A 222,212-nucleotide genomic window follows, 5' to 3' on the forward strand; every position below is an offset into this window, starting at 1 on the left:
CCGGCGGCGCTGAAACTCGGCGACTGGTCAGTCGATCTTAAAAAACGCCGCGCCATCTGCCTGAGTGATCCAACCAAGTCCCTCACCAGCGCCGAGTTTGCCCTGCTGGAAATCCTTGCCGAAACGCCGAACATGCCCGTCAGCCGCGCGCACATTCTCGACCGGCTCGGCGCGGAAAGCGAGCGCTACATCGACCGCAATGTCGATGTGCTCGTGCTGCGCCTTCGCCGCAAGATCGAGCGCAATCCGGATCTGCCGCGCCACATCCAGACGCGCCGGGGCAAAGGCTATATGCTGAGCACGGACGAAGGTGAGTCTTCGCCGTGATCAGCCGCCCCTTCCTCTCGTCCATCGCCTTCAGGCTGCCCTTCGCGATCGCCTTCATCTGCGTGCTCGTCTTCAGCCTGGCGACCATCGCGGTCTACGGCCTGCAGCGTGCACGGGAGGAAATGGCGGCCTATGGCCTGCAGGCGTTTTCCAGCCTCGCAAAGGCCTCGCTCGTCTCGCGCCAGGTCTCCGACCTCGTATCCAGCGCACCCTTCCTGATGAACGCGACCTCACCCTACCGGGTCTCCAGCGAAAGCCGCGCCGTTGTCGCGCAGGTGGACGCGCTGCTGCGCACCATGCAGCCGGAAAACAAAGAAACGACCGTGAAGGGTTTTTCCGGTGGCCACATCGTCGAATTGCTGGAGACGATCCGAACGCAGACGACGACGCTCGCCGGTGACGCGGAAGCCGCCCAGCAGCACAAGGCGGAGGCGGCCGCGGCACTCGGCGAGATCGCCACCGGCAGCGGCATACCGGATGCCGATTTCCGCCGCCGACTGAATGGCATCGTGCAATCGGCCTCGAATTCCGACAGCCTTTTCCAGCTCGGCGAGCTGCGCCGCCGCTACGTCGCGGAAACCACGCCCCGCCTCGAACGGGCAGCGCCGGACGTGCGGATTTCCTCGGCCGAACTCGTGCCCTACGAGCGCGTCTTCGAGGCGCAGACCCGCTACCTGCTCGAAATGTTTTCCATCCGCGCGGCTGTTGCGCGCCTGCATTCCGTTTCCCGCGATCTCTCGCATGCTACCGAAACCCAAAGCGAAGCGGTCGCCCGCGGGCTCAACGAAGACCTCGTCTCGACCTCCGATGCGCTGAGCCGCCTGCTGGTCATCGTCGCCGTTGCCTCCCTGCTCGTGCTGGTCATGGCGATCTTCTCCATTCGCTCGGTCATGCGTGTGTCGCGCGGCATCGTGGCGCTCTCCACCGGCATGAATGCGCTGGCGGAAGGACGCAAGGACGTCAATACACCCGCCTATGATGGCACGGAGACGGAACTCGTGCGGCTGCTCGAAGCCTTCCGGGCGTTCCGGGACAGCGTCGAGCGCGTCTCGCGGCTGCGGCGCACGGCGGAGGCGGCGGCGCGGACCATCCGCTCGACCTTCCGCAGCATGAACGAGGGCATCGCGCTGTTCGATCCGCGCGGCCGGCCGATCACCATGAACCGGCGCGTCATCGAGTTGGTCGGCTGGTCGGGCTCGGCGCGGAAATTGCCGCTCCGCAAATTCGTGACGCCGCTGCCGGAGATCGACCCCGCGCTGCTTCCGGCCGAAAATGACGGCGGCCTGCTCAACGGGCGGTCGGTGCAGCGTCACCGCTCCGAAACGGGGCGGGTGACGGAAGTGTCATTATCCCGCCAGCCGGATGGCGGCATCGTGCTTCTGGCACGCGACATTACCGATATGGACCGGCAGGAAGCAGAGGCCGCAAAAATCCAGCGCCTCGACGGCATCATGCGCATGACCCACCAGGTGAGCCACGAAGTGGGTAACATGATCGGCATCATCACCGGCAGTCTCGGCCTGCTGGAACGCGAAACCGGCTTCAACGACCGCCAGAAGCGGCATCTCGCCCGCATCCGCAAGGCGGCCGACCGGGGCCGGTCGCTTGCCGGCAGCATGCTTTCCATCGGCAGCCAGCAGCCGATCCATCCCGGCGCGGTGGAGATCGGCGCGCTGTTGCGCGGCATGGCCGACGTTCTGGAAATCGCCATCGGCGAAAAATGCCGGCTTACCTTCGAGATCGCCGAGCCGCTGCCCACCGTCCTCATTGACGCGGCCCTCTTCGAGCAATCGATCCTCAATCTCTGCCTCAATGCAGCGGCGGCCATGCCAGGCGGCGGGACAATTCTTGTTCGTTGCGCCGGCAACGACGCCGGCGTCACAGTGTCCGTCACCGACAATGGCACCGGCATGTCGCCCGAGGCCGTCGACAGGGCCTTCGAGCCATACTTCACGACACGCGATAACGAAGGCGGCGCGGGCCTCGGCCTCGCTGTGGTCTATGGCTTCATGCGCCAAAGTGGCGGTGACGCGCGGATCATCTCGACGCCGGGAAAAGGCACGACGATAGAGTTGGGGTTTCCGGTCTAAAGCCGCACGCTCGCGGGCCGGATCGAAGCCTTCGAAGGTCCTGGAGCCGTCTTCAACGCGGCACGAATTCGACGAGCAGGGATTTGAGTTCGATTTCGCGAACGCGGCGGGCGGCCTCATCCGGGCTCACCCAGGCAAGCGTTCGCTCGGCCTTTTCCTTGAACTTGTCGGCGACCTCTGTCACCTCGATCTGGTAGATGTCCACGATACAGGGCGCGACATCGCCATCGTCCAGCACCTTCAGATAGGTGTAGTGGCCGACCGGCGCTTTTTTGATCTTTCCGAGCACACCCGCCTCCTGAAAGGCCTCGATTGCCGCGGCCTGGTGCGGCTTCTTGCCTTTCATCGGCCAGCCCTTGGGAATGATCCAGCGGCCGCTGTCGCGCGATGTGACGACGAGGATTTGAATGCTGCTGCCGTCGGACAGGTAACGGAAACAAAGGGCCGCATATTGCTGGCGGAAGGCCCCTGAAAACAGCTTTTCCGGCGACGCCGCGAGCTTCTGCAACAAGGTTTTGGGCTTGTCTTTTCGTCCCTTTGCCTTCCGCGTGGCTTTCAAGATTTTTCTTTCTGCAGACTGTGTCCAGTCGGACCATTTAGAGCAAACGGGGCGGAGTGCAAAACCCAACGGCACGCTTACGCTTGCCAGCCCTGTCTCCGTTCAGCGTCCTGTCAGGACACGCCGTCAAAGAGCGCCCCATACAAACGGGAAACGCTCCATGCACACGTTGTTGAAATGGTCCGGTATTTTGTCCAGCCTGATCGGCCTTGTCCTCGCCGTCTATCTCGTCGCAATCCAGCTCACCGGGAATTTTGCAACGGTCCTGACTGGCGAGCTTTATCGCTCCAATCAGCCCACCCCTGCCCAGATTACCGGCTATGTCGCGAATTATGGCATCAAAACGATCGTCAATCTGCGCGGCAGCAAGCCGAATGCCACCTGGTATCAGGAAGAAGTCGCCACGGCGCGTGCTCTCGGCTTGACCCTGATCGACTTCGATATGTCGGCGAACCGGGAGCTCAGCGTCGATGAGGCACGCCAGCTGGCGGCCCTTCTTCGTGACGCGCCGAAACCGCTGCTCATCCATTGCCGTTCCGGCTCCGATCGCACGGGCCTCGCTTCGGCGATCTATCTCAACCAGGTCGCCAACGTCGATGAGGAGACGGCCGAGTGGCAGCTTTCCCTTCGCTTTGGCCATATCGGCATACCCTTCGTGTCGCCGGCCTATGCCATGGATGAAAGCTGGGAGCGATTGGAGAAGAGTTTCGCGCCTGTCCCAGAGGCGTCGTAGCCGCGTGCACCGCGAGCCGATGCCTGCCATCTCTCAGCGAGCGGCAGCAAACACGATCTCGGCCTGAAATCCATCCGCCTGCCCGGGAATCGGCGAGGTCAGCATGAGGCTCGCCCGCATCTGTGCAAGCAGCCGGTCGGCGATGGAAAGGCCAAGCCCCGAGCCCGGCGCCAGCGTCCTGCCCCGCGCAAACCGTTTGCGCACGGCGACAAGGTCGGCATCGGACATGCGGGGGGAACCATTGCGGATGCGCACATTGCCGGCCTCCGTGAGATGGACGCCGACCGGTTCGTCGGGCCGCCCGTGCAGAAGCGCGTTTTCGATGAGGTTGCGCAGCACGATGGCGAAGGCATCCGCAGCGCCCTCGCATGTTCGCGACCCCGCAGGATCACGCGTGAAACGGATACGGTCGCTGTCTTCGGACGCGCGCTGGAAATCGGTGACAACGACGCCGACGACATCCGCGACGTCGAACGTGGTTTCGGTCACGCCTATCCCGGCCTCGGCGCGGGCGAGCTGGAGCAGTTTCTCGGTCAGCTTGGTGAGTTTCTGCAAGGAGGTTTCGATCTGCCGGGCACGCGCCGCCGTGGGGGAATCCTTGAGCTCGGCAAGAAGAAGCTGCGTCTGCGCCAGCGCGCCGGCAATCGGCGTTCGCAGCTCATGTGCGCTGTTCGAGGTGAATTCCCGCTCGGCGGCCAGCACGTCACGCAGACGCGCCAACAACAGGTTGACCGACCGCAGGATCGGCCGCAGCTCTTGCGGCAGGCTGACCTCCTCGATGGCGGCGAGATTGCCACCGTCCTTCTCGCCGATTGCCGCGCGCAACGTTTCGACCGGCCGCAGCACCCGGCGCACGACGAACCAGACCGCGACAACCGTGACCGGCACGATGAGCAGGACAGGAAGGAGAAGCGCGAGCGAACCTTCGACCACGGCCTCGTGCCGCTCCTGCGCGGAATAGGTCACCTGCACGAAAATCGTCCCGTCTGCCGTCGACGCCGTATAGACACGGCCGTCCGCCCCATCGAAGAAGCCGACCTTCAGCGGTGCATCGAACGGCTCGCCTGCGGCGGCATGGGAATGCAGGAGCACGCGGCCCGTCTTGTCGCGCACCTGATAGGTGAGGTTCCCTTCACCGGGCTCCGCACGAAACGAACCGGGGTTTTCCCGCGGGCCGAGATCCTCTTGGTGGCGCAGGTCATCGACGGCGAGCGGCACCAGGCGTTCCGCCGTCTCCTGCAGGGCACCGTCGAAAATTTCGCCGAACTCGTCGCGCATGACGAGCGCGCCAAAACCCACGGCAACGAGCCAGAGCGCGGTGATGATCACGGTGATCCACAGCATGAGCTGGCCGGCAAGGCTTTTCGGCGAGAAGGCACTCTTGCGCAGCGGCGGACGCGGTGCGGTTTTCTCCGTCTTCAGAAGTTGATCCATCATCGTCCCAGCCTGTAGCCGATACCGCGCAACGTCTCCACGCAATCCTTGCCGAGCTTCTTGCGCAGCCGGCTGACATAGACCTCGACCGTGTTGCTCTCGATCTCCGAGCCGAAGGCATAGAGCGCCTCCTCGATTTCTCCCTTGGAGACGATGGCGTCCGGCCGTGTGGCAAGCCGCGCCAGCACCGCCCATTCGCGGCTGGAAAGATCGACCGGCATGCCCTCCCGCACCACACGGCGGTCGGCAAGCTGGATCGTCAGCGGTCCGGCCTCCAGCACCGGAAGCGACGCGCCGGCATACCGCCTGGCAACGGCGAGCATGCGGGCACCGAGTTCGCCGAGATTGAACGGCTTGACGAGATAGTCGTCGGCCCCGCTGTTCAACCCCTCGATCCGGTCGGAAATCTGGTCATGGGCCGTCAGGATGATGATGGGCGTGGCGGCACCGGCACGGCGCAGGTCCTTCAGCAAGGTCAGGCCGCTGCCATCCGGCAGGCGCAGGTCGAGCAGGATCAGGTCGTAATCGACCGTTCCGGTCGCCGCCCGGCCGTCATCGAGCGTCTGCATCCAGTCCACGGCATGGCCAAGCCCGGCCACATAGTCCCGCACCGCCTCGCCCAGAACGGCGTCATCCTCGATCAGCAGAATTCTCAAGCCCCGGGCTCTCCGCATTGCAGCCGCGACGCCTGCATGCACCCTCGAGGTCATGCCGCGTCACCTTCCGGCTGCAAGAATACACGGGGCGGCACCGGTTGCCACCACCCCTCCCGCTCAGGACACTCCGCCAAGCCGGCATCTGGACACGAGATCCAGCGCCGGGTCGCGTACTTTGGTCTCCACCCGCATCATGCCGAGCACGGTATGGAACAGGTTGTCATGCGATTGCGGTTCCGTCGTTTCCGCATCGAGGCAGGTGCCGGAATAGGCCGCCTTGGCATCCTTGCCGAGCCACAGCACGAACGGGACATGGGTCTGCACGTCGGGCGCGATCATATAGGGCGCAGCGTGCAGGTAGAGACCGAATTCACCGAGCGATTCGCCGTGGTCGGACATATAGAGCATCGACACGTCGAGACGGTCCTGTTGCGCCGTGAGCCGATCGATCACGCCGGCGAGGATATGGTCGGTGTAAACGATCGTGTTGTCATAGGCGTTGACGATTTCCTCGAGCGTGCACTCGGAGAATTCCGCACTCCGGCAGTCCGGCGTGAAACGGCGGAAAGCGTCGGGATAACGCTCGGAATAGGCCGGCCCGTGGCTGCCGATCTGGTGTAGCACCAGCACGGTGTCCTTTTTGACCGAGCCGATCCAGGCGTCCAGATCGTCGAGCAGCACCTGGTCCTGGCATTCGCCGCCCTTGCAATATTGCGGGTTGCCGCCCTCGATGACGGAGCGTTCCTTGACACGAGCGGCAATCTTCTTGCTGCCGGTATTGTTGTCCCACCATTCCACGTCGATGCCGGCATGGGAGAGCACGTCGAGCAGGGTCTCGGTCTCCAGCCCCTTGCGATGGGTGTATTCGGTGCGCGGATAGACGGAGAACATGCAGGGCAGCGAGACGGCGGTCGCCGTGCCGCAGCTCGTCGTATCGCTGAAATAGCGGATATCCTTCGTCTTCAGTTCCGGATTGGTCTCCCGACCATATCCGCCAAGCGAGAAATTGGCGGCCCGCGCCGTTTCGCCGGCAACGACGATCATCAGCCGCGGCTTGCGCTCGGTCAACGGCGCGTCGCCCACACGGGCATCGACCCCCAGCGGCGCGGCCACCACATTGCGTTCCGCCGACTGGCGGGCGGCAAACTTCACGGTGTTCGCCAGCGGCACGACGGGGTTCAGCATCTGGAACCAGTCACGGTGGTTGCGCACGGTCGCCGCATAGACGCGGGCATGCGAAAACCCCGCGACGACCGCGATGACGATCATCGGCACGATGACGGTGAGGTTGGCGCGCACCTTCCACAGAAACGGGCGGTGACGGATCTTGACCCAGACGAGAAGCGCCGAGGGCAGCACGCCATAGGCCAGCATGTGGAGCACAAAGCCGGGCGTGATCATGTGACCGGCCTCGGCACTGTTCGTCTCGGCGGCGTTGCGAATCATCTCGGTATCGATGATCACGCCGTAGCGATCCATGAACCAGGCGGCCGCCGCGCTTGCCAGGATCAGCAGGACGAAGAGCGGCTTCATCACATATTTCAGCGAAACGGCAACACAAACCGCGATGTAGAGCGAGGCGACGCCGATGGCGATGGAGGCGAAGGTCGTCAGCCTGCCATCGAGATAGAGCCAGCCTTTCGTCCAGAAACTGCCGTTCGTCACGGCCAGCAGGTAAAGCGCCGTCAGGATGCTGACGGTGATGCTGCCCAACTCGGGCCGCCACAGGCCGCCACGACCGGTTGTTTCGCGCATCGGGTATCCTTTCACGTTCCAACGGGCGAAAGCGCCTGCGCGCATCGCTCCCACGGCCCTTCCCTGCCGAGGCAAGCTGACAGCCGGCTGAACGTGTCCCGCTACCGGCGTTCAGCGCGGTGTCAGGTTCAAGGCCGATATGTCGGCCGGTCGAAGATGAGGTGATCCGTGAAATCGAGACTGCTGCACCCGGGTATGCTGTTCGTCACAGCCTTTGTCGCCCTGGTTTTCGTGATACCGCTCGCCCAGGTGCTGTTCTCGCGACCGCATGGCGAGAGCCTGCGGCAGGTCCTGCTGCTGCGCGCGGGCTAGAAGCCAAACGACATCTCCGGGTCTTCATTGCCTCTGGGCTTCCGCGCGCGGCGAGGTGCCGCGCCAAGGAAATGCGCGTTCTATCGGATCAAAATCGCTGCCGCGACACCTGTTTTACGCCCCGTGAACCCGGGCGATGGCGCGCAAAAACCCTCCCGGCATTCACGCTTTGAATTACTTTGATACCGAAAGTCAGTTCCTATTCGGGTCAGATATGTGCAGTGGTTTTTACACATTGTTCATTTGGTTGCTCTGCGACCTGGATTCGAGAGAACTGGCACTATGGAAAACCCGATTCCTTTGATGCAGATTCCGCAGGAAAACATCTTCCGCAAAGGCGATGTCTTCGTTCTGTTCGGTGAACTGTTCGGTCGCGGTTATGCCACAGGCCTGCTTGACCAGGCCAAAAAGGCCGGCATGGACATCATCGGCATCACGGTTGGACGGCGCGGTGATGACAACGTCCTGCGGCCGCTCACCGATGAAGAGCTGCTGGCGGCAGAAACCCAGCTGGGCGGCCGGATTATCAACGTTCCCGTCATGGCCGGCTTCGACCTCGATGCCCCCGCCGGTGAACCCACTCCCACCGATCTCCTCGCAGCCTTGACGCTCGAGACATGGGAAGACGAGAAGCTCGACTGGTCCCATATCGACAGATGCCGGGAAGCCGGCGTCGAACGCTTCAAGGCATCCCTGTCGCAGGTCATGGCCATTCTCGACGGCATGATCGAGGACGGAAAGAACGTCTATTTTGCGCACACCATGGCCGGCGGCATCCCGAAGGCCAAGGTGTTCCTGGTGATCGCCAATCGCATCTATAAAGGCCGGGGCGCTCGACACATGTCGTCGCAAACTCTGCTGGATAGCGATATGGGCAAGCTCATCCTCCAGAATTTCGACGAGGTCTCGGCCAACACGTTCCGCCATCTCATCGATTTGAGCGCAGGCATCCGCGCGCGCGTCGAGGCATCCGGGGCTCAGGTCCGTTATTCGGCCTATGGCTACCACGGGACGGGCATTCTCGTCGGCAAAGATTATCGCTGGCAGACCTACACGAACTACACCCAGGGCTATGCCAAGATGCGCCTCGAGCGCATCGCGGAAGAGGCCTGGGCCGCAGGCATCAAGGCGACTGTCTACAACTGCCCCGAAATTCGCACCAACTCGTCCGACGTCTTCGCCGGCATCGAACTGCCCCTCATTCCGCTTCTGCTCGCCTTGAAGAAGGAAGGCGGCGGCGAATGGGCGCAAGCGCAGTGGCAGGCGTGCCAGGACCTTCTTGCGGAGCCGTTCACGGTCGACGACGTTCTGCAGAAAATCAGCGACATGCAGACGAGCGACGTGATGCGGCCCTTCTACGATTTTTCGTCCTGGCCCATGCCCAACAGCCAGGGCCAGTCCGACATCACGATCGGCACGTCGAACGAGATCACGTCGATGCACAAGGACGGCAAGGTCCTTATCTCCGACCACCTCAGCCGGCTCGTTGTGGAAGCGACCGGGCGACTGATCTTCCGCTCGTCATCCTCGCCGTCGGGCCCCGTCCTATGGCTCAATCATGACATCGTTGCGCGTACGCTGAACGAGACCAAAGCGGCAGACCAACACAGCCTGGAAGCTGCATAAGGGCCGCCGCTGCTCAGCCCGCGCCGTGAGACAGGCCTCTGCCTGCGCAGCGGTCGGCTGAATGCGAGACCGCGTTCCGTTGGACGCGACATTATCCCTTCTCTCCACGACACCGTCGCTGAGGTGCAGATGCCCGTCCTTTCCGGAACGGGCATCTGACACGCTTCGCTCGACATCCTCTCCAGAAGGATGGCACAAACGAATCAGCAACGAAAAGGAAGCCATCATGGCAACGACACCGCGACGACCGACCAATCCGAAGGATGCTGCCGAGGCGCTTTTCAAGCCGGCGAAGAAGGTTGCCGCTCCTGCGGTCGAACGGCCTGCGATCCCGAACACCAAGGAACTCGTCTCCTTGAAGCTCGATAGCGATGTGCTGGCGTTTTTCCAGTCGGACGGCCCCGGCTGGCAGGATCGGATCAACGACACCTTGCGATCCGCCATGAAAGAGTCCACGGATCGCGGCTGAACAGGACATGACCGGCCGAACCGGACCAGCACGGGATCACAGCGGTGGATGACGATGAGGAGGGCATGAAGGCCCTCATGAAATTGGCGGTCGAAACGCCGAAGCGCGACAACACCGAATATCACCACGCCATTGCCGCTTTCCGACGAGCCTTTGCCGAGGCTGATGCGGCCTTGGGCCCTGAACTTCGGGTCCGGACGAAAGGCAAGTGGAAGCGGAACGGCGACTACGTGCTGAAAATGACCTTCAAAGGAAAGGCCTCAGGCGGCTGACCGGGGCCAAAGGGTAGCAAAACCGTCGGCACCGGACGACGCGCGCGAACCACCCGTGAAGCCCAAATCTGAGGCCCTCCCCGGGACGGCGCCGGGGCAAAAGAAAACTAATGGTGGACAAATCCGCGCCGGCACGATAGGAAGCCCGCATCGAATTTGCTTGCTGAGCTTTGGTTATTGCGCGATTAGCACCGCGTCCTGAACGAACCTTCCTTTCAAAATCGTCATCATCATCCGCGGCGCATCGGCGTGGCGGTTCCTCAATGCTGCTATGAAAGGGTTCATCATGACCACTGGCACAGTTAAATGGTTCAATTCCACCAAGGGCTTCGGCTTCATTCAGCCTGACAACGGCGATGCAGATGCATTCGTTCACATCTCGGCCGTCGAGCGTGCAGGCATGCGCGAACTCGTCGAAGGCCAGAAGGTCAGCTTCGAACTGGAGCGCGACAAGAAGTCGGGCAAAATGTCGGCTTGCAACCTCCAGGCCGCTTGAACGGATAGGCGCTTTCCTTTGACCACAGATGTACTGGCACTGCCGAAAGCACGTTGATCCAAGCAAGGCCAGGCGGTTCGCCTGGCCTTTTTGTTTCCTGCTCGCTCGCCGGGCCTCACGCCGGGAACACGCATGACGGGAAAATACAGCATCTCGCGCCAGAAGGCGGAGATTGCCTTCAGCAATATTCAAACGCAGGTCTTCGCGAAGGATAAGGCCGTGGAGGAGCTTGCCTCCCTCACCCAATCGCGAGAGGAAAAGACCCTGCGGCTTCGCGAGGCGCGCCTTGCGAAGGAACGCGACGAACGCGCTTCGGCACCGTCTGCCGGCCTCACGAAACGCGCGCGCCCGCGATGAGACACCAAGACCAAACATAGTCAGGACGACAACGTGAAGAACTCGAGAGACAACCAACTTTCCGATCGCCGCACGGCCGCTGCCGATGCAAAGGCCGCCCTTCTGAAGGCCTATCGCGAAGCGCAGGTCGCCGCCGAGCCGGCCAAGGCGGCGCGCCAGGCGGAGCGCGCATCGATTGCCGCGGCGCGCGAGGCACGACGCGTTGAGCGCGAACGGGTAAAGCTGGAAGAACGGGCGCGTATCGAAGCCGAGGCGGCTGCGCAGCAGGCCGCGGCACAGGCTGCCGCACAGGCCGAGGCGGAAGCGCGCGAGAGCGCCGAAAAAGACCGTATTGCGCGCGTGATCGAGGACGAAGCGGCGCGAAAGGCGGCGCGCGACCTGCGCTACGCCAATCGAAAAGCCCGCCAGGCATAATTCCCACACGGCGACAGGATCTCCAGGGCCTTCCCGCCGGAAATGATAGCATACCCCTCAACCGCGAGCTGGCCCGCCGGTCAGAAAGACGCCGATGAACTCGATGAACGCAATCGCCCCCAACGGCGTCGATCCCGCAAAACCCTGGCTCAAAATCCTGTCCGCCTACCGCAAACCCCATCTCGGCCGAAGCACGTTCGAGCTGGCCGTGACCTTTCTGTCCTTCGCCCTCCTCTGGGCGGCCGCATGGGCCTCGATACGCTTTGGCTACTGGCTCGGCCTGGTCCTCGTTCTACCGGCAGCCGGGTTTCTTCTCCGTCTCTTCATGCTGCAACATGATTGCGGCCACGGCTCCTTTTTCGGTCGCCGCCGCCTGGACGACTGGACAGGTCGTGTCATCGGCGTGCTGACGCTGACACCCTACGACTATTGGCGCCGCGCCCACGCGGAACACCACGCCTCGGCCGGCAACCTGGATGAACGGGGCGTCGGCGATATCACGACGCTCACCGTCACGGAATACGCAGCCCTGACGCGCTGGGGACGGCTCGGCTACCGCCTTTACCGACACCCGCTGGTCATGTTCGGTATCGGTCCTGCCTGGCTCTTCCTCTTCAAGCAGAGGCTGCCGTTCGGCATGATGAAGTCCGGCGCGTTGCCATGGATTTCGACGATGGCCACAAATGCCGTGATCGTCGCTCTCGCAGCACTCCTCATATGGGCGGTCGGATGGGTTCCGTTCCTGCTGATCCACCTGCCGATCGTGCTGCTTGCCGGATCGGCCGGCGTCTGGCTGTTTTATGTCCAGCACCAGTTTGAAGATACGCACTGGTCAAAGCCGCCGGAGTGGACATTCCAGCACGCAGCCCTGCATGGCGCGTCGCACTACGACCTGCCCCGTCCCCTGCGCTGGATAACCGGCAACATCGGGATGCACCACATCCACCACCTTTCAAGCCGCGTGCCCTTTTACCGTTTGCCGGAGGTGCTGCGTGACCATCCCGAACTGGGGGATCTCGGCCGCATCACGATCAAAACAAGCCTGAGCTGCGTAAAACTCGTCCTGTGGGACGAGGCATCGCAACGGTTGGTGTCGCTGAAAGAAGCGGAAGATTTGGTGGGCCCGGAGGGACGACCGGACATAAACCATTGCAAGCCCTGAAACGCTGGAACCCCTGCAACACAGGGACTTCACGTGTATCATCGCGAGTTTTGGGATGTGTAAAGAGCCCCCGAAACGGTGTCAACAATTTGGAATGCCTCGCCGGGGGCAGTCGATCCCGCGTCCCGCCCTTGGCGGCGCTATGCTGACGCTCCGGCGGCTGCCCTGATGTCCGGTCTCCGCATGCGCGAATTCCCGCCGTCCCGCTGTCAGCGGCGCTATGCTGACGGCTCCGATATGCTCATCTCTGTTGTTCGGCAGGGGTTCCCCTCAGCTTCCCCACGACGATGCTCCAACCCTGCGACACGAGCCACTGGTCTCGTGTCGCTCGCCTTCGGCGACCGGGCCTCACGCATAGTCGCGTGGCCCCGCGCTTCGGTGACAATCCCATGGGCCGCTCAGAAACGGCCTCCGGCCTGCGGCAGGCCCCTTTGGGGGCATGCCTCTTCCCGAGCATGGCGGCCCATGGGACAGTCAACCCCTTCCTGGCCTCGTGCCATCCTGAATCACGTTAACGACTTCGACGCCCTGTTTCCGGGAAGCCAGAAATGATTGTCGATCGTCCTGGGCTCGACTCCTGAAATTTGCTATTAAGCTCATGTTTTCAATGAGTTATGGAGATTTCGAATGAAGACGACGACGACCGTGGTTCGCGGGCTCGCAATCGATGTTCTCGTCATCGAAACCGTGCACGCAGATGCCGTCGGTACTCTCTTTTACCGCGCCGAAGTCCTGATCCGGGAGCGGAGGTCGGGCGCACAGCGCCTTGTCCGCCGCACTCGGATCCCCGGCGCCGCGAAGGAACTGGCTCAGGCCGTCCAGCAACATGGCGTTCGTGCTCTGGAAACTTTTTCGCCGCCGTCCTGAAATATTTTTCCAAGGTTTCACCAAGGACTCGCTTTGCCCCTGCAAGGATTCGATGCCCTGCGAATCCTTTTCGGCAAGGATTCAAGACCGTTGCGAAGCCAAACCGGACACGCCTCAAGGATATGAAATTCCTCGATTATTTCCGAGGAATTCGCCACGCTCGCCAGCGTCATGAATGATCGGCAGACAGAAAAGGAGACCCTCGTGTCACACAATACGAACTGCATCATCGCCCGCCACATCGTTGACGAGTTCAACGCGTTCAAAGCGACCTACGATCGCTACCTCGACCGGATGGATGAACTCGTATGTTTACTTGATGAGAATAGCGAGATTCAGAGGGCGGCTCGTTTTCTTGCCGTTGGTACCGACGACGTGACGAAGTTCACCCTCAATGGCAAGCAGGTTGTCAGTGGCATCCAGGCAATGCTGAAGGAGGAGGAGGCATGATGCAGGCTCCTGAACTCCTCGGCTGGGAACGCGACGACACCGTTGCCGACGATACTCACAGCACATGGACGAACCTCCTCGTCGTCGGTGACGGCGAGGAGGACACATACGACATGCTGGTGATTGGCGAGCCGGGCCGTACCGGACCAACGCACTACAGCGTCACAGGCACACGCGCCGGGACCGGCGTGACATTTGCGGAGGGATGGGCATCCTCATGGGGTGAGGCTTGCCGCCTCGCCGAGATCGAAGCGCGGCGAGCCTCCATCAGACTTGTGAAATGAAAGGGGAAGAGAATGGCATTCGAACAACAGGTCCGCGAACGTATCGAAGCCGTCCTGGACGGCGACAAGAAGCCGGAAGAAATTCCCGGCGCGACATCGGTACGCTGCGCTATGGGCCTTGTGCTTGGCACGCTGGAAGGCATCACGACGCTGTCGGAGAGCGATGCGTGGGACTATCTTGATGTCGGCAACGTCGCGCTAGTCCATGAACTCCGGGTGGAGTATTGGGACAAAGCAAAGGAATGGAGACAGCGCCGCGCTGCAGAAAAAGAGGCTATCGCCGAAGCTGAGGAAGCCGCACGGACAAGACGCGCGTATCAGGCACGGGAGGCGAGGGACGAAAAATTCAAGGCATTGTGGGACGAGTTCGATGCGCAAAGAGCCGCTAGATTGGCAGCAGACGGCAACGCGAAATCGGATGGGCACAGACACCACCCGAACGCCTAGAAGCGCTGTACGGGCCATTTAAACGCGATGGAAAGTGGACATCGGGGCCGATCGGCCCCGTTTCCGTTCGTCAGGCGACAGCGATCAGAACTTCCGCCGTCACCGTCGTCCCGCTCGAATCCGTCGCGGATACCCACACTGTATAGCTCCCCGCGATCAGCGCCCGGCCATCGATCCTCCCCGTTGACGTGTGGAAGGTGGCACCTAGAGGCAACCTGCCGGAATATGAATACGACAGCGAGCTCGATGCCCCGAAGACGACCGGACCCAGGTCGAGCGCCGCTCCTGCTGCCATAGATGTCTGCCCAGTCATGGACAATGTGAAGCTCGCCGGAACCTGCGGCGGCAGCGATGTCGTCGGCTCCTCCGGAGGAACCACGACCGGGGCGGCAATTACGCCCGTCGTCGTCGATCGGAGAACAAACGTCCCCGCCGACGCACCATTCGAGAGAGCCGCGATGGCGGCAAGAGCGACGACAGCCCTCCTCATGCTGCATTCCCCGGCAGTTCGCATGCCGGATAAGTCTTCAGCGTCTCACTGTCGCAGGGCGGACATATCTCCGGCAGCCCTGCGAGGCCGTTCATCGAGGCACAGGCTTCGGGTGTCTGTATGCGAAGGGGATTCCATATCTGCTCTCCACCACGCCGGACACGCCATGTTCCGGGAGGGACTGCCTCTAGGAAGCCGGATTCCAGGAGTCCGGTGAGAGAGGCACCGTCATTGCCGAGCGACGACACGCGACCGCCGTTCGTCTCGTAGAGATCGAGCGCCGCCGCTATCTGCTGCTGCTGTCCAGCGACGGCGACAAGCTCGGATCGGAGCCGTGCTCGCTCGTAGACCGCACCTCCATACCAGGCGCCTGCAACGGCTAGTACTCCGAAGATCACGCCCGCGATCACGCCGACAACCAAATTATACATGGTCGATCTCCTCCTCGAATTCGCCGTCGTCATCGTCGTCCCATGCCGACCAGTCGAATCCTAGTGCTTCGGCATTCGCGAGCAGATCCGCCGCTTCGAGGACGAGAGACGCGCATCCGTCCGTGTCGGGGTGGTCGCTTTCAAGCTCCCGGGCAAGCTCGCGGTCGATGGCGATCACCCGGTCACGAGCGGATGCCGGAAGTCCGACCCGATCGAGGAAGCCGGAGAGGCTGGGGCTGATGCTCTCGTCGGTCATGGGCTCGGTCCTTTCTTGTCGTCTGGATCATCATCCGGGGTTTCCGGTTCGGGTGGTTCGACCTGCTGTCGCTCTGCTTCCCACATCTGGGCCGCCGTCAGCATGGACGCTATAACGTCGTCGTCAGAGGCACCGGGCCGAGCGGCCATCCTGAGCCGCCACAGGTCGCCCGTGTTGATCGAGTCGCGCAGCCACTCGATGACGGCACGCGGCACCCGCGCTTCCAGAAGTTCGCGCGCCTGGTCAGCCTTGCGGTGGCGCGAGAGGTCTTTCACGAGCCACCTGAAGGATGGTGGTGGCCGCATGCGGCTAGTGGCATAGTTCAGCGGCTCAAGGCCGCGCTCCATCGCGTACGCCGCCGGACCCCTGTCCTCATCGATCGACGAGGAGGGTTGCCGGGCCGGACGGAAGGGAAGCGAGAATGTTGGCATCGGGATCGGCGGCATCATCGCCAACGCTCCCGATAGGAGAGCAAGAAGTTGGAGCAAGATCTTTCCAGCAGGATCTCCGCCACGACGTTGCCGTTGCCGCTCGGCCAGCTCGCGGCGCATCTGATCGAGGCAGGTCCGGCGACGACGATGTTTCTCATTCATCGGAACCCTGCCGGGCGGACCTTTTCCCGCCACCTCTTCGAAAGGGCCAGAAGCTCGCGCGTGCGATGCCACTCCCGCGCAGCCTGAGCGATCTGGTCCGCGGACCAGCATTCCTCGCAGGCTTGTATCAGCACGCCCTGTGCCTGCCAGTGTGCCGACTGGTAGACCATCTCGATGCGCTCGTTGACTGCCGACATGCGCGATCCTCCATTACCATTGCCTCCTATGAGGATGCTGTTCGGCGAGGACCGGCGCAAATGCGAAGCGGGCGCCGCGAGTCCCGGGAGAAGGATTCGACGTCGAATCCCAGCGGAGTGGCCCAAGGGGCGTTGTCGGCTCTGTGAAACCGCCTATTCTGCCCCACCTAGATTCAGCTTGGCATACGAGGTGAATGTTCCGATGAAGAAGAGACCCAGGGGTTTCGATGAGCTTCTGAATTTTGAACACCGATGGCCCAAGAAAGGCGATCGGTTGCTACGACGATCGGGGGACTGGGACCGTGGGGTAGAATTCTCCAAGTGGCCCATCGATAGACATGCACATCTTTGGGAAGGCTACATGAGAGCCGGAGCCGGATTGATAGAATTGTGCACGCAGGATGGATACGAGGGCGACAGACACTTCGTGATCTACCCGATCTTGTTCAACTATCGGCACGGTCTCGAACTGGCAATGAAATGGATCGTCCTTCGTTTCGGTGGAAATGGATTCCAAGGGATTGAAGAAGACCACGACCTTTGGAAGCTTTGGAAGCAGTGCCGCGCGATCATCGCAAGATTTGGCGAAGACGATGAGGAAGCTACCAAGGTGGTCGAGAAGATCGTCAAGGAACTCCACGACCTCGATCGCAGCGGAGTTAGCTTTCGCTATGGCTGGGGCAAAGCTGGAAGGGAGATCAAGCTGCCAGATCACATGATCGACCTGGAGAACATTCATGAGGTCATGCAGGGAGTGTCCGGCTATTTCACGGGGCTCGATGGATGGCTGGACGAACTGCACTCGGCGGGACCGTGATACGCTGATGTGCCTTCCCGGTGAAGGATTCGACCTCGAATCCTGACGGGTACAAACCCATCCGGAAGCGCCGAATCCACTGTATGGCCTTCTCTGGCGCTCAATTTTTGTGCGAATTGCGATTTTCGGGGATTTTAGTCTCTTCGACGAAAAGCGGGGGCTGAACACCAGGTGCACGTTCAGGCTCCAGAGGGCGCAGCGCGGCCAGTTCGTGCCGGGCCGCTGCCAGTTCCCGCCCAGTGTCAGTCAGGTTCTGCCGGAGGTTCCGCGCCCGCGCTTCGGCCTCCCGCCGTCCAGTGTCGGCAGCGGTCGCACGCTCGGCGGCATCGGCGGCGGTCCGACGGAGCGCTTCCATTTCAGCATCGACGGTAGCGCGGATGCGGGCCGCGACCTTGGACCGCTTGAAGCCGTCGAAAAGGCTGCGCAGTGCGCCCGGAAAGCGCTGGAGCCGTGCCGTCGCCTCCCGGACACGGGCGGCTTCCTGCCGGACGCGGGACATCATCGACCGTGCCTTCCGCTGCTCGGCAACGGCACTGTCTTGTGCCGCCTTGGCGGCTTCCGTGGCAACCTTGGCGGCGGCAAGCTGGCGATCCGCTTCCGCCTTGGCCGCAGCCGCCTCCGCCGCGATCCTGGCGACATCTTCCTTGGTTGCTGCAACGAAGGTCTCGCCCTTGCGCTTGACCTCTCTCGCGCGCTCGATCGTCGTCTTCAAAGCCTTGGCCTGCGTCTGCTCCGCCTGCCATTCCGCCCGCGACAGACGCCGACGCTGCGGACCGAGGCGCGTCAGGCCGGAGGGGATGGCGACGGTCTCGTGGTAAGCGTCCTGCCATTCGCGCATTGCCTGCCTGTATGCCGCGTCGCCACGCTTGTTCAGTGCCTTCGAATCCTCGCCTTCGACGGGACCTGCCGCCATCACAGCGGCCTTCGCGCACTGCCCCGGATGCAGGGCATTGGCCCGCATGGCGGGATCGTCCGGCACGAGGTAGGCGTGAAGATGGTAGTGAGACTCGTCCTCGTGCCGGACGACGGATATGAGCTGGTCCCCGTATTTCGAACGGAGCCACGTCACCGTTCGCTTTTCCCATTCCTCCGCCTCGCGTAACTTCACCGGATCGGCGCGGACCTCGTCCATCGCATGAGGATGCGAGGCGACGACGGTCATGAGCGTGTGCTGGCTCTTTTGAATACGCCGGGGCTTCCCGCCCTTCGGCGTGGTCATCGCTGCGTCGGCAGCGAAATCGTGTAGCCGTTCCACCTCGTCCACGCCGATGCCGAAAATGACAACAGGCGGAGCAGGATTCGCGACATGGACGGAAGCGGCCATATCACGTCTGGCTTCCGCAAGGACGAAAGACGTGGAGCGACCCTTGCTATCGCCCTTCCGGGAAAAAGCCTCTAGGTGAATGAACTGGTAAGCCATGACAACCCTCCCTGCTGGTGGAAGAATCGTGAGTGCCGGCGGAGCCAGAAACCATAGTCTTTAGTGACCGACTAAAGACTTTCCCTGCGGTCAAGTCGTCGGCTCTCCGAGGGGGCTTCCGCAGGACTCTTCCGAGAGACCTGGCAGGGGCCTGGTCGCCGTCCGGAGGGACGACGAGCATCACGTAAATATGCGTGATGCGATGGTGCCGAACTTTGCCGTCGTCACGCCGCAACGCGGCATATTCACGATTCGTCGCGGTGTATGGTGTTTACCTATCATGGGGTCTGGGGGGCTTTGTCTCCCAGCACGATACACCATACAAATCACTGCACTTCAGCCAGCCGCATGGCCTTGTGCACCTGCCCGACCGAGACCCCGAGATGGACGGCCAGTTCCGCAACGGTCATCCCTGCTGAGGCACGGAGATAGAGGGCCTTCTGCCCCATCTCCAGCCGCGCGGCCTGTTGCTCGGCTCGATCCTTCCCCCCACGACGAATCCGGGATGCCTTCGTCCGTTCGGTGTTCAGCTCCCGTTTCCTGTCCTCGTCCACCAGCACCCGAAGCCCCGCCGCTCGTTGCTCCGTCGGATCGATGCTCAGCCACTCGACAATCGTGTTGGCCTTCATCCGATAGCGGGAATCCACGTCCCGCCCCTGGAATGTCACCGTCTGCCCCGCAGCGGCTTGCCGCGCCCGCTTGATGACGGCGGACATACGGGATTTAGTCTCGCTGTCCCGCCAACCCGCCGCCTCATGTCCGAGGGCAAGGATTTCCCGCCCAAGAACCTCTGGCGGAGAAATCCATGCAATCGCGGAGGCTGCCACGAACAACCAGGTGTCTCGCTGGCCTTCCGGCAATGCACCCTCGGGGCACCGATATGCCCTAAGGCGCTGAAGGTCGGTCAGGACCGTTTCCCAGTACGTCCCTGCCGACAAAAATTTTGCCGGGCCTGCCTTGTCCTTCCCCTCCGCCTTGCGCTTGGCGCGCTCGGCACGGAGGGAAATGAGATCGGCGTGTGTGACAGGTAGCACCTCGTCGGCGAGCGTCCCGAAGACATTCCGCGTGGGTGCTTCAGGCGATCCATGACACCAGACCATGCCAACCGTCCGCCGATCATGATCGGCGCGGCTGTTGTGCGAGCCAACGAGGCGGAAAACGCGAGCGGCATCCTGTGCCCTCTTGTCTGCCCCGAACGGCTCCAGGACCGCCCCTAAGCGCTTCTGGACGGCATTCCAGCGGGGCAGGGCCGCCCGTGGCAAGAGCTCCGTCAGCCAGACGCAGACAAGCCCCCGGCCCGTAGAGAGGATGTAGGAAGGATGCGGCAGCATCGCTTCTTCCAGATGACCGAGAACAGCCCCGGCCACATCAGCCGGAAGCTTCCCGCGCCACCGCGATACACCGTGATAATCAAGGTCGGCATAGCAGGCACCGATCGCGGTCAGATCGGAAATCGACCGCCATTTCCCGAAAGCTGCCTGGGAGACATAGAGATCGGCCCGGTTGTCCTGACGAAGCAGACGTTCGGCCTCATCAACCGCACAGGAGCCAGCACGGGCAGTCCATTCTCGCCAAGGCTTGCCGCGGCCATCGCGGACGCGCTGCGCGAAGCTGATGACACCGTTCCGGATGCCGCCGTCACGGCCGTTGTAGGGATGCAGATTTTCAAGATGCTGACGCGTGCCGAATGCGCTGCAGTCGAATCCGCGCAGGCTTCGCGGGGCGTTGTCAACAATTTGGTTTGGAAAGATATGGTTCGGCTCGGCTTCGGAGGGGAAATATCCGAGCCCGGCGCTCAAGCCGTCGTCAACAGCGGCTTTACAATGTCAGCGAAGTTGTTCAACATTCGAGTACATTCCCGTGAAAAACCGCCGGAGGGTTGCGAGCCCTATGATGGCGGTTTTTCTATGCTCGATCGTCGGCGCGAGTTGGTCAACACGCTCAATGGATATTAGTTATCGAACCGCGTGGAAGACAGCGTTCATCGGCTCCTCGATCACGACCGGATAACCTTGGAAAGACGGAGGAACTGTTCGGTGGGCCAAGATCCACTTTGAATCTGCCGAAACGATCAAGCGGTCACCGTGGTTGTCATGCCACGCAAAAACAGTTCCCCTGCCGCTAGGAAGGGATAGAGTTTTCGACAGCGCGACGGCAGCAGCCATCGCTTTTCTGTGACTCTCAGACATGGTGTCCTGATACGATTTCTACCGACAGTTTCTGCATGATCTCCGGAAGAGGTAAAATGAATGATAAGCCTCTTTGTTCATTTCCGGCGAAAACCAATCCTACAGCATGGGTGTTCCCTTGGCCATCGTCAGCAACCACCAAGGATCCAGAATCGCCCGCTTTGGAGAACGGCAGGCCATTGTCACCTACCACGACGTATACCGTCTCGAAGAATACATTCTTCCTCACGCCATATTCAGGGACTTGGTACTGCACGGGCACTGGCGAGGCCGACTGGGCCACAATTGTTCCACCAGTGAGCCCGGTAGTCCTGCCCACTTTCTTGACTCTCATTGATGGCATAGGTGAGGCAACATGGGTGGGCGTGTCGAATGCCGATCCCTGGAAAGACGTGACCTTATCAGGTTCCGCCAGCCGGAAGATGCTTACATCCCAGTTGACATCAATCTGAATATTCTCCGGGATCCCGTCATTTATCGGTAGAAGCCGATGGTGCCGCCCTATAGTGAAGGGATCGCAAGCCTCCTCAGTGGCATCGAGCGGCCCCGGTGCCAGAATGGGAAGGCCTGGCATCGCGTTGTTACAGGCGCCCGCGACATGGTTGTTGGTCATGCCGTACAGAACCCCGTTTTGGTCACGAACAATCAAGCCGAAGGTGCCCGCGCCGACGCAGTGAGCAGGATAGATCGATGAACCACAGGTGTATCGTCCACCACGCAGAGTGAAGGGTTTCGGGGTTTGCGGTGGAGGCGGGTTCCCCTTAACATACGCCACGCCTCCTTGGATGTAGTCGAAGCTGAATCCGGACGTGTGAAACGGAAGTATCTTCTCATCAGATTTGCTGAGCTTTCCATTCGTGAAGATGATCACTTTCTTCTCTGGCTCGCTGAATCCCACCAAATTGATCGACTTCTTCCGAAGGATTTCCTCGACCGCTTGCGCTCGGAATGCGTCGCCACCGGAAGAAAAATCGCCTCCCACATCGTCAACAGCTTCATCAAGCGGCACCTTATCGAAAAGATTGTGCTTCTTCGCCCACGCCAATACATTTTCGGCCACTTCTCTGGCCGTTTCCGGCTTCTTTTCGGAGTTGTCCACCACGTCTTGCATAAGATTCGCCCTGTTGCCCTTAACGCAACCATGGCGAGACATTACACAGAGTCAAGCTGATGTATTGACAACGTCAGCGCCTGCCGAATGTAAATGCAGAGAAATCCACACCCTCCGGGGCAGGCATTGCCATGATCTTGCGGACTTCCTTCGGCTTCAGGAGCTTTGCGCCGTAGTTGGCGCTGACACCTGAAAAGGCGTGACCGCATTGCTTGTCCGCCAGACGTTCGCCGACGTGATCGCGGAACCAGTCCTTGGCGCTGTGCCGAAGACTATGGAAAACCTGCCGCTGCGTCTCGTGGATATCGAGAGCGTTCATCCAGTTGGACATCTGCTTCTGCGCTGCATCCGGTGGATCGTCCGCCCTATGGAAGTGGCCGAACACGAAGCCGTCGGGAGACTTCACGCCCTTGGCGTACTCGATAAAACCGACCTCGTTGAGCAGCGGGTGGATTGCGACATACCGCTTCGACGTCTTCGTCTTGACCGGACGGTCAATCATCTGTCCCCCCATCAGTAGCGGGCGTGTCAGGTCGATGACTTCGTTCCCCTCGACGTTGACGATGTCGCTTCCTTGCAAGTAGATCAGTTCAGCAAGCCGCATGCCTGTGAGCAATCCCGCGAGAGGCAACCAGGCCTTGTGCGGTTTCTTCATCAGCTTGGGCGTTGCTGCATCCTTCAACCAGATGTTCAGCGAAGGTACTGCGATAGGCTCCCGGTCGATGGACGCGGCAGTGTTCTTCGGCAGGGTCACGCGGTATGCTCCCATGTCCTTCAATCCTGGAACACTGCCAGCAACTCGAGACCAGATATTCTTGACTTCCGAGAGGTAGCTCGCGATCGTCGTCTCCGCCAAGCAGGGCTCGCGCTGATCGAGCGGCAGCGCGGCATTCTTCTCAACTATCTGCCTCAACGTCAGGCCCTTGAAGATCGCGATCTTCGAACGGTTCTTCGGAACGCGGGCAAGAAAAGTTGCAAAGTCCTGCATGTGGATCGGCAGGTAGTATGTCAGAGGTTTGTCGCCGACGATTTCCAGAAACGCCGCGAACGCCGTTTCCAGTCTCTCCTCGTACCGGGTCGCGTCCTTGTCATCAGGATTCACCGCCGCCTTGCGAGCGTCGAGGATTGCCCGCCCTGCGACACTGAGAAGCGTGCTCGGTTTGAACGCCCGCACATCGGTTTCGGTCTCCTGTTCTGGTTCGGCAGTAGCAACTGTAACCGCGACGGCAGCGGGCTCAGCCGAACGCTCCAGAGAGCCAAGAATCCGCACCACGGATTCATACGTCCCACGCTCGGCCTCCCACGCCACCTTGTCCTCGGCCATTGCTGCGCCGATCTTCTCCAACCGCCCCCGCATATCCTTGAGGTTCCGTCGCTTCTGGAGCGCCGCCGCCCTTTCCGATCGCATGAGATAGGCAACACCTCGGTCATTCTCTGAGGCACCATCACCGTCAATCTCAGGAATTTCGGCGGCAGAAGGAGCCATGAAGAGAAGATAGCGGTCCCGCTTCGCGATGCCCTCAATCTCGGCGGCAAGAGCCTTGAGGCTGGCGGAAAGAATCTCTCTGGTCATGTGCGGTTCCTCAATCTGCGAGGTCATCGCCCCCGCCAAGATACGCGCACGACGACGCGCTTCCTCCGTCGGAATCGAACCGAGACCGATTCGAATGGGGGACGACCCAAGCTTTCCGCGCAACCTAGTTGGAATGCCCTGCTGAAAGATGAATCCGGATGGACGGCGCCAAAGATACATGTACGAACCCTTTCGATGGGCTCGCGATGTGTAAAGTCAGGTGTAATCCGGTGTGTAATCCGGAAAATTTATCCTGAAATTCCATAGCAATTTCAATTGCTTGCGGTAGATGGTGGGCCCGGAGGGCCTGCCGAATTCGAGCAAAATCAGCCGCTTAACCCCGCGTGGGACGAAAAAACCGCTTCATAAAAATCAATGGCTTAACAACGCCGCCGTCCCACTTTTTCCGGCCGTTTCCGGCCCTTCTTTCCCGGTCGTATTGCGGCCTGGGAGGCGCGCATGAGCGGGGCGCGGCCATTTCGAGACGTGAAGCTGCAATGGCTTCAGCAGTTGAGTTGCGACAAGGATTTGAGCGACAGCGCGCGATCCGTGGCGCTCTATATCATCACCACGCATTTGAACGGCCACACCGAGAAGGCGTGGCCGTCCTATCAAACGATTGCCGACGCGACCGGCAAGAGCGTCAAGACCATTCAGCGCGCCGTCCGTGAACTTGAGGTCAAAGGATGGTTCGAGGTCCAGCGCGGAAATGGCGTCGGGCACAACACGGAATATCGTCCCTCAGCGGCATCGATTTTACGCGCATCGGACGCCCGCGAAAAGACGGACAAAGTTGTCACCCTTTACCCTGACAAAGGCGGTCAAAATCGTCCGGAAAGGCGGTCAGATCTGTCCAGCGAAGGGGGACAAATATGTCCACCAAACTTAGAGAAAGAAAAAATATATAAACCTAACCCGCGCGAGGACGCCCCGCCGCGCATCGAGACGCGGCGAGCCGTCCCGCTCGTTTTTGTGGCCGAGAGCAAGGCGGATCAGGTCGAGCAGTGGCGCGATTGGCTACGTCGTCATGGCTTTCCTTCGATCGACGCCTTGGGCATGCGGACGGTAAAAACCGGAAAGCCCGGCTATGCCTTGCCCAGCTATTGGCCGCCGGACGAGACGAGCCCGAGTGCGCTGGATTGGATCGCTTTCTTCAGCCGCCGCCGTGACCACATCGCCGATGAAACCGCCCGGCAGACGACAGTTCGGAGGGTTTCATGACGGCTGGCGATTTGAAGGGAGCAAGGCGACCCCTGTCATACGGCGAGCCTTCTGACAGGGAGCCTTGTGAGGGGAGGCAGGCCTCCCCTTCAAACCCCACCAAGAGCACGCGGCGATCACCCAAAGGCGAACTCAATGCCGTCGTGGTTTTCCGCTGCACCGCATCGGAAAAGCAGGCGCTGTCCGCACGCGCGGCGCGGGCCGGTCTGCCCTTCGCTACGCTGATGCGGGAAGCACTTGGCTTGACCGAGGCGCGCCGCCGCCGTCCGGTACCCAAGGTGGACCCGGAGCTGGTGCGCGCCATCGCCCGGATCGGCGGCAACCTCAACCAGATCGCCCGATGGCTGAACACGGCCCAGGCTCAGGGCCAGTTGTCCGCCATAGACGCGATCACGGTCGCCGCGCGCCTGGTCGCCATCGAGCGGGCGCTATCGGAAACCCTTGAGCAGTTCACGGCCAAGGATGGCGCGCTGTGCTGATCAAGTTCTTCCGCAACGGCCAGGGCGGCGGATCGGGACCGGTTGACTACCTAGTCGAGCGCGACGTCGTCGCTTACGACCAGAACCGCAACGCGATCCGCGACGAGCGCGGCGAGAGCATGCTGTTTGCCCGCGAGCCCCTGCCGGAAGTGCTGCGCGGTGATCCAGACCGCATGCGCGCGCTGATCGACGCCTGCCCGCACCAGTGGACCTATCGCGCCGGCGTCATCGCCTTTACGGCCGAGGACGCGCCAAGCCATGCCCAGCAACGGCAGGTGATGGACGCCTTCGAGAGCCTTGCCTTTGCCGGCCTCGAAGCCGACCAGCACGATATGCTTTGGGTCCGCCATACCCACGAGGGCCGCGTCGAGCTGCATTTCGTGACGCCACGCATGGAGCTTGCGAGCGGGCGCAGCCTCAATATCGCGCCACCCGGCTACCAGAAGCACTACGACGCCCTGCGCGATGTTCTGAACAAGGAACACGGCTGGAATGACCCAATGGCGCCGGAGCGCGCCCGCGAGACCGTCAGCCTCATCGAGAGCGTATGGCGCGGCGATGCGCGTGAGCTGATCCATGACTGGATCGTCCAGCGCATCGAGACCGGCGAAATCCGCGACCGCGAGAGCATGACCGAGGCCTTGACGGCGGCCGGTTTCGACCTACCGCGCGCCGGCAAAAATTACATCACCGTGCGCGACCCCGAGACGGACGAGCGCTGGCGTTTGAAAGGAGACCTGTTCCGTGAAGACTGGACCCGAGAGAATACCCTTGAGCGAGCGCTTGAAAGATCGGCTGGCGAGCCCAGCCGTTCCGGAAGCCGGCTCGACACCATCGCCCTCGGCGAGCTTCGAGATCGATTGGAGCGAAGCCTTGAAGCGCGCGCAAGCTACAATCGAGACCGATATCCGCAGCTTCACGGACGCGAACCGCCAGCACTTGAGCGAGGTACTGGCGACGACCGAGGCGGACGCGAACCGGCTCCGGTCGATGGTGCAGCCGTACTTCCTGACCATGAGCGCGGTCGTGTTGCTGGTGATCCTGCTCAGCTTCACCGCGAGTTGGTTTTGGGCGGGTCTGATGATCGACCGAGCCCAGAGCGCCAGCCTCTGGCAAATGGGCTTGCAGATCAACCAGACCAGCAACGGCAAAGTCCTGACCTGGGACCTCAACCGCCTTCAGCTGATCACCTGCCAGGCCGGGACCGACAAAACCCCATGCCTGAAGATCGTCCAGGGAGATTGACCAATGACCACACCCGCCAGACCACCGATGCCCGAGACCCTGTCGCCGCTAGAGCGCGAATTACTGGGCTACGTCGAGACGTTGATGAACGCCTTGAGCAGCGGGACCGCGCAATTCGAGGCGCTGGAGAAGCGCTCGACCGACATGATCGAAAACCGGCAAGCGGCTTTGGAAGGATCGCTGAAATCGCTCATCGCGTCACAGGCTACCTTCATGAACGCCTGGCTCGCCTCCGGCAATCCTTCCAGCGACACGACCTCGACCGAGCTGGCGGAAGCATTCGCCCTGCTGGAGCAAGCCGAAGCGATGCTGGAGGCGGTCGCGCCGCCGACGTGACTGCCCGACCGCCTGGGCCAAGTCGCGGCCGCAACTGATCCTCATTTCCGTCCGGAGTTTCGATCCATGAATTTGATCATTCAGCCCTATCGCTATGCCCTTTCCATTGCCGTCGTTGCCGCCGGCTTCCTGCTGATGGAGACAGCGCCGTTGTTCTGGCCACCCATCTACCAAAACGCGCGCGCCGCGATCCTGGTCATGTTTTGCGGGTTTGCGCTGCTGACCTTGGCGGGAGACACCCAGGGCCGCATTCGCAGCGCGTCGGGCTTAGCTGTGGGGGCTGCCCTCCTTGCCGCGTCTGCTCTCGCCCTTACCGACCCCACCATTGCGGCAGGCGTCCTGCTCGACAGCTTCAAGGCTTGGCGAAATGCCGGCTATTCTGGAATCGAGAGCATCCGAGGCATGGTTTCGACATGGGATCGCTTCACCGAGGCGCAAAAGCTTGGCGTGCAAACAAGCCTCGCCATCGGCCTGCCTGTGCCGCTGCTCCTCATTCTGCGAGCGATCTCGATTGCCGCCCCCGCTTCCTCAAGCCGAATTTCAAAACAAGGCCCGTGGCGCGCCCGGTGGATGAATCGCCAGGAGTTGCGCCAGCTCCGGCACAACGACACGGGCTTACCGCTCGGTCTCTCCGGCGGTGCAATGCTGCGCTACCGCCCCAACCCGAAGACCGGATGGCGCGCCGGCCACCATGTCGCCATCGCCGGCACCCGCGCCGGGAAAGGCGTTTCCGTCGTCATTCCCGCCATCATTGATCATGACGGGCCGGTCGCGGTCCTCGACATCAAGGGTGAAAACTTCGCCGTGACCCGCCGCTATCGGCAGTCGCTCGGCCGCCAGGTCGTGGTTCTCAATCCCTTTGGCGTCATCGAACCGTCAAAGGACCGTTTCAATCCGCTCGACTATATCCGGCAAGCGCACCTGGTCCGCGACATCGAGGTCATTGCCGAGGGGCTTGTTCGACCGGAAGGCGGAAACGGCGCGCACTTTGCCGAGATGGCGAAATCGATGATCGGCGCTGTGATCGAGGTGGTCATGACCAGGCGCGCGGAAGCTGATCGCAACCTGATCACCGTCATGGACATGTTGTTTTCCGCCGGCTTTGAAAAGACACTGACGGAATGGGCTAGTGAGCCGGAAACCTTCGGCATCCGCCCAGCCGCCGCCGCTGTCACCTTCCTTGCAGCGGGCGAGAACGAGCGCGGCGCGATCAAGACGACGATCAAGAAGGCATTCGATTGGGCACGCTCCGATGAATTGCGAGCCTTTCTCGGCAAGTCCACATGCTCGCTCGAAAACCTGTTCGAAGGGCGCGCCGATCTCTTCATGGTGGTCCCGCTCGATCAGGTGGACGCCCAGGCCGTCTTTCTCCGGCTGCTGACGAACATCATTCTTGGCATGGCCGTGCGCCTGGAGGGTGCCAAGAAGCCGAAAAAGAACGTGCTTTTGGTGCTGGACGAGTTTGTCCGTCTCGGCCGGATGGAAAAGCTGATCAACATAGCCAACGTCGCCGCCGGCTGCGGCATCGAGGCGCTGTTCATCACACAGGACAAGGGCCAGATCGAAAGCGTCTATGGCAAGGGCGACACCGCCAGCATTCTCGGCTCCTGCGTCACCACCCGCATTTTCGGCCTTGGCCGCGCCGAGTTCGAAACTGCCAACTGGGCCGCGAACGCCCTTGGCGATCAGACAGTGCTCACCCGCACGAAGCAATCCGCCGCAAAGTTCGGGGAGAGCCGCAAGACCTCAACCGCCGAGCAGCGCCAGAAACTCATGACCGCCGATCAAATCCTGGAAATGAAGGCCGGCAAAATGCTGCTGCTGACGGGGTCGAAACCGCCCGCTCTTGTAGACGCGATTGTCTCGCACCAGCATCCGGCTTATCGGGGGAAGCTGGACCGGAATCCGATGGTGTGATGCGTGTGCAAAGGCTTTGTCACAGGGTACGAATTGCTATCATTTCCAATCAGCGGACAACACATTCCCAATTGACCGAAAGTAGCTGACACCAATCGGCGCTCAGGTGAATTTCCCGACCGGGAAATTTGCGCTCGACAAGGGGCCCATTGTTTCGATATTTTCCCGATCGGGAAATCCATAATGGCAAAGCAAGTCAGAACGTCCGCCGATATCGGCGTCTTGGTCAGAAGCGCACGTAAGGAGCAAAACCTGCGGCAGGACGAGCTTGCAGGCGTCTCCGGCGTCGGCGTTCGGTTTATTGTGGACCTTGAAGCAGGCAAGCCAACGGCTCAGATTGGAAAAGTCCTGCAGGTGCTTCAAATCCTTGGCTGCTCTGTCGATATTTTGGCCCCTGGCGAGCGTAAGCGTTGATGATGTTTTCTCATCGTTCATTACGCGCAGCATAGGTCCCTCAATAAAATGAATTAGTATTGAATCACCGTCGCTCAATTGGGAAACGTAATCTATGATTGATTCGATAATGCGGTATCTTGGATTGCAGAAATGACGGTATCCGGCCTGAGGGACAACTACATTCGAAGCACCGCTTCGGAATTTCTTCAGCATAGATTGAGGAAGGGCAGCTCTCTTCGCGCAGTTTCGGCTTATTTTTCAATGTATGCGTACTATTCCCTCCGGGAGAAGCTGGCTGATCTGCATGAAATGCGCTTTCTGTTCGGTGAGCCGCATTTGTCTGCGGAAAGCTTGGGCGGCGAAGGTGCTGCCTTCGCAATAACGACGGCGAATGAAAAACACACCCTACAGTTGGGCCTCAAAAACCGGTTTGTTGCGAGGGAGTGTGCAAATTGGCTCGAAAGCATTGCGGAGATACGGTCTGTCCGTGAACGACTGGTTCATGGAAAACTCTACCATATTGATGATGGTTCGCGTGACCATGCAATGCTCGGCAGCTCTAACTTCACGCTCAGCGGTCTCGGAATATTCGGGAAATCGAACATCGAGCTGAATCTGGTCGTGGATAGTGATCGCGATCGTGACGATTTAAGAGCGTGGTTTGATGAACTTTGGTCAGATCAACAGCTTACATACGACGTCAAACAGCAGGTAATATCGGCGCTTAAAGCGATTTTCCAGAATCACAGTCCTGAAGAGATCTACTTCAAAACACTATCGGAGATCTTTAACTACCTCGATGCCGACGATACCGTTGCCGGACTTCTAGATGACGCTGCAGTCACGACCAGTCAGATCTGGACAACGCTGTTTGATTTTCAGAAAGACGGCGCGAAGGCAGCGGTCCAAAAGTTGGATCGATATGGTGGTTGTATTGTCGCAGACAGCGTCGGTCTCGGAAAGACATTCACCGCTCTGGCTGTAATTAAGTACTACGAGTCAAAAAACAAATCCGTTTTGGTGCTGTGCCCAAAGAAATTGCGAGACAATTGGACAGTATACAGATCAGAGAACAACAGCGAAATTAATCCGTTTCTGAGAGACAAGTTCGGTTATACTGTACTTTCGCACACCGATTTATCTCGGGAGAGTGGTCATGTTGGTAACATTGACCTCTCTCGCATCAACTGGGGAAATTACGACCTCGTCGTCATTGATGAATCCCACAATTTCCGAAACAATTCGAAAGGGAAACGTGACGAAGACGGCAAACTGATCAGAAAATCGCGATATGAGCGATTAATGACCGATATCATACAATCGGGGGCAAAGACGCGCGTGCTTCTGCTTTCGGCAACGCCGGTCAACAACGATCTAAAGGATTTGCGAAGCCAGCTTTACTTCATTACGGAAAATCGAGACGGCGCGTTTTCGGAAACGCTCGGCATCGGCAACCTCAAAGATTTGCTCGCTAGTTCGCAAAAGGTGTTTGCCGACTGGGCAAGTCGCTCCAAAGAACGCGATGTCGCACGTCTGATGGAACGTTTGCCGTCCGGGCTTTTTAAGCTACTGGACGGCCTCTCAATAGCGCGCTCGCGTAAGCACATTCAGCGCTACTACAGCGCCTCACTGGAGCAGATCGGCCAGTTTCCCAAGCGAGCAAAGCCAATATCAGTCTTCCCGCAGATTGATACCAAGGACCAGTTCCTATCCTATGACAGATTGAACGAGCAGATCAGCAAGTACCAACTGGCTGTCTTCAACCCCGCGCGGTTCCTTAAGCAGGAATTTGCACATCATTACGATGACGGCATTGTCCGCAATTTCACTCAGGCGGATCGCGAAACATTCCTAATTGGAATGATGAAGGTGAACTTCCTTAAGCGCCTAGAGAGTTCGATCCATTCCTTCATGATCACTATGGATCGGACGATCGAACGAATTGAGGCGCTTGAACGCCGACTGCTGGACTACAAGCGGGCGCACAGAAATGCTGAGGTGGACGTCGCGGAGTTTCAGGAAACACTCGATCTTTTCGAAGACGACGATCCCGATCCCTCGGAAGTCGGCGGAGCAAAGCGGTTCAGTCTTGACCATCTTAAGGTCGATGACTGGTTAAAGATGCTGAAGGAAGATCGCGTCAAGCTCAACGATATCCGGTTGCATGCGAAGGATGTCGGACCAGATCGTGATGCCAAGCTCTTGAAGCTCAAAGAACTGATTTCCGAGAAGATGCGCAATCCGTCCGTCAATCATGACGGAAACGCTATCCGAAAAGTGATTGTTTTCACAGCCTTTGCTGATACCGCGACTTACCTTTATACCCAGATCGAGAAATGGGCCCAGGAGGAATTCGGCACGAATTCCGGCCTCGTGACTGGAAGCGCAAGCGGCTGCAAGGCAACCTTTGGAAGGGCGCGATTCGACGAAATCCTCGTGAATTTCTCGCCCAAATCGAAGAAGCGCGAAGGTATGCGCGGCATGCCCAAAGACGGCGAAATCGACATTCTCATAGCCACGGACTGTATATCTGAAGGCCAGAACCTTCAGGATTGCGATCTGTTGATCAATTACGACATTCACTGGAACCCTGTCAGAATAATTCAACGCTTCGGCAGGATCGATCGGATCGGGAGTCGCAACAAAGAAGTTCAGCTTGTTAACTTCTGGCCGACCGATGATCTCAATAAATACATCAATCTGAAGAGCCGCGTCGAAGCTCGCATGGCTTTGGTGGATCTTTCCGCAACCAGCGATGATAATATCCTTGGCGTGGCCGGTCTCGAAGAACTGATCAGCGAGGACATGCGATATCGCGATAAGCAGCTGCTGCGTTTGAAGGATGAAGTGGTCGATCTTGAGGACTTCACCGAAAGCGTCGCTCTAAGCAACTTCACCCTTGAGGATTTCCGGCGCGAACTTAGCAATTTCCACAAACAGCGGCGAGAGCCGGCATTGCCGAATGGCGTCTTCGGTATGGTACCTCCGCACCCTGGATATGCGGCTGTCACACCGGGGGTCATTTATTGCTTGCGCGATCTCCGCGATCAGCAAGACCGCAGCTCGGTGAATCCCTTGCAGCCGTTCTATCTTGTGTACGTGCGGGACAACGGGGAAGTCGCCTATAGTTTCGCACAGGCCAAACAGGTTCTCGACGTTTATCGGGCGCTTTGCCTTGGGCAGAAAGATGCCTATCACGACCTATACGCCATGTTCGATCGGCAGACGGAGGGCGGACAAAATATGACCGTCTACGAAGCGCTTCTCGGAAAGGCTATTGATAGTATCACCTCCCAGTTTTCATCGAGAAACATTGGAAACATGTTGTCAGAACGTGGGGGCCGATTGGTCCTTGAGCCGAACGCGGGTAAAGCCGATACCGAGTTCGAGCTGATCACGTGGCTGGTCATTAAAGAAGGCGAAGCATACAGAAAATGATTGATCGGGCGGGGCAGAGGCAAACAATCAAGCAGGCGCTAGGCAGCTTCCATCACGCCGCACCACGCGAGGGCGCGCGCGCGATCCTAAGCGCGCTCGGCTATACCAGCGAAAAGACCATTCGTTTGGACGGGAGCGTGTCGCAGTTTTTGTCAATCGTTGACCGTGACGGAAGGCTGGCAACATCTGAGCACGCGCAGACTCATCGCTGGAAGGGCGCGGACTTCGTTTTTCAGCTTACGAATGACGAACTACCTATGCTTGCGGAGGGGCAGAAGGATCTCGTTCTCGGTGAAAGCGACTATCACCGAAGCATTATCGAGTCTTTCGTTTTCCTAACGATCAATCTGGAGGATCGCGATTGGACGCGCACCGAGCTCGCGGAAATCACCCGCGCGGTGAACCGTCTCTTTCCGATGCCTGCGATCATCATCTTCTTATATGGCGGAAAACTGACGCTTTCAGTCATCCCCCGGCGCCCCAATAAGAAAGACAATTCGCGTGACGTGATTGAGCCAACGCGAAAAGTCGCTCTCATCAAGGACGTCGATCTCCAACGCCCACATCGAGCCCACCTCGACATCCTGACAGACCTGCATATTCGGGCAGGTGTGACCGCCAAGAAGGCGCCGAACAATTTCGATGACCTCTATAAGGCTTGGACAGAGATCCTCTCAGCCGAGGAGCTCAACAAGCGCTTTTATCGGCGTCTCTCCGACTGGTATCTTTGGGCCGTGGGCACGAAGGATCACCCCCAGGTCATGTTCCCGGTCGCACGGGAGGTGGAACAGAAGGTTGGCGCTGAAGAACGGCATAAGCTCAATCAGATTTCTGTGATTCGCCTCCTGACTCGCCTGATCTTCGTTTGGTTCATCAAGGAAAAGGGTCTGGTACCGGACGCACTTTTCAATGCCAGCCAGTTACGAGAAATGTTGGTTCAGGACCCGGAGAAGCATCGCGAAGCGAGCTCCTATTACAAGGCGATACTCCAGAACCTGTTCTTTGCGACCCTCAACACCCAAATGGAAGGTGACGGGCGAAATTGGCGATCTGATGCTGCAGAAAGCGGCCGGACACCTGATTACCTGATTTCGACCTTTCTTCGCTACAGGCAAGACTTTCGCCAGCCCGATCAGGCGTTGGAGATTTTTCGTAAGGTTCCGTTCCTCAATGGTGGTCTGTTCGAATGTCTAGACCGGGAAGTGTCGGATGCCGAGTTGGCCCGAAATGATGATCTCAACAAGTGGATCAGCATGGAGGGCAGTCAGAAGGTTATTCGTGCTGATGGCTTTTCGGAGCGCAAGTCGAATACGCTTCACGTACCAAACAAGGTTTTTTTCGCGGTAGCTGAACAAGGAGATGACGTCGACACTCCATTGAATGAGGCCAACGGCACGAACAAAACTGGTTACAAAGTCGATGGCATCATCCGTATTTTCGAGAGCTACAAGTTCACGGTCGAGGAAAATACGCCATATGACGAGGAAGTGGCACTCGATCCGGAACTTTTGGGCAAGGTTTTCGAGAACCTGATCGCCAGCTACAACGAGGACACTTCCACAACCGCCCGCAAGAAGTCCGGCTCCTTCTACACACCGCGCGTGGTCGTCGACTACATGGTCGATGAAGCCCTAGTCGGTTATTTGAGGCCGGCTCTTGCAACGCGGAAGCAGCCCGAGGATCGGGGTATCCAGAGACACAGGAACATCAATGAGACCTTCGATCTCGGTTCGGTTCCTGGTGGGCTCAATTTGGCGCGCGATAGTGGCGCAGGAGATGCAAGCAGCGAGGGGACAGATTCGTCCGCAACCGATGCGCGGCTCCGAGCGCTACTGAGCTATGAGGACACAGAATACGATTTCACGGAGTCAGAAAAAGATGCGCTAATCGCGCGGATCGAAGGCGTTCGGGCCATAGATCCAGCCTGTGGTTCTGGCGCCTTTCCTATGGGTCTTTTGCAAAAGCTAATCCATATTCTGAAGCGCCTCGATCCAGACAACAGGCGCTGGAAAGCTGCGCTCCGAGAACCGTTGGTCCGGCAGTTACAGCATGCCGAGCAGAGCCCGGATATCGGCGCGAAGAGCGAGCAGATCGAAGCGCTAAAGGATCAGCTCGAAAAGCTCGACCGAGATTTTTCCGAGACCAGCAATTTCCCGGATTATGCTCGCAAGCTTTATGTCATCGACAAATGCATTCACGGCGTCGACATTCAGCCGATCGCCGTGCAGATTACCAAGCTGCGTTTCTTTATCTCGCTGGTGGTAAGCCAGAAAATCGACGAAAACGCAGACAATCTGAACATCACACCGCTGCCAAACCTGGAAACCCGTCTGGTGGCGGCCAATGCCCTACGACCCATCGAGCGAGGTCAGGGCGACCTGCTTCGCAACCCCGAAATCGACATTACCGAAAAAGCGCTGGTGGATGCGAACGAACGATATTTTGGCGCGCGCAACCGGCGGACAAAAAACAAGGCGAAAGAGCAGATCAACCAGCTTCGTGAGAAGCTCTCCGACCTGCTCAGCCAGACCCACGACCTACCTGAGGAAACTGCAAAGCAAATTGCCCGGTGGGACCCGTTTGATCAGAATGCTTCGGCAGATTTCTTCGATCCGGAATGGATGTTCGGGCTGCGCGAGCAGTTCAATATCGTCATGGCAAATCCGCCCTATGTGCGGCAAGAAAAAATCGGCGGGGACAAAGAATACTTCAAACAGAGAGCCGACGAGAACAAGCGTCGCAGAAATGCCTATGGACTGTACCAGAGTTTCGCAGGCACAGCGGACTATCTGGTTTACTTCATGGAGCGCGGGCTGGACCTCTTACAGCCTGGCGGCTCCTTCGTATTCATTACTTCGAACAAATGGTACCGCGCCGCCTATGGCCAAAACATTCGTCGATGGATTGGCCGCAACGCGCAAATTCGCTCTATCATCGATTTCGGTGATGCCGATGTCTTCGATGCGATTGCCTACCCCACAATTATCGTCGCGTCCAAGCGCGCCAAAGTGGTAGCTGCGCCGAACGAGAAAGATATTCTCCTTGCCTGGAACTGGCCAGCAGACCTGGGGCGCAAAGACATTTCGGAATTCCCGGAGCTCTTCCGTAGCCATGCGTTTCAGGTGCCCCAGAAGGCGTTGGATGATGCCAAAGGGTGGCAACTAGAACCGCAGGTTAAGCGCAAATTATTGGGACGCATTCGTAAGGCGGGTAAGCCTCTTGGCGAATATGTTGAAGGCCGATTGTATTACGGTATCAAAACGGGATTCAATGATGCCTTCGTAATCGATGGCGAGACCAAGGACCGTTTAATCCAAGAAGATCCAAAGTCGGCGGACATCATCAAGCCCTTTCTTCGCGGCAGAGATGTGAAGCGATGGAAGGTAGAGCCACAGGATTTGTGGCTGATTTTTACCCGGCGCGGCGTTGAGATCGAAGCCTATCCGGCAATTAGTAATCATCTACTTGCCTATCGCGAGCGACTAGAACCAAAACCGTCAAATTGGAATGACGACGAGAAATGGGATGGCCGGAAGGCTGGTTCGTATCAGTGGTTTGAGATTCAGGATAACGTTGCTTATTGGGAAGCTTTCCTAAAGTCGAAAATCATCGTCCCTGCAATACAGAATAAGGTGGACTACGCTCCAGACACCAAAGGATTTTTCAGCAACGACAAGACCAGCATTATTGCGCATGAAGATTGGCGCTATTTGCTCGGCATTCTCAATTCCAGCGTTTCCTGGTGGCTAACGCGGCAGACGTTTTCCAGTAAACAGGGCGGCTTTTTTGAATTCAAGCCGATGTATGTCGAGACGGTTCCCATTCCTACCGCTCAAGAGAAACAGAAGGCACAAATCGAAGCATTGACCGGTATCTTAAGCTCCGGTCATCAGGATCCGCGGTTTGAACAGCTTCTCAACGGGCTGGTATACGAGCTATTCTTTATGGAAGAATTGCATGCTCGCAACATACGCCTATTCGATGCCTGTGATCGCTTCGGCCTTAGCAATCTCTCCGGCCTCGAGGGCGACGTGTTGAAGGATATGGCAGAGGCGCTCGCTCGCGAATTCTTTGTACCGTCACATGAGATCTACCGAATGCTCTTCGATCTGCGCGCCATTGATGTCGTCCGTATCATCGAGGGCGAGCAATGAGTGAGGGAGAAGCAGCGGCGCCGGCGCCAATGGTAGCAGTCGCCCCAGCCGCACCGGCTGTAGATCCGCTCCGTATCGAGTCGGTGTCCATATGTGCTTTCCGTGCCTTCCCTCATGAAGTAGCCCTCAACCTGCAGGGTAAAAACATTCTGATCTATGGTGAGAATGGATCTGGCAAAACATCGATTTTCCAAGCTTTGCGGCACTTCTTTGCAAAGTCGGCTCCCAGGTTCGAGACGATAAAGAATGTTTTCAACGCCAATGCCGACAACGAGTTCAGGATTAGCGTAAGGTTCAATGACGGCACGCCGGCCGTCGATTGGCTAAAGGCAAAACACCCAGGATCTGCGTTTACGGGGTCTGATCCTCGTGTCGTTGAGACGGCAATACGAAAATCAGTCCTCGATTATCGCGCTTTGCTCGACACAAACTATATCCATGGTGATGATCGGCCGAACCTGTTTGACATCGTTGTCGAGCGGATTCTCCACGACTTCCCGATCACCGTCGAAGGCGGTACGAACACAACAATTGGGGAGCTTTGGAGCAAAACTAAACGAAGCATTCCTTCCAACTACAACTATAAGCTGGATTCGATAACAGAGAACTGCTCTGCTTTCAGCAAAGGGCTACGGGGCGCCTTGGACGCACTGCAACCGCACTTGGCAGGTCTTTTAACGGAACTGATCGGCGATGCCGTCACGGTGGACTCCATGACTTTTTCCGGAGTCACCTACAATCATGCATGGTTCAAGCGAGATCGTGAAATCCGGGGGCAGACGCTTTATCCTGAGGTGGTATTCGGCACGCACGGGGTACATATCCCGCAGAACTTTCTCAATGAGGCACGTCTATCGGCCCTTGCATTGGCAATCTATCTCGCGGGACGCCTCGCTTGTGTGCCGACCGATGGAGCCAACCGGCTGAAACTGCTTGTCCTAGATGATGTGCTAATTGGATTAGACCATGATAACCGCATGCCGGTTTTGAGGCTTCTGCAGAAGTATTTCATCGACTGGCAGATTGTCATCCTGACCCATGATCGCGTTTGGTTTGACATGGCCAAGGACTTTTTCAAGAAGACTGATCCCTGGCAGTGGATTGAAGTAAAAGCTGATGGGAACAATGGCAAGGCGACGCCTACGGTGAAAAGGCACAACGGCGATGTAGTAGCTGATGCGCTTTCTGATGCTAACCTCTTGAAAACATCTAGCATCGAAGCCGCCGCAAACAGTGCCAGGCGCGCATTTGAAGGGTGCCTCCGGCGATTTGCAGAAAAGCGAAGCTTAAAACTGCGGTTCAAGGTTGACCCGAAGGATGTAAATACAGACGATTTTCTTGATGCGATCGACGCCTGGATCGACGCAAAACTGTCCCGAGCAGCCTTGAAGCCAGTTGTGGCCGATCTTCGCGCGATGCGAACCGGCGTTCTCAACCCACAAAGCCATGATGGAGCACCAAGCCCTTCGACGGCGGAAGTGACAGCCGCGTTGACTCGGATAGAAGAATTACGTGCAGCCATATCAAATGCGGCACTCAATTAGGATTTAGCCATGACCATTCACCTCACCGCGCGCGTTGCTTGGCACGATGATGGATGGAATGGGAGGATCTGCTCGAAACCCGAACAGAACACCTACTGCGTCGGCATGAAATCCTTTCCCGGGGATTTGATCCATCGGGAGCGCGATCTGGAACAGGAGAAAGCCTGTTCTGGACAAGCCGTCTGTAAGCTGAAAAGCGATAATTTGCCGCCCTGCATATATAGCATCAACGCCTTTGGGCCGGATGCCATTCGCGGCTATTCCAATCCGCCCGATTTTTTCTACGGCGGTGCGGAGCGCGAAGAATGGGATATTCCTCCATCTTCAGTCTGCGTTTGGCCATACGAGGCCATGTATGGTGAGGAAGTATACACCGATGGCCGCCTCGACAATAACAAGCGCCGGGTGGGAGCTGACGAGTTTTTTGCGGAGCTGGAGGAGGACGAGAGCCTAATCTTTTACTACGCCAACCATTCCAACCCGTTTACCGACGAAAACGATCCGAAGTACGTCATAGTCGGCGTTTCTCGCGTGAAGCAGATCGGAAAGCCGCTCTTCTATTCCAATCCCTCTGACTATGTTCGTCAGAATTATGCGGATGGCATGATATGGGCGCGAAACGTAACATCGCATTATCCAAACGAAGGCTTTCGCATTCCCTATCATGCTTACCGTCATCGGCCCGAAATTCTAGACAGGCTTTTGGTCACACCGGAAAATCCTGCTAGCTGTAAATATGGGGCTCGTCATCTCACCGACGACGTAACCATCGGCATGCTTGAGCAGATGCTCGACGTCATAGCGCGGCTAAAGGAAGTCGGTGACACCAATGAAGACTGGGATGCTCGCGCCAAGTGGGTGCAAGCCCAGATCGCGAAACTCTGGAAGCGTCGCGGCCTGTATCCGGGACTTTTGACCGTGATGGACCTTCTTGATGCAGGCGGCTCTATCAAAAACGGCAAGTGGTATTGTGATCGTGGTGAGGAGAAGAAGGCCTATGAGCTATTCTTCAATGCCCTGGAGGCCGGAAAAGACTGCCCCGAACTGGAACTCACTGGCCTTGCTCTAAAGCGGGTGTCGCGCTCCTGGCAATTGCTTGAGGATGATGTACAGGCCTTTCTCAAGACGATAGCGGTTCGGATTGACCTCTACCTTGATCAATTGCAGAGCATCGTCGGACAGAAGCGCGCCGCGCATGGCCTTCCGGAGAGCTTGTCATCCATCGTTGAAGACCCGTATTTGTTGAGCGAGTTTTTCATCGGTGATGGGCCTGACGATATTATTCCTTGGAGCACGATTGATCGTGGTGTCTTCCCATCGCCGGAGTTGGGCGGCGAGGTCCTCTGCGACATGCTCAATGACGATCCTCGAAGACTGCGCTCCCTTTGTGTTGAGCAATTGAAGCGCGAGCCGAACCAAACTTTTCGCCCGGCAGACATCATCCTCAAAGAAATCAATGCGCGCATGGATCGGTTGCCCGAATGGAAACGGCAAAATTTCAGTCTGCGCTATTTCGAAGTTGACCGGGAGCCTCTTGAAAAGGCGCTGGTGCTGAGAAAGGAAGAAGATAGGCTTTATCTCTATTTGAAGCATGTCTTCCAGGACGAAAGGACTGTAGACAAAACGTTGACCGAGCTTTTTGATCGGCCGCCGATCACGCTTCCACGCCCGGTTCCGGAGGGTTTTTGGCTTCGTGCCGTTTCCGACGATGAGTCCTCATTGGCCAAAAAGGGCGGCGACGAATACCGGCTGGCAGTGGAAGCTCAGGCTGGCCAGTGCTCCCAGATCTTCAGGTTGCCGTTATCGGTTGTTTCCGGCCGCGCGGGAACCGGCAAGACCACCATTATCCGCGCCATCGTTAAAGCCATTCGCCAGGTCGAAGGTACCGGAGCACCGATCAATGTGATGACACCCACCGGCAAGGCGACTGATCGCGTGCGCGCAGTGTTCGAGCGATACAATATTGGCGGCGTCAACGTCTCGACAATCCATTCATTCCTGGCATCAAACGGATGGCTCAACGACAACCTCACATTCAAACGATGGGGAGGAAAATGCGCTGATCTCGAAGGCACGATTGTTATCGACGAGACATCCATGCTCGACCTGGCCCTCGCAGCTACCTTTTTCCGGTCTATCGAATGGCAGAATGTAAAACGACTGATCCTGGTAGGCGATCATAATCAACTCCCACCCATCGGTCGCGGACGCGTCTTTTCCGACATCATCGAATGGCTACGCAAGGCCGGAGCACCCAACCTGGCGGTACTACAAACCAATATGCGCCAGATGGAAAATCGGCTCGATGCAAAAGGCCAGGGCATACTCGGTCTCGCCGAGTTGTTCCTGGTGGATTCTGCTGTTCACGGCGAGCAGACTTCGCCTGCGGCTGAACAACTCCTTCAGAAAGTGCATCAGGGCGGCAAGATCGATGAAGACCTGGACGTGGTCTATTGGAATTCCGCCGATGAACTAGTCGCGAGTTTGGTTGCTGATATAGTCTCTGTTCTTCCAGGTGATGCCGACGACGATCAAATATACAAGCTTTGGCGAAATGAAGTCATGCAAAACAAACCAGAAGGACTTCAGGTTTTAACGCCACATCGCGGGGAGCTACACGGCGTCGAGGCATTGAACATCGAGCTGCAATCAATCCTCACCAATGATCTGATTGATAGAGTGGGAGCTGTTGATGGGATTACCTTGAACGACAAGGTGATTCAGATCCAGAACAGGACATCCCGCCGGGGAATTTGGGCTTACGATTTTGCTCTGGGAAAATCTCGTCAAGTTGAGTTGTTTAACGGGGAGATCGGGTATGTTGAGCCACACAACTTCGATCGAGCCGATCTGAAGAAGGTCTTTTCCGGTTACAGCAAAAAACGACTTAAGCGATTTCAGGTGAAATTTGCGCGGAAAGATAAGATCTGCGTCAATTACGGACGCGAGATTCCTACCTCAACGAAGGGAAAGTTCACCTCAGAGAGCGTCGAAAATAACCTTGAACTCGCTTACGCAATTTCGATACACAAATCGCAGGGAAGCGAGTTTTCTCGTACATTCGTCATACTACCGGCTTCGCGCAGGCCGCTTTCAGCAGAGCTGCTCTATACAGCGTTAACGCGCGCGCAAGCACATTGTCAGCTTTATATCCAGGGAAATCTTTCGCCATTGCTTGAAGCGCGAAGGAAGGAAAACGCCCAAAGCTTGCTGGTTTCGTCTTCGCTATTCGGGCACTTTAGAACAGTCGATGACCGCCTGTTGGCGAGAAGTGATTGGTATCAAAGCGGGAAGGTCCATGAGGCGCTGAGCGGCGACATGGTTCGTTCGAAATCCGAGGTCATCATCGCAAATCTACTCCACCAAGCTGGCGTGCCTTTCACCTACGAGGAGCCGCTTTACGCTGAAGACGGAACGTTCTTCTTGCCTGATTTCACGCTTCGAATTGGTGGAGAAAAATACTACTGGGAGCATTGGGGCATGTTGTCCGACCAGGGCTACGCGGCGCATCGCGACCTTAAGAAACAGTGGTACATGACACATTTTCCAGGCCGCTTGATCGAGACGTTGGAAAGTGGGCAATTGAGCTCAGAAGCGAAAAGTCAGATCGAGGAAATTCGACTCAAATAGTTGGTTGTCACCTCCTTGGAGTTCAATCAAGGCGTCAGACGTACTCGCAATCTGGTTCGCTATTCTGTTCGCGCTATTGCTGTTCCCGGTTCCGCGGAACAAAGCCAACTCCGAAACCGAATAGCCGCCCTATTTTATCCAACGTTTCAACCGTCGGATTTGCAGTGCCAGCTTCTATCTCAGCAACTTGGCGCCTAGTAAGCGATAGCGTGTTGGCAAACTCACTTTGCGTCATGCCAAAACCCTTACGGATCTCTGCAACCGCGCCAGGCAGCCTTAGATCCCCAGTTCGAGCACGTTCCGCCAGTGTTCGCCGGTTTTCCAGAATCTCTTCTTTCGTCGGCTTCTTCCAGCGAGCCATTTAGTTGCCCTTCGTCATCAGTGGCATGCCGCCAAAACGCTATCTGCAATCTCGATACAGCGTCCCATCGCACGGTCCAGAATGTCCGGAAATGCTCCCATATCTTTCGCCATGGCCGGAGTCTGGCGCAGGTGTTCGGCAAACTCGGTAAGCGTAGCTGCGAGCGCTTTCTGATCCGCAGGATCAGGCATCAGTTCGGCGCAAATGTGCTTCCAATCGGGAAGATGATCGCGACCACCGTCACGCATCATGGCCCAGCGGGTGGAACGAACGATTCCCTCTTTGGCGAGCCGCATTGGCGCGAAATCAAACAGCGGAGACAGGCGGATCGTGCCGTCCTGGTGTTTGCTCAATGCGGAATTTCGGCCGTGATTATCGGGATTGCCGAGCGCCAGGTTGGCGATGTCGCGCTTCAGGTATTCAACAATGTCTGCGAAGGGATCAGCCGAATATTGGCGGAGAACGTCGATATAGGCCTCGTGCGTGCCGACATGGCCGAAATCGGCAACGCCGATCGCGGACACCAGGCTTTCTTGACCCAGCCTAACGGTTCCGCGGCCTTCTTTGTTCTTCCGGTCGAAACGGGGAATGATAAGGACGCCCTCGGCATAGGTCGACGGTTCGCTGACATTCAGCCCGATCTCTTGAGCGATCCGCGAATAGAGGGCTTCACCTTCGAGGATCAGTCGGTCTACCGGCTCGTTGCTGCGTACCAGCTTGACGATAACGTGGCGCACGGCCTCATCATCGCTGACGAAGCTGTCGGGGTAATAGAGCCCGTCAGTCGCCTGGGTCATTGAGACCTTCGGCCATTCGCCCTGCAGGCCGCTTGAGCCTGAAGCGAGCATTCCAAAACGGTCGGCGACTTCCATGAAGCGGTCTGATCGTTCAAGGATTTCCGCCTCTGTAACCCCTTGGCGCTCAACGCCGCGCAGCCGTTCCGCTTCGGCGTCCGCCGCTTCTTTGATGCGGATATTGCCTATGCCGCCAGTCGCCGATCGGAGAAGCAGGGGCAGATCAGAAGCGCGCGAGCCTTCAGTAAGGCCGAGGTGCTCGGCAAGCTTTCGCCTTGCATGCCCTTGGGGCATAAGATCCAAGAGGAAGGGCGGCCAGCTACGGCTATATCGATTTTCGAGATCGACGGGATAACGGACGGATAAGGCGCGATGATCACGGACCGTGTTTCCAGCAGAAAACTCCGCCGATGCCACGGTGACGAAATAGTCGAGATCGTAATCGACGATCGACGCGCCCTGGAAGCCGGCCGCGTCGTCCTTAAGTTCCAGTGTCGCGGCGTGATGCCACTCACCGTCAAAATGGGTTTGGAGCGTTAGGCGCATTAATTGACCCTCTAAATGGTTCAAATAATGCATTCTTCGAAATTATTCAACCCATCAAAGTGGGTTAAATAATTGCTGTCAAAACTGCCAGCTACCGAAACGGTCATTGAAGTTTCTGATCCGGCTGACCATCTTTCGGCCACGCAATGCATTGGCGCAAGCGAACAGCATGAGGGAAAGGCTCAGCACCGGTGTCAACCAAGCATCGGAGCCGCTTCTTCCATCAAACACAATGAGCAAGACAGCTCCCATTGCGGCGAAGAAGACCATTCCGAAATCGTATTGCTTTGAAAGGCTCGCAAGCCGGGCCGAATGTTGGGCATAGCGCAATTGCCTCGCCAACCTTCGCTTTTCGGAGGCCAGTTGATCGCGCTGGCGTCCGATCGCGTAGAAACCCTGTTCGATTTTCTTTTCAAAGCTCGACTTACTCATATTGCTGACCTCAGATATTTTTCTGCAATTTCCTCTGTGAATTCGCCGTGCTGTTCGGCGTAGTCGATTAGGAACCGGATGAGCTTCAAGCGCTTATCAGGTTCCACCTGACAGTTTTCCCGCACGATAAATGCATCAACTTGGTTCGTGACCTCGTGGTAGAGGTCGACCGTGTCACGATTGTACGGGCTGCCTTCCCCGGTCATCATCCAGACTGGATTGACGTTGAACTTTGTGTAGAGCGAGCGCAGTACGCGAACGGGAATCTCGCGTTGGCCGCGCTCATAGGTATTGTAGCCGCCCTGGGAGACCTCAAGCGCTTCCGCAAAGGGGATCTGTTTCAGTCCCGAGTTTTCCCGGATCATCGCCAAACGTTTGCCCATCTGAATGAGCAGGGTGTCTTGCGTCGAATTATTATTTTTCTGATAATCGCGTTGCATTTTGAGGATCGATGTGATTCTTTTGCACTCATATCACTCTATCATCAGTTGGAGGTGAATTTCCAATGCAGGCACAACTCTTGTCTCCCAAACAACTCGCAGATCGATCCGGATGGCCGGTTGCTCGCATCCGAAACCTGATCGCCAAGCAGGAAATCCGGCATATCCGGATCGGAGGAAGTTTGTTCCTGCCGGAAAACGCAGTGGATGAGTATCTTGCGGCGAATATGGTCGAGCCCAAGCAGAAGGCTTTGGCACTTACTGACATCGCCTACAGAGCGTGAGGAGCGGCACATGAAGCAGCAAGCTGAAGCGTTGGCCCCACGGCCCATTTACAAGGTCGCGGTCAGCCGCATCCGTGCGGCGGAACTTCTCGACGTCTCGACGGGCACCTTTGATGACTGGGTTCGCCGTGGCCTTATGCCGAAAGGCGTGAAGATCGGCGCCTTGCGCCGTTGGGATGCCGAGGAAATCCGCGCGTCCTGGTACAACATCAAAGAACAGGGCTTGAGCGGAGACGAAGACGATGGCGAAAACCCGTTTGATTATGCGGTCGGGTGATCGGCGCGTCCCATTCAAATACTGCTCACGGGATATCGATCGGCACGGCAACGAGCGATTCTATCTCCGCCTGCCGGGCATGCCGAAATATCGGATGACGTCCGCTTATCTGGACGAGGCGGGCAGTGTCACCCAGGCGTTTACCGAGGAATATCACCGCGTGCTGGCTGGCGATCGTGGCGAGAAAACCGTGCCTATTTCGCGACTGGAGCCCGGCTCGGTTCGCTGGCTGGTCGAGACCTATTATCGGTCCAAGGCATTTCAAAGCCAGTCTCCAGCCACGCAGAAAGACAAGAAGAGCGTTCTCAATCGCTATTGCGTCAATGTGGGCGAACTGCCGTTCAAGAAGATCCGCAAATCCGACATCGAAGCTAGCCAGATGAAGCGCAGCGGCACGCCCGGCGCGGCTGACAAGTTGGTGAAATATCTGAAGGCGCTGTTCAATTGGGCTATCAGCGCCGAGCTGGCGACCTTCAACCCCGCGAACGGTGTCACTAAAATCCATAAATCACCCGGCTTCCACACCTGGAGCGAAGCGGAGTTGGCGCGCTATCGTGCAGCGTATCCGCTCGGCTCCACAGCTCGGCTTGCAATGGAACTGATGCTGAACCTGGGCATCAGACGCTCTGATCTCGTCAAACTCGGCTGGCGGAACCTGGTCGGCGATCGGATCGAATTCATGCCGGAGAAGGGTTTCGGCAAATATGCTCAGTCGCTCAGCCTGCCTGTCACAGACGAGCTACGCGAGGCGCTGGACGCGATCACGCATGATCAGCCAACCTTCCTTATCACCGAATACGGCAAGGCCTTCAGCGGCAACGGGTTCGGCAACAAGATGCGCCAGTGGTGCAACGACGCCGATTTGCCGGAATGCTCGTCGCACGGCCTCAGAAAGGCGTCCGCGACCATACTCGCCGAGGCAGGTGCTACCGAACATCAGTTGATGGCGATCTTTGGCTGGTCTGATTCCAAGATGGCGCAGCACTACACGAAAACCGCCCAATCCAAGCGCATCATCGATGCCGGTTTCGAGCGCCGTAAAATCTACGTGGCCCGCAATAATGTCCCACTTTCATCGAGCCGGAATTCGGGTGAGACAAATCGAGGAAAAAACAATGGAAAAACAACGTCCGAAGACAGATGTGGCCCGCCATAAACGTCTGAACCGACGCCTACCATAAATCAATCGCTTAGCGCCGTGGCCGCCACAACCACTTGGATGAGCCGCCACATACCTCTGCTCCGATGGCCATTCACCGCCACATTCCCTTGAACAACCGCACAGTTGCCTGATAACAAAGGGAAAATTCTCGGAACTTCGTGACGATTATGGCGGGCTACGCTGTTCTCAGGCTGGAGCGAGGGTGCCACGAGTGTCTTTAGACTATTCGCCCGTCGAGATGTCAGCGGCTATCTGAGTGTTATAGTCGTTGGGCCGTTCGGCTTGTTGCCTGGCATTTACCCATCCCCAGAAGCAGCCATCGGAGCTGCCGACGAAGACTATAGGACCAATACCGAGGTAAAGCCCACTATTCAGAAAAGCGCCCCGGCTTCGCTCAGCTAGCCAGATTCAGCGCGGGGACGGTGGACCCCATAGTCTGGCGCAAGTCAAGCAGACCACTCATGATTAGCTGCCTGATGTGGGGGTGTGAGAGTTTTAATTGGCTACCAGAGCCATATATCCTTTCGGCCTCGGAGGCTGCCTCTGCTCGGCTGAGTAGTACACGATAGGTTTCTAATTGATCTTGAGTCGCGGTACTTATGATGGTCGCGTGGTTACGGTTTATCTGGGCGACCAACGTGCGAACGTTGCCGCATTCGTCGCTGAGGGCCAACGCCTTCAACATAAAATCCACTGGATTACCCTGCTTTTCGGTGAAATCGTACATACCGCCCTCAAATCCTCCTCTAAAGGGTGACTTTCAGATTTCGCCGGCGCAACGGGTACACTGGCTTTGGTCCACGGAGCTAAAAACTAACAACCTTAGGCGCTTACCGATTTGCCCGCCTTCCAATCCGTTGCAGGTTACGGCCGCCTTTTGAAACAACAAGGTGCAGTGCCCGCTAATAGCTGTTCCAGAATCAGATGTGGTTTTGAAACAGATATCCACGGCCAGATATCGATAGGTGTGTAGCGGCCTGCCCTATTTATCGGCTGCAGGCCATTCGTTCGCAGGTTCCTCAAGCGCCCTCTCCGAGAGGCTATCGGCGGGATCGGGGTCACGGTCGTCGGCCACCTTCAAGCGATCCATCTCGCTGGCAATCACCGCATATACTTCCGCTTGTCTTGCACCGCGGGTCACCGCCTTGTCCACCAGCTGCGCTAGATCGTCGGCGAGTGTCACCTTCCAGTCATCGGCCATTGCGTTTTCTCCTTGCCGTCCGGTTATTCGAGAGTTCGATCCACACTGGGGCGTGGTCGCTCGTATGCTCCCACCCGCGTACGTGCTTATCGACGCCCGCTCTTGAAAGGCGAGCGGCGACATCGGGACTGAGAAGGAAGTGGTCTATGCGCAGACCAGCATCTCGCGCGTAGGCATTCCTAAAATAGTCCCAGAACGTATAGATGCGCTCACTTGGATGGAGGTCCCTGACTGCATCAACCCATCCCTGGCCGATAAGCTCACGAAAGGCTCCGCGGACCTCGATGCGAAACAGGGCGTCGTCCAACCATCGCTCCGGTTTGTAAACGTCCAGCTCTGTCGGCATGACATTGTAATCGCCCGCAAGGATGACAGGCACTTCGAGTTCCATAAGCTCGGCGGCGTAGTCGGCAAGGCGTTTGAACCAGGCAAGCTTGTATTCGAATTTGGGACCCGGGTACGGATTGCCGTTCGGGAGATAGAGACATCCGATCACCATGCCTTCGACGGCTGCCTCGATGTAGCGGCTCTGGCTGTCGTCGGGATCACCCGGCAGGCCTTTACGGGTCAACAGGGGCTTTGATTCCTTGGCCAGAATGGCGACACCGTTCCAGCTCTTCTGGCCATGCCAAACAGCACCGTACCCTGCGGCTTCGATCGCCTTGGCGGGGAATTTGGGGTCCGGGGCTTTCAACTCCTGAAGACACACGACATCGGGAGACGCCTCGTCGAGCCAGCGTAAAAGGACTTCGAGACGACCATTGACCCCGTTGACATTATAGGTCGCGATTTTCACGGATCAGCGCTTGTGATCGCCTTTGTCACCTTCGCCCGGTTTGGCCTCGTGCTTGGCGTCATGCCGCTTGTCAGCCGACAATGATCGGCTGACATCCACGGATTCCTTGAACTTGCCGTCCTCGTCCCGGCGCACGTAGCGCTTGTCGGTTCCGGTATCGATTAGCTCGCGTTTCGACATGGGTCTGTCCTCCATTGATTCATAGTCGAGATCGCGGCGGATGGGTGGGGCGCTCGCCTGCCTATTCGTTGGCCACGGTGAGAAAGCCGAAAAATCACCGTGTTCACCATCCCCATCGCGTCGGCTTGACACGCCGCGACCTCGTGCATGGAAACCTATGGCTCACTGGAAAGTTCCTACGAAGACAGGAGGTTGACGTGAGCAAGTACCCTGATACACCAGACGGCAGATATTTCGTCGTCCGCGGTCGCCTCTGGCGCAAGAGCAACCCCGCGCTCGCCGAGGACCACCGTCAGCGCCTGGTCAACGACCTCATGTCCGCGCGCCGCGCTGTGCGGGACGCGAAGGGAAACTCGGACGAGATCGCGAAGGCCCGCAGACGGGTAGACGATGCAAAGGTCGCTCTTGGCGAGCGCGGCCCGGTGTGGTGGCACGACGGAACACCCGATCTCAATCGACATATGATCAAGAACACGCCTTACGTCGGCTGGTATTCCCGGCTCGCCGATGCTCGTTGACTTCATCCGCATCGGCACCCATTTCCCCCGTATGACGAAAGACAAACCCAGCGATATCGAACTCCTGAGGACGTGGACCTTGACCCCTGCCGCCACTCTAGGATCAGCGGTGCGCGCGAAGGGCATTCTGCTGGAGCTGCGCGCAAGGCTGCCCATGTCGTCGAGGAAGTCGCTCGTTCTCGAGAGCGGCGAGATCGTGCTCACGATGCCGTCGTCGGCTAAAACCGAGTTTCAGGCGGCCGTCGGTATAGTTTCGACGGCCGTGAAAGACATCGAAAGCCTGCCGGTCATTCCGCGGGAAATCCAGGACATCCTGACAATCAAGCAGGGCGAGAGGCACCGCTGGCTCGCCGACGGACGCCTCCCCAGCGCCGGAACGCGGACCGTGCGACTGGCGGGGCGTGCCAAGCAGATTACCTTCCACGTCTTCGATCCCCGTGTCGTAGAGGAACTCCTAAACAACGGTACGGTCGACGAGTGGCGAGAGGACGACATCGCGGCGGCCGCCGAGAACAGACGTCGAGCGGCGTACAAAGCGAAGCTGACGCGCTCACTGAACAAACAGTCGAAGAATGGGTCTGCGAGCAGGAAGGCGGGCGACGCATCCGCGTCTCTCGATGACTGGGCCGAGTTCGACCGCGAGGGCCTGTTGCGATAGCAGTACTTACAAAAATTTGCGGTGCAGTGTTGGTTCTCGGTCTCCTCGTTCGTCCTTCATCAAGAGCTTAGGAGAGAGATCATGTTGACGATGCCCAAAACCATCGAGTTCGGACCGAAGCCGTACATTGCCGTCCGCCTTCCCGTGACGATCCCGTTCGCCGAGGAGATGGACCCGGCGTTCGACGAGCTGTTCGGTGCCTTCGAGAAGGCGGGAGTGAAGCCCGACGGTATGGAGTTCGTGAAGTTCAACCTCATCGACATGCCGAGACTGGAGATCGAGGTTGGCATGACGACTGACGCCGCAATTCCTCTTACGGGACGCCTTGTTAGCGGCACACTGCCGCAGGGTCGGTTCGTCAGTATGACCTACACAGGGTCATACGACGGACTCTACGACGCGACCGCAATGCTGATCGGATGGGCCAAGGAGACAGGTGTCCAATGGGACGTCGAACCTACGCCGCAAGGTGATCGTTTCGCCTGCCGCCTCGAAGTCCACGAGAACAACCCTTCGATAGAAGACGACCCTGCGAAACTCGTGACGACGATCCTTATCAAGGTCGCCTGAGCAGTGCGACCGGCGTAATCAGGCCTCCGGTAATCAATGAAAGTTCCGAGACTTCACCCGCAAAGTGTCGATGTGCAAATCCGGAATGTAGATGTCCCGGGCTTGCACCGCAGGCTTCGGATTGTCCCGCGGATCAGGTCCGCCACCATGCTTGACCTGGTCACCACGGCCATGAGGCAGCGGGAACTCTCCATCCCGCTCCCCGAGGCCAGATAGGTCGCTCGAAAAGTCGAACAGGCGCTGGGCCACCAAATGCACTACCTCGCCCTCACGCTGAATTTTGCCGTGAATGCCCATCATACTGGCTGTCATCAAAACCCGCCTCTGTTTCTCGAACAGTGACGGCCATACGACGGCGTTCACGATCCCCGTCTCGTCTTCCAATGTCAGGAACATGACGCCCTTGGCCGATCCCGGGCGCTGCCTGACGAGGACCAGTCCTGCAGTCCAAAGCCACCGCCCGTCGCGCTCGCCCATCGCCTCGGCACAAGTGACGATGCGCTTGGCTCTGAGATCGGACCGGAGAAACGACATCGGGTGCGCCCTCAATGTCAGCCCCGTATGCGAGTAGTCCTCGACGACCTCCCTGCCCTCCGCCATGGATTTGAGTACGACCTCGGGTTCCTGCGTTTCCGAGATCGTCCGCGCCTCCCGTTCGGCGGCAGCTGCCCATAGCTCGAGCGGTTCGTCTCGAAGTGCCTTGATATCCCATAGCGCCTGACGGCGTTCGAGTTTCAGGGACGGCAGAAATGCGTCGGCTTCCGCAAGTTTCACCAGGCTTGCCGTCGGCACGCCCGAACGCCTCCACATATCGTCCGCGCTTTCGAAGGGGTGATCCGCGCGGGCGAGGACGATCCTCGCGGCGTCGTTCTGCGAAAGTCCTTTCACCACCCGCATGCCGAGGCGAACGGCGAAACGGTCCGTCTCCCCGATCCGCTCCATCGTGCAATCCCATCTTGAAGCGTTTACGCAGACGGGGCGGACTTCGACACCGTGCTGCCGGGCGTCGGTGACGATCTGCGCGACCGAATAGAACCCCATCGGCTGACTATTGATCAAGGCGGCGCAGAAGACGTCGGGGTGCCAGCATTTCATCCATGACGACGCATAGGCAATGAGAGCAAAACTCGCAGCGTGGCTTTCGGGAAACCCATAGCTGCCGAATCCCTCGAGCTGGCTGAATGTCCTCTCGGCGAAATCGGCCGTGTAACCGTTTTTCACCATTCCGCTGACCAGTTTGTCCTTGAATTTGCTGACCCCGCCCGTGAACTTGAACGTGGCCATGGCACGCCTGAGCTGGTCCGCCTCGCCCGCAGAGAACCCGGCGCAGACCATGGCCACCTTCATCGCCGACTCCTGAAAAAGCGGTACTCCGAGGGTTTTTCCGAGAACGGCTTCCAGTTCGGGCGTCGGGTATTCGACCTTCTCCTTGCCCTCGCGGCGTCGAAGGTAGGGATGCACCATATCGCCCTGGATCGGCCCGGGGCGGACGATCGCCACCTGCACGACCAAATCATAAAATGTCCTCGGTTTCAGCCGCGGCAGCATGGCCATCTGCGCGCGGGATTCGATCTGAAAAGTCCCAAGCGTGTCGGCTTTGCGTATCATCGCGTAGGTCCGCTGGTCTTCCTGCTCGATGTCGGCCAGTCCCATCGAGACGCCCTTGTACTCGGCGAGCAGCTCGAACGAGCGCGCCATGCACGAGAGCATGCCGAGCGCCAGGACATCGACCTTCATGAATTTCAGGGCCTCGATATCGTCCTTGTCCCACTCGACCACCTGTCGGTCGTCCATCGCGGCCGGCTCGATCGGCACCAGGTCGTCGAGGCGATCCTGCGTGAGGACGAAACCGCCGGGATGCTGGCCGAGATGTCGTGGCGCGCCCATTAGCTGGCTCGCGAGATCAAGTGCGAGCTGGAGACGGTAGTCCGACGCATTCATGTTGTTCTCGCGGAGCTGCTTCTCGCCAACGCCATCCTTCGACCATCCCCAGATGCCGGACGACAGCTGGCCGATCAGGTCTTCCGGGAGTCCGAGAGCTTTGCCGACATCGCGCAGCGCGCCCTTCGCCCGGTAGCGGGTGACGGTCGAGCAAAGGGCGGACCTCGAGCGGCCGTAGGTCTCGTAAATCCACTGGATGACTTCTTCACGCCTGTTGTGTTCGAAGTCCACATCGATGTCCGGCGGCTCGTTACGCTCCATGGATACGAAGCGTTCGAACAGGAGGTCGCCCGTCTCGGGATTGATGGAGGTGATGCCCAGGCAATAGCAAACCGCCGAATTCGCCGCGCTGCCTCTGCCTTGGCACAGGATATCCTTGGACCTCGCGAACCTGACGATGCTGTAGACGGTCAGGAAGTACGGGGCGTATTTCATCACCCGGATCAGTTCGAGTTCGTGAAGAATAGCCTTGCGGACTTTCTCGGGGATGCCCTCGGGGTATCTGTCAGCCGCACCTTCCCAAGTGAATTTCGTCAGCGACTGCTGCGCATCGAGACCCGGTACGATTGCTTCCTCGGGATACTGATACTGGAGTTCGGACATATCGAACTTGCAGCGATCCACGATCTCCCGTGTTCGCGCCAAAGCCTCCGGATACTCGGAGAACAGGCGATGCATCTCCTCGGGGAGCTTGAGAAACCGGTCGGCATGGCGCTCGCGGTCGTAGCCGATGTCGTCGATCGTCGTGCGGTTTCGGATGCATGTCACGATGTCCTGCAGCTGGCGACGGCTGGGGTCATGAAACAGGACGTCGTTGGTAACGACCGTCTTGACCTTGTGCCGGATTGCCATGTTCGAGAGGTTGTGCAGACGAAGTCGATCATTGGGGCGACGACGAAGGCAGAGGCTCACATATGCCCGATCACCGAATACGGCGGCGATTTTGCGTAGCTGTCCCGCGCAGACATCGTCGGCTTCGTCCGGGACAAGGACAGCGATCAGGCCCTCGCTGTATGCTTCAACGTCTGCGAGATCGAGGATGCACTTGCCCTTGCCTCCTCGAGATTTCCCGAGTGACAGCAGGCGGGTCAGTCGCGAGTACGCAGGCCGATCGGTCGGGTACACGAGGATCGACATGCCGTCCGCGAGGTCGAGACGGCAGCCGACGACAAGACGGACCTTCGTCGTCTTGGCAGCCTCCCATGCGCGTACGATGCCTGCAAGGCTATTGCGGTCCACGACGCCGAGCGCGTCGATGCCAAGCTCGGCGGCCTTCGTGAACAGTTCCTCGGCGCTCGACGCGCCGCGAAGGAACGAGAAGTGCGTGGTAACTTGGAGTTCGGCGTACCTCATCCGAAGACACCGTGAATGAACCAGAGATGGGAGCCTGTCTCGAGATCGACGCCATCGCCGGCGCGGTAGACCCAGTATCGCTCCCCCTGCTCGTCTTCGACGACGAAGTAGTCGCGAACCGCCTGCATCTCGCGGGGGCGTTGCCACCATTCGCCGAATATCCGCTCGGGTCCGTCCGCCCGCTTCACGCGGCGACGCTTGCCACGCCAGGTGAAGACCGCAGGCGGTTGGTCCGGCAGGAGCGCGGTGACCTCGATACGTTCGGGGTGCGCGAACAGGCGCGAGGGCCTCGGCCATTTCACGGCCCAGTCCGCCCCGGTTTCCGGCGCGGTGGGCGCGATCCGCATGACGGAACGTTCGGGTACATCCGATGCGACGGGCGACAGGCGATACAGGCGCTGACCCCGGTTGGCGAGGACATCAATGACGGGCGTGATATCGACGACATCCTCTTCTATCAGCGACGACGCCACCTGCCTTTCTTCGAGGACCTCGGTCATGACGGCGACGAGGTCCAGACGCTCGATGCCGAACCCGGGGTCGATCTTTTCGATCCGGTCGCAAAGGAGCTTGGATAGACGGGCGGGATCGCGCACGGGCTTGGCAAGGCCAGCCCGCAGGCACTGGCGGGTGTTGTCGACGCGATGGATCACGAGGTCAGACCGTCGGACACCAAGCCCGCGCTGCTCGAGTTCGGCGGTCAGTTGTCCGACGAGGCGGCGGACATACTTCTCGATCGTTTCCGCCGCGCCGATCGGTTCCTGGAAGTTCTTGGAGACCCCGACGAGGTCGGGGGTCCGCAGCGGCTCGATCGGTTCCGCGACCCGGCCAAACAACTGGTCCAGCCGCCTCCCCGGCTCGGGGCCGAAACGCAGGGTCAGCGGTGCGCGCGGCATGGCCGACAGTTCACCGACCGTTTCCACGCCAAGGACATGTAACCGCTGAACAGTGTCGGGTGGCAAGCGAAGGCAATGGATCGGCAGGCCGACGACGGCATTGGCCACTCCGCCAATGGGAACGACCGTGGTCTCGGCAGTCGTCAGTCGCGCGATCGCGTGAGCCGCACCCCACGTGTCCGCCACTGCGGCCCTCCCCGTCAGGCCACGCCCGCGGAGCATGTTCACAAGCCCTGTGATCATCATCTCCTCGCCGCCACGAAGATGATCCGCGCCTTCCGTGTCCATGACAATGCCGTCGGTACCATCGACAGCGACGACCGGGCTGTATTGTCGGAGAGCCCAGAGAGCCAGGCGCTCGAGAGCGGCGGCATCCGCGACGGGGTCGGCATCCATCATCGTCAGGCCAGCAATGACGGCCTGCGCCTTGCTCGCCGACATACCGATACGCAGGCCGACTTTCCGCGCCGCCGTGTCGGCCGCGGAAACCCATCGCTTTGTCCCGGACCGGGAGATGACGACAAGAGGCTGGTCAGCTGGCACGGCTCCCTCTCCATGACGACGTATCCGGTCGGTCGGCAGAAACGGGAAGTAGACAGATACGACCCTTGGCATCGGGGGCTCCTATTTCGAACTCGGCACACTCGCCCGCTTTGACCCGCATCAGTTCAGCCAGCCAGCGCGCCCTCCCCACGCCCGCCACTGGTAGCGGCTCCGACGGCAGAACGCTTACGCGCCACCTTGTCGTCGAGGCGGTTGGGTTCCCGTAGTCGGATGCCTCGGTTTGTCTTCGCCACCTTCTGACGACAAGACCCATCGTCCCCGTCTTCTCGGCCGCCAGATGAAGACGTCGGGAAGCTGTCATAGGCAGGCGAACCAGCTCCCCGACGACGGCCGCGAAGCCGCCGAACGACAGCCCTTCTTCCATTGACGCCAGGACATCCTCGTCCTTGTCGCCTTCGCAGTAAACAACGCGATCTGGATGCAAACCCGCCTGCGAGACGGACGGAGCAAAGAGATCGGGACGCGTCAGGCACCAGAGGACCTTTCCTTTTGACCTCGCGGCTATTCCCGCGGCGAACAGGGCGGCGGCCGCGCCATCGACAGTACCGGAACCGCCGCCAGCGACTTCGTGGATCGCTCCGCAGACCAGGCCTCCGCCCGGCAGGCGATCATCGATATCCGGAACGCCGAAGGGCAACACGGCGGCCTTGCGCGTCGAGCCGCCCTCAAGGTGAGCGATGCGCTCGCGTAGATCATCGATTAGCCGTGAAGTCCGGGCGTGCGACATCGATCACGGACCTCCTTCGGTTCGCGTTGGACAGGACTTCATATCCTGAAAAATGGTTGACGTTCTTCTTCTGTTCCCATCTAAAAGCAGAGTCAAGCCGGCTGAATCTGACGATTCCGGGCAAACAGAGGGCCATCTTGGTCGAAAGCCTAGATGAATCAGGACTCTAAGGAGAAGCGCTAAGTGACCGGCGTTATTGAAGATTTTTTCCGACGGCGAGATGCAACCTTGTCAAAAATGCCGAGAGAGCTCATTTTGCACCTCAATCTGCCGAGGCTGACTGACCATGACGCGCGCTACACGATCCGGAAAAGACATGACGGCCTATCCCGGATCGTTGGGCGAAGCTCTCGACGCGGGCGGATGGAAGCCGCTCGGACGACGGATCAAGATAAAGTCGTCGCCAGTGACCCCGCCACTGCGCCGCTCGCCGCAAACGCACGACACCGGACCAAAGTAGACTGCAGTTTCCTCAGCGGCGGGCATATGCGTGCAGGGTAATCCAACGCTCAGGACCCTGAAGGGTGCGGTTATCGCGGTCGAATGCAAGTGTTGCCGCATGTACGGCGAGCTGGACCGAAAGGATGTTGTAAAGCGCTATCGTGCGAGTATCACCCTGTCACGCCTCCGCCGTTGCCTTGTCGGCGCTTGCGATAAAATGAGCGCCGAAGACGGCGACAAATGCCAGGCGCGGGTGACGGCTCTCGTAAAATAGGGCCATCACACCCCGCTTGACCGCACGTGTCGGGTTTGGGTAATCGACGGCGAACATCGGATACCTTCTCAATGGCAACCTACATCACCCGGGCATCACGCGTCGCCGATCTCCAACGCAACTTCGAGATTTGGCAAACAGCAGTCGAGGCAACCCACGACTTCCTTTCGGACGAGGACAGGGCGGCGATCGCTGACTTGGTACGTGACAAGTTCCTTCCAAACGCTGAGCTTACCGTTGCTGTGGACGATAGCGACATCGCGCATGGATTTCTTGCTGCAACGGGCGACCATATAGATGCTCTCTTTGTCCACGCAGACAGCCGCGGAAAGGGGATCGGAAGCATGCTTCTCGAAGATTTCAGGGCGGAGAGAGACAACGTCACGGTCGACGTCAACGAACAGAACCCGCAGGCCTGCAAATTCTACGAGTCCAAAGGTTTCAGAACGACTGGGCGTTCCAGTCTTGACGATGCGGGTCGCCCCTACCCCATCGTCAACCTGCGCTGGAAATCCTGATAAATCCAAAGGTGATGACTTGAAGCTGCCAATGGGCGGTGATCAGAAACGCGACCCGCCAGCTCTCCTGGTTGGGCATCGGCCGCTCGGTGTGCCAGTTGGTTAGCCGTAAAGCCGATTCTTCAGAAAGCTGGCCGCTTCCCGCGCCTGCTCCGACGAGATCGTATGGCCGACGTTCGGGAAGATTTTGAGCGTGACATCGTAGCCAGCGGATTTAAGCTGTCCGCTTGCCGCCACGGATGCCGTCGATGGTATAGTCCCGTCGGCTCCCCCATGTATTAGCAAGACCGATGTGTCGGATGAAATCGATGTTGGGGGCAACGGCATGAGGCCAGCGAAGCTTACGAGCGCGCCGACTTTCCACCGTCCCGAGGTGACGGCGTCGAGTGCCATGATCGCCCCCTGCGAAACGCCGACAAACGCGACGTTCTGCAGGTCGTTCTGAAACCCTTCACGCTGGATGATGTCGCTGACCAGCTCGTCGAAAGCACGACGCGCGGCTTTGATGCGATCCGGACGGAGGACCTGGTTATCGACAGTGAACCATTGCCGTCCGCCGGACCGATGGGCGAACGGAGCGTCGGGAGACACGAATTCCGTCTCGCGTAACGTTGCTTTCCATGACTCTCCGATCGCAGCTATAACGGAGCCGCGCCCGCGTATACCGTGGAAGAATATCACCAGACGGCGGGCTTGCCGGGACTCCGACGCTGCACCATTGACGTCGGCATTACTTCCCTGAACACGGCGGCCAGCGGCAACATCAGTGCGTTCCGATGCCACGGCTTTCATAGGATGGGACAGCGATGTCACGGCCATCACAAGTGCGATGGCGGATTTTAGGAAATTCCGTGATCTCGACTTCAACTTGATATCCCTGAAAGAGGCCGCAACTGGCGGCAGGTCTGTCATTCGCCTGGACACGCGAAGGGCGCTCGACCCGATCAAGGGGAGCGCCCTTCGGACCCGGACAGCCACGAACGCGCGACGGCATCGTCACAGCAGGTGGTTATCAATCGGGGTGTGAGCCCTAGATGAGAACTCGATTGCTCGATTTCAAGATCACAACGCTTTCGCCGTCGTCTCGAACCACTCGCGATGACGCTGCTCGTCGTGCAATGCCTTCAGGAAGAAGGCCTTCGACTGCGGGATGGCATCCTCGTGCCGGGAGGCCCGCTCGTATGCCGTGACAGTATCGTCTTCGTTCGTCTTCATCGCTTTCAGGATCGCCGAGTCCCCGAACAGGTCCGCCAGCGCGATCTTGCCCGTGGTCAGCATCTGCTTCATGTCGCCCTCGGTCGGCGCGTCCGTGCCGATTTCGCGTGCCATTTCGTTGAGAACCTGAAGATGCTGGAGGTGGTCGTCACGGAAGGTGGAGACATGCGCGCTGAGCTGTTTGTCGTCGAGACGCTCGATCACGGATTCGTACGCGGCGATGGCGTCGTGTTCGAGATAGATGAGGTTCGTGACAAGCTTGTCGATCGTGGATTCGTTTCCGACCATGGTAACCATTGAATACTCCTCGTTTTGGAATGGCAGGACGCAAACCGAGGCGGCCGCGATAAGTTCCCGCGTCAGGCCGATCGGAGGCTCGCAGCTCAGTGCCGTTCGTAGAAGGCCTGGATCGTTGCAAACTCGATGCCAAGCTTGGTCAACGAAGCATGGGCCGTCATGTGGTTCTCGTCGTGGAGAAAGAACCAATCGTTGAAGCCGAACTTCGTCTTCGAACCGTTGGCATCGGGCACCTCTCGATGATATTTCCACTGAAACGCGTTGCCGCTTTGCCTGCCTTGGGCGGTTCCGTCGATCAGCGTCTCGCGCCCTTCATAATTGCCGTCCCCGCGGTTGATGATGGTCCACGTGAGGATGTCGCGGTGGCCATCTTCGAACGCGTATGTCTCCTTGAGCGACAGAGTATTGGCAGACGCCTCGTATCGGCCTTCGGCCTCGATCGTGAAACGGTTCTGAAGGCTGCCCATGCGACTGAGCGTGATCCCCCACCCCCGCAGCGAACCCGAGAAGAAATTCTCCAGCACGAAGAGCGGGCGTTGTTCGGCGAAATCGTCAATGTTCACTAGAGGCCTCCATCGTTGGGATGGATAATGAACCTTGAAATCCGCATCGTGTTCCAGCCGTTGTAACTTAGCTTTTCGCGCGGATACCGTGGGGGCGGCGTTTGCCAGCGGCTGTCAACCAACCAGTGCCGAGCAGGAACTCAGGCCTGACACCCGTTGAGGCAGAGGTGCCCCTGTGTCCCTAAACCACTGAAAACAGAATCGTTTCGAGTCGGAACGAATCGGCCCCGTAACGATTGAGTCGCGAATCAGTCGAGTCGGAGTTTTGCGTCATGGCAGGGCAGAGAGCGCAGTGGAAAGGGTTCATGAAATTCGGCGAGGTTTCCTTCGGGGTCGCGCTCTACACGGCGGCCTCGACGTCGGACAGGTTGACTTTTAACACCATCAACAAGGCCACCGGGAACCGGGTCAACCGCGTTTTCATAGATAGCGAAACCGAAGAGCCAGTCCCGAAAGAAGCGCAGGCAAAAGGCTTCGAGATCGAGAACGGCCAGTACATCATGATCGACCCCGAGGAGGTGGCCGCGACGATCCCGGAGAGCAACAAGACGCTCGAGGTCGATGCTTTCATCCCCTGCGCCGACGTCGACGATGTCTACTTCGACAAGCCCTATTACCTTGCTCCGGACCGAATGGGTTCCGACGCCTTCGCGGCGCTCAGGGACGGTATGCGGAAATCCAAGGTAGCTGCCATCGCCCGCACAGTTTTGTTCCGCCGCGTGCGCACGGTCCTGATTAGGGCGCACGGCAAGGGTTTGATCGCGACCACCCTGAACTACGACTACGAGGTGCGCTCGTCGAAGAAAGCCTTCGAAGACATGCCCAAGATCAAGATCGAGGGCGAGATGCTCGATCTGGCAAAACACATCATCTCCACTAAGAAAGGTGAGTTCGATCCCGCGGCTTTCGACGATCGATACGAGAACGCACTCGAGGAGCTCGTCAAAGCGAAGATCGAAGGAAAGGCCCCGCCGAAAAGAAAGAGGGTGGAGGTATCCAAGCCGTCCGACCTTCTGGCCGCGCTACGCGAAAGCGCGGGCATTTCCGCCAAGTCGGACGACAAGCCGAAACGCATCGCCGCCAATGCCAACAAAGGTGCTGGCAGGCAGCGTGCGGCGCGCGGGGCGGCCACGAAGACCGCCTCTTCGAAGGCCGCCCCGCAGCGCAAGTCGGCGTAGGAGGTTGAGCGATGCCCCGCCCCTACTGGAAAGGCTACCTCAAGCTTTCTCTTGTCACCTGCCCGGTCAACATGACCCCGGCCACGTCAGAGTCAGAGAAGGTCCGCTTTCACACGCTTAACAAGGAGACGGGCAACCGGGTTGTCTCCCAGTATGTCGACTCCGTCACTGGCAAGATGGTCAAGGACGAGAACGAAGCGAAGGGATATGCCCGCGGCGAGAATGACTACGTCATCCTAACCGAAGACGATCTGGACTCGGTCGCTCTCGATACCGTGAAAACCATAGATATCGATAAATTCGTTCCCGCCGACAGTATCGAGTGGGTCTATCTCGAAAAGCCCCACTACCTGATGCCGGACGACGCGGTCGGGAACGAAGCGTTTGCAGTTATCAGGGACGCGATGAAGTCCGACAAGGTCGTCGGAGTGTCGAAGCTCGTCATCGGCCGTCGCGAACGTGCCGTGATCCTCGAACCGCGCGATGACGGGATCGTGCTCTGGTCGCTCAGGTTCGGCGACGAAGTTCGTCCTGAAGAGAACTACTTCGACGGCATCGACGACGAGGCCGATCCCGACCTGGTGCCTTTGGTCCAGAAGCTGATCAAGCAGAAGATGGAGCGCTGGACACCGGATATGGTGGGCGACCCCATACAGGAGAGCCTTCTCAAACTCATCGCGGAGAAGAAGAAGGCCTTGAAAAAGCCCCCGAAAACCAAGGCTCGGAAAAGCGATCCTGAACCCGCCTCGAACGTCGTCAACATCATGGACGCCCTGCGGAAATCGCTCGCCGCGGACCTCAAGAAGAGCAGGAAGGCAGGCTGATATGCACCTGACCGACACCACCGTTTCCAGAGACGCCATCGACAGGTGGACAGTTCGTTTTATCAGCGACGATGGTGACGAGGTATGCGTGACCGTGGCCGCCGCTCAGGAGCTCGATGCCGAAAGCGTCGTTGATCGCGCCCGGACGATGTTGGTACAGCTTACGGCATTCGGCACGCGCGGAGGCGGGCGAAGTGCCAACGCATACGATGCCGCAAGCAATGGCAACTTCGACGATGACGAGCCGATCATGGATACGCGACATTGACATGATCGCGTGGCGATCTCTTAGCCCGTCCACATCCGATGACCCTGCGCGCCGTGAACAACTACGAGCTATGTTCTGTCGAGGGCTTCAGGCCGATGTGCACCCCTTTTGCCCGACTTGGAACTCTCGACGATGATCTGTGGATCAGCCTTTGACGCTTTAACCTTATGACCCTTGATTTCGGTATCCAAGGTCTGCTTTTTCACGACCTTACCTTCCGTCCGGCCCTGGCTTGTTTCCCAAGTGACCCGATCGCCCTTTTTCAAATTCGTGTTCACGTTCGCGTCCCCTTCAATCCGGGCTGATAGTTGATGGCGGCCTGATGTCGGACGCGCTCTGAGCGGTCTTACCGTCCTTCTTGAACACGTTGTCCGCTTTCTGGTTCACCTTCGTGACGTCTTCGGACTGCTGCTCACTTAGCTCGCCCTGTTCCTCGGCGCGCCGCCAGTGCTCCTCATGCGCGCCCTCCGGACGCCCTTCGTCTTCCCAGATTTTATAGGCGCGTTCGCGACGCTGCTGTTCTCTGTCTCCCATCGTTCAAACTCCTCTCGTGTGGATGGACGTTAAGTCACGCATCAGCTCTCAAGCGCTCCGTGCCTGCTCTGGATGCATTCCTTCCCCGAATTCTTCGACGATCTTCGCGCAGAATGCCGGGAGATCGTCGGGATTGCGGCTTGTGACGAGCCCCTGATCACAGACGACTTCCTCGTCTACCCATGTGCCGCCCGCATTCTCGATATCCTTGCGGACGGTGGGATAGGACGTCACCGTCCGGCCTTGGAGAACATCGGCTTCCACCAGCAACCAAGGTCCATGACAGATCACGCCGACGGGCTTTGCCTGCTCAAAGAAGGATTTGACGAGGGACACCGTGTCCGCGTCGGCTCGGAGCTTGTCTGCTCCAACACAGCCACCGGGGATTACCAGGCCATCGAAGTCGCTGGCTGAAACTTCGCTCACCAGCCGATCGACCGTATAGCTGCCACCGGGATCGAGGTCGCTGTTATTGGTGCGGGCTTCACCTTCCTTTAGTCCGATCACCGTCACCGACGCTCCGGCGGCTTCCACTGCCTTTTTAGGCCTTGTAAATTCCGGCTCTTCCGTCCCACGCGGTGCGATCAGGATCGCGATCTTCTTGCCTTCGAGTGTCATTCCGTTCTCCATGTTGTCGATGCGTTAATTAACGACCTGCTTGATCAACCGTTGGGCCGGATCACCACTTTCACGCAGCCGTCTGACTTATCCCGGAAGGTCTTGTAAGCTTCCGGGCCTTCTTCGAGGCCGATCCTGTGAGTGATAAGGAACGAGGGATCGATCTTTCCCTCGACGATCAACTTCATGAGCGGCTCCAGGTAGCGCTGGACGTGCGTTTGACCGGTCTTGAGGGTAAGCCCCTTGCCGACGAAAGCACCAAGCGGCGTCGGGACAGCCGGGCCGATGAACACCCCGGGTAACGATACCGTTCCGCCGGGACGGCATACCATGATCGCTTGGCTAAGCGCGTACGGACGCTCGGTAGAGGTCAGCGTGGATTGCAGCGACTCCATGATACCGCCAGCACCATGGCTTTCCAGGCCGACCGCTTCGATGACAGCATCTGGGCCCTTGCCGCCCGTGATATCGAGGATGCGTTGTTGAAGGTCCTCGTCAGCGTAATCGAGTGTCTCAGCGCCGGACTGACGGGCGAGGTCGAGCCGTTCGGGAACGGTGTCGATCGCGATGACGCGCTCGGCTCCAAGGAGGAAGGCGGACTTGATCGCGAAAAGGCCGACGGGGCCGCAGCCGAAAACGGCGACCGTCTGTCCGCGCTGGATATCGCAGTTTTCCGCCGCCATGTACCCTGTCGGGAAGATGTCCGAAAGGAAGAGGACCTGCTCGTCGCTGAGACCGTCCGGCACCTTGATCGGGCCGACATCGGCATAGGGCACACGGAGATACTGGGCCTGACCACCGGGAAAGCGGCCGTAGAGTTCGGAGTACCCGAACAAACCCGCCGTTGGATATCCGATCTGCTTGGCCTGTTCGGCCCCATTCGGATTAGACCGTTCGCACAGAGAATAATGACCCCATTGGCATTGGCGGCATTCGCCACAGGAGATTGTAAACGGTACCACGACACGGTCGCCGACCTTTAGTTTCGAATTGCCACGACCGACTTCAACGACTTCGCCCATCGTCTCGTGACCCATGACATCGCCATGGTGCATTCCCGGGACGAAGCCCCCGTAAAGATGAAGGTCGGAACCGCAGATCGCACAGCTTGTCACTTTGATAATCGCGTCTCGGTCGTCCTGGATAATGGGGTCCGCGACTTCCTCGCAGCGGATGTCGCCGCTGCCGTGCCAGGTCAAAGCCTTCATATTCGTCTCCTCGCCTTCTTTTGGTTGTCTACGACCGGACGCCGCGTCAGAGCCCAACATCGCGCTCCTCCCCTGCAAAGGCCGGGACAGAGTGCAGAGTCTGGAGGTGCGCGAGGGGTGTCTCCAACCCACTCAACCGTGGCGCACCCATAATGTTCCAAGGGAACTTCTTGGCTCGCACTCGGTGCGCTACCGAACGGAAGGCCAGCGTGGCGGGGAACATTGGTGGAGAGGTTGGGTTATGGGTGGAGGTCAAACACGGGAGCTTCGACATGGGTATGGATAAGCCGCGCGATGGCGCGCCCGGAACGACGGATCAATCACCGAGATGGGAGGGGCCTGAAGAAACTCGGCCGCGAGGGTACCTTCCTGCGAAGGACGATCCGGACATCGAGAAAGATGCAGTCGGTGAAACCAACAAGTCGCCCGAGCGAAATCGCCCTTCGGATGCCTTTAAAACCAAGAACCACGACGATGGGTAGGATGGAGCCTGACAAGGGCGCGTTCGCTCAGTCACAAGCGGACCCAAAAGCCGATGGCGTTGCGAGTGCCAAGCCGACCGTCGTAACTGGATCGGAAGATGCGACGGTCAACAGAACGCCACCTGGCAAGAAGCGGGAGAAAGACTGGGACGTCGGATTTGACGAGACGGCCTCTGATCTTTCGTGACGAGGAATTTGGGAAGCACAAGGCGGTCGGAACAGTTCCGCTTAGTGGCCCCAGGCAGGCGGTTGCGTTGAAATCGAAACGGGCTCGGTTTGCGATCCACATAACGTGAAAACCGGGTGAAACGGAAACCAGCTAGATCGAAATCCGCCGATGGAAAGCATGGCGATTATGGCGCGGGTCGAGCCATTCAAACCCGGGGTGCCGGCAGTCCGAAGAATTGGCCGAGGAGACGGTGGCTCGACGTGAGGCGCGCAGAGTCCGAACTGGGTGGGAAGTAGCGTGCTAACATGACCGAGAACACCTGTGCGATCCCGACACCGGAACAGCGCAAATACCTGGAAATCAAGGGGGCCGCCGAGCGCGCGATGCTCGACAAGGTCTTCAACGCCATCGACGACGCAGCCGCCGAGGTGGCGGAAGGTTTCGCGAAAGCGGGCCTCGAGTTCGAGCCGACCAGTCGCGACTACTTCACGTTCGCAACCCAACAGGTTCTGTTCGTGCGCCTGTGTGGCGGTGATCCTGACACGCTGAAGGGCGGCGATCCCGAAGTCGGCCAGCGTATCGTGAACAACGGGCAGCACATCATCGATCACTACTGGCGGCACGCCGACAAAGACTAGGAAAACGACAGAGACTTCATCGGCCTCTCACCGCAGCGCTACCTTGAAGAAATCCTCCAGCGCCCTGCGCGAACCCGCAAGACTGTAGCGACCGATCTCGACACCGAAGCTATTCAACACGGTCAACTGTGTTCCGGTTGCGAAGGCTGCCCAAAATTTCTGGATCGCGACCGGGTCAGTCGGGAAATCGAACGCATAGGCGTTTGTTTCGATGTCCGCATTTACAAACAGGCTGAAGGGGTCATCATTTCCGTGGGCGAAGCGCAACTCAAGCTGTGTCGAGGTCCCTGAAATACTGCCCTCGGGCACCATGATCTCGACGAACGTCTGTGATCGCTGCGGATAGTGGGCGATACGCAACAACGGCATCATGGTGTTGCTCTCGAGGGCGATAAAGGGCTGCCTTGTGTGCGTATTCACGAAGACGCCGACGAGCCAGCTCTGACGCAACCACGTCTCGACGGGAAGCAAGTGGGGGACGGACTGAGCCTTGCTAGCGTCTCGGATATTGATCGAGTTTCGTTCCAGTTCCTCGGGAGTGAAGACGTACATATCTCCGGGCGGCGTGCGGAGCATTCGGGAGACAAGATAGCTCGGCGCATTGAACGTAACGAGGTCCTCGTAGATGCGGCCGATGGCGGTTTGCGTGAGGGAGGGGTCATCAACTCCGGACACCTGGTGAACCCCGAGCTTTCCCTGCGCGATCCTTTCACGGCCAGCCAGGAATATGAACGCACACGCCGAATGACATTCGCTACCCGACGGCACGATGGTGTTCAGGCCGGCGGCTTTAATCGCCCGCGCTATCTCCAGAGCGGGAAAGACCCGTCCTCCGGGACTGTTCAAACTGACGGACTTCAAACCCGTGCGACCTGCGAGAGCCGCGAAATCGGCCGCAACCGCCGGGGTGATCTCGCCGTCAATACATGCCGTGGAACCGTCTACGCTCAATGATACCGGAGCAACCGCCTGCGCCCGCACTGGCAAAGGTAGGAATGATACGAGTGCGCTGGCCACAATGACGATGCCAAGCTTGCTGGAAATCGATAAACGCAAGCTTTTCCCCTTCGTTGTCGCGGTTCGTACGCGCGATCACAGATTCCAGCCAGTGGGCAATTTCGATCTCAATGACGACCAACCTTCCGATACCTTTTTACCCACTGCCGTAGTTTTCGAAGGCTCCGACCCGAGAACCTCGAGAAGCCCCGTCAACTCTGTCTCGACGGCAAGGGGGTGAACCTTGGCCGCATCCATGGCAGCTAGGCAAGCTCGTGCCTTCGCTGGCTGACTCAACGACGGAATTACCATCTCGATATCGTACGTGACTTCACCAAGAGATACGATGTCGTCCGCGAAGCGCGCGTCGATCCAGTCGTTGATCTCGGGAAGCGTGCCGGGAACGCGGGATTTCTTCGCCTCGAGCATCGCGATCTTGGCCTGAACCACCGCCAGGAGCTCGGCACGGAACCGCTCGGTGGACGCATCGAGGTCGGCAAGCCAGTCGGAAGACAGCAATCGCGTTGCCTGCTCTCTCGTCCAGCCCGCGCCGACCAGTGCACTGACACCCCCGACACCACTCAGGACCAGCGCTCCAGCCGGGCCGAACGCCATCAGGCCGATAGCCTTGCCCGACAGCGCGCCAATGGCCGAAAGTCCACCTTTTAAGCTGGCATCCATCACGACCGAAAACGGCAGGTCCGACAGGGGCATGCGGCCGCGCCAGACGCTATGGAGGTTTCGAGCCGAAGAAACCGCCATGGCAAAGAACGGGACATTCAGGTCGCCCAACGCCTCGGCGGCTTCGAGTGAGGTTGTCATGACGAGGTCGGCGATCTCGCGATCAAAGCCATCGACATAGAAGACGAGTTTCGCCCATTCCTCTCCGCTGTTGATCACCGCCTCGGCCAATTCGGCATTGGCGTACACAGGCATGTCGGGATACTTGGAGAAATGCGTTCGCAGACCGTCAAGGCTCTGCAGGCATTTCACCTGAAACGGGACACCGTCTACGAGGAGATCAAAACCCGCATTGTTCGACGTCTCCGGAAAACTGACCACGTGGCCGACTTCCGAAAGACGGGCCGCCACCAACTGTTCGGAGACATAACCGCGCAGGTTATTGCCGGCTCCCGCCGCAGCGGCCTCGCTCATCGATCCGACGCGCTCGGCAAACACACCGAACTTGAAGATGTCTCCGAGGTCTTCCGATCTCGAGAAATCGGCCGCCGCGAGAACCATCGGATCGATGGACACAGCGTTGTAGAGCATGTCACCTGCCGACAGAGCGGTCACAGCAGCCACTTCCAGCGCATCGCCTCGGTTCTTCGAAAGTACGCCCGCAAGCAGATCGCTCTGCCGCTCGGAGGCGAGCGCACCGGTCTTCAGGTCGCCGAGCGCATTTGGCAACCGCCCTCCCGTTGCCTTTGCGATGGCCGCGTTGCGAAGCATGTTTTCGGCCATAGTAGACGAGGACACCGACGCCAGGTCGGCTCTGGCCGCGGTCCGGAAATCGTTCAATACGACTGCAAGACCATCCCGTTCTGCCGACAGACCACGAAGGGACAACTGGACCGAGACGATAGCGGCGAGCTTGGCAGCCTGCCCGCCGTTCACGTAGCTGTTCGCCAGGTACCCGATGCCGAGGACAGCCGGGATACTGAAAAGCGGGTTCGCGAGCATGAAGAGCGTCGAAACCACGGCTGGCCCGCTCATGAACGGGATAAACGCCGACGCCTGGGCGGCGAGGATGTAGGCACTGAACCCGGCCAGGTTCACGCCCATGCCGATGGAAAACGCCGCGGTCCCTGTCGCGAGAACGGTAAAGGCCGCCCGATCTCCTGCCGTCAGGGCATCGCGCATGGCGTCATCCCGCAGTTCGGGCGGCAGGCTTCGAATATGGTCACGGACGCGCTGTCCGAGTGCGCTCGCCAGTTCTTCCGGAATTTCACCTGATGTCGCCGCCTCGGCAACTGCCTTGGCGACGAGTTGCGCCTGATCGGCGACCAGGGAGGCGAAATCCTGGTGGGATCGACCGCGCAGCGCCTTCACTGCCTGCCAGGCTTTCTGGATGCCCGTCTGCGATGCATTCTCGCTGTCGTCGGCGACAGGAACGGACATGACCGACGATGCTTTGTGTGCCACACCCGCGCCAACCGAGTTGGCCCGTCTTGAAGACAATGGAAGGGTGGTGTCGAGGTCGAGAGCCTCCGCGATCCTGATCCACAGGCGAATCCGCAGCGCGCGGTCTGAGGTATCGGACGTATACAGTTCGTCGGCGGCGAGCTTTAGCCGGCGGGCGAAAGCCGTGGCATCTGACGACTCGGCACTCTTCTGAAAACGGGACAACATATCGCTGACGCGGTCCATGGACATGGACAACAGCGTTGTGGCCTCGAAGCTTGCGATGAGATTGCACAGTTCGCGGCGATCAAGCGCCCCGAGACCCGCGAAAATCGTCCATGGCGGTACGTACAATTCTTTCTCCCTCAAGCACCCGCATTTTCATGCCGGATTGCTTCCGGGTTGTCTAATGATTTCCGAGAGTTGTCGTAGCCTTATCCTGTCCGAACGGATCGTGTTATCGGCCGTTCTTCAGCTTCACGGTCACGACCTTGTTCTGCCCACCGACACGTTCCACCTCGAGTATGCCGGAAGCCTCCGCCAGATCGCTGAGCCTCGCGTATCCGTAGTTTCTGGCATCGAAATCGGCCGACTGCTTCGACAGATGTGCCCCGACCCGCGCGAGGTGGGCTCGGCCATCGTCATCCGCCGATGCTTCCACCGCCTTGCGGAGCATGGACAAGGCAGCCTTGTCCAGCTTGCCGCTTGCGGCTACGCCCTGCGATGCCGTGCCCTTGTCCGCCTCCGGCTTTACCGTCTTCGGCGTGGATACCGCCTTTTCCGGAGGTGGCTCGGCTCTATCTTCCCCAAGAACATCGACATAGACGAACTTGTCGCACGCAGTGATGAACGGTCTCGGCGTTTTGCGCTCGCCGAAGCCGTAGACTGTCACTCCCTGCTCCCGGATACGTGCGGCCAGTCTCGCGAAGTCGCTGTCGCTGGACACGATGCAGAAGCCAGAGAAGCGGCCCGTGTAAAGCAGGTCCATGGCATCGATGATCATCGCGCCGTCGGTGGCGTTCTTCCCAGATGTGTAAGCGAACTGTTGGACGGGTTGGATAGAATGCTCGAGCAGGCATTCCTTCCAGCCGTTGAGGTTCGGCTTCGTCCAGTCCCCGTAAATTCGCTTGACGCTGGCAGTCCCGTAGGTGGCGATCTCCGCCAGAAGTCCGGAAATGACTTTCGGTGACGCGTTGTCACCGTCGATCAAAAGCGCGAGTGTGTCTGCTGTCATATGCGGGTCTCCAAGGTTACAACACAGCGTAACCCGGAAGCTGGTGCGCCGATAGCTTCGGCGATGGCTTGGGCCTGATGCAGGGCCACGCGCATATGGAACTTGCGTCACGCGCTACCGTTACACATGTACGCATTGCGTTGACGCCGTTGTCACTGTACGCGTTTCGGGCGGCGTCGTGTTCGTCACGTCTCTGTTTCTAACGTGTTTCAGTGCCGTTGCACGTGCTGCGTCTGCCGTGTTTCTTGCGTTTTCACTGTGTACGTATTACATAGTTGCTTGAAAACTGATGGTGATGTCGATGTCCAGCGTTGCGTTCAAAGTGCTTTCGACGGTTAACGCCCCTTACGGGACGAACCTTTCGGCTGAGCAACTCGCTTCCAAGATTTCCGACATCGCGAGCGTCGAGAATTACGATGCCAGCGCTTTCTCCTTCTATTCGGAAGTGAATGCCGACCTACAGCATCAGTTTCTCGATGAGATGGAAATCGATCATACGGCCGCGGTCCAGATCGCCCAGAAGTTCTCCCAGCTCGCCGGATACCCTCTCGCCCTGGCTGCCTGAGGGTTATCGCGATGAGCCATTGGGAAAGCCTCTTCGACGAGGCCGTTTCGATTATCGCCCAGGCAAATAAATCCTTCCCCATCGTGGACAGCTGGACGTTCGGCGGCGGAACTGCCTTGATGCTCCAGATAAATCACCGCGAGAGCTTCGACATCGACATATTCATCGATGACCCGCAGGTGCTTCCGTATCTGAACCCGACGACACAGGGTTACACCTTGAAAATGAACCCGGATGACTACCAGTCGGACGGGACCCACGCACTCAAGATCATTTTCAAGGAAATCGGTGAGATCGACTACATCTGCGCCCCGGGCCTGACCGACGAGCCGACCAGTCGCGTTAGCGTGCGCGGGGTGGAGGTCGATCTGGAGACACCAGCCGAAATCATAGCAAAGAAAGTTCATTACCGGGGAAGCACCCTGCAGCCTCGTGACATGTTCGATATCGCCTGCGTTGCTCGGGCATACGGCGACGACTACATCATCGAAGCGCTTCTACCCTTCAAGGAAAAGGCTGCCGCGGCACTGAACGTAGCCGAGAATATGGACGAGGGGTTTGCCCGTAAGATCATGGGTAAACTCCTATTCAGAGACGGCTACGGCGATATCGCGAAGAGCGCGCAGGCGACCACCGTTTCGCTCCTAAGATCGGTCTGCGAGCACGAACCGTCGGTCTCAGTCTCACCTTCCTCGCCGTCTCCACGATAATTCCCGCGTTGACCACTGGCTGCGGAAAGCGTCTTCGCATCATGGCTGTGCAACGGGAGTTGTACAGGCTCGCCGAGGCCGAGCGAGAAGCGGCCGTGGCCGCGAAGCTACAGAGGGAAATGGTCGGTAAGCTATGGGATCGGGTCCACAGTCGCATCAGCCGTGCGCTCGCCCTATTCCACGTTTGGGACCCCCGAGGTTCATATCCGTTCCAAAAGAGGCGAAATTCTCGAATACACTGGTTCGTATTCTTCCTTGGAAAGGACAGAGCCTTTCTCAGTAAACACACGGAGGTGATCTGGATCGACGGTATTCCCATGAAGGGAGATCGTGCCAATAATCGTCTGCCCGTCATGCGGTCTCGGCGAGGTGACCAGTTTGATAATCGCGGGGGCGTTGGTCATGTCCTGCTCTTGCTGGACCGGGCTGTCGATTACCAAGGGAGCGGCGAACGCCGTCGAGTGTTTTCGGATCGTGGCGTCCAAAGCCAGGACGTAGGCCAACAGAAGACGAGGCTGTTCGCTGCCTGTCTCGATTATGCGACCGCTGATTTTCGAGACGGCGTCGTTGTCGGCGTTCAACACGTTTAGGACCCTCATGTACTGCGCCATGAAGCCTGCGTAGTATTTTTCGACCGCCTGACGGATTGACGGATCATCGACGTTCTTGATGTCGGTTTCGATATCGGAAACGTCCGAAACTGCCTTTCCGATCTGGGCTTCGAGTTCGTCGATCTGGCCGTGTAACAACGTTGCCGCCGTGCGACGACCCTCGTTCTCTATCACCTCGCGGAGCGTGACGTCGCCGCGTCGCTCGTCGAGAATAGCCTGAATATCCGAAATAGCTTTGTCTGCGGCACGGATTTGCTGTTGAATTTCCTGGACGCTTTTGGCCAGCCGACGCTTCTTCTGCTGGGCGTCGCCAAGAAACGTATAGCACTCGTCTCGATCCGTAAGAATCGCAAACCGATTGCTGAAATCGTTCAGGTGTACCGTTCCGCAGGTCGGGCACGGTATCTCGGTCCGTCCATCCTCTGTTGCCCAGTCAGAGTCCTTGGACAGCTCTGAGAGAGACGCCTCGACTATCGCGATTTGCTCGTCGATCAGAACCCGTTGATCTAAAATGTCGGCGAGCTCCGCCGCACGGGTCTGTCTAAGCTCGCGGACTGATTTCAGCTTGACGAGGAGGTCCTGAATCGCGTCCTCGTGCCCTTCCGAGGTCAGCTCGACGCCGCTGAATCCCGGATCGAGACGCAGGCGCGTCATGGCATTCTGGACGACGGTGCGCTCCTGTCCGATTTCCTTTATCCGCAATTCCAGCTGCTTTTTCTCCGCTGTCAGCTCGTAATAGCGGTTCGGCCTTATGCCGGAATGGAACTCGATGACTGACGTTCTGAAATTTGAATATTGCCCAAGGCGGTCAAACGAATTTAGGGGTTTCGACCATCCAGCGTCTTGGTCGATGTAAAACGGCAGGAATGCGTAGGCGGGCGGAGGCTGTTCCGGCTCGCCCTTCCTGTTCGACAGGACCAGTTTGAAATCGAGAAGGTCGGCGAGAAACGGGCCGAGTTCGCTCGTGAACGAGTTGGTCGACAAGAGGAGCTGATCCTCGTCGTCGAAAATCGCCACGCGGTCCTTATTGCGCAAAGCCTTGTATCGGACGCCGTCGATCGTGAACGTCAACAAAGTCTTGACGGCGACCGATTTCCATTTCGAGTTGATCACCGCAGGTGTCGCGCCGAGTGTCCAGTAGATGTGTTTAATCAGCGATGATTTTCCGACCCCGTTTTCTCCGGTTATCACCGTCAGAAGAGGGTGGAACTCGACCTTCCGCGCTTTCTTTTCGGTCAGCGACAGCAACTCCAGACTTTCGAAGATCAAGTTTTTCATGGTTCTTTTTTCTGAGGTTTCTAATCAGGAGGTGGAATTTGTCGCTGTCTCTCATCGCTTGTACTCGTAAAGGATGGCGGCTTTCACGTAGTCATCGGTCGCGCCTGGCTTCCAAGCCCGTACTTGATCTCGAACGCTTGGAACACATGCTTCCAGTCCCTCCGCAAGAGTTGGAGACGTATCGATGATCGGCGTGACGTTTTCCTTTATCTTCGTCGCGAACTCGAGTGTTCCGGCGCTCCAACGGCGCTTACGCTCCGCCATGTAGTTGTTCCACTCCCGCTCCAGCCTGGCGTCCTGCGAATGCGGGAGCGCGAGCTGTCGTGAAGTCGTCTCCCAGTTTGGCCGGTACAGGTAAACGTTGTCGAGTGCCCCTAGCCATTTATCCATGTCGGCCCGGGTCATGAATTTCGAGGCTTTCAACTCCCCGAAACTTTTCAGATTTGCGAGGCGCTTTGAGCGTCTCTTGCCCTCGTTCACCAGATGGGCGGTGAAGGGAACAGAAGCGGATTCGGCGGTCGAATGATCCCTCAGGAAGACGCTGACCTGTCCGATGACGGCCGATTCGAAACTCGCAAGATTGAGTTCGCAGTAATCGAAATTGAAGAAGCTGACGTGTTCGTCTTTGAAAGACTTGATCTCGAGCTTCAGCGCTGTCACGAACTTGGCGATGTTTTCGGGCGTCGCTGCTGCAAAGGAGACCTCGCCGTTCTTGGTTCCGGTTTCCGTCATAGGCTGGTTGCTCACCAGAACGAGCTTCTCGGCCCCGTCGCCAAAGCGCTTGAGGTTGCCGAACATCTTTCCCGCAATTGATGCCTTGGGCTTAGGTTGCTTGCCCGTGCCCATCGGCCGATATACCACGCTGGCTATTGACCAGTTCCCGGCCTGCTGCGTTTTGATCTGATAGAACACCGCCTTTGTTGGCGCATCGGCGTCATCCAACGAAACGACATCGTCATGGAATTCGAAGGCCACAGCGTAGTTGAGATCAGCGGTATGCAGTTTGAGGACCTTGGATATGCCCCATGCGGTCTGGAAATCGAACCTCTCGATAGCGGTGCGGCCGCCGTCTTCGCGCTCCTCCACCGTCATCAAGTCGTCGACAAGTCTCACCAGGCCACCTAACTTCCATCGAATCGAGTATTTCTCAAGATGAATGCACCCTATTGGTGTCAGCCAAATATTGGAAGATGGCGTTGAGCGAGAGCTGTATAGGTGCACAATCTACGAAAGTGGCGGAGCATCGCCGCAGCATTCTGCGCCAGAACAGCTTCCAGCGGGGTGCGACAGACAAGGTTTCGTTGGGACTAATGACCTTCATCCTCCCTCCCGTCATCACCGACCTGGTCCTCGCCCGCAATCGCCTTTGCGATCACTACCGCTCGGCCGCCCTCGAATTCACCCTCGACGGCAACCTGATCGGCGACATCGGCGAGGCCGTGGCGGCCGAGTTGTTCGGCCTCAAGCTCTCCCCTCGTAATGGGACGGGCATCGATGGCCATGCCCCGGACGGCCGCTCCGTTCAGGTGAAGGCGACGGGGACAAATCGCGGTCCCGCCTTCAGGATGGTGGACACCCGCGCCGATCATTTGCTCTTTCTGGTCTTCGATCTCGAGAACCTCAAGGGCGAGGTCATCTACAACGGCCCGGAAGAACCCGTGATCAAGCTGTTGCCGACGGAATGGGTTGGCCAGAAAACAGTGTCGATGGCCCAGATGAGGCGGGTGGATGCGTTGGTCGCCGAGGCGCAGAGATTGGGTCGCCACTCACCAGGAAAACAGTCACTCCTGAAAGCATAAATTCAGCCGGCGGAAAAAGACACCCGGCTTTCGGTCATGATGTTCGCGGGAGGACATCATGACACTCATTTCGACGCTTTTCGCCATCGGGATAGCATGTCTTGCAGCATCCGATGCCAGCGCACGCAATCCGATCTACAGCGTACCAGGGCTTGTCGGTGCTTACGACACGAACCTACAGAGGGGCTCGCCTCCGGCGAATATCCCAGCTTTCACGGGGAAGATGCTCTGGTTCGCCTCCATCGGCGACGAGACGCGCGGCGCGAGATTCTCAATATCCAGCCTGGACCCCACGCCGATACCGAACGAACATATCGCAGCAATGCCTGAGTATGCTCTGAACCGCTTGATGGACAAACTGACAAGCGCGGTGACTGGTACGTTGTCGCAGTCAGGCTTGATGCTGTCAGGCCGCTCAGAACCCTTCAGATTGACGACTTCCGATAAGGTCAACGTCATCGGCTATTCCGCGAAGCTTGTCAGGTCGGACACAAGCGCTTCGGAGTTCCCTGTGAACTATTGTAAGACTGCCCTAATTTTCAACAAGGCAAACACCGTTTCCATCACAGGATGCTGGGATCAATCGCACATCGAATACGGGGTTCCCGAATTCTACAGCATTCTCGACAGCCTGCATTTTGTGAACCAGGACGACAACTGACGCAGGTCGCGTACCGAGTATGGATGCTCGTGAACATTTCCATGTAGGCGCGTGGCTTTGACTTGTGTTTTGAGAGCCATGCAATCAAGAATACGCCATCATCACCGGAGCATTTGCATGACCAATCCTTTCGAACAACAACCCTTCGACGGCGCGGAATTCATCGACAACCCGGAGCCACGTTGCCCTTGCCTCCTGCTCCTGGATGTCTCTGGATCGATGCGCGGCAAGCCGATCAGGGAATTAAATGATGGGCTGTCCCAGTTCCGTGATGAACTCTTCGCGGATTCATTGGCCGCCAAGCGGGTGGAGGTTGCAGTCGTCACGTTCGGTCCCGTCAACGTCGTCAATGATTTTACGGGTGTTCAAAGCTGGATCGCTCCGGAGTTGACAGATCAGCGAGACACGCCGATGGGCAGCGCGATCGAACAGGGCCTCCAGTTGCTCAGAGAGCGGAAGAATTCATACCGCCAGAATGGCATCTCGTACTATCGGCCATGGATTTTCCTGATTACGGACGGCGGGCCAACGGATAGCTGGCAGGCTGCCGCTCAGGCTGTGAAAGCTGGAGAGGCCGAAAAAGCCTTCAGCTTCTTCGCCGTCGGCGTCGACGGTGCGAATTTCGAGGTCCTTTCACAGATCAGCACGCGCCAGCCGCTGGTCCTCAAGGACATGCGGTTCCGTGATCTTTTCAGCTGGCTGTCCAGCTCGTTGAGCTCGGTCTCCCAGTCCAATCCGGGCGATGCCGTGCCGCTGGCCAACCCTGCCACTCCTGACGGGTGGGCATCGATTGCATGACGCAGGCATGGCGTTGGGCGGGCGCTAGATCGAAAGGCACCTCGCACGAAAGGACAGGATCACCCTGTCAGGATTACGGTTGCGCCAGCGAGATCGAAAGTCCCGCTGGTCCCGTCTTCATTGCCGTCGTGTCGGATGGCGCTGGCAGCGCTACGCACGCCGACGTCGGCTCGAAGCTCGCGTCGACAACGCTGTTGCGCCTGGCGCGGGAGTTCCTCGCTGGTTCGCCGCGTTCGTCTATTCAGGAAGAAGCGGTGTGGGAATGGCTCGACGCAATCCGTGACCGGATCAATGTCGAGGCCAAGCGTCTGGAACTAAGGCCGAGGGATTTCGCGGCCACGGTCGTAGCTGTTCTTGCCGACGACAGCGGTGCGACGGTGATCCACGTCGGTGACGGAGCGGTTGCTCTCAAGGCTCTTGGGGCGGATGCCTGGACCGTCCCTTCCTGGCCATTCCAAGGGGAGTACGCCTCGACAACGAGTTTCGTCACTGACGACCCCCAACCGCGACTGGACTTCGTGACCGTCGAAATCCAGATTTCCGAGTTGGCCGTTTTCTCGGATGGCATTGAGCGGATGGTGCTCGATTTCACCAGTCGTACTCCCCACGGGCCATTCTTCGACAGGATGCTGAAGCCAATCACTGCACTCACGACGCCCGGAAGAGACATCGATCTATCGAAAGCCCTCCAGAGTTATCTTGCTAGTCCGGCGGTCTGCGATAGGACCGACGACGACAAGACGCTCATTCTCGGAGCGCGGCTGTGACCGAGACCTTTGTTGTCGGAGGGAAGAAGGTCAGCCTCGGGCCGTTGCTAGGCAAGGGCGGCGAAGGCGCTGTCTACAATGTCTCTGGCAACGCCGACATCGCCGTGAAAATCTACAACGACGGCAAGGCTCCCGAACGTCGCGACAAAATCATGGCTATGGTGTCCGCTAACTTGTCGCGTACGTCCGACTATGTGGCTTTCCCACTCGAGGTCGTGACGCGTCAGAATGGCAAGTTCGCAGGCTTCTCGATGAAGAAGGTCGCGGGCTTCAAAACTGTCCATGACCTCTATGGTCCAGGGAGCCGCCGCACGGAATTTCCGACTGCGGACGTCCGTTTCCTTGTCCGGGCCGCCTACAACCTTTCTAGCGCCATAGCCAGCATCCATCGCTCGGGATGCGTCGTCGGCGACATCAACCACTCCGGTATTCTTGTCTCGACAAAGGCCTTGGTGACGCTCATCGACAGTGACTCTTTCCAGTTCAGGAACGGTGGGCAAACCTTCCGTTCTCTGGTGGGAGTTGCGGAATATACCCCCGCTGAATTGCAGGGGGTCTCTTTCGAACGTACCGACCGAACTTCGAACCACGACGCCTTCGGTCTTGCCGTTCTACTGTTCCAACTTCTGTATCTCGGTAGGCACCCATACGCCGGACGCTATTCCGGCGGAGACATGGACATCAAGACTGCCATCGCGCAGAGGCGTTTCGCCTATAGCGACAGGCGTGCAGAAACGCAGATGGAGCCGCCGCCGCATGTGCCAGCCCTCAACGACTACGGCGATGAGGTCAAGGCCGCCTTCGAACGCGCATTCTCGCGCGCGGCTGAAACTGGTACGCGGCCGTCTGCGCTGGACTGGGTCGGAATCATTGATCGCTTGCAGACAAACCTCATCACCTGCGAAATCGACAAGTCGCATCATTACCATAAGTTCAAAGGCAGATGTCCGTGGTGCAAGCTCGAAGCGGGCATCGGCCGATCACTGTTCACCGCCCAACTCGCGACGCCAACGCCATCGTCGATGGCCAACATCGGCCAGGTCATAGCCCATATTGGCCGCATGAACTCGCCAGCCAACCCGCCGAGCGCCGAGAACGTCATGCCGCCCGTTCGGGACCTCAAGGTGTCAGCCGCGGCGCGCGGAAAGCGAAGTAGCAGAGGCATCGGCATGGTCAGCGCCCTCAGCGCCGCCGCCGCTGGCGCTTTCGTGACGTTCACCGTCCAACCACTTGTCGGGATCATCCTCACGGTGGGATCGCTTATCTGGTTTTTCAACGTCAAGAACCAGAGCAGCCCCTTTGAGACCGAATTGCGAACTGCGACGGCCGCATGGCACCAGCAGCGGCAATTATGGGAGAAACATGCAGGACCCGAGCATTTCAACGAGCGGAAAGCCCACTTCCTGACGCTTGCGGCGAACCACAGCGCCCTACCTCAACGCGAACGTGAACGCCTTGAGGAACTCGACAGGAAGAAGCGCGATCTTCAGATGCGGAAGTACATGGAATCGCACCTTCTCGACCGCGCAAAGGTGCCTAGCATCGGCCCGGGGAGGAAGGCGACCCTCGCGTCCTACGGTATCGAGACGGCGTGGGACGCAAAATCAAAGCGGATCACCAATATTCCGGGGTTTGGCCCCGCTATGCAGGAAAAGCTGAGAACATGGTCGAAGTCAGTGGAGCGCAAATTCGTTTTCAACGCCAACATCCCGACGGACCCACAGGCCATCCGCGAGGTGAAGACCGACATCGCGAGACAGCGGGCGGAGCTGGAACGTGACTTGCTTAAAGCCCCTGCGGAACTCCAGAAAATCTATGACGACGCCACGAAGCTTCGTGCCAACCCTCCTGCCAGCCTCGTCGAGGCCCACCGCAGGATGAAGCAGGCGGAGCTCGATTGCGGCAAGAAAATCTGACTAACTAGGCCAAGTACGAAGACCTGGCCTAGAGGCGCGCCGGCTCCGCAGAACGCGGCCTCACTCGATAACGGCGAGCTTACCTTCGGAGCTGACTTCAAGCGGCAAGCCTGTCCAGTCCGCTGTATCGAGGAGCGACTGATCGCAATGGTCCGCAGCAGCCAGCTCTGTCGAGAAGAGGAAAACGCTCGCCGATATCGGCTTCCCGAGATTGGCTACCGGGAGCTCCGCTTTCAGTCCAAGTTGTTTAGTTTCCTGCCTGAACGTGGCGCGGAGCGTTACCGTTTCGTTTTTCATGGTTAGCGGCGTTCCATGCAGCGTCGCGATGACGTAGAGGGCGAGAAAGGTCTTTGCTTCGCAAAACCTGATCGCATCGGCGTCATCAAGATAATCATGGAATTTGAGGACATGGACGAGGTCTTCCATAAGCGAAACGTCCGTAAATGCGACGTTCCAGATAAATGTCCGCCCTAGATAATTCAGTACCCGACGCTCCTTGTCTTTGAGAACGCCGCCGTCTTCAGCTTTGCTAAGTGCCGTCTTCAGTGCCGCTTTAGCCTGCCCCTTGTCGAGACCGACCGCGTCCTTGATTTGCTTCTCCGTGGCGACCCTCAATGTCGCCTGCACGGCCTCTTTGATGTCTTCAAGGCTCGGCGTTATCCCGTTCTCTGTCAAAAGCCAGTGTCGGCAGCTCAAGAGCATATCCCTCGCCCGATCTGTGACTTCACCTCTGCCGCGTTCCTCTCTGTGCGCGATGAAATCGCCGACATCGCGGACGCTGAGCCGCCCGCAATGGTGGGTGCGGAAAAACAGGAAGATATTGACGAAGTCTTCGTGCCGACCTTTCCCCCGCGCGATCCGATCTACACGCCGCTTGATATCCGTATTTCGCATTTCACTGTTCCACGCTAACGCGGCCACACACAGCCAGGCCGACTAATCACTATGAAACCGGGAAGCCGGCGAGCGATGCAACTCCAAAAAATGCCCGATGTTAACCGAGTGTCGGACGATGCTCACAGCGCGCTTCAATTCGGTTGAGCGCGAGTTCAAGGTATTTATTTTTCGTGATCCTAAGTTGCAGTACCGCCCGTTTTCGCCTTAAACTTAGAATGTTGTTGGAGGATCGCCAGTTGAAGCTTTCGAAGGCCCGCGTCACGGATTATCGCAGCGTAAAAGATTCCGGCTGGATCGATTTCGAACAGTCGAAGACTATCATGGTCGGCCCGAACGAGGCAGGCAAGTCGGCGATTCTAAGAGCGCTCCAGCAAATCAACGCGCCTTCGGGTACTGCAAAATTCGACGTCCTCCGTGACTATCCGCGCAAGGATTACAACGACATCACTACGCAAAAAGTGGACCCGGCGACGACGGTCGTGGTCATCGCTCACTTCACCCTTGATGCTGACGACAAGGCTTCGATCGACGAAGACTTTCGACAAGCGACTTACGTATTCACTAGGTACTTGGACAATACGTACAACCACACCTTCGAAGGCGGTCCGGAGCGCCCAACCACAGAGGGCATCGCCAAGGACTTGCAGCGACTGGCAGCGCATATAGACACGCGGCAGAAGGACGACGAAGAAAAATCCAGCACACTGTTGGAGACGGCACTGGCCAAATGGTCTGGTGGAAACTATTGGCTTCAGGGGGATATTGCCACGGCGGTATCGACTTGGTTGACGAAACACCTGCCGCTCATCGACGAGGCTAACGAAACTGAAGAGGCGCGGTACGACAAGCTCCTGAAGTTGACGAAGTTCGCGGCTCGACGGGATGCCGCTCTTCAGGCCCTTATGAAGGCGATCCCAGTTTTCGTGCTGTTTTCAAACTACTATCGCGTTCGACCGCTTATTCATCTCGATCACCTGGCTACGCGTATCGAACAGAAGCTGCTGGATGACGACCAGTATGACTATGGAAACGAGTGCTTGCTGAAATTGCTCGGCTTTACGGCGCGCGAGCTTTCCACGCTCGGACGAGCGCCCGAACCAAGTGCTGCGGATCACGATGCGCTGAAGAAATATAGAGACCAACTCGATCAACGTTCCTACCAACTGAACGCCGCAAGCGTCAAATTGACGTCGGAAATCGTGAACATTTGGAATCCAAACCCGGATCGAGCCGAAGCCAACCGACTAAGGATCACCGCAGACGGCCAGTATCTCAAGGTGGTCGTCGAAGACGAGTTGGGTGTCGAGATCGAGTTGGATCAACGTTCAGAAGGCTTCCAATGGCTAGTGTCGTTTTTCGTGGTGTTTTTCTCGGAGACTGCAGGGAAGCATGCCAATGCGATCCTTCTCCTTGACGAGCCAGGAATGAGTTTGCACGCGCTTAAACAGCGTGATTTCCGCGAGACAATTTCGAAGTTGGCGGAGGCGAACCAGACTGTCTACACCACTCACTCGCCGTTTCTCGTCGGCCCGGATGAGCTTGATCTGGTTCGAGTCATTGAAATGAAAGATCGTCGAACCGGAACCAAGGCCCATACGACGATTACCGCCGCCGACCCCGCTGCACTCCTGCCTCTGCAGGAAGCATTAGGCTACGATCTCGCACAGAGTCTCTTCGCCCAGCAACGTAACCTCATACTCGAAGGCCTCACCGACTTCTGGTACATTGAGGCGACGGCTGAGATGCTACGGCAGGAAAGCATTGCCGATCTGAATTCCAAGATTGCACTCGTACCGGCTAATACGGCCAGTAAGGTGGTTTATTTCGCGACTATCTTGGTTGCCCATAATCTAAAGGTCGCGGCGCTCCTCGACTCTGATAATGCTGGTGATCAAGCCGCGAAGCAGGATGTCCTCGTTCATAGATTGGGCGCGAAACGTATCTTGCGAACTACGGACTTCACAGCTCCTCCTATCCCCAAGGCCGAAATTGAGGACTTGCTCCGCGATACGCTTGTCAAATTGGCGGCGTCAGACCTCGGGATCGATATTTCGGCGGAGGTTACCGCATCGCCGACCACTCCGGTGATTGACCTATTGACGAGGAAAGGAGGGGCCAATTTTTCAAAATATAAATTGGCAAAAGCCTACGTAAAATGGACAAGAGATCACTCATCGGCTGATCTAAGCGAAGCCGAGCGGAATGGCTGGTCGAAGCTGATAAACGCGATAAATGCGGCTTTGAAATAGCTATATACCCCGCAGAATCCGCGAGCAGAAATCGTACTAGAGGGGTTTGCTCCGCTTCCTCCACCACTCCCTTGTCTTCGCATTCTGCCGCTCCGTGGCCTCCTTGACCATTCCGTCGAAGACGTCGAGCATTTCCTTTATCGCGGCGACGTAATCCTCGGTATTGAGATCGAACCAGAACTTGTGCCGCTCACCGCGGGCGCTCAGGTTGATGTGAATTTCTCCGAAGCTTGGATCGAACTGGAAATGCGCCGACAGGCCCCTGTTCGAATTCCAGACCCGCTGGCCTGACGGCGGCAGCTTCGGCGGGAAGATCAGGTACGGGCAGGTCTTCGCAGCCTCGGGAACGATGATCTCCCAGAACCTGTTCACTCTATCGTCTTCCAGAATGGTAGGATCGGCCTCTAGGCCGTACACCCGCATGACGTCTGCCCGTTTGAAGACGGTGTCGACGTGCTTGCCGCCCTTCACGAACTTCACCACGGGATCGACCCCTTCCCGCTTCATCTTCCAGCTGACCGCATGTCCCGAGATGCCCATGCCGTGGCCGAAATCCGAAGCCTTGGCGTGACTGGCCGCGAAATCTTCGACGGCCTTTCTCGAAATCAGGACCTGGCGCGGGCTGGCTTCGACCTCCCCGAGATGGCCATGCTTCACGAGAATCTGGGTCGTCTCGTACGTCATGTTAAGGAGCGCCTGCGCCTCGCCCATGGTCATCGTATCTTCGGACCTGGTGAACGATTGGCGCTTCCGCTTGGCATCGGTCTGGACCATCAACCGCTTGAAGCCCGGAACGTTGTCCCGCTTCTCGCAGATCACGATCTCACCCTTGAGGCAGGCGACCGCGACGGCACCCGGAACCAAGCCGTTGCGAACACGATAGGTGTGAAGCGTCAGGCCGTAGGCAGGCGAGCCGGTGACGGGCAATTCGTCGATAAGCCTGAGGACGGTGTCGATCTGATCAGGCGAGTACCGACCCCCGCTCCGTCGGCCAGGCCTCAGATTCGTGAAGACCTTGAGATAGCCTGCGTGGACGAGATGGCGGATGGCATCCTGATTGATGCCAAGCCGTCGTGCGGCTTCCGAGATCGGGACAAGCGTTTCCTTGAACCCGGCGATGGTTTCCACGGCATGCGCGGCAACCGTGCGCCGCTCTCGGGTCTTCTGGAGGACGCCCACCTCCTTGGCGAGCTGCTCGACCGCACGGGGACCGATACCGAGGGTTTGCGCGATTTCCAGTCGCGGCATGAACTCGATGTCGAAGTCTTCGTCACGGACACGGCGATCATATCGCTCCGTCTCGAATACCGCAGCCTCGTGGAAGGCACGGCGGACCGTCAACCTTAGGCTCTCCGGCAGGAAGTTGAGTTTGGGGTAGCCCCAGCTGAAATGCGCCGCGACGCCGCGGGCCTTGTGATTTCCCCTGTACTTGCGGTGCCATTCCCTCATGAGCTCCGCAAGGTCGCCGCGATCACCGGACAGAGCGCGAAAACCCACGTCGGCGGAGTGTGTGCCGACGGGCGGGTGTTTACGCGAAGGCGGGTTCTCGAGAAACCTGCCGACAAACTCGCAGTAATCGATGACATCGGGGATCGGGATGGCATCCAGCAATGGCGCACTGATCGGCTGGAGCCAGCCAAAGCGGCCGAGCAGGTATCGAGCGAAAGGCGCACCGTCGTCACGGCGAGGCAGCTGGCGGCCGAGCGCAAAGCCGTCGCGGGAATATCCGAAGCCAAGCCAAGTCCATGGGACTTGCGCGCCGCCTTCGTCGCGAGTCTCGAGCTCGACGCAATGGATCGGGCAGTGTCGGATGGATTCGACCTCCCACCATCCTCGATGATGAGAGGATTCATGGATGCAGCCAGGGCACCAGCGCCGTGGCTCGAACCGGATGTGATGGTAGGGCAAACCATGTCCGCGGAGGACATAGCCATCGCCGATACGGAGCGGCGTGTTGAATCGGAGGAGCTTAAACCAGTCGGTCGGCATGGGATGGCGCTCAAGCGCTTCCATGAGCTGGTTTGTGGCGACCCGGTTAACCTCCAGATCGTTCCAGTTCGCGAAGGTTGTCATGGTGACCGAGCCTTCCAGCTCGGCCAGCCGCATGAAAAACCCATGGGCGGGTTCGTCGACAGCCGGAGTTGCGTCCCACCTGGAAAATACGAGCGTCTGAATGAACGCCATGTCAGGCCGCCTTCTCGAACGGGTAGGTGAGGTCGCCCGTCCGCTTGCGCAGGAAACATGCCTCGCGAAGATGACGACCCTGGATACAGGGCGACCCGTCGTAGATCGCCTGTCGTGCCGCATCGATCACGATGTTCATGGTCAGACCGACTGACCCCCTCGCGGCAAGCCTCCACTCGGTTTGCCATTCTTCGCGATCGAGAATGGAATCTTCGGCGAACGGGAGCCTGTTCGAGACACCGATCAGAAATCCGAGATAATCGTCGATCTCGTCGGTAATCGACATGTCATGCTCGGCGAGATGGACCGTAGGAAATGATCCGCGGTTGAGATGCTGGGCCTCGTTGAGCATCGAGCCCTCGATCGTATAGAGGCCCGCCAGCCAGACGGAGCAGGAACCGCTGTCTGCCAACGCCTTGATCAGGGAGAGAATGGAACGCCGTTTGGCTGGCGGAGCCGAGAAAATGTAGTGGGCATCGTCGAAGACCACGAGAGGCGTTCCATGGGTCGCCACCCGTCGCACGCATTTCGCCTCAAGAGACTTACCACCGATGTACGGGACGGAAGACGCTCCCGTCGCTAGGAAGAGAGCCGACGCGACATCCGGCGCTCCCCAGCGCTCCATAACCGGGATGTAGGCCATCGGGAATACATAGCCGGAGCTATCGTCAACCCGATAGGGTTTGTTCTCCCGCAGCAGCGTCTTGAGCATGAAGCTTTTGCCTGCACGGGAGTTTCCGAGGAACCCGGCGATCTGGCCCACAATGGGAGCCCCCTGCTGACCGGGCCGATGGAGCTTTTGAAGGCGGGCGAAAGTCTGGTTGAAGCGAGGATAGCGGTACAGGAGATTTTCGACCATCCGCTGACGCGCCGCCTCAGGAAGCCTAAGCATCTCACGGCGAGCCTCGCTATCGTTGGCAAAGGAAATTTCGTGGAAGTCCGGGAGGATGATCATTCATCAAATCCTTTCTTGGCAAGGCGCTCGCGCAATGCGGCGCGTCTGTCTGCTTCGGTGATCAGCGGGGCTTCCACGGGCGCGACGGCGACGGAAACCGGACCGGAGGGCTCGGTGCGCGGAGTACCGCGCCTCTTATGTTCGGCTACAGCGTCCTCGAGGGGATCGCGCTCCACGATCTCGCCATCAGCCGTCTGGCTGACTAGGGCTGCAGGCGTGCCGTCGCGGCCCCTGCCCGGGCGGTTGGGAGATTTGGTACGGGCAGGTCCGGGGCTAAACGGAGCTGCGAAATCCAGATGGTCGGCACTCGCCGCCTCGCTCTCGACCACGTTTACGATGGCCGAACGCTTGAGCTTTCTCGTAACCTGGCTCTGGAACTTCGCGAGCGCCTGAGCGGTCCGCTGGAGCTTCTTCTTGTCGAGGAGTTTCGAAAGCTCATCCGGAAGGGTGCGCCTCGCAAGCTCAAGCGACTCGATCGTGATCGGCTTGCGTTTGAAGACCTTGTTATGGTGTTCGATGATCTTGCGATGCACGAACAACCGGAGGCCGTCCGCATACTTCGCACACCGCCCGTTCGGTCGCAGTCTGATGACGCGATCACGTCGATAGGGGTTCGTGATGAAGGCGTTGGAAAGATCGGACGGATCGACGGTCAACTCATATTCCGTGCCAGGCTTATGGTTCGGATGAGCCGTGATTTCGAGAAGGTCCTCAGAGTACCAGGTCAGGTGCTTGTAGGTGACGCCGTCGTTCTGGATCGTCACCTTGCGCCGATGTCCACCGAGCGAGACGAAGATTTCCGGATCGATCGGGTCCCTCGGCGGCATGTTCTTGAGGTCTGCGTCCCACACATCCTGGGGAATGGCTTTCAAGCGCGGCGTAAGACCGATGCCACGGCGCGGAGTGCGGTGGTATTCGACGATCCAGAGCGTGATGAAGTCCTCCAATTGCTGGAGGCTGATCATCGGCAGGCCGAGGCCCTTGGCGTCGTCGAAAAGTCTTCGGCGCTCGACGTTCGACATTGTCGTGCCGGGAAGCAGGTGAAAGACCTGTGTGTTGAGCGTGCGGAACATGCGCTCGACCAGACCCTTGCCGGTAGGCTCCCCCGGAAGGGTCTCGATGATCTCGAAACCGATCTCTTCCGACGCGCGCTTGATGTCCTCGCCCCGTAGAAACGTGGCGTTGTCGGACGGAATAGCCATGAAGTCGCCGTACTGCGCCCACTCAGCGCCCGGGAAGCGGGACATGTCCTTGGGATAAAGCGCCATCCGCAAGCCGTAGAGAAAGGCCTCATAGCTCTGGTTGTCGAAATGGACCGCGAAACCGAGGATGCACCCGCTTTTCTTCGAAACGAAAAACAGGACACTGGGACGGCCGAAGAGGCACATGTTCTCGGCGTCGTATACGCAGATATCCGCTGTCGTGTAATCGACCTCGACCACGCTTAGGCTATGGTCGGGCAAATCCCTGTGCGTGTAGAAGGTATGCTTTCGCCGCGCCGCTTCGATCCCGTAGCGCCACAGGTCTTTCGAATAGTTGTCGGGAGCCGCGAAACGACGTTCGATAGTACGGAAGCTCGGCACGTTGAGTGTTCCGTCCGGGAGCTCGATCTCCTTGAGAAGCTGCCGGTTCTCCCTTTTCGCAAGTTCCAGTTTGAACTGACTTTCGACGTTCAGCGCCGTGCCGGCGGGCAGTTCCCAGGCCCACTGAACGCAGTCGTCTAGAATGTCTTCGATCCGGGGATCAAACTTCCGGATGGGATTTCCGGACGAATGCTCGGAAACAAGAGCCAGAATTCGGTTGAACGGATTGGCCTCGTACTTCTTGAGCCAGATACGGAGGGAATTGTAGCAGGGTGTTTTCTCGTGACCCTTCTCGCGTGCGTGGTTGGCTGCCACCTCGAGGATCAGCTTCTTGGTGAGCCGCACCTTGCCACCTTCGCGGGCGAGGACGAGCTTGCGCGCATACCACCATCTCTTGATGGCCTCTGCGCGCCGCTCCCGAGGGATGGAAAGATAGCTCCTGACCTTTGGACGCTCGGTTGGGGCGATTTCACGCTTCGCCGCGGAGTTGATCGGAACAAGCCTCCACTCGCGTTCGAGAATGCTGATCTGCCAATCCGACAGGAACGTCGTCTCGTTCGTGTCGGTGTTCTGGACCAAGAATTTCTCGCCGCCCAAACCATAGGAGTTTCGGGAGAGCACGGCGCAGTTCGCAACCCGGCGACGGTCGGGGTCGAAGATCATGAACTGCGATCCCATGGCGAAGTTATAGCGCTGTGCCTGGTGTTTTCCTCCGTTGACAGGATGAGGGGGAACATCGAGTTCTGCGAAGCTGGACGCCGGGTTGAGTGCCCCCTTCGTCAGGAATACGCTCTTGTTGTGCATGAAGGACATCAGTCTTCCCTCCCCTTCGCGCTCGACACGTGGGAGGTCTTTGTCACTGTCGACGCAAATGAAATCGGCTTGGAGATGTCCACCTTCACCTCGCCTGCCACCGCAAGCCACATCAATGCCGAAAAGGCTCGCTTCACCTCCGGAAGCGGGCGGAACTGTGCGGCCGTGCCGTCGTTTTCGAAAAAGACATGCACCCTCCCCGGCAGGGCAGCCGCATCCGAGATCATCTGGATGGTGGATTGCGATGGGAGAAGGGACAACGCGCGGCGGACGGCTGTAACCGCTTCATCGTCATGTCGATATGCGTGGTAGCGGATCGTCGCCAGGTTCATCATCCGCGGCTGGATGTGGAGACTGCTCTCGTCGAGAACCGCATACGTCGCCCGGTATTGCTCCCAGTATACGCCCTTCAGCGTACTCGTTTGATGCTCCATCCATTTCCGCTCGTCCTGCATGGCGAGCGGGATGATGTCGAAGAAGCTGGCCTGCTTCTGTTTGCTCCAGACACCGACCATCGGGATATGGCTGGCGGACGAGACGACGCCGTTCCAATCCGAAACCTCATACTCGAGCTTGATCGGATAGGCGCTGATCCTGACGACATCGGGATTGGTTTCAAAGTGAATGAGCGCGTCGCGCATGAGCGTCGAGCGAGCCCTGATCGACTTCTGGGCGGCTTTGCGCGTCGGAAACGACACCGGAATTTCCTGACGCTTCTGGCTTTTGGCCACCTTGACCAAGGGAACGTGATCGTCCCCGAAGCCGAAGAACGTCATAAGCTGTTGTTCGTTCATCTCTTGCCTCCAGACATGGCTCCGCCGACGCCGATGTTCGTGATCGGCGGAATGTCCACGGATTGGGTGAAAGGCTCAGCAGTCGGTGGAAGGATCGTCTTCGTACAGATGTCCCTGCCACTCGCGCATCAAATCGGCGATCGTGATGCACTCGCCGCCGAGTGAATCGAGTTCAGCGGCCCTAAGGGGGCGTGACGTGGAAATGGTGTGTTCGGTGATGAACATGGCGCACTTCTCCTCTCCCGCCGACGCGCAGTCGAGCGGGCTACGATGAACTGTGGGGAGAGACACGCACCTCGGAGCGCGTGCCTTTGCGGTCAAAGTTCGGAGAGGTCAGAGGGACCGCCGAACTGCATGCAAACGACTACAATCTGCCGATGGCAGTCATATTCGCTTGTCTATGTGCAGTCCGAAGGCGGTCATGGGATCATCCCGTGTTGGGGAAACGGCATTGCTCATCGTTTCCGTTCTCGGTTTGTACCGGACGAATTCGGTAAGTCAACCGGGCCCCGCCCGCCGGACTGCAGATTTTTTCAGATTAGATGGCTGTCGGTTTGGAAAAATCCGTTGACAGGACGGGACCAGCCGGCAAGACTGAACCAGTTACTCTTCGCAATGGGTAGCAACCAAAGTGACGGGCCGACCTGTTCAGAGGTTGGCCCGTTTTTGCTTTTATATGCATGTGGATCATCTCCGTTCCCGATGGATCACAAGTACGAGTGCATTGAGAGCGTGCGAGTTTGAACTTGCAAGAAATTTCTTGTGGAGGGTGTTCCGCGGATTTTAGTTTAAAAATTTAAATTCGCACGTCTTCGGAGACATTCTTGGGAAAAGCCACCGACTGACATTTCTTCAGAATTCCCGTTCGAACTATCAAAATTCCGGATGTCTTCAATTTCTAATTTCTCGCCACTTCGAATTTCATCGGATATTGTCGATTACGCTTGGAGATACAGCCTCTTCAAAAAAAATAGACCTGGGCCCCTAGACAGGGCCGATTTTTGTTCTATTTTCGTTCTCCATGAAAACCGACCTCCACACAGTCTCGCGAATACGATGAAGTCTTGTCAGCCATGAGGGCTGACGGTCATCGACGATATTGTGGAGTCTGTTGCATGCGTGTTTCTCGTCAAACCGAAATCCTGGACGTCGCGAAGGCGGCTCAGGCACGGTCCTCCTTCTTCCCGCGCGCCACGGTCAAGAGCGACGGCCCGGTCACGTTTCGGTCTCAGGCAGCGCGTGACATCGCTTGCCTTTTCGACGTGGACCCCGAGGTCGAAACCTGGACCTGCGATCCACCCTTCCTCTCCGTTGGCCCGGAATTCCACGTCTGCGATTTCCTCGTCTGCCACGTCTCCGGGCAACGTCTTCTCGTGGACGGATTCGATCGCACTGAGACGCCCGATCCCGTCGTCCTCGAAGCCGCAGCCGCCGAGGCAGGATTCCGGTACAAGCGCCCGCCCAGGATCGAGGTCTATGGCGGGACGAGACTCCGCAACGCGAAAGACCTGCTGCGCTACGGAAACTACCAGGCAACCCTCGGGGATCGGGTCCGGCTTCTGGCGGCGCTGGAAGAACACGGATCGCTCACGGTCGCGGAATGCCTGACCGCGTTCTCGGAAACCAGATCGGTGGCCGGGTTGGCGTCGATGATCCTGAACGGCTTCGTGGAAGTCGACCTCGACGACGAACTGATCGGGCCCACGACAGCGGTGAGACGGATAGCGCGCTGACGTCAGCCGTTTCCGTCATCGTTTTCAGAGGGATTTTGTATGCGTAACCAAACCGACGTCGATGTTCATGACTTCACGCATGGCAGGCGGCGCACGCGCGACCTGTCGCTATCGACCCAGTTAGCCGTGATTTCGTTGTTGCGGGTGTTGAGGCCGTTAGTCCATAGGTCACGTCGCTTCGTTGCCACGATCGTCGTGCCGGAGGACGCTAACGTCCACGACTATGCGGTCGCTGCCCACTGGATCATGGAGAACCCGCGGGCCGACGGAATCCCGATGAAAGTCCATTATGACATCCTGGCGCTAACCGACAGGGAAGACTTCAGGACCTCCGTAAAGCTTTCCAGGACAAGCGAAATCCGCAGGGCTATCGTCCTGATGGAGAGCAAGGCGACGCTGAATGCGGATGCACGTCTCGCATCCGATCTGGTCGCAATCCTGCCGCCGACGTCCGGCGAGGACATCAAGATCGCCGCTCTCAGAATGGGATTTGGTAGGATCAGCGACGAAGACGCCGAATTCCTTAGTGGACACAGCCTGGCCAGCCTCACCATGGCCATGCGAGCGGGGCGGCCGATTGGCAACGCGATCGCACGGCTGAAAGCGCATCTCACTGATACGAAAGAAGAGCAGCCGCTGGCGGTCGTTCTACCTTTCCCCGATAAGCCTACCCTGCATGACCTCCCCGCTTATGGCGATGCCAAAACTTGGGGTCTCGAACTGGCCGCCGACATCGCAGACTGGAAGGCTGGTAAGCTGTCCTGGGCAGATATCGATCACGGCATCCTTTTGTCTGGACCGCCGGGAACGGGAAAGACCTCGTTCGCCACAGCACTCGCGAACACCTGTGGCATGACGCTCGTAGCCGCATCCGCCGCCCGCTGGCAGGCCAAGGGACATCTGGGCGATTTCCTTAAAGCCATGCGGTCGGCATTCGACAAAGCGAAAGCCAGCTCGCCCTCTATCCTCTTTATTGACGAGTTCGATAGCTTCTCCGCTCGCGAAGAATATAGCGGCGATAGCGCCAGCTATTCCCGCCAGGTCGTGAATGGCCTTCTGGAATGCCTGGATGGAATCGACGGTCGCGATGGCGTTGTGGTAGTCGGAGCGACGAACTTTCCCGATTTGGTTGACCCCGCTCTTCTCCGGCCCGGCAGGCTCGATCGTCAATGCGTCATTCCCCTCCCCGACGCCGCCGGCCGACGTGACATCTTCAGATATCACCTTGGCAAAGACCTGAGGTCACGGAACATCGATATCGCCGTCAAAAATTCGAGGGGCTGGACCGGTGCGGATATCCAGCGTGCAACCCGCGACGCGAAACGGGCGGCCAGACGCGCGGGTCGCGAGATGGAGATGGACGACTTGCTTTCGGCAATGCCGGAACGAGTGAAGTTGCCACCCGAGGTAATCGAGTCCGTTGCCATCCACGAACTGGGACATGCTCTCGTAAGTTTGCATTACGAATCCGATCCTCTCATGTATGTCACCATCGAAGACACGGTGTCACCAAACGCGAAGCTTGCGACGCTCGGTGGCGCGCACTTCAAAGAGCCGCCGATCCGGCGGAAGACTTCGACGTATTTCGAGAACCGGATCGCGATGCTCCTGGCAGGGATGGCTGCCGAACGCCTCGTGTACGGAGATCACTCGATTGGATCGGCCGGCGACCAAAAGGCAGACCTCAATATCGCAACGGACCTCGCCACTATGATGGAAGTGACGTGGGGCCTTGGACGATGGATGGTATCCGAGTCGATCAGCACGCCTGAGGCGCTCGCCGCCGTAAGAGGTCGGCGGCCTGAATTGGGAGACATCGTGGAGTCTACGCTTCGGAAACAGTTCGAGCGCGCGACGGCCATTCTGGAGACGCGCCGAGACCTACTTCGGGCGTTGGCGAAATCTCTGGTCGAAAAGAAGACTCTGTCGGCGGAGGAGATCGCCGCTGCGGTCGAGAATCATGAGCGGGAGATCGGTCGCGGAGAGCCAACCCTGATCGTATCGAGTTCATGAGTTTGATCCGGGGTCTTTAATTCTGCTTGAAGACCTCGGGTCTTCGAGTTTGGCCACGCCACGGCAGATCGTCGTAACCGCAGCAGTCGGCTGCGGCATCTCGATCCAAGCGCCTTGAAAACCGGCTGCAATATCGCCTCTCCGGTCGTCAAGTAGGCGGAACCGCTCACCGAGATTCAAAAATTAGTTAGTTCTTTAAATAGTTTAGGCCGAACAGAGCGCTGTTCGGCCTTTTTCGCGTTCGGTCACGGATTGCGCAATCGGATGCGAGACAGTTCAGAGGTTGATGGCGGCCGGATCAAAGGATCGTGGCGGCCAACAACAGAAATGGTGGGCCCGGAGGGACTCGAACCCCCAACCAAGCGGTTATGAGCCGCCGGCTCTAACCATTGAGCTACAGGCCCGGCCCGGCGGGTCTGCCGGGGTCGTCGGTCAATGGCAGCCGACGATGTGGATCGTCTAGACGAATTCGCTGCCACTCACAAGCGCCGCCGTATTCTCTACACAATCGCGGGCGAAGAACGGCGCGAGGGACACAACCATCAGGAGACATTCTTTATGATCCACGGGACCTTTGGCCGCCGTACGGGCGCTGGCCTTTTCGCACTTTCGCTGGCACTCGCCGCCGCTGCGCCGCTGGCCGCCAAGGCTGAGGAGGCTGCCAAGCCCCGCGAGGCGACCATCATCGTCACCGGTGAAGGCACCGCCGAAGTCGCGCCCGACATGGCGCTGATCGACCTCGGTGTCGTCAAGGATGCCAAGACCGCCCGCGAGGCGCTCGACGCCAACAACAAGGCCATGGCCGAAATCCTCGCCGCGCTGAAGGAAGCCGGCATCGAGGAGCGTGACCTTCAGACCTCCGGCTTCATGATCAACCCGCAGTACCAGTATCCGCAGAGCTCGACAGGCGAAAACCCGCCGCCGGTGCTGACCGGCTTCCAGGTCACCAACACCGTCACGCTGCGCGTGCGCGACCTGGCAAAGCTCGGCGAAATCATGGACAAGGCCGTGACGCTCGGCGCCAACCAGGGTGGCGGCATCCGCTTCACCAATGACAAGCCGGAAACGGCCGTCAGCGCCGCGCGCAAGAAGGCCGTGGAAAACGCCATTGCAAAGGCGAAGGAACTGACTGAAGCCGCCGGCGTCGGCCTCGGCCGCGTGCTGGAAATTTCCGAAACCAGCTATCGCGCCGAACCGATGCCGATGATGCGCGCCATGGCCAAGGATTTTGCCGAGGGCGGCGCCGTACCGCTCGCCACCGGCGAGAACAGCTACGCCGTCACCGTCAACGTGACGTTCGCGCTTGGCAAATAACGCCGGGTGATCGCGTTCAAACGAGGGGCCGGGAAACCGGCCCCTTTTTTGTTGCGCCGGCCATGGTGTCACGCGGCAGCGCCCAGGTCGTCTCATGTGTCCTGTACCGCGAGCGAACTGGGGGAAAATCCGCAAGGCGACATATGCGCGGGCGGAAGCGAAGTAGGATCTGCCCTGCAGGGTTCAAGCCCGGCGGCGTTTTTGGCGGCCGATGTCCCGATGTTCATCTGTCACGGTCTTGCCAGCCTGACCAGGCACGCCGCCCAGTATGTGCGTGCGACGCTAAACAACGGCACATGCCGTTCCCGTAGCGGTCTTCGTCGAGACAAGACCAGCGCCACCGCAAAACGCAAAAACCCTCCCGGCCGGGGCCGGAAGGGCAGCCGCTCGCCGGCCGGGGGTGACAGGACGAGCGGTTTGCGTCAGAGAGCACCGGTCGGGCCAGCGCCTCCGCTTAACGCCACATGGTCGGGCAACCGCGGTCGTTGACAAAAACGATGCGGCTGAAGCCACCATGACGGTACCCGTCGACAACGACGCGACGCGGCGACATGTCGACGACACGGGCACGCCGGAGGCCGAAATCGCGTGCCTTGGCCACCGCAAGATCCGGCGAGCAGCGGCCGCGACGACCCATCTCATGGCGGCGCTCGTGGCGGCGATCCCAGCGGCCACGGCCCCAGCCATTGTCATGAATCTCAAGGAAACCGTTGCGATAGCCGACCGTTTCGATGGTCACGTCAAGGCCGGCGGCAGAGGCGGTCGGCACTGTGGCGGTCAGCGCGCCAAGACCGAGAACCGCAGCAAGAATGGATTGTTTGAGAAAGCTGGCCATCGAAGCATCTCCTGTACGTTTCGACCGAACCGTCGTGTTCGGCGTTGAGGAGACATTAGAAGGCAACGGGTGAATGCAGGCCGAAGCGGCCGTTCAGCCTGCATTCAACTTCATGAAGCGGTGAAGAAGGAGAAGCGGGTGATCGATCCCTCATCGAGTTCGAGCAGCAGGATCTTTTCCGCCGAATAGCTCTCGCCGCCGGCCTTCTTGCCATGCGCCGTCAGCCGGATCGCGACATTGCTGCCGAGGGCATCGCTCATCACCAGGGCATCGTCGTAGGTTTCGTCGAAGGCCTCGAAATGCCGGGCAAGACGGGCGCGTAAAGCCTCGCGACCATTGTCCATGCCCTCGCCGATGCCGGAAATCGACACGTCCTCGTGCACCTTCGCGGCAAGGGCGGCAAAGTCACGGCTGTTCAGCGCCTCGATCACGGCATGGTTGATGCTTTCGGTGTTCGACATGGATCTCTCCTCTCGATGGATCGCCACAGGAACGTTCCACTGTGTGAACGTGTTCCGTCAAGGGCCGAGATGCAGCACGATTTCCCGGCGGTGCGGCCGGTCGCGATGCTCGAAGAGATAGAGGCCCTGCCAGGTTCCGAGCGCAAGGCGACCGCCGACGACGGGAACGCCGATCGAAACCTGTGTCAGGGCCGCCTTGATATGGGCCGGCATGTCGTCCGGTCCTTCCATCGTGTGCACGATCCAGCGCATGGACGGGTCGTCGGAGGGCGGCACGAGGCGGCGGAAGAACTGGTCGAGATCGCGCCGCACGTCCGGATCGGCATTTTCCTGGATGAGCAGCGAACAGGATGTGTGGCGGACGAAAACCGTCAGCAGCCCCTCCTCCACGGCCGCATCGCGCACGAAGGCCGCGACATCGCCGGTGAATTCGTAGAGCCCCTGCCCGCGCGTTTGAACCGTCAGGATTTTCTGCGCCATGGCGCCCGGCGCCTCAGCCGATCGCCCAGAACAGGGTGCCGATGACGATGATGAAAGCAAGGATCACGCCCATGAACCGGGCGAGGCCGACATTGGTATCCGTGGTGGTGCCGACGATCGCGTAGTAGAGATCCATCATGGGCGCATCCTTTGCAAAACTGTCCAGCGCAGTGATAGCGCAGCCAGCCCCTGCTCACAACTCGAGGAAGGCCTGGAAGCCGCCGAAGATCATGCGCTTGCCGTCGAAGACATCCTTCCAGTCGTCGCCCTTGAGGCGTTCGTCCTCCATGACCTTGGCGACGATTTCATCACGCCGGGCACGCGATTCATAGGTGATCCAGGCGAAGATCACGATCTCGTCCTCCTTTGCCTGCACGGCGCGCGGGAACGAGGTGAGTTCGCCATAGGGCACGTCATCGCCGATGCACTCGACATAGTCGATCGCGCCATGCTTCTTCCAGACGGCACCCGCCGTGCGCGCCATCTCCTTGTAGGCTTCGACATTGGCCTTCGGCACGGCGAGCAAAAATCCATCGACATAGGTCATGATCGTCTCCTCCTTGTTTTGAACATGACAAGGACGTGGATCACGCCGCCGATCCGACAAGGGGGCAGATTTTTTTATCAGCATGGTCCGGAGCCCTGAAACCGGACATCGACCAGCCTCTCGCCCCCCTCACCGTCCCGCGCGAAACTTCTCCTTCAGCCGCGCAATGTCCGCCGCGCTCCAGTCCGTGACATCCGTCACCGCAATCCACGGATCGATATAGTGCTCACCGGCATAGACATGCCCCAAGCCCATCGGGGTCGTCGTCGCCATGGCCATATCGAGTGTCAATTGCAGGAAGGTCACCACCGGATACCACTGGAAATCCGGCGAGACATCCGGTCCGCGTGGCACGTCCATCCAGGATGGCTGGCGGTAGAAGGAATAGGGGTCGTAAAAGACAATCGGGTCGCTGGCATATTGCAGGTAGACGATGCGCATCGGCCCCCAATGGTCGCCCGCCTCCGGCAGAACGTTGCGCTGGCTGGTGAAGCGCACATAGGAGCCGTCGCGGAAGCGCGGCAGCCAGGCTGGCGTGCCGGGATTGCGATCCGCCGTCATCTTGCGCCAGATCCGGCTTGGAAACGGCGGGCCGGCCCAAAGCGCACCCTGATAGGGATCGCCGATCACCTCGAAGAGCTCCGCCGATTGCTCCGACGACAGCGCCCCGAGGCTGAGGCCGTAGAGATAGAGTTTGGGGCGGCTCTCCTTCGGCAGCGTCGTCCAATGGCCATAGACGGCGTGGAAGAGCGCGCGCGCCGCTTCGGCGCCGTAGTCCGGCTCGGCAAGCAGCGAGAGCCAGCTTGCGAGATAGGAATACTGGATGGCGACGCTGGCGATGTCGCCGTGGTGCAGGTACTCGACCGTATCGATGCCCTCGGGATCGACCCAGCCGGTGCCGGTCGGCATGACGATCAGCAGAGTCGAGCGCTCGAAGCCGCCGACGCGGATCAGTTCGTCCAGCGCGATCCTCGCCCGGGCCTCCGGCGTCTCGGCGGCATTGAGGCCGGCATAGACCCGCAGCGGCTCGATGGCCGGCTTGCCGGTGAAGGCGGAAATCTCCGCCGCCGTCGGACCGCTCGCCACGAAGGACCGACCCATGCGGCCAAGCTCGTCCCAGCGTACCAGCGAGGCAGCACTTCCCGATTTCAGCGGCCCGGACGGTTCTGCCGTATCGGGCTCGATCACCTGGTCGAGCCGGCGGAAGGAGGAATCGGCCGTGTGCAGCACGAAACGCACAAGCAGGCCGTCAGCCAAGGTCCAGAACAGCGTGGCGGCAAGCGCCGTGCCGATGACGTAGGAGAGCCGCCGCGGGGCCGCGCGGCGCGACGTGCTGGCAAACAGCCGCACGAACAGCGCAAAGAGGCGCCCCAGGGCAAGAAAGACGAGGAACACCGCAAGCGCGATGAGGCCAACATAGAACGGATGCGCCGTCTCGATCGGCGGCAGGTGCATCAGCGTGCGGATGGAATTCTGCCATTCGGCCGTGCGCCACAGGAAGACCAGCACGACAAGACCACAGGCGCCACCGGCTATCGCCTTCAGCCCCAGCCGCGCACGGTCCTTCGGCTCCGGCAGTTCCAGCCAGAACCACAGCGCGGACAGCAGCACGCCAAGGCCATAGCCGCACGCCATGGCGACCCCGGAGAGCAGGCCCTGCGTGACATAGGTGCGCGGCAACAGGCTCGGCGTCAGCGACGCGGCGAAAAGCAATGTACCGACAATCAAGCCCGCAGCGGAAAAACCCGCGAAACCCGCAATCCGCTTCAGCATTCCCTTGAGCGCTCCCGCATTCGTCATTTCGCCGTCAGACTTGCATGGGGAGCATGCAGGCGCAAGGAACCACGGCGGCCGCTACACCAGCCAGTCGTCCAGGGCATAGGCGCGAATATAGTCGACCTTCAGCTCGGCGCCGTCGTTGAGCCCGGCATCGGGCGTGCCTGCCACCCCGCCGACCGCCAGGTTGACGATCATGTACATCGGGTCGTGCATGTCGCTTGGGGTGTCGGCGCTGGCGACCGCAACGTCGTCGAAATACCAGACGATCTTCTCAGGCGTCCAGAGCACACCGTAAGTGTGGAAGCCGCCGGTATCGTCGACCGTGACGGCATCGGATATCGAGGTGCGCTCGCCGGTCTCGTTCGAATGCACGGTGACATGCACCGTGTTGGGGTCCTGGCCGCGCATTTCCACCACGTCGAGTTCCGGCGGCCAGGAGCCGTCCGCAGGCAGCAGCCAGAAGGCCGGCCAGGTTCCGCGCTCGTCGGGCATGTCGGCGCGGATCTCGAAGTAGCCGTAGGTCTGGGAGAACGACGAATGGGTCGTCAGCATGCCGGACGTGTATTCGTAACCGTCGATGATCGGGCGGATATCCTCGGGCGTCTTCTGTGCTGTGATCGTCAGGACGCCATCATCGATCGAGAAGGGATCGACCGACGAGGTCGGGCCGTAGGAGGGATTCACATACCACTGCTTTTCGCCGTTTTCGGTCAGGGTCGCGCCCTTTTCCGGCGCCCACCAATGGCGGGCATCCCAGGTGCCGCCGTCGTCCGAAAGGCTCAGCCCATTGAAATTGTCCACGAAGGTCAGCGCCAGCGCCGACCGGTCGAGCGCGAGGCGAAACTGATCGGCCCGGAAATCGGCGATCGTCGTGTCGGCGAAGACAAAGCTCTCACCACCACCGAGCGCAAGACGCACGTCGTCTCCCTCCTGGCGCATGGCGGACAGCACGCCGGCGAAAGAGGTAAGTCCGTAGCCATCGAGGCGCAACGTGTCGTCCGCGCCGAAGTCCGTGACAAGATCGCTGCCATCGCCCTTGCGGATGACGAAGATGTCAGCCCCGCCGCCACCGATCAGCACGTCGTTGCCCGCACCGCCGCCGATCGTCTGGCTGCCGGACCCGCCGGTGACGATGTTGTCGAGATCGTTGCCGAATGCGTAGCGGCCATGGCCCGTGACGGTCAGGTTCTCGATATGCGCCGGAAGCGTATAGCTCATCCAGGTGGAGATCGTGTCGATCCCCTCACCCGCGGTCTCGAACGCCCGATTGCGCGCCGAATAGAGGTAGTAGATGTCGTCGCCGGTGCCGCCGGCCATCGTGACATCGACCGCGCCATCGCCCCACATCGAGTCGTTCCTGGCCGTGCCGTTAAGCCTGGGGCCTGAGCCAGTGGCGGAAAACCATGCCGAAGAGCCACCGCTGTAGTGAAGGGCGACGCCAAGGGCGTTCAGAATGCTTCCGGCCATCTATCCAGTCTCCGTTGCGCGCACGCTCCTCCCAGCGATGCGCTCGTCATCCATAGGGTGCGATCAGGCTAGCAGTGGCGGGCGAACGCGTCGAATCGGCCGGCGCCTCGGGCAGGCTGGTGGCGAGAGGGGACACCCACCGATCACACCCAAAATACCATCGGAAAAACAATATGTTGCGGAAGTTTTTTAGCCATCGGCGATTGCGGCGCGGGTGTCCCAAGGCGCGACACAAGCCGTCCCGCGTTAATCCAGCGTCACCCATTCCGGCACATTGAAACTGGGAAAAGCCGGTAGACTGGCCACGAGAGTTCTTGAGTTTCAGGGGATTAAACCAGAGCCTCAATTAGCGGGTTCTGGCGGAGGCCAAAATTGTTCGAGGCCCTGTGCAAAAACAAAAAGCCGGGCACGAGGCCCGGCTTCATTTTTGCGGATCCGCGATCCGACAGCCTTAGCTGTCGAGGAAGCTGCGGAGCTTGCGGCTCCGGCTCGGGTGCTTGAGCTTGCGCAGCGCCTTCGCTTCGATCTGGCGGATACGTTCGCGGGTAACCGAGAACTGCTGACCGACTTCTTCGAGCGTGTGGTCGGTGTTCATGCCGATGCCGAAGCGCATGCGCAGGACACGCTCTTCGCGCGGCGTCAGCGAGGCCAGCACGCGGGTCGTCGTCTCGCGCAGGTTCGCCTGGATGGCGGCGTCGATCGGCAGCAGCGCGTTCTTGTCCTCGATGAAGTCACCGAGATGCGAATCCTCTTCGTCACCCACCGGGGTTTCGAGCGAGATCGGCTCCTTGGCGATCTTCAGGACCTTGCGGACCTTTTCGAGCGGCATGGCGAGCTTTTCGGCCAGCTCTTCCGGCGTCGGCTCGCGGCCGATCTCGTGCAGCATCTGACGCGAGGTGCGGACGATCTTGTTGATCGTCTCGATCATGTGCACCGGAATGCGGATCGTGCGCGCCTGGTCGGCGATCGAGCGGGTGATCGCCTGACGAATCCACCACGTCGCGTAGGTGGAGAACTTGTAGCCGCGGCGATACTCGAACTTGTCGACCGCCTTCATGAGGCCGATATTGCCTTCCTGGATAAGATCGAGGAACTGAAGGCCACGGTTGGTGTACTTCTTGGCAATCGAGATCACGAGACGGAGGTTGGCTTCCACCATCTCCTTCTTGGCGATACGGGCTTCGCGCTCGCCCTTCTGCACCATCGAGACGATGCGGCGGAATTCGGCAATCGAGATACCGGTTTCCGTGGCGAGGTTCTGGATCTCCTGGCGGATGTCGCGGATCGTCGTGTTTTCGCTCTTGGCGAATTCCTTCCAGCCGCGGGCGGCCAGATTGGCGATCGACTTCATCCAGTTCGGATCGAGTTCCGCACCGGAATACTGCTCCAGGAACGAGTCGCGCTTGACGCCATAGCTTTCGGCAAGGCGCAGCAGGCGGCCCTCGTTCTGCATCAGGCGCTTGGAGATGTCGTATAGCTGCTCGACGAGGCTGTCGACGCGGTTCTGGTTGAGCGACAGCGACTTGACGGCCGTAATCAGCTCGTCCTTGAGCTCCTTGTAGCGGCGCTCCTGGGCGGGCGACAGCGTACCGGTCGCCTGCAGACGGGCTTCCACCTGCTGGTCCTGCAGCTTGCGCAGCTTCTTGTAGGTCTCGGCGATCGTGTCGAGCGTTTCCATGACCTGCGGACGCAGTTCCGCTTCCATGGCGGCGAGCGACAGGTTCGACTCGTCGTCGTCCTCTTCCTCTTCCTCCGCCGGCATGCTGTCGCCGCCGACATTGGTGATGTCGTCGTCGTTGGCAGCGCGTGGCTTGCGGGTCCGTTCCTTTTCCTCGGCGGCCTTGCGGTCGGCCTCGATCTTTTCCGGGCTCTGGAACTGCGGGGCAGCCTTCGCCTCGGGACCGGAATAGGTCGTCTCGAGGTCGATGATCTCGCGCAGCAGCGTCTGGCCTTCGTTGAGTTCATCCCGCCAGATGATGATGGCCTGGAACGTCAGCGGGCTCTCACAGAGGCCGGCGATCATCGTCTCGCGGCCGGCTTCGATGCGCTTGGCGATGGCGATTTCGCCCTCGCGCGACAGGAGTTCAACGGAACCCATTTCGCGCAGGTACATGCGAACCGGATCGTCCGTGCGGTCGGTCGGCTCCTTCTTCTTGGCCGTCGCAAGCGCCGTGCCGCTGGAAGGGGCAATCTCGCCGCCCTCGCCTTCGCTGTCGTCGTCGCTCGCCTCGTCTTCGCCGCCCTGGGTCGCCTCTTCGGCGTCCTCGTCCTCGATGACGTTGATGCCCATGTCGGAGAGCATGGCCATCGTGTCCTCGATCTGCTCCGAGGTCACTTCCTCGGAGGGCAGGACAGAATTCAGCTCGTCCATCGTGACATAGCCGCGCTTCTTGGCGGCCTTGATCATCTTCTTGACTGCATCATCGGAAAGATCGAGAAGTGGGCCGTCGGATGCGCCTTCGCGTTCGTTTTCGACTTCCTCGTTCTCTTTGACCTTTGTCGCCATTTATTTCGTCGCTTTCCTGAGCATCCAGTTTTCAAGCGGTTAGGGTTTCCGCAGCCGATCGCCCTTCGGCATGCGTAATCGCTTTTCAGCGCCCCTGACCTAACGGATTGACAATTAAATCCTGATTAACCACATCCCGGCCCGCGGGACTATGGATATGTTGCCGAGGCAACACAATTGACATGACTTCCCGATCTGCCGTACCCATTCCTTGCTCGCCAACAATGGTGATTCCCAGAATTTTCGGTTCCGTCAAGCTTTTCCGGCAAAAAAGCCGCAAAAGGTTACGATTCGGGTTCGCGAGCGGACAAGTCGGCGGATCCGGGTGATTGAGCCTTCATGTAGGCGCAAATCCCGGAAAGACAAGAGCCGCCGTCTTTGCCCGCCAATCCTGCACGCACACCGATTCGCACGCCAGAGTTTCAGAACGAGCGTCCATCCACCTTGGTGATGGTCAGTGTCTCAAGATCGATCGCCGGAATACAGCGCAGATTGATCGCCGCCATGCTGTTTCCCTTCGGATCCTTGCCCTCGCCGTAGGGCGCGATACCGCACTTGGCGCAGAAATGATGTTCGATGACATGGCGGTTGAAGGTGTAGGTCGAGACGCTCTCCGCAGGCGTCGTCAACGTGAACTGATCCGCAGGCACGAAGGCAAGCAGCCCACCGCGCCGGCGGCACAGGGAACAGTTGCAGTCGAGCCCCGTGTCGAACTCGCCGTCCACTTCAAACGCGATATTGCCGCAATGGCAGCTGCCTTCGTATTTCATCGCAAAGCTCCTCTCAGTACCAATCCATCACGACCTTGCCGGAATTGCCCGAGCGCATCGCCTCGAAACCATCCCGGAATTCGTCGATCCTGATGCGGTGGGTGATGATCGGCGAGAGGTCGAGCCCGCCCTGCACGAAGGCGATCATCTTGTACCAGGTCTCGAACATCTCGCGGCCGTAGATGCCCTTCAGCGTCAGCATCTTGAAGATCACCTTGTTCCAGTCGATGCCGAAACCATCCGGCGCGATGCCGAGAATGGCGATCTTGCCACCATTGTTCATCGTGTCGATCATCGAGCGGAAGGCCGGCGGCGCACCGGACATTTCAAGCCCGACGTCGAAGCCTTCCGTCATGCCGATCTCGGTCATCACTTCGGCCAGGTCCTGCTTCGACGCATCGACGACATAGTCGATGCCGACCTTGCGGGCGAGGTCTAGGCGAAGGGGATTGATATCGGTGATGACGACTTTTCGCGCACCCGAACGCTTGGCGACCATCGCGCCCATGATGCCGATGGGGCCGGCGCCGGTGACGAGCACATCCTCGCCCACCAGATCGAAGGAGAGCGCGGTGTGCACGGCATTGCCGAACGGATCGAAGATCGCCGCCACCTCGTCCGGCACCTCGTCGGGGATCGGCACGACATTGTGCTCGGGAATGCAGACGAACTCGCCGAAGGAGCCCGGTCGGTTGACGCCAACACCTTTGGTGTAATGGCACAGATGCCCGCGGCCGGCCCGGCAATTGCGGCACTTGCCGCAGACGATGTGCCCCTCGCCCGAGACACGCTCGCCGACGTGATACTTGGTGACCGACGAACCGACCTCGGCGATCTCGCCGACGAACTCATGGCCGACGACCATCGGCACCGGAATGGTCTTCTGGGCCCAATGGTCCCAGTTCCAGATATGCACGTCCGTGCCACAGATTGCCGACTTCTTCACCCGGATGAGCACATCGTTCGGCCCGACCTCCGGCACCGGAACAGTCTCCATCCAGAGGCCGACTTCAGGTTTCGCTTTAACCAGCGCACGCATCATGTTCGACATGACGAAATCTCCACAAGGGATTCAGAAGACTCTTTAAATGACGCCCAGTTCGCGGCCGACCTCGGCAAAGACCTGGATCGCCTTGCGGACATCCGCCTCGCTGTGTGCGGCCGACATCTGGGTGCGAATGCGCGCCTGGCCGCGCGGCACGACAGGGAAGGAGAAGCCAACGACATAGACGCCCTTCGCCAGCATGCGCGAGGCCATCTCCTGCGCGAGCGTGGCATCGCCCAGCATGACCGGAATGATCGCATGCCCCTCGCCCGCCAGGGTAAAGCCGAGCTTCGTCATCTCCGTGCGGAACAGGTCCGCATTGGCATAGAGGCGCTGGCGCAACGCATCGCCGTTGTCGATCAGGTCGAAGACCTTCAGCGAGGCGGCCGCGATAACCGGGGCGAGCGTGTTGGAGAAGAGATAGGGCCGCGAGCGCTGGCGCAGCCATTCGACGACCTCCCGCTTACCGGACGTATAGCCGCCGGACGCGCCGCCGAGCGCCTTGCCGAGCGTGCCGGTGATGATATCGACACGGCCTTCCACGCCGCAATGTTCGGCGGAGCCACGGCCGTGTTTTCCGACGAAACCGACCGCGTGGCTGTCGTCAACCATGACCATGGCGCCGTATTTTTCGGCAAGGTCGCAGACGCCCTGAAGGTTGGCGATGATGCCATCCATCGAGAAGACGCCGTCCGTGGCGATCATCTTGAAACGCGACCCCTCCGCCTTCTTCAGTTCCTCCTCCAGCGCCGCCATGTCGTTGTTGGCATAGCGGAAGCGTTTCGCCTTGGAGAGCCGCACGCCGTCGATGATCGAGGCATGGTTCAAGGCGTCGGAGATGATGGCGTCATCTTCGCCCAGCAGCGTTTCGAAGAGACCGCCATTGGCATCGAAGCAGGAGGAATAGAGAATCGTGTCCTCGAGCCCGAGGAACGACGAGATGCGCGCCTCGAGCTGCTTGTGCTCCTCCTGCGTGCCGCAGATGAAGCGCACGGAGGCCATGCCGTAACCGTAGCGGTCGAGCGCCTTCTTTCCGGCGTCGGCCAGGTCTTCGTTATCGGCAAGGCCGAGATAGTTGTTGGCACAGAAATTCAGCACGCGCTCGCCGGACGCGACGGCGATTTCGCCGGCCTGTTTGGAGGTGATGACGCGCTCGGATTTGTAGAGACCGGCGGACTTGAGGCCGTCAAGTTCGGATTGCAGATGGGCGATGAAGGCGGAGGTCATGGCTAAACACTCTCGGCTTTGAGAACGGTTCAATGATTCAGGCGATTGTCGCCGCATAACCGGCCATCAGCGGTTCGAAATCCTCCATTGGGGGGAATTTTTCGTAGCTGTGCTTGGCAGGCGTCGTCGCCCAGGCGAGCTTTTCGCTCGTATAGGTTTCCACGAAGGGGCTGTACCAGCTTATATCGTCGAGCATGGTCGGCCGCACATTGACGAAGAAATCGAGCCCCTGCGGCCGCGTGAACATCCATGTCATGCAGTCCGGGCAGAAATGATGGCCCGCTTCCGGGCTGGCGCCAGCCACGACGGGTTCACCCTCGATGACGGCAAACCCTTCCGTCGGGATCGCCGCGCTCAGCGAATAGGCGCTGCCCGACATGCGCTGGCAGCCCGTGCAATGACAGGCCATGGTAATCATCGGCGGCGCGCTGATGCGGATCTTCACCCGCCCGCAGCGGCAGGCGCCATCGAGCGGCAATTTCAGTCGAGTCATAGGTTCGGCTTCCCTTCCGATGCACGCCGGCTTGTTCTTTTGCTCGTGATGCCGGCGATTTGTCTCTACGCGATAGTTCTAGCGCAGCGGCAGGCCGCGTAAAGGGTCGCGGCTGCTCTTTTGGATGTTTCAGGGACGATCGCAGGCGATCAGCAGGAACATCGGCCGGTTCAGTTCCACCTGCCATTCCGGATGCTCCGCAAGCTGCGCCGCGCTCGGCCGCCACTCCTCCACATGGCGAATGACAAAACCCGCGCCAATCAGCGCATTCAACGTCGTGCCGAGCGTGCGGTGATATTTGACGACACCCTTGGCGAGCCAGTCCGTCGTGCGCGATCCTTCGACGAGGTAGCCATCCACCGGCCAGACCGTAGCACCGCCGACCTCGGCCCATTCGGGCTTCGACGGCGCCATGTAGATCGGATGTTCGATGGTGAAGACGAAGGACGAGCCTGGCACCAATGCCGCGTGGATGCTCCGCGCCAGCCGGTCGAAATCGGCGACATAGTGAAAGGCAAGCGACGAATAGGCGAGGTCGAAGCCACCTTCCGGCAAGTCCAGCTGGTCGAGATCGGCAATTTCGTAGCGCACGGCGGGCGACACCGTCTCCGTCCTGGCGCGGGCGATCATGTTTTCCGACAAGTCGAGGCCCAGCACACTTGCGGCCCCTTGCTCCGCCGCATGACGCGAAAACCAGCCGAAGCCGCAGCCGAGATCGACGATGCGCTTGCCCGCAAGATCGGGCAGCAGCGCGCGCACCGAGCCCCATTCCGCAGCACCCGCAAGCCCGTGAACCGAGCGGGGAAGGTTGCTGTAGCCCTCAAAGAAGGCGGGCTGGTCATAGATGTTCTGCGCCATGGGAAACGTCCTTTCCAGGCGGACATAGCGTCTTTTCGCCGGAGGGCAAACCCCGCCCGGCGGGCTTGACAGACGCCGCTTGCCGCTATCCGGTGGCGTTGCGAAAGGACGCACCATGACGATACTGGACAGGTTTTCCCAAAAAGGCCGCGTGGCCATCGTGACCGGCGGCGGGCGCGGCATCGGTTTCGAGATCGCCAAGGCCCTGGCGGAAGCCGGCGCGCATGTCGTGGTGACGGGCCGAACGGCAGCGACGCTCGACGAGGCCGTGGCGAAGATTGCAGCCTTCGGCGGCAGCGCGGCGGCAGCCGCCTTCGACATCGCCGACCGCGCCGCCCAGCGCGTAATGCTTGCCGATATCGAGTGCCGGCACGGCCGGCTCGACGTGCTCATCAACAATGTCGGCGCCCGCGACCGACGTCCGCTGGCCGAGATGGACGACGAGGCCATCGACGACCTCATCCGCACCGACCTAGCCGCCGCCGTCAGCCTCTCGCGCGACGCGGCCGCCCTCATGAAACGCAACGGTCACGGCCGGCTGATCGCGATCACCTCGATCGGCGGGCATGTCGCCATGCCGAACGACGGCGTCTACCCGGCTGCCAAGCAGGGCCTCACCGGCCTGATGCGCAGCATGGCCGTGGAGTACGGGGCTTTCGGCATCACCAGCAACGCCATCGCGCCGGGCTGGTTTGCCACCGAGACCAATGCGGCGATGGCCGCCAACGAGGACCTGATGCCCTTCGTGCGCCAGCGCATCCCCGTCCAGCGCTGGGCCCGCCCCGACGAAATCGCCGGCGCCGCCCTGTTCCTGGCGAGCGACGCGGCCTCCTTCGTCAACGGCCATGTGCTGGTTGTGGACGGCGGGATGACGGTCAGGATGTGAGGCTCAGAGCCCCGCGGCTGCCGCCTCCAGCCCGGCAATGTCCAGCTTCACCATCGTCAGCATCGCCTCGGTAACACGCTTGACTTTCGCCTGGTCCGGATCGCTCATCAACTCGCCGAGCCGTGTCGGCGCGATCTGCCAGGAGAGGCCCCAGCGGTCCTTCAGCCAGCCGCATTGCTCCACCGAACCGCCCGCCTTCAGCGCATCCCACAGCCGGTCAAGGTCGCCCTGCGTTTCGCATTCGACCATGATGGAAAAGCTGTGGTTGAACGGGTCGAGCGGCCCCGCCTCGATCGCCATGTAGCGCTGGTCGCCGAGCGTGAAGCTCGCGACCTTCACGCTGCCGGGCGGACCGCTCGGCGTTTCGGCCAGAAGCGGTGAAATCCACTGGACGGATGAGCCCGGGATGAGCGACGTGTAGAAGCCGATGGCGGCCTCCATGTCCTTTTCGAACCACAGATGTTGCGTGACTTTCATGGCGACGTCCTCCTTGCTGAACAGACACAAGGACGAACGGCGGATGAACGTTCCGACAGGCGCTACGAAAATCTAGCCGGCGAAGTCCTCGATGACGGCAAGGAAGGCGTCGCCGAACCGGTCGCGCTTAGAAAGGCCGATGCCGGGAATGTCGAGAAGCTCCTCCCGGTCGCGCGGCCGCTCCTTGGCAAGCGCGATCAGGGTCGTATCCGGGAAGACGACATAGGGTGGCACGTCGAGGTCCTTGGCGATGGCGAGGCGCTCGGCACGCAATGCCTCGAAAAGCTCGCGGTCGGAGCCGGTGAGGTTCGACCGCTCACGGGCGGCCGGAGAACCGCCGGCTTTCGCCTTGCGTCCCGTCTGCGGCCGGTCCTTGCGGAACAAAACCTCGCGCTCGCGGCGGAAGACGGCACGCGCGTCCGGCTCCAGCTTCAGCGCTCCATAGGCCGAATGATCGACGCTGATCAGCCCCATGGACAGCAATTGCCGAAAGATCGACTGCCAGATGCGCGGCGGGACATCGCTGCCCGCCCCGAAGACAGGCATGCCGGTATGGCCGAAGCGCTCGGTCTTTTCGTTCACCGTCCCCTGCAACACATCGATGACATGGGCCGCGCCGAACCGTTCGCCGGTGCGGTAGATGGCGGCGAGCGCCTTTATGGCGGCTTCGGTGCCGTCCCAGGTCTCGACCGGATTGCGGCAGGTATCGCAATTCCCGCACTGGCCCACATGGGACTCGCCGAAATGCGCGAGGATCGCCTTGCGGCGGCAGCCTGCCGTCTCGCAGATGGCGAGCAACGCCATCAGCTTGGCGCGCTCGATGCGTTTTATCTCATCGGCCGCATTGCCCTCGTCGATCATCTTGCGGCGCTGGACGACGTCGGCCATGCCGTAGGCCATCCAGACCTCGGACGGCAGGCCATCACGCCCGGCGCGGCCGGTCTCCTGGTAATAGGCCTCCACCGAACCCGGCAGGTCGAGATGGGCGACGTAGCGCACATCCGGCTTGTCGATGCCCATGCCGAAGGCAACAGTCGCGACCAGGCAGAGATTTTCCTCCTTCAGGAACGCATCCTGGTTGGCGTCGCGCACCGCGCGGTCGAAACCGGCATGATAGGGCAGCGCACGAATGCCCTGCGTGTTCAGCCACTCCGCCGTGTCCTCCACCTTGGCGCGCGACAGGCAATAGACGATGCCGCTCGCCCCCTGATGGCGTGACAGGAAACGCAGCAGTTGCTGGCGTGCCTGATCGCGCTCGGCGATCTCATAGGCGATGTTCGGCCGGTCGAAGCTGGTGGTGAAGACATCGGCGTCCTGAAGTCCCAGGCGCTCGATGATGTCCTCGCGGGTGTGCGGGTCCGCCGTCGCCGTGAGCGCCACACGCGGCACGCCGGGATAACGCTCGCCCAGCATGCCGAGCGTACGGTATTCCGGCCGGAAATCATGCCCCCATTGCGAAACGCAATGCGCTTCGTCGATGGCGAAGAGCGCAATCCGCACATCGGCGACGAGTTCGGCAAAGCCCTCCGTCACGATGCGCTCTGGCGTCACGTAGAGCATGTCGAGATCGCCGGTGTGCATCGCGTCGCGCACCGCGAAATATTCCTCGCGGGAGAGCGATGAGTTGAGGGCCGCCGCCCTGACACCGAGCTGCTTCAAGGCCTCCACCTGGTCGCGCATCAGGGCGATGAGCGGCGAGATGACGATGCCCACGCCGTCGCGGCAGAGGGCCGGAATCTGGAAGCACAGCGATTTGCCAGCACCGGTCGGGAACAGCACGACAGCGTCGCCGCCAGCCGTCACGCGCTCGATGACCGCCTGCTGCTTGCCGCGGAAGGCATCATAGCCATAGACGCGCTTCAGCACGTCCAGAGGGCGGGCCGACGGCGCATCGAACAGGGCGGCAACGGGACTGGAGGATCTGGTCTGGGTCATCATGAGCACGTTCTATCTCCATTCGGCCAGGCATGGGACCCTCGACAAGCGCTCCACAGGCAACTTTCATCCTCCATCCATAATGTTCTTGATTTGTTCTTAATTCAAGATAAAGTTGCACACAATGAGGGAGGAGAACGATGATGGATCTCTATGCGACACTCGGCACATCCGACGCCGCGGCGACGACGGCATTCTACGATGCGGTGCTCTCGACGATCGGCTGGGCGGTCCAGTCCGATTTCCCGGGATGGCGCGGCTACACCCAGGGCGGCGAAGAAAAGGGCTTCACGCTCTGGCTTTGCACGCCGTTCAATGGCGAGGAGGCAAGTGCCGGAAACGGCACGATGATCGGTTTTCCGGCAGCGTCACACGACGACGTACACGTCTTCCACGCCGCAGCGCTCGCCCATGGCGGAACCGACGACGGCGCGCCCGGTCCCCGTCCGCAATACGGGCCGGACTGGTACTCCGCCTATGTGCGCGATCCTTCGGGCAACAAGCTGGCGATCGTCTTCAACGGCTGACGGCGGGATGTGGGCGACATAAAGCGGCGCTAACGCGCCGCTGGCCCCTTCACCCGCCCGGACAGCACACCAAAACCTTCGATGATCGCCTCCTGATTCTCCAGTCGCACGGTCTCCTGCTGCACCTCCTGCAGCGCACGGAGAATCTGCGGCACGCGTTCGCCGTCACCCTCTTCGGTCGAGACGGCGAGTTCCCGTTCCAGCTCGCGGCGCTGCCAGAGCAGCGCGCGGGTGCGCTTGTGCAGAGCCAGCGCCTGCAGGTAGCCTTCGCGGGCGTCCTCGGGGGCGGCTTCCACTGTCGCGGTCCACAGACGGGAATTGCGGACCTGCTGTTCGAGCGTTTTCAGCACCGTGTCGAAACCGACAGCCTCCAGCTCCTCGATCAGCCGGTCGCGCTCGAGCCTGGTGCCAATGGCCCCGGCGATGCCGATGAGGGCCGACCACAGCCTTTGCAGGTCGCGGTTCTCGTATTCGATGATGGCGATTTCATCGTAGTCGCTGAACAGCAGGCCGGGATGGTTGACCACGGTGAGCGCCAGCACGCTTTCGCGCAATGCCGGCAGATCCTGCGCGCCGCGCACCAGCGCCGAACGCATCAGCCGGTCGGAGATGCCGGTCGGAGCGGTATTGGCCTGCGATGCGTTGCGCCCGCCGCCCTTGCCCTGCCGGTTGCCGGAAAAGGTGCCGCCGCCCTGACGCTGTGCGGGACGGAAGAAAGTGTTCAGCCGGTCGCGCATGTTCTGCTGATAGTGCCGGCGCACGTCCTCGTCGGCGATCACGGCGGTCACCTGGCGCAGGCGCGCTTCCAGCGCCGCGCGGCTTTCCGGCGTGTCGAAATTCGCGCCCTGCACCTCGCGGCCCCAGATCATCTCGGCAAGCGGTCGGGCACCGGCCATCACCTTGTCGAAGGGCGCGCGCCCCTCGTGGCGCACCAGATCGTCCGGGTCCTTGCCGTCCGGCAGCAAAGCAAAGCGAACGGTGCGCTCCGGCTTGATGAACGGCAGCGCCAGATCGGCGGCGCGGTTGGCCGCCCGGATGCCCGCACCGTCGCCATCGAAGCACAGCACCGGCTCCGGCGTCATCTTCCACAGCAATTCGAGCTGATTTTCGGTGAGCGCCGTACCGAGCGGCGCCACCGCATTCTCGATGCCCGCCTGATGGAGCGCGATCACGTCCATATAACCTTCGACGGCAATGATGGTGCCCGGGCCGTCGGCGCCCTGCGCACCCTTGCGGGCACGGGCGTGATTGTAGAGCACGCTCCCCTTGTGGAACAGCTCGGTCTCGTTGGAATTCAGATACTTCGCCGGCGCATCCGGCGACATGGCGCGGCCGCCGAAGGCGATGACCTTTTCCCGGATCGACAGGATCGGGAACATGATGCGATCGCGAAAGCGGTCATAGGAGACCGGAATCTCCGGTCCGTGCACGACGAGGCCACACGCCTCGATCGCCTCCTTCGGCACGCCCTTGCCGGCCAGGAATTCCTTCAGCGCATTGCGGCTCTCCGGCGCAAAACCGAGCCGGAACGTCTCAATGGTGCGCCCCGTCAGGCCGCGATCGCGCAGATAGGCGCGCGCCTTCGCGCCGGCCGGTGTCTGAAGCTGGTCCTCGAAGAATCCGGTCGCCATTTCCATGACCTCGACGAGGCCCATGCGCTCCTTCTCGCGCAGCTCGGCCTGCGGATCCGGTTGCGGCATGGCGACGCCGGCAAGATCGGCGATCTGCTGCACGGCTTCCGGGAACGACAGCCCGTCGAGATCGGTGAGGAAGCGGAAATGATCGCCGGAAACGCCGCAGCCGAAACAATGGTAGCGGCCCTTGCGATCCTCGCAGTGGAAGCTCGGCGACTTTTCGCCGTGGAACGGGCAGCACGCCCAATAGTCACCGCGCGAGACATTGGTCTTGCGGCGGTCCCAGGTCACGCGCCTGCCGATCACGTCCGAAATGGAAACGCGGTCACGAATCTCGTCTAGGAAGGCGTTGGAAAAGCGCATGGGTCCCTCGGTCAGGCTTCATATAACCATGCCGGTGGCCCGCCGCCAGCAATAGTCGCCCACCCACAGCAATTCACAGGGGCAGAGTGCCGAAGCGCCGCTTGATCCATTCTCTTTTGAGGGAATAGGTCGTTGGCGCCGGCGCACCAGATCGAACCACGGAACAGTACCTATCGCGCAATTTCGGTGTTTTTGTTCTCGCGCAGAACCGATATGGCATTCGGAACTGGGAACTCTGGAAGGTGATGGCAATTCCGATCATACCGCCCCTCTCGTTTACAACGCCCCGGCTGACATTGCAGGCCGCTCGATCTGAACACGCCGAAAGCCTGTTCGAGGCATATACCGGACAGCCTGAGGCCGCGCTTTACCTTCAGCGCCGCGAGCATTCGTCGCCTGCGCAAACGCTCGCTGTCATAGAGACCTGGGGAGCAGGCAAATGGCTGGATAACAACCGTTTCGCCTGGACCATCCTTCTTCCGGAAGGCAAGGCGATCGGGTTGTTCCTCATGCTGATCGACAACACATCGGCCGAAATCCACTATGGAATCGGCACGACCCATTGGGGGCACGGGTTTGCGACAGAAGCGGGAAAAGCCGTCATGAGTTGGGTCGTCAACGAATCGGGCCTGTCGGACGTCGCGACCTGCTGTGCCACGCAGCATATTGCCAGCCTGAAGGTGCTGGAAAAAATCGGCCTCGCGCGCATCAAACTGTTGCCTGCGCATATCCAGCTTGCCGCGAAGGGGCTGGCGACGGACGGATGGCTCTATCGCTGGACGCGATCCTGACCGCTTGAAAATCCGGTGGTTCGTAACGAACGCAGGCACTGAAAAGCCCTGCGGGGACTCTGTGGCAAAATCCAAGTTTCGCCACAGAGAATGATCGGTATCCAAGGCTCGTGCGGAGCCGGGATTCTTATTTCAGCAGTTCCTTCACCACACCGGAGGCCTTGGCGAAGTCCATCTGGCCGGGATAACGTTCTTTGAGCGCATTCATGCACTTGCCCATGTCGCGCAGGCCATGTGCACCGGTCTCGCTGACCAGGGACGCACAGAGCTCCTTCATCTTCTCTTCGGGAATCTGCGCCGGCATGAAGCTTTCGATGACAACGATTTCCTGGCGCTCCTGAGCGGCAAGCTCCGGGCGGCCGTTGTCGGCAAAGATTTTCGCCGATTCTTCGCGCTGCTTGATCATCTTGGCCAGGATCTGCATGATTTCGTCCGCCTCGACCGGGCCCTTGCCCATGCCGCGGTTGGCGATATCGCGATCCTTGATCGTTGCCTGGATCAACCTGAGCGTCGAAACGCGGCAGGAATCCTTTGCCTTCAGCGCATCCTTCAACGCATTTGCGAATTGCTCGCGCATCATTTTCTCCATTGGAAGCCGCCCGGCGCCGGTTGTCCGGACGGTCTTCGATTGTGCCTTCTCGTGCATGCTCATAGACCGACGAAGGGGGCGGTCGCAAACGGATTGCATAAGCGATTGAATTTACTCGCTTTATATTTCCACGCAATCCACAGGCGGCGGTTGACCCCGTCATCCGCTTTGTCTATTTTCCGGCACCTGCACGAAATTTGGCAATCAGGGCGAACCAACGCGGGTTTCCGCGCGCCCTTGCCTGCGACTTAAATGGTGCCCGGTCCCTTGGCTTTCAAGCCTTGGCACCCCGGCTCCGGAAAAGGGATGCTCATGACCTCGACCCCCGCATGGACCACCGAAAAGCCAACCGCCCTGCTCGTCCTTGCCGACGGCACGGTGATCGAAGGCAAGGGCATCGGCGCCACCGGCAAGGTGACGGCGGAAGTCTGCTTCAACACGGCACTGACCGGCTACCAGGAAATCCTCACCGACCCCTCCTATCTCGGCCAGATCGTCACCTTCACCTTCCCGCATATCGGCAATATCGGCGCCAATGACGAGGATATCGAAGACCTGACGCCCGCCGCCCGCCACGGCGCCGTCGGCACGATCTTCAAGGCCGATATCACCGAGCCGTCGAACTACCGCGCCACGAAGCACCTCGACGCCTGGCTGAAGGCCCGCGGCATCATCGGCCTCTCCGGCATCGACACGCGCGCGCTGACCGCCTGGATCCGCGAAAACGGCGCACCGAACGCGGTGATCGCCCACGACCCGAACGGCGTCTTCGACATCGAGACGCTGAAGGCGGAAGCCAAGGCCTGGAGCGGTCTCGTCGGCCTCGATCTCGCCAAGGTCGCCTCCTCCGGCCAGTCCGCGCGCTGGAGCGAAAAGCCCTGGGTGTGGAACGAGGGTGCCGAAGACCTCGCGGATGCCGACGTGAAATACCACATCGTCGCGCTCGACTATGGCGTGAAGCGTAACATCCTGCGCCTCTTCGCCGGCCTCGGCTGCAAGGTCACCGTCATGCCGGCAACAACGAGCGCTGACGAGGTGCTCGCCCAGAAGCCGGACGGCATCTTCCTCTCGAACGGCCCGGGCGATCCGGCCGCCACCGGCGAATATGCCGTGCCGGTCATCAAGAGGCTGATCGAAACCGGCATCCCGGTCTTCGGCATCTGCCTCGGCCACCAGATGCTGGGTCTCGCCGTCGGTGCCACCACCGAAAAGATGCACCAGGGCCACCACGGCGCAAACCACCCGGTGAAGGACCACACGACGGGCAAGGTCGAGATCGTCTCGATGAACCACGGCTTCGCCGTCGCCTCGTCCTCGCTGCCCGCCGGTGTCGAAGAAACCCACATCTCGCTGTTCGACGGCTCGAACTGCGGCCTGCGCCTCACCGGCAAGCCAGTCTTCTCCGTCCAGCACCACCCGGAAGCCTCCCCCGGCCCGCAGGACAGCCACTACCTCTTCCGCCGCTTCATCAACCTGGTGCGTGAGAAGAAGGGTGAAGAGGCCATTCCAGAGCGGGCGTAAGCGTCCCCACCACACAATCAAGGCCCCGGACAATGTCCGGGGCCTTTTAGTTTTGGCATCCTAGAAACCTGCCGCTGCCCCCAAGCGCGGCTTGCTGCCGCCGGCCACGCTCCCATAGGGGAGCGACGGCTCATGCTGGGCGAACGACAGCTCTCTGCCGCACCAGCCGATAAAAACGCCAGTTGAGCAAAACCGACGCGGCGGCGAGGCCGGCGAGGAAGCCGAACCAGACGCCGATGCCGCCGAAACCGGCCGGGAAGGCGAAGAACCAGGCGGCAAGAAAACCGATCGGCCAGTAGGAGATCAGCGCCAGGATCATCGGGATGCGCGTATCCTTCAGGCCACGCAACAGGCCGGCGGCGATCGCCTGCAAGCCGTCGACGAGCTGGAAGACACCGGCAATCACCACGAAGGGGCCGGCGATGGCGAGCACGGCCGCCGAATCCCTGCCCGCCTTGTCGAGGAAGATCGAGGCGAGCGTCGTCGGAATGACGGCGAAGAGGATGCCGCCACCGACGGCGATGACCGCGGCGACGATGAGCACGGCCCAGGCGGCGCGCACGACGCCGAGATGATCACCCCGGCCATGGGCTACGCCGACACGCACCGTGCCGGCCTGCGCCAGGCCGAGCGGGATCATGAAGGCGATGGAGGCGAGCTGCAGCGCGATGCCATGGGCGGCAAGCTCCAGCGTGCCGATATTGCCCATCAGAAGCGAGGCCCCGGTGAAGAGGCTGACCTCTGCCAGCATGGTCAGGCCGATCGGCAGGCCGAGATGAACGACCTCGCGAAAAGCCTGCCAGTCCGGCCGCCAGAAGCGCACGAAGAGCTCGTAGCGGCGCATGTCGGCACGCGACTGGATATAGGCGGTGATCAGCAGGAAGCTCAGTACGTTGACGACGACGGAGGCGATGGCCGCCCCCTCCATGCCGAGCGCCGGGAGACCGAAATGGCCGAGCACCAGGGCGTAGGCGAGGATCGCGTTGACCGTCAGGATGGTGAACGTGACATAGAGCACGATGCCGGCCCGGCCATGCGCGCTGACGAGGCCACGCAGCGTCATAAAGAGTAGCGCCGGGCCCATGCCCCATTGCGCGATCTTCAGATAATTGCCGGCAAGGGCCGCCACTTCCGGCTTCTGGCCGGAGTAAAGCAGGATGCTTTCAGCGCTGTAGAAGAGCGGGATCATCAGCACGGAATAGAGCAGCACCACCCACATACCCATGCGCACCGAGCGGCGCACGGAAACGGTGTCGCCCCGGCCATAGGCCTGCGCCACCATGGGCATGACGGCATTGGCAAAACCCGAGCCGAGGATGAAGATGGTGAAGAAGAACTGGCTCGACAGCACGATCGCCGCCAGATGCGCAGCACCGAGCCGACCGAGGATGACCACATCCGTCGTGTGAATGCCGAGCTGGGCGAGCTGCGCGCCGATCAACGGCACGCCGAGGGTAAAGGTCGTCCGGAAATGGGCGGCCCAGCTATTGTCCTCGCGATGCGTGGCGATGTGCATGATAGTTCTCACTTTCGCGTTGCTTCGGATCACAAGTTCCGGCCGCGATCAATCGAATAGATTTGATGTTTTCATCAAATCCGCGCGAAACCGGGCTTTTCGCTCCCGATTCCGGCAAAAATTTCGTCAAAACGTCACGTTTGAAGGCGCTTCAGGCGTTTTCCGGCGCCAAAGTCTCCGCCGGGCCAGCACCGGCACCACGCAGCTTCACCGCGAAGATCGCCAGACCGACGAGCAGGATCACCGCGGCGAGCGCATAGGGCGCGCCGGCAAACACCACCGGCGCCTGAGGCCCGGTGAAGTGGCTGAACACCTGCGTGAAGATCAGCGGCCCGATGATCGTGGTGAAGCTGGAGACGCTGGTGAGCGCGCCCTGCAACTCCCCTTGCGCCGACGGCGGCACGCGGGCCGAAGCGATGGAGCGCAAAGGGGGATCCGCCAGGCTTTCCAGCGCCGTGCAGGCGATCACGACATAGACCATCCAACCCTGCCAGGCCGCACCGTAGCCGGCAAGACCCAGCATGGAGAAGGAAAGGCCGAGCACCGCCGTGCGATATTCGCCGAGCTTCGGCACGACACGCGGCAGCACGAAAGCCATGACGATGGCGCCGCCGATGCCGAAAACACCGAGCGACAGGCCGATCTGTCCTTCGCTCCAGCCATAGCGGAACGCGGCGACGAAAGACCAGACGGAGGGATAGACGGCGTGCGCCAGCCAGTAACAGAAGAAGACGAGTCCGATCCACAGCACGCCGGGATAGTTGCGCATCTGGAGGAGCGCGCCAAGCGGATTGGCACGGGAGAACTCGAAGCGGCGGCGGTTGGCGGGTTCCAGGCTCTCGGGTAGCAGAAACCAGGCCGCGACGAAATTGAGGAAGGCAAGCGCCGCCGCGCCATAGAACGGGACGCGCGGCCCGAACTCGCCAAGCAGGCCGCCGACCACCGGCCCGAGCGCGAACCCCGTGCCGAAGGCAATGCCCATCAATCCGAAGTTTTTCGCACGCGTTTCATCGGTCGAGACGTCGGCGATATAGGCGGCGGCCGTGCCGAAGCTCGCGCCGCTGATGCCGGCCAGCACCCGGCCGACGAAGAGCATCCAGTAGCTCGTCGCGAGCGCACAGATGAGGTTGTCGATGGCGAAGGTGAGAATGCACGCGAGCAGCACCGGCCGCCGGCCGAAACGATCGGACAGGTTGCCGATGAACGGCGCGAACAGGAACTGCATGCCGGCATAGACGAGCAGCAGCCAGCCACCATCAATCGCCGCCTCGCTGATGCTGTCACCCGTCAGCTCGCGCAGATAGGTCGGCAGAACCGGCATGATGATGGCGATGCCGATCACATCGAGGAACATGATCATGAAGACGAGGGAGAGCCCGCGCCGGGTGGTCCTGGCATCGATCATGCTATGCCCTCTGGAATGATCAGAGCCCGACCGGGCGGGCGAAAACGTCAGGCAGAGAGTTCTATTTCACTTTTCTACGCGAAACAATCCGTGAACATCGGAAACTTTTTGATGAATCCGATACATTTTGCTGATCCCACATGTCACTCGACCCAGGGGTTTGCCTTCACGAAATCCACGAAGGCGCGCAACGGAACGGGCATCAGGGTGCGGCTCGGATAATAGAGGAAGGGACCGGAGAACGTCTGGATCCAGTCCGGCATCACCACCTGCAGCGCACCGGAGGCAAGGCCGGGCGCCAAGAATTCCTCAAACGTGCAGACGATGCCAAGACCGGCGACGGCCGCATGCTGCTCGACCTCGTTCGATTCCGAGATCAGGCAGGCCGGCGGCGTGATCGACACCCTCTCCTCTCCCCGCTCGAACAGCCAGGTCAGGACGCGGCCGCTTGCGAAGCGGTGCAGGATGCAGCGATGCTGCATCAGGTCGCGCGGATGTTCCGGCACGCCGTGTTCGGCAAGATAGGAGGGCGCGGCCGCCACCACAAAACGCTGGCGGCGCGGGCCGATCGGCACGGCGATCATATCCTGGTGCAGCGCTTCTTCATAACGTATCCCGGCGTCGAAACCCGCGGCCAGCACATCCACCAGCGCATCGTTGGAGGCGACTTCCAGCGTGATGCCCGGATAGGCCTTGAGAAAGGGCGTGACGATCGGCGGCAGCACGAAGCGGGCAACAATGCCCGGCACGTTGAGCCGCAGCCGGCCAACCGGGCGGTCGCGAAGGCTATTGACGCCATCGATCGCCGCCTCGACCTCGGACAGCGCCGGCGCCAGCCGTTCGAGCAGACGCTCGCCGGCATCCGTCAGGGTCACGCTGCGCGTCGTGCGGTTGAACAGGCGAAGGTCGAGCCGCGCCTCCAGCCGCCGCATGGCCTCGGACAGTGTCGAGGCGGAGACGCCGCGCAGTTTTGCCGCAGCGCGAAAACTTTTCACGCGGGCGATCGCGACAAAGGCGTCGAGATCGGCAAGGGGAATGGAACTCATTGTTCGGATATCCGCACGGCTTGTCAAGCAGAGGCCGGATTATCGCACAAAGCCGGACGCGGTAAAAGAGCGTCGACCAGAAGGCAGATCACAGGAGAGACGCCATGAAAACCGTAACCCTCGGCAAAACCGGCCCCACCGTTTCCACACTCGGGCTTGGCTGCATGGGCATGTCCGGCATGTATGGCCCGGCCGACCGGGCAGAAAGCATCGCCACCATCCACGCCGCATTGGACGCCGGCATCAACCTGCTCGATACCGGTGATTTCTACGGCATGGGCCACAACGAGATGCTGATCGCCGAGGCGCTGAAGGAGCGCCGCCGCGAGGATGTGGTGCTGAGCGTGAAGTTCGGTGCGTTGCGCGGACCGGACGGCATATGGAGCGGCTATGATTCCCGCCCTGCGGCGATCCGGAACTTTCTCGCCTATTCCCTGCAACGGCTCGGCACCGACCATATCGACATCTATCGGCCGTCCCGTCTCGATCCGAACGTGCCGATCGAGGAAACCATCGGCGCCCTCGCCGACCTCGTGAAGGCCGGTTATATCCGCCATATCGGGCTTTCGGAAGTCGGCTCGGAAACGATCCGCCGCGCGGCCGCCATACATCCGATCTCGGATTTGCAGATCGAGTACTCGCTGATCTCCCGCGGCATCGAGGACGACATCCTGCCGACCTGCCGGGCCCTCGGCATTCCCGTCACCGCCTATGGCGTGCTGTCACGCGGCCTGATCAGCGGCCATTGGCAGAAGGGTGCAACCGCCGGCGGCGATTTCCGCACCATGAGCCCGCGCTTCCAGGAGGGCAATGTCGACCGCAATCTCGCCCTGGTTGAGGCGCTGCGCCGCGTGGCGGAGGAGAAAGGTGCAAGCGTCGCCCAACTCGCCATCGCCTGGGTGGCGGCACAGGGCGCGGACATCGTGCCGCTGGTCGGTGCACGCCGCCGCGACCGGTTGGTGGAGGCGCTGGGGTCGCAACAGGTCACGCTCAGCGAAACGGATCTTGCCGCCATGGAGGCCGCTATGCCAAAGGACGCGGCCGCCGGCGAACGTTACCCGGCCGCCCAGCTCGTCCATATGGACAGCGAAAAACGGACGTGATCCGCCTCACTCCGTTGCAATGGATATAAGACCAACCTCTCTTTCGTCATGGTCGGGCTTGACCCGACCATCCACGCCACGGGCGTTGATGGATCCTCGGGTCAAGCCCGAGGATGACGGTAGCGGCTGGGGTTTTGGTTTCATTGCACCGGAGCAACGGATCAGACATCGCCCTTGAACGTATCGCAGGCATCGACGCGGCCCGTGTCGAAGCCTCGCTTGAACCAGCGACGGCGCTGATCGGACGTGCCGTGGTTGAAGCTTTCCGGCACCACATAACCCTGCATGCGCTTCTGCAACGTGTCGTCGCCGATCTGGGTCGCGGCGTTCAGCGCTTCATCCAGATCGCCGCTCTCGAGCAAGCCCTTCTGCTGCGTGTACTTGCCCCAGATGCCGGCGTAGCAATCGGCCTGAAGCTCGACGCGGATCGACATCTGGTTGGCTTCCACCTCGCTCATGCGCTGGCGCTGCTGGTTGAAGCGCGGCAGCACGCCGGTGAGGTTCTGCACGTGATGGCCGACCTCGTGCGCGACGACATAGGCCTGGGCGAAGTCGCCGGCCGCATCGAACTTGTTGGCGAGCTCATCGAAGAAGCTCATGTCGAGATAGACCTTGCGGTCGCCCGGGCAATAGAACGGGCCGGAGGCCGCCGAGGCAAAGCCGCAGGCCGACTGCACAGAGCCCGAGAAGAGCACCATCTTCGGCTCCTCGTATTTTTCACCGGCCGACTGGAAGATGCCGTTCCAGGTGTCTTCCGTCTCGGCAAGCACCGTCGACATGAAGGCCTTGGTTTCTTCTTCCTGCGGCGACGTTCGCCGGCTGGCGCTTTCGGTCTGCTCGAAGCCCGGCATGCTGACCTGCCCGCCGCCGCCCTCGCCCATTACCTGCAACAGGTCGATGCCCATCATCTTAAAAACGAAATAGATGACGACGAGGAAGATGATCGTGCCGATGCTCATGCCGCCGCCGGCGCGACGTCCGCCCATCGGAATGCGGAAACCGCCATTACCACGACCGAACGGATTGCTTCCGCCTGCCGAAGGCCCGGCGCCGCGCTGGTCCTCGATGTTGCTCGACTGCCGACGACCTTTCCATTCCATTGCGAGATCTCCCGTTCACCCTCTGGGCGTTCCTGCGGACAAAAGTGCCCTCAGCTTCCTCAGATAACAGGGACCATTATAAATTCAATGGCGGCAACAGTCTAAGCCGCTGTTGCCGCCGCCGCTTCGTTCGCTCCTTGCCCGGGAGAGAGCCTGAACACGGCCGTGACGAGAGCAATCGCGACCGCCGCGACGCCGATGCCGGCAATGACATCAACGAGATAGTGCCCACCATGCGTAATGGCAGAAATGCCCATAGAGAGATTGAGCACGAGGAACGGATATCTGAGGCGTCGGACCTCCCACAACGCCCAGGCACAGATCACCGCAACGCCCGCATGCACAGAGGGAAATGTCAGAATGCCCATCATCTCCGTCAGCGAGAAGGCAAAACTCGGATCGCCGCGAACACCGTTGAACTGTTCGAGAAACGCAAAGCCGAAATAGGTGTCGATGTTGTTGAGGCCTAGTGCGGACATATCGTAGGCAGCATAGGCACCGATGGCCGGGAACCAGACGGAAATCAGGCAAGCCGCAAAACAAAGCAGGCCATAGGCCGCAACCATGGCATAGGCCCGGACATGTTTGCCGCCAAACACGAGAAAGACCGGTGTCAGGAAAAGCTGCGGCGTGAAGCTTTGATAGGCATATTCCAGGACCGTAGCGAATACAGGACGAGCGTCAACCAAGCCGACGAAGGTTCGCCAGTCGAATCCGAGCGCCTTGTCCATCTGAGTGAGTGCATCGTCTGCCAAGGGAAAGTTCGCGCCAACGGCCGCGTAGCTGCACAGACCAATCGGAATCATCAAAAGAAAGCCGCAGAGGATCGCTTCCAGCGCCACGCGCATCGGTTCCATGCGGCGAAACATGGCGTAGAGAATGCCGGCCGCCGCCGGCAACACGATCGCTTTCAGCAGCACGCCGAAGGAACCGTAGTCGACCGCCATGCCTTGCAGCCAGACGATTGGAAACGCCACGACATAGGCGAGCCCCACGAAGGCGAACAGAACAATACGTGCGCGTGCGATGCTCATTCCTGCCCCGGCGGCGTCTCGACAAACCGTTTCCATGAAGGCGCAAACAGGTAAAGAAAGCAGAAAGACGGGACCGATCAATCCGCCATGTGGCAATTTAACCGGTACCTCTTCGCTCAGCGCCGCCGGAATGTTTCGAAACGCTCCAGCCAGCCGGCTTCGCGGATCGCAAGCGCACCGGCTGCGACCAGCAGGACGCAGACGAGAGCGGCGGCGACTCCGCTGACGAAACCTGATGCGCCATCGAAAATGATCGCCCCCATCACGCGGTGTGGCACCAGGGTGAACAGCCCCGCCACGACGATGCCGCCGAAATACATGCCGGCGACTTGCGCCCGGTGCGCGCGGATATCGCCGCGGCGCGCGGCGCGGATCGCGGGGATGCTGCCGACGATGACATAGATAGAGAGAAGATGGATCGGACTGAAGTTTCCGACCGTCTTCAGGTCATGGATGAAGAAGGTTGAAAAACTCGTCACGACCATCAGCACCAGCCAGATTTTCCCCAGCAGGCGATGGGCGGGCGTTCCCTTCCGGCGCGCGAGCAGCACGGCCCCGAGCACGGCGGCGGGCAGCACCGTCGCGACATGGAATTGCACGGCAATGGGAGCGTTGAGAAGCGGTTCGATGGTCATGGCGGGTTCCGGGCACGGTTGAAATCGGCCCCGTCTTCCGCCATTGATCGGATCGCCTCAAACGCTTTGGCCCGAACGGACGGAAAACTTCGTGAAACGCCCCCTCCTGCAATCCGCGCTTCGTGAACTGCAGGTGTTTCTGCGCTCGCCGCGGTTCTGGGCGACCTTTGGCGCGGTCGTGCTGATCTTCTGGGTGACCGGCCCCTATGGCACCGCGGAGCGGCTGGCCACCGTGCCGCGCCTCGGCTTCTGGCTGGTGTTGCACGCCGTCGCCTGGAGCATCGCTGTCACCGCCCTGGTGCTGGTGAACATGCTTCTTCTGCATCGCGTCCCCAGCCTCGCCGGCCGCATGGCGCTTGGCACGCTTGTGGCGGGAGTGCCGGTGGGGCTGGCGACGAAGGCGATCAGTCTTGCGACCTTTGGCGGCGCGGTGACGGTCTCGACCCTGGCCGAAAGCATCGCCAGCGGCCTTGTCCTCTCCGCCCTGTTCTGCGGCCTCACCTTCATGACGATGAGCAACAAGGCGGCGGACGCGCTCTCGCCCGCGCCTGAACCCACGGCGGAAGACCGGGCCGAGGTCGTTCTGTTGCGGCGCCTGAAGCCGGAAAACCGCGGGCCGATCCTGCATATGACCGTCGCGGATCACTATACCGACGTCATGACCAGCCGCGGGCGTGAGCTGATCCTGCTGCGCTTTTCCGATGCCCTGGAAGAACTCGGCGGCACGCCGGGGCTGCAGGTGCACCGCTCGCATTTCGTTGCCGACAGCCATGTGGAAAAATTGCTGCGCGGCGACGGTAGGCTGACGGTCGTCTTGAAGGACGGGCAGGAAATCCCCGTGAGCCGCAGCCGCACCGAGGCGGTGCGCAACCGCTGGGGTTAGGACAAAGAATTTTCGAGCGGCTGTCGGCTGGCAGATGCCCCGTTCGTCTCTAGGTATCAGTCCAACAAACGGCCAGGAGAAAACCCATGAGAAAGATCATTGTCGGCGCCTTCGTCAGTCTCGACGGCGTCATGCAGGCGCCGGGCGGGCCCGAGGAGGACCCCATCGGCGGCTTCAAATTCGGCGGCTGGGTCGCGCCCCTTTTCGACGAGAAGATGGGTGCGTTCATCGGCGAACTCTTTTCGAGGCCGTTCGACCTGCTGCTGGGCCGCAAGACCTACGATATCTTCGCCGCCCACTGGCCCTATGCGGCAAAGGACGACCCGATCGGCCCGCTCTTCGACCGCATCAACAAATATGTCGCGACCCGCAATCCGGCCTTCAAGACCAGCTGGCAGAACAGTCATCTGCTCGGCGCCGATGCAATCGCGGCCGTGAAGGCATTGAAGAGCGAGGATGGTCCGGACCTCCTGACGCAGGGTTCCACGGAATTCCTCAAGGCGCTGTTCGAAAACGACCTCGTCGACGAGATCCACGTCTCCGTCTTCCCGGTCATCCTGGGCAAGGGCAAGCGGCTGTTCGGCGACGCTTCTTTCCCACGCGCGCTGACGCTCGTCGAATCGCGCACGAGCGATTCAGGCGTCGTCATGAGCAAATATGCCCGCGCCGGCGACGTCACCACCGGCTCCTTCGAGTTCGACACACCGACCGACGCTGAACTGGAGCGGCGCCGCAACCTGACATGACGGGCGCCGGAGCAAGTCCAGCAAAAGTGCGCAGCGGTTTTGCGTCCGCAATTGCGTAAAAACGAAGAGGTAGAGCGTTTTCGCGGTTCGAAGAAAAGCGGAAATGCTCTAGCCCAGCCCCTCCTCCGCCACCGTCTCCTGAAGCCAGTTGGCAAAGGCGGACATGGCAGGGGTGGCGCTGCGCGATTGCAGGCGCGTGAGCCAGTAGCTGCCGAGCACGACACTTGTCTTGAACGGTTGCACGACGGCACCGGCCGACAGCAGCCGGGAAAACATCAAGGGCGGCGCAAGACCCACGCCCGCGCCCTGCAGCACCGCCTCCATCATCGCCAGTGACGTATCGAAGACGATGGCGTTCTGCGGGGGCGGGGTGCGCGGCAGGCCGGCCGCCTCGAACCAGCGGGTCCATTCGTCGCGGCGGTAGGAGCGCAGCAGCGTCAGGCCGAGCAGGTCTTCAGGCGTGTTCAAATCCCGCGCGACCGGGGGCGTGGCGAGAACAGAGAGCGGCGCGTCGAAAAGCCGGAAGGCATCCGTGCCGTGCCAGGCGCCGGCGCCGAAGCGGATGGCGAAGTCCAGCCCCTCGGCGGCGAGGTCAACGCGGTTGTTGTTGGTGGACAACCGCACCTCCACGAACGGATGGCGCTCGCGGAAGCTGGCGAGACGCGGCAGCAGCCAGCCGACGGCGAAGGTGCCGACGGCGCCGACCGTCAGGATTTCCCGCACATGCCCGCCGCGAAAACGCTCCACGGCATCCGCCATGCGATCAAAGCTGTCGCGCAGCACCGGCAGCAGGCTTTCGCCCTCGGCCGTGATCATCAGCCCGCGCGGCAGGCGTTTGAACAGGATGACGCCGAGCTGCTCCTCCAGGCTCTTCACCTGATGGCTGACAGCCGCCTGCGTGACATTCAGCTCGATCGCCGCGCGCGTGAAGCTGAGATGCCGGGCGGAGGCCTCGAAAGCGCGAAAGGCGTTTAGCGGCAGATAAGGCCGAACCATGGCAATGCCCCAGTTTTCCTAATGGCTGAGACCAGTATTGATCTTTTGTCAGTTCGTCAAAGCATTGCTATCCAGAATGCGCAAGCCATTCGGAATTCAAGGAAAACGTGATGGATATTCGTCTATTCGCGGCCAGCGCCCTGCTCGCCGCTGGCGTCAGTGCGCCCGCGCAAGCCCGCATTATTTGTACGATCGTTGCCGATGCGGCAAGCAACGAGGTCATTCTGGAAAAGGGCGATTGCGCAAGCCGTGTCACCCCTGCGTCAACGTTCAAGGTGCCGCTTGCCGTGATGGGCTACGATTCCGGCTATCTGGAAGATGCAAACGAGCCGGCGCTGCCCTTCATGAAGGGCTATCCGGACTGGGGCGGCGATGCCTGGCGCCAGCCGACGACACCGAAACGCTGGATGGAATTCTCCGTCGTCTGGTTCTCGCAGCGCATCACTGAGTTTCTCGGCTACGAACAGTTGCGTGACTATGCCGACGCTTTCGGCTACGGCAATGCCGACATGACGGGCGATCCCGGCAAGAACAATGGCCTGGAACGGGCCTGGATCGCCTCCTCGCTGCAAATCTCGCCGCGCGAGCAGATCGAATTCCTCAAGAAGCTAGTGAACCACGAACTGCCGGTCTCCGCCGAAGCGATGGATGCGGCCATGGCAATCGTCGAGCGCCGTGACATCGCCGACGACTGGGGCGCACAGGGCAAGACCGGCATGGCCTATCCGCGCAAGGCGGACGGCAATTTCGACTACAACAAGCCGTGGGGCTGGTATGTCGGATGGGCACGCCGCGAGGAACGCACCGTCGTCTTCGCGCGGCTGGTGCAGGACGAGAAGAAGCAGGAACCGCGCACGAGCCTGCGGGCAAGGGACAGCATCTTGCAGGAACTGCCGGGCATATTGGCGACGGATTGAGCGGGAGCATTGCCCCTCACCCGCCTGCCGGCATCCTCTGCCCGCAAGCGGGGCGAGGAGGGAAAGCCTCGCCGTTCTGCCCCTTCTCCCTGCTTGCAGGGAAAGGGTCCTGGCAGGGAGATGAGGGGCGGCCGCGCAACACCTATCGCGGAGGAACCATGCCCAGCCCCTTGCGGGCGAGGCCCGACACATTGAGGGCAAGTTTTCGCCGAAAGACCGGCGAAGCATCGAGCACACGCAGGACAATGTTACGCCCGATCCGGCCAAGCGAACTGCGCATGGTCGCGATCGTCGTCAGGCGGCTCGCCAGTTCCAGCACCTCGGCGGCGGCGGGGCGGCGCTTCTCTTCGTAGAGGTCCAGCCTCGCCTCCGGCGCCTTGCCAAGCACGACATCGGCAAGCAATTGCCCGAGAACAACGGCATCGACAAGCCCGGTGTTCATGCCCTGCCCACCGGCCGGGCTGTGCACATGGGCCGCATCCCCCATGATGAACAACGGACCCGAGCGATAGCGCGCGGCGACACGGTGGTGCACGCGGAAACGCGAACTCCAGATGACATCGCGCACGCGACCCGGATTCTGCCGCGGGCCGCGCGCATCGAGAAGCGCCTGCACGAAGGCGGCGTCGGGCGCTTCCGGCGCCGCCTCGACCGGCGCGACGATACGATAGCGATGGCCGGGCAGTGGCGCGACGACACCCATGCCCTCCGGCGAAAAGAACACCGTCACCTCGTCGCCCAAGCCCCAGTCCATATGCACGTCGGCGAGCACGAAGGACTGCTCGTAGGTCTCACCGTCGAAGGTGATGCCGGCGGCACTGCGCACCACGCTGTGTATGCCGTCGCCGCCGACAACGTAACGCGCACGGATGGTTCTCGAGCCATCCGGTGTTTCGAGATGCACCGTTGCGCCGTTCGGATCGGGCTCGATCACCGTTGCGGACACACCACGCTCGACATGGCCGCCAAGGCTCACCAGCCGCTCGGCAAGGATCGCTTCTGTCTCGTCCTGCGGGACCATGAGAATCTGCGCGTAGCGCGAGGGCAGCATGGAGAAGTCGAGTTCCAGCAGCGCCTTGTCATGATCGCGCAAGGCAAAACGGGTGAGCACAAGGCCCCGCGCCTCCAATTCGTCAGTCACGCCGATGCGCTCCAGCACTTCGAGCGTATGCGCATGAATGACGGCGGCGCGAGAGGTGTTCTCGCCGACGGCCAGCCGGTCGACGATGACGGGACGGATGCCCGCCTGTTGCAGGGTGACGGCGAGCGCAAGGCCGCTTGGGCCCGCCCCGACGATCAGCACATCGGTTTCCTGCGGCAGCATCGTTTAAACTCCCCAAATCGACCCGCATTGGCGTTTTCCCCGCGCGTCCGATTCTCCGCTCAGGAAGACGAAATTTGTCGGCATGTACAAGACTATTCTGGACATTGCCGCCTTGCCGACGGCAGGACAGTCTGCATCCCTGACTTTTCCTGTCGATGGGGCCATTTTCGGGGTTCCGCTCGCCCACGCATTTGCCTATAAGCCGCTTCTAGCCTTGAAAGACCATTTTTGCGCGCCCGGCCCGGTGAACCCATCGCCATGGCCGGTTTTTCCGCGCACGCGGCCGAAGCGAAGAGAACGGATAGAGAGATGCCCAAGCGCCAAGATTTGAAATCGATCCTCATCATCGGCGCAGGGCCGATCGTCATCGGGCAGGCCTGCGAATTCGACTATTCCGGCACCCAGGCCTGCAAGGCGCTGAAGGAGGAAGGCTACCGCGTCATCCTCGTCAACTCCAACCCGGCGACGATCATGACCGATCCGGGTCTTGCCGACGCGACCTATGTCGAGCCGATCACGCCTGAAGTCGTGGCGAAGATCATCGCCAAGGAACGCCCGGACGCGCTGCTGCCGACCATGGGCGGCCAGACGGCGCTCAACACCGCGCTTTCCCTCAAGCGCATGGGCGTACTCGACCGCTACAATGTCGAGATGATCGGCGCCAAGCCCGCCGCCATCGACATGGCCGAAGACCGCGCGCTGTTCCGCGAGGCGATGGCCCGCATCGGGCTTGAAACGCCGAAGTCGCTGCTCGCCAACGCCACCGAGATCAAGGACCAGGACCGCAAGGTTCACGAGGCCGAGCGCGCCAAGCTGAAGGGCGAACTGTCCGGCGATGCACTCGACAAGGCGCTGGACGAACTTGAAAACCAGTGGAACCTCGGCGAGACCGACCGCAAGCAGCGCTACATGAGCCACGCCATGGCGATCGGCGCGCAGGCGCTCGACGTCATCGGCCTGCCCGCCATCATCCGCCCCTCCTTCACGCTCGGCGGCACCGGCGGCGGCATCGCCTACAACCGCTCGGAATTCTTCGAGATCGTCAATTCCGGCCTCGACGCCTCGCCGACCACGGAAGTGCTGATCGAAGAATCGGTGCTCGGCTGGAAGGAGTACGAGATGGAAGTGGTCCGCGACACGGCGGACAACTGCATCATCATCTGCTCCATCGAGAATATCGATCCGATGGGCGTGCATACGGGCGACTCCATTACGGTCGCCCCTGCCCTCACGCTGACCGACAAAGAATATCAGATCATGCGCAACGCCTCGATCGCGGTGCTGCGCGAGATCGGCGTGGAGACCGGCGGCTCGAACGTGCAGTTCGCCGTCAACCCTGAAAACGGCCGCCTGGTCGTCATCGAGATGAACCCGCGTGTTTCGCGCTCGTCTGCTCTGGCCTCCAAGGCGACCGGCTTCCCGATCGCCAAGATCGCCGCCAAGCTTGCCATCGGCTATACGCTCGACGAGCTGGAGAACGACATCACCGGCGGCGCAACGCCGGCCTCGTTCGAACCGTCGATCGACTACGTGGTGACGAAGATCCCGCGTTTCGCCTTCGAAAAGTTCCCCGGCGCCGAGCCGACGCTGACGACCGCCATGAAGTCGGTGGGTGAAGTGATGGCGATCGGGCGCACCTTTGCCGAATCGCTGCAAAAGGCGCTGCGCGGCCTCGAAACGGGCCTGACCGGCCTCGACGAGATCGAAATCCCCGGCCTCGGCGACGGCAACGACAAGAACGCCATTCGCGCCGCCATCTCCACGCCGACGCCGGACCGCCTGCGCATGGTCGCCCAGGCGCTGCGCCTCGGCCTTTCGGTGGAAGAGGCGCATGAGGGCTCGAAGATCGACCCGTGGTTCCTTGAGCAGTTCAAGGCCATCGTCGACATGGAGGCCCGCATCCGCGAGCACGGCCTGCCGCAGGATGCCGAAAACCTGCGCATGCTGAAGGCCATGGGCTTCTCCGACGCGCGCCTTGCCACCCTTTCGGCCAAGCGCCCGAAGGAGGTCGCCGAACTGCGCAACAGTCTCGACGTGCGCCCGGTCTTCAAGCGCATCGATACCTGCGCTGCCGAATTCGCCTCGCCGACCGCCTATATGTATTCGACCTATGAAACGCCGTTTGCCGGTAGCACCCGCTCGGAAGCCGGCATTTCCGACCGCAAGAAGGTCGTCATCCTCGGTGGCGGCCCGAACCGCATCGGCCAGGGCATCGAGTTCGACTATTGCTGCTGCCACGCCGCCTTCGCGCTGAAGGATGCCGGCTATGAAGCGATCATGGTCAACTGCAACCCGGAAACCGTCTCGACCGACTACGACACCTCCGACCGCCTCTATTTCGAACCGCTGACGGCCGAAGATGTCATCGAGATTCTGAAAGCCGAGCAGACCAACGGCGAAGTTGTCGGCGTCATCGTGCAGTTCGGCGGCCAGACGCCGCTGAAGCTTGCCGAAGCGCTGGAAAAGAACGGCATCCCGATCCTCGGCACCGCGCCCGACATGATCGACCTTGCCGAAGACCGTGACCGCTTCCAGAAGCTGCTCCAGAAGCTCGACCTCGCCCAGCCGAACAATGGCATCGCCTATTCGGTCGAGCAGGCCCGCCTCGTGGCAGCAGAGATCGGTTTCCCGCTCGTCGTGCGCCCGTCCTACGTGCTCGGCGGCCGCGCCATGCAGATCATCCATTCGGAATCGATGCTGCAGACCTACCTGCTCGACACCGTTCCGGGCCTCGTGCCTGAGGACATCAAGCAGCGTTACCCGAACGACAAGACCGGCCAGATCAACACCCTGCTCGGCAAGAACCCACTGCTCTTCGACAGCTACCTGTCGAACGCGGTGGAAGTCGATGTCGACGCGCTCTGCGACGGCAAGGACGTCTTCGTCTCGGGCATCATGGAGCACATCGAGGAAGCCGGCATCCATTCGGGCGACTCGGCCTGCTCGCTGCCGGTCCACACGCTGTCCAACGAGACCGTCGACGAACTGGAGCGCCAGACGAAAGCTCTGGCAAAGGCGTTGAATGTCGGCGGCCTGATGAACGTGCAGTACGCCATCAAGGACGGCACGATCTACGTGCTCGAAGTGAACCCGCGCGCCTCGCGCACCGTTCCCTTCGTGGCAAAGACCATCGGCGCGCCGATCGCCAAGATCGCCGCCCGCGTCATGGCGGGCGAGAGCCTCGATGTGGCGATCGCCGCCTATGGCGAAAAGCCGGACCCGCGCAACCTCAAGCACATCGCCGTCAAGGAAGCCGTCTTCCCCTTCGCCCGTTTCCCGGGCGTCGATACCCTGCTCGGCCCGGAAATGCGCTCCACCGGCGAGGTCATCGGCCTCGACACGGATTTCGCGCTGGCCTTCGCCAAGTCGCAGCTCGGTGCCGGCGTCGACCTGCCGCGTGAAGGCACGGTCTTCGTGTCGGTGCGCGATGAGGACAAGGAACGCGTGCTGCCCGCCATCAACATCCTGACCGGCATCGGCTTCAAGGTGATGGCAACCTCCGGCACCGCCCGCTTCCTCGCAGAAAAGGGCATCGAGGCGATCAAGATCAACAAGGTGCAGGAAGGCCGCCCGCATGTGGAGGACGCCATCCGCAACCGCCAGGTCAGCCTCGTCATCAACACGACGGACGGCAACAAGGCGATCTCCGACTCGAAGTCGCTCCGCCGCGCCGCGCTGATGCAGAAGGTGCCGTACTACACGACCATGGCCGGCGCACTCGCCGCCGCCCAGGCGATCAGGGCGCTCAAGCAGGGCCAGTTGGAAGTGCGGCCGCTGCAGTCGTATTTCTGAGGCTACATGCCGATCGACGTATAAAAAGAGCCGGGCGACGCTGTCGCCCGGCTCTTTTCATTGTTGGGCAGCAAGGGTCTCGCCCAGATGCTTGATCAGCTGCATGTCCTCGACAAAGAGGGCGTGCTGACGTTTGCGCGCGGCTTCATCCGGCAGGCGCAGCAGATAGGAAGGGTGGATGGTCGGGTAGAGCACGATGTTGCGCTCCATGGTGATCGGCTTGCCGCGGAGCTGGCTGAGCGGTTTCTGTTCCCCGCTCAGCGCGAAGACGGCAGTGGCACCGAGCGCCACGATCAGGCGCGGCTTGACGAGTTCGACTTCCTTCGCCAGCCACCAGCGGCAATGTTCGATATCTCCCCGGTCCGGCTTCTGGTGAATACGCCGCTTGCCGCGCGGCTCATATTTGAAATGTTTGACCGCATTGGTGAGATAAAGGCCGTCCCGGGCGATATCCGCCTCTTTCAGCACCGCATCGAAGACCTTGCCGGCCGGGCCGACGAACGGGCGGCCGGCCAGATCCTCCTGGTCGCCCGGCTGTTCGCCGACCATCATGACGCGTGCATCCTGCGGCCCTTCGCCGAAGACGGTCTGTGTCGCCGTGCAATGCAGCGGGCAGCGCGTGCAGTGGCGTGCCTCTTCGCGCAGCGCCGCGATCGTACCGGGGCTGACGGGAACGAGTTGCGGCTCCGCATGAGCCGCGTCCTGAAGCCGGTAATGGAACAGCGGCGGGTCGCTGGCCGCCCGTTCTGCCATGGCCCGCACATTGGCCTCGGCATTGGCGATCATCTCTGGAATGAGGTCGGCCTCCGGCAGGTTGCGCCAGTATTTCTTCGGCATTTCTGTCTGCATGGCCTTCAACTTCAGCCGTGCGGGGTTGAATATGCTCGAATAATAGGTGCGCCAGAGTTCATCCGTCGGGTCGCCGTGGCCGGGGTTTTCGGCGGGCCGCACATCGAAGATCAGGCTCTCGCCATCCCAGCTTGCCGTCCCCATGGGCGTGGCGATAATCCAGTCCATGTCGGCAAAGCGCCGGCGGAAGAAGGGCGCGGTGCGGGCGACGATGAAATGCGTTGGCTCGAACCAGGCAAAGAACCGGCGCCGCCCCTCCGCCACACCGGCGATTTCCTTGAAACGCACGAAGGCCGTCATCTTGTGGCTGTCGCGGTGAACGTTCTTGGCGAGGAGCCGCGCCCAGGCCACGTCCTTGTCGGCCGCCAGCTCCAGCAGGCGACGGTCCGATTGCAGGCGCCACAGCAGGCGATAGAGCAGATGATACCGACCCGGCTCCGTATGGCAGACCACGGCTTCGGCCAGCGGCAGGAAACCGGGCGGTACGGTGAGCGGCGGCGCGATGCCATCCGCTTTCGGCAATGGCGGCGGCACGACGGCTTCAAAGAGCTCCTCCTCCAGACCGTAGACGCGCCAATCCGCCTCGCGCGGCGAAACGCCGGCGGTCGCGAGCATACGTGCTGCATCCCGCCATTCGGAAAAATCGCCCCGGCCAAGAAGAGGGATCGTGTACATCAGAGCAGGGAAAGCTGTTCCGGCTTGCGGGCGAACAGCGTCTTCAGATCCGCGCGATCGGCAAGCCGCCGCGGCGTCCAGCCATCCGCCTCGATGAAGGCACGCACCTTGCGCAGCGATACGCCGAGCCGGGCGAGATCCTCCAACCGCAGACGACGGAACCGGCGGCTGGAGACAATGGCATCGACCGTCTTGGTGCCAAGGCCCGGAACGCGCAGCAGCGTCTCCCGCTCCGCGCGATTGACATCCACGGGAAAGGCGTGCCGGTTTGCCAGCGCCCAGGCAAGTTTCGGATCCATGTCGAGATCCAGCATGCCGCCGGTCGATGCGGTGATTTCGTCCACGCCGAAGCCGTAGAACCGATAAAGCCAGTCCGCCTGATAAAGACGATGCTCGCGCACCAGCGGCGGTTTGATCAGCGGCAGAATGCGGGACGCATCCGGAATGGGACTGAAGGCCGAATAATAGACGCGCTTCAGTCCATAGCTGCCATAGAGCCGCGCACTGGTCTTCAGAATGGTCGCATCGTCCGCACCATCGGCGCCAACAATCATCTGTGTGCTCTGCCCGCCCGGCACGAAGCGCTTGCGCTTTTTCGTCTGCAAGGTCGGATCGTCGGCCGCCTCAATCTTCCGGCGCAGGTCCCCCATGGCGCGGCGAATGCCCGACGGCCGCTTTTCCGGCGCGAACCGGCTGATGCCCGCATCCGTCGGCAATTCGATGTTGAGCGAGAGGCGATCGGCGTAAAGCCCCGCCTCCTCTATCAGTTCCGGTGCCGCATCGGGAATGGACTTCAGATGGATATAGCCACGAAAGCCGTGGGTGGTGCGCAGCTCCCGCGCCACGCGCACCATCTCGCCCATCGTGTGGTCCGGCGAGCGGATAATGCCGGAAGACAGGAACAGCCCCTCGATATAGTTGCGCCGGTAGAATTCCAGCATCAGCCAAACCACCTCCTCCGGCGTGAACCGGGCGCGCTCCACATTGCTGGAGGAGCGGTTGATGCAATAGGCGCAATCGAAGATGCAGAAGTTGGTGAGCAGGATCTTCAGGAGCGAAATGCATCGCCCATCCGGCGCATAGGCGTGGCAGATACCGGCCCCTTCCGTCGAGCCGAGTCCGCCGGACGTTACGGAATCACGCTTTACCGTTCCGCTTGACGCGCAGGAGGCATCGTATTTGGCGGCATCCGACAGGACGGCCAAGCGTTGCTGGAGCGATTTCTTCATATTTGTTCACTATATGTTCTTCATCGCTTGGTCAACGAAAATGATGTTTTGCCGGCAGCTTAATAGCCGCCGACAATGGGAAGCACTTCACCCGTGATGTAACTGGAGCACTGTGGCGAGGCGAGAAAGACATAGGCGGGCGCCAGCTCTTCCGGCTGCGCGGGACGCTTCATCGGTGTATCGGCACCGAATGTCGCGACATCTTCGGCCTCCTTGTCGGACGGATTGAGCGGCGTCCAGACCGGCCCCGGCGCCACCGCGTTGACGCGGATGCCGCGTGGCACAAGCTGGCCCGCCAGCGAGCGCGTGAAGGCGTGGATGCCGCCCTTGGTCATCGAATAGTCGAGCAGCGCCTTCGAGCCCTCCAGACCGGTGACCGACCCGGTATTGATGATCGCCGATCCAGGCTTCATATGCGGCACCGCCGCCTGCGCCATGAAGAAATAGCCGTAGAGATTGGTCTTCAGCGTCTCGTCGAAATGTTCTTCCGAGAGATCGAGAATGTCCTTGGCATGGACTTGAAAGGCGGCGTTGTTGACGAGGATATCGAGCCTGCCCAGATCCTGCACCGTGCACGCGACCATCCGCTGGCAAAAAGCCTTGTCCTTGACATCACCGGCAAAGGCGATGCAGCGCCGGCCCTCCGCTTCCACCGCGGCGATCGTGTCCCTGGCGTCCTGCCCTTCGGCCAGATGGGCGATGGCCACATCCGCGCCCTCTCGGGCGAAAAGCACCGCCACCGCCCGGCCGATGCCGGAATCGCCGCCGGTGATGAGCGCCACCTTGCCCTTCAGCTTTTCCGAGCCCGTGTAGAACGGGGCGTCGTACATCGGCGACGGGTCCAGCTTGGCCTCGCTGCCCGGCTTCGGCTGGTGCTGCCTGGGGAACGGCGGCACCGGATAGAGACGCGCCCCGGCCTGCATGGCCTTCGGCTTTTCGCCCGCGTCCTTGCGATCGGCCTCGGCCACCTCGGCCTGAATGTCGCGCTGTTTCGCCGCCGTGCGGGCGGATTGGCTGCGGGTCATGGCGATCTCCTCAAAGCTCGGAGGGGCGGATATTGTCGACGCGGACCGTGCCGGCAACGACCCCACGCGGCCCCTCGATGGGATAGGCCGGGTCGGCCTCGTCGACGACCGTGTAGAGTTTCTCGTTGCGGAACGCACTCGACGAGGTCGTGGAATTGCCATCGCCGGGAAGCGCGTCGATCTCGAGATAGTCGAGTTCGGCTTCCGCCGCCACGACGCGGGCGTCGCCGCTCGAGCGTGCCAGTACCACCACCTCGCCCTGGTTCGGCGCGAGGTGCCAATTCGTATCCGTCGGCGAAGCGATCGGGACAAGGCGGTAGAGCTTGAGCTGCTCGACGTCGGAGTAGTCGGCGACCGGCCCCTCCATGTCCTGTCGCGGCGCCGTCTCGTCGAACCCGACCGACCAGTCGCGGGCAGACGCCTCGGTGCCGGTAAGGACGCGCGGCTTGGCACTCGAAATGCCGTCATTCGTCCGCCCGGCCTGGGAAACCGCAAACTGCGGCACGGCGTCGGCATGAATGACCTTCTCGCGGCCGGTTTCGGCCGAAACGACACTGTCGGCACCCGGCACGGAGCGCGGCGCGACCGGAACGGCCTGCTCGTCCTTCTCCTGATAGCCCGCCGGCGAGGCCTCGCGCCGCCCCTCGTCGTGCATCGCCTGATTGCCCGACACTTCGCCGGCAAGCTGCTTGAAATACCCGGAAATCGTGTGCATCACACCCATGGTCCTGTCCTCATAGCTTGGTTTCAAGGCGCGCCATTGCCGCCTTGAGGATCGCTCGAATCTCGTCATCGGCGATCTGCTGGGCGGCAAACGCGGCGTCGGGCTCGATGCCCGGATCTTCTTCGTGGTCGGCAACAGTTTCGTTTTCACGCGCCATGGCGAGAAGCGTCGCGCGCGCCTCGGGGATTGTCGCCACCACCGAAATCAGTTCGACGAGCAGGCGCCGATGGGCATTGGCCCTGCCTTCCAGATGAATCGAATTGCCGATTGTCATGCACGCCTCCCGCGATCTTCAACTAACGACAGCACCAGGTGATTGTTCCTGAACCATTGTGGGCGGATGCTGCCCTGCGGCGAAAAAACTGGCTTTCGGCCGACGCAATCTGCTATAAGGATCGTTCAAATGCTTTCGACGGTTCCGGGGAATCTTCTCCGGAGACCGTTTTCTTTTGCGTTCGCGCGGGCGGGAGTTCGCGCGGCGCGGGCTGAAGGACGGGATAAAATGGTTGAAAAGGTACCGATGACTCACGGCGGTTTCGTCAAGCTGCAGGAAGAACTGCGCTGGCGTCAGCAGGAAGAGCGTCCGCGAATCATTGAGGCGATTGCCGAAGCACGCGCCCATGGCGACCTGTCGGAAAACGCCGAGTATCACGCCGCCAAGGAAGCCCAGAGCCACAATGAAGGCCGCATCGGCGAACTTGAAGACTTTGTCACCCGCGCGGAGGTCATTGATCTCTCCAAGATGTCCGGCACGACGATCAAGTTCGGCGCCAAGGTCAAGCTCATCGACGAGGACACCGAAGAAGAGAAGGTCTATCAGATCGTCGGCGACCAGGAAGCCGACGTGAAGCAGGGCCGTATTTCCATCTCCTCCCCCATCGCCCGCGCGCTGATCGGCAAGGAAGTCGGTGAATCGATCGAAGTGAACGCGCCCGGCGGCTCCAAGGCCTACGAAATCCTCGCCATCACCTGGGGGTGATCGCGAGCGGCCGCTCGAGGGAGAACCGCTATTCTGTCCGAAAAAGACAATAGTCAGACCGATGGCGGTCACGCCGCCATCGTGGTCAAGGTCATGGGCCCGATCAACCGGGCGCATGGCATAAGCCCGCTCGCCCGGCAGCTTTCGTCCGGTTTTGCGCAGCGCCACGGCGTAACCTTCACCTTCGATCCGGATGCGCGCGACTACGACTGGCTGGCGGTCTACGAGAACATGCCACCGGCAGGCGGCGAACGTCGCCCGATGCGGGTGGAGAACCTCGCCTGCGCGCCGCAAAACACCATCCTCTTCACGACGGAACCCTCCGGCATCAAGATCTACAGCCGCGCCTATACGCGGCAGTTCGGCCACGTGGTGACGAGCCAGGAGCCCTTTGCATTGCGCCATCCCGGCCGGATCTACAGCCAGGCGGGGCTGCGCTGGTTTTACGGCAACGGCAGCCAGCACCTGATGACAGCGGATGAAATTGCCGGGCACTTTCCGGAAAAGACGAAAGTCATCGGCACCGTCTGCTCGACCAAGCGGCAGGGCCACACCCTACACCGGCTGCGGTACGACTTCACGCAGGCGATGGCCGCGCGCATGCCCGACCTCGATGTTTTCGGCCGCGGCCACCGGCCGGTCGACGACAAGGCTGAATCGATCGATCCCTATAAGTACCATCTGGCGATCGAGAACCATCTCGCACCGCATCATTTCACCGAAAAGCTCGCCGACCCCTTCCTCGGCCTGTCGCTGCCCTTCTATTTCGGCGCGCCGAATGCCGCCGACTATTTCCCGGTCGACAGTTTTATCGCCATCGACATCCGCAAGCCGGGCGAGGCGTTCGCCATCATGCGCGCGGCGATCGACAACGGCGAATACGAGAAGCGCCTGCCCGCCATTATCGAAGCGCGCCGCCGCGTGCTGGAAGACCACAATATCCTTACGCTGATTGCCAACGCCGTAGCCAAAAACGGCACGGCAGCGCGCGGCAATGGCGCGGCCGTCCTGAAGAGCCAGCGCGCATCCCGCAAGGGCCATCCGCTGTTGACCGCAGGCGATTTTGTCTTCCGCGAGGCGCTCCATTTGAAGAACCGCATCGCCGGCCTGCTGGCATAATAAGATCGGCCGCCCGGATTCGGCGGTTGATCACCCGGGCGTTCGGGTTTAAGCCGCTTGCACTTTTACCTGGAGAACAAACTTGTCCAAGAAACCGGTGGCTTTGATTACGGGCGTAACGGGTCAGGATGGCGCCTATCTCGCGCAATTGCTGCTCGACAAGGGTTATGTCGTGCACGGCATCAAGCGCCGCTCCTCCTCGTTCAATACCGGGCGCATCGAGCATATCTATGAAGATCCGCACGAGCCCGATCCGCAGTTCTTCCTGCATTACGGCGATATGACGGACGCGACGAACCTCGTGCGCATCGTCCAGCAGACCCAGCCCGACGAGATCTACAACCTCGCCGCCCAGAGCCATGTGCAGGTCAGCTTCGAGACGCCGGAATACACCGCCAACGCAGACGCGATCGGCACGCTGCGCATGCTGGAAGCAATCCGCATCCTGGGGCTGGAGAAAAAGACGCGCTTCTACCAGGCCTCCACATCCGAACTCTACGGCAAGGCGCAGGACGTTCCGCAGAGCGAGACGACGCCGTTCTATCCGCGCTCGCCTTATGCGGCGGCAAAACTCTACGCCTACTGGATCGTCGTGAACTACCGCGAGGCCTATGGCCTGCACGCCTCGAACGGCATCCTGTTCAACCATGAAAGCCCGCTGCGCGGCGAAACCTTCGTGACGCGAAAAATCACCCGCGCCGTCGCCGCCATCAAGCTCGGCCAGCAGGATCAGCTCTTCCTCGGCAATCTCGATGCCAAGCGCGACTGGGGCCATGCCAAGGAATATGTCCGTGGCATGTGGCTGATGCTGCAACAGCCGCAAGGCGATGACTACGTGCTGGCAACCGGCACCACGACCACCGTGCGCCAGTTCGCCGAATGGTGTTTTGCCGAACTGGGCATGACCATCCGCTGGGAGGGCCAGGGCATCGACGAGAAGGGTTTTGACGCGGTAACCGGCAAATGCCTGATCAGCATCGACCCGCGCTACTTCCGCCCGACGGAGGTCGACCTTCTGCTCGGCGATCCCAAAAAGGCCGAGACGGTGCTCGGCTGGCGCCACGAGACGAGCGCGCATGAACTTGCCCGCGAGATGGTTCGCGAGGATCTGAAGCTCATGCAGAAAGAGTTTTCGAACAAGGGCACGCTCTGAATGTACGACCTCACGGGAAAACGCGTCTGGGTCGCTGGCCATCGCGGCATGGTCGGCAGCGCCGTTGCCAGGCGGCTGGAAGCGGAGAATTGCGAAATCCTCTTCGCCCAGCGCGACGCGGTCGATCTCGAAGAACGGTCCGATGTCGAGCGTTTCCTCGCAGAACACCGGCCGCACGCCGTGGTCATGGCCGCTGCCAAGGTCGGCGGCATCCTCGCCAATGATCGCAACCCGGTAGAGTTCCTCCAGCGCAACCTGACGATGGAGCTGAACGTCATCAAATCCGCCCACGAGGCGGGTGTCGAAAAGCTGCTTTTCCTCGGCTCTAGCTGCATCTACCCGAAATTCGCGCCCCAGCCGATCAAGGAAAACGCGCTGCTCACCGGCGATCTGGAGCCGACCAACGAGTGGTATGCGATCGCCAAGATCGCCGGGATCAAGCTGTGCCAGGCCTATATGAAGCAGCACGGCGCCCGCTTCATCTCCGCCATGCCGACCAACCTCTACGGTCCGCACGACAATTTCGACCTCCAGACCAGCCACGTCGTGCCGGCGCTCATCCGCAAGGCGCATGAGGCAAAGCTTGCCGGCCTCGACCATGTGACGATCTGGGGCTCGGGCACGCCGCGCCGCGAGTTCCTGTTCAGCGACGATTGCGCCGATGCGCTCGTCTTCATTCTGAAGAACTATGAGGACTACGAGCACATCAATGTCGGCTCGGGCGAAGACATCCCGATTCTCGACCTGATGAAACTCATCGCAGACGTCGTCGGCTTCGAAGGCCGGATCGAGACCGATCCGTCAAAGCCGGACGGCACGCCGCGCAAGCTGATGTCGAACGAAAAGCTGGCGCGCCTGGGCTGGAAGCCGACCACAGACCTGCGCGACGGCATTTCCCGCGCCTATCAGTGGTATATCGAGAACGTGCGCTGAGCATTTCCAGCCAAAGCGGCATCGCATTGGCGTCGGACAATGCGGCTAAACAAAATCTAGCGCCAGTTCTCGTCGATCCACTTTGTCGGCCGGACGTGCTTGTAGGCCTTCTTCCACCACGCCGTGACCGGCCATTCGCCGATGACGGCCTCGTCCGGGTCAGGCTTGCCGGTAAAGGCGACGATGCGCGTCGCCGGCGGCAGCGGCACGTCCTTGAAGAAGTTCAGCGGCCAGCGCGGCAAAAGCGTGTGCTTGAAGCTGACGCACCATTCGGCCGGCCAATAGGTCATGCCTTGGGCAGCGGCGGAGACGTAGCGCTGCGAGATGATGTGCTTGTTGACCTTGGCATCCGGGTCGCGGTCGAAATCGTCGAAGATGTGCGTGTTGGTGCCGACGGTCCAGCGATAGACCGAGGTGTTGCCGATACCCTGACCGAGTTGCGTCCAGTTTTCCGCAATGCAGAACTGGCCTGGCGCATAATCGAAAAAGTCGTCGAGCGGCCCGGTGATCACCACGTCGAGATCGACGAAGAGTACATCACCCTCCAGATCGGCCAGCGGCGCCTGCCACAGCGAGATCTTGCGCCACGGCCTCCAGGCGACACGTTCGGGAATGTTGATCGGCGGCAGCGGGAAAACAGCGACGGCCGGGTCGATGCCGGTGGCATCTTCTGTAAAACAAACGAGCCGGGTCGGGCGAACCGTGTTGCGCTTGATCATGGACCACAAGCGGTTGACATAATCCGCCGGATATCTCGTGCCCCATTTCATGCATGCTATCGTCTGCATTCGTCATCGTCTCCTGTCGCGCGCGACTCCATAAACCATATCGGCCCGCAGTGATAGGAGTTCTGCGAAACATGCCGCCGCCCGCACGCGGCATCCCATCCCTCGCGATGAAACCGGCTGTCTCTAGTCTGCCGAAACACCGAGATCCCGCTCCAGTTCCGCAATTTGCGTGGACCAATCCGCGTCCGCAGCGGCCTTGCGTGCGGCTTGGGACATTGTCAAACGTCGCTTGTCGTCGTCGACAACCGACGCGATAGCCGCAGCTATCGCAGCAATATCCTGCCCATCGACAAGAATACCCGCATCTTCATGGCGCAACACATCGCGAGCGCCGCCCGAGAGGCCGCCAACGATGGGCAGACCGCACTGCGCGGCCTCCAAATAGACCATCCCAAACCCCTCCTCCCGATCACCAACCCGGCGGGTTGGCATGACGAACAGGTCGGCACTTTCATAAAGCGCCGTTTTGCGCCCTCCGGTGACAGGACCTGCAAAAACCACCCGGTTCTGAAAGCCATTTTCAGCTGCTAAGGACTGGAGACGAGACAGGTCATCTCCCGGACCCGCAACGACGTAGCGAATATCGGGATGCCGCTCCACAAGATGATTGAGGGCCAGAATCGTATGATCGACACCTTTCAACGGCTCAAGGCGCGCGAGGGATAGCAGTCTCGGACGGCCACCTGCCCAAAGGCCCTCCGCCCAAGCCCTATCCTCCGGCGAACTCGGCACAAGTTCCTCAACCGGCGGCGAACGCACGACGATCGTTTGGGAATCGTGGTAACGCTTGACCCGGTCGGCCGTGAACTGCGAAACAGCGACAACTTTCCCGACACGCAAAAGGGCATCCGTAATGCGCCGCGCCTTCGACCCTTTTGGCGTCTGCGAATACTCATTGCCGTGCGCAAAACAGACAATGACAGCGTCGCCGGTCGGCACACCGCTGCGCACCAGCGTTTCCACGCTCTTCCAGCTGTCGGCCAGCACCGCCTGAACACCGCCGCTTCTCAGAAGATGGCGCAGTGCTCTGGCCTTGCGCCACCGGCGCAGTGGCTTCCAGCCGTCGAAATAGCGCACCGATCCGAAACGCCCGCTGTCATCGACGCGTCCCTTGTGCCCGTCGGCAAGGACGACAACAGCGTGCCCGCGCGCGTGGAGCGCCTTCGCCGCACCACCCATCAAATTCTCGATTCCACCGATTGCCGGCGGAAAGCACTGCGTCACGACCACTATCATTTTCATCTTTTCTCGGGCAAAAGTCGCACTTCGGTCTGCAGACGACACCTGTCTTACGGCGGGAGACCACATGGCTCCTATGGACCGATATTCAAGCAGTGGCAAGAAACATGCATTCACCTGAAAATTCCCCGAAGCGGCCTGCAACCATGAAGGTCCTGCAACTTCTCCCCGCCCTCGGCGATGGTGGCGTGGAGCGTAGCGCGGTGGAGATGGCCGGCCATCTTGGCGCGCTTGGCTTGCCCAACTGGATCGCAAGTGCGGGTGGTCCGCTGGTGGCGGCGGCGGAAGCGGCGGGTGCGCAGCACGTCACCCTGCCTGTCGGGCGAAAATCGCTCTTCTCGGCGATTTCAGCGGCGCGCGCCATCGCCCGCCTGGTCGACCAGGAGGACATCGACATCATCCATGCCCGCAGCCGTGTGCCCGCCTGGGTCGGGCTCCTGGCGCGGCGTCTTGCCCGAAAGCCGGTGCGCTTCCTCACGACCTTCCACGGGGTCTATAGCCACGGCAATGCGCTCAAACGCTTCTACAATGGCGCCATGTTGCGGGCGCCGCTGGTCATCGCGAATTCACAGTTCATTCGCCGCCATATCGTCGAGATCTATGGCTTCCCGGAAGCGCGCGTGATCGTCGCACCGCGCGGTGTCGAGCCTTCGCTTTTCGAGCCCGCAGCCATTTCGGCCGAAACGCGCGCGGCGTTGCGTGCAGAGCTGGGAGCCACGGAAAGCGGACCGCTGGTGGTGATGGTCGGCCGCATCACGCGCTGGAAGGGACATGCCGTGCTGCTGGAAGCCGTCTCCCGTCTCGCCCGGCCGGATGTTCGTCTCGCCTTCGTCGGCAGCGGTTTCGACACGCTGATCGCCGAATTGCAGCGCGATGTGACGCGCCTTGGTCTTGAGGGTCGGGTCGTGTTTACCGGAAGCCGGCGGGATGTGCCGGCCGTGCTCGCGGCCGCCGACCTCGCCGTATCCGCGTCCACGGACCCCGAAGCCTTCGGCCGGGCCGCCATCGAGGCGCAGGCCATGGGCACGCCCATCATCGCCACCGATCATGGCGGCAGCCGCGAAACCGTCCTGCCCGGCCAAACCGGCTGGCTCGTGCCGCCCGGCGATGTTGCCGCCCTGGCAACGGCCCTCGACGAGGCCCTCGCCCATCCCGACCGGCTGGCAGCCATGGGGCAACGCGGCCGAGAGCATGTCCTGGCACACTTCACCACGGCGCAGATGCTGGAAAAGGAATTTTCCGCCTATCAAAGGCTGATGTCGGAGCCGCAGCGCTGAGATGGCGGCGAACGCCCCTCCCTCCGTGTGGGTGCTGACGGACGGCAAGGCCGGCGACGAGCAGCCCTTGATCGGGCTTGCCGAGGCCATGGGCGCGGTGCCCGTCGTGCGCCGTGTCGCGCCGCGGCGCCTGTTCGCCCTCCTGATGCCTTGGGGGCCGATCGATCCGAGGGATACACCGGACAAACCCGGCTCGCCGCTCGCTCCCCCCTTTCCCGATATCTGCCTTGCCACAGGCCGACGGGCCGTGGCCTATCTCAGGGTGCTGAAATCCCGTTCGCCCAGGACCTTTTGCGTGCTCTTCAAGGATCCGCGCATGCGGCGGCACAAGGCGGACCTGCTGATCGTGCAGCAGCATGACGCGCCGCGAGGCGAGAACGTGCTCGTCGTCACGACGGCGCCGAACCGGATGTCGCCGGCGCGTCTTGAAGCGGCGCGCCGCGCGATGGCCGACAGGCTTGGTTCCCTGCCCCAGCCAAGGGTCGCCGTGCTCATCGGCGGCAACAGCCGGCACCATCAGTTTTCCGAAGGCGATATCAAGCGCCTTCTCGGCGGCCTCGAAGCGAAGATTGACGCGGGAAACGCGTTGATGATCACAGCGTCGCGCCGTACGCCGCCGTCACTTGCGACGTCCCTTGCCGAACTCGCCAAGCGACCGAACGTGCTCTTTTGGGATGGTACGGGAGAGAACCCCCTGCTCGCCTATCTCGCATGGGCCGATGAAATCGTTGTCACCGCGGATTCAACCAACATGGTGGGCGAAGCGGCAGCCTTGGGTGTTCCCGTACAGGTTTTCCACCCCTCGGGCGGGCACGCGAAGATCGGCCGGTTCCTTGCGGCGCTTTCGCAGGAAGCCGCCATTGGCCGCTTTCCCGAGACGCCGGCCACCGACCGCCGCGCCCCGGTCAACTCGACACCGGGGCTCGCACGCGACATCCTCGCGCGCTGGCAGGATCTCAGAGTTCGACCAGCCCGACCTTCTTGACCTGGCGGATCGTCAGCATGGTGCGCACTGTATCGACCTGCGCGTTGGCGGTCAGTTCCTCGATCACGAAGTCCTGGAACCGGGTGAGATTTTCGGCAACGCAATGCAGCAGGAAATCGCTGTCGCCGGAGACCATCCAGGCCTGGCGAACCATCGGCCATTCGCCGGTCGCAGCCGCGAAGGCCTTGAGGTTGGCCTCCGACTGGTGCTTGAGCCCCACCATGCAGAACGCGACGAGATCGTAGCCAAGCGCCGGCGCGTTCAGCAGCGCGGTATAGCCTTCGATGATGCCCGCCTCCTCCAGCTTGCGCACGCGGCGCAGGCAGGGCGGCGCGGAGATGCCGGCGCGCGACGCAAGCTCCACATTGGTCATCCGGCCATCGGCCTGAAGCTCCTTCAGGATACGGATGTCGATGGCGTCGAGTTCGGCACGAAACATGGGAATTTACAGACCTTTCGGGAAGGCGACCGGAAGTGACCCGAATCGCCGCATTAGCGCAACATTGTTACCGCAAGAGGCACAAATATGTCACGCGGCATCGCTTGTCTGTTGGCAAAGCGCTGTGCACACTTGAAACTCGATGCACTCCCTTCATAAATGGATATCGAACAACGATACATTGGCCGGTCCATGCGCGGGATCGCGCGGCCGGCCCATTGGGGCCTGATGCCCCGGAAGGAACGACCATGTCCGCCCGCCCCACGTCCACTCGGCACGTCAAGGTGCTGATCATCGGATCCGGCCCCGCCGGCTACACCGCCGCCATCTATACCGCCCGCGCGATGCTGGAGCCCGTGCTGATCGCCGGCATGGAACAGGGCGGCCAGCTGATGATCACCACGGATGTCGAAAACTATCCGGGTTATGCCGATCCGGTTCAGGGTCCGTGGATGATGGAGCAGATGCTGAAGCAGGCTCAGCATGTCGGCGCCGAGATCGTCAACGACCTCGTCACCAATGTCGACATGAGCGTGCGCCCCTTCCGCGTTTCCACCGACAGCGGCACCGAATGGACGGCGGATGCGCTGATCATCGCCACCGGCGCCAAGGCGAAGTGGCTCGGCATCGACACCGAGCATAAGTTCATGGGCTTTGGCGTTTCGGCCTGCGCGACCTGCGACGGCTTCTTCTACCGCAACAAGGACGTCATCGTCGTTGGCGGTGGCAACTCGGCCGTCGAAGAAGCGCTCTACCTTTCGAACCTCGCCAAGACCGTGACGGTCGTGCACCGCCGCGATGGTTTTCGCGCGGAAAAGATTCTCCAGGAGCGCCTGTTCGCCAAGGAGAACGTCAAGATCGTCTGGGACCACGAGGTCGTCGAATATCTGGGCAGCGATCCCAAGCCGCCGATGCCGGCGTCCGTCAACGGCGTGAAGTTGCGCAACGTCAAGACCGGCGAGATGCGCGACGTCGCCATTGACGGCGTGTTCGTGGCGATCGGCCATGCGCCGGCGGTCGAACTGTTCAAGGGCAAGCTGCGCCAGAAGTCGAACGGCTATCTGTGGACGGCGGCCGATTCCACGGCGACGGACGTGCCGGGCGTTTTTGCCGCAGGCGACGTCACCGACGACATCTATCGCCAGGCGGTTACGGCCGCCGGCATGGGCTGCATGGCGGCCCTCGAAACCGAAAAATACCTTGCAGGTCATATGCCTGTCGCAATTGCGGCCGAGTAGAAGCCGCCAACAAAGGGCGGCGGATCCGATCCGACCGCCCACGTGGGAACAGCAAGATCAGCGACCAGGCGGGAAGCGAGCGCTCCCCGCCTCTTAGGACATATGGGGGATAGAATGGCGCTCGACTGGGACAAGCTGCGGATTTTTCATGCCGCGGCCGAGGCGGGCTCGTTCACGCATGCGGCGGACAAGCTGCATCTTTCGCAATCGGCCATCAGCCGTCAGGTGAGTGCGCTGGAGCAGGATGTCGGCATCAAGCTGTTCCACCGCCATGCCCGCGGCCTGATCCTGACCGAGCAGGGCGAAATCCTCTATCGCACCGCGCACGACGTGCTGATGAAGCTGGAAAGCGTGCGTGTCCAGCTCACCGAAAACACCGAGAAGCCGAGCGGCAAGCTGCGGATCACCACCACCGTCGGCCTTGGCCAGGGCTGGCTGACGGACAAGGTGCAGGAATTCCTGGCGCTCTATCCCGACATGCAGGTGCAGCTCATCCTCGACAACGAGGAGCTGGACGTGAACATGCGCCATGCCGACTGCGCGATCCGCCTGCGTGAACCGCAGCAGTCCGACCTCATCCAGCGCCGGCTGTTCACCGTGCACATGCACATCTATGCCGCGCCCTCCTACATCAACCGCTACGGCGAGCCGCAGTCGATCGACGATCTCGACAACCACAAGATCATCACCTTTGGCGAACCGGCTCCCAATTACCTGCTCGACGTCAACTGGCTGGAAATCGCCGGGCGCGATTCGGACAATCCCCGCCCCTCCGTCTTGCAGATCAACAGCCAGACCTCGATCAAGCGCGCCTGCCTGCTCGGCATCGGCGTCGCGATGCTGCCGGACTATATTGTCGGCCGCGATCCGGGACTTATCCAACTGCCCGTCAGCGCCGATATCCCCTCCTTCGATACCTATTTCTGCTATCCGAGCGAGATGAAGAACTCGGCCAAGCTCAAGGTTTTCAGGGACTTCATCGTCGCCAAGGCGCGCAACTGGAACTTTTGAAAACGGCTACTTTCAAAGACCTGCGCCTCATGCATGGCTGGCATGCACATTGAATCATTGATGTATGCCCAAAAAACCATCATATCGCACGCAGCTGATGCATTTTGGTGGCTTTTTCCTCCCAGTGCCACCGCACCAGCTGTTCCCCTCTGGAGGTTTTATTACCTTCAAAACTATAAAGGGCCCAAGTTCATCTTGCGGCCCTCTTTTTTTGCCTTTCGTTAACCAAGACAAAATTTTCAACATTCCCGTAAAACTTGGCACGCGCTTCTCTTGAAGAAACGCGCCCCCTCACCCATATTCAGGTTAGCCAGCGCACCTGCGGTCTTTCTCCTCCCAGTGCCGCGCGTTGGCTGTTCCCCTCTGGAGGTTTTTTGACCTTCAAACTTGCAGGGCCCAAGCTTCGCTTGTGGCCCTCTTTTTTTGCCTTCACCCCTTGTATCGGCAACGAGCGAACCCAATATCGGAATTGAACGATATAATCATCGCCGAGCCCCGATAGACAAATGACGACGCCCGACACCGACGAAATCCTGAAAGCCCTCGCCCATCCCAAGCGGATCGAGATTCTCGCCTGGCTGAAAGACCCTGAGGTCCATTTCGCCGGCCAGGAGCATCCGCTGGAGTTCGGCGTGTGCGCCGGACAGATCGAAAAGCGCTGCGACCTGTCGCAGTCCACCGTTTCCGCCCACCTTGCCACCCTCCAGCGCGCCGGCCTCGTGACGACGCGCAAGGTCGGCCAGTGGGTGTTCTTCAAACGCGACGAAGACAAGATCGCGGCCTTTCTCCACCACATCAACCGCGCCCTCTAAGCGCACTCCCAGCCAGAAGAAGGACTATCCATGACCTCGCTCTTCGACCCTCTCAAGATCGGCGACATCCAGCTTGCAAACCGCATCGTCATGGCGCCGCTGACGCGCAACCGCTCCCCGGGCGCGGTTCCGAACACGCTGAACGCCGCCTATTACGAACAGCGCGCCTCTGCCGGCCTGCTGATCACCGAGGCAACCGCCATCTCCCACCAGGGTCAGGGCTACGCCGACGTGCCAGGCCTCTACAAGCCGGAAGCGCTTGCAGGCTGGAAGCAGGTCACCGACGCCGTGCACAAGGCCGGCGGCAAGATCGTCGTGCAGATGTGGCATGTCGGCCGTATCTCGCATGACACGCTGCAGCCGGACGGCGGCAAGCCGGTCGCCCCGTCGGCGATCCGCGCCAAGTCGAAGACCTACCTGATCAATGCCGATGGCTCGGGCAGCTTCGCCGAAACCTCCGAACCCCGCGCCCTGGAAAAGGATGAGCTTCCGGGCATCATCGAGGACTATCGCCGTGCCGCCCGCGCCGCCGTGGATGCCGGCTTCGATGGCGTCGAGATCCATGCCGCCAACGGCTACTTGCTCGACCAGTTCCTGCGCTCGGGCAGCAATGAGCGCACCGATGAATATGGCGGCTCGATCGAAAACCGCGCCCGCCTGCTCTTCCAGGTCGTCGATGCCATCACCAACGAGATCGGTGCCGGCCGCACCGCGATCCGCATCTCCCCGGTGACGCCGGCCAACGACGCCTTCGATCCGAACCCGCAGCCACTCTTCACCTATGTCGTAGAAGGGCTCGCGAAGTACGACCTCAGCTACATCCACATCATCGAAGGGGCCACGGGCGGCGCCCGTGATCACCAGCAGGGCGACACACCCTTCGACTATGCGGCACTCCGCGCCGCCTATCACAAGGCCGGCGGCAAGGCGGCCTGGATGGTCAACAACGGCTACAACCGCGAACTCGCCATCGACGCCGTGGAAGAAGGCAAGGCCGACCTCGTCGCCTTCGGCAAGCTCTTCATCGCCAACCCGGACCTCGTTGAGCGCCTGAAGAACGACACCGTGCTGAACCCACCAGACCAGGCCACCTTCTACGGCGGCGGCGCCAAGGGCTACACCGACTATCCGGTCCTGGAAAACGTCGCCTGACCACTTGCATGTCTGCAGCCGAGGCTTCCTCGGCTGCAGACGAAAGCGGGAATGAATCGAGGAAGGGCGCCTGTCATGAGGGAATACAATGGCGAAGAGGCACTTTCGCGAACTCAAGTGTTGATCAAGATCAGGACGGATACCGAAACGTGGGAAACGGAGTTCAAGGACGAAGCAACAGGCGAGACCTGGATTCTCGACTATCCCCACTCCCACCTGCATGGCGGCGGTAGTCCACGATTGAGAAAGACAGAGCGGAAATGAGGCTCCGGCTTCGCCTGCATTTCCCGCCTGTATAAGGCGATCAGGCCCCTAGGGTCACGTTGCCGCCAAGCGCCCACGGTTTCCTCGTCCGTGGGCGTTTCCTTTTTGCAGGGCTCGGCTACATCTACCTGTAGACATTTGCCGAGGAGCCCGCCCGCCCATGCTCTCCAGCCTGCTGAAGGAACGTTTGCTGTTTGTCGGGCTCGCCGCCGCGATCATCGCCTACGCGACGGAACACAGTTTGCTGGAGATGGGCCGCCTGCCGGTGCTCGTCGCGGCCTTCGCGCTGGTCGCCGCGATCATCCTCGTCTCCACCCGTATTGCCCATCACGCCGAGATTCTCGCCTCCAAGGTCGGCGATCCCTATGGCACGATGATCCTGACGCTCGCCGCCGTGCTGGTCGAGGTGGTCGTGCTGGCGATCATGATGCAGGGCGAGACCTCGCCGACGCTGGTGCGCGACACGATCTATGCCGCCGTCATGCTCGACATCAACGGCATTCTCGGCCTTGCCGCGCTGCTCGGCGGCATCCGCCACGGCGAGCAGCCCTACAACGACGATTCGGCGCGGACCTACGGCGTGATGATCCTGACGGCCATGGGCATTTCCATGGTCGTGCCGGAATTCGTGCCGCGCGAGAGCTGGCACGTCTACTCCGCCTTCACCATCGGCGCGATGATTGCGCTCTATGCGCTCTTCCTGCGCATGCAGGTGGGCGCGCACAGCTATTTCTTCAGCTACGCCTATCCCCGCGCCGAGCGGAAGGGGAGCCTGCCGAGTGAGGCAACGGGCGAAAGCGAGCCAGCCACCGTGTCCATCGTCGTCATCATCGTCGGCGTGGTGCTGATCGGTGCTTTGGCGGAGGTGATGTCCGTGCTGCTCGGCGCCGGCCTCAAGGGCTCCGGCGCCCCGCCCGCGCTGATGGCCGTGGTGGTGGCGGCGATTTCCGCAGCACCGGAAATCCTGACCGCAATGCGGGCAGCACTCGCCAATCGCATGCAGTCCGTCGTCAACATCGCCATGGGCGCCTCGCTCTCGACGGTCATCCTCACGGTGCCCGTCATGGAGGCGATTGCGCTTTATACCGGCCAGCCGTTCATCATGGCCATGTCGCCGGCCCAGACGGTGATGGTGGCGATCACGCTGATCGTTGCCGCCATCAACCTCAATGACGGCGAAACGAATGCGATAGAGGGCATGACGCACTTCATCCTCTTCGCCACCTTCATCATGCTGACCTTGATCGGGCTTTGACGCCGCACCTATCGCATCGCAAAACCGCAGCACATATTTGCGCGCTCTGCGTCAGGGACGATTATAGACGCGGGTCACGCCCTGGTAATATTCACCCGGATCGAAGCGCGTCGTGCGGGACTTCACCGGATTGTTGAAGAAGTAGTCGTAGAACGACATGTAGCGCGGGCCATCGCAGACCACGATGCTGCCGCGCGGGGCAGCGCCACTACGCTCGGCATATCCATCGCCATCCGCGGCAAAAGCGGACGTCGTGGTGGCAAGGGTCGCCAGGGCGAAAATGAGGAGTGACTTGGTTTTCATGGTCCTGCTCCGGTATTCATTGTCTCATCCACTATATCGGCACCGATGGCAAAAATTTCATGGGGGCCAAACAAAAAACCCGCCGTCGCCGGCGGGTTTCGAGATTAGTGGTGAAACACCCGTTATTTGCAGGCCGCGCAGAAGCGCTGGATGCGCTTGCCCGCTTCTTCCAGTTGGGCTTCCGAAGTAGCGTAGGAAATGCGGAAGTTCGGGCCGAGGCCGAAGGCCGAACCGTGCACGACGGCGACACCTTCCGATTCCAGCAGTTCCGAGACGAAATCCTCGTCGGTCTCGATGACCTTGCCCGACGGTGCGGTCTTGCCGATCAGGCCCTTGCAGGACGGATAGACGTAGAAAGCCCCTTCCGGCGACGGGCATTCGATGCCCTTGGCCTGGTTCAGCATGGAGACGATGAGGTCGCGACGACCTTCGAAGATCTTCTTGTTTTCCGGAATGAAGGCCTGCGTGCCGTTCAGCGCCTCGACGGCGGCCCACTGGGCAATTGAGCAGGCGCCGGACGTCTGCTGGCCCTGGATCATGTCCATCGCCTTGATGAGGTTGAGCGGGCCGGCCGCATAACCGATACGCCAGCCGGTCATCGCATAGGCCTTGGAGACGCCGTTCATCGTCAGCGTGCGGTCGTAGAGGCCGGGCTCGACCTCGACCGGGGTGGCGAACTTGAAGTCGCCATAGGTCAGGTGCTCGTACATATCGTCCGTCAGCACCCAGACATGCGGATGGCGCATCAGCACGTCGGTCAGCGCCTTCAGTTCGTCATGGCTGTAGGCAGCGCCCGACGGGTTGGACGGCGAGTTGAAGATGAACCACTTGGTCTTCGGCGTGATCGCCTTCTCCAGGTCTTCCGCCTTCAGCTTGAACTTGTTTTCCTGCGTGGTGGCGACGAAGACCGGCGTGCCGCCGCACAGCGACACCATTTCCGGATAGGAGACCCAGTAAGGTGTTGGAATAACGACTTCATCGCCCGCATTCATCGTCGCCATGAAGGCGTTGAAAAGAATCTGCTTTCCACCGGTGCCGACGATGGTCTGCGCGGCCGTGTAGTCGAGGCCGTTCTCGCGCTTGAACTTCTTGGCGATCGCCTCGCGCAGTTCCGGGATGCCGGAGACCGGCGTGTACTTCGTTTCGCCGCGGTTGATGGCGTCGATCGCCGCCTGCTTGATATTGTCCGGCGTATCGAAGTCCGGCTCGCCTGCGCCCAGCCCGATAACATCACGGCCTTTCGCTTTCAGCTCGCGCGCTTTCTGGGAGACGGCGATGGTGGCGGAAGGCTTCACACGGGAAAGGGCGTCGGCAAGAAAGGCCATGATGGAGATGTCCTCATCGGGTTCAAAGACGGCTTGACGCCATGGACCCGGAGCGCCGGGCTCCATAGCGGTTAGGTCTATGTCGAATGTGCGCCGGTCTTGCAAGCGCGAAGGGTGAAAAAAGCGGAAAAGCCGGGCGCGCGCGCCAAATTTCATGAACGCCATCAACGATGCGAATGGATCGTGGCGGTGCACCGAACGCGATACACGATAAAGTTGAACGAAGGCGAAACCGTTAAGATTTTTACGCGAAGGATTAAGCCGGCGTTAAGAGGTCAGGTCTATTTTGCCATCGTCGGTGTCGTTCCAGCGGATGGTGCGCTGCATGAGCGAAAGAAGCATTTTTTCGAATCTCGTCCGCCAGGCGGACGGCGCCTTCAGTGCGATCTATGGTCCATATCTGTTACAATCCGCACTTCAGCCGATTTTTGCCGAGCGGCCGGACGGCCGGTTGCAGATCGCCGTTCTGAAGGGCCTGATCCGTGCAAGCTCGCATGGCACCCCCTGCTCCCCCACGGATTTTTTCCAGAGCGTACCGGAAGACGAGCGCGTCGCCGTCGATGGCCTGTGCCGCAGCCTGCATATCCTGAATGCCGGAGCGCTCGGCCGCCGCGACGTCTCCCTCATCGTCAACTTCCATCCCGGCCTGTACCTGACGCCCCAGGCCGTCCGCCAGGAGGTTGAACGCCTGCGTCTTGCCGCGCACGAGGCCGAGCTGCCGCCCGAGCGCATAGCCTGCGAAATCCGCGAGCACGCCTATGATGATCGAGAGGTGCTGGCGGGTTTTTCGGCACGGTTGCATGAAGGTGGCTTTTCCATCGCCATCGACGAGTATACCGGCGAGGATCGCGATCTCGAGCGCCTGGAACGGTTTGCCCCGCAGTTCGTGACGTTCGATACGGCATGGCTGCACGGCTTCGTGGAAAACTCGGCCGGCCTCGCTCTGCTGCGCGTGCTCAACGGCCAGTTTTCCCACAAGAAAATCCGTACCATCGTCGCCGGTATCGAGGAGCCGGAAATGATCGCCCTGTGCCGCGACATGGGCGGCCCGCTGATGCAGGGTTATCTTCTGTCGCGCCCGGAACTTGCGCCGACGAGCTTCAATCTCACCTTCCCCGAACTGGAGGAGGATATGGCGCAACCGGTCCTCGAATCCGCCGGAGCAGGCGGTTTTCTGCCGGTCGAAATCCGGGCGACACGCCCCGTCCGCCAATTCGGAAAACGCGGCGCTTAAGACGGCGCAGCGGTGCGCTCTATTCGCCGGAATGGCTTGAAAATCCGACCTTTTTCATTCGCCATCTTTTCGCCATAATAAATGTCGGCCCCTGCCGCAATTCGGTCCTTCTCGCGCCGACTTCGGCGGGCTTTTTCGTCCTCACAAGCGGAAAAGAGCAAGACAGGGGACGACGATGTTCTGGGATGACGACAAGGTCGGCAGCAAGCGAAAGGCGCGCGAATCTCGCGCCATGTTCCTGATCGCCATGACGGCCCTCGCCGGCTGCGTCGCCATGGTCATCAGCCTCATGTCGCCGCCCGCGATCAATATCGACATGATCAAGACGTCTGGCATCGAGAAGACCAGCTCTTCGCACGCCACCACGCAAAATTGATGCCGCCCTGCCGGCGACGCTCTTGAAAGCCGTTCGGCTCTGGGCCAGTTAACGGCATTGGACGGGAGACGGCGATGCGGCAGGAAAAACAGCGTTTGAAGACCACTCTGATGCGCGCAACGGCAGCTCTCTTTCTCGCCGCAACGCTTGCAGCCGCTTCGGCCGAAGCCGAAACCCGCGAATTCCCCAGCAAAAAAGCCACCCTCATCGTCGAGACGCTGGCGACCGGGCTCAACCAGCCCTGGTCCGTCGAAGCCCTGCCCGACGGCGCCTATCTCGTTTCGGAAAAAGGTGGCACGCTGCGCCTGGTGCGCGGCCACCAGATTTCTGCACCGATCAGTGGTGTGCCCGAGGTTGCAACGACCGGCCAGGGCGGCCTGCTCGATATCGCTCTTGCTCCCGATTTTGCCACCAGCCGTATCCTCTACCTGACCTACAGCGCCCGCGGCGACGGCGGCTCGGGCACGGCGCTCGCCAAGGCGAAGCTCTCGGCCGACGGCACGAGGCTCGAGGACACGACGCGCCTCTTCCTGATGAGCCGCCTTACCCCGCGTGGCCAGCATTTCGGCTCGCGCATCGCCGTCGCCGAGGACGGCAGCCTGTTCTTCGGCATCGGTGATCGCGGCGAAGGTGAGCGTGCGCAGGATCCGCGTGATCACGCCGGCGCCATCCTGCATATCAATCCGGACGGCAGCCCGCATGCCGACAATCCCTTCCTCGGCACCACCGCAGGGCTGGCGGAAATCTGGTCGAAGGGGCACCGCAACCCGCAGGGCCTGACCATCGACCCCAAGGACGGCACGCTGCTTTCGGCAGAACACGGCGCGCGCGGCGGCGACGAGATCAACAACCCGCAGCCCGGCCGCAACTATGGCTGGCCGCTCGTCTCCTTCGGCCGGCATTACTCCGGGGCGGAATTCGATCTCGGCTCTGCAGCGAAAGGCTACGAACCACCGCTCTATTACTGGGATCCCTCCATCGCGCCGGGCGCCATCGCCGTCTATCGTGGCGCGATGTTCCCGGAATGGGATGGCAACCTCATCGTCGGCGCGCTCAAATATCAGCTCGTCGCCCGCCTCGAACGGGATGAAAGCGGCGCGATCATTTCCGAGGAGCGGCTGTTCGACGGCGAACTTGGCCGCATCCGCGATGTGGTCGTGGCGCCGGATGGCGCGCTCCTTCTCCTGACGGACGACCCGCAAGGTTCGTTGCTGCGCGTCTCCCGCGCGACGGCGACGGACTGACACCAAACCCGGCTTGCGTAAAATTCGGGCAGCTGCTAGCAGGCGGCAAGGCGCTTTCGCGCCCGATTTCCTCCCAATCCGGGTCAAAAGAGACATGACGCGCGTTCAGGCGAACACTCTTCTATTGCTGGCCGGCGCCATCTGGGGCGCAGGCTTCATCGCCCAGTCGACGGCAATGGAGACACTCGGGCCGATCTGGTTCATCGGCCTGCGCTTTGCCGTCGCCACGCTTGTCGCCCTGCCCTTCGCACTCTGGGAGAAGGCGCACGCGGATGGTCCCATCAGGCCAAACGACATTGGCGGCTTCATCCTGACCGGCCTCGCTCTCTTTGCCGCGGCCGCCTTTCAGCAGGTCGGCCTGCTCACCACGACCGTCACGAATTCCGGCTTCCTCACCGGCCTCTATGTCGTCTTCACACCCATCCTCACCGTGCTGCTGCTGCGCCGCCGGCCGCACTGGGTCATCTGGCCCGCTGCCTTGCTGGCGTCCTTCGGCATCTTCCTCCTGTCCGGGGGCACGTTCGCCGCGCTGACACTCGGCGACATGCTCACCATCGTCTGCGCGGTCCTATGGTCCGTGCAGATGATCTGCGTCGGCGTTTTTTCCGGCCGATCCGGCCGACCGGTCGCGCTCTCCCTCGTACAGTTTTCGGTCTGCGCGGTGCTCGGCTGTGCGGCCGGCCTGCTGTTCGAACCGATCAGCCTGGCGGCGATCAAGGGCGCGCTGCCGGAAATCCTCTATGCCGGCTTCTTCTCGAGCGGCCTGGCCTTCATTTTCCAGAACGTCGCCCAGCGCTATACGACAGCCCCGCAAGCCGCCATTTTCCTGTCCAGCGAGGCGCTTTTCGCCGCGCTCTTCGGTGTGCTCCTGCTCGGCGAGACGATCAGCCCCGCCGGCTACGTCGGCTGCGCCATCATCTTCGTTGCAATGCTTGCCGTAGAACTCTTGCCGGTGTTGCTGCGCGAACGGCACCAGGGCACGCCCGTCGAAGTATGACGCCCTCCCCGCTGCTGCCGGTGTCTTCGGCGGCGCAATATAAGTCGTACCAGAACTGCGGCCGGCCCAGGGAATCTGCGGGATTTTTTGGCAATCGCCCGGAATTTGACCAAAGTGAGGCGCGGCCAAGTTGCGCCAAAACTTTTGCTTGCCAATTTAATGTAAACGCATCACTCTTGCGCCGTTCGGGCAATTTGCGAACACGGGAAGACCTTGAATAAAAGCGCGCCGGAGACGCGAAATAATTCCGGGCAGCCAATATCCGGATGATCCTATGGATCATGCGGTTGGCTGGCTGCGGTGAAAACGGGACCCTTTCCTCAACCTCGAGAACTGCCTGCCTAACGCCCCTCGGGGCAAAACTGATATGCTGCCCGCCGCCAATATACGGGCAGTGAGAAAAGGACCTGACGCATGGCCGAGACTGGCACTGTTAAATTCTTCAACACCGAGAAGGGCTTTGGCTTCATCAAGCCCGACAACGGTGGTGCGGACATCTTCGTACACATTTCTGCTGTACAGGCTTCCGGCCTGAACGGCCTTTCCGAAAATCAGAAGGTAAGCTTCGACACGGAACCCGATCGCCGCGGCAAAGGGCCGAAGGCGGTTAACCTGCAGATCGACGGCTGAGCCGGCGCTTTCAGGATTTTCAAGTTGGAGCCCGGCAGCGATGCCGGGTTTTTTCGTTCAGCCTCCGTTCAGCCTTGTTCTTCTAGTTTGCTCTCGTCATCTACCGGCGATGGGCCGGATCCAAAGGAACGACGTCATGAACAAAGTCATCAAGACAATCGTGCTGTCGCTTGCCGTCGCAGCCTCGACGCTCACCGCAACCGCGGGCGTCTCTGAAGCGCGCGATCGCAATCGTGACGGCTACTGGCGCGAAGGCGACGACTATCAGTATCGCAAGCCGCGGCGCCACCGCGACCGCGACCATAACTACGGCCGCGATGCCGCCATCGGCGGCGCGCTCGGCCTCGCCACCGGCGTCATCATCGGCGGCGCGCTGGCCTCCCAGCCGCGCTACGAAGAACGCCGCTACGTGGAGCCGGATTATTATCCCGAGCCCGAGCCGCGCGTGATCTACCGCCGTCCGGTGGTCGTGGAAAGCTATGAGCCGTGGACCCGGGCCTGGTACGATTACTGCGCGCAGCGCTACCGCTCGTTCAACCCCAGCACCGGCACTTTCGTCGGTTATGACGGCCGCGAGCATTTCTGCAACGCAGGCTGAGATCAAACCGGTCAAAATCAAAAGGCGGGCGCCGCGCGGCGCCCGCCTTTTTGTTGTTTAAAGCCCGCGCAGGAACGGATTGGTGCGCCGCTCCTCGCCGATCTTGCCGCCCGGCCCGTGGCCGCAGAGGAAACCAACCTCGTCGCCGAGCGGGAAAACCTTGTCGCGGATCGACTCCAGCAATTGCTGATGATTGCCGCCCGGCAGGTCGGTGCGCCCGATCGAGCCCTGGAAGAGCACGTCGCCGAGATGGGCCACACCCTGCTTGCGGTGGAAGTAGATGACATGGCCCGGCGCATGACCCGGCGTGTGATAGACCTCGAATTCGTGATCGCCGAAAGAGACCTTGTCACCGTCTTCCAACCAGCGGTCCGGTACGACATTCATCACCTTCATCGGCACGCCGAACATCGAGGCCTGCGCCTCCAGTCGCTGCAGCAGCGAGAGATCGTCCTTGTGCGGGCCGACAATCTCGAGCCCGAGCGCGTCCTTCAGTTCCTTGGCACCGCCGGCATGATCGATGTGGCCGTGGGTAAGCCAGATCGCCTTCAGCGTGATACCATTGTCCTTCACCGTCTGCAGGATCACCTCGACATCGCCGCCCGGATCGACGACGACACCCTCTTTGGTCTCCGTATCGAAGAGAATGGTGCAGTTCTGCTGAAAGGGAGTGACGGGAATGATGCCCGCCTGAAGCATGCCCATGGGGTCCTCGCTCGGTTGCCGCGTTGCGCCTGATATAGCCGCAAGGGCGAACGAAGACCAAGCGCGAACTAACGCAGGCTCGCCATCTCCTGTGCGGGACCGGTGGCAAGCGTCGGGGAAACGGTGGAGAAGAGCAGCGCGACAACGGCGAGGTTGATCACGGCATAGAGATAGACCACGGGGCGCAGGCGCGCGGCGACCGGGTTCTGCTGGCTGATGGTGTGCGGCTGCATCGTTCTGTTCCCTGATATTGTCGGCCGCGTGGCCTCTTGTGGTGCTTGGTTGGCTTGGTTGTACAACGGCACCAAAGTCCGGCATGTTCCGCCGGGAACAGCGCAAGGCGAGCAGCCTGTTGCCAAAGCGCCACAGCCGGTCACAGCGGCAGGGCTGTCGTCTCCTTCAACGTATCGAGCACGATCGCGGTCTTCACATGCGAGACCGATTCATGCGGCAGCAGCACGTCGTTGACGAAAGCGGAGAGGGCCTTGAGGTTCGGCACCACGACCTTGATGATGTAGTCCATCTCCCCCGTCAGCGAGAACGCCTCCAGCACCTCCGGCAGGTTGGAGATCAGCTTGGCGAAGCGTACTGCATTGTCGCGGTTGTGCGTCGAAAGCGTCACGGTCACAACGATGACGATGCCGAGGTCGAGTTTTTCCCGGTCGAGTTCCGCCCGGTAGGCGCGAATGATGCCCTCCTCCTCCAGCCTTATGCGCCGACGCGAACATTGCGAGGGCGAAAGATGGATGCGCTCTGACAGTTCGTTGTTCGTCAGCCGCGCATCCTGCTGCAAATGCGCAAGGAGCTTACGATCGAAATCGTCAAGCTGCATGAATTGCCCTCCAAATCCTCAACTCCTGCACGAACATCGCATGGAATTGCCAAAACACAACCACTATGCACGCACTTTGCATGGCAAACGCGCCATACTCCTCCCAGATAGTTTTCGAGGAGGACGAACGATGGGCCCTTTCCCGCATGATGCCCCGCCGGCACTGATCACCGCCGACAACCCGGCCGGCACCGATGGCTTCGAGTTCGTCGAATTCGCCCATCCGGAGCCGGAGAAACTGGAAGAGCTGTTTGCCCGCATGGGCTACAGCAAGGTTGCCACGCACCGCACCAAGGCAATCTCCGTCTGGCGCCAGGGCGACATCAACTATGTCATCAATGCCGAGCCCGGCTCGCACGCCATGAAGTTCGCCGACGTGCACGGCCCCTGCGCCGCCTCCATGGCCTGGCGCGTGGTCGATGCGGAACATGCCTTCAAGCATGCGCTCTCCAAGGGCGCGACACCCTATGAAGGCGACGACAAGGCGCTCGACGTGCCTGCCATCGTCGGCATCGGCGGCTCGCTGCTCTACTTCGTCGAAAAATACGGCGCCAAGGGCTCGGCCTATGACACCGAGTTCGCCTGGACCGGCGAACGCGATCCCAAGCCGCAGGGCGTCGGCTTCTATTTCCTCGACCACCTTACCCACAATGTCTATCGCGGCAACATGGACAAGTGGTGGGATTTCTACCGCGAACTGTTCGGCTTCAAGCAGATCCACTTCTTCGACATTGACGGCCGCATCACCGGCCTCGTCTCGCGCGCCATCACCTCGCCCTGCGGCAAGATCCGCATTCCGCTGAACGAATCGAAGGACGAGACGAGCCAGATCGTCGAATATCTGAAGAAGTACAAGGGCGAAGGCATCCAGCACATCGCCGTCGGCACGGACGGGATATACGACGCGACCGACAGGCTCGCCGATAACGGCGTGAAGTTCATGCCCGGCCCGCCGGACACCTATTACGACCGCTCCTATGTGCGCGTCGTCGGCCATGAAGAGCCGGTCGCCCGCATGAAGAAACACGGTATCCTGATCGATGGCGAAGGCGTCGTCGATGGCGGCATGACGAAGATCCTGTTGCAAATCTTCTCCAAGACCGTCATCGGGCCGATCTTCTTCGAGTTCATCCAGCGCAAGGGTGACGAAGGTTTTGGCGAAGGCAATTTCCGCGCGCTCTTCGAATCGATCGAAGAGGACCAGATCCGCCGGGGCGTCATCGCAGCAGAATAACAACCGCGGCAAGCAAGCCACTCGCGGGGAAGGAAGAGGCGGTCGCTTTGCGGCCGCCTCTTTTCGTTGAAAACTCCGGTGCACGGCGCACACGGCCAAATTGACTTATCCCAAATTTATCCGCACCTTGCGGGTGCCGAATTTTTCGGCAACGGACGCGGGCTTCAGACCGCGTTCCGGTAGCGAGGCAAGTGTCCTGCTCGGACCACTCTCTATTCCGGGCGGACCTTTCGGAGGGGAAGTCATGGAAGCATTGATGCCCATCATCACGCAGCTCATCGCGGGCGCGGTTGGCGGTAACGTCGCCGGAGCGGCCCTGAAACAGGCCGCTGTGAGCGTGATCGTCCGCACCATTGTCGGCGCCATCGGCGGTGTCGGCGGCGGCTTTCTCTTGCAGATGCTGGGTGGGGAAGCCGGCCTCTCGGGCCTCGTCGCCAATGGCATCGGCGGCCTCGTCGGCGGCGGCGTGCTGACGGCGATCGTCGGCGCCGTGCTCGGCAAAAAGCCGGCATGAACAAAAAAGGCGGCCCTCATCGGGCCGCCCTATCCAACGGATGGCGTTTTCCGCCTGCTTATTCGGCAGCGGCGGCGACCGGATAGACTTCCTTCATGTAGTCGTTCATCAGCGTCTCCGAGATCGTGCCCGGCGTGAAGCGGTACGGGCCGATTTCGGAAACCGGCGTCACTTCGGCGGCAGACCCCGTCAGGAAGCATTCGGAGAAGTCCGGCAGCTCTTCCGGCAGGATCGCCCGCTCGATGATCTGATAGCCACGGCGCTTGGCCAGTTCGATCACGGTACGACGGGTGATGCCGTCGAGGAAGCAATCCGGCACCGGCGTGTGGATGACGCCATCCTTGACGAAGAAGACGTTGGCGCCCGTGGCTTCCGCCACCTGGCCCCGGTAGTCGAGCATCAGCGCATCCGCATAGCCCTTGGCTTCGGCGGCATGCTTGGAGATCGTGCAGATCATGTAGAGGCCGGCGGCCTTCGACTTCGACGGCGCGGTCTTCGGGTCGGGACGACGGTATTCGGCGATGTCGAGGCGAATGCCCTTCAGCTTCTCGGCCGGATTGAAGTAGCTGCCCCACTGCCAGATGGCGATGGCCACGTTGATGCGGTTGTTCTGCGCCGAGACACCCATCATTTCCGAGCCGCGCCAGGCGATCGGCCGCGCATAGGCTTCGGAGAAGCCCTGCCGCTTCAGGAGTTCGATGGTTGCCGCATCCAGCTCTTCCACCGAATAGGGAATCTTGAAGCCGAGGATTTCGGCCGATGCGTGCAGGCGCTGGTTATGCTCCGTGAGCTTGAAGATGCGCCCGCCATAGGCGCGCTCGCCTTCGAACACCGCGCTCGCATAGTGCAAACCGTGCGTCAGCACGTGAACCTTGGCATCCTTCCAGTCGACGAATTCGCCGTTGAACCAGATTTGTCCGTCCATTTGGTCAAAGGGAACTGCCATCGTGTCATCCTCCGGCGCTCTCACGCCATTCTTTCTGTTGATTGTTTCGTCTGTTGCGGTCTAACCAGAAACAGGCGGGGTTACCTGAAGAAAAAGGTAGTCCACATTGGGAATCGGGGAAATACCGGATATCAGCGCCCGGAACCGCAAATTCGGCGGGACCCTAACAAGGGCGGAAAAATATGTCAACAAACCTGACATATCTTGCTATAAATTACGCGGGGGCGGCACAGCATGAAAGGAAATGACAACGTGGCCCGACACATGCCGGACAGGAACGGCGGAAGCGAGCTGCACGAAGACGCCATGACGGGCGACGGGCGCATCGACTTCGAAATCATCGAAGGCCTGTTCTTCGCCTATCGCGACTTCATTTCCGATCCCGACGCGATCCTAGAAAAGAGCGGCTTCGGCCGCGCCCATCACCGCGTCGTGCACTTCGTCAACCGCGAGCCCGGCATGACGGTCGCCGACCTGCTCGACACGCTGAAGATAACCAAGCAGAGCCTGGCGCGTGTCTTGAAGGAACTCATCGATTCCGGCTATATCCAGCAGGTGGCAGGGCCTGAGGATCGCCGCCAGCGTAAGCTCTACCCGACGAAGGCCGGGCGGGAACTCGCTCTGGCGCTCGCCGAGCCGCAATCCCGCCGCATCGCCCGTGCATTTGAGGAGATGAACGCAAACGACCGTCGGGCGGTGATCCGGTTCCTCACCGGCATGCAGAACGCCAAGACCGAATGACAGACTGACTGGAGGACAAGACGATGACCGCTGCCGGCGCGCCCTCCGACGACGCTTCCCATCTTCTCGTCGTCGATGACGACACCCGTATCCGCGAGCTACTGAACCGCTACCTCATGGAGCAAGGTTTTCGCGTCACCGTCGCCGGTGACGCCGACGAGGCGCGGCGCAAGCTCCGGGGCCTGGATTTCGACTTGATCATCATGGACGTGATGATGCCCGGCGAAAGCGGCCTGTCGCTGACGAAGAGCCTGCGCGACATCCGCCCCGTGCCGATCCTGATGTTGACGGCGCTTGCCGAGTCCACGGCGCGCATCGAAGGCCTGGAGGCCGGCGCCGACGACTATCTGTCAAAACCGTTCGAACCGCGCGAACTGGTGCTTCGCATCAACAATATTTTGAAGCGCAATGCGACACCCTCCGCCCCCAAGATCGAGCAGGTCATGTTCGGCCCCTACACGTTCTCCATCGTGCGCAAGGAGCTGAAACGCGGTGGCGACACCATCCGCCTGACGGATCGCGAACAGGAGATCATGCTGCTCTTTTCGTTGCGGGCCGGCGAGACCATTCCGCGCCACGAACTGATCGGCGAAGAAACCGACGTGGGTGAACGTACTATCGACGTGCAGATCAACCGTTTGAGGCGTAAGATCGAGGAAGACCCTTCCAATCCGGTGTGGCTGCAGACCGTGCGCGGCATCGGCTATCGATTGAGCGTGGAGCAAGTCTGACCGTGTGCCGCCAACAGCCATTCCAGGACGCGTTCATCGCATCCTTCCCTGCGGAAATGCCGGTGCGATGACCACCTTCGAGACATTCAAGCGCGATATCGAACGCGCGCCGGCCCTTGGCTGGAAGCGTTTCGGCCGGTGGATGCGCCGCCAGCTTCCGACAGGCCTCTATGCGCGCGCGCTGCTCATCATCATCATCCCGATGGTGCTTCTCCAGTCCGTCGTGGCCTTCGTCTTCATGGAGCGCCATTGGCAGCTCGTGACACAGCGCCTTTCCACGGCCGTCACCCGCGACATTGCCGCCATTATCGACCTGATCGAAACCTATCCGCAGGACACCAACTATACCGAGATCGCCCGCATCGCGCGCGAAAGGCTGGAGCTCAACGTGGCGATCGAGCCCGGCACGGAGCTGCCGCCGCCGCGTTCGAAGCCGTTCTTCAACATCCTTGACGAGATCCTCAGCGAGGAAATCGTCCGGCAGATCCGCCGGCCCTTCTGGATCGATACGGTCGGCGAAAGCAATCTCGTCGAGATCCGCATCCTGCTCGACAACAAGGTCCTGCGCGTCTACGCGCGGCGCAACCAGGCCTACGCCTCCAACACGCACATCTTCCTGCTCTGGATGGTTGGCACCTCGCTCGTGCTGATCGGCATCTCCATCCTGTTCCTGCGCGGCCAGATCCGCCCGATCCTCAACCTGGCGCAAGCGGCCGAGAGTTTTGGCAAGGGCCAGAAGATGCGGGAGGACTTTGCACCGCGAGGCGCCGATGAAGTGCGCCGCGCCGGCCTCGCCTTCATCCTGATGCGCGAGCGCATCGAACGCCAGATGGAGCAGCGTACCGCCATGCTCACCGGCGTCAGCCACGACCTGCGCACCATCCTCACCCGCTTCAAGCTGCAGCTGGCACTGGCCGGCGACAATCCCGACCTGCAGGGCCTCAACAAGGACGTCGAGGACATGCAGACCATGCTCGAAGGCTATCTCTCCTTCGCGCGCGGCGATGCGGAAGAGGATGTCGGCGAGCTGCGGCTGTCGAACCTGTTCGAGAAGTTTTCGCTCGAGGCGGAACTGCATGACCGCGCCTTCTCCAGCGACATCGACGGGGAAGATGAGGTCATGGTGCGCCCGACCGCCTTCAGCCGCCTCGTCGGCAATCTGGTTTCCAATGCCATGCGCTATGCCAAGACCGTGCATGTCGAAGCACGTCACCGCGCCAAGTGGCTGACCATCACCGTGGATGATGACGGGCCGGGCATTCCCGAGCGTTCGCGCGATGATGTCTTCAAACCGTTCTTCCGCCTGGACGAAGCGCGCAATCTCGATGCGTCAGGCACCGGCTTGGGTCTCGCTATTGCCCGGGACATCGCCCGCAGCCATGGCGGCAATGTCACGCTCTCGGACAGCCCGATGGGCGGCCTGCGGGCGACGATCCGTATTCCAGCCTGATAGTCGAAGGGGTGAGCCGATGAACGACGAACCCTTCAACGATATGGCCTGGCTCAACCCGCCAGCCGCGACCTCGGTGCACGATGGCCATCTGCACGTCCGCACCGGTCTAAAGACCGATTTCTGGCAGCGCACCTACTATGGCTTCCAGCCGGACAGCGGCCATTTCCTGCATCGGCAATGGACCGGTGACTTCACCCTGGAAACGACCTTCCGCGGCCAATATCAAGCGCTCTACGATCAGGCGGGCCTGATGATCCGCCACGACGAAACGAACTGGGTGAAATGCGGCATCGAGTTCACCGATGGCGCGAAGCATATCAGCGTTGTCGTGACGCGCGGCCACTCGGATTGGTCCGCTTTCCGAGTCGATCACGATTTCGATCTGGTTTCGGTGCGCGTCACGCGCAATGGCGATGCGCTTTTCATTCAGTACCGGACAGACGCCATGACCGAATGGCGGGTGGCCCGCCTCGCCTACTTTCCACCAGGCTTTTCAGAGCTTTCCGTCGGGCTGATGGCCTGTTCGCCCCAGCGCGAGGGTTTCGAAGCTGAATTCACCGACTTCCGACTAGGGCCGCCAGTGTCGCGCGATATTCACTGACCTTTTCGGATCAGCACATCTTTTTGCCGTTCGGCACCGGGTGGTCGACGCTGGCGAGAACGATCGCGCCTGTTTCGTCCTCAAAGCCGAGCGTCAGCACTTCGGACCGCACCGGGCCGATCTGGCGCGGCGGAAAATTGACGACGGCAAGCACCTGGCGGCCGACGAGCTCTTCCAGCGTATAGTGCACGGTAATCTGCGCCGACGACTTCTTGGTGCCGATCTCCGGTCCGAAATCGATCGTCAGCTTGTAGGCCGGCTTGCGTGCTTCCGGGAAGGGCAGCGCCTCGATGATCGTGCCGACGCGAATGTCGACGCGTTCGAAATCAGCGTAGGTAATGGTCTCTGTCATGGAATATTCCTCGGAAGGCGATCAGCCCGCCAGTTCCTCGGCGCGCGTGCGGGCGGCGGCAATGGCCTTGTCGAAGAGCGGCTGCATGCCATCCTCCGCCATCAGAACGGACAGTGCCGCGGCCGTGGTGCCGCCGGGAGACGTCACGTTCTGGCGCAGGCGGCTGGCGTCGTCGGGGGACTGATGAAGCAATTCACCAGCCCCCGCGACGGTTTCCCGTGCGAGCCGCATGGCGAGGTCCGCCGGCAGGCCAGCTTTGCGACCTGCCTCCGCCATGCACTCGACGAGATAAAAGACATAAGCCGGGCCGCTGCCCGAGACCGCCGTGACGGCGTCGATATCGCCCTCGGTCGCGACCCATTCGACGGGGCCGCTCACCTTGAGCAAGGAATGCACGAAATCGCGCTGCGCTTCGGAAACACGCGCATTGGCGAAAGCACCGGTGACACCGCGACCGATCATTGCCGGCGTGTTGGGCATGGCACGCACGGTGGCGGCCTCGCCGAGATGGCTTTCGAGATTGGCGATCGTCTTGCCGGCTGCGACCGAGACGACGACGGTCTCAGGCCCGACGAGGCCCTTCAACGGCGGCAGGACCTGATCGATGACCTGCGGCTTCACGGCAACGAAGATCACGCCGGCTTTCACGCCGTCCGGCGCGGATGTTTCATGGCGTGCGCCGTTGTCGGCGATCAGCATGGCCATGGCGGGCTGCGGGCCGGGATCGATCACGATCACCGAGGAGCCGGAAAGGCCGCTCTTCAGCCAGCCGGCAAGCATGGCGCCGCCCATGTTTCCGGCGCCGATGAGAACGATGGGACCCAAGCCTGCAACCGTCATTGTCACGCTTCCCCGACTGTCTCGAAGAGCACCGCATCGACGGCGGACTGGGCGTCCATGCCGGACCAGACGACGAACTGGAAGGCCTGGAAATAGGCTTCGCAGGATTCGAGCGCGCTGGACAGCAACACCTCGACCTGTCGGTTCGTGGGCTCCGCACCGCCGGCCAGCAGCAGCGACTGACGGAAGATCACCACGTCCTCGCGGCGCCACAGATCGAAATGCCCCATGAGCACCTGACCGTTCACATGCGACAGCAGGCAATGCACTTCGGCGACCCGGCTTTCCGGAACCTTGATGTCGAAGGCGCAGGCAAGGTGCAGCGCTTCGAACTCTTCCATCCAGGAGAAGGAGACGTGGTAGTCCGCCCACTTGCCTTCGACGGTCATCGCGATCTCGTCTTCGCCCGACCGCTCGAACGTCCAATCATTGTTGGCTGCGACGAACTCGATCATGTCGACCGGGTTGGACTGACGTCCGATATCCAATTCCATAAGGCTCATGCATCACCTTCTAGGCCGGAAGGCATGCGCCATCGTGCTTACACACACGACGCGGCAAACCCAAACTCCGGATACAACACTGAATGATTGCTCGGCACTGCAAGCACTCTGGACGACTTACCCTGTCCGAAGCTTGCGCTGCCATTCTCGAATCATCATTTAAAATCAGTGTATAACGGCGGAGTCACGACGCCAGCCCCTGACCGCCCATTTTCTCCGCCCGGTTGTGGACAGAGGTTGTGAAAAAGATTCAGGTCGGGCGGGTAAGGGACTCTGCGAAAACAGCTTTTCGAAAGTGTCCACAGGGGTAAAAATTTTATTAAAAAAAACGGTTGGCGCGATGTGAATCACGCCAACCGAGTCCTGCCGGTCAAAACCTGTGCTGAAACGGTTCAGCCGTTGGTATTGAGGCGCGCTTCGAGGGCCTCGATGCGCTTCAGAAGCGCGTCGTTTTCATCGCGCGCCTTGATCGCCATCTCGCGCACCGCTTCGAACTCCTCGCGCTTGACGAGGTCCATGCCGTTGATGAAACGCTCGGCCTGGGCGCGGAACACCGTCTCCGCCTCCTTGCGCACACCCTGGGCGGCGCCGGCGGCATCGGTCATCAGCTTGGCGAAGTCGTCGAGAATGCGGTTCGCACCGGTGGTCATTGTCTGCCCTCCTCGGGTGTCGATGGTGGTTCTGCGGGCATTGTCATCCCGCGCCTTGGCACTGAGGTAGGGTCTGACGCCGCGCCTTGCAAGCGGATTCCGGTGGATCGGGCGCCTGTGGCGGCCGCTGCGGCTCCTCCATCACGATTTATCGCCTTGACCCTGCCACGAGGCGTCGCCATCTTCCGCGCAAAACAGGAAGATCAAAACCTTGACGAACATCGCCCAGCTTTTCGCCATCATGCCCTATCCGGAGATCGACCCGATCGCCTTTTCGATCGGCCCGGTCGCCGTCCACTGGTACGGCATCGCCTATGTCGTGGGCATCATGCTGGGCTGGCTCTATGCGCGCCGGCTGGTCGAAACGCCGCGGCTCTGGGCTGGCGACGCGCCGTTGACACGCGTGCAGCTTGACGATTTCCTCGTCTGGGCCGCCGTCGGCATCATTCTCGGCGGCCGTATCGGCTATATCCTGTTCTACGATTTTCCCAACGTGGCCGCCGACCCTCTGCGCGCCGTCCAGGTCTGGAACGGCGGCATGTCCTTCCACGGTGGCCTTGCCGGCACGACGCTTGCCATGATCCTGTTTGCCCGGCGCAACGGCATTGCAGTCTGGAGCCTGTTCGACATTGTCGCCGCGGTGGTGCCGATCGGCCTGTTCTTCGGCCGCATCGCCAATTTCGTCAACGGTGAACTCTGGGGCCGCCTTTCCGATGCGCCCTGGGCCGTGATCTTCCCGGAAGCCGGCCCCTTCGCCCGCCACCCGAGCCAGCTCTACGAGGCAGGCCTGGAAGGCATCGTGCTTCTCATCGTTCTGGCGATCGCCATCTACCGCTTCGGCGCACTGAAGCGCCCGGGCTTCGTCACCGGTCTCTTCGTTGCGGGCTACGCGCTCTCGCGCATCACGGTCGAATTCTTCCGTGAGCCGGACCCGCAACTCGGCTACCTCCTCGGCGGCTGGCTGACCATGGGCATGCTGTTGTCGCTGCCGATGCTGGTACTTGGCCTCTGGGCGATTGCTCGCGCCCGAGCGGCCCGTCCGGCCAGCGCCTGAGCGGACGGTCGCCCATGCCGACACCCCTCGCCCACAAGATCAAGGCGCTGATCAGAGTAAACGGTCCGATCAGCGTCACCGACTATTTCGCACTCTGCCTGGCCGATCCCGAGCACGGCTATTACCGTACCCGCGACCCTTTCGGCCGGGCCGGTGATTTTGTCACCGCACCGGAAGTGAGCCAGCTGTTCGGCGAAATGATCGGCATCTTCCTCGTACACGCCTGGCAGAAACATGGTGGGCCGACCGATGTGCGGATCGCCGAGATCGGTCCCGGCCGCGGCACGATGATGGCCGACATGCTGCGCGTCATCGCCAAGCTCGCGCCGCAGCTGTACGAGCACGCGACGATCCATCTCATCGAGACCAGCCCGAAGCTGCGGGCCGTCCAGCATGAGACGCTCGGCATGCACGCCGCCCGCATCACCTGGCACGATAGTTTCGAGGAACTGCCTGATGGCTTCGTGCTGCTTGCCGCCAACGAGCTTTTCGACGCCATACCGATCCGCCAGTTTATCAAGACCCCCTCCGGCTTCCGCGAGCGCATGGTCGGCCTCGATGCCAATGACGACCTGACCTTCGCCGCCGGCGTCGCGGGCCTCGATCCAGCCCTGCTGCCCGAGCATCACAAAAACGTTCCAAACGGCACGATCTTCGAGATCGCTCCCGCCCGTGAAGCGGTCATGGCGACGATCGGCGAACGCATCGCCCGCTTCGGCGGCACGGCATTGGCGATCGACTACGGTCATTTCGTCACCGGCTTCGGCGATACGCTTCAGGCCGTACTGAAACACGACTTCGACCCACCGCTCGCCCATCCCGGCGAGGCGGACCTGACAAGCCATGTCGATTTCGAGCGTCTTGCCGGTGCTGCCGCCGCGGCCGGCCTCCATGTGCACGGCATGCTGCACCAGGGCGATTTCCTCGTCGGCCTCGGCATCGGCGAACGCGCCTCAGCACTCGGCCGCCACCGCGACGAGGCGACGCAGCAATCGATCCTGAACGACGTCGCCCGGCTCGCCGGCTCCGGCGCGGGTAAAATGGGCGATCTTTTCAAGGTCTTGGCCGTCGGCAGCGCGCCGCTTTCCCTTTTTCCCTTCCGCAAGCCGGATTGACAGGGGGGGCAAGGCCGGACAACATCCGGCCCGATTTGCACCCCGCATGCCCCGGCGACATTCTTGCCTGGCGATCCGTCCCCAAGCCCAGCCGAGAGACCATGAAGGACCAAGCACTTCCCGCCCCGATCGAAAGTCCGCTGTTGGCAGAACGCGCCGGCAGCGCCGCCCAGCACGGCTTCTTCACCCGCATCGGCGGCGTGTCCGAAGGCATCTATCGCGGCCTCAATGTCGGCCTCGGCTCGAAGGACGAGCGCGAGAACGTCGTCGAGAATCGTGCGCGCATCGCCCGCTGGTTCTCCGCGGCACCCGATCGCCTTGCGACCGTGCACCAGGTCCATTCGCCGGATGTCGTGGTTGTCGATGACGGCTATGACGGTGCCCGCCCGGAGGCCGATGCGATGGTGAGCGCCACACCCGGCATCGTACTCGGCGTGCTGGCCGCCGATTGCGGCCCGATCCTGTTCTGCGATCCCGAGGCCCGCGTCGTCGGCGCCGCCCATGCCGGCTGGAAGGGAGCGCTCTACGGCGTGCTGGAAAGCACCATTGCCGCCATGGAAAAGCTCGGCGCAAGCCGGCAGAACATCCTCGCCAGCCTCGGCCCTTCGATCAGCCGGCGCAACTATGAGGTCGGCCCGGAATTCATCTCGCGTTTTCTTGGCGTCGACAAGGCCTATGCGCGTTACTTCACGCCGTCGGAAAAAACCGATCACGCAATGTTCGACCTGCCGGGCCTGACCACGCAACGCCTGAGCGATGCCGGCGTGACGGCGGAAAACCTGGATATCTGCACCTATCCCGACGAGGATCGTTTCTTCTCCTACCGGCGCACGACGCACCGGCAGGAACCCGACTACGGCCGCCAGATATCGGCGATCATGATACGGGCGTAACGCCCCAAACAGACAAAGACGACGGAGACACCACAATGGCACTTCACTTCGATACCGAGGAATACGCCAACCGGCTCCAGCGCCTGACCGCCCGCATGCGGGAGGAAAAGATCGACGCCATGCTGCTTTTCGCGCAAGAAAGCATGTACTGGCTGACCGGCTACGACACGTTCGGCTATTGCTTCTTCCAGACGCTGGTGGTGAAGGCGGATGGCAACATGGTGCTGCTGACGCGTTCGGCGGACCTGCGTCAGGCACGCCACACCTCCAACATCGGGAAAATCGAGATCTGGATCGACCGCATGAATGCGGATCCGACGATGGATTTGAAAAACCTGCTGTCCGATCTGGATCTGCTCGGCTGCCGCATCGGTGTTGAATACGACACGCACGGCCTGACCGGCCGCAACGCACGCCTGCTCGACAACCAGCTCCAGAGTTTCGGCCAGATCGTCGATGCCTCGAACATCGTCAGCCGGCTCCGCCTCATCAAGAGCCCCGCCGAGATCGCCTATGTCGAGCGTGCGGCCGTGCTCTCGGACGAGGCGCTGGCGGCCGCGCTGCCGCTCATCGTGCCGGGTGGCGACGAGGCAGCGATCCTTGCGGCCCTACAGGGTGCGGTGCTTGCCGGCGGCGGCGATTATCCCGCCAACGAATTCGTCATCGGCTCGGGCATCGATGCCCTGCTCTGCCGCTCGAAATCCGGCCGACGCCGGCTCGATGCCCAGGACCAGTTGACGATCGAATGGGCCGGCGTTAGCGCCCGGTATCATGCGCCCATGATGCGCACCGCGCTCATCGGCGAGCCGACCGCCCGCCATCGCGAACTCTACAGCACCTGCCGCGAGGCCATACAGGCGATGGAAATGGTGCTTCGGCCCGGCAACACATTCGGCACCGTCTTCGAGACCTTTGCCCGCATCATCGATGAACGCGGCCTCGCCCGCCATCGGCTGAACACCTGCGGATATTCGGTCGGCGCCCGCTTCGCCCCCTCGTGGATGGACCTGCAGACATTCCTCCTCGGCAACCCTCAGGAAATCGAGCCGAACATGTCGCTCTTCGTGCATACGATCATTTTCGATTCCGATACCGGCACCGCGATGACGCTCGGCCAGACCTATCTGACGACGACCGACACGCCGAAGCCGCTGTCACGCTACGGCCTCGATTTCATCGAGGTATGAGGGGTCGATCGCCAGCCTGCCAGATCCCGCAATTGACAGGCCCTGGGGCGCCACCCATAAATTGCTGCGGGAAACGGAGGCCGCTCAGCCTTCGCAGGACACGGACGAGAACAATGCAAGAGCTGATAAAGCGACTGGCACTGATCGGCCTGGTTGCCGCCCTTGCCGGCTGCAACAGCACGGACGCGCTGACACCGCAGGTCGACGTCGGCGGCGGGTTCAATTCGCCGCCTGTCACTCAGAACGACCTCGATCAGATGAGTGCCCAGACCACACCGGTTACCACGACGCCGGTCACCACGACGACCCAGACAACGGCGTTTACGCCGGCGGCCGAGGCCGGCAACACGACGGGCGCGGATACGGCCGGCTCGCTGGAAGGCCAGGCCGAGGCGCTGGCCCGTAACAATGCCAGCCGTAACACGGCACAATCCGACGCAGCACTTTCCCGCACAGCAGCGCAACGCTCGCTCGCTGCGGAAACGTCGACCGGCGCGGAAGAGGTTGCCGCTGTCTCGCCTGCTGCGGAGGCTGGAGAGACCATCCGCTTCCTGCCAATCATCGGCGCACCGGTCGAGGCCGTCACCCCGCTCTCCAAGCGCCTAGGCGCTGAAGCCCGCTCGAACGGCCTGAAGATCCGCAGCGCCTCCGACAGTTCCAGCAAATACATCCTGAAGGGCTATTTCTCCGCCTTGAACGACGGTGGCAAGACGACCGTCGTCTATGTCTGGGACGTGCTCGATGGCAGCGGCGCGCGGCTGCATCGCATCCAGGGGCAGGAAACCGTCTCGGGCACCGCGTCGGATCCGTGGGCGGCCGTACCCTCCCGCACGATGGAAGGCATCGCCCAGAAGACGATCCGCCAATATCTCGACTGGCGAGGTACCGCACCAGGTTAACGCTGCTGAAACGGTAAATCACAGCGAAATGCGAAGATTCGCTTTTCCGATGCGGCAAGGCCCTTGCATTCGCGGTTTGAGCCGCTTAAAGGCCCCCCATCGAGCATAATCCACAGGCGGACCATAAATGAAGGTTTTCGCGGGTAATTCGAACCGGCTTCTGGCCGAAGCGATCTGCAATTATCTGAATGTCCCGCTCGGCCGTGCCACGGTCAGACGCTTCGCAGACCAGGAAATCTTCGTTGAAATCCAGGAGAATGTGCGTGGCGAGGACGTTTTCGTCGTTCAATCGACCTCGTTCCCGACCAACGACCACCTGATGGAAATGTTGATCATGATCGATGCCATGCGCCGCTCCTCGGCGCGCCGCATCACGGCCGTGATCCCCTATTTCGGTTACGCCCGCCAGGACCGCAAACCCGGCCCGCGCACGCCGATTTCCGCCAAGCTCGTCGCCAACCTGATCACCGAAGCCGGCGCCGACCGCGTGCTGACGCTCGATCTTCACGCTGGCCAGATCCAGGGCTTCTTCGACATTCCGACGGACAACCTCTACGCCGTGCCGATCCTGGCGCGTGACGTGAAGGAAAACTACAATCTCGAAAACGTCATGGTCGTTTCGCCCGACGTCGGTGGCGTGGTGCGCGCCCGCGCACTGGCCAAGCGTCTCGATTGCCAGCTGGCGATCGTCGACAAGCGCCGCGAACGCGCCGGCGAATCCGAAGTCATGAATGTCATCGGCGATGTGACCGGCAAGGACTGTCTGCTGATCGACGACATCGTCGATTCCGGCGGCACGCTCTGCAACGCCGCCGAGGCGCTGCTCAAGAACGGCGCGACCAGCGTCACCGCCTATATCACACACGGCGTACTGTCCGGTGGCGCCGTGGCGCGCGTCACCTCCTCCAAGCTCAAGGAACTTGTGATCACCGACTCGATCCAGCCGACCACGGCGGTCCAGTCGGCGCACAATATCCGCGTCATCTCGACGGCCAATCTGCTCGGCGAAGCGATCAACCGCACCAGCGCCGAAGAGTCGGTTTCGAGCCTTTTCGACTGACGCCAATCCGGCAGTCACAGGCCCAGGCAGCCTACGCTCCGCGTAGGTTGCGCTCCACTGCGGCCTGGTTCAACCAGCCCCTGCTTTTTACCCTGGCGCCGATACCGGACCCGTTCGTTTTGCGATAGGGTCCGCAGAGATTCGCTTGGAGGACACCATGATATCGACGTCTTTCTTTTCCCGGCTGGCGGGACGCATAGCCATTCTTCTCGCCGCCGGCACGCTGGCAGCCTGCCAGGTCGACGTTGACCAGGGCGGCGGCTACGATCCGGGCCCGCAGATGTGCACCAGGGAATACAACCCGGTTTGCGGTTCGCGCCGTGGCGATCTCCAGACATTCGCCAATGCCTGCGAGGCTCGCTCCAGCGGCTTCCAGATCGTCGGCCGTGGTGAATGCCGCATTGGCGGTCGTCCGGATCCCCGTCCCGATGAAGGCCGTGCCTGCACACGCGAGTATGCACCGGTCTGCGGCGCGCGCGGTCGTGACCGCCAGACATTCGCCAATTCCTGCGAGGCGCGCTCGAGCGGCTTCGACGTCATCGGCCGCGGCGAGTGCCAGATCCGCCGTCCCGATAACGGCGACGGCTGGGATCGCCCGCGTGATCGTGATCGCGATCGCGACGACGACCGCAGCAACCGCGAGCGCGAACGGGATCGCAACCGTGACGGCGGCGACCGTGAGCGCCCGCGCGACCAGCGCGCCTGTACGATGGAATACAATCCGGTCTGCGGACAGCGCGGCCGTGACATCAAGACCTTCGGCAACACCTGCTCTGCTGGCGCTGCGGGCTACCGGGTCATTCGCCCCGGCGAGTGCCCTGCACGCTGAGCATCAGTTCTACCAATGCGCATGACCAGAACCCCGCCGTCCAAACGGCGGGGTTTTGCATTTGAGCCAACCGGATGACGTTCAGCGTGCCGGCAACGGGCAGGCCTCGCCGCCGCCAAACAGACGGGATCGCGTGAGGAAGCGTTTCTCTCGCCCGTTGTCGAGCGAGAACATGCCACCGCGGCCGGGCACGACGTCGATGATGAGCTGCGTGTGTTGCCACACCCCGAACTGGCTCTCGCTGATATAGACCGGCACGCCACCGATCTCGCCGAGCTTCACGTCCCGGTCGCCGACGATGTAGTCGTCCGCCGGGTAGCACATCGGCGACGAGCCGTCGCAACATCCGCCCGACTGGTGGAACAGGATTTCCGGATGATCCGCCTGGATCTCCCGAATGAACGCAAGCGCGGCATCGGTCGCCACCACGCGCGGTTCAGTCGCAATTTCTGACATGGCAGGCTCCCTTGACGCGTTTTCCCTCCCCCCGGGCAGCGGGGAGAGGGATGGGGCGTGGAGCAATGGCCGGCAAGCTCCACCACCCGTCGATCGCCTTCTCATGGGGAGGCCACCGAGAAGGACGGGCGGCCGCTCAGAAGAAACCGAGCGCCTTGGGAGAGTAGCTGACCAGCATGTTCTTGGTCTGCTGGTAGTGGTCGAGCATCATCTTGTGCGTCTCGCGGCCGATGCCCGACTGCTTGTAGCCACCGAAGGCCGCATGGGCAGGATAGGCATGGTAGCAGTTGGTCCACACACGGCCGGCCTGGATGTCACGGCCGAAGTGGTAGCAGCGGTTCGCCTCGCGGCTCCACACGCCGGCACCGAGGCCATAGAGCGTGTCGTTGGCGATGGCGAGCGCCTCCGCGTCGTCCTTGAAGGTCGTGACCGAGACGACCGGTCCGAAGATTTCCTCCTGGAAGACACGCATCTTGTTGTGACCGCGGAAGACGGTCGGCTTGACGTAATAGCCGCCGGAAAGGTCGCCGCCGAGGTCGTTGCGTCCGCCGCCGGTCAGCACTTCCGCGCCTTCCTGCCGGCCGATGTCGATATAGGACAGGATCTTTTCCAGCTGCTCGGAGGACGCCTGCGCCCCGATCATCGTCGCGGTGTCGAGCGGATTGCCCTGCACGATCTTCTCGACGCGCTGGATCGCCTTTTCCATGAAGCGGTCATAGATCTTCTCATGCACCAGCGCGCGGCTCGGGCAGGTGCAGACCTCGCCCTGATTCAGCGCAAACATCGCAAAACCTTCCAGCGCCTTGTCGAGATAGTCGTCGTCCTCGTTCATCACGTCGGAAAAGAAGATGTTCGGCGACTTGCCGCCCAGCTCCAGCGTGACCGGAATGAGGTTCTGGCTGGCATATTGCATGATCAGGCGGCCGGTCGTCGTCTCGCCGGTAAACGCGATCTTGGCGATGCGCGGGTTGGAGGCAAGCGGCTTGCCGGCTTCCAGCCCGAAACCGTTGACAATGTTGAGCACGCCGGCCGGCAGCAGGTCGCCGATCAGCTCGGCCCAGACGAGGATCGAGGACGGCGTCTGTTCAGCGGGCTTCAGCACCACGCAGTTGCCGGCGGCAAGGGCCGGCGCCAGCTTCCAGGCAGCCATCAGGATCGGGAAGTTCCAGGGGATGATCTGGCCCACGACGCCGAGCGGCTCGTGGAAGTGATAGGCAATCGTGTCGTGATCGACCTCGCCGATCGAGCCTTCCTGCGCGCGAACGCAGGACGCGAAATAGCGGAAATGGTCGATGGCGAGTGGAATGTCAGCGGCAAGCGTCTCACGCAACGGCTTGCCGTTGTCCCAGGTTTCCGCGCGGGCGAGCAGGTCGAGATTGTCCTCCATACGCTGCGCGATCTTCATGAGGATGTTGGAGCGCTCGGTTGCCGAGGTGCGGCCCCACTTGTCCTTGGCGGCGTGGGCTGCGTCGAGGGCGAGCTCGATGTCGGCAGCGTCGGAGCGCGCGATTTCGCAGAGTTTGCCGCCGGTGATCGGCGTGATGTTGTCGAAGTAGCGGCCCGCGACCGGTTCCTTCCATTCACCACCGATGAAATTGCCGTACTTCGCCTTGTACGGATTCTCGACGATCTTCTGATGCAGCATGTCAATTCCTCCCAAAGAGACCCGGCTGGGCCGTCGAGAGCATGGTGCTGTGCTTCACGGGAGGGTGGTAGAGGTGGGCCAGCAATGGCGGCGAGGACTGTTTCAGAATTGAGACAGGTGGGCGCGACAGGCTGTGCTGCGCTGCAGCATTCCGGACATTCAGTTGATGGAGAGCTTCTTCATCTTCCGGTAAAGCGTCGCGCGGCTGATGCCGAGCAGGTCCGCCGCCTGGCTGACATTGCCACCGGCCCGCGTCAGGACGCGGCGAAGGGCGGCGCGCTCCGCGTCGTCGAGGTCACGCCCCTCCTCCGCCCGGTCCTCATGCAGCAGGTCGGAGGCAGCAATGCCCGTGGCGATCCGCCGGTCGTCGAGGCCAAGCATCTGGCGCGCGGCGCGGGTGGCCCCCAGCACGAGATCGTCGCGGTCCACCGCCAGCAATGCCGGCGCGGTCCTGCTTTCAGCCGGCACGAGCAGGATGCGGGCGGTCGAGAAGGCGCGGCGGAAAAGGCCGGCCTCGATGCGGGCTGCGGCATCGCGCACCGCTTGCGAGAGGATCGACATGGTCATGTCATTGGCATCGTCGCGGCAGGTGGAAATGTCGATGGCGGCAGCGATACGACCGGTATGATCGCGGATCGGTGCCGTGGTGCAGGACAGCCCGGTGTTTTGCGAGAGGAAATGCTGATCGCGCAGAATGAGCACCGGCCGCTCGTCGGCCAAAGCCGTGCCGATACCGTTGGTGCCGACGCTCGCCTCGCTCCAGACCGTGCCGGACCACAGCCCGACACCACGGAAATCGCGGTCGTCGCCCGCAGCACCGCGCCGTTCGAGCGCTATGCCGTTCTCGTCCGTCAGCAGAAGGCAGCAACCGGCCTTGCCGACTGTGGCGAAAAGCCGGTCGATCTCGCCGCGCGCCTCTTCGATCAGCACGCTGGAGCGGGTGCGGGCATGATGGAATTCGGATTCCGTCAGCCGCCACGGCACGCGGGCCTCTTCCGGCGTCAGGCCGTGCAGGGTCAGGCAGCGCCGCCAGGAAGCGGCAACAGGGGAACTCGCCGCCGCCGACGCATGGGCCGCAACGGTGTTCACATGATCCGCGTGATCGAAACGCGCAGACATCCGCTCTCCTCCCCGAAAGCTTCCGACCGATCGTCGCATGAAAATACAACGCATCGGACTATAGCCATGTTTCGGACGACGGGTCCAGCCGGACGAAGGTCCAAGATCGGGTCGACGTCTTGGCGGGCTGGTGTTTGACCTGCCGGCAGTGTCAGAAGCCTGTTTTCAAGCCCCGCGCCGCCTGTTACCAGTGCAGCACATCCTTTTCAGCATCGATCCTGCCATGTTCCGTGACTTTTCCGCCCAAGCCCTGTTCATGGGCCTGCTCACCGCCTTCGTCGGTTTTGCCAGTTCCTTCGCCGTCGTCCTGCACGGACTGACAGGTGTCGGCGCGACGGAGGCCCAGGCCGCGTCCGGCCTGATGGCGCTGTCCGTATCGATGGGCGTTTGCGCCATCGTGCTCAGCGCCGCGACGCGCCTGCCGGTTTCCATCGCCTGGTCGACGCCGGGTGCGGCACTGCTCGCCAGTTCCGGCGCGGTTGAGGGCGGATTTGCCACCGCTGTCGGCGGCTTTCTCGTCTGCGCCGTGCTGATCATCATTGCCGGCCTATGGAAACCGCTTGGCCGCATGGTCGCGGCCATTCCGGCGACACTCGCCAATGCCATGCTCGCCGGCGTGCTGATCGGGCTGTGTTTTGCACCGGTGAAGGCCATTGCTTTCGACCCGCTGCTCGGCCTGCCCATCGTCATCGCCTGGGTCGTCGTCGGTGCCATCAACCGCCTTTACGCCGTGCCGGCAGCGCTGGCCGCCTTCGTCTTGGTGCTCGCCTTCGGCATCGACATTCCGGACGGCGCCTTAAGCGGGCTCGGTCCGTCCCTGCTGCCGAAGCCGGAACTGGTGATGCCCGCCTTCACGCTTTCCGGCCTTGTCGGCATTGCGCTGCCGCTCTTCATCGTCACCATGGCGTCGCAGAACATTCCGGGCATCGCCGTGCTGAAGGTGAACCACTACGAGCCGAAACCCGGCCCGCTGTTTGCCGTCACCGGCTTCTTTTCCCTGCTCTCCGCCCCCTTTGGCGGCCATGCGGTCAACCTTGCCGCCATCACCGCCGCCATGTGCGCCGGCAGCGATGCCCATCCCGACCCGGCAAAACGCTATTGGTCGGCGATCAATGCGGGCATCTTCTATGTGATCTTCGGGCTTGCCGCCGGCGCGGTCACGGCCTTTGTCAGCCTCGCCCCGCCGATCCTCATTCAGGCCGTTGCCGGCCTTGCACTGGTGAGTGCATTCGCCGGCTCGGCACTCAACGCCTTCAAGGAACCGGAGAGCCGCGAGGCGGCGGCGGTGACCTTCCTCGTCACCGCCTCGGGTGTTTCCTTCGCCGGCATTTCCGGCGCGTTCTGGGGATTGATCGGCGGCGGGCTGATGCTGGCGCTCGCCCGGTTCACGGCAAAGCGCCGCGGTTGAACCCTACTGCTGGAACGGCAACGGCTGACCATTGATCAGCACCTTGCCGTCTTCCCCGACCTTGAGATCCCAGGCCTGGGTCCCGCCGCCCGCGTCGCGCGCGAGCCCCTTCATCATCAGCAGCCCGAAAGCCGCCTGGCCGAACTGCGGCACCGTGGCGGCGTTCTTCTGGAGATAGGCGACGGTCTTGTCGAACTCGCGCATGGTGATCGTCACGTCGGCGCTGTGGCGGTCCTTCTGTTCGGGATAGACCAGCATCCTGCCGGAAAGGTGCACGTCGTAGATCGGCGAGACGGCGGAAACATCCTCGAACTCGACCGTCATCGAGCCATCCGGCAGCACGATCTTGCCGAGCTCCTTGTTCTGCTCCTCCGTCAACGGCTCCGGCTTGGTGAAATCCGCATGGTCGACCAGATAGTTGACGGCACCGGCAAGATCCAGATTGGCGACGGCCGCCTTGAATGTCGCCCGATCGGGCACCGCCTCGACGAAGGCAGCCGGCAACACGCCAGCCGGCGTCTTCGGCTTTTCCACGCCGAAACCGAAGCCAACGCGCGTGGAATGGGCGATGCCGTTCATGTCGATATTATAGGTAACGGTGTCGGCCCCGAAATTGCCCTTGTCCGTATTGACCGTGACATTGGATGCCTTGATCGTTTCCGTCAGATTGTCGAAGACTGGTAGGGACGCGCGCAACATCTCCTTCAGCCGCGCGGCATCCGCCGCCTCGAGCGTGTCCTTATACATGTTGTCGAGAATGAAGAAGACGAGGTCCTGCATGACCTTGTACCGGGCGCCATCCATGCTGACATCGATATCGATCGTATCGGCACCAATATCGACCCGGCCGCTCGGTCCGCCGGTGATCGTTTCGGCAAAGGCCTTCATCACACCCGTGCTCGTCACGTCGAGCGTGCCCTCGCCCCGCTTCTCGGCCGCCACGCGCATCGCGGTTTCGCCGAAGCTGGCCGTGACGCTCTCCTGCGGCGAGGTGGTGGAAAAGGCCAGCTTCTGTGCCGTCCAGTCTGCGGACGTAAAATAGAGAATCTCCGGATCATAGATCCCGTCGAGCTTCATCGAATCGATGAGATAGGTGAAGGCGTTCTTGCCGGGCGCCGCATCGACCGTGCCCTTGATGTCGAAACTGTCGTTCGCCTCGATACGATAGGTGCCCTCCGGCATCGGCCTGAGATAGGCGGTCATCGGCTTCAGGCCTTCGACCTTCACGGCCCCCGTCTTCGCCTTTTCGAGCAGCACCGTCGGGTTGAAGCGCAGTTCGTAGAACGAGGACGCCGCCTTGACGGTCACGAGACCCGCGTCGACCATCTCCTTCGGCAGGTAGCGGGTGAGCTTCTGCTGGATGCTTTCGGCCTCGGACGGCGAAACCTGCTGGGCCAGGGCGGGGCTCGAAAATACGAGCGCACATGCGGCCGAGGCCATCAGGATCTGTCGTCTCATTGTGGTCTCCTTCGCCGAACTGTATTCTACCGAACATCCAATCACGGCGGCACCGTGTCAATCGGGGGTCAATCCGGGCTGAGGCCTTGCATTTCCGGGCATTCTCGTTTATCGAGCCCCCGTCCGCGTAGACACCCTTGGAGGCAACGCGGATGAGGCTTTCACGAAATCCTCAAGTTTTGCGCTGCCGGCGAATGCGCCAGCCGTGGAAAACTCTCCAGTAACACACGAAAGGTAAAGTCATGAGCCACGAAACTTACGAGCTCAAGGCCGAAACACGCGAACGGGTTGGTAAGGGGTCCTCCCGTGAACTTCGCCGCAACGGTCTTATTCCTGCAGTTATCTACGGCGACAAGCAGGCCCCGCTTTCCATCGCCCTGTCGACCAAGGACGTCACCCAGCGCATCCACGCTGGCGGCTTCAAGACGACGGTTGCCACGATCGACGTCAACGGCGAGAAGATCAAGGTCCTGCCGAAGGACTTCCAGCTTGATCCGGTCCGCGACTTCACGATGCATGTCGACTTCCTCCGCGTTTCGGGCAACACCCACGTCGTGGTCGAAGTTCCGGTTCACTTCGTCAACGAAGAGAAGTCCCCGGGCATCAAGGTCGGCGGCGTCCTGAACATCGTTCGCCACGCTGTCGAACTGCATGCTCTGGCCGGCGACATTCCGGAATTCCTGACGGCCGACCTGTCCGGCCTCAAGGTCGGCGACGGCATCCATATCTCGCACATCAAGCTGCCGAAGGGCACGAGCCCGGTCATCACCGACCGCGACTTCACGATCGCCACGATTGCCACCCCGGCAGCCGGCGTGAAGGAAGAAGAAGCCGAAGACTCGGCAGAATAATCCCTTCCAAAGGGACATTTCGTAAACCCCGCGTTCTCCAGGACGCGGGGTTTTTCTTTGCCTATTTGGCAGCACTACCGTGACGCGAGGTTTGAATTATCAGCACTTTTCCGGATCGGTATTTCAGCAACATTTAAGATTTTGATGAAAAGCTAAGCCTCTAAAAATGACGAAAGCCAAAGAGGGGCACTATGGGCTGGCTTCGCACCACGGCAGGCGGGCAACCGGCATGAAGATGCATTCGGTGGAAAGCCGCTTCATTGCCATCGTCATTGGCGCGCTGCTCGTCTTCGTCGCTCCGCTGTTCGTCCTGTTCCTCATCCTGTCGTCCGATCGTGTCGCGCGCGAACGCCTGGAGAACACCGAAGTGCTGCTGGAAGCCAATGTCCAGGCGCTCGGAAAACCCCTGTGGGATTTCGACAAGGACAGCATCGACCAGATCGTCACGGCGCTCCAGGCCGAGGCCGATATCAGCTTCGTGCGCGTTCGCGACAGCTCCGACATGATCGACATCCGCAAGCCGGCCGTCAGCCCCGACCCGGACGACGCCCGTTCCGTCGTTAAGACCGATATTCTCTATCGGGCGAGCGACGGCATCAAAAAGGTCGGCACCGCCGAGATATGGCTGCGCAAGCAGGGCATCTTCGCCCGCTTCACGAAGGACGAGGTGACGATCTTCGCCATCTTCTTCTTCGCCGTGGCAACGCTTTTCACCGCCGCCATCATCGGCAACCGCATCACCATCATCCGGCCGCTGATGCGGCTGACGGGCGCCATCGAGGCCACGCGCCGGCTCGGCTCGCGCCATCACGTCGACTGGACGTCGAACGACGAGATGGGCGCGCTCGCCCATAACTTCAACGAGATGCAGAGCAAGCTGGAGCGGGAGGAGAACGAACTCAAGCTGGCACATGCCCGCGCCACCGACATCTACAATCTCACCCCGGCAATGCTGTTCTCCATCGATGCGAACAACCGCATCACCGCCGTCAGCGACTACTGGCTCACCGCCACCGGTTACCGCCGCGAAGCGGTGATCGGCCAGGAATTCACCGATTTCGTCGTCGAGGAATCGCGCGAGACCTACCGCAAACGCCATATCACCAGCATGGAAAACGGCAGCATCTGCGAGGTCACCGTGCGCTTCCGCTGCGCCAATGACAGCATCATCGATGTGCTTATCCTGGAAACCGGCGTGGTGGCAAGCAACAGCCGGCAGGCGCTCTCGCTCTCGGTCATGACCGACGTGACCGACCTCAAGGAGGCGGAAAACCGCAACCACCGCCAGGCGATCACCGATCACCTGACCGGCCTGCTCAACCGCCAAGGTTTCGAGGCCGTGCTGGACGACCTGATCGGCGAAGCCGACACGCTCGGCCAGCAGCTCGCCTGCCTCTTCGTCGACCTCGACCGTTTCAAGTGGATCAACGACAATCTCGGCCACGCCGCCGGCGACGATGTGCTGTGCCAGGTGGCGATGCGCCTGCGCCGCCAGTTGCGCGCCGGCGATATCATCGCCCGCCTCGGCGGCGACGAATTCGCCATCCTGCTGTCCGCGCCCAATGCCCGCCAGCTTGCCATGGACGTCAGCGACCGGTTGGTCGCAAGCCTGCGAGCGCCGCTCATCGTCAACGGCGCGGAGATCAATGTCAGCGCCAGCATCGGCGTTGCCGTCTACCCGGACCATGCCGAGACGGCCGCCTGCCTGTTGCAGAAATCGGACATGGCGATGTATGCGCGCAAGCGCAGCGGCAAGAACGGCGTACAGCTTTTCGACAACAACATGGTCGACATCGCCCGCAAGCGGCTGGAGACCGAGCAGTTCATCGACCAGGGCCTACGCGACGACTGGTTCATTGCCCATCTCCAGCCGATCGTCAGCCTGTCGGACGGGCGCGTCGCCGGCTTCGAGGCACTGATGCGCCTCAATCATCCCGAACGCGGCCTGCTGCCGCCGGCCGAGATCATCGGCATTGCCGAAGAGAACGGTTCGATCGGCCAGATCGGCGATGCCATCCTGTCCAAGGCCATTGCCAGCCTCGCCGTCATCTCCAGGCTCGACGGGCTTGCCGACAGCTATCTCGCGGTGAATTTCTCGCCCCTGCAGTTCGAGCCCGCCCTGCCCGCGCGCCTGGCCGCACTGCTTCTCCAGAACGGCATCACGCCGTCGCGCATCGTCGTCGAAATCACCGAGGCCGTGCTGATGCTCGACAATCCGGTGGTGCGCGACGTGCTCGACGCGCTTTCCGATCTCGGCTGCCGTATTGCGCTCGACGATTTCGGCACAGGCTATTCCTCGCTCAGCTACCTCAACCGCTTTCCCGTCGATATCGTCAAGGTCGACCAGTCCTTCACCCGCTCGCTGTCGAGTGACCAGCCGGACGTGCGCCGCAAGAGCCGTATGCTGGTCGAAGGCATCCGCACGATCTCGCACCAGATGGGCTGCGCCGTGGTGGCGGAGGGCATCGAGACGGCCGAACAGTGGGATATCCTCCAGGCGATGAACATCGAATTCGGCCAGGGCTATCTGCTCAGCCGGCCCCTGCCGCTTGACGCGCTGCTGGAAAAGCTGGACGAATTCGCCAGGCCCACCGCGCCTGAGCGCCAGGCGATAGCCTCCTGAAAGGACCCGGGGACGAGACGATGAAGACACTGCTTCTGACGCTTTGCCTGTCGCTTGCCCCCCTTTCCGCGCCGCTTGCCGAAACCCTGCATTTCGTCACCGAGGAATATGCGCCCTTCAACTACACGAAGGACGGCAAGATCACCGGCATCGCGGTTGATCAGGTCAAGACGATCACCAAGGCGGCCGGCGTTGACTACAAGCTGGAGATCATGCCTTGGGCGCGCGCCTTCGCCATGGCGGAAAGCCAGCCCATGCATTGCGTCTTTACCACGGGCTACAACCGCGCCCGCGCCGACCGCTTCCTCTGGGTCAACCCGCTGCTGAAGGACGAGATGGTCCTGCTGAAACGCAAGGATGGCAGCAAGGGGCCGGCGACACTGAGCGCGGCGCGCGGCATGAAGGCCGGCTCGCAACGGGGCGATTTTGCCGTCGAGGCGCTGGAAGACCTTGGCTTCAAGGATATCGATCTCGCCGCCGATATCGATATCAGCGTGCGCAAGCTGCTTTCCGGACGCATCGATCTGATGCCGACCTCCATCAAGACCTATGAAAATCTGGTGCAACAGGGACAGCCGGTCGAAAAAGCCATGCTGATGGCCGGCCAAACCTACGGTATCGCCTGCCACAAGGATACCCCGCCCGATCTCGTCAAGCGCCTCCAGACAGAACTCGACAAACTGATCCTGAGCGGCGAGCAGGACCGCATCTTCACCGCCTATGGCCTGCCGCCAAACCCGCGCACGGCGCAAAACGGCGCGAAGAAATGACCACGGGCGGTTGACTTCCGGCCGCTTTCGCGGTGGTGAAGGCAACGACAGATCCTTTTGGCGGACCATTCCATGCTGATCATCGCCGGGCTCGGCAATCCGGGCGCAAAATATGCGGGCAACCGCCACAATATCGGTTTCATGGCGCTGGATGCGATCCATCGCAAGAACCCGTTTTCGCCCTGGTCGAAGAAATTCAAGGCGGAGATTTCGGAAGGCGAACTTGCCGGCGAAAAGGTGCTGCTGATCAAGCCGCAGACCTTCATGAACCTTTCGGGCGAATCCGTCGGCGAGGCCATGCGCTTCTACAAGCTGGCGCCGAAGGATATCGTCGCGATCTACGACGAGCTTGACCTCGCCGCCGGCAAGGCACGCATCAAGACCGGCGGCGGCCATGGCGGACACAACGGCATCAAGTCGATCGACGCCCATTGCGGCCGGGAATACCGACGGCTACGCCTCGGCATCGGCCATCCGGGCATCAAGGAACTCGTGACCAACCATGTGCTCGGCGATTTCGCCAAGGCCGACCATGCCTGGCTCGACCCGCTGCTCGACGAACTCGCGATCAATGCAGACATGCTGGCTCGGGGCGAGGATTCGCAGCTGATGAACAAGCTGGCACTCGCCGTCGGCGGAAAGCCGGAGGAGAAGGAAACCTCGGCGAAAAAACCCGCCGCCCAGTCCCACATCCGCCCGGCTCGCAACCACGCCCAGCCGAAGATCCTGCCGACGACCGGGCCAATGGCGGAAATGCTGAAAAAGCTGCTTGGCAACAAGGGCGAGTGATTTCCGAAGCGGTTTTGGAAAACGGCGGGATGGAAAAGCCGCCGAATCCGCTTCACGACGTGGCATTACAGGCGACGCACCAAATAGAGCCGATGGTGTCGACAACGGCCGGCTGCAGTTGTGTTGTCCGCATTACTCCGCGAACCGCCATTCCTGTTGCACGTCGTGCTCATGCTCCGTGTGGTGTTTTCCGGCACACGAGGTGTAAGCTGATAGACATTCAAGATCGTGGAGGTGGTGCATGCCCCGTTTCCTTGCCGTTTACACCATTAAGCCCGAGGACGTCGCGTCTTTTCGAAGCCTTCCCAAAGCCGAGCAGGATGCTATCGATGCCATCGGCGTCAAACAGTGGGCGGCCTGGGAGGAAAGAAATGCTGCGTCTATCCTCGATCGTGGCGGCATGGTGGGAAAGACGACGCGCATCACCAAGGACGGCGTCACCAAAGCGGTCAATCCATTCTGCGGCTATCTGGTTGTCGAGGCTGAGACCGCCGATGCCGCCGCGCGACTTTTCCACGACCACCCCCACATCACGGTCTTTCCCGGCGACGGCGTGGATATCATGCCCTTTGTAACCTGATCGTCTAGAAGTGATCAGGCCGCTGTCATGCGGCGGCCTGTCTGACGCCAAAGGAAGGATTCACGAAGCCGAGAACTTCACCGTTACGCCGCGCTGCCGAAAGTAGGCCTGCATCAGCTTCCTGCCAGAACGGTTATTCTGCACGAGCCTCGCCGGGTCGAATACGGCCTCTTTCAAACCCTCCCGCGTCAACGCTGTCTTGAGGGTCGCGATATGCAGGTCGATGTCGGCATTGTCCGCCTGGAGCGATTCATAAATACGGTTTGTTGCCTCTGCTACGGTCGGTTCGCTCACCATTCACTCCTGTTGTTGTTTCGGCTGGCGCTTACCACATTTTTCGGCTTGACCCTATTGCCCTGAAAAATACCATCTTCGATGGGTGACAATGGATTGGAACAACGTGTCCGTTTTCGACGATACGGCACCAGAAGCAGGCTAACGGGAACCGGCCCGTTGCGATCGACATGCCACGACAGCTTCGCGCCAATTGCGGTCATTCTGCTTCTACCTTACACTTTGGCTATGGTCCTTGCCCGCAAAGTAGTCCTCCACAGTCCTATCTCTGACACGGCTGATCTCGCGGGATTTGTCGAGCGGTGCCTTTCTGAAGGCGTGTTCCTGCTCGCGATTGTCGGGCCGGGCGCGGACAAACTGGAAGATGAGGTGGATTGGATCGTTGTTGGCGACGGCAACGATCCCAGCCGCTTCCTTTGCACCACATCACACCCTAACGAGCCCCTTGAAGAGGTCATCGGCATGGCGAGCGCCTTCGATGCCGGCCGCGGTGGGGTGGAGCAGGTATTTCTTTAGTCCGAATGGATTGATGCCGCCAAACGCAGGTCGAATTACTCTTCCGGTTCCGTCTGGAAGAGTAGCGGGAAGCCCGCCTCCTTGGCGAGGTCCGTCGCCTCCTTCGCCTTGGTCTCCGCAATATCGCGGGCACAGACCACCACAACGCAGGTGCCCATCTTGTGCGCGGTGATCATCACGCGCTGGCTGGCATCCTCGTTCATGCTGAAGACCGCCTTCAGCACCAGCACGACGAATTCGCGCGGCGTATAGTCGTCGTTGACAAGAATGACCTTGTAGAGCTTCGGCCGTTCCAGCTTTGGCTTGGTTATCGTCTTCGGGGTCAGGGTGACGTCATCGTTGCCCATCGGAAGCCCTCCTCGTGAGTGTGCCTTCGAGCGATGTAGGGATGATTGTGCACTGCGAGAAGGGGGAGTTCAAGAGCTGCGCATGCGGCAAACACTTGACCCTGCCCCGTCCTTCCCCCATAGCGGGGGCAACGATTTTCGAGACGAATGGACCACCTCAATGGGTTTCAAATGCGGTATCGTCGGACTGCCGAATGTCGGCAAGTCGACCCTCTTCAACGCGCTGACCAAGACGGCTGCCGCACAGGCGGCAAACTATCCCTTCTGCACCATCGAGCCGAACACCGGCGAAGTGGCGGTTCCCGATCCGCGCATGAAGGCGCTCGCCACCATCGCCGGCTCCAAGGAGATCATCCCGACGCGCATCTCCTTCGTCGATATCGCCGGCCTCGTGCGCGGTGCCTCGAAGGGGGAAGGCCTCGGCAACAAGTTCCTCGCCAACATCCGCGAAGTCGACGCGGTGGTGCATGTGCTGCGCTGCTTCGAGGATGACGACATCACCCATGTCGAGGGGCGCATCAATCCGGTCGGCGACGCCGACACGATCGAGACCGAGCTGATGCTCGCCGACCTCGAAAGCCTCGAGCGCCGCGTCGATCAGGCCCGCAAGCGCGCGGCCAGCAAGGACAAGGAATCGCTCGCGCAACTGCCGATCATGGAAGCCGTGGTCAAGCTTTTGAACGAAGGCAAGCCGGCCCGCCTTCTTCTCAAGACGCTGGCACCGGAAGAGATCGAGGTCCTGAAGGGCCTCAACCTCCTGACGTCGCATCCGGTCCTCTATGTCTGCAACGTCGCGGAAGGCGATGCATCGACCGGCAACGAGCACACGCAGGCCGTGGCCGCCATGGCCAAGGAACAGGGCGCCGAATGCGTCATCATCTCGGCGGCGATCGAATCCGAGGTCGCCCAGCTTCCGGAAGAGGAAGCGCAGGAGTTCCTCTCCGCACTCGGCCTTGAGGAAGCGGGCCTCGACCGCCTCATCCGCGCCGGCTATCACCTGCTCGACCTGATCACCTATTTCACGGTCGGCCCCAAGGAAACCCGCGCCTGGACCATCGTGCGCGGCACCAAGGCGCCGCAGGCCGCAGGCGTCATCCATACCGACTTCGAACGCGGCTTCATCCGCGCCTTCACGATCTCCTATGACGACTACATCGCCTACAAGGGCGAAGTCGGCGCCAAGGAAGCCGGCAAGGGCCGCGACGAAGGCAAGGAATACGTGGTTCAGGACGGCGACGTCATCCACTTCCGCTTCAACACGTAAAAGGCACCATGACGGACGCGCTGAAGACATTCGAGGATTTTACGCCCGGCCGCCGCTTCGATTTTGCGGAGCGGACGCTGACGGTGGAAGAGATCGTCGCCTTCGCAAGCGAGTTCGATCCGCAGCCGATGCATCTTGACGAGGCGGCCGGCCGTGCCAGCATTCTGGGCGGTCTCGCCGCCTCCGGCTGGCACACCAGCGCCGTCATGATGCGCATGCTCTATGAGGCCTATATAAGCGGCTCCACCTCGGAAGGCTCGCCCGGCGTCGACCTGATGGAATGGAAGCGCCCGGTGCTCGCGGGCGACACGCTCGGCGGCCATTGCGTGGTGCTGGATGCCCGCGCTTCGCGCTCGCGGCCCGAGATCGGTATCGTGCGCATGCGCGCGGAGGTGACGAACCAGCGCGGCGAACTCGTCGCGGTCTCCGAATATATCAACATGATGCGCCTTGCCGAGAAGGGAGCCGACCATGCGGATGGCTGAGCTTTATCCCTTCAACGAGACGGTCGAGATCGGCAGCCTTACCTTTACGGCAGAGGACATCGTCCGTTTCGCCAAGGACTTTGATCCGCAGCCCTTCCACCTCGATGCGGAACTGGCCAAGAACGCCCTCTTCGGCGGCCTCTGCGCCTCCGGCTGGCATTCCGCGGCCGGGTGGATGAAATGCTTCGTGCCGTTCTGGATCCGCGAAAGCAAGCGGCTCGCCAAAGACGGCATCGTCCCGCCGAACCTCGGCCCCTCCCCGGGCTTCACGAAACTGAGCTGGCTGAAGCCGGTTTTCGCCGACGACACGATCACCTATTCGGTGACGCTGCTGGCCTCGCGCGAGCTCGCCTCAAGACCCGGCCGCCTCGTCAATTCGATCCTCTGCGCCGGCAGGAACCAGAACGGCGAGCCGGTCATCCGGTTCGAGAGCACCGTGCTGGAGTTTGTCTAGGGCGGAGGCGGGAGTTACCCCCCTCTGTCCTGCCGGACATCTCCCGCACAAGGGGGGAGATAGGATGGAGAGGCGTTTCGCCATTCTTCAGCGCCGCGATGTATGCAAGGATCTCGCGTCTAGCCGATCTCCCTCCTTGTGCGGGAGATGTCCGGCAGGACAGAGGGGGGTGAGCCACTCGCTCAATGCCCGTCGAAGGCCACCAGCGTGCGGACTTCCACGCCGAGCGCCTCGAGCTTCTTGCGCCCTCCCAGCTCCGGCAGGTCGATGACGAAGCAGGCCGCGACGATGTCGGCACCGATCTGGCGCAGCAGCTTGACCGCCGCCTCCGCCGTGCCGCCGGTGGCGATCAGGTCATCGATGAGGATCACCTTCTCGCCCGGCTTGATGGCATCCTTGTGCATCTCCATCTCGTCCACGCCATATTCCAGGCTGTAGGCAATACGCACGGTCTCGTGCGGCAGCTTGCCCTTCTTGCGGATCGGCACGAAGCCGGTCGACAGCTGGTGCGCCATGGCGCCGCCGAGGATGAAGCCACGCGCCTCGATGCCGGCGACCTTGGCGATGCCGATGCCCGCATAGGGATGCACCAGTTCGTCGACGGCGCGACGGAAGGCACGCGGATTGCCGAGCAGCGTGGTGATGTCGCGGAACATGACGCCCGGTTTCGGATAGTCCGGAATGTTGCGGATCGCGGCGACGAGTTCGTTTTCGAGTGTGGACATGATGTTCCCGACTGCGGAGGATCTCCTCCGGTTATTGCAGGTGAGGCGCTGGCCCTCAACAAAAAAGGCGGCCCGGAGGCCGCCTTTTGACCGAACGGTGAAACCGCTCAGTGTTCCTTGTTCGCGTAGACCGACTTCTTCGTCAGGTAGATCAGACCGGTGAAGATCAGCAGGAAGACCATGACCATGAAGCCGGTACGCTTGCGTTCCTCAAGGTGCGGCTCGGCGGCCCACATCAGGAAGGCAGCGACGTCGTGGGCGTACTGGTCGACCGTCTGCGGCGAACCATCATCATAGGTGACCTGGTCGTCGGAGATCGGCTTTGCCATGGCCAGCGCTGCAGCACCGGCGAAGTACGGGTTGAAGTGCGTGCCTTCAGCGACTTCGAGATGCGCCGGCTTCTCTTCATCGTAGCCCGTCAGCAGCGAGTAGATATAGTCCGGCCCGCCTTCCTGGTACTGCGTGAAGATGTCGAAGACGAACTGCGGGAAGCCGCGGGTGATGCCGCGCGCCTTGGCGATCAGCGAGAAGTCCGGCGGTGCCGCGCCATTGTTCGAGGCGGCAGCCGCTTCATGGTTCGCATAGGGCGATGGGAAGTGGTCGGATGCAACGGCCTTGCGGGTGAACATCTCACCGTCGCTGTTCGGGCCGTCCTGCACTTCGTAGTTCGCCGCGAAAGCCTTGACCTGCGCTTCCGAGTATCCAAGACCTTCCAGCGTGCGGAAGGCCACGAGGTTCATCGAATGACAGGCCGAACAGACTTCGGTGTAGACCTTCAGGCCGCGCTGGAGCTGGCCCTTGTCATACTTGCCGAACGGGCCCGAAAAGGACCAGTCCTGTTCCTTCGGCTTATGGATCGGGTAATGCGGCGTGGCGTGTTCCGCCTCGGCGCCGGCAGCAGGCGCTGCCTCTTCAGCCGTGGCGAAGGAAACGCCGAGACCGGCGACGAGTGCGAGCGCCAGAATGCCTGAAACAAGCTTTTTCATTGTCATGGTTCCTTTCTCGCTCGCTCTCAGGCTTTGGCCAGCTTGGCGTTTTTCTTTTCCAGAACCGCTTCCGTGATCGAATTCGGAATGCGCTTCGGGGTCTCGATCAGGCCGAGGACCGGCATGATGACGAGGAAGAAGCCAAAGTAGTACAGAGTGCCGAGCTGCGAGAGGATGACGTAGATACCTTCTGCCGGCATCGCGCCGAGCCAGCCGAGCAGGATGGCATTGGCCACGAAGATCCAGAAGAACAGCTTGTACCAGGGGCGATAGACGGCGGAGCGAACCTTCGACGTATCGAGCCAGGGCAGGAAGAACAGCACGATGATCGCACCGAACATCACGAGAACGCCGCCGAGCTTCGAGTCGACCGGGCCGACGTTGAAGGTGATGGCGCGCAGCATCGCGTAGAACGGCAGGTAGTACCATTCCGGAACGATGTGGGCCGGGGTCTTCAGCGGGTCAGCCGGAATGTAGTTGTCCGGGTGGCCGAGATAGTTCGGCATGTAGAAGACGAACCAGGCAAATGCGATCAGGAACACCGATACGCCGAGCGCATCCTTGAGCGTCGCATAGGGCGTGAAGGCAACCGTGTCGGTCTTGGACTTCACCTCGACGCCAGTCGGGTTGGTCTGGCCGACGACGTGCAGCGCCCAGATGTGCAGGACAACAACGCCGGCGATCATGAAGGGCAGCAGGTAGTGCAGCGCGAAGAAGCGGTTCAGCGTCGGCTGATCAACGGCAAAGCCGCCGAGCAGGAACTGCTGGATCCATTCGCCGACCCACGGGAAGGCCGAGAAGAAGCCGGTGATAACGGTCGCACCCCAGAAGGACATCTGACCCCAGGGCAGAACGTAGCCCATGAAGCCGGTTGCCATCATCAGCAGATAGATGACGACGCCGAGGATCCAGAGGATTTCGCGCGGCGCCTTGTAGGAACCGTAGTAGAGGCCGCGGGCGATATGCAGGTAGACCGCGATGAAGAAGAACGACGCGCCGTTGGCGTGCATGTAGCGCAGCAGCCAGCCGTGGTTCACGTCGCGCATGATCTTCTCGACCGAACCGAAAGCCTCGTTGACGCCGGCGATGTAGTGCATGGCCAGAACGACGCCGGTCAGGATCTGCACGATCAGCATGACCGACAGCATGGCGCCGAAGGTGTAGGCGTAGTTCAGGTTGCGCGGAACCGGGTAGGAAACGAAGCTGTCATGGACCATGCGCGGCAGAGGCAGGCGCGAGTCGACCCATTTTTCGATGCCAGTCGTCGGCTGGTAGGTTGAATGTTCAGCACTCATTATCAGGTGTCCCCTCAACCGATCTTGATGACTGTATCGGATACGAACGAAAAGGTCGGCACAGCGAGGTTCTCAGGGGCGGGGCCCTTACGAATACGACCAGCGGTATCGTAGTGAGAACCATGACAGGGACAGAACCACCCGCCGAAATCGCCGGCCTGGCCGAGCGGAATACAGCCGAGGTGGGTACAGACGCCCACCATGATGATCCAGTTTTCCTTGCCTTCGCCCGCCGATCGGTCGAGGTCCGTCGCCTGGGCGTCGGCCGCGATGTTGGCGTTGCGGGCAACCGAGTCCTTGAGATCAGCAAGCTGGACGGCCTTGGCCTCTTCAACTTCCTTGTCGGTACGGTTGCGGATGAACACCGGCTTGCCGCGCCACTTGACGGTCAGGGACATGCCGGGCGTCACGCTGGAGACGTCGACATCGATGGCGCCGAGCGCCAGCGTCGATGCATCCGGGCGCATCTGGTCGATGAACGGCCAGGCGACCGCCACGCCGCCCACCACACCCGCCATCCCGGTGGTCAGGTAAAGGAAATCGCGGCGAGTGGGCTCGCCCAGGGATTCGCTTGATGTCTCGTGTTCGCTCACGGCTAAACCATCCTCTCACGCAATGTCTGCGGAAACCCGCCACGCCCCTTGGAAACCGGTCAAGTCCGGACACAATACGGCCATAGATTCCCCGTCAATCCGGCGCGTTCTATGCTTGATCGCAAATTATGTCTAGCCTTGGCAAGGGGAGGTGGGCACATTGTCGCGGGAAAAACGAGGCATCTTGACAAGGTGCAGGCATCACCTTGAACATCCAGCGCTTCCCCGCTGAAAACCCAGTCGCGAAACGACGATTTGCGGCCTTATTGCGCCGCTTCCTCGTGGCCGAGGAAACCGCCCGACTGGCGCGACCACAGATCCGCATAGAGCCCGCCTCTGGCGACGAGCTCCGCATGGGTCCCCTCCTCCACGATATCGCCGCGATCCATGACGATCAGACGGTCGAGCGCCGCGATGGTGGAGAGACGGTGGGCGATGGCGAGCACGGTCTTGCCGCGCATCAACCGCTCGAGGTTTGACTGGATCGCCGCTTCGACTTCGCTGTCGAGCGCCGAGGTCGCCTCGTCGAGCACCAGGATCGGCGCATCCTTCAGCATGACGCGGGCAATAGCGATGCGCTGGCGCTGGCCGCCGGACAGTTTTACGCCGCGCTCGCCGACATGGGCGTCGTAGCCCCGCCGGCCGCGCTGATCTTCGAGCGCAAGAATGAAATCGTGCGCCTCGGCCTTCTTGGCCGCTTCGATCATTTCGGCTTCCGTTGCATCCGGATTGCCGAAGAGGATGTTGTCGCGGATCGAACGGTGCAGCAGCGCCGTGTCCTGGCTGACCATGCCGATATTGCCGCGCAGGCTCTCCTGCGTCACACCGGCAATGTCCTCGCCGCCGACGAGGATGCGGCCGCCTTCAAGGTCGTAGAAACGCAAAAGCAGATTGACGAGCGTCGACTTGCCTGCACCGGACCGCCCGACGATACCGACCTTCTCGCCCGGCCGGATCGACAGTGACAGGTTGTCTATGACGCCGGACGCGCGGCCGTAGTGGAAGCGCATGTTTTCGAAGCGGATTTCCGGGCGCACGACCTTCATGTCCGTTGCACCCGGCTTGTCGACGAGGCCGATCGGCTGGGAGATGAGGTCGGCGGAGTTCTGGATCGTGCCGATGTTGCGCATGATACTGTTCAGCTGCGTCATCAGCCGGTTGAGCAGGAAATTCAGACGCAACACCAGCGCCATGGTGAAGGCGACGGCGCCGGAGCTGGCGATGCCGCTGAGCCAGAGATGGATCGACAACACCGCCATGGCCACGATCATCAGACCCGACACGAACGCCATGGAGGCGCGTACGCCCGTCAGGAAGCGTGTGAAGTTGAGCGTGGTCGTCTGGAAGATATCGAAGCCGTCGCGCATGTAGCGGTCGTTGGCGTCGTCCCGCCCGAACAGTTTGAGCGTCTGGATGTTGGAATAGGCGTCGACCATACGGCCGCTGAGCATCGATGCGGCTTCCGCAGTCTGGCGCGAATGCTCGCGGATGCGCGGCACGAAATAGCGTGCGAGCACGGAAAAAATCAGGAGCCAGACGCCGAGCACCGCCGCCAGACGCCAGTCGAGCCCGCCGAGCAACACCAGCGTCGAGGCCGTGTAGATCGTCACGAACCAGATGCTTTCCATGAAGGAGGTAATGACGTCGCCGGTCGCCTGCCCCGCCGACCAGACTTTTGTGACGATGCGGCCAGAAAAATCGTTCTGGAAGAACGACAGCGACTGGCGCGCGACATGCACATAGGATTGCCAGCGCACCAGATTGTAGAAGCCGGGCGTGATGACCTGCTGATCGACAAGCGCGGTAAAAAAGGTGACGATGAACCGCACAAGGCCGATCAGGCCCAGCATCAGCAGAAGTTCAGGCCCATGGGCGGCAATCAGTCCGCTCCACCCATCACCAGGCTTCACCGTCGCCAGGATATCGACCAGCCTCCCGACGAACCAGAAGGTCGCCGCCTCGATGCCCGCCGTGATGCCGCCCAGCACCAGCATCGCCGCAAACGGCGCCTTGGCCTGACCGACATAGAACCAGATGAAAGCCAGCAGCCCCTGCGGCGGCCGCAGATCATCCCGCCGCGCGAAGGGCTGAATCCAGTTCTCGAACCAGGAGAAGAGCGGGCGCAGGGTCATGCCACCGATATAGGCTGTTTTGAACGGGGGACAAATTAAAGATTGGAAATGTAGAAGGCCGGCCTTCGATTCCGAAGACCGGCCTTTTCGTTCATTCCGCCGCGGCTTCCGCCTCGGCGTCGTCGGCGATGAAGCCACCGGACTGGCGGGTCCAGAGGTCGGCGTAGATGCCGCCCCTGGCGACGAGCTCGGCGTGGGTGCCGGTCTCGTGCAGGTGGCCCTTGTCGAGCACGACGATGCGGTCCATCTCCGTCAGCGTCGACAGGCGGTGGGCAATCGCGATAACCGTCTTGCCCTGCATCAGGGCGAAGAGGTTCTCCTGGATCGCCGCCTCGACTTCCGAATCGAGCGCCGAGGTCGCCTCGTCCAGCACCAGGATCGGCGCGTCCTTCAGGAAGACGCGGGCGATCGCGATACGCTGGCGCTGGCCGCCGGACAGTTTCACGCCGCGTTCACCGACCTGGGCATCGAGCCCGGTACGACCCTGCTGGTCGACGAGGGTCTCGATGAAGTCCCAGGCATTCGCCCGCTTCGCCGCCTCGATGACCTCGGCATCCGTCGCGTCCGGGTTACCGTAGGCGATGTTGTCGCGGATCGAGCGGTGCAGGAGCGAGGTATCCTGCGTCACCACGCCGATCTGCGAGCGCAGGCTGTCCTGCGTCACCGTCGCGATGTCCTTGCCGTCGATCGTGATCTTGCCGGATTCGAGATCGTAGAACCGCAGCAGCACGTTCATCAGCGTCGTCTTGCCGGCGCCGGAACGACCGACGAGACCGACCTTTTCGCCCGCCCCGATAGACAGCGACAGATCCTCGATCACGCCCTTGTTCTTGCCGTAGTGGAAGCGGACGTGATCGAAGTTGATCGCGCCCTTTTCCGCCGACAAATCCGGCGCCTGCGACGCATCCTTGATGTCGTGCGGCTTGGTCATCATGCCCATGCCGTCATAGACCGTGCCAATGTTTTCGAACAGCGCGGTCACTTCCCACATCACCCACTGCGACATGCCGTTGATGCGCATGGCAAGGCCGACGGCCACCGCCACGGCACCGACCGACACGTCGCCGGTCATCCAGAAATAGATGCCGAGCGCCGCCGTGGCGAACATTGTCAGGACATTGTTGATGTCGATCGCGATGTTGAACAGCGAGATCTTGCGCATCTGGTTGTGCACGGTCTGCAGGAACTCGTCCATGCCGTCCCGGGCATAGGTCTCTTCCCGCCCGGCATGCGAAAACAGCTTTACCGTCGCGATGTTGGTGTAGCTGTCGACGATCCGGCCCGTCATCATCGAGCGCGCATCCGCCTGCTCCCGCGAAATCACCATGAGCTTCGGCACGAAGTAGCGCAGGATGCAGACATAGATGACGAACCACACGATGAGCGGCACGACGAGACGCAGGTCCGCCGAGGCGATGATCGCGATCATCGAGACGAAATAGCTCACCACATAGATGAACACGTCGATGATCTTCATCACCGTTTCGCGCACGGCAAGCGCCGTCTGCATGACCTTCGTCGAGACACGACCGGCGAACTCGTTGGAGAAGAAGGTCATGCTCTGGCGGATGAGATAACGGTGCATCTGCCAGCGGGCGATCATCGGGAAATTGCCCGCAAGCGCCTGGTGCATGGTCATCGTGTGCAGCGCGCCGACAACGGGAATGACGACGAGCAAGAGCGCCGCCATCCAGATCAGCGTACCGCTTTCCTTGGCGAGGAACGTGTTCGGATCGCTGTTCGACAGCCAGTCGATGATGTTACCGAGGAACTGGAACAGCAGCACTTCCGCGATGCCAAGCACCATGGAGCAGAAGCCGAGCACGGCAAGCCACGGCGCTGCCGGACGCGTATAGTGCCACAGGAAGGCAAAAAGGCCCTTCGGCGGCAGCGAAGGCGCCTCCGGGGGATAGGGATTCAAACGTCTTTCGAACCAGCCGAGCATGGCTTTCTCCGTAATGAAAAGACGGAACCGGGACGGACGGCGCAAAACGGGCGCTGTCAGGAACGGAATTCCGGTAGGATTGCCGCGCGGCGAGAAAAAACGTCACACGGCGATTTAAAGTAAGAATGCGATGGGATTTTGGGCGGCGAGGTGCCTAAGCGAGAAGAGGCGTGATTCCAGCCGGGAGGCGCAGCCGATTCGATAATTGCATCAGAAACCTCCCTTTTCTCGCGTTGTAGATGCGCCTTGGTTAGCTCGAAACGACGCAATTTGCCAGATGCTTTGTCGCAATTTCGTCTCTCGGGCCAATTCTGTTGCCATCGCGCCACATCCCGGTTAGGCGAAACAGCATGTCCGACCTGCACATCGCCCTTTATCAGCCCGACATTGCCGGCAATACCGGCACGATCCTGCGTTTCGCCGCCTGCCTCGGTCTTGCGGTCGATATCATCGAACCGGCGGGCTTCGACATATCCGACCGCAGCCTAAAGCGCGCCGGCCTGGACTATCTCGCGACCGTCAAACTCACCCGACATGTGAACTGGGAACGCTTCGAGGAATGGCGGTCGGCAAGCGGCCGGCGCCTCGTGCTCGCCTCCACCAAGGCCGCCGAGCGTTACACGGACTTCGCCTATCGGCCGAACGATATCCTGCTGTTTGGCCGCGAAAGCGCCGGCGTGCCGGACCGTGTGCACGACACGGCGGATGGCCGGGTGCTGATTCCCATGGTCGAGGGTCAGCGCTCGATCAACGTTGCACTCTCCGCCGCGATGATCTGCGGCGAAGCGTTGCGCCAGACAGGTTTCGCCTGACCTAGCCATCGCCCGGTCGGGCGATCCGAACGCCGGCGGCCACAATGCCGAGCACCAGCACGATCGCACCGACGATCGCATAGGCTCCATCAAATCCGGACGCCGTGATAAGCGGCTGCGAAACGACCGGCGACAGGAATTGCCCGGCGAAGATGCTCGACACAAGCAGACCCGAGATGCGGCCGCGCAGGTTTGGCGGCGCCAGCAGCATGGCGGCGGCGGCAAAATTCGGCATGATCGTGCCCATGCAGATGCCCGAAACGGCAAGCGCCACCAGCACGCCGGCATAGCCTGTGGCGCTGGAGAGCAGCAGGAACGACAGGCCGATCGAAACGAATCCGAGGCTGAAGACGCCCATCGTGCCAAGCATGCGGCGAACGGGCGCGAAGACGAGCGAACTCAACACCCCGACGAACTGACCCACGCCGATCGCCACCCCCGCAAGGCTCGGTGCGGCAAAGCCGAGCGATTCGAGATAGAAGGGCAGCTGCGTGGGGATCATGTAGAAGGCGATCATGTTGATCGCGGCCGCGAAGAACAACGCGGCAAGCAGCGCCACCGCGCGACCGCCGAGCCGGCTCTCCCCCTGCGCCACCCCGGTCGGGCGAGCACGCCGCGGTTCCGGCACGAACAGAAGCGCTGCCGGCACGAGCAGGATTGCCACCATGTAAATGAGGAACGGCCCCCGCCAGTGGATTTCCGCCAGGAAACCGCCGCCCGTCAGGAAGGCCGTGCCACCGATCCCCACGAAGGCCTGTTGAAGGCCCATGTACCGATCCCGCGCCGGCCCCTGGAAGAAATCGCCGACCAGCGCCGTCGTCGCCGTCATGATGCCGCCGACCGCAAGGCCGAGCACCGCGCGGCCGATCAGCAGGCCGGGCAGCGTATCGAGGAAAAGACCGGAGGCCCCAGCCACGGCAAACAGCGCAAGCGAGGTGACGAGCAAGGGCTTGCGGCCGAAGCGATCGACAAGAAAACCGGCCACCGGCGAAAACAACGCGATGAACAGTGCCGGCAGCGTCAGCACCAGCCGGCTGAGCAGCGCAACGTTCTCGACATCGGCAAACCGCACGGCGATGCCCGGCAGCGACGCGGAAATCGTCGCTCCGGACATGATGGTGAGCGTGCTGATGAAGAGCATCGTCGCATTGCGCCGGAGCTCCTGCGGAGAGCGGGCGACTTCCGCCCCCGCATAGTATTCCGGTTTCATGCCGCGGCCTCGTCGTAACGTGTTGTCGTGCGCGCCGCCTTCAGCGCGTCCGCCCACCAGGTAAGGCGCTTCAGGAGAATGGCAAGCTGTGCATTGAGCTGGCCGGGGCGGAAGGGATTACCGACTGGATCAAAATGGGTCCAGGCGTGCGCAAGGCTGACTGTCTCGCGAATAGCCACGGCATGCAGCTCGGCAAACACCAGCCGAAGCTGTTCGACGGCACGCAAACCACCGGAAACGCCGCCATAGGAGATGAAGGCGATGGGTTTGGCGTGCCAGGGCCGAAAGCACGAATCGATGATCGCCTTCAGCGCGGCCGGATAGGCGTGGTTGTATTCGGGCGCCACGATCAGGAAGGCGTCCGCCTGCGAGATCCGGCTTTCGACGAGCGTGGCCGAGGCTTCGTCCAGGCCGCCGGGCGTGAAGGTGAGTTCGGCCGGATCGATGCGGATGATGGTGTACTGACCAAATCCGGCAAGCTCCGGCTCCAGCCATCCCGCGATCGTATCGGCAAAACGCCCTTCGCGGCCGCTGCCATAGATGAGGGCGATGGTCAGTCTGTCAGTCATGCAGTTTGCTCCGTATTGGAAAAGCAGGGAGCGACTGATATAAAACCTCAACCAAAGTTGAGGTCAACAGCCATGACGGAAAAATGCCCAAACGGCACGATGCCCCGCGAACTCACCGTCGGCGAGGTCGCCGAGCGCAGCGGCGTGGCGGTTTCCACCTTGCATTTTTATGAGACGAAAGGGCTGATCCACAGCCAGCGCAACCGCGGCAACCAGCGGCGTTATCCGCGCAGCATCCTGCGCCGGGTGGCGGTGATCAAGGTGGCGCAACGCACCGGCATACCGCTGTCTGAAATCGCAGACGCGCTCTCGGTGTTGCCGCACGATCGTCCCCTGACGATACAGGACTGGCGCAATCTCTCGGAAACCTGGCGCGGCCAGCTCGACGAGCGAATCGCCCGGCTCACCAAGCTGCGCAACCAGCTCGACGGCTGCATCGGCTGCGGTTGCCTGTCGATGCAGGAATGTCCGTTGCGCAATCCCTGGGATACGCTTGGCGAGGAAGGACCGGGCCCGAGACTGCTCGAGCCCTGATCCTGTCGTTAATCCAGACGCGTCGCGAGCAATTTGTCGACGCGGCGGCCGTCCATGTCGACGACCTCGAAGCGCCAGCCCTGGGTTTCCGTGACCTCGCCGGTCTTCGGCAGCCTCTGGAGCGATTCGATGACCAGGCCCGCGGCGGTCTGGTAGTTGCGGCGGGCGGGAAGGGAAAGGCCGAGGCGATCGGCCATCTCGTCGATCGGCATGGAGCCGGCGATCAGCCAGGAGCCATCCTCGCGCTGAACGGCATGGTCGTCGTCGCCCTCGTCGATATCGGCGCGGAAGACGCCGGCAATCGCTTCCAGCACGTCGGCCGGGGTGATGACGCCCTCGAAGTGGCCGTATTCGTCGTGGACCAGCATCATCGGCACTTCGGAATTGCGCAGCTTCTCCAGCACGCGCATCGCATCCATCGAATCCGGCACGATCGGCGCCGGGCGCACGAAGGAGCGGATATCCAGCGGCTGGCCTGACAGGAGGGCCGACAGCAGCTCGCGCTTCTGGACGATGCCGACGATGGTTTCCGGGCCGCCATCCGCCACCGGCAGGCGGGAATGCTGGCTCTCGACGAGATATTGGTGAATTTCCTCGACCGTATCGCCAAGGTCGATCCAGTCGACATCGTTGCGCGGCGTCATGAGGCCGCGTGCAGCGCGGTCGCTGAAGCGCATGACGCCGGCGATCATCAGCTTTTCGCCACCCTCGATTACACCGGCGGCTTCGGCTTCGGCAACGATCGTCTTGATCTCTTCGTCGGTGACGACGCTTTCTGAAACCTGGTGCTGACCAAGCAGGCGGAAGATCAGCCGCGTCGATGCGTCGAGGATCCAGACGGCCGGGGCGCCGATCTTGGAGAGCAACGACATGGCCGGCGCCACGAGCGTGGCAAAACGCTCCGGATTTTTCAGCGCGATCTGCTTCGGCACAAGCTCGCCAACCACGACCGACAGATAGGTAATGAGAAAGATGACGATACCGTAGCCGAGCGGATCGGCCAGCCAGTCGGGCACGCCCTCGGCAAACAGGATATCACGCAGGCGGCTGCCGAGTGCGGCGCCTGAGAACGCACCGGCGAGAACGCCGATGAGCGTGATGCCGATCTGGACGGTGGAGAGGAATTTTCCGGGATTTTCCGCAAGCCTCAGCGCCGAGGCGGCACCACGCGAGCCCTGGGCCGCCATGGTCTTGAGCCGGGCTTTACGCGCTGAAACGATGGAAAGTTCGGAAAGGGCAAACACTCCGTTGAGGAGGATAAGGAAGACGGCAATCGCGAGTTCGAACAAGGACTGTGAGCCGTGCTTTAGAACCGCAACGGCGCCTTTCTGTTGATGACGATGGCCGCAAGATAGGGGCGCGGCGGGCCGGCGTCAATCGAGCTTGCCAATCATGGTCGCATCAGGATGGCGTCACAAGCATTTCGAGCAGAATATCGCGCAGCCGCGACACCGGGGCCGCCGGCACCGCTTCCGCCGTGTGCAGCATCAGGTCGACGCTGCCAAGCGCCGGCAATCCGGCCCGTTCGGGGTCGAGCGAACGCAGATGCGGGGGCATGCCGGCCGTGGTGCGGATCGTCACGCCGAGCCCTGCCGTCACGGCCGCCCACAGACCGGCAAGACCGGGACTGGCGAAAACCTGCCGCCAGTCGCGCCCTGTGGATGACAGCGCCTCGACCGCCGCCGCACGGAACGAACAAGGCGGATCGAAGGCGATGAGCGGCACCGGATCCTCGGACGGCACCTCGTAATCGGCGGCAGCGATCCAGACGATCGGATGCGTGGCGATGTGCTGACAATGCGCGCTACGCTGACCGCCCCAGGTGACAGCCATGTCGAGATCGCCGCGCTCGACCGCCGCCACCAGCTTGGCGCCGCGATCCACCCGCGCTTCCACCCTGAGCTTCGGATGCGCCCGGGAGAACCGGCCAAGCACCGGCGGCAGCGAGGTCTCGGCAAAATCCTGCGGGATACCGATCCGAAGCCAGCCATCGAGCGCGCGGCTGGAACCGAGCATCATCATCGCCTCGTCGTTCAGTTCGAGGATGCGCACGGCATAATCATAGAGCGCTTCGCCGGCATCGGTGAGCGCCAACCCCCTGCCCTGCTTGATGAACAGCGTCTGGCCGCTGACATCCGCGAGCTTTTTCAGTTGCAGGCTGACGGCCGGCGGCGTGCGCCCCAGCGCTTCCGCCGCCTTGGCGAAGCTGCCGAACCGCACCCCGGTAACGAAGGTGCGCAGCACGTCCATGTCGAAGTTGCGCGGAGAAACCATTCAGTTTTCCAAAACCATTACGGCAACACTTCTCAATTTTAAAAATGATATTCGCGCAATAGGCTCATCCCGTCAACACAGACAGGAGACGACCATGCCCTTCCTTCATATCCGCATCGCGGGGAAAAACCTCACCGACGGCGAACGCCTGCACCTTCAGGACGAGGCGACGCGCCTTGCCGTCACCCTGCTCGGCAAACGCACCGAAGCAACCGCCGTCCTCGTTGAGGGAAGCCCGATTGCCAACTGGACCATCGGCGCGCGCCGGCAGACCGTGGCCGGCCATTTCGAAATCCTCATCAGCGAAGGCACCAACACCGCGGACGAAAAGGAACGTTTCATCGCCGCCGCCTATGCGCTTCTGCAAGAGACGCTGGGCGCGCATCTCGATCCCGTGACCTACGTGGTCATTCGCGACATCGCGATGGAGAGCTGGGGTTACGGCGGACGCACGCAGGAAAGCCGCCGCATCGCCATGGCGGCGTGAGCCGTCAGTCGGCGCTCGGCAACCGGCGCATGGTGAATTCGATGCGATCGCCCTCCATCGTGCGCCAGCTCTCCACTTCGGTCCAGTAGGCGGCCTTGGGCCAGAGGTCGAACCATTCGCGCGCCTTGTCCCGCGCCGCCTGCCGCTCGAGGCAGAAGGTTTCGCGAACGAAGTGGCCGTTGCCGGCGGGTTTTTCGCGGCGATGGCGTTCGATCTGGCGCCGGAGCCCTTCGAGAGGGGGTAGCCCGGGAACACGCGCCATGCAGATTTCCTCCTGGCAGCACATTCAATGGCGTAAAGATAAGCGGGCGCCGACCGTTTTGCGAGTCCCGCCTTCCCCAGCCGATCGAGCCCCTGCGGTTGCCAAACGGTGCAAAGTTGGGAAGTGTGACGAAAATGCGATTCGGCGGCGCGGAGCCGCCAACGGGAAACACCATGGAACGACCAGACCTGCCGAAAGGCCTGCCCGACGACATCGAAGCCAAGAAGGACGCCGCCCGCGCCTGGTTCGAGCAGCTTCGCACCGCGATCTGCGCGAGCTTCGAGGCACTTGAGGACGAGCTGGAAGGCCCGCTTTCCGACCAGCAGCCCGGTCGCTTCGTCGCCAAGGACTGGCAGCGCGACAATGGCGAAGGCGGCGGCGGCCGCATGTCGGTGATGGATGGCCGCGTCTTCGAGAAGGTCGGCGTGCACACCTCCACCGTCCATGGCGAATTCTCGCCGGAATTCCGCAGCCAGATCCCAGGCGCCGACGAAGACCCGCGCTTCTGGGCGTCCGGCATCTCGCTGATCGCCCATCCGGTGAACCCCAACGTGCCGGCCGTACACATGAATACGCGCATGGTCGTCACCACCAGCCGCTGGTTCGGCGGCGGCGCGGATCTGACGCCGGTGCTCGACCGCCGGCGCGTGATGGACGACCCGGATACCGCGCTCTTCCACAAGGCGATGGAAATCACCTGCAACCGCCATCCGGTTGCCGATCACGCTAAGTACAAGGACTGGTGCGACGAATATTTCTTCCTGAAGCACCGCAACGAGCCGCGCGGCACCGGCGGCATCTTCTACGACTGGCTGCATTCGCCGGAAGAGCTTGGCGGCTGGGATGCCGACTTCGCCTTCACGCAGGATGTCGGCCGCGCCTTCGCCATGGTCTATCCGCGCATCGTGCGCTCGAACTTCAACAAGGGCTGGACGGAAGAGGATCGCGACGAACAGCTCGTGCGCCGCGGCCGCTATGTCGAATTCAACCTGCTCTACGATCGCGGTACGATCTTCGGCCTGAAGACGGGTGGAAATGTCGATTCCATCCTCTCCTCGCTGCCCCCGGTGGTACGCTGGCCCTGATATCAGGGCGACCGCTCCCCACCTTGTGATTATCGACTCGGCTCCAACGTGGTAGACTGCGCTTGCATGATTCCACGGAGGAGGTAGTCATGACTTTCGCAACACAGGATGTGGCGACCGCGGGCCTTGATCCGCAATCCGCCGATTTTCTCGACCGTTTCGCAGAAACCATGCGTGCCGAAAGCGGCATGGACTTGCCGCATGCCTATTTCGTCGAGGAAGCCCGGCGGCGGCTTGCCGGCGGCACGGTCCATCACCTCGTCGACCATCACACGAAACCGGAGCAGTTTCAGTCGTCCGCCTGCTTCGATGCGTGGGCAAAGGGCGATGAAGCGGCCTGAAACAGGTGCCCGGCCCCTGCAAATAATCCGCGCCTGCGAGGGAACCGCAGATCGTCCGTTTCGTTTTGGACGACAGCGCTTTGGCTTCGCTCGCCGATTTGGTCGAGCGGGCCTCATCTGCTACACTGGTCCCGTTGAAACGACAGGAGATAGGTCATGAGACTTTTTGAATGCGGTTCACTCGTCCCCGGATGCGACTGGCATACGCGGGCCAATGACGACGCCGAAGTGGTGCGCCGCGCCGTCGAGCACATGCGCACCGCGCACGGCGAAACGATGATCCGGGAAAGCACCGTCGATCACATCAAGGAACGCATCGTCGACGAAAAGGCCGCCGACGCGGCCTGACGGGTTGCCGATCAGCCCTCTGTGGCGAGGGCTTCCAGCCGGGCAAGCAGCTTTGCCCGGCCCTCATTGAAGTTGCCGGCCACCCATTCGTCTTCGATCGCACCCAAGACGACACCGACCTTCGGCCCGGGCGCCACACCGGCCGCCAGCACATCCGCCCCGGTCAGCGGAAACGATGGCTTCTGCCAATTCTGCGCCTTGGCAAGCAGGCGCTGGCACAGGCCGGCGAAGGCCAATGCGTCTGCATCGCCAAGGCCCTTGGCTCTTGCCGAGGAAAGCGCAAGTTTCAGCCGCATGGTCAGGCCCACCGGCCCGTTGCGATACAGGAGCCGCTCGAACGCCGTCTCGGCCAGTTTCGGCGCAATCTCTGGCGCGGCGGCCCAATACTCCAGGTTTGCCGCTTCCGCCTTCGACAGCCGCAACCGCTCGACCAGCACTTTCAACCGCTCGCGATCCGGCGGCACGATGGCGGCAAGCCGCAGCAAGGCATCCGGATTCCAGCCGAACGCCTTTTCCGCCTCGATCAAGGCGGGGATCGCATCGATGCCCCACTTTTCGCTTTCCGGGAGGATTTCGCTCAGCACGCCGGCCTGCCGCATCCAGAGGAGCGCCCGGCCCGGATCGGATGCCGCGAGCAGCTTCTTGGTCTCGGACCAGACCCGCTCCGCCGAAAGTTTTGCGAGGCTGCCCTTCGCCCGCGCGCAGGCCTTCAGCCCTTCCGCATCCGGCCGCCCACTGCCGTAGAGCGCGAAGAAGCGGAAGAAGCGAAGGATGCGCAAATGATCCTCCGCAATGCGCGTCGCCGCATCGCCGATGAAACGCACCGTGCGGCTTTCAATGTCGGGCAGGCCGTTCACCAGATCGACGACGGTACCATCCGCCGTCGCATACAGCGCATTGATCGTAAGATCCCGCCGCTCCGCATCCATCTGCCAGTCGGTGCCAAAGGCAACCTCCGCATGGCGGCCATTCGTTGCCACGTCCCGGCGCAAGGTCGTCACCTCGAAGGGAACCTTGTCGACGACGAGCGTCACGGTGCCGTGCTCGATGCCGGTCGGCACGGCCTTGATGCCGGCGGCCTTCGCCCGCTCGACAACCGTTTCGGGCCTGAGCGTCGTGGCGATGTCCACATCGGCGACCGGCAGGCCCATCAGGCTGTTGCGCACGGCGCCACCCGCCACGCGTGCCTCGCCGCCGTCGCTGTTCAACAGCGAAAGCACGCGCACGAGCGCCGGATCGGAAAACCACGCCTCGCCCGAAACAGACGTCATGCATACAGCCTTTCATAGATCACCCGCACGATGCCGGCGGTGATGCCCCAGATGTTATGCCCCTCATAGGGCATGCGATAATAATGCCGCTCGCTGCCAAGCCAGACGCCGCTGCCTCGCTCGTGGTTGCGCGGGTCCATGAGGAAGGACAGCGGGACGTCGAAAACCGTCTCCACCTCCGCCGGGTTCGGGATCAGCTCAAAACCTGGCTGCACCACCGCCAGCACCGGCGTGATGGAGAAGCCGGACAGCGCCTTGTACTGCGGCAGGCGGCCGACCGGCTCGACGAAGCGGCGGTCGAGGCTGATCTCCTCCTCCGCCTCGCGCATCGCCGCGGCCTCCACGTCTTCGTCCTCGTCATCCACCGCCCCGCCCGGAAAGGCGATCTGGCCGGAATGTTTGCGCATGGTCGCGGTGCGCTGCGTGAAGATCACCCTCGCCTCCTCCCCATCATCGACGACCGGGATGAGTACGGCCGCGTCGCGCAATGCCATGCCTTCGATATGGGGAATGACCGAGGGGTTGAGCAGGCTGTCGCCATGCTCGCGCCAGGTCTCGTCGCCGAGCGTCAACGCCTGTGCCATCGCCCGGCGACGGAATTCCGCAGCACTGTAGGGTGGAAAACTCATCGGGACAGTGCATCCAGCTCGGCAGCCGGCATGACCGGGAAGACCACGCCGCCAGAGCGCACGGCAAACATTTTTGTGCCATCGATTTCAATCGTTTCGCCGAGTTCGACGAGGTCGTACATCACAGCGCGCGAGACCAGTGCCTCCAGCCGGCCACGCACCAGCAGATAGGGTTTCAGCTCGTTGTTTTCGCCCGCGATGATGAAACGCAGCGGATGCTCCGGACCGGCCTCGATCACATCGCCGACATTGGTGCGGAAGGTCAGCGTCTGCGCCGCGCCCTCCCCGCTTGCATTCATCTCGACCGCCAGGAAGGGCGCATCGACGACGCGGATGCCGACGCGCTCGACCGGCGTGACCAGATAGGTCTTGCCATCCTCGTCCTTGCGCAGCACCGTCGAAAACAGACGCACCAGCGGTGCGCGACCGATCGGCGTGCCCATGTAGAACCAGGTGCCGTCGGCGCGGATTTCCATGTCGATATCGCCGCAGAACGGCGGGTTCCAGCGCTCGACCGGCGGCAGGCCGCGGCCACCGGTTTCAGCGGCTGCCCGCGCGATCAAGGCGGCCAGCCCCGCCGCATCACTGCTTTCGCGAATTTCGCCCGTTGCCATTGTTCCGTCCCGGTTGAACCCTATCTCCGCGAGAGGCGCCGATTTTCAAAAGGCCCCTGTTTCAAGAGGAAAGGGTGGATACAGTCTTTTCTCACGAGATAGTCATTTCGTGGCCGCTTGTCAGCCACGGGTGAGCTAATAAGCTTTCTATGTAGGGAGCGAACGCGGCAAGGCCACGATTCGCCACGAGTTTAAAACCGGCACTGGAGACGATCATGGGCGTTCAGAATTCCCCCGAGGCAGGCCTGGACGAAAAAGCGGTGATCGCCGCCGCCGAACGGGCGCTCTCTGACATCGCCGTGATCCGCAACGAAGTCGCCAAGGTCATCTTCGGCCAGGAAAGCGTGGTCGAGCAGACCATGCTCGCCGTGCTCTCCGGCGGCCATGCCCTGCTCGTCGGCGTGCCGGGCCTCGCCAAGACCAAGCTGGTCGCCACGCTCGGCACCGTGCTCGGCCTCGCTTCGAGCCGCATCCAGTTCACGCCCGACCTCATGCCCTCCGACATTCTCGGCTCGGAAGTGATGGATCAGGACGACAACGGCAAGCGCTCCTTCCGCTTCGTGCCCGGCCCGATCTTCACCCAGCTCCTGATGGCCGACGAGATCAACCGCGCCTCGCCACGCACCCAGTCCGCCCTCCTCCAGGCCATGCAGGAATATCACGTCACGGTCGCCGGTCGGCCGAACGACCTGCCGAAGCCCTTCCACGTGCTCGCCACCCAAAACCCGCTGGAGCAGGAAGGCACCTATCCGCTGCCGGAAGCCCAGCTCGACCGCTTCCTGCTTCAGGTCGATGTCGACTATCCGGAACTCGCCGCCGAACGGCAGATCCTGCTGGAAACAACCGGCGTCCATGAGGCGCAGGCGAGTGCCGCCATCTCGGCCGAACGCCTCATCGAAATCCAGACCCTCATCCGCCAGATGCCGGTGAGCGAGAAGGTGCTCGACGCAATCCTGTCGCTGGTGCGCTCCGCCCGCCCCGGCAACGGCGTCAAGGACACCGACAAACATGTCGCCTGGGGCCCTGGTCCGCGCGCCGGCCAGGCGCTGATGCTCTGCGCCCGCGCCCGTGCGCTCTATGAAGGCCGCCTCGCGCCCTCCGTCGACGATGTGCTGGCGCTCGCCGAGCCCGTGCTGCAGCACCGCATGGCGCTGACCTTCGGCGCCCGCGCGGAAGGCATGTCGGTGCGTGACGTCATCGCCAGCCTCGTCCGGCAGGCGGGCGGCTGAGCGGAGAAAAGCGCATGGCATCCGTCGGCCAGATCGTCCAACCGACCCCGACCCGCGAGGTGCTTTCGCGGGCGCAGGCGCGTGCCGCCCTCATTCCCGATTGCATGGTCGAGGCGCAGCGCCTCGCCAACACGGTGATTGCCGGCTGGCACGGCCGCCGCAAGCGCGGCATCGGCGAAAACTTCTGGCAGTTCCGCCCCTATGTCGACGGCGAAAGCCTGTCGCGCATCGACTGGCGCCGTTCCGCCCGTGATGACCACACTTATGTGCGCGACCGCGAATGGGAGGCCGCCCACACCGTCTGGATCTGGGCCGATCTTTCGCCGTCGATGATGTACAAGTCCACCTTCGGCGCTGTCTCGAAGGAAAGCCGCGCATTAGTCCTCATGCTGGCACTGGCGGAAATCCTCGCCCGCTCCGGCGAGCGCATCGGCTGCCCCGGCATCATGGAGCCGATCGCCGCGCGCAACGCCGCCGAACGCCTCGCGACCGCCCTCATGCATAACGGCACGACCGGCGGCTTGCCGGACACCAGCATGATCCGCGGCAACAGCGATATCGTATTGATCGGCGATTTTCTCGATCCGGTGGCGGACGTGATGGATCGGCTCGGGCCGCTTGCCCGGCGCGGCCTGCGCGGCCATGTCGTCGAGGTCGCCGACCCGGCGGAAGAAACCTTCCCCTATAGCGGACGCACCGAATTCACCGACCCGGAAAGCGGCCTCAAACTCACCGCCGGCCGTGCGGAAACGCTGAAGGACGATTATAGCCGCGCCTATATTGCGCGCCGCGAAAACCTTGCCGACAGCCTGCGTCATCTCGGCTGGAGTTTCGTCACGCACCGCACCGACAGGATCGCCTCCGAAGCGCTCGTTTCGGTCCATATGTATCTTTCCGGCATGCCGGCAATGAGGGCGGAGGGCCGCGGCCGATGAGCGCTTTCGCCTTCGCCTTTCCCGCCGTGCTGGCGACGCTCGTGTTGCTGCCGGTCATCTGGTGGCTGCTGCGCCTGACACCGCCGAAGCCGCTCACCGAAGTCTTTCCGCCTTTCGCCATCCTCGCCTCGATCATGAAGCGCGAGGAAACGCCGGCGCAAAGCCCGTGGTGGCTGACGCTGCTGCGCATGCTGATGGCCGCCGCCGTCATCTTCGCCATAGCCGATCCCGTCTTCAACCCGCGCACCAACACGTTGGCGTCGAGCGGCCCGCTGGCGATCGTCCTCGATAACACCTGGGCCTCCGCCACCGACTGGCAGCGCCGCATCGACACGGCCTCCACGCTGATCGACGATGCCGAAAGCCGCGACGTGCCGATTGCGCTCGTGCTGACCGCCGACCGCCAGCACGACGCGGTGCCGGTCGATGCCGCAACCGCCCGCACGCGCCTCGCCGCGACCGAAGCCCGGCCCTTGCCGGCAGATCGCGCGGCAGCCGTCGCGTCGCTGCGCACCGCGCTGGACGGAACGGCACCCGGCACGATCGCCTTCATCAGCGATGGCATCGCGGGCGGCGAGACCGACGATACGGTCACCGCCCTGCAGGCGCTCTCGCCCGCCGAGTTCCGCCTGATCCAGAGCGATGGCGCCTCCACCGTCGCCATCACCAATGCGACGAACGGCGCCGATGCCCTCTCCGTCACGCTGACCCGCCTCGACGGCGGCCCCGCCCGCAGCCTGCCGCTGACCGCACACGATTCCCGCGGCCGGCCGATCGCTTCCGGCACGGCGGATTTCGCAGCGGGTGCGACGACCACCACCGGCACGATCACCGCGCCCTTCGAACTGCGCAACGATTTCGCCCGCATCACCATCGATGGTCTCGCCAATGCCGGCGGCACCTATCTGCTCGATGATGGCTTTCGCCGCCGCCGCGTTGCCTTCCTCTCCGGCGAGGTGGTGGATGCCAGCCAGCCGCTGCTCTCGCCGCTGCACTATATCAACCGGGCGCTGGCGCCCTATGCCGACCTGATCGAGCCGAGCGTCGCCGACCTTTCCGTCGCCGTGCCCGAACTTCTCGAGCAGAACCCGTCGGTGCTGATCATGGCCGATATCGGCCGCCTGCCGGAAGACGTGCAGAGTGCGGTTCAGCGTTGGGTCGAGGCGGGCGGCATGCTGGTCCGCTTTGCCGGCCCGCGCCTTGCCGCGGCACCCGCCGATGACCCGCTCGTGCCGGTGCTGCTGCGCAAGGGCGAACGCGCGCTCGGCGGCGCGCTCTCCTGGTCCGAGCCGCAGCCGCTCGCCGCCTATCCGCAAAACAGCCCGTTCTTCGGCATGCGCGCACCGGAAAACATCCTCATCAAGCGCCAGGTGCTTGCGGAACCCACACCGGATCTCGCCGAACGGACCTGGGCCGGCCTTGCCGACGGCACGCCGCTGGTAACGACCGGTCCACTTGGCTCCGGCCGCATCGTGCTCTTCCACATCAGCGCGGAAACCGGCTGGTCCAACCTGCCCCTCTCCGGCGATTTCGTCGAAATGCTCCGCCGCACCGTGCAGCTTTCGCGCGGCGGCGGTGTTTCCACCAGCGACGGCGAACAGAGCCAAGGCCTGCCGCCCTACCGCCTGATGACGGCGAACGGCACGCTCGCCGCCGCGACCGGCGAGGCAAAACCGCTCGCAAGCGGTGACGGCACGCGTAAGATCGCCAGCTTCGACAACCCACCCGGCCTCTACGGCACGGAGGACGGCTATGTCGCGCATAACCTCTTCCCTCCGGGCCATGAAATCCGCCCGCTTGCGGTGGCCGAGGGGACCGCTGTCCTGCGCGAACCGCTCGCCGGCAGGGAGACCTGGTCGCTGAAACCATATCTCTTCACACTGGCAGCCCTGCTGCTTCTCGCCGACTGCGCCATCGTGCTGTTCATCGGCGGTGCCTTCGCCGCGGCTGCCCGCGGCATGCCGAAGCGCGGCGCGACCGCCGCCATGCTGCTGGCGCTCGTCGCCGGCGCGCTTGTGGCGCTGCCATCGGAAAGCCGCGCGGACGATGCGAAACCCGGCGACGAGACGATCCTGTCGCGGCTCGACACGACGCATATCGCTTACGTCGTCACCGGCGAGAGCGAGGTCGACAACATCTCCGAGCGCGGCCTTGCCGGCCTGACGGAATTTCTCACCTACCGCACCACGCTTGAGCCCGGTCAACCGGTCGGCGTCGACATCGCCAAGGACGAACTTTCGCTCTACCCGATCATCTACTGGCCGGTAAGCGCTTCGGCGGAAATGCCCTCCAGCGCCGCGATCAGCCGCATCGACGCCTATATGCGCAACGGCGGCACGGTGCTGTTCGATACGCGCGACCAGTTCGTCTCGCTCAACGACACCGCGACCAGCCCGAACACCGAGCGGCTTCAGGCGATCCTCGCCAGTCTCGACATTCCGCCGCTGGAACCCGTGCCGGCCGACCACGTGCTGACCAAGGCCTTCTATCTGCTGGCGAATTTCCCCGGCCGTTACGCCGGAAGCCCGTTGTGGATCGAGGCGGAACTCGATCGTGCGGAAGATCCCTCGCGCCCGGCACGCGCCGGCGATGGCGTGTCGCCGATCATGATCACCGGCAACGACTTTGCCGGCGCCTGGGCGGTCGATGCCAACGGCATGGCGCTGCTCCCGACCGTGCCGCCGGACGAGGTGCAGCGCGACCACGCCTTCCGCGCCGGCGTCAACATCATGATGTACATGCTCACCGGCAACTACAAGGCGGACCAGGTGCACGTGCCCGCCCTCCTCGAACGGCTGGGGCAATGACATGACCATCCAGTTCTCCCCCTTCCTGCCCTGGATCGCCATCGGCGCGATCGGTCTCGTCGGCCTGCTGCTCGCCGCCCTCGGCTTCTGGCGCGGCCTGCGCGGCTCGTTCGTGCGCGCGCTCGCCTTGGCCCTGCTGGTGCTGGCGCTCGCCAACCCCGTCTTTCTGCAGGAGGACCGCGAGGCGCTGTCGACCATCGTGCCTGTTATCGTCGACCGCAGCCAGAGCCAGGACAACGAGGAACGCACGGCCCAGACCAATGCCGCGCTGGAAGGCATCAAGGAACGTCTCGCGCGTTATCCGCGCATCGAGCCGCGCATCGTGGAGGCCGGCGACGACGGCACATCCGACACGCCGTCCACCCGCCTGTTCGATGCGCTCAATTCCGCCATCGCCGACGTGCCGCGCTCGCGGGTCGGCGGCGCGATCCTCATCACCGACGGCCAGGTGCACGACATCCCGGACGCCGCCGCGTTCTCCGGCTTCGAAGCGCCGATCCACGGGCTGGTCACGGGCCGGCCGGATGAATTCGACCGCCGCATCGAGGTCGTCAGCGCGCCGCGCTTCGGCATTGTCGGCGAACCGCAGGAGCTGAAATTCCGCGTGGTGGACGACGGCACCGGCCCCGAAACCGCGGCGCGCGTCACCGTGCGCCTCAACGGCAACGAGATCGCCTCGGAGATCGCCCAGCCCGGCACCGAACAGCCGCTCGGCTTCACCGTGCCGCGCGGCGGCAACAACATTCTCGAATTCGAGGTGGACCCGGTCGAGGGCGAAATCACCACGGCGAATAACCGGGCGGTCCATGTCATCGAGGGAATCCGCGAAAACCTGCGCGTGCTGCTCGTCTCCGGCGAGCCCCATGCCGGCGAACGCGCCTGGCGCAACCTGTTGAAGTCCGACACCGCGATCGACCTCGTGCACTTCACCATTCTGCGCCCGCCGGAAAAGCAGGACGGCACGCCGATCAACGAGCTGTCGCTGATCGCCTTCCCGACCCGCGAACTGTTCGTCGACAAGATCAACGAGTTCGACCTCATCATCTTCGACCGCTACCAGCACCGCGGCGTGCTGCCGATCCTCTACTACGACAACATCGCGCAGTATGTGGAGAACGGCGGCGCGCTGCTGATTGCGGCCGGTCCCGAACATGCGGGCAATGATTCCATCGCCAGCACCCCCCTCTCCGTCGTGTTGCCGGCCAACCCGACCGGCGCGATGAACGAGGCCGCCTTCTACCCACGCCTGTCCGACCAGGGCAAAAAACATCCCGTCACCCGCGGCCTGGAAGGTGCGGGCGAAGAGCCGCCGCGCTGGGGTCGCTGGTTCCGCACCGTGGACGTGCAGCGCCCGCAGGGCAATGTCGTGATGGAAGCCAATGACGGCAAGCCGCTGCTCGTGCTCAACCGCGCCGGCAAGGGCCGCGTCGCCATGCTGCTCTCCGACCAGGGCTGGCTGTGGGCACGCGGCTTCGAAGGTGGCGGGCCGCATGTCTCGCTCTATCGCCGCACCGCCCACTGGCTGATGCAGGAGCCGGCGCTCGAGGAAGAGGCGCTGACCGCGCGCACCTTCGGCCGCACCCTGCAGATCAACCGTCAGACGATCGGCGATGCACCCGGCCAGGCAACGATCAAGCTGCCCTCCGGCGCCACACAGCAGGTGACGCTGACGGAAGCCGAACCCGGCCTCTACCGCGCCGAAATCCCGACGACGGAAACCGGCCTCTACGAAATCGCCAACGACAACCTGAGCGCGCTGGTGCATGTCGGCGCCGTCGATGCGCCCGAGTTCAAGGCGACGATCTCGACGACGGACACGCTGAAACCGCTTGCCGACGCCACGAAGGGCACGGTCCGGCGCCTCGTCGACGAGGAAGGCCAGACCGTCTCGCTGCCGCAGGTGCTGCCGGTTTCCGGCCAGGTGCGCAGCGTGGATGAGAACCGCCTGTCGCTGCGCATGACGGATGAGACGGTGCTGAAGGGTATCAACTCGCTGCCGTTGTTTGCCGGTTTTGCCGGTGTCGGCCTGCTGCTGCTCGCCTTCTCCGCGACGTGGTATCGCGAAGGCCGCTAATCGCGTTTTTCGATCTGGCGCCGCCTTTGTCGTTCCGCTAGTCTGGCGGAACGGCCGGAGGCGGCCGGCAGACCCGCGCCTTTCCTGAAGGCATGGCGAACGCCTCCCAAAAACCTTTCTCCACCGTTCATCGTTGGGCGAAGGCGTCGGCAATGCGGGCACTGACGAAGACTTCGCCGGAAGATGAGGAACGGATATGCGCGACTATCGCGATGCAAAGGCCATGGCGAAAGCCATGCGGGAAACGCTGGCCACCCGCAATATCGAGATCACCCACAGCGAAGCGCTGGAAATCGTCGCCCGCCAGTTCGGCGTCGAGACCTGGAACATCCTGTCCGCCAAGATCGAGGCAAAACCGCCGTCTGCCGGCATAGAGTTCGAGCAGGCGGTGCCGATCGTGCGTATCTTCGACGTGGAGAAGGCGCACGAATTCTACCTCGGCTTCCTGGGGTTTTCGGTCGATTGGGAACATCGCTACGGCGACAATTTCCCGCTCTATACACAGGTCTCCCGCGCCGGGCTGCGCCTCCACCTGTCCGAACATGCCGGCGATGCCACGCCGGGCGGCAACATGGTGGTCTACATGACGGGCATCCGCGCCTTCCAGAAGGAGCTGATCGGCAAGGACTACCGCTACATGAAGCCGGGGCTGGAGGACGAAGGCTCGCGGCTGGAGGTGACGGTCATCGACCCCTTCCAGAACCGCATCCGCTTCATGGAGTTGAAGGACTAGCCGGCGCCCAAGTATATGGAGAGGGAATGTCCCTCTCCATATTTCTCAGGGTTCAGAGATTTCCTCAATTCGTTGCGTCTTCCAGTGCCGGTATTCGGCGTCACCCATTGCAACTATTCCTTGTTTTTTGTAGACGACAAGCAGGACAAAGGGGACCGGGATGGCGATCAAGTTTGGCACCGTCGGAAAAGACACGCTGAAAGACACGAAGCTTGGAGATTACTATCTCGGGCTTTTAGGCGATGACACATTCACGGGCTCGACCGGCCCAGACTACTTCAGCGGCGGCTTCGGGAACGATACGTTCAGGATCGGAAGCGGCTTCACCTCGGTCAATGGCGGGGAAGGTCAGGACAAGGTCGTCGTTTCGGCAGGCCCTTGGGCCATTGGGCTGCCGACCTACTATGACGAGTCGACGCTGATCATCAATCTTTCCACTGGCCAGATTGTTTCACTCAGGGACATCGAAGTCGTCCAGGTCGGGTCGGCGACCTATACATTTAGGTATGGCAGTGACACCGCCAACACCATCAACGGCGGGTCCGGCATTGACTTCATCAAAGGGCTTGACGGCAACGACACCATCAAATCCGGGGCGGGCAACGACGTCATAAGCAGCGGCGAGGGTGGCGACCGCGTTGACACCGGTGCCGGTGACGACATCATCGATGACAGTTTCGAGATGATCGGAGGATTTACGATCCTCTCGTCCTACCGGAACACTCGCCAGGTCAACGACTTCTCGCTTGGCGAAGGAAACGACAAGCTTTTCCTGCACCTGCACGTCTACCACGCCTACGAATCGAACACGGAATATTGGAACGCCTACGATTACTACAAGGTGGATGGCGGAAGCGGCGCGGATGTCTTGTACATCACGGAAAATATGTGGGGCGGCAGTGAATGGTCGATTGCCAACGGCAAGGAAATCTGGGCGATCAGCGACTCCGGCCTTAAGAGCCGATGGGCGGAATTTACCGGCATAGAGCAAATCGTCGATCTGGACCGTGACATCGTCTGGACAAAGGCCACAAACAGTTACGCGCGACAGACGAAAAACCTGACGGGAACGGTGCTGAGTGAAAAAATCGTTGGCACCACCGGCAACGACACGCTGAACGGAAAAGGCGGTTTCGACTACTTCACGGGCGGCGCGGGGACCGACACCGTCGTTCTCTCGGGCCCTTCCAGCCTCTACACAAACAATATGGCGTTCGAGGAAAGCCTTGTCAGAACCAAGAATGGCTTCACGGGTGCGCGTCTCGACAATACATTGGACAAAAGCGCCGTCGTGATCGCGGCCGACGTCGAGAAAATCAAGTTCTTGGGTGGCCTCGGCTCCAGCGATGACACGGTCTACAACTTTGCCATCCTGAAAAACAACGCCTTGGCCACGCGAGGCACCTCGACGCACGATTTCTACGTGGTCACGGAGAACGCGTCCGGCCTGGTACCGCAGACCCTTTCGCTGAAGGCCGGTCACGATCATGTACTCGGCGAAGGCACGATCAAGCTCGTCGATGGCGGTGATGGCAACGACATCATCGAGTGGCGTGATCTGACCGGACCGGCCGTCATCCGGGGCGGGAAAGGCAATGACGAAATCACGATCTCCGGCTTCGACGAGACCCCGTTTGCGACGGTTGAAGGCGGCGACGGCGACGATGTCCTGTATGTCATGGGTGCCGGAACGATCCACGGTGGCAACGGCGATGACTGGATCGGCTTTTTCGACGGAACGAAGGCGACGGGCGGGGCCGGCAATGACACGTTCAGCGCGGAAGTCTTTACCGATGGATCCTCCGTCGACGGCGGTACCGGCGCCGACGCGGTGACCATCGAAGGAACCGTCACCGACTATCGCCTCATGAAAACCGCCACCGGTTACGAGCTGACCCACAAGGAATACGGCGGCAAGCTCTCGATGAAGTCCATCGAGGCGATCGAGTTCGGAGATGCAGCCTTCAATCTTGCCCTTTCATCGCCCTTCTCCAACTACAATGGCGGCGCCAACGACGACAAGAAGTTCGGTGGCACTACTCTCGACCTGATGAACGGCGGCGCCGGCAATGACAATCTCTTCGGCATGGCCGGCAATGACGTGCTCTCCGGCGACGCTGGAAACGACACGCTCAACGGTGGGGACGGCGACGACGTGCTGGCAGGGGGTACAGGCAACGACACACTTAGGGGTGGCGCCGGCTTCGATACGTTCGTCTTCTTCGGATATGATCCCAATGCCGTCGGAGTGGATCGGATAAAGGATTTCAAGGCCGGTAAAGGCCTCGGTGACGTGATCGCCCTGCGCCAGGATAACCCCGAGTTCGACTCCTTCCATGACATCATGAAGGCCACGGTCCAGAGCGGCAAGAACGTCGTGATCACGCTGAATGGCGGCGGCTACGATCTCGGTACGATCATCCTTGAGAACGTCACCAAGGCATCGCTCGTCGCCGACGATTTCATGTTCATCTGAAATGCCAGGGCTCCGGCCCGTTGCAGGCTTGACCTGTCACGGCTGGAGCCCGGCCACCATGCCGCTCCGGACACTACGAAGAAACGTTGTCATGGCCGCCAGGCAATAACACCCTTCAGCCGCGCGTGCGTGTCCTCGGCAAAGGGCATCACCAGCACCCGGGCCGGATCGACCGGACCGGGGAAGGCCAGCGCATTCCACGCGACCTTCTCGAAACCGAGCGGGCCGTAATAGGGCGGGTCGCCGACCAGCACGACGGCTTCGGAGCCTTTGCGTTTGGCGGCGGCACAGGCGATGCGCAGCAGTTCGCGGCCGATGCCCTTGTTCTTGTGCGAGGGGCGGACGGCAAGCGGGCCGAGCAGATGCGCCTTCACGCCGCCGGCCATCACCGGCGTCATGCGCACGGAGGCGACCGTCTCGCCGTCATCCGTGCAGACGAAGGACAGCGACAGGTCGTGCGGCCCCTGCTCGCGGATGCGCGCGGCGGCACGGACATGCCGGCCGGGGCCGAAGGCTTCCTCGTTGATATGTTCGATGGCTGCGTCGTGGGAGGCATCTTCCGTGAGGTAGACGATATCGTGCTTGAGCATGTTCATGGATCAGGGAACCGGGTACGAAGCTGGGGATGCGGGTTATCGCGCCACCGCCAGGGGGCGCAGCAGGGGCATCAGCGTCGTCGTGGGCTTCCCGGGTAGAACATGCGGTTCGTCTTCCTCGCCGGCTGGAGCGCCGGTCCTGATCAGCGCGGATAGCAGAAATTTCCCGTCTGTCAAAGAGCAAAACGCACTGTTCATCAAAATGCGCCTATCCAGCCCCCGCCCATGCTCTATCTATGACGTCAAATTTACGCCGCTGGTAGCGGCAGAAGGAGACGATCATGGGCATGCTGGTTGAGGGCGTCTGGCACGACGTCTGGTACGATACGGAAGCGACGAAGGGCCATTTCAAGCGCGCCGCCTCGCAGTTCCGCAACTGGATCACGCGGGATGGCGCGCCGGGCCCCTCCGGCGAAGGCGGCTTTGCCGCGGAAGCGGGGCGTTACCACCTCTATGTGTCCTATGCCTGTCCCTGGGCACATCGCACGTTGATCTTCCGCAAGCTGAAGAAACTGGAAGACCTGATCACCGTTTCCGTGGTCGATCCGCTGATGCTGGCGAAGGGCTGGGAGTTCAAGGGCGAGAACGGCGGCACGCTCGATCCGCTGTTCGGCGCTTCCGCCCTCTATGAGGTCTACCAGAAGGCCGACCGCAGCTATTCCGGCCGCGTCACCGTGCCGGTGCTGTGGGACAAGAAACAGAACCGCATGGTCTCCAACGAATCGGCCGAGATCATCCGCATGTTCAACACGGCCTTCGACGGCATCACCGGTTCGCGCGACGATTTTTATCCAGAGATCCTGCGCGCTGAGATCGATGCCCTGAACGACAGGATCTACGACACCGTCAACAACGGCGTCTACAAGGCCGGCTTCGCGACGACACAGGAAGCCTATGCCGAGAGCGTCACGAAACTCTTCGAGATGCTCGACAGCCTGGAAGAGCGCCTGTCAACGAAGCGCTACCTCACGGGCGCGCGCATCACCGAGGCAGACTGGCGGCTCTTCACGACGCTGGTGCGCTTCGATCCGGTCTATGTCGGCCATTTCAAGTGCAACATCCGCCGCATCGCCGACTACCCGAACCTGTCGGGCTACCTGCGGGAACTCTATCAGGTGCCGGGTATCGCCGAGACGGTGAACATGCGCCACATCAAGGAACACTATTATCGCAGCCACAAGACGATCAACCCGACGGGCATCGTACCGGTCGGCCCGGCGCTCGATCTCACGGCGCCGCATGGTCGGGATGCGTTGAAGGCGGCCTGAACCTACCAGAAATCCGCCAATGGCGCTCGGCCGGCGAGTTCCTCCAGCCGGCGCCGGGTTGCCGCGGTCGTCGCCACCGGCAGGGCATCGAGCGCGAAAAAGCCGGCCTCGACAATCTCGCGGTCCCTCAGGCGCGGCGCCGTCTGCACGACACCGTCACACCGGTAGAGCAGCACGTGGTCGCGCTTGCTGGTCTGGCGGTTGAAGTAGACATGCACGAGCACCGGCGGCGTGCCGGTGACAAGATTGCCCTCTTCGCGGATTTCCTTGGCAAGCGCCTCCAGTGCGGTCTCCCCGCGCTCGATGCCGCCGCCCGGCATATGCCAGCCCGGCACATAGCTGTGGCGCACCAGGAAGATGCGGCCGGCATCATCAAAACAGGCGGCGCGCACGCCCATCGTCATACCGCGGGCGAGCGCGAAATAGCCGTGCACCACGCGCGTGGCGAGCCTTGCCAGCAGGCTGCGGGTCGGTGGCGGGGTGGTCGGCGTGTCCTGTTCCATCGCGGCACTTCGCCGGAACCTTTCACGCAAATCAAGCCTTGGAGGGCCAAAGGTCCGGGAATATCCACGCCTTGCGTTTCCCTTGCCCGGCTTATGCTCTAAGGAAGGCTATGTTCAGACTTGCCCATATATCGGACGTCCATCTCGGGCCGCTGCCAGCCCTCACCTTCCTGGAACTGTTTTCGAAGCGCATCACCGGTTTCGTCAACTGGCACCGCAACCGCCGCCGGCACCTGTTCACCAACACGCTCGACATCGTGCTTGAGGATATCGAGCGCCGCGACCCGGACCATCTGGCGATCACCGGCGACCTCGTGAACCTCGCTTCTTCGCTGGAGATCGCCGCGGTGAAGAAATGGCTGCCGGAAGCCGGCACGCCGGAGCACGTCTCGGTCGTGCCAGGCAACCACGACGCCTATGTGCGTGGCGCCTACGAAAAATCCACGCGCGCCTGGTACCCCTATATGCGCGGCGATGCGGCCCCGGCGGAATGGCAAGAGGACATGCATGTCTTCCCCTATCTGCGGGTGCGTGGCCAGGTGGCCATCATCGGCTGCTCGACGGCCGTCGCCACGCCGCCCTTTTCCGCGTCCGGCTACTTCGGCTCGCGGCAGGCGCGCGAGACGGTCAACATGCTTCGCGCCGCCGGCGAGGCTGGCCTTTTTCGCGTCGTGCTGATCCATCATCCGCCGATCCGGGGGGCTACGTCCTTCCACAAGCGCATGATCGGTATCCGCCGTTTCGCCGCGACCGTCTCAACCGGCGGGGCGGACCTCGTGCTGCACGGCCACACCCACCTCAACACCGTGCACTGGCTGCCAGGCCATATGAAGCAGATCCCCGTCGTTGGCATCGCCTCGGCATCACAGGGACCGGGCGGCCACAAGCCGCCGGCCGGCTACAACCTCTTCTCGATTTCCGGCGCGCCGGGGAACTGGAACGTCATGCGCGAGCGTTTCGCCCTGACGCCGGACGGGCTCGCACTGTCGCTCGCGGAAACGACGCGTTTCTGAGGCGACGCGAATAAATCCCTCTCCTCAGCCGTAACAAACCCTCAGAGCGACCTGCCTTGCGAAGCCCACAAAAGACAGGCACGCTCTCAGACGGCCAGCGCCCCGCAGACGACCCGACGAGAGGGAACCCCATGACCATGCTCCGCCACACCATGCTGCTTTCATTCTGCGCCGCCGTCTCGCTGACGGTATTCTCGACCGCCCGCGCGGCGGATTCCGACACCACGACGCCACCGGTTGCAACCGAGACGACGACAACCTGCACCGACGGCAAGATTTGGAACGAGGAAAAGAAGGAATGCGTCGCGCCTGAGGATATGAAGCCGGCCGAAGCGACGCCGACCGAGGACAAGCCCGCGGAAGGCACACCGGCCGACGACAAGGCGAAGACCGAGGAGCAGAAGAAGTCCGAGATCGAAATCGACAACAAGCTCTACGAGGCGGCCCGCGAATTCGCCTATGCCGGCCAGTATGAGAACGCGTTGCGGGCGCTGCGCGCTGCTTCCAACCAGGAAGACCCACGCATCCTCAACTATCTCGGCTACAACACGCGCAAGCTCGGCAACATGGAACTCGGCATGAGTTTCTACAAGCGCGCCCTCCAGAAGGATGAAAACTACATCCTCGCCCGCTCCTATATGGGCCAGGCGCTGATCGAGCAGGGGGACATCGAGGGTGCCCGCGTCCAACTCGTTGAAATCCGCGACCGCGGCGGCGAGAACACCTGGGCCTATCGCGCCCTTCTCCAGTCGCTCGGTGGCGAGCGCCCCACTTACTGACATATAGGCCGGCATCGTCCGAAAACGGGACGGCGCCGGCCAAGACTGGAACGATCGCTGAGGGAACGCGGGAAACTGCGCTCCGGGTTGCCGTTCATGCTTGCAGGCACTAGGAAGAATGTTTCATATCAGACGATCGCTACCCGCTCGGGAGCGAATAGAGTTTTGATCCCGAACGTTTCCTTGGAAAAGCAATGCGTCCGACGGCAGAATCGAATGAGTTCCGGCGAGAATTGGTCAATTTGCTGCCGAAGTTGCGCCGTTTTGCGATGACGCTGACGCGCAATGGCAGCGATGCGGACGACCTCGTCCAGGAAGCATGCGAGAGGGCTATCACGCGAAGCCATCTCTGGAACGGGGAAGGCCGGCTGGAAAGCTGGGTTTATGCCATGACACGCAATCTCTGGGTGGACGAGATACGCAAGCGAAAGGTCCGCACAGGGTCCGGCACTGTAGATGTGGCCGAGCAGGACAGCCTGCACATCGAGGCGTCAGCCGACAAGGCCGTCTATGCCAAGCAGTTGCACAAGTTGATCATGACCATGCCTGAGGGCCTTTCGAGCGTATTCCTGCTGGTGAATGTAGAAGGCCACAGCTACCGCGAGGCCGCAGATATCCTCGGCATACCCATCGGCACGGTGATGAGCCGGCTTTCGGCGGCCCGCATCAGGCTCGCGGCCATGATCGCCGAGCAGACCGAAAGGAGGGCCTGATGGTGGAGAGCACACAGGGTCTTCCGCTCGAAATCCGGTTGTCGGCCTACCTGGATGGCCAGCTGCCCCAGACGGAAGTGGACGAAATCGATGCCATCCTCGCCGAGGATGACGACGCCCGCGTCGTCTTCGAGAAGCTGAAGCTCGGCAGCGAGTTCGGCGCCCGC

The 222,212-nt window shown here is 61.2% G+C and carries 226 protein-coding genes and 1 tRNA gene (2 of these 227 cut by a window edge); 117 read left to right on the plus strand and 110 right to left on the minus strand.

Going from position 1 to position 222,212, the window contains the following annotated elements:
* Nucleotides 1–327, plus strand: the end of a protein-coding gene (locus GR138_RS02620; protein ID WP_160857048.1) for a response regulator. 414 nt of this gene lie to the left of the window's left edge; 327 of the gene's 741 nt are visible here — the last part of the coding sequence; its start codon lies off the left edge, out of view; its stop codon occupies nucleotides 325–327.
* On the plus strand, nucleotides 324–2,417 hold the full coding sequence (locus GR138_RS02625) for an ATP-binding protein (RefSeq protein WP_160857049.1): 2,094 nt from the start codon (nucleotides 324–326) through the stop codon (nucleotides 2,415–2,417). Before GR138_RS02620 ends, GR138_RS02625 begins: the two co-directional genes overlap by 4 nt.
* 52 nt (nucleotides 2,418–2,469) lie before the next feature.
* Here GR138_RS02625 and GR138_RS02630 read toward each other — a convergent pair whose 3' ends face one another.
* On the minus strand, nucleotides 2,470–2,976 hold the full coding sequence (locus tag GR138_RS02630; RefSeq protein WP_160857050.1) for an NUDIX hydrolase: 507 nt from the start codon (nucleotides 2,974–2,976) through the stop codon (nucleotides 2,470–2,472).
* 160 nt (nucleotides 2,977–3,136) lie between these two features.
* Here GR138_RS02630 and GR138_RS02635 point away from each other — a divergent pair, with 160 nt between their 5' ends.
* Nucleotides 3,137–3,709, plus strand: coding sequence for a dual specificity protein phosphatase family protein (locus tag GR138_RS02635; RefSeq protein ID WP_202402472.1), 573 nt, complete (start codon nucleotides 3,137–3,139; stop codon nucleotides 3,707–3,709).
* Between the two features lie 33 nt (nucleotides 3,710–3,742).
* Here GR138_RS02635 and GR138_RS02640 read toward each other — a convergent pair whose 3' ends face one another.
* The 3 genes from GR138_RS02640 to GR138_RS02650 form a co-directional block, all read right to left on the minus strand.
* Complete coding sequence (locus tag GR138_RS02640) at nucleotides 3,743–5,146, minus strand: histidine kinase dimerization/phospho-acceptor domain-containing protein (protein ID WP_338091031.1); 1,404 nt, start codon at nucleotides 5,144–5,146, stop codon at nucleotides 3,743–3,745.
* Nucleotides 5,143–5,799: a response regulator transcription factor gene (locus GR138_RS02645; protein WP_160857051.1), complete on the minus strand. Its 657-nt coding sequence runs from the start codon at nucleotides 5,797–5,799 to the stop codon at nucleotides 5,143–5,145. Before GR138_RS02645 ends, GR138_RS02640 begins: the two co-directional genes overlap by 4 nt.
* Before the next feature lie 117 nt (nucleotides 5,800–5,916).
* On the minus strand, nucleotides 5,917–7,554 hold the full coding sequence (locus GR138_RS02650) for a phosphoethanolamine transferase (protein ID WP_160857052.1): 1,638 nt from the start codon (nucleotides 7,552–7,554) through the stop codon (nucleotides 5,917–5,919).
* 168 nt (nucleotides 7,555–7,722) lie between these two features.
* Here GR138_RS02650 and GR138_RS02655 point away from each other — a divergent pair, with 168 nt between their 5' ends.
* The 12 genes from GR138_RS02655 to GR138_RS02710 all read left to right on the plus strand — a co-directional run bounded on the left by GR138_RS02655 (nucleotide 7,723) and on the right by GR138_RS02710 (nucleotide 14,710).
* Entirely contained in the window at nucleotides 7,723–7,866 is a 144-nt protein-coding gene (locus tag GR138_RS02655; RefSeq protein WP_160857053.1) for a hypothetical protein, read from the plus strand.
* A gap of 282 nt (nucleotides 7,867–8,148) precedes the next feature.
* The gene (locus GR138_RS02660) at nucleotides 8,149–9,492 is read left to right on the plus strand and encodes an enoyl ACP reductase FabMG family protein (RefSeq protein ID WP_160857054.1); all 1,344 of its coding nucleotides are present in this window, start codon (nucleotides 8,149–8,151) and stop codon (nucleotides 9,490–9,492) included.
* Nucleotides 9,493–9,718: 226 nt separating this feature from the next.
* Entirely contained in the window at nucleotides 9,719–9,961 is a 243-nt protein-coding gene (locus GR138_RS02665; RefSeq protein ID WP_160857055.1) for a BrnA antitoxin family protein, read from the plus strand.
* A gap of 65 nt (nucleotides 9,962–10,026) precedes the next feature.
* Nucleotides 10,027–10,233: a hypothetical protein gene (locus GR138_RS02670; RefSeq protein ID WP_160857056.1), complete on the plus strand. Its 207-nt coding sequence runs from the start codon at nucleotides 10,027–10,029 to the stop codon at nucleotides 10,231–10,233.
* Between the two features lie 286 nt (nucleotides 10,234–10,519).
* A complete protein-coding gene (locus GR138_RS02675) occupies nucleotides 10,520–10,729 on the plus strand; it encodes a cold-shock protein (protein ID WP_069058179.1) in 210 nt (69 codons plus the stop codon).
* A 132-nt stretch (nucleotides 10,730–10,861) separates the two neighbouring features.
* Nucleotides 10,862–11,086, plus strand: coding sequence for a hypothetical protein (locus GR138_RS02680; RefSeq protein ID WP_160857057.1), 225 nt, complete (start codon nucleotides 10,862–10,864; stop codon nucleotides 11,084–11,086).
* Between the two features lie 33 nt (nucleotides 11,087–11,119).
* Entirely contained in the window at nucleotides 11,120–11,500 is a 381-nt protein-coding gene (locus GR138_RS02685) for a DUF6481 family protein (protein WP_160857058.1), read from the plus strand.
* A 94-nt stretch (nucleotides 11,501–11,594) separates the two neighbouring features.
* Nucleotides 11,595–12,662, plus strand: a complete 1,068-nt coding sequence (locus GR138_RS02690) for a fatty acid desaturase (protein ID WP_160857059.1) — start codon at nucleotides 11,595–11,597, stop codon at nucleotides 12,660–12,662.
* A gap of 627 nt (nucleotides 12,663–13,289) precedes the next feature.
* Nucleotides 13,290–13,529: a hypothetical protein gene (locus GR138_RS02695; RefSeq protein ID WP_160857060.1), complete on the plus strand. Its 240-nt coding sequence runs from the start codon at nucleotides 13,290–13,292 to the stop codon at nucleotides 13,527–13,529.
* 204 nt (nucleotides 13,530–13,733) lie between these two features.
* Nucleotides 13,734–13,979 (plus strand): hypothetical protein, encoded by a 246-nt coding sequence (locus GR138_RS02700; protein WP_160857061.1) that lies wholly within the window; start codon nucleotides 13,734–13,736, stop codon nucleotides 13,977–13,979.
* Nucleotides 13,976–14,263, plus strand: a complete 288-nt coding sequence (locus GR138_RS02705; RefSeq protein ID WP_160857062.1) for a hypothetical protein — start codon at nucleotides 13,976–13,978, stop codon at nucleotides 14,261–14,263. The genes GR138_RS02700 and GR138_RS02705 overlap by 4 nt, the downstream gene beginning before the upstream one ends.
* 12 nt (nucleotides 14,264–14,275) lie before the next feature.
* On the plus strand, nucleotides 14,276–14,710 hold the full coding sequence (locus GR138_RS02710) for a hypothetical protein (RefSeq protein ID WP_160857063.1): 435 nt from the start codon (nucleotides 14,276–14,278) through the stop codon (nucleotides 14,708–14,710).
* Nucleotides 14,711–14,780: 70 nt separating this feature from the next.
* Here the strand turns inward: GR138_RS02710 and GR138_RS02715 are convergent, their stop codons facing one another.
* From GR138_RS02715 to GR138_RS02735, 5 genes are read right to left on the minus strand one after another with little or no spacing between them, the layout of a single operon-like run.
* Complete coding sequence (locus tag GR138_RS02715; protein ID WP_160857064.1) at nucleotides 14,781–15,200, minus strand: putative Ig domain-containing protein; 420 nt, start codon at nucleotides 15,198–15,200, stop codon at nucleotides 14,781–14,783.
* The gene (locus GR138_RS02720; protein WP_160857065.1) at nucleotides 15,197–15,631 is read right to left on the minus strand and encodes a hypothetical protein; all 435 of its coding nucleotides are present in this window, start codon (nucleotides 15,629–15,631) and stop codon (nucleotides 15,197–15,199) included. Before GR138_RS02720 ends, GR138_RS02715 begins: the two co-directional genes overlap by 4 nt.
* Nucleotides 15,624–15,887 carry a hypothetical protein gene (locus GR138_RS02725; protein WP_160857066.1) on the minus strand — a complete coding sequence of 88 codons (264 nt, stop codon included), beginning with the start codon at nucleotides 15,885–15,887 and terminating at the stop codon, nucleotides 15,624–15,626. Before GR138_RS02725 ends, GR138_RS02720 begins: the two co-directional genes overlap by 8 nt.
* Nucleotides 15,884–16,480 carry a hypothetical protein gene (locus GR138_RS02730; RefSeq protein ID WP_160857067.1) on the minus strand — a complete coding sequence of 199 codons (597 nt, stop codon included), beginning with the start codon at nucleotides 16,478–16,480 and terminating at the stop codon, nucleotides 15,884–15,886. Before GR138_RS02730 ends, GR138_RS02725 begins: the two co-directional genes overlap by 4 nt.
* Nucleotides 16,477–16,677 (minus strand): hypothetical protein, encoded by a 201-nt coding sequence (locus tag GR138_RS02735; protein WP_160857068.1) that lies wholly within the window; start codon nucleotides 16,675–16,677, stop codon nucleotides 16,477–16,479. Before GR138_RS02735 ends, GR138_RS02730 begins: the two co-directional genes overlap by 4 nt.
* A 361-nt stretch (nucleotides 16,678–17,038) precedes the next feature.
* Between GR138_RS02735 and GR138_RS02740 the strand changes: the two genes are divergently transcribed.
* Entirely contained in the window at nucleotides 17,039–17,494 is a 456-nt protein-coding gene (locus GR138_RS02740) for a hypothetical protein (RefSeq protein ID WP_160857069.1), read from the plus strand.
* 100 nt (nucleotides 17,495–17,594) lie between these two features.
* On the opposite strand, the gene GR138_RS02745 is transcribed toward GR138_RS02740, so the two are convergent.
* The 4 genes from GR138_RS02745 to GR138_RS02760 form a co-directional block, all read right to left on the minus strand.
* Nucleotides 17,595–18,818 (minus strand): plasmid recombination protein, encoded by a 1,224-nt coding sequence (locus GR138_RS02745; RefSeq protein ID WP_160857070.1) that lies wholly within the window; start codon nucleotides 18,816–18,818, stop codon nucleotides 17,595–17,597.
* A gap of 422 nt (nucleotides 18,819–19,240) precedes the next feature.
* Entirely contained in the window at nucleotides 19,241–20,713 is a 1,473-nt protein-coding gene (locus GR138_RS02750; protein WP_160857071.1) for a hypothetical protein, read from the minus strand.
* A gap of 382 nt (nucleotides 20,714–21,095) precedes the next feature.
* Nucleotides 21,096–22,214 (minus strand): Nal1-like putative serine protease, encoded by a 1,119-nt coding sequence (locus GR138_RS02755; protein ID WP_160857072.1) that lies wholly within the window; start codon nucleotides 22,212–22,214, stop codon nucleotides 21,096–21,098.
* A gap of 73 nt (nucleotides 22,215–22,287) precedes the next feature.
* On the minus strand, nucleotides 22,288–23,787 hold the full coding sequence (locus GR138_RS02760; protein ID WP_160857073.1) for a site-specific integrase: 1,500 nt from the start codon (nucleotides 23,785–23,787) through the stop codon (nucleotides 22,288–22,290).
* A gap of 459 nt (nucleotides 23,788–24,246) precedes the next feature.
* Between GR138_RS02760 and GR138_RS02765 the strand changes: the two genes are divergently transcribed.
* Together GR138_RS02765 and GR138_RS30475 are read left to right on the plus strand one after the other, a co-directional pair.
* Nucleotides 24,247–25,008 (plus strand): helix-turn-helix domain-containing protein, encoded by a 762-nt coding sequence (locus GR138_RS02765; RefSeq protein WP_160857074.1) that lies wholly within the window; start codon nucleotides 24,247–24,249, stop codon nucleotides 25,006–25,008.
* On the plus strand, nucleotides 25,005–25,487 hold the full coding sequence (locus GR138_RS30475) for a MobC family plasmid mobilization relaxosome protein (RefSeq protein WP_246200257.1): 483 nt from the start codon (nucleotides 25,005–25,007) through the stop codon (nucleotides 25,485–25,487). The genes GR138_RS02765 and GR138_RS30475 overlap by 4 nt, the downstream gene beginning before the upstream one ends.
* Before the next feature lie 50 nt (nucleotides 25,488–25,537).
* Here GR138_RS30475 and GR138_RS30935 read toward each other — a convergent pair whose 3' ends face one another.
* Entirely contained in the window at nucleotides 25,538–26,065 is a 528-nt protein-coding gene (locus GR138_RS30935) for a hypothetical protein (protein WP_420853604.1), read from the minus strand.
* A gap of 193 nt (nucleotides 26,066–26,258) precedes the next feature.
* On the opposite strand from GR138_RS30935, the gene GR138_RS30485 reads away from it, so the two are divergent.
* The 8 genes from GR138_RS30485 (at nucleotide 26,259) to GR138_RS02805 (ending at nucleotide 42,147) form a co-directional block, all read left to right on the plus strand.
* Complete coding sequence (locus GR138_RS30485; RefSeq protein WP_246200301.1) at nucleotides 26,259–26,732, plus strand: hypothetical protein; 474 nt, start codon at nucleotides 26,259–26,261, stop codon at nucleotides 26,730–26,732.
* Between the two features lie 3 nt (nucleotides 26,733–26,735).
* Nucleotides 26,736–27,068: a hypothetical protein gene (locus tag GR138_RS30490; RefSeq protein WP_246200302.1), complete on the plus strand. Its 333-nt coding sequence runs from the start codon at nucleotides 26,736–26,738 to the stop codon at nucleotides 27,066–27,068.
* A 66-nt stretch (nucleotides 27,069–27,134) separates the two neighbouring features.
* Nucleotides 27,135–28,985 carry a type IV secretory system conjugative DNA transfer family protein gene (locus GR138_RS02780; RefSeq protein WP_160857076.1) on the plus strand — a complete coding sequence of 617 codons (1,851 nt, stop codon included), beginning with the start codon at nucleotides 27,135–27,137 and terminating at the stop codon, nucleotides 28,983–28,985.
* A 183-nt stretch (nucleotides 28,986–29,168) separates the two neighbouring features.
* Complete coding sequence (locus tag GR138_RS02785; protein ID WP_160857077.1) at nucleotides 29,169–29,399, plus strand: type II toxin-antitoxin system Y4mF family antitoxin; 231 nt, start codon at nucleotides 29,169–29,171, stop codon at nucleotides 29,397–29,399.
* Nucleotides 29,400–29,531: 132 nt separating this feature from the next.
* Nucleotides 29,532–32,819 (plus strand): helicase-related protein, encoded by a 3,288-nt coding sequence (locus GR138_RS02790; RefSeq protein WP_160857078.1) that lies wholly within the window; start codon nucleotides 29,532–29,534, stop codon nucleotides 32,817–32,819.
* Nucleotides 32,816–36,973 (plus strand): Eco57I restriction-modification methylase domain-containing protein, encoded by a 4,158-nt coding sequence (locus GR138_RS02795; RefSeq protein WP_160857079.1) that lies wholly within the window; start codon nucleotides 32,816–32,818, stop codon nucleotides 36,971–36,973. The genes GR138_RS02790 and GR138_RS02795 overlap by 4 nt, the downstream gene beginning before the upstream one ends.
* The gene (locus GR138_RS02800) at nucleotides 36,970–38,517 is read left to right on the plus strand and encodes an AAA family ATPase (RefSeq protein ID WP_160857080.1); all 1,548 of its coding nucleotides are present in this window, start codon (nucleotides 36,970–36,972) and stop codon (nucleotides 38,515–38,517) included. Before GR138_RS02795 ends, GR138_RS02800 begins: the two co-directional genes overlap by 4 nt.
* Before the next feature lie 9 nt (nucleotides 38,518–38,526).
* A complete protein-coding gene (locus tag GR138_RS02805; RefSeq protein ID WP_160857081.1) occupies nucleotides 38,527–42,147 on the plus strand; it encodes an ATP-dependent DNA helicase in 3,621 nt (1,206 codons plus the stop codon).
* Between the two features lie 73 nt (nucleotides 42,148–42,220).
* On the opposite strand, the gene GR138_RS02810 is transcribed toward GR138_RS02805, so the two are convergent.
* The 4 genes from GR138_RS02810 to GR138_RS02825 form a co-directional block, all read right to left on the minus strand.
* Nucleotides 42,221–42,508, minus strand: coding sequence for a helix-turn-helix transcriptional regulator (locus GR138_RS02810; protein WP_160857082.1), 288 nt, complete (start codon nucleotides 42,506–42,508; stop codon nucleotides 42,221–42,223).
* A 17-nt stretch (nucleotides 42,509–42,525) separates the two neighbouring features.
* Complete coding sequence (locus GR138_RS02815; protein ID WP_160857409.1) at nucleotides 42,526–43,848, minus strand: HipA domain-containing protein; 1,323 nt, start codon at nucleotides 43,846–43,848, stop codon at nucleotides 42,526–42,528.
* Nucleotides 43,849–43,926: 78 nt separating this feature from the next.
* Nucleotides 43,927–44,280, minus strand: coding sequence for a hypothetical protein (locus tag GR138_RS02820; protein WP_160857083.1), 354 nt, complete (start codon nucleotides 44,278–44,280; stop codon nucleotides 43,927–43,929).
* Nucleotides 44,277–44,720, minus strand: a complete 444-nt coding sequence (locus GR138_RS02825) for a helix-turn-helix domain-containing protein (protein ID WP_052201641.1) — start codon at nucleotides 44,718–44,720, stop codon at nucleotides 44,277–44,279. The genes GR138_RS02820 and GR138_RS02825 overlap by 4 nt, the downstream gene beginning before the upstream one ends.
* A gap of 65 nt (nucleotides 44,721–44,785) precedes the next feature.
* On the opposite strand from GR138_RS02825, the gene GR138_RS02830 reads away from it, so the two are divergent.
* From GR138_RS02830 to GR138_RS02840, 3 genes are read left to right on the plus strand one after another with little or no spacing between them, the layout of a single operon-like run.
* Complete coding sequence (locus tag GR138_RS02830) at nucleotides 44,786–45,004, plus strand: helix-turn-helix domain-containing protein (RefSeq protein ID WP_160857084.1); 219 nt, start codon at nucleotides 44,786–44,788, stop codon at nucleotides 45,002–45,004.
* 10 nt (nucleotides 45,005–45,014) lie between these two features.
* Nucleotides 45,015–45,281, plus strand: coding sequence for a helix-turn-helix transcriptional regulator (locus GR138_RS02835; protein ID WP_160857085.1), 267 nt, complete (start codon nucleotides 45,015–45,017; stop codon nucleotides 45,279–45,281).
* Nucleotides 45,247–46,437 carry a site-specific integrase gene (locus GR138_RS02840; RefSeq protein ID WP_246200259.1) on the plus strand — a complete coding sequence of 397 codons (1,191 nt, stop codon included), beginning with the start codon at nucleotides 45,247–45,249 and terminating at the stop codon, nucleotides 46,435–46,437. Before GR138_RS02835 ends, GR138_RS02840 begins: the two co-directional genes overlap by 35 nt.
* 400 nt (nucleotides 46,438–46,837) lie before the next feature.
* Here GR138_RS02840 and GR138_RS02845 read toward each other — a convergent pair whose 3' ends face one another.
* The 4 genes from GR138_RS02845 to GR138_RS30195 form a co-directional block, all read right to left on the minus strand.
* Nucleotides 46,838–47,170, minus strand: coding sequence for an SPOR domain-containing protein (locus GR138_RS02845; RefSeq protein ID WP_160857086.1), 333 nt, complete (start codon nucleotides 47,168–47,170; stop codon nucleotides 46,838–46,840).
* Between the two features lie 255 nt (nucleotides 47,171–47,425).
* Complete coding sequence (locus tag GR138_RS02850) at nucleotides 47,426–47,644, minus strand: hypothetical protein (RefSeq protein WP_160857087.1); 219 nt, start codon at nucleotides 47,642–47,644, stop codon at nucleotides 47,426–47,428.
* Nucleotides 47,634–48,440 carry an exodeoxyribonuclease III gene (gene xth, locus GR138_RS02855; protein ID WP_160857088.1) on the minus strand — a complete coding sequence of 269 codons (807 nt, stop codon included), beginning with the start codon at nucleotides 48,438–48,440 and terminating at the stop codon, nucleotides 47,634–47,636. The genes GR138_RS02850 and xth overlap by 11 nt, the downstream gene beginning before the upstream one ends.
* 3 nt (nucleotides 48,441–48,443) lie before the next feature.
* Nucleotides 48,444–48,620 (minus strand): hypothetical protein, encoded by a 177-nt coding sequence (locus GR138_RS30195; protein WP_202402473.1) that lies wholly within the window; start codon nucleotides 48,618–48,620, stop codon nucleotides 48,444–48,446.
* Between the two features lie 197 nt (nucleotides 48,621–48,817).
* Between GR138_RS30195 and GR138_RS02860 the strand changes: the two genes are divergently transcribed.
* The 3 genes from GR138_RS02860 to GR138_RS02870 all read left to right on the plus strand — a co-directional run bounded on the left by GR138_RS02860 (nucleotide 48,818) and on the right by GR138_RS02870 (nucleotide 50,366).
* The gene (locus GR138_RS02860) at nucleotides 48,818–49,138 is read left to right on the plus strand and encodes a hypothetical protein (protein WP_160857089.1); all 321 of its coding nucleotides are present in this window, start codon (nucleotides 48,818–48,820) and stop codon (nucleotides 49,136–49,138) included.
* Nucleotides 49,139–49,169: 31 nt separating this feature from the next.
* A complete protein-coding gene (locus GR138_RS02865; RefSeq protein ID WP_160857411.1) occupies nucleotides 49,170–49,796 on the plus strand; it encodes a hypothetical protein in 627 nt (208 codons plus the stop codon).
* 81 nt (nucleotides 49,797–49,877) lie between these two features.
* Nucleotides 49,878–50,366 carry a GyrI-like domain-containing protein gene (locus tag GR138_RS02870; protein ID WP_160857090.1) on the plus strand — a complete coding sequence of 163 codons (489 nt, stop codon included), beginning with the start codon at nucleotides 49,878–49,880 and terminating at the stop codon, nucleotides 50,364–50,366.
* A gap of 33 nt (nucleotides 50,367–50,399) precedes the next feature.
* Here the strand turns inward: GR138_RS02870 and GR138_RS02875 are convergent, their stop codons facing one another.
* The 4 genes from GR138_RS02875 to GR138_RS02890 form a co-directional block, all read right to left on the minus strand.
* A complete protein-coding gene (locus tag GR138_RS02875) occupies nucleotides 50,400–53,660 on the minus strand; it encodes an error-prone DNA polymerase (RefSeq protein WP_160857091.1) in 3,261 nt (1,086 codons plus the stop codon).
* Nucleotides 53,657–55,171, minus strand: coding sequence for a Y-family DNA polymerase (locus GR138_RS02880; RefSeq protein ID WP_202402475.1), 1,515 nt, complete (start codon nucleotides 55,169–55,171; stop codon nucleotides 53,657–53,659). The genes GR138_RS02875 and GR138_RS02880 overlap by 4 nt, the downstream gene beginning before the upstream one ends.
* Complete coding sequence (locus tag GR138_RS02885) at nucleotides 55,089–55,847, minus strand: ImuA family protein (protein WP_160857093.1); 759 nt, start codon at nucleotides 55,845–55,847, stop codon at nucleotides 55,089–55,091. Before GR138_RS02885 ends, GR138_RS02880 begins: the two co-directional genes overlap by 83 nt.
* A 619-nt stretch (nucleotides 55,848–56,466) precedes the next feature.
* Complete coding sequence (locus GR138_RS02890; RefSeq protein ID WP_160857094.1) at nucleotides 56,467–56,619, minus strand: hypothetical protein; 153 nt, start codon at nucleotides 56,617–56,619, stop codon at nucleotides 56,467–56,469.
* 14 nt (nucleotides 56,620–56,633) lie between these two features.
* Here GR138_RS02890 and GR138_RS02895 point away from each other — a divergent pair, with 14 nt between their 5' ends.
* Entirely contained in the window at nucleotides 56,634–57,080 is a 447-nt protein-coding gene (locus GR138_RS02895; protein ID WP_160857095.1) for an acetyltransferase, read from the plus strand.
* Between the two features lie 102 nt (nucleotides 57,081–57,182).
* Here the strand turns inward: GR138_RS02895 and GR138_RS02900 are convergent, their stop codons facing one another.
* The 3 genes from GR138_RS02900 to GR138_RS02910 form a co-directional block, all read right to left on the minus strand.
* The gene (locus tag GR138_RS02900; RefSeq protein WP_246200260.1) at nucleotides 57,183–57,992 is read right to left on the minus strand and encodes an alpha/beta hydrolase; all 810 of its coding nucleotides are present in this window, start codon (nucleotides 57,990–57,992) and stop codon (nucleotides 57,183–57,185) included.
* 150 nt (nucleotides 57,993–58,142) lie between these two features.
* Nucleotides 58,143–58,592 carry a DUF892 family protein gene (locus GR138_RS02905; protein ID WP_160857096.1) on the minus strand — a complete coding sequence of 150 codons (450 nt, stop codon included), beginning with the start codon at nucleotides 58,590–58,592 and terminating at the stop codon, nucleotides 58,143–58,145.
* 86 nt (nucleotides 58,593–58,678) lie between these two features.
* Nucleotides 58,679–59,155, minus strand: coding sequence for a DUF3833 family protein (locus GR138_RS02910; protein WP_160857097.1), 477 nt, complete (start codon nucleotides 59,153–59,155; stop codon nucleotides 58,679–58,681).
* A gap of 272 nt (nucleotides 59,156–59,427) precedes the next feature.
* Here GR138_RS02910 and ku (GR138_RS02915) point away from each other — a divergent pair, with 272 nt between their 5' ends.
* From ku (GR138_RS02915) to GR138_RS02925, 3 genes are read left to right on the plus strand one after another with little or no spacing between them, the layout of a single operon-like run.
* Entirely contained in the window at nucleotides 59,428–60,333 is a 906-nt protein-coding gene (gene ku / locus GR138_RS02915) for a non-homologous end joining protein Ku (RefSeq protein WP_160857098.1), read from the plus strand.
* An 11-nt stretch (nucleotides 60,334–60,344) separates the two neighbouring features.
* Nucleotides 60,345–61,157 (plus strand): non-homologous end joining protein Ku, encoded by an 813-nt coding sequence (gene ku, locus GR138_RS02920; RefSeq protein WP_160857099.1) that lies wholly within the window; start codon nucleotides 60,345–60,347, stop codon nucleotides 61,155–61,157.
* Nucleotide 61,158: 1 nt separating this feature from the next.
* Nucleotides 61,159–61,425 carry a hypothetical protein gene (locus GR138_RS02925; RefSeq protein ID WP_160857100.1) on the plus strand — a complete coding sequence of 89 codons (267 nt, stop codon included), beginning with the start codon at nucleotides 61,159–61,161 and terminating at the stop codon, nucleotides 61,423–61,425.
* A gap of 68 nt (nucleotides 61,426–61,493) precedes the next feature.
* Here the strand turns inward: GR138_RS02925 and GR138_RS02930 are convergent, their stop codons facing one another.
* The 4 genes from GR138_RS02930 to GR138_RS02945 are packed head-to-tail and all read right to left on the minus strand — an operon-like array spanning nucleotide 61,494 to nucleotide 63,785.
* Nucleotides 61,494–61,703: a hypervirulence associated TUDOR domain-containing protein gene (locus GR138_RS02930; protein WP_160857101.1), complete on the minus strand. Its 210-nt coding sequence runs from the start codon at nucleotides 61,701–61,703 to the stop codon at nucleotides 61,494–61,496.
* Between the two features lie 13 nt (nucleotides 61,704–61,716).
* Entirely contained in the window at nucleotides 61,717–61,959 is a 243-nt protein-coding gene (locus tag GR138_RS02935; protein ID WP_160857102.1) for a DUF2934 domain-containing protein, read from the minus strand.
* Between the two features lie 48 nt (nucleotides 61,960–62,007).
* Entirely contained in the window at nucleotides 62,008–62,577 is a 570-nt protein-coding gene (locus tag GR138_RS02940; protein ID WP_160857103.1) for a type 1 glutamine amidotransferase domain-containing protein, read from the minus strand.
* A 44-nt stretch (nucleotides 62,578–62,621) separates the two neighbouring features.
* A complete protein-coding gene (locus GR138_RS02945; RefSeq protein WP_160857104.1) occupies nucleotides 62,622–63,785 on the minus strand; it encodes a zinc-dependent alcohol dehydrogenase in 1,164 nt (387 codons plus the stop codon).
* A 272-nt stretch (nucleotides 63,786–64,057) separates the two neighbouring features.
* On the opposite strand from GR138_RS02945, the gene GR138_RS02950 reads away from it, so the two are divergent.
* The 3 genes from GR138_RS02950 (at nucleotide 64,058) to GR138_RS02960 (ending at nucleotide 65,074) form a co-directional block, all read left to right on the plus strand.
* Nucleotides 64,058–64,267, plus strand: coding sequence for a hypothetical protein (locus GR138_RS02950; protein WP_202402476.1), 210 nt, complete (start codon nucleotides 64,058–64,060; stop codon nucleotides 64,265–64,267).
* Entirely contained in the window at nucleotides 64,260–64,454 is a 195-nt protein-coding gene (locus tag GR138_RS30495; protein ID WP_160857105.1) for a hypothetical protein, read from the plus strand. The genes GR138_RS02950 and GR138_RS30495 overlap by 8 nt, the downstream gene beginning before the upstream one ends.
* A 287-nt stretch (nucleotides 64,455–64,741) precedes the next feature.
* Nucleotides 64,742–65,074, plus strand: coding sequence for a hypothetical protein (locus GR138_RS02960; protein WP_160857106.1), 333 nt, complete (start codon nucleotides 64,742–64,744; stop codon nucleotides 65,072–65,074).
* Between the two features lie 27 nt (nucleotides 65,075–65,101).
* On the opposite strand, the gene GR138_RS02965 is transcribed toward GR138_RS02960, so the two are convergent.
* The 3 genes from GR138_RS02965 to GR138_RS02975 all read right to left on the minus strand — a co-directional run bounded on the left by GR138_RS02965 (nucleotide 65,102) and on the right by GR138_RS02975 (nucleotide 69,428).
* Nucleotides 65,102–66,130: a COG3904 family protein gene (locus GR138_RS02965; protein ID WP_160857107.1), complete on the minus strand. Its 1,029-nt coding sequence runs from the start codon at nucleotides 66,128–66,130 to the stop codon at nucleotides 65,102–65,104.
* A gap of 36 nt (nucleotides 66,131–66,166) precedes the next feature.
* Entirely contained in the window at nucleotides 66,167–68,548 is a 2,382-nt protein-coding gene (locus GR138_RS02970; protein ID WP_160857108.1) for a hypothetical protein, read from the minus strand.
* Between the two features lie 103 nt (nucleotides 68,549–68,651).
* A complete protein-coding gene (locus tag GR138_RS02975; RefSeq protein ID WP_160857109.1) occupies nucleotides 68,652–69,428 on the minus strand; it encodes an NYN domain-containing protein in 777 nt (258 codons plus the stop codon).
* Nucleotides 69,429–69,729: 301 nt separating this feature from the next.
* Between GR138_RS02975 and GR138_RS02980 the strand changes: the two genes are divergently transcribed.
* Together GR138_RS02980 and GR138_RS02985 are read left to right on the plus strand one after the other, a co-directional pair.
* Complete coding sequence (locus GR138_RS02980; protein ID WP_160857414.1) at nucleotides 69,730–69,993, plus strand: hypothetical protein; 264 nt, start codon at nucleotides 69,730–69,732, stop codon at nucleotides 69,991–69,993.
* Between the two features lie 11 nt (nucleotides 69,994–70,004).
* Nucleotides 70,005–70,703, plus strand: coding sequence for a nucleotidyl transferase AbiEii/AbiGii toxin family protein (locus tag GR138_RS02985; protein ID WP_160857110.1), 699 nt, complete (start codon nucleotides 70,005–70,007; stop codon nucleotides 70,701–70,703).
* 200 nt (nucleotides 70,704–70,903) lie between these two features.
* Here GR138_RS02985 and GR138_RS02990 read toward each other — a convergent pair whose 3' ends face one another.
* Both GR138_RS02990 and GR138_RS02995 read right to left on the minus strand, forming a co-directional pair.
* Nucleotides 70,904–72,592: an AAA family ATPase gene (locus GR138_RS02990; RefSeq protein ID WP_160857111.1), complete on the minus strand. Its 1,689-nt coding sequence runs from the start codon at nucleotides 72,590–72,592 to the stop codon at nucleotides 70,904–70,906.
* A gap of 51 nt (nucleotides 72,593–72,643) precedes the next feature.
* Nucleotides 72,644–73,705 (minus strand): dsDNA nuclease domain-containing protein, encoded by a 1,062-nt coding sequence (locus GR138_RS02995; protein ID WP_160857112.1) that lies wholly within the window; start codon nucleotides 73,703–73,705, stop codon nucleotides 72,644–72,646.
* Between the two features lie 83 nt (nucleotides 73,706–73,788).
* Here GR138_RS02995 and GR138_RS03000 point away from each other — a divergent pair, with 83 nt between their 5' ends.
* The 5 genes from GR138_RS03000 to GR138_RS03020 all read left to right on the plus strand — a co-directional run bounded on the left by GR138_RS03000 (nucleotide 73,789) and on the right by GR138_RS03020 (nucleotide 78,533).
* On the plus strand, nucleotides 73,789–74,391 hold the full coding sequence (locus GR138_RS03000) for a DUF6998 domain-containing protein (RefSeq protein WP_246200261.1): 603 nt from the start codon (nucleotides 73,789–73,791) through the stop codon (nucleotides 74,389–74,391).
* Nucleotides 74,392–74,449: 58 nt separating this feature from the next.
* A complete protein-coding gene (locus GR138_RS03005; RefSeq protein ID WP_160857113.1) occupies nucleotides 74,450–75,052 on the plus strand; it encodes a hypothetical protein in 603 nt (200 codons plus the stop codon).
* A gap of 117 nt (nucleotides 75,053–75,169) precedes the next feature.
* Nucleotides 75,170–75,850, plus strand: a complete 681-nt coding sequence (locus GR138_RS03010) for a vWA domain-containing protein (protein WP_160857114.1) — start codon at nucleotides 75,170–75,172, stop codon at nucleotides 75,848–75,850.
* Nucleotides 75,847–76,617: a PP2C family serine/threonine-protein phosphatase gene (locus GR138_RS03015; RefSeq protein ID WP_160857115.1), complete on the plus strand. Its 771-nt coding sequence runs from the start codon at nucleotides 75,847–75,849 to the stop codon at nucleotides 76,615–76,617. The genes GR138_RS03010 and GR138_RS03015 overlap by 4 nt, the downstream gene beginning before the upstream one ends.
* Nucleotides 76,614–78,533 (plus strand): protein kinase domain-containing protein, encoded by a 1,920-nt coding sequence (locus GR138_RS03020; RefSeq protein WP_160857116.1) that lies wholly within the window; start codon nucleotides 76,614–76,616, stop codon nucleotides 78,531–78,533. The genes GR138_RS03015 and GR138_RS03020 overlap by 4 nt, the downstream gene beginning before the upstream one ends.
* A 60-nt stretch (nucleotides 78,534–78,593) precedes the next feature.
* Here the strand turns inward: GR138_RS03020 and GR138_RS03025 are convergent, their stop codons facing one another.
* Entirely contained in the window at nucleotides 78,594–79,427 is an 834-nt protein-coding gene (locus tag GR138_RS03025; protein WP_160857117.1) for a hypothetical protein, read from the minus strand.
* A 239-nt stretch (nucleotides 79,428–79,666) separates the two neighbouring features.
* Here GR138_RS03025 and GR138_RS03030 point away from each other — a divergent pair, with 239 nt between their 5' ends.
* Nucleotides 79,667–81,679 carry an AAA family ATPase gene (locus tag GR138_RS03030; RefSeq protein ID WP_160857118.1) on the plus strand — a complete coding sequence of 671 codons (2,013 nt, stop codon included), beginning with the start codon at nucleotides 79,667–79,669 and terminating at the stop codon, nucleotides 81,677–81,679.
* Between the two features lie 36 nt (nucleotides 81,680–81,715).
* Here the strand turns inward: GR138_RS03030 and GR138_RS03035 are convergent, their stop codons facing one another.
* The 5 genes from GR138_RS03035 to GR138_RS30200 form a co-directional block, all read right to left on the minus strand.
* Nucleotides 81,716–83,863 carry a TniQ family protein gene (locus tag GR138_RS03035; RefSeq protein WP_160857119.1) on the minus strand — a complete coding sequence of 716 codons (2,148 nt, stop codon included), beginning with the start codon at nucleotides 83,861–83,863 and terminating at the stop codon, nucleotides 81,716–81,718.
* A gap of 1 nt (nucleotide 83,864) precedes the next feature.
* On the minus strand, nucleotides 83,865–84,818 hold the full coding sequence (locus tag GR138_RS03040) for a TniB family NTP-binding protein (RefSeq protein ID WP_160857120.1): 954 nt from the start codon (nucleotides 84,816–84,818) through the stop codon (nucleotides 83,865–83,867).
* A complete protein-coding gene (locus GR138_RS03045) occupies nucleotides 84,815–87,214 on the minus strand; it encodes a hypothetical protein (protein ID WP_246200262.1) in 2,400 nt (799 codons plus the stop codon). The genes GR138_RS03040 and GR138_RS03045 overlap by 4 nt, the downstream gene beginning before the upstream one ends.
* Complete coding sequence (locus tag GR138_RS03050; protein WP_160857121.1) at nucleotides 87,214–88,008, minus strand: hypothetical protein; 795 nt, start codon at nucleotides 88,006–88,008, stop codon at nucleotides 87,214–87,216. The genes GR138_RS03045 and GR138_RS03050 overlap by 1 nt, the downstream gene beginning before the upstream one ends.
* A 75-nt stretch (nucleotides 88,009–88,083) precedes the next feature.
* Nucleotides 88,084–88,233 carry a hypothetical protein gene (locus tag GR138_RS30200; protein WP_202402477.1) on the minus strand — a complete coding sequence of 50 codons (150 nt, stop codon included), beginning with the start codon at nucleotides 88,231–88,233 and terminating at the stop codon, nucleotides 88,084–88,086.
* An 890-nt stretch (nucleotides 88,234–89,123) separates the two neighbouring features.
* On the opposite strand from GR138_RS30200, the gene GR138_RS03055 reads away from it, so the two are divergent.
* Nucleotides 89,124–89,741: a hypothetical protein gene (locus tag GR138_RS03055; RefSeq protein ID WP_160857122.1), complete on the plus strand. Its 618-nt coding sequence runs from the start codon at nucleotides 89,124–89,126 to the stop codon at nucleotides 89,739–89,741.
* Between the two features lie 39 nt (nucleotides 89,742–89,780).
* Entirely contained in the window at nucleotides 89,781–91,754 is a 1,974-nt protein-coding gene (locus tag GR138_RS03060; RefSeq protein WP_160857123.1) for an AAA family ATPase, read from the plus strand.
* 328 nt (nucleotides 91,755–92,082) lie between these two features.
* On the opposite strand, the gene GR138_RS03065 is transcribed toward GR138_RS03060, so the two are convergent.
* Nucleotides 92,083–92,158 (minus strand) — tRNA-Ile (locus tag GR138_RS03065).
* Between the two features lie 154 nt (nucleotides 92,159–92,312).
* On the opposite strand from GR138_RS03065, the gene GR138_RS03070 reads away from it, so the two are divergent.
* Nucleotides 92,313–93,068 carry an SIMPL domain-containing protein gene (locus GR138_RS03070; protein WP_160857124.1) on the plus strand — a complete coding sequence of 252 codons (756 nt, stop codon included), beginning with the start codon at nucleotides 92,313–92,315 and terminating at the stop codon, nucleotides 93,066–93,068.
* 454 nt (nucleotides 93,069–93,522) lie between these two features.
* On the opposite strand, the gene GR138_RS03075 is transcribed toward GR138_RS03070, so the two are convergent.
* From GR138_RS03075 to GR138_RS03130, 13 genes are all read right to left on the minus strand, one after another.
* Nucleotides 93,523–93,903, minus strand: a complete 381-nt coding sequence (locus GR138_RS03075; RefSeq protein WP_160857125.1) for a hypothetical protein — start codon at nucleotides 93,901–93,903, stop codon at nucleotides 93,523–93,525.
* Between the two features lie 110 nt (nucleotides 93,904–94,013).
* A complete protein-coding gene (locus GR138_RS03080) occupies nucleotides 94,014–94,364 on the minus strand; it encodes a nuclear transport factor 2 family protein (RefSeq protein ID WP_160857126.1) in 351 nt (116 codons plus the stop codon).
* Between the two features lie 57 nt (nucleotides 94,365–94,421).
* Entirely contained in the window at nucleotides 94,422–94,844 is a 423-nt protein-coding gene (locus GR138_RS03085) for a secondary thiamine-phosphate synthase enzyme YjbQ (protein WP_160857127.1), read from the minus strand.
* A 13-nt stretch (nucleotides 94,845–94,857) separates the two neighbouring features.
* The gene (locus tag GR138_RS30785) at nucleotides 94,858–94,983 is read right to left on the minus strand and encodes a hypothetical protein (RefSeq protein WP_261002361.1); all 126 of its coding nucleotides are present in this window, start codon (nucleotides 94,981–94,983) and stop codon (nucleotides 94,858–94,860) included.
* Nucleotides 94,984–95,037: 54 nt separating this feature from the next.
* Nucleotides 95,038–95,391, minus strand: a complete 354-nt coding sequence (locus GR138_RS03090) for a DUF1428 domain-containing protein (RefSeq protein ID WP_160857128.1) — start codon at nucleotides 95,389–95,391, stop codon at nucleotides 95,038–95,040.
* 129 nt (nucleotides 95,392–95,520) lie between these two features.
* The gene (locus tag GR138_RS03095) at nucleotides 95,521–97,164 is read right to left on the minus strand and encodes an alpha/beta hydrolase (protein WP_160857129.1); all 1,644 of its coding nucleotides are present in this window, start codon (nucleotides 97,162–97,164) and stop codon (nucleotides 95,521–95,523) included.
* A gap of 81 nt (nucleotides 97,165–97,245) precedes the next feature.
* Nucleotides 97,246–98,637, minus strand: coding sequence for an endo-1,3-1,4-beta-glycanase EglC (gene eglC, locus GR138_RS03100; protein WP_160857130.1), 1,392 nt, complete (start codon nucleotides 98,635–98,637; stop codon nucleotides 97,246–97,248).
* 451 nt (nucleotides 98,638–99,088) lie between these two features.
* On the minus strand, nucleotides 99,089–101,143 hold the full coding sequence (rpoD, locus tag GR138_RS03105) for an RNA polymerase sigma factor RpoD (RefSeq protein ID WP_160857131.1): 2,055 nt from the start codon (nucleotides 101,141–101,143) through the stop codon (nucleotides 99,089–99,091).
* A gap of 422 nt (nucleotides 101,144–101,565) precedes the next feature.
* Nucleotides 101,566–101,913, minus strand: coding sequence for a GFA family protein (locus GR138_RS03110; RefSeq protein WP_160857132.1), 348 nt, complete (start codon nucleotides 101,911–101,913; stop codon nucleotides 101,566–101,568).
* A 13-nt stretch (nucleotides 101,914–101,926) separates the two neighbouring features.
* Nucleotides 101,927–102,964: an L-threonine 3-dehydrogenase gene (tdh, locus tag GR138_RS03115; RefSeq protein ID WP_160857133.1), complete on the minus strand. Its 1,038-nt coding sequence runs from the start codon at nucleotides 102,962–102,964 to the stop codon at nucleotides 101,927–101,929.
* A gap of 33 nt (nucleotides 102,965–102,997) precedes the next feature.
* Nucleotides 102,998–104,185: a glycine C-acetyltransferase gene (locus GR138_RS03120; protein WP_160857134.1), complete on the minus strand. Its 1,188-nt coding sequence runs from the start codon at nucleotides 104,183–104,185 to the stop codon at nucleotides 102,998–103,000.
* A gap of 37 nt (nucleotides 104,186–104,222) precedes the next feature.
* Nucleotides 104,223–104,678, minus strand: coding sequence for a GFA family protein (locus tag GR138_RS03125; protein ID WP_160857135.1), 456 nt, complete (start codon nucleotides 104,676–104,678; stop codon nucleotides 104,223–104,225).
* Nucleotides 104,679–104,807: 129 nt separating this feature from the next.
* Entirely contained in the window at nucleotides 104,808–105,536 is a 729-nt protein-coding gene (locus tag GR138_RS03130; protein WP_160857136.1) for a class I SAM-dependent methyltransferase, read from the minus strand.
* Between the two features lie 115 nt (nucleotides 105,537–105,651).
* On the opposite strand from GR138_RS03130, the gene GR138_RS03135 reads away from it, so the two are divergent.
* Nucleotides 105,652–106,422, plus strand: a complete 771-nt coding sequence (locus GR138_RS03135) for an SDR family oxidoreductase (protein ID WP_160857137.1) — start codon at nucleotides 105,652–105,654, stop codon at nucleotides 106,420–106,422.
* A 3-nt stretch (nucleotides 106,423–106,425) separates the two neighbouring features.
* On the opposite strand, the gene GR138_RS03140 is transcribed toward GR138_RS03135, so the two are convergent.
* Nucleotides 106,426–106,899: a VOC family protein gene (locus GR138_RS03140; RefSeq protein ID WP_160857138.1), complete on the minus strand. Its 474-nt coding sequence runs from the start codon at nucleotides 106,897–106,899 to the stop codon at nucleotides 106,426–106,428.
* A 72-nt stretch (nucleotides 106,900–106,971) separates the two neighbouring features.
* Nucleotides 106,972–108,837: a DNA helicase RecQ gene (gene recQ, locus GR138_RS03145; protein ID WP_420853610.1), complete on the minus strand. Its 1,866-nt coding sequence runs from the start codon at nucleotides 108,835–108,837 to the stop codon at nucleotides 106,972–106,974.
* A 140-nt stretch (nucleotides 108,838–108,977) separates the two neighbouring features.
* On the opposite strand from recQ, the gene GR138_RS03150 reads away from it, so the two are divergent.
* Nucleotides 108,978–109,361 carry a VOC family protein gene (locus GR138_RS03150; protein ID WP_160857417.1) on the plus strand — a complete coding sequence of 128 codons (384 nt, stop codon included), beginning with the start codon at nucleotides 108,978–108,980 and terminating at the stop codon, nucleotides 109,359–109,361.
* Between the two features lie 29 nt (nucleotides 109,362–109,390).
* Here GR138_RS03150 and dnaG read toward each other — a convergent pair whose 3' ends face one another.
* On the minus strand, nucleotides 109,391–111,358 hold the full coding sequence (dnaG, locus tag GR138_RS03155; RefSeq protein WP_160857140.1) for a DNA primase: 1,968 nt from the start codon (nucleotides 111,356–111,358) through the stop codon (nucleotides 109,391–109,393).
* Nucleotides 111,359–111,603: 245 nt separating this feature from the next.
* Here dnaG and GR138_RS03160 point away from each other — a divergent pair, with 245 nt between their 5' ends.
* A complete protein-coding gene (locus tag GR138_RS03160; RefSeq protein WP_160857141.1) occupies nucleotides 111,604–112,149 on the plus strand; it encodes a GNAT family N-acetyltransferase in 546 nt (181 codons plus the stop codon).
* 127 nt (nucleotides 112,150–112,276) lie between these two features.
* Here GR138_RS03160 and GR138_RS03165 read toward each other — a convergent pair whose 3' ends face one another.
* The gene (locus GR138_RS03165) at nucleotides 112,277–112,726 is read right to left on the minus strand and encodes a GatB/YqeY domain-containing protein (protein ID WP_202402478.1); all 450 of its coding nucleotides are present in this window, start codon (nucleotides 112,724–112,726) and stop codon (nucleotides 112,277–112,279) included.
* Between the two features lie 324 nt (nucleotides 112,727–113,050).
* On the opposite strand from GR138_RS03165, the gene carA reads away from it, so the two are divergent.
* On the plus strand, nucleotides 113,051–114,259 hold the full coding sequence (carA, locus tag GR138_RS03170) for a glutamine-hydrolyzing carbamoyl-phosphate synthase small subunit (protein WP_160857142.1): 1,209 nt from the start codon (nucleotides 113,051–113,053) through the stop codon (nucleotides 114,257–114,259).
* Between the two features lie 130 nt (nucleotides 114,260–114,389).
* On the opposite strand, the gene GR138_RS03175 is transcribed toward carA, so the two are convergent.
* The 3 genes from GR138_RS03175 to GR138_RS03185 form a co-directional block, all read right to left on the minus strand.
* Complete coding sequence (locus GR138_RS03175; RefSeq protein WP_160857143.1) at nucleotides 114,390–115,775, minus strand: MATE family efflux transporter; 1,386 nt, start codon at nucleotides 115,773–115,775, stop codon at nucleotides 114,390–114,392.
* Nucleotides 115,776–115,926: 151 nt separating this feature from the next.
* Nucleotides 115,927–117,180 carry a TCR/Tet family MFS transporter gene (locus tag GR138_RS03180; RefSeq protein ID WP_160857144.1) on the minus strand — a complete coding sequence of 418 codons (1,254 nt, stop codon included), beginning with the start codon at nucleotides 117,178–117,180 and terminating at the stop codon, nucleotides 115,927–115,929.
* Between the two features lie 143 nt (nucleotides 117,181–117,323).
* Entirely contained in the window at nucleotides 117,324–118,226 is a 903-nt protein-coding gene (locus GR138_RS03185) for a LysR family transcriptional regulator (RefSeq protein WP_160857145.1), read from the minus strand.
* A 104-nt stretch (nucleotides 118,227–118,330) separates the two neighbouring features.
* Between GR138_RS03185 and GR138_RS03190 the strand changes: the two genes are divergently transcribed.
* Entirely contained in the window at nucleotides 118,331–119,329 is a 999-nt protein-coding gene (locus tag GR138_RS03190; protein WP_160857146.1) for an aldo/keto reductase, read from the plus strand.
* Nucleotides 119,330–119,490: 161 nt separating this feature from the next.
* Here GR138_RS03190 and ypfJ read toward each other — a convergent pair whose 3' ends face one another.
* The 3 genes from ypfJ to GR138_RS03205 all read right to left on the minus strand — a co-directional run bounded on the left by ypfJ (nucleotide 119,491) and on the right by GR138_RS03205 (nucleotide 122,098).
* Nucleotides 119,491–120,429: a KPN_02809 family neutral zinc metallopeptidase gene (gene ypfJ, locus GR138_RS03195; RefSeq protein WP_160857147.1), complete on the minus strand. Its 939-nt coding sequence runs from the start codon at nucleotides 120,427–120,429 to the stop codon at nucleotides 119,491–119,493.
* A 101-nt stretch (nucleotides 120,430–120,530) separates the two neighbouring features.
* Complete coding sequence (locus GR138_RS03200; RefSeq protein WP_160857148.1) at nucleotides 120,531–121,544, minus strand: phosphatase PAP2 family protein; 1,014 nt, start codon at nucleotides 121,542–121,544, stop codon at nucleotides 120,531–120,533.
* 35 nt (nucleotides 121,545–121,579) lie between these two features.
* Nucleotides 121,580–122,098 (minus strand): DUF2306 domain-containing protein, encoded by a 519-nt coding sequence (locus tag GR138_RS03205; protein ID WP_160857149.1) that lies wholly within the window; start codon nucleotides 122,096–122,098, stop codon nucleotides 121,580–121,582.
* Nucleotides 122,099–122,189: 91 nt separating this feature from the next.
* Between GR138_RS03205 and GR138_RS03210 the strand changes: the two genes are divergently transcribed.
* Nucleotides 122,190–122,981: a LytTR family transcriptional regulator DNA-binding domain-containing protein gene (locus tag GR138_RS03210; protein ID WP_160857150.1), complete on the plus strand. Its 792-nt coding sequence runs from the start codon at nucleotides 122,190–122,192 to the stop codon at nucleotides 122,979–122,981.
* A gap of 86 nt (nucleotides 122,982–123,067) precedes the next feature.
* A complete protein-coding gene (locus GR138_RS03215) occupies nucleotides 123,068–123,727 on the plus strand; it encodes a dihydrofolate reductase family protein (protein WP_160857151.1) in 660 nt (219 codons plus the stop codon).
* 108 nt (nucleotides 123,728–123,835) lie between these two features.
* Here the strand turns inward: GR138_RS03215 and GR138_RS03220 are convergent, their stop codons facing one another.
* On the minus strand, nucleotides 123,836–124,723 hold the full coding sequence (locus tag GR138_RS03220; RefSeq protein ID WP_160857152.1) for a LysR family transcriptional regulator: 888 nt from the start codon (nucleotides 124,721–124,723) through the stop codon (nucleotides 123,836–123,838).
* A 110-nt stretch (nucleotides 124,724–124,833) separates the two neighbouring features.
* Here GR138_RS03220 and blaOXA point away from each other — a divergent pair, with 110 nt between their 5' ends.
* On the plus strand, nucleotides 124,834–125,640 hold the full coding sequence (gene blaOXA / locus GR138_RS03225; protein ID WP_160857153.1) for a class D beta-lactamase: 807 nt from the start codon (nucleotides 124,834–124,836) through the stop codon (nucleotides 125,638–125,640).
* A 142-nt stretch (nucleotides 125,641–125,782) separates the two neighbouring features.
* On the opposite strand, the gene GR138_RS03230 is transcribed toward blaOXA, so the two are convergent.
* Complete coding sequence (locus tag GR138_RS03230) at nucleotides 125,783–126,964, minus strand: FAD-dependent monooxygenase (protein WP_160857154.1); 1,182 nt, start codon at nucleotides 126,962–126,964, stop codon at nucleotides 125,783–125,785.
* A 309-nt stretch (nucleotides 126,965–127,273) separates the two neighbouring features.
* Here GR138_RS03230 and carB point away from each other — a divergent pair, with 309 nt between their 5' ends.
* A complete protein-coding gene (gene carB, locus GR138_RS03235) occupies nucleotides 127,274–130,756 on the plus strand; it encodes a carbamoyl-phosphate synthase large subunit (RefSeq protein WP_160857155.1) in 3,483 nt (1,160 codons plus the stop codon).
* 57 nt (nucleotides 130,757–130,813) lie between these two features.
* On the opposite strand, the gene GR138_RS03240 is transcribed toward carB, so the two are convergent.
* The 5 genes from GR138_RS03240 to GR138_RS03260 all read right to left on the minus strand — a co-directional run bounded on the left by GR138_RS03240 (nucleotide 130,814) and on the right by GR138_RS03260 (nucleotide 135,532).
* Nucleotides 130,814–132,280, minus strand: a complete 1,467-nt coding sequence (locus tag GR138_RS03240; RefSeq protein ID WP_160857156.1) for a UdgX family uracil-DNA binding protein — start codon at nucleotides 132,278–132,280, stop codon at nucleotides 130,814–130,816.
* Nucleotides 132,280–133,509, minus strand: a complete 1,230-nt coding sequence (locus tag GR138_RS03245) for a putative DNA modification/repair radical SAM protein (RefSeq protein ID WP_160857157.1) — start codon at nucleotides 133,507–133,509, stop codon at nucleotides 132,280–132,282. Before GR138_RS03245 ends, GR138_RS03240 begins: the two co-directional genes overlap by 1 nt.
* A gap of 59 nt (nucleotides 133,510–133,568) precedes the next feature.
* Nucleotides 133,569–134,534, minus strand: coding sequence for an SDR family oxidoreductase (locus GR138_RS03250; RefSeq protein WP_160857158.1), 966 nt, complete (start codon nucleotides 134,532–134,534; stop codon nucleotides 133,569–133,571).
* Nucleotides 134,535–134,544: 10 nt separating this feature from the next.
* Nucleotides 134,545–134,901 carry a hypothetical protein gene (locus tag GR138_RS03255; protein ID WP_160857419.1) on the minus strand — a complete coding sequence of 119 codons (357 nt, stop codon included), beginning with the start codon at nucleotides 134,899–134,901 and terminating at the stop codon, nucleotides 134,545–134,547.
* A 367-nt stretch (nucleotides 134,902–135,268) separates the two neighbouring features.
* Entirely contained in the window at nucleotides 135,269–135,532 is a 264-nt protein-coding gene (locus GR138_RS03260) for a hypothetical protein (protein ID WP_160857159.1), read from the minus strand.
* 228 nt (nucleotides 135,533–135,760) lie between these two features.
* Here GR138_RS03260 and greA point away from each other — a divergent pair, with 228 nt between their 5' ends.
* From greA to fcl, 4 genes are all read left to right on the plus strand, one after another.
* Nucleotides 135,761–136,237 carry a transcription elongation factor GreA gene (gene greA, locus GR138_RS03265; protein ID WP_160857160.1) on the plus strand — a complete coding sequence of 159 codons (477 nt, stop codon included), beginning with the start codon at nucleotides 135,761–135,763 and terminating at the stop codon, nucleotides 136,235–136,237.
* A gap of 93 nt (nucleotides 136,238–136,330) precedes the next feature.
* Nucleotides 136,331–137,356, plus strand: a complete 1,026-nt coding sequence (locus GR138_RS03270; protein WP_160857161.1) for a glycosyltransferase family 10 domain-containing protein — start codon at nucleotides 136,331–136,333, stop codon at nucleotides 137,354–137,356.
* An 82-nt stretch (nucleotides 137,357–137,438) separates the two neighbouring features.
* Nucleotides 137,439–138,509 carry a GDP-mannose 4,6-dehydratase gene (gmd, locus tag GR138_RS03275; RefSeq protein WP_202402480.1) on the plus strand — a complete coding sequence of 357 codons (1,071 nt, stop codon included), beginning with the start codon at nucleotides 137,439–137,441 and terminating at the stop codon, nucleotides 138,507–138,509.
* A complete protein-coding gene (gene fcl / locus GR138_RS03280; RefSeq protein ID WP_160857162.1) occupies nucleotides 138,510–139,442 on the plus strand; it encodes a GDP-L-fucose synthase in 933 nt (310 codons plus the stop codon).
* Between the two features lie 56 nt (nucleotides 139,443–139,498).
* On the opposite strand, the gene GR138_RS03285 is transcribed toward fcl, so the two are convergent.
* Nucleotides 139,499–140,230: a hypothetical protein gene (locus tag GR138_RS03285; protein WP_160857163.1), complete on the minus strand. Its 732-nt coding sequence runs from the start codon at nucleotides 140,228–140,230 to the stop codon at nucleotides 139,499–139,501.
* Nucleotides 140,231–140,353: 123 nt separating this feature from the next.
* Complete coding sequence (locus tag GR138_RS03290) at nucleotides 140,354–141,472, minus strand: glycosyltransferase family 4 protein (RefSeq protein WP_160857164.1); 1,119 nt, start codon at nucleotides 141,470–141,472, stop codon at nucleotides 140,354–140,356.
* A 143-nt stretch (nucleotides 141,473–141,615) separates the two neighbouring features.
* Between GR138_RS03290 and GR138_RS03295 the strand changes: the two genes are divergently transcribed.
* Nucleotides 141,616–142,746 (plus strand): glycosyltransferase family 4 protein, encoded by a 1,131-nt coding sequence (locus GR138_RS03295; RefSeq protein ID WP_160857165.1) that lies wholly within the window; start codon nucleotides 141,616–141,618, stop codon nucleotides 142,744–142,746.
* A gap of 1 nt (nucleotide 142,747) precedes the next feature.
* Nucleotides 142,748–143,731, plus strand: coding sequence for a mitochondrial fission ELM1 family protein (locus GR138_RS03300; RefSeq protein ID WP_160857166.1), 984 nt, complete (start codon nucleotides 142,748–142,750; stop codon nucleotides 143,729–143,731).
* Here GR138_RS03300 and GR138_RS03305 read toward each other — a convergent pair.
* Entirely contained in the window at nucleotides 143,703–144,170 is a 468-nt protein-coding gene (locus GR138_RS03305; protein WP_160857167.1) for an Lrp/AsnC family transcriptional regulator, read from the minus strand. The two genes, GR138_RS03300 and GR138_RS03305, sit on opposite strands and share 29 nt — an antisense overlap.
* A gap of 248 nt (nucleotides 144,171–144,418) precedes the next feature.
* On the opposite strand from GR138_RS03305, the gene trxB reads away from it, so the two are divergent.
* From trxB to GR138_RS03335, 6 genes are all read left to right on the plus strand, one after another.
* Nucleotides 144,419–145,408, plus strand: a complete 990-nt coding sequence (gene trxB, locus GR138_RS03310; protein ID WP_160857168.1) for a thioredoxin-disulfide reductase — start codon at nucleotides 144,419–144,421, stop codon at nucleotides 145,406–145,408.
* 114 nt (nucleotides 145,409–145,522) lie between these two features.
* Nucleotides 145,523–146,419, plus strand: a complete 897-nt coding sequence (locus tag GR138_RS03315; protein ID WP_160857169.1) for a LysR family transcriptional regulator VtlR — start codon at nucleotides 145,523–145,525, stop codon at nucleotides 146,417–146,419.
* Nucleotides 146,420–146,925: 506 nt separating this feature from the next.
* Complete coding sequence (locus tag GR138_RS03320) at nucleotides 146,926–147,231, plus strand: ArsR/SmtB family transcription factor (RefSeq protein ID WP_160857170.1); 306 nt, start codon at nucleotides 146,926–146,928, stop codon at nucleotides 147,229–147,231.
* Between the two features lie 30 nt (nucleotides 147,232–147,261).
* Nucleotides 147,262–148,383, plus strand: a complete 1,122-nt coding sequence (locus tag GR138_RS03325) for an alkene reductase (protein ID WP_160857171.1) — start codon at nucleotides 147,262–147,264, stop codon at nucleotides 148,381–148,383.
* 75 nt (nucleotides 148,384–148,458) lie between these two features.
* Nucleotides 148,459–148,647, plus strand: coding sequence for an Imm27 family immunity protein (locus GR138_RS30940; protein WP_160857172.1), 189 nt, complete (start codon nucleotides 148,459–148,461; stop codon nucleotides 148,645–148,647).
* A gap of 160 nt (nucleotides 148,648–148,807) precedes the next feature.
* Nucleotides 148,808–149,902 (plus strand): calcium:cation antiporter, encoded by a 1,095-nt coding sequence (locus GR138_RS03335; RefSeq protein WP_160857173.1) that lies wholly within the window; start codon nucleotides 148,808–148,810, stop codon nucleotides 149,900–149,902.
* Between the two features lie 51 nt (nucleotides 149,903–149,953).
* Here GR138_RS03335 and GR138_RS03340 read toward each other — a convergent pair whose 3' ends face one another.
* A complete protein-coding gene (locus GR138_RS03340; RefSeq protein WP_160857174.1) occupies nucleotides 149,954–150,205 on the minus strand; it encodes a hypothetical protein in 252 nt (83 codons plus the stop codon).
* 122 nt (nucleotides 150,206–150,327) lie between these two features.
* Nucleotides 150,328–151,530 (minus strand): pyridoxal phosphate-dependent aminotransferase, encoded by a 1,203-nt coding sequence (locus GR138_RS03345; RefSeq protein WP_160857175.1) that lies wholly within the window; start codon nucleotides 151,528–151,530, stop codon nucleotides 150,328–150,330.
* Between the two features lie 325 nt (nucleotides 151,531–151,855).
* Between GR138_RS03345 and GR138_RS03350 the strand changes: the two genes are divergently transcribed.
* The 6 genes from GR138_RS03350 to GR138_RS03375 all read left to right on the plus strand — a co-directional run bounded on the left by GR138_RS03350 (nucleotide 151,856) and on the right by GR138_RS03375 (nucleotide 156,609).
* Complete coding sequence (locus tag GR138_RS03350; RefSeq protein WP_160857176.1) at nucleotides 151,856–152,764, plus strand: EAL domain-containing protein; 909 nt, start codon at nucleotides 151,856–151,858, stop codon at nucleotides 152,762–152,764.
* Between the two features lie 175 nt (nucleotides 152,765–152,939).
* The gene (locus GR138_RS03355; RefSeq protein ID WP_160857177.1) at nucleotides 152,940–153,140 is read left to right on the plus strand and encodes a hypothetical protein; all 201 of its coding nucleotides are present in this window, start codon (nucleotides 152,940–152,942) and stop codon (nucleotides 153,138–153,140) included.
* 74 nt (nucleotides 153,141–153,214) lie between these two features.
* Nucleotides 153,215–154,384, plus strand: coding sequence for a PQQ-dependent sugar dehydrogenase (locus tag GR138_RS03360; protein ID WP_160857178.1), 1,170 nt, complete (start codon nucleotides 153,215–153,217; stop codon nucleotides 154,382–154,384).
* A gap of 94 nt (nucleotides 154,385–154,478) precedes the next feature.
* Nucleotides 154,479–155,381: a DMT family transporter gene (locus tag GR138_RS03365; RefSeq protein WP_160857179.1), complete on the plus strand. Its 903-nt coding sequence runs from the start codon at nucleotides 154,479–154,481 to the stop codon at nucleotides 155,379–155,381.
* A gap of 414 nt (nucleotides 155,382–155,795) precedes the next feature.
* Nucleotides 155,796–156,011 (plus strand): cold-shock protein, encoded by a 216-nt coding sequence (locus GR138_RS03370; RefSeq protein ID WP_069058105.1) that lies wholly within the window; start codon nucleotides 155,796–155,798, stop codon nucleotides 156,009–156,011.
* A 136-nt stretch (nucleotides 156,012–156,147) separates the two neighbouring features.
* Entirely contained in the window at nucleotides 156,148–156,609 is a 462-nt protein-coding gene (locus tag GR138_RS03375) for a BA14K family protein (protein ID WP_160857180.1), read from the plus strand.
* A gap of 57 nt (nucleotides 156,610–156,666) precedes the next feature.
* Here GR138_RS03375 and GR138_RS03380 read toward each other — a convergent pair whose 3' ends face one another.
* The 3 genes from GR138_RS03380 to GR138_RS03390 form a co-directional block, all read right to left on the minus strand.
* A complete protein-coding gene (locus GR138_RS03380) occupies nucleotides 156,667–157,308 on the minus strand; it encodes an MBL fold metallo-hydrolase (RefSeq protein ID WP_202402509.1) in 642 nt (213 codons plus the stop codon).
* Between the two features lie 74 nt (nucleotides 157,309–157,382).
* Nucleotides 157,383–157,547, minus strand: a complete 165-nt coding sequence (locus GR138_RS03385; RefSeq protein WP_160857182.1) for a hypothetical protein — start codon at nucleotides 157,545–157,547, stop codon at nucleotides 157,383–157,385.
* Nucleotides 157,548–157,687: 140 nt separating this feature from the next.
* Nucleotides 157,688–158,146, minus strand: coding sequence for an Lrp/AsnC family transcriptional regulator (locus GR138_RS03390; protein ID WP_160857183.1), 459 nt, complete (start codon nucleotides 158,144–158,146; stop codon nucleotides 157,688–157,690).
* Between the two features lie 130 nt (nucleotides 158,147–158,276).
* Here GR138_RS03390 and hppD point away from each other — a divergent pair, with 130 nt between their 5' ends.
* Together hppD and GR138_RS03400 are read left to right on the plus strand one after the other, a co-directional pair.
* Nucleotides 158,277–159,380, plus strand: coding sequence for a 4-hydroxyphenylpyruvate dioxygenase (gene hppD / locus GR138_RS03395; RefSeq protein ID WP_160857184.1), 1,104 nt, complete (start codon nucleotides 158,277–158,279; stop codon nucleotides 159,378–159,380).
* A 244-nt stretch (nucleotides 159,381–159,624) separates the two neighbouring features.
* Nucleotides 159,625–159,894: a hypothetical protein gene (locus GR138_RS03400; RefSeq protein WP_160857185.1), complete on the plus strand. Its 270-nt coding sequence runs from the start codon at nucleotides 159,625–159,627 to the stop codon at nucleotides 159,892–159,894.
* A 58-nt stretch (nucleotides 159,895–159,952) separates the two neighbouring features.
* On the opposite strand, the gene GR138_RS03405 is transcribed toward GR138_RS03400, so the two are convergent.
* On the minus strand, nucleotides 159,953–160,840 hold the full coding sequence (locus tag GR138_RS03405) for a branched-chain amino acid aminotransferase (protein WP_160857186.1): 888 nt from the start codon (nucleotides 160,838–160,840) through the stop codon (nucleotides 159,953–159,955).
* A 264-nt stretch (nucleotides 160,841–161,104) separates the two neighbouring features.
* On the opposite strand from GR138_RS03405, the gene GR138_RS03410 reads away from it, so the two are divergent.
* The 4 genes from GR138_RS03410 (at nucleotide 161,105) to GR138_RS03425 (ending at nucleotide 164,366) form a co-directional block, all read left to right on the plus strand.
* The gene (locus tag GR138_RS03410; RefSeq protein WP_202402510.1) at nucleotides 161,105–161,581 is read left to right on the plus strand and encodes a MarR family winged helix-turn-helix transcriptional regulator; all 477 of its coding nucleotides are present in this window, start codon (nucleotides 161,105–161,107) and stop codon (nucleotides 161,579–161,581) included.
* A 23-nt stretch (nucleotides 161,582–161,604) separates the two neighbouring features.
* Nucleotides 161,605–162,312, plus strand: a complete 708-nt coding sequence (locus GR138_RS03415; protein WP_160857187.1) for a response regulator — start codon at nucleotides 161,605–161,607, stop codon at nucleotides 162,310–162,312.
* A 67-nt stretch (nucleotides 162,313–162,379) separates the two neighbouring features.
* Nucleotides 162,380–163,762: an ATP-binding protein gene (locus tag GR138_RS03420; protein WP_160857188.1), complete on the plus strand. Its 1,383-nt coding sequence runs from the start codon at nucleotides 162,380–162,382 to the stop codon at nucleotides 163,760–163,762.
* 19 nt (nucleotides 163,763–163,781) lie between these two features.
* Entirely contained in the window at nucleotides 163,782–164,366 is a 585-nt protein-coding gene (locus GR138_RS03425) for a DUF1349 domain-containing protein (protein ID WP_160857189.1), read from the plus strand.
* Nucleotides 164,367–164,376: 10 nt separating this feature from the next.
* Here the strand turns inward: GR138_RS03425 and GR138_RS03430 are convergent, their stop codons facing one another.
* The 4 genes from GR138_RS03430 to GR138_RS03445 all read right to left on the minus strand — a co-directional run bounded on the left by GR138_RS03430 (nucleotide 164,377) and on the right by GR138_RS03445 (nucleotide 166,711).
* Complete coding sequence (locus GR138_RS03430; protein WP_160857190.1) at nucleotides 164,377–164,718, minus strand: tRNA-binding protein; 342 nt, start codon at nucleotides 164,716–164,718, stop codon at nucleotides 164,377–164,379.
* Between the two features lie 21 nt (nucleotides 164,719–164,739).
* A complete protein-coding gene (gene proC, locus GR138_RS03435) occupies nucleotides 164,740–165,558 on the minus strand; it encodes a pyrroline-5-carboxylate reductase (protein WP_160857191.1) in 819 nt (272 codons plus the stop codon).
* A gap of 2 nt (nucleotides 165,559–165,560) precedes the next feature.
* On the minus strand, nucleotides 165,561–166,061 hold the full coding sequence (locus GR138_RS03440) for a type III secretion system chaperone family protein (protein WP_160857192.1): 501 nt from the start codon (nucleotides 166,059–166,061) through the stop codon (nucleotides 165,561–165,563).
* A 392-nt stretch (nucleotides 166,062–166,453) separates the two neighbouring features.
* Nucleotides 166,454–166,711 carry an accessory factor UbiK family protein gene (locus GR138_RS03445; protein WP_160857193.1) on the minus strand — a complete coding sequence of 86 codons (258 nt, stop codon included), beginning with the start codon at nucleotides 166,709–166,711 and terminating at the stop codon, nucleotides 166,454–166,456.
* 241 nt (nucleotides 166,712–166,952) lie between these two features.
* Here GR138_RS03445 and lgt point away from each other — a divergent pair, with 241 nt between their 5' ends.
* The 7 genes from lgt (at nucleotide 166,953) to GR138_RS03480 (ending at nucleotide 173,748) form a co-directional block, all read left to right on the plus strand.
* Nucleotides 166,953–167,765, plus strand: a complete 813-nt coding sequence (gene lgt / locus GR138_RS03450; RefSeq protein WP_420853611.1) for a prolipoprotein diacylglyceryl transferase — start codon at nucleotides 166,953–166,955, stop codon at nucleotides 167,763–167,765.
* A gap of 14 nt (nucleotides 167,766–167,779) precedes the next feature.
* Nucleotides 167,780–168,880 (plus strand): class I SAM-dependent methyltransferase, encoded by a 1,101-nt coding sequence (locus GR138_RS03455; RefSeq protein WP_160857195.1) that lies wholly within the window; start codon nucleotides 167,780–167,782, stop codon nucleotides 168,878–168,880.
* Nucleotides 168,881–168,981: 101 nt separating this feature from the next.
* Nucleotides 168,982–169,773: a peptidoglycan editing factor PgeF gene (pgeF, locus tag GR138_RS03460; protein WP_160857196.1), complete on the plus strand. Its 792-nt coding sequence runs from the start codon at nucleotides 168,982–168,984 to the stop codon at nucleotides 169,771–169,773.
* Between the two features lie 35 nt (nucleotides 169,774–169,808).
* Nucleotides 169,809–170,960, plus strand: a complete 1,152-nt coding sequence (locus GR138_RS03465; protein WP_160857197.1) for a M24 family metallopeptidase — start codon at nucleotides 169,809–169,811, stop codon at nucleotides 170,958–170,960.
* Between the two features lie 113 nt (nucleotides 170,961–171,073).
* Nucleotides 171,074–171,859, plus strand: a complete 786-nt coding sequence (locus GR138_RS03470) for a hypothetical protein (protein ID WP_160857198.1) — start codon at nucleotides 171,074–171,076, stop codon at nucleotides 171,857–171,859.
* 127 nt (nucleotides 171,860–171,986) lie between these two features.
* Nucleotides 171,987–172,919, plus strand: coding sequence for a ribose-phosphate pyrophosphokinase (locus tag GR138_RS03475; RefSeq protein ID WP_160857199.1), 933 nt, complete (start codon nucleotides 171,987–171,989; stop codon nucleotides 172,917–172,919).
* Between the two features lie 157 nt (nucleotides 172,920–173,076).
* Nucleotides 173,077–173,748: a Kazal-type serine protease inhibitor family protein gene (locus GR138_RS03480; RefSeq protein WP_160857200.1), complete on the plus strand. Its 672-nt coding sequence runs from the start codon at nucleotides 173,077–173,079 to the stop codon at nucleotides 173,746–173,748.
* Nucleotides 173,749–173,829: 81 nt separating this feature from the next.
* Here GR138_RS03480 and GR138_RS03485 read toward each other — a convergent pair whose 3' ends face one another.
* The 3 genes from GR138_RS03485 to GR138_RS03495 form a co-directional block, all read right to left on the minus strand.
* A complete protein-coding gene (locus GR138_RS03485; protein WP_160857201.1) occupies nucleotides 173,830–174,204 on the minus strand; it encodes a DUF779 domain-containing protein in 375 nt (124 codons plus the stop codon).
* Between the two features lie 136 nt (nucleotides 174,205–174,340).
* Nucleotides 174,341–175,849, minus strand: a complete 1,509-nt coding sequence (gene adh / locus GR138_RS03490; RefSeq protein ID WP_160857202.1) for an aldehyde dehydrogenase — start codon at nucleotides 175,847–175,849, stop codon at nucleotides 174,341–174,343.
* 159 nt (nucleotides 175,850–176,008) lie between these two features.
* Complete coding sequence (locus GR138_RS03495; protein WP_160857203.1) at nucleotides 176,009–176,968, minus strand: helix-turn-helix domain-containing protein; 960 nt, start codon at nucleotides 176,966–176,968, stop codon at nucleotides 176,009–176,011.
* 223 nt (nucleotides 176,969–177,191) lie between these two features.
* Here GR138_RS03495 and GR138_RS03500 point away from each other — a divergent pair, with 223 nt between their 5' ends.
* Complete coding sequence (locus tag GR138_RS03500) at nucleotides 177,192–178,376, plus strand: benzoate/H(+) symporter BenE family transporter (protein WP_160857204.1); 1,185 nt, start codon at nucleotides 177,192–177,194, stop codon at nucleotides 178,374–178,376.
* A gap of 3 nt (nucleotides 178,377–178,379) precedes the next feature.
* On the opposite strand, the gene GR138_RS03505 is transcribed toward GR138_RS03500, so the two are convergent.
* Nucleotides 178,380–179,834 carry a hypothetical protein gene (locus tag GR138_RS03505; protein ID WP_160857205.1) on the minus strand — a complete coding sequence of 485 codons (1,455 nt, stop codon included), beginning with the start codon at nucleotides 179,832–179,834 and terminating at the stop codon, nucleotides 178,380–178,382.
* A gap of 242 nt (nucleotides 179,835–180,076) precedes the next feature.
* On the opposite strand from GR138_RS03505, the gene GR138_RS03510 reads away from it, so the two are divergent.
* The 5 genes from GR138_RS03510 to GR138_RS03530 all read left to right on the plus strand — a co-directional run bounded on the left by GR138_RS03510 (nucleotide 180,077) and on the right by GR138_RS03530 (nucleotide 185,447).
* Entirely contained in the window at nucleotides 180,077–180,685 is a 609-nt protein-coding gene (locus GR138_RS03510) for a 50S ribosomal protein L25/general stress protein Ctc (RefSeq protein ID WP_160857206.1), read from the plus strand.
* Nucleotides 180,686–180,914: 229 nt separating this feature from the next.
* Entirely contained in the window at nucleotides 180,915–183,308 is a 2,394-nt protein-coding gene (locus tag GR138_RS03515) for a putative bifunctional diguanylate cyclase/phosphodiesterase (RefSeq protein WP_420853605.1), read from the plus strand.
* A 20-nt stretch (nucleotides 183,309–183,328) separates the two neighbouring features.
* Nucleotides 183,329–184,078 (plus strand): substrate-binding periplasmic protein, encoded by a 750-nt coding sequence (locus GR138_RS03520; RefSeq protein ID WP_160857207.1) that lies wholly within the window; start codon nucleotides 183,329–183,331, stop codon nucleotides 184,076–184,078.
* 72 nt (nucleotides 184,079–184,150) lie between these two features.
* Nucleotides 184,151–184,867, plus strand: coding sequence for an aminoacyl-tRNA hydrolase (pth, locus tag GR138_RS03525; RefSeq protein WP_160857208.1), 717 nt, complete (start codon nucleotides 184,151–184,153; stop codon nucleotides 184,865–184,867).
* A gap of 241 nt (nucleotides 184,868–185,108) precedes the next feature.
* A complete protein-coding gene (locus GR138_RS03530; RefSeq protein ID WP_160857209.1) occupies nucleotides 185,109–185,447 on the plus strand; it encodes a hypothetical protein in 339 nt (112 codons plus the stop codon).
* A gap of 60 nt (nucleotides 185,448–185,507) precedes the next feature.
* Here GR138_RS03530 and GR138_RS03535 read toward each other — a convergent pair whose 3' ends face one another.
* Nucleotides 185,508–185,744: a hypothetical protein gene (locus GR138_RS03535; RefSeq protein WP_160857210.1), complete on the minus strand. Its 237-nt coding sequence runs from the start codon at nucleotides 185,742–185,744 to the stop codon at nucleotides 185,508–185,510.
* Nucleotides 185,745–185,837: 93 nt separating this feature from the next.
* Between GR138_RS03535 and GR138_RS03540 the strand changes: the two genes are divergently transcribed.
* Nucleotides 185,838–186,257: a hypothetical protein gene (locus tag GR138_RS03540; protein ID WP_246200263.1), complete on the plus strand. Its 420-nt coding sequence runs from the start codon at nucleotides 185,838–185,840 to the stop codon at nucleotides 186,255–186,257.
* Nucleotides 186,258–186,292: 35 nt separating this feature from the next.
* On the opposite strand, the gene clpS is transcribed toward GR138_RS03540, so the two are convergent.
* Entirely contained in the window at nucleotides 186,293–186,604 is a 312-nt protein-coding gene (gene clpS, locus GR138_RS03545) for an ATP-dependent Clp protease adapter ClpS (RefSeq protein ID WP_160857211.1), read from the minus strand.
* A 160-nt stretch (nucleotides 186,605–186,764) separates the two neighbouring features.
* On the opposite strand from clpS, the gene ychF reads away from it, so the two are divergent.
* Genes ychF through GR138_RS03560 form a run of 3 tightly spaced genes read left to right on the plus strand, consistent with a single transcriptional unit; the run spans nucleotide 186,765 to nucleotide 188,807 of the window.
* Complete coding sequence (gene ychF, locus GR138_RS03550) at nucleotides 186,765–187,868, plus strand: redox-regulated ATPase YchF (protein WP_160857212.1); 1,104 nt, start codon at nucleotides 186,765–186,767, stop codon at nucleotides 187,866–187,868.
* An 8-nt stretch (nucleotides 187,869–187,876) separates the two neighbouring features.
* Nucleotides 187,877–188,353, plus strand: coding sequence for a MaoC family dehydratase (locus GR138_RS03555; RefSeq protein ID WP_160857213.1), 477 nt, complete (start codon nucleotides 187,877–187,879; stop codon nucleotides 188,351–188,353).
* Nucleotides 188,340–188,807: a MaoC family dehydratase gene (locus GR138_RS03560; RefSeq protein WP_160857214.1), complete on the plus strand. Its 468-nt coding sequence runs from the start codon at nucleotides 188,340–188,342 to the stop codon at nucleotides 188,805–188,807. The genes GR138_RS03555 and GR138_RS03560 overlap by 14 nt, the downstream gene beginning before the upstream one ends.
* 182 nt (nucleotides 188,808–188,989) lie before the next feature.
* Here GR138_RS03560 and GR138_RS03565 read toward each other — a convergent pair whose 3' ends face one another.
* The 6 genes from GR138_RS03565 to GR138_RS03590 form a co-directional block, all read right to left on the minus strand.
* On the minus strand, nucleotides 188,990–189,532 hold the full coding sequence (locus GR138_RS03565) for an adenine phosphoribosyltransferase (protein ID WP_160857215.1): 543 nt from the start codon (nucleotides 189,530–189,532) through the stop codon (nucleotides 188,990–188,992).
* A gap of 107 nt (nucleotides 189,533–189,639) precedes the next feature.
* Nucleotides 189,640–190,518 (minus strand): cytochrome c1, encoded by an 879-nt coding sequence (locus tag GR138_RS03570; protein ID WP_160857216.1) that lies wholly within the window; start codon nucleotides 190,516–190,518, stop codon nucleotides 189,640–189,642.
* A 26-nt stretch (nucleotides 190,519–190,544) separates the two neighbouring features.
* Nucleotides 190,545–191,813: a cytochrome b gene (locus GR138_RS03575; RefSeq protein ID WP_160857217.1), complete on the minus strand. Its 1,269-nt coding sequence runs from the start codon at nucleotides 191,811–191,813 to the stop codon at nucleotides 190,545–190,547.
* 14 nt (nucleotides 191,814–191,827) lie between these two features.
* Nucleotides 191,828–192,406, minus strand: coding sequence for a ubiquinol-cytochrome c reductase iron-sulfur subunit (petA, locus tag GR138_RS03580; RefSeq protein ID WP_160857218.1), 579 nt, complete (start codon nucleotides 192,404–192,406; stop codon nucleotides 191,828–191,830).
* Nucleotides 192,407–192,669: 263 nt separating this feature from the next.
* Complete coding sequence (locus GR138_RS03585; protein WP_160857219.1) at nucleotides 192,670–194,538, minus strand: ABC transporter ATP-binding protein; 1,869 nt, start codon at nucleotides 194,536–194,538, stop codon at nucleotides 192,670–192,672.
* Between the two features lie 91 nt (nucleotides 194,539–194,629).
* Entirely contained in the window at nucleotides 194,630–196,483 is a 1,854-nt protein-coding gene (locus GR138_RS03590; RefSeq protein WP_160857220.1) for an ABC transporter ATP-binding protein, read from the minus strand.
* A 350-nt stretch (nucleotides 196,484–196,833) separates the two neighbouring features.
* On the opposite strand from GR138_RS03590, the gene GR138_RS03595 reads away from it, so the two are divergent.
* Complete coding sequence (locus GR138_RS03595) at nucleotides 196,834–197,295, plus strand: tRNA (cytidine(34)-2'-O)-methyltransferase (RefSeq protein WP_160857221.1); 462 nt, start codon at nucleotides 196,834–196,836, stop codon at nucleotides 197,293–197,295.
* Nucleotide 197,296: 1 nt separating this feature from the next.
* On the opposite strand, the gene GR138_RS03600 is transcribed toward GR138_RS03595, so the two are convergent.
* Nucleotides 197,297–198,505, minus strand: coding sequence for an MFS transporter (locus GR138_RS03600; protein ID WP_160857222.1), 1,209 nt, complete (start codon nucleotides 198,503–198,505; stop codon nucleotides 197,297–197,299).
* On the minus strand, nucleotides 198,502–199,074 hold the full coding sequence (locus GR138_RS03605) for an NADPH-dependent FMN reductase (protein WP_160857223.1): 573 nt from the start codon (nucleotides 199,072–199,074) through the stop codon (nucleotides 198,502–198,504). The genes GR138_RS03600 and GR138_RS03605 overlap by 4 nt, the downstream gene beginning before the upstream one ends.
* A gap of 72 nt (nucleotides 199,075–199,146) precedes the next feature.
* Here GR138_RS03605 and soxR point away from each other — a divergent pair, with 72 nt between their 5' ends.
* Complete coding sequence (soxR, locus tag GR138_RS03610) at nucleotides 199,147–199,608, plus strand: redox-sensitive transcriptional activator SoxR (RefSeq protein WP_160857224.1); 462 nt, start codon at nucleotides 199,147–199,149, stop codon at nucleotides 199,606–199,608.
* Between the two features lie 8 nt (nucleotides 199,609–199,616).
* Here soxR and GR138_RS03615 read toward each other — a convergent pair whose 3' ends face one another.
* Nucleotides 199,617–200,897 (minus strand): hemolysin family protein, encoded by a 1,281-nt coding sequence (locus GR138_RS03615; RefSeq protein ID WP_160857225.1) that lies wholly within the window; start codon nucleotides 200,895–200,897, stop codon nucleotides 199,617–199,619.
* A 112-nt stretch (nucleotides 200,898–201,009) separates the two neighbouring features.
* Nucleotides 201,010–201,882 carry a LysR substrate-binding domain-containing protein gene (locus GR138_RS03620; RefSeq protein ID WP_160857226.1) on the minus strand — a complete coding sequence of 291 codons (873 nt, stop codon included), beginning with the start codon at nucleotides 201,880–201,882 and terminating at the stop codon, nucleotides 201,010–201,012.
* 94 nt (nucleotides 201,883–201,976) lie between these two features.
* Here GR138_RS03620 and GR138_RS03625 point away from each other — a divergent pair, with 94 nt between their 5' ends.
* Nucleotides 201,977–202,369 (plus strand): tautomerase family protein, encoded by a 393-nt coding sequence (locus GR138_RS03625; protein ID WP_160857227.1) that lies wholly within the window; start codon nucleotides 201,977–201,979, stop codon nucleotides 202,367–202,369.
* A 4-nt stretch (nucleotides 202,370–202,373) separates the two neighbouring features.
* On the opposite strand, the gene GR138_RS03630 is transcribed toward GR138_RS03625, so the two are convergent.
* Entirely contained in the window at nucleotides 202,374–202,631 is a 258-nt protein-coding gene (locus tag GR138_RS03630; protein ID WP_160857228.1) for a hypothetical protein, read from the minus strand.
* 173 nt (nucleotides 202,632–202,804) lie between these two features.
* On the opposite strand from GR138_RS03630, the gene hemF reads away from it, so the two are divergent.
* The 3 genes from hemF (at nucleotide 202,805) to GR138_RS03645 (ending at nucleotide 204,405) form a co-directional block, all read left to right on the plus strand.
* Nucleotides 202,805–203,716 carry an oxygen-dependent coproporphyrinogen oxidase gene (hemF, locus tag GR138_RS03635; protein WP_160857229.1) on the plus strand — a complete coding sequence of 304 codons (912 nt, stop codon included), beginning with the start codon at nucleotides 202,805–202,807 and terminating at the stop codon, nucleotides 203,714–203,716.
* 89 nt (nucleotides 203,717–203,805) lie between these two features.
* Entirely contained in the window at nucleotides 203,806–204,057 is a 252-nt protein-coding gene (locus tag GR138_RS03640) for a hypothetical protein (RefSeq protein WP_160857230.1), read from the plus strand.
* A 156-nt stretch (nucleotides 204,058–204,213) separates the two neighbouring features.
* Complete coding sequence (locus tag GR138_RS03645; protein WP_069058059.1) at nucleotides 204,214–204,405, plus strand: DUF1059 domain-containing protein; 192 nt, start codon at nucleotides 204,214–204,216, stop codon at nucleotides 204,403–204,405.
* An 11-nt stretch (nucleotides 204,406–204,416) separates the two neighbouring features.
* On the opposite strand, the gene GR138_RS03650 is transcribed toward GR138_RS03645, so the two are convergent.
* Genes GR138_RS03650 through GR138_RS03660 form a run of 3 tightly spaced genes read right to left on the minus strand, consistent with a single transcriptional unit; the run spans nucleotide 204,417 to nucleotide 206,919 of the window.
* A complete protein-coding gene (locus tag GR138_RS03650) occupies nucleotides 204,417–205,676 on the minus strand; it encodes a CCA tRNA nucleotidyltransferase (RefSeq protein ID WP_160857231.1) in 1,260 nt (419 codons plus the stop codon).
* Entirely contained in the window at nucleotides 205,673–206,305 is a 633-nt protein-coding gene (locus GR138_RS03655) for a CoA pyrophosphatase (RefSeq protein WP_160857232.1), read from the minus strand. The genes GR138_RS03650 and GR138_RS03655 overlap by 4 nt, the downstream gene beginning before the upstream one ends.
* Nucleotides 206,302–206,919 (minus strand): DUF1285 domain-containing protein, encoded by a 618-nt coding sequence (locus tag GR138_RS03660; protein WP_160857233.1) that lies wholly within the window; start codon nucleotides 206,917–206,919, stop codon nucleotides 206,302–206,304. Before GR138_RS03660 ends, GR138_RS03655 begins: the two co-directional genes overlap by 4 nt.
* 215 nt (nucleotides 206,920–207,134) lie before the next feature.
* On the opposite strand from GR138_RS03660, the gene GR138_RS03665 reads away from it, so the two are divergent.
* From GR138_RS03665 to GR138_RS03690, 6 genes are all read left to right on the plus strand, one after another.
* The gene (locus tag GR138_RS03665; protein ID WP_160857234.1) at nucleotides 207,135–208,148 is read left to right on the plus strand and encodes an AAA family ATPase; all 1,014 of its coding nucleotides are present in this window, start codon (nucleotides 207,135–207,137) and stop codon (nucleotides 208,146–208,148) included.
* A gap of 14 nt (nucleotides 208,149–208,162) precedes the next feature.
* A complete protein-coding gene (locus tag GR138_RS03670) occupies nucleotides 208,163–209,083 on the plus strand; it encodes a DUF58 domain-containing protein (RefSeq protein ID WP_160857235.1) in 921 nt (306 codons plus the stop codon).
* A complete protein-coding gene (locus tag GR138_RS03675) occupies nucleotides 209,080–211,890 on the plus strand; it encodes a DUF4159 domain-containing protein (protein ID WP_160857236.1) in 2,811 nt (936 codons plus the stop codon). The genes GR138_RS03670 and GR138_RS03675 overlap by 4 nt, the downstream gene beginning before the upstream one ends.
* A gap of 1 nt (nucleotide 211,891) precedes the next feature.
* Entirely contained in the window at nucleotides 211,892–213,964 is a 2,073-nt protein-coding gene (locus tag GR138_RS03680) for a hypothetical protein (RefSeq protein WP_160857237.1), read from the plus strand.
* Nucleotides 213,965–214,160: 196 nt separating this feature from the next.
* Entirely contained in the window at nucleotides 214,161–214,697 is a 537-nt protein-coding gene (locus tag GR138_RS03685) for a glyoxalase superfamily protein (RefSeq protein ID WP_160857238.1), read from the plus strand.
* A 160-nt stretch (nucleotides 214,698–214,857) separates the two neighbouring features.
* Nucleotides 214,858–217,173, plus strand: coding sequence for a calcium-binding protein (locus GR138_RS03690; protein WP_160857239.1), 2,316 nt, complete (start codon nucleotides 214,858–214,860; stop codon nucleotides 217,171–217,173).
* A gap of 89 nt (nucleotides 217,174–217,262) precedes the next feature.
* On the opposite strand, the gene GR138_RS03695 is transcribed toward GR138_RS03690, so the two are convergent.
* Nucleotides 217,263–217,763 carry a GNAT family N-acetyltransferase gene (locus tag GR138_RS03695; protein ID WP_160857424.1) on the minus strand — a complete coding sequence of 167 codons (501 nt, stop codon included), beginning with the start codon at nucleotides 217,761–217,763 and terminating at the stop codon, nucleotides 217,263–217,265.
* A 287-nt stretch (nucleotides 217,764–218,050) separates the two neighbouring features.
* Here GR138_RS03695 and GR138_RS03700 point away from each other — a divergent pair, with 287 nt between their 5' ends.
* Complete coding sequence (locus GR138_RS03700) at nucleotides 218,051–219,037, plus strand: glutathione S-transferase family protein (RefSeq protein WP_160857240.1); 987 nt, start codon at nucleotides 218,051–218,053, stop codon at nucleotides 219,035–219,037.
* A gap of 2 nt (nucleotides 219,038–219,039) precedes the next feature.
* On the opposite strand, the gene GR138_RS03705 is transcribed toward GR138_RS03700, so the two are convergent.
* The gene (locus GR138_RS03705; RefSeq protein WP_160857241.1) at nucleotides 219,040–219,540 is read right to left on the minus strand and encodes an NUDIX domain-containing protein; all 501 of its coding nucleotides are present in this window, start codon (nucleotides 219,538–219,540) and stop codon (nucleotides 219,040–219,042) included.
* A gap of 110 nt (nucleotides 219,541–219,650) precedes the next feature.
* On the opposite strand from GR138_RS03705, the gene GR138_RS03710 reads away from it, so the two are divergent.
* From GR138_RS03710 to GR138_RS03725, 4 genes are all read left to right on the plus strand, one after another.
* Complete coding sequence (locus tag GR138_RS03710; protein ID WP_160857242.1) at nucleotides 219,651–220,553, plus strand: metallophosphoesterase family protein; 903 nt, start codon at nucleotides 219,651–219,653, stop codon at nucleotides 220,551–220,553.
* Between the two features lie 131 nt (nucleotides 220,554–220,684).
* Nucleotides 220,685–221,332, plus strand: a complete 648-nt coding sequence (locus tag GR138_RS03715) for a tetratricopeptide repeat protein (RefSeq protein ID WP_160857243.1) — start codon at nucleotides 220,685–220,687, stop codon at nucleotides 221,330–221,332.
* Nucleotides 221,333–221,526: 194 nt separating this feature from the next.
* Nucleotides 221,527–222,045: an RNA polymerase sigma factor gene (locus tag GR138_RS03720; RefSeq protein WP_160857244.1), complete on the plus strand. Its 519-nt coding sequence runs from the start codon at nucleotides 221,527–221,529 to the stop codon at nucleotides 222,043–222,045.
* Nucleotides 222,045–222,212, plus strand: the beginning of a protein-coding gene (locus GR138_RS03725; protein WP_202402481.1) for an anti-sigma factor family protein. It continues 684 nt past the right edge of the window; only the first 168 of its 852 coding nucleotides appear in the window; the start codon lies at nucleotides 222,045–222,047; its stop codon lies beyond the right edge, outside the window. The genes GR138_RS03720 and GR138_RS03725 overlap by 1 nt, the downstream gene beginning before the upstream one ends.

The organism is Shinella kummerowiae, assembly GCF_009827055.1.
In the GTDB taxonomy this organism is placed as follows: Bacteria; Pseudomonadota; Alphaproteobacteria; order Rhizobiales; family Rhizobiaceae; genus Shinella; species Shinella kummerowiae.

What these genes read in the sequence shown, in the direction of transcription:
- GR138_RS02635 (WP_202402472.1), top strand. Translation starts at nt 3,137, where the DNA reads ATGCACACGTTGTTGAAATGGTCCGGTATTTTGTCCAGCCTGATCGGC.
- GR138_RS02640 (WP_338091031.1), bottom strand. Translation starts at nt 5,146, where the DNA reads ATGATGGATCAACTTCTGAAGACGGAGAAAACCGCACCGCGTCCGCCG.
- GR138_RS02650 (WP_160857052.1), bottom strand. Translation starts at nt 7,554, where the DNA reads ATGCGCGAAACAACCGGTCGTGGCGGCCTGTGGCGGCCCGAGTTGGGC.
- GR138_RS02660 (WP_160857054.1), top strand. Translation starts at nt 8,149, where the DNA reads ATGGAAAACCCGATTCCTTTGATGCAGATTCCGCAGGAAAACATCTTC.
- GR138_RS02665 (WP_160857055.1), top strand. Translation starts at nt 9,719, where the DNA reads ATGGCAACGACACCGCGACGACCGACCAATCCGAAGGATGCTGCCGAG.
- GR138_RS02670 (WP_160857056.1), top strand. Translation starts at nt 10,027, where the DNA reads ATGAAGGCCCTCATGAAATTGGCGGTCGAAACGCCGAAGCGCGACAAC.
- GR138_RS02675 (WP_069058179.1), top strand. Translation starts at nt 10,520, where the DNA reads ATGACCACTGGCACAGTTAAATGGTTCAATTCCACCAAGGGCTTCGGC.
- GR138_RS02680 (WP_160857057.1), top strand. Translation starts at nt 10,862, where the DNA reads ATGACGGGAAAATACAGCATCTCGCGCCAGAAGGCGGAGATTGCCTTC.
- GR138_RS02690 (WP_160857059.1), top strand. Translation starts at nt 11,595, where the DNA reads ATGAACTCGATGAACGCAATCGCCCCCAACGGCGTCGATCCCGCAAAA.
- GR138_RS02695 (WP_160857060.1), top strand. Translation starts at nt 13,290, where the DNA reads ATGAAGACGACGACGACCGTGGTTCGCGGGCTCGCAATCGATGTTCTC.
- GR138_RS02705 (WP_160857062.1), top strand. Translation starts at nt 13,976, where the DNA reads ATGATGCAGGCTCCTGAACTCCTCGGCTGGGAACGCGACGACACCGTT.
- GR138_RS02710 (WP_160857063.1), top strand. Translation starts at nt 14,276, where the DNA reads ATGGCATTCGAACAACAGGTCCGCGAACGTATCGAAGCCGTCCTGGAC.
- GR138_RS02715 (WP_160857064.1), bottom strand. Translation starts at nt 15,200, where the DNA reads ATGAGGAGGGCTGTCGTCGCTCTTGCCGCCATCGCGGCTCTCTCGAAT.
- GR138_RS02720 (WP_160857065.1), bottom strand. Translation starts at nt 15,631, where the DNA reads ATGTATAATTTGGTTGTCGGCGTGATCGCGGGCGTGATCTTCGGAGTA.
- GR138_RS02725 (WP_160857066.1), bottom strand. Translation starts at nt 15,887, where the DNA reads ATGACCGACGAGAGCATCAGCCCCAGCCTCTCCGGCTTCCTCGATCGG.
- GR138_RS02730 (WP_160857067.1), bottom strand. Translation starts at nt 16,480, where the DNA reads ATGAATGAGAAACATCGTCGTCGCCGGACCTGCCTCGATCAGATGCGC.
- GR138_RS02735 (WP_160857068.1), bottom strand. Translation starts at nt 16,677, where the DNA reads ATGTCGGCAGTCAACGAGCGCATCGAGATGGTCTACCAGTCGGCACAC.
- GR138_RS02740 (WP_160857069.1), top strand. Translation starts at nt 17,039, where the DNA reads ATGAGAGCCGGAGCCGGATTGATAGAATTGTGCACGCAGGATGGATAC.
- GR138_RS02745 (WP_160857070.1), bottom strand. Translation starts at nt 18,818, where the DNA reads ATGGCCGCTTCCGTCCATGTCGCGAATCCTGCTCCGCCTGTTGTCATT.
- GR138_RS02755 (WP_160857072.1), bottom strand. Translation starts at nt 22,214, where the DNA reads ATGCAAGACGTGGTGGACAACTCCGAAAAGAAGCCGGAAACGGCCAGA.
- GR138_RS02760 (WP_160857073.1), bottom strand. Translation starts at nt 23,787, where the DNA reads ATGACCAGAGAGATTCTTTCCGCCAGCCTCAAGGCTCTTGCCGCCGAG.
- GR138_RS02765 (WP_160857074.1), top strand. Translation starts at nt 24,247, where the DNA reads ATGAGCGGGGCGCGGCCATTTCGAGACGTGAAGCTGCAATGGCTTCAG.
- GR138_RS30475 (WP_246200257.1), top strand. Translation starts at nt 25,005, where the DNA reads ATGACGGCTGGCGATTTGAAGGGAGCAAGGCGACCCCTGTCATACGGC.
- GR138_RS30935 (WP_420853604.1), bottom strand. Translation starts at nt 26,065, where the DNA reads ATGGATCAGCTCACGCGCATCGCCGCGCCATACGCTCTCGATGAGGCT.
- GR138_RS30490 (WP_246200302.1), top strand. Translation starts at nt 26,736, where the DNA reads ATGACCACACCCGCCAGACCACCGATGCCCGAGACCCTGTCGCCGCTA.
- GR138_RS02780 (WP_160857076.1), top strand. Translation starts at nt 27,135, where the DNA reads ATGAATTTGATCATTCAGCCCTATCGCTATGCCCTTTCCATTGCCGTC.
- GR138_RS02785 (WP_160857077.1), top strand. Translation starts at nt 29,169, where the DNA reads ATGGCAAAGCAAGTCAGAACGTCCGCCGATATCGGCGTCTTGGTCAGA.
- GR138_RS02790 (WP_160857078.1), top strand. Translation starts at nt 29,532, where the DNA reads ATGACGGTATCCGGCCTGAGGGACAACTACATTCGAAGCACCGCTTCG.
- GR138_RS02795 (WP_160857079.1), top strand. Translation starts at nt 32,816, where the DNA reads ATGATTGATCGGGCGGGGCAGAGGCAAACAATCAAGCAGGCGCTAGGC.
- GR138_RS02800 (WP_160857080.1), top strand. Translation starts at nt 36,970, where the DNA reads ATGAGTGAGGGAGAAGCAGCGGCGCCGGCGCCAATGGTAGCAGTCGCC.
- GR138_RS02805 (WP_160857081.1), top strand. Translation starts at nt 38,527, where the DNA reads ATGACCATTCACCTCACCGCGCGCGTTGCTTGGCACGATGATGGATGG.
- GR138_RS02810 (WP_160857082.1), bottom strand. Translation starts at nt 42,508, where the DNA reads ATGGCTCGCTGGAAGAAGCCGACGAAAGAAGAGATTCTGGAAAACCGG.
- GR138_RS02815 (WP_160857409.1), bottom strand. Translation starts at nt 43,848, where the DNA reads ATGCGCCTAACGCTCCAAACCCATTTTGACGGTGAGTGGCATCACGCC.
- GR138_RS02820 (WP_160857083.1), bottom strand. Translation starts at nt 44,280, where the DNA reads ATGAGTAAGTCGAGCTTTGAAAAGAAAATCGAACAGGGTTTCTACGCG.
- GR138_RS02825 (WP_052201641.1), bottom strand. Translation starts at nt 44,720, where the DNA reads ATGCAACGCGATTATCAGAAAAATAATAATTCGACGCAAGACACCCTG.
- GR138_RS02830 (WP_160857084.1), top strand. Translation starts at nt 44,786, where the DNA reads ATGCAGGCACAACTCTTGTCTCCCAAACAACTCGCAGATCGATCCGGA.
- GR138_RS02835 (WP_160857085.1), top strand. Translation starts at nt 45,015, where the DNA reads ATGAAGCAGCAAGCTGAAGCGTTGGCCCCACGGCCCATTTACAAGGTC.
- GR138_RS02840 (WP_246200259.1), top strand. Translation starts at nt 45,247, where the DNA reads ATGGCGAAAACCCGTTTGATTATGCGGTCGGGTGATCGGCGCGTCCCA.
- GR138_RS02845 (WP_160857086.1), bottom strand. Translation starts at nt 47,170, where the DNA reads ATGTACGATTTCACCGAAAAGCAGGGTAATCCAGTGGATTTTATGTTG.
- GR138_RS02850 (WP_160857087.1), bottom strand. Translation starts at nt 47,644, where the DNA reads ATGGCCGATGACTGGAAGGTGACACTCGCCGACGATCTAGCGCAGCTG.
- GR138_RS30195 (WP_202402473.1), bottom strand. Translation starts at nt 48,620, where the DNA reads ATGTCGAAACGCGAGCTAATCGATACCGGAACCGACAAGCGCTACGTG.
- GR138_RS02865 (WP_160857411.1), top strand. Translation starts at nt 49,170, where the DNA reads ATGACGAAAGACAAACCCAGCGATATCGAACTCCTGAGGACGTGGACC.
- GR138_RS02870 (WP_160857090.1), top strand. Translation starts at nt 49,878, where the DNA reads ATGTTGACGATGCCCAAAACCATCGAGTTCGGACCGAAGCCGTACATT.
- GR138_RS02875 (WP_160857091.1), bottom strand. Translation starts at nt 53,660, where the DNA reads ATGAGGTACGCCGAACTCCAAGTTACCACGCACTTCTCGTTCCTTCGC.
- GR138_RS02880 (WP_202402475.1), bottom strand. Translation starts at nt 55,171, where the DNA reads ATGCCAAGGGTCGTATCTGTCTACTTCCCGTTTCTGCCGACCGACCGG.
- GR138_RS02885 (WP_160857093.1), bottom strand. Translation starts at nt 55,847, where the DNA reads ATGTCGCACGCCCGGACTTCACGGCTAATCGATGATCTACGCGAGCGC.
- GR138_RS02890 (WP_160857094.1), bottom strand. Translation starts at nt 56,619, where the DNA reads ATGTTCGCCGTCGATTACCCAAACCCGACACGTGCGGTCAAGCGGGGT.
- GR138_RS02895 (WP_160857095.1), top strand. Translation starts at nt 56,634, where the DNA reads ATGGCAACCTACATCACCCGGGCATCACGCGTCGCCGATCTCCAACGC.
- GR138_RS02900 (WP_246200260.1), bottom strand. Translation starts at nt 57,992, where the DNA reads ATGACAGACCTGCCGCCAGTTGCGGCCTCTTTCAGGGATATCAAGTTG.
- GR138_RS02905 (WP_160857096.1), bottom strand. Translation starts at nt 58,592, where the DNA reads ATGGTTACCATGGTCGGAAACGAATCCACGATCGACAAGCTTGTCACG.
- ku (WP_160857098.1), top strand. Translation starts at nt 59,428, where the DNA reads ATGGCAGGGCAGAGAGCGCAGTGGAAAGGGTTCATGAAATTCGGCGAG.
- ku (WP_160857099.1), top strand. Translation starts at nt 60,345, where the DNA reads ATGCCCCGCCCCTACTGGAAAGGCTACCTCAAGCTTTCTCTTGTCACC.
- GR138_RS02925 (WP_160857100.1), top strand. Translation starts at nt 61,159, where the DNA reads ATGCACCTGACCGACACCACCGTTTCCAGAGACGCCATCGACAGGTGG.
- GR138_RS02935 (WP_160857102.1), bottom strand. Translation starts at nt 61,959, where the DNA reads ATGGGAGACAGAGAACAGCAGCGTCGCGAACGCGCCTATAAAATCTGG.
- GR138_RS02940 (WP_160857103.1), bottom strand. Translation starts at nt 62,577, where the DNA reads ATGACACTCGAAGGCAAGAAGATCGCGATCCTGATCGCACCGCGTGGG.
- GR138_RS02945 (WP_160857104.1), bottom strand. Translation starts at nt 63,785, where the DNA reads ATGAAGGCTTTGACCTGGCACGGCAGCGGCGACATCCGCTGCGAGGAA.
- GR138_RS02950 (WP_202402476.1), top strand. Translation starts at nt 64,058, where the DNA reads ATGGGTATGGATAAGCCGCGCGATGGCGCGCCCGGAACGACGGATCAA.
- GR138_RS30495 (WP_160857105.1), top strand. Translation starts at nt 64,260, where the DNA reads ATGGGTAGGATGGAGCCTGACAAGGGCGCGTTCGCTCAGTCACAAGCG.
- GR138_RS02960 (WP_160857106.1), top strand. Translation starts at nt 64,742, where the DNA reads ATGACCGAGAACACCTGTGCGATCCCGACACCGGAACAGCGCAAATAC.
- GR138_RS02975 (WP_160857109.1), bottom strand. Translation starts at nt 69,428, where the DNA reads ATGACAGCAGACACACTCGCGCTTTTGATCGACGGTGACAACGCGTCA.
- GR138_RS02980 (WP_160857414.1), top strand. Translation starts at nt 69,730, where the DNA reads ATGTCCAGCGTTGCGTTCAAAGTGCTTTCGACGGTTAACGCCCCTTAC.
- GR138_RS02985 (WP_160857110.1), top strand. Translation starts at nt 70,005, where the DNA reads ATGAGCCATTGGGAAAGCCTCTTCGACGAGGCCGTTTCGATTATCGCC.
- GR138_RS02990 (WP_160857111.1), bottom strand. Translation starts at nt 72,592, where the DNA reads ATGAAAAACTTGATCTTCGAAAGTCTGGAGTTGCTGTCGCTGACCGAA.
- GR138_RS03005 (WP_160857113.1), top strand. Translation starts at nt 74,450, where the DNA reads ATGACACTCATTTCGACGCTTTTCGCCATCGGGATAGCATGTCTTGCA.
- GR138_RS03010 (WP_160857114.1), top strand. Translation starts at nt 75,170, where the DNA reads ATGACCAATCCTTTCGAACAACAACCCTTCGACGGCGCGGAATTCATC.
- GR138_RS03015 (WP_160857115.1), top strand. Translation starts at nt 75,847, where the DNA reads ATGACGCAGGCATGGCGTTGGGCGGGCGCTAGATCGAAAGGCACCTCG.
- GR138_RS03025 (WP_160857117.1), bottom strand. Translation starts at nt 79,427, where the DNA reads ATGCGAAATACGGATATCAAGCGGCGTGTAGATCGGATCGCGCGGGGG.
- GR138_RS03035 (WP_160857119.1), bottom strand. Translation starts at nt 83,863, where the DNA reads ATGGCGTTCATTCAGACGCTCGTATTTTCCAGGTGGGACGCAACTCCG.
- GR138_RS03040 (WP_160857120.1), bottom strand. Translation starts at nt 84,818, where the DNA reads ATGATCATCCTCCCGGACTTCCACGAAATTTCCTTTGCCAACGATAGC.
- GR138_RS03045 (WP_246200262.1), bottom strand. Translation starts at nt 87,214, where the DNA reads ATGTCCTTCATGCACAACAAGAGCGTATTCCTGACGAAGGGGGCACTC.
- GR138_RS03050 (WP_160857121.1), bottom strand. Translation starts at nt 88,008, where the DNA reads ATGAACGAACAACAGCTTATGACGTTCTTCGGCTTCGGGGACGATCAC.
- GR138_RS30200 (WP_202402477.1), bottom strand. Translation starts at nt 88,233, where the DNA reads ATGTTCATCACCGAACACACCATTTCCACGTCACGCCCCCTTAGGGCC.
- GR138_RS03055 (WP_160857122.1), top strand. Translation starts at nt 89,124, where the DNA reads ATGCGTGTTTCTCGTCAAACCGAAATCCTGGACGTCGCGAAGGCGGCT.
- GR138_RS03060 (WP_160857123.1), top strand. Translation starts at nt 89,781, where the DNA reads ATGCGTAACCAAACCGACGTCGATGTTCATGACTTCACGCATGGCAGG.
- GR138_RS03070 (WP_160857124.1), top strand. Translation starts at nt 92,313, where the DNA reads ATGATCCACGGGACCTTTGGCCGCCGTACGGGCGCTGGCCTTTTCGCA.
- GR138_RS03075 (WP_160857125.1), bottom strand. Translation starts at nt 93,903, where the DNA reads ATGGCCAGCTTTCTCAAACAATCCATTCTTGCTGCGGTTCTCGGTCTT.
- GR138_RS03080 (WP_160857126.1), bottom strand. Translation starts at nt 94,364, where the DNA reads ATGTCGAACACCGAAAGCATCAACCATGCCGTGATCGAGGCGCTGAAC.
- GR138_RS03085 (WP_160857127.1), bottom strand. Translation starts at nt 94,844, where the DNA reads ATGGCGCAGAAAATCCTGACGGTTCAAACGCGCGGGCAGGGGCTCTAC.
- GR138_RS30785 (WP_261002361.1), bottom strand. Translation starts at nt 94,983, where the DNA reads ATGATGGATCTCTACTACGCGATCGTCGGCACCACCACGGATACCAAT.
- GR138_RS03090 (WP_160857128.1), bottom strand. Translation starts at nt 95,391, where the DNA reads ATGACCTATGTCGATGGATTTTTGCTCGCCGTGCCGAAGGCCAATGTC.
- GR138_RS03095 (WP_160857129.1), bottom strand. Translation starts at nt 97,164, where the DNA reads ATGCTGAAGCGGATTGCGGGTTTCGCGGGTTTTTCCGCTGCGGGCTTG.
- eglC (WP_160857130.1), bottom strand. Translation starts at nt 98,637, where the DNA reads ATGGCCGGAAGCATTCTGAACGCCCTTGGCGTCGCCCTTCACTACAGC.
- rpoD (WP_160857131.1), bottom strand. Translation starts at nt 101,143, where the DNA reads ATGGCGACAAAGGTCAAAGAGAACGAGGAAGTCGAAAACGAACGCGAA.
- GR138_RS03110 (WP_160857132.1), bottom strand. Translation starts at nt 101,913, where the DNA reads ATGAAATACGAAGGCAGCTGCCATTGCGGCAATATCGCGTTTGAAGTG.
- tdh (WP_160857133.1), bottom strand. Translation starts at nt 102,964, where the DNA reads ATGTCGAACATGATGCGTGCGCTGGTTAAAGCGAAACCTGAAGTCGGC.
- GR138_RS03120 (WP_160857134.1), bottom strand. Translation starts at nt 104,185, where the DNA reads ATGACCTCCGCCTTCATCGCCCATCTGCAATCCGAACTTGACGGCCTC.
- GR138_RS03125 (WP_160857135.1), bottom strand. Translation starts at nt 104,678, where the DNA reads ATGACTCGACTGAAATTGCCGCTCGATGGCGCCTGCCGCTGCGGGCGG.
- GR138_RS03130 (WP_160857136.1), bottom strand. Translation starts at nt 105,536, where the DNA reads ATGGCGCAGAACATCTATGACCAGCCCGCCTTCTTTGAGGGCTACAGC.
- GR138_RS03135 (WP_160857137.1), top strand. Translation starts at nt 105,652, where the DNA reads ATGACGATACTGGACAGGTTTTCCCAAAAAGGCCGCGTGGCCATCGTG.
- GR138_RS03140 (WP_160857138.1), bottom strand. Translation starts at nt 106,899, where the DNA reads ATGAAAGTCACGCAACATCTGTGGTTCGAAAAGGACATGGAGGCCGCC.
- recQ (WP_420853610.1), bottom strand. Translation starts at nt 108,837, where the DNA reads ATGATGACCCAGACCAGATCCTCCAGTCCCGTTGCCGCCCTGTTCGAT.
- GR138_RS03150 (WP_160857417.1), top strand. Translation starts at nt 108,978, where the DNA reads ATGGATCTCTATGCGACACTCGGCACATCCGACGCCGCGGCGACGACG.
- dnaG (WP_160857140.1), bottom strand. Translation starts at nt 111,358, where the DNA reads ATGCGCTTTTCCAACGCCTTCCTAGACGAGATTCGTGACCGCGTTTCC.
- GR138_RS03160 (WP_160857141.1), top strand. Translation starts at nt 111,604, where the DNA reads ATGGCAATTCCGATCATACCGCCCCTCTCGTTTACAACGCCCCGGCTG.
- GR138_RS03165 (WP_202402478.1), bottom strand. Translation starts at nt 112,726, where the DNA reads ATGCGCGAGCAATTCGCAAATGCGTTGAAGGATGCGCTGAAGGCAAAG.
- carA (WP_160857142.1), top strand. Translation starts at nt 113,051, where the DNA reads ATGACCTCGACCCCCGCATGGACCACCGAAAAGCCAACCGCCCTGCTC.
- GR138_RS03175 (WP_160857143.1), bottom strand. Translation starts at nt 115,775, where the DNA reads ATGCACATCGCCACGCATCGCGAGGACAATAGCTGGGCCGCCCATTTC.
- GR138_RS03180 (WP_160857144.1), bottom strand. Translation starts at nt 117,180, where the DNA reads ATGATCGATGCCAGGACCACCCGGCGCGGGCTCTCCCTCGTCTTCATG.
- GR138_RS03185 (WP_160857145.1), bottom strand. Translation starts at nt 118,226, where the DNA reads ATGAGTTCCATTCCCCTTGCCGATCTCGACGCCTTTGTCGCGATCGCC.
- GR138_RS03190 (WP_160857146.1), top strand. Translation starts at nt 118,331, where the DNA reads ATGAAAACCGTAACCCTCGGCAAAACCGGCCCCACCGTTTCCACACTC.
- ypfJ (WP_160857147.1), bottom strand. Translation starts at nt 120,429, where the DNA reads ATGGAATGGAAAGGTCGTCGGCAGTCGAGCAACATCGAGGACCAGCGC.
- GR138_RS03205 (WP_160857149.1), bottom strand. Translation starts at nt 122,098, where the DNA reads ATGACCATCGAACCGCTTCTCAACGCTCCCATTGCCGTGCAATTCCAT.
- GR138_RS03215 (WP_160857151.1), top strand. Translation starts at nt 123,068, where the DNA reads ATGAGAAAGATCATTGTCGGCGCCTTCGTCAGTCTCGACGGCGTCATG.
- GR138_RS03220 (WP_160857152.1), bottom strand. Translation starts at nt 124,723, where the DNA reads ATGGTTCGGCCTTATCTGCCGCTAAACGCCTTTCGCGCTTTCGAGGCC.
- blaOXA (WP_160857153.1), top strand. Translation starts at nt 124,834, where the DNA reads ATGGATATTCGTCTATTCGCGGCCAGCGCCCTGCTCGCCGCTGGCGTC.
- GR138_RS03230 (WP_160857154.1), bottom strand. Translation starts at nt 126,964, where the DNA reads ATGCTGCCGCAGGAAACCGATGTGCTGATCGTCGGGGCGGGCCCAAGC.
- carB (WP_160857155.1), top strand. Translation starts at nt 127,274, where the DNA reads ATGCCCAAGCGCCAAGATTTGAAATCGATCCTCATCATCGGCGCAGGG.
- GR138_RS03240 (WP_160857156.1), bottom strand. Translation starts at nt 132,280, where the DNA reads ATGTACACGATCCCTCTTCTTGGCCGGGGCGATTTTTCCGAATGGCGG.
- GR138_RS03245 (WP_160857157.1), bottom strand. Translation starts at nt 133,509, where the DNA reads ATGAAGAAATCGCTCCAGCAACGCTTGGCCGTCCTGTCGGATGCCGCC.
- GR138_RS03250 (WP_160857158.1), bottom strand. Translation starts at nt 134,534, where the DNA reads ATGACCCGCAGCCAATCCGCCCGCACGGCGGCGAAACAGCGCGACATT.
- GR138_RS03255 (WP_160857419.1), bottom strand. Translation starts at nt 134,901, where the DNA reads ATGGAGGGGCCGGTCGCCGACTACTCCGACGTCGAGCAGCTCAAGCTC.
- GR138_RS03260 (WP_160857159.1), bottom strand. Translation starts at nt 135,532, where the DNA reads ATGACAATCGGCAATTCGATTCATCTGGAAGGCAGGGCCAATGCCCAT.
- greA (WP_160857160.1), top strand. Translation starts at nt 135,761, where the DNA reads ATGGTTGAAAAGGTACCGATGACTCACGGCGGTTTCGTCAAGCTGCAG.
- GR138_RS03270 (WP_160857161.1), top strand. Translation starts at nt 136,331, where the DNA reads ATGGGCCCGATCAACCGGGCGCATGGCATAAGCCCGCTCGCCCGGCAG.
- fcl (WP_160857162.1), top strand. Translation starts at nt 138,510, where the DNA reads ATGTACGACCTCACGGGAAAACGCGTCTGGGTCGCTGGCCATCGCGGC.
- GR138_RS03285 (WP_160857163.1), bottom strand. Translation starts at nt 140,230, where the DNA reads ATGCAGACGATAGCATGCATGAAATGGGGCACGAGATATCCGGCGGAT.
- GR138_RS03290 (WP_160857164.1), bottom strand. Translation starts at nt 141,472, where the DNA reads ATGAAAATGATAGTGGTCGTGACGCAGTGCTTTCCGCCGGCAATCGGT.
- GR138_RS03295 (WP_160857165.1), top strand. Translation starts at nt 141,616, where the DNA reads ATGAAGGTCCTGCAACTTCTCCCCGCCCTCGGCGATGGTGGCGTGGAG.
- GR138_RS03300 (WP_160857166.1), top strand. Translation starts at nt 142,748, where the DNA reads ATGGCGGCGAACGCCCCTCCCTCCGTGTGGGTGCTGACGGACGGCAAG.
- GR138_RS03305 (WP_160857167.1), bottom strand. Translation starts at nt 144,170, where the DNA reads ATGTTTCGTGCCGAACTCGACGCCATCGACATCCGTATCCTGAAGGAG.
- trxB (WP_160857168.1), top strand. Translation starts at nt 144,419, where the DNA reads ATGTCCGCCCGCCCCACGTCCACTCGGCACGTCAAGGTGCTGATCATC.
- GR138_RS03315 (WP_160857169.1), top strand. Translation starts at nt 145,523, where the DNA reads ATGGCGCTCGACTGGGACAAGCTGCGGATTTTTCATGCCGCGGCCGAG.
- GR138_RS03320 (WP_160857170.1), top strand. Translation starts at nt 146,926, where the DNA reads ATGACGACGCCCGACACCGACGAAATCCTGAAAGCCCTCGCCCATCCC.
- GR138_RS03325 (WP_160857171.1), top strand. Translation starts at nt 147,262, where the DNA reads ATGACCTCGCTCTTCGACCCTCTCAAGATCGGCGACATCCAGCTTGCA.
- GR138_RS30940 (WP_160857172.1), top strand. Translation starts at nt 148,459, where the DNA reads ATGAGGGAATACAATGGCGAAGAGGCACTTTCGCGAACTCAAGTGTTG.
- GR138_RS03335 (WP_160857173.1), top strand. Translation starts at nt 148,808, where the DNA reads ATGCTCTCCAGCCTGCTGAAGGAACGTTTGCTGTTTGTCGGGCTCGCC.
- GR138_RS03340 (WP_160857174.1), bottom strand. Translation starts at nt 150,205, where the DNA reads ATGAAAACCAAGTCACTCCTCATTTTCGCCCTGGCGACCCTTGCCACC.
- GR138_RS03345 (WP_160857175.1), bottom strand. Translation starts at nt 151,530, where the DNA reads ATGGCCTTTCTTGCCGACGCCCTTTCCCGTGTGAAGCCTTCCGCCACC.
- GR138_RS03350 (WP_160857176.1), top strand. Translation starts at nt 151,856, where the DNA reads ATGAGCGAAAGAAGCATTTTTTCGAATCTCGTCCGCCAGGCGGACGGC.
- GR138_RS03355 (WP_160857177.1), top strand. Translation starts at nt 152,940, where the DNA reads ATGTTCTGGGATGACGACAAGGTCGGCAGCAAGCGAAAGGCGCGCGAA.
- GR138_RS03360 (WP_160857178.1), top strand. Translation starts at nt 153,215, where the DNA reads ATGCGGCAGGAAAAACAGCGTTTGAAGACCACTCTGATGCGCGCAACG.
- GR138_RS03365 (WP_160857179.1), top strand. Translation starts at nt 154,479, where the DNA reads ATGACGCGCGTTCAGGCGAACACTCTTCTATTGCTGGCCGGCGCCATC.
- GR138_RS03370 (WP_069058105.1), top strand. Translation starts at nt 155,796, where the DNA reads ATGGCCGAGACTGGCACTGTTAAATTCTTCAACACCGAGAAGGGCTTT.
- GR138_RS03375 (WP_160857180.1), top strand. Translation starts at nt 156,148, where the DNA reads ATGAACAAAGTCATCAAGACAATCGTGCTGTCGCTTGCCGTCGCAGCC.
- GR138_RS03380 (WP_202402509.1), bottom strand. Translation starts at nt 157,308, where the DNA reads ATGCTTCAGGCGGGCATCATTCCCGTCACTCCCTTTCAGCAGAACTGC.
- GR138_RS03385 (WP_160857182.1), bottom strand. Translation starts at nt 157,547, where the DNA reads ATGCAGCCGCACACCATCAGCCAGCAGAACCCGGTCGCCGCGCGCCTG.
- GR138_RS03390 (WP_160857183.1), bottom strand. Translation starts at nt 158,146, where the DNA reads ATGCAGCTTGACGATTTCGATCGTAAGCTCCTTGCGCATTTGCAGCAG.
- hppD (WP_160857184.1), top strand. Translation starts at nt 158,277, where the DNA reads ATGGGCCCTTTCCCGCATGATGCCCCGCCGGCACTGATCACCGCCGAC.
- GR138_RS03400 (WP_160857185.1), top strand. Translation starts at nt 159,625, where the DNA reads ATGGAAGCATTGATGCCCATCATCACGCAGCTCATCGCGGGCGCGGTT.
- GR138_RS03405 (WP_160857186.1), bottom strand. Translation starts at nt 160,840, where the DNA reads ATGGCAGTTCCCTTTGACCAAATGGACGGACAAATCTGGTTCAACGGC.
- GR138_RS03410 (WP_202402510.1), top strand. Translation starts at nt 161,105, where the DNA reads ATGCCGGACAGGAACGGCGGAAGCGAGCTGCACGAAGACGCCATGACG.
- GR138_RS03415 (WP_160857187.1), top strand. Translation starts at nt 161,605, where the DNA reads ATGACCGCTGCCGGCGCGCCCTCCGACGACGCTTCCCATCTTCTCGTC.
- GR138_RS03420 (WP_160857188.1), top strand. Translation starts at nt 162,380, where the DNA reads ATGACCACCTTCGAGACATTCAAGCGCGATATCGAACGCGCGCCGGCC.
- GR138_RS03425 (WP_160857189.1), top strand. Translation starts at nt 163,782, where the DNA reads ATGAACGACGAACCCTTCAACGATATGGCCTGGCTCAACCCGCCAGCC.
- GR138_RS03430 (WP_160857190.1), bottom strand. Translation starts at nt 164,718, where the DNA reads ATGACAGAGACCATTACCTACGCTGATTTCGAACGCGTCGACATTCGC.
- proC (WP_160857191.1), bottom strand. Translation starts at nt 165,558, where the DNA reads ATGACGGTTGCAGGCTTGGGTCCCATCGTTCTCATCGGCGCCGGAAAC.
- GR138_RS03440 (WP_160857192.1), bottom strand. Translation starts at nt 166,061, where the DNA reads ATGAGCCTTATGGAATTGGATATCGGACGTCAGTCCAACCCGGTCGAC.
- GR138_RS03445 (WP_160857193.1), bottom strand. Translation starts at nt 166,711, where the DNA reads ATGACCACCGGTGCGAACCGCATTCTCGACGACTTCGCCAAGCTGATG.
- lgt (WP_420853611.1), top strand. Translation starts at nt 166,953, where the DNA reads ATGCCCTATCCGGAGATCGACCCGATCGCCTTTTCGATCGGCCCGGTC.
- GR138_RS03455 (WP_160857195.1), top strand. Translation starts at nt 167,780, where the DNA reads ATGCCGACACCCCTCGCCCACAAGATCAAGGCGCTGATCAGAGTAAAC.
- pgeF (WP_160857196.1), top strand. Translation starts at nt 168,982, where the DNA reads ATGAAGGACCAAGCACTTCCCGCCCCGATCGAAAGTCCGCTGTTGGCA.
- GR138_RS03465 (WP_160857197.1), top strand. Translation starts at nt 169,809, where the DNA reads ATGGCACTTCACTTCGATACCGAGGAATACGCCAACCGGCTCCAGCGC.
- GR138_RS03470 (WP_160857198.1), top strand. Translation starts at nt 171,074, where the DNA reads ATGCAAGAGCTGATAAAGCGACTGGCACTGATCGGCCTGGTTGCCGCC.
- GR138_RS03475 (WP_160857199.1), top strand. Translation starts at nt 171,987, where the DNA reads ATGAAGGTTTTCGCGGGTAATTCGAACCGGCTTCTGGCCGAAGCGATC.
- GR138_RS03480 (WP_160857200.1), top strand. Translation starts at nt 173,077, where the DNA reads ATGATATCGACGTCTTTCTTTTCCCGGCTGGCGGGACGCATAGCCATT.
- GR138_RS03485 (WP_160857201.1), bottom strand. Translation starts at nt 174,204, where the DNA reads ATGTCAGAAATTGCGACTGAACCGCGCGTGGTGGCGACCGATGCCGCG.
- adh (WP_160857202.1), bottom strand. Translation starts at nt 175,849, where the DNA reads ATGCTGCATCAGAAGATCGTCGAGAATCCGTACAAGGCGAAGTACGGC.
- GR138_RS03495 (WP_160857203.1), bottom strand. Translation starts at nt 176,968, where the DNA reads ATGTCTGCGCGTTTCGATCACGCGGATCATGTGAACACCGTTGCGGCC.
- GR138_RS03500 (WP_160857204.1), top strand. Translation starts at nt 177,192, where the DNA reads ATGTTCCGTGACTTTTCCGCCCAAGCCCTGTTCATGGGCCTGCTCACC.
- GR138_RS03505 (WP_160857205.1), bottom strand. Translation starts at nt 179,834, where the DNA reads ATGAGACGACAGATCCTGATGGCCTCGGCCGCATGTGCGCTCGTATTT.
- GR138_RS03510 (WP_160857206.1), top strand. Translation starts at nt 180,077, where the DNA reads ATGAGCCACGAAACTTACGAGCTCAAGGCCGAAACACGCGAACGGGTT.
- GR138_RS03515 (WP_420853605.1), top strand. Translation starts at nt 180,915, where the DNA reads ATGAAGATGCATTCGGTGGAAAGCCGCTTCATTGCCATCGTCATTGGC.
- GR138_RS03520 (WP_160857207.1), top strand. Translation starts at nt 183,329, where the DNA reads ATGAAGACACTGCTTCTGACGCTTTGCCTGTCGCTTGCCCCCCTTTCC.
- pth (WP_160857208.1), top strand. Translation starts at nt 184,151, where the DNA reads ATGCTGATCATCGCCGGGCTCGGCAATCCGGGCGCAAAATATGCGGGC.
- GR138_RS03530 (WP_160857209.1), top strand. Translation starts at nt 185,109, where the DNA reads ATGCCCCGTTTCCTTGCCGTTTACACCATTAAGCCCGAGGACGTCGCG.
- GR138_RS03535 (WP_160857210.1), bottom strand. Translation starts at nt 185,744, where the DNA reads ATGGTGAGCGAACCGACCGTAGCAGAGGCAACAAACCGTATTTATGAA.
- clpS (WP_160857211.1), bottom strand. Translation starts at nt 186,604, where the DNA reads ATGGGCAACGATGACGTCACCCTGACCCCGAAGACGATAACCAAGCCA.
- ychF (WP_160857212.1), top strand. Translation starts at nt 186,765, where the DNA reads ATGGGTTTCAAATGCGGTATCGTCGGACTGCCGAATGTCGGCAAGTCG.
- GR138_RS03555 (WP_160857213.1), top strand. Translation starts at nt 187,877, where the DNA reads ATGACGGACGCGCTGAAGACATTCGAGGATTTTACGCCCGGCCGCCGC.
- GR138_RS03560 (WP_160857214.1), top strand. Translation starts at nt 188,340, where the DNA reads ATGCGGATGGCTGAGCTTTATCCCTTCAACGAGACGGTCGAGATCGGC.
- GR138_RS03565 (WP_160857215.1), bottom strand. Translation starts at nt 189,532, where the DNA reads ATGTCCACACTCGAAAACGAACTCGTCGCCGCGATCCGCAACATTCCG.
- GR138_RS03570 (WP_160857216.1), bottom strand. Translation starts at nt 190,518, where the DNA reads ATGAAAAAGCTTGTTTCAGGCATTCTGGCGCTCGCACTCGTCGCCGGT.
- GR138_RS03575 (WP_160857217.1), bottom strand. Translation starts at nt 191,813, where the DNA reads ATGAGTGCTGAACATTCAACCTACCAGCCGACGACTGGCATCGAAAAA.
- GR138_RS03585 (WP_160857219.1), bottom strand. Translation starts at nt 194,538, where the DNA reads ATGACCCTGCGCCCGCTCTTCTCCTGGTTCGAGAACTGGATTCAGCCC.
- GR138_RS03590 (WP_160857220.1), bottom strand. Translation starts at nt 196,483, where the DNA reads ATGCTCGGCTGGTTCGAAAGACGTTTGAATCCCTATCCCCCGGAGGCG.
- GR138_RS03595 (WP_160857221.1), top strand. Translation starts at nt 196,834, where the DNA reads ATGTCCGACCTGCACATCGCCCTTTATCAGCCCGACATTGCCGGCAAT.
- GR138_RS03600 (WP_160857222.1), bottom strand. Translation starts at nt 198,505, where the DNA reads ATGAAACCGGAATACTATGCGGGGGCGGAAGTCGCCCGCTCTCCGCAG.
- GR138_RS03605 (WP_160857223.1), bottom strand. Translation starts at nt 199,074, where the DNA reads ATGACTGACAGACTGACCATCGCCCTCATCTATGGCAGCGGCCGCGAA.
- soxR (WP_160857224.1), top strand. Translation starts at nt 199,147, where the DNA reads ATGACGGAAAAATGCCCAAACGGCACGATGCCCCGCGAACTCACCGTC.
- GR138_RS03620 (WP_160857226.1), bottom strand. Translation starts at nt 201,882, where the DNA reads ATGGTTTCTCCGCGCAACTTCGACATGGACGTGCTGCGCACCTTCGTT.
- GR138_RS03625 (WP_160857227.1), top strand. Translation starts at nt 201,977, where the DNA reads ATGCCCTTCCTTCATATCCGCATCGCGGGGAAAAACCTCACCGACGGC.
- GR138_RS03630 (WP_160857228.1), bottom strand. Translation starts at nt 202,631, where the DNA reads ATGGCGCGTGTTCCCGGGCTACCCCCTCTCGAAGGGCTCCGGCGCCAG.
- hemF (WP_160857229.1), top strand. Translation starts at nt 202,805, where the DNA reads ATGGAACGACCAGACCTGCCGAAAGGCCTGCCCGACGACATCGAAGCC.
- GR138_RS03640 (WP_160857230.1), top strand. Translation starts at nt 203,806, where the DNA reads ATGACTTTCGCAACACAGGATGTGGCGACCGCGGGCCTTGATCCGCAA.
- GR138_RS03645 (WP_069058059.1), top strand. Translation starts at nt 204,214, where the DNA reads ATGAGACTTTTTGAATGCGGTTCACTCGTCCCCGGATGCGACTGGCAT.
- GR138_RS03650 (WP_160857231.1), bottom strand. Translation starts at nt 205,676, where the DNA reads ATGACGTCTGTTTCGGGCGAGGCGTGGTTTTCCGATCCGGCGCTCGTG.
- GR138_RS03655 (WP_160857232.1), bottom strand. Translation starts at nt 206,305, where the DNA reads ATGAGTTTTCCACCCTACAGTGCTGCGGAATTCCGTCGCCGGGCGATG.
- GR138_RS03660 (WP_160857233.1), bottom strand. Translation starts at nt 206,919, where the DNA reads ATGGCAACGGGCGAAATTCGCGAAAGCAGTGATGCGGCGGGGCTGGCC.
- GR138_RS03665 (WP_160857234.1), top strand. Translation starts at nt 207,135, where the DNA reads ATGGGCGTTCAGAATTCCCCCGAGGCAGGCCTGGACGAAAAAGCGGTG.
- GR138_RS03670 (WP_160857235.1), top strand. Translation starts at nt 208,163, where the DNA reads ATGGCATCCGTCGGCCAGATCGTCCAACCGACCCCGACCCGCGAGGTG.
- GR138_RS03675 (WP_160857236.1), top strand. Translation starts at nt 209,080, where the DNA reads ATGAGCGCTTTCGCCTTCGCCTTTCCCGCCGTGCTGGCGACGCTCGTG.
- GR138_RS03680 (WP_160857237.1), top strand. Translation starts at nt 211,892, where the DNA reads ATGACCATCCAGTTCTCCCCCTTCCTGCCCTGGATCGCCATCGGCGCG.
- GR138_RS03685 (WP_160857238.1), top strand. Translation starts at nt 214,161, where the DNA reads ATGCGCGACTATCGCGATGCAAAGGCCATGGCGAAAGCCATGCGGGAA.
- GR138_RS03690 (WP_160857239.1), top strand. Translation starts at nt 214,858, where the DNA reads ATGGCGATCAAGTTTGGCACCGTCGGAAAAGACACGCTGAAAGACACG.
- GR138_RS03695 (WP_160857424.1), bottom strand. Translation starts at nt 217,763, where the DNA reads ATGCTCAAGCACGATATCGTCTACCTCACGGAAGATGCCTCCCACGAC.
- GR138_RS03700 (WP_160857240.1), top strand. Translation starts at nt 218,051, where the DNA reads ATGGGCATGCTGGTTGAGGGCGTCTGGCACGACGTCTGGTACGATACG.
- GR138_RS03705 (WP_160857241.1), bottom strand. Translation starts at nt 219,540, where the DNA reads ATGGAACAGGACACGCCGACCACCCCGCCACCGACCCGCAGCCTGCTG.
- GR138_RS03710 (WP_160857242.1), top strand. Translation starts at nt 219,651, where the DNA reads ATGTTCAGACTTGCCCATATATCGGACGTCCATCTCGGGCCGCTGCCA.
- GR138_RS03715 (WP_160857243.1), top strand. Translation starts at nt 220,685, where the DNA reads ATGACCATGCTCCGCCACACCATGCTGCTTTCATTCTGCGCCGCCGTC.
- GR138_RS03720 (WP_160857244.1), top strand. Translation starts at nt 221,527, where the DNA reads ATGCGTCCGACGGCAGAATCGAATGAGTTCCGGCGAGAATTGGTCAAT.